The organism is Streptomyces sp. NPDC041713, from assembly GCF_055591085.1.
Genome location: NZ_JBVIZY010000002.1, coordinates 112,870 through 341,450, shown reverse-complemented (window position 1 = coordinate 341,450; position 228,581 = coordinate 112,870). Strand labels below are relative to the sequence as shown.

199 protein-coding genes, 3 tRNA genes, 2 pseudogenes and 1 riboswitch (2 of these 205 only partly in view) are annotated in these 228,581 nt (G+C 71.5%); of the genes and pseudogenes, 108 read left to right on the top strand and 96 right to left on the bottom strand.

All coding sequences use genetic code 11. The features are described 5' to 3' along the window. Nucleotides 1–760 carry the 3' portion of an LOG family protein gene (locus tag ACZ6CV_RS06400; RefSeq protein WP_362364344.1) on the top strand. It extends 14 nt beyond the left edge of the window, so only the last 760 of its 774 coding nucleotides appear in the window; its start codon lies beyond the left edge, outside the window; it ends in the stop codon at nt 758–760. Between the two features lie 15 nt (nt 761–775). Here ACZ6CV_RS06400 and folP read toward each other — a convergent pair whose 3' ends face one another. Next, nucleotides 776–1,636, bottom strand: coding sequence for a dihydropteroate synthase (gene folP / locus ACZ6CV_RS06395; protein ID WP_362364346.1), 861 nt, complete (start codon nt 1,634–1,636; stop codon nt 776–778). Nucleotides 1,637–1,761: 125 nt separating this feature from the next. Between folP and ACZ6CV_RS06390 the strand changes: the two genes are divergently transcribed. Next, a complete protein-coding gene (locus ACZ6CV_RS06390) occupies nt 1,762–2,163 on the top strand; it encodes a DivIVA domain-containing protein (protein ID WP_469249837.1) in 402 nt (133 codons plus the stop codon). Between the two features lie 2 nt (nt 2,164–2,165). After that, nucleotides 2,166–2,759: a DNA-3-methyladenine glycosylase I gene (locus ACZ6CV_RS06385; RefSeq protein ID WP_469250290.1), complete on the top strand. Its 594-nt coding sequence runs from the start codon at nt 2,166–2,168 to the stop codon at nt 2,757–2,759. Between the two features lie 13 nt (nt 2,760–2,772). Here the strand turns inward: ACZ6CV_RS06385 and chcB are convergent, their stop codons facing one another. Beyond that, nucleotides 2,773–3,573, bottom strand: a complete 801-nt coding sequence (gene chcB, locus ACZ6CV_RS06380) for a 2-cyclohexenylcarbonyl CoA isomerase (RefSeq protein ID WP_469249836.1) — start codon at nt 3,571–3,573, stop codon at nt 2,773–2,775. A 38-nt stretch (nt 3,574–3,611) separates the two neighbouring features. Between chcB and ACZ6CV_RS06375 the strand changes: the two genes are divergently transcribed. Together ACZ6CV_RS06375 and ACZ6CV_RS06370 are read left to right on the top strand one after the other, a co-directional pair. Then, nucleotides 3,612–3,893, top strand: a complete 282-nt coding sequence (locus ACZ6CV_RS06375) for a hypothetical protein (protein ID WP_358710287.1) — start codon at nt 3,612–3,614, stop codon at nt 3,891–3,893. Then, nucleotides 3,881–4,048 (top strand): DUF3117 domain-containing protein, encoded by a 168-nt coding sequence (locus ACZ6CV_RS06370; protein ID WP_003966491.1) that lies wholly within the window; start codon nt 3,881–3,883, stop codon nt 4,046–4,048. The genes ACZ6CV_RS06375 and ACZ6CV_RS06370 overlap by 13 nt, the downstream gene beginning before the upstream one ends. Before the next feature lie 174 nt (nt 4,049–4,222). Here ACZ6CV_RS06370 and ACZ6CV_RS06365 read toward each other — a convergent pair whose 3' ends face one another. Beyond that, complete coding sequence (locus ACZ6CV_RS06365; protein ID WP_355804158.1) at nt 4,223–4,921, bottom strand: O-methyltransferase; 699 nt, start codon at nt 4,919–4,921, stop codon at nt 4,223–4,225. Nucleotides 4,922–5,075: 154 nt separating this feature from the next. Between ACZ6CV_RS06365 and sigE the strand changes: the two genes are divergently transcribed. The 5 genes from sigE to ACZ6CV_RS06340 all read left to right on the top strand — a co-directional run bounded on the left by sigE (nt 5,076) and on the right by ACZ6CV_RS06340 (nt 10,551). After that, complete coding sequence (sigE, locus tag ACZ6CV_RS06360) at nt 5,076–5,849, top strand: RNA polymerase sigma factor SigE (protein WP_355803157.1); 774 nt, start codon at nt 5,076–5,078, stop codon at nt 5,847–5,849. An 89-nt stretch (nt 5,850–5,938) separates the two neighbouring features. Continuing rightward, nucleotides 5,939–6,889: a zf-HC2 domain-containing protein gene (locus ACZ6CV_RS06355; protein ID WP_469250289.1), complete on the top strand. Its 951-nt coding sequence runs from the start codon at nt 5,939–5,941 to the stop codon at nt 6,887–6,889. 132 nt (nt 6,890–7,021) lie between these two features. Next, nucleotides 7,022–9,100 (top strand): S1C family serine protease, encoded by a 2,079-nt coding sequence (locus ACZ6CV_RS06350; protein ID WP_469249835.1) that lies wholly within the window; start codon nt 7,022–7,024, stop codon nt 9,098–9,100. Between the two features lie 201 nt (nt 9,101–9,301). After that, the gene (locus ACZ6CV_RS06345) at nt 9,302–9,763 is read left to right on the top strand and encodes a sec-independent translocase (protein ID WP_469249834.1); all 462 of its coding nucleotides are present in this window, start codon (nt 9,302–9,304) and stop codon (nt 9,761–9,763) included. Between the two features lie 119 nt (nt 9,764–9,882). After that, nucleotides 9,883–10,551 carry a hypothetical protein gene (locus tag ACZ6CV_RS06340; RefSeq protein WP_362364360.1) on the top strand — a complete coding sequence of 223 codons (669 nt, stop codon included), beginning with the start codon at nt 9,883–9,885 and terminating at the stop codon, nt 10,549–10,551. 153 nt (nt 10,552–10,704) lie between these two features. On the opposite strand, the gene ACZ6CV_RS06335 is transcribed toward ACZ6CV_RS06340, so the two are convergent. The 3 genes from ACZ6CV_RS06335 to ACZ6CV_RS06325 are packed head-to-tail and all read right to left on the bottom strand — an operon-like array spanning nt 10,705 to nt 13,704. Beyond that, complete coding sequence (locus ACZ6CV_RS06335) at nt 10,705–11,838, bottom strand: Mrp/NBP35 family ATP-binding protein (protein WP_362364363.1); 1,134 nt, start codon at nt 11,836–11,838, stop codon at nt 10,705–10,707. A 44-nt stretch (nt 11,839–11,882) separates the two neighbouring features. Next, the gene (locus ACZ6CV_RS06330; RefSeq protein ID WP_362364366.1) at nt 11,883–12,437 is read right to left on the bottom strand and encodes a DUF1003 domain-containing protein; all 555 of its coding nucleotides are present in this window, start codon (nt 12,435–12,437) and stop codon (nt 11,883–11,885) included. Beyond that, nucleotides 12,424–13,704: a magnesium transporter MgtE N-terminal domain-containing protein gene (locus tag ACZ6CV_RS06325; protein ID WP_469249833.1), complete on the bottom strand. Its 1,281-nt coding sequence runs from the start codon at nt 13,702–13,704 to the stop codon at nt 12,424–12,426. The genes ACZ6CV_RS06330 and ACZ6CV_RS06325 overlap by 14 nt, the downstream gene beginning before the upstream one ends. Before the next feature lie 204 nt (nt 13,705–13,908). Here ACZ6CV_RS06325 and ACZ6CV_RS06320 point away from each other — a divergent pair, with 204 nt between their 5' ends. Continuing rightward, nucleotides 13,909–14,673, top strand: a complete 765-nt coding sequence (locus ACZ6CV_RS06320) for a hypothetical protein (protein WP_469249832.1) — start codon at nt 13,909–13,911, stop codon at nt 14,671–14,673. 106 nt (nt 14,674–14,779) lie between these two features. Here ACZ6CV_RS06320 and ACZ6CV_RS06315 read toward each other — a convergent pair whose 3' ends face one another. Further along, nucleotides 14,780–15,292, bottom strand: a complete 513-nt coding sequence (locus ACZ6CV_RS06315) for a hypothetical protein (protein ID WP_469249831.1) — start codon at nt 15,290–15,292, stop codon at nt 14,780–14,782. A gap of 43 nt (nt 15,293–15,335) precedes the next feature. Next, nucleotides 15,336–16,472, bottom strand: coding sequence for a magnesium and cobalt transport protein CorA (locus ACZ6CV_RS06310; protein WP_469249830.1), 1,137 nt, complete (start codon nt 16,470–16,472; stop codon nt 15,336–15,338). A 499-nt stretch (nt 16,473–16,971) separates the two neighbouring features. On the opposite strand from ACZ6CV_RS06310, the gene ACZ6CV_RS06305 reads away from it, so the two are divergent. After that, on the top strand, nt 16,972–17,565 hold the full coding sequence (locus ACZ6CV_RS06305; protein WP_469249829.1) for a suppressor of fused domain protein: 594 nt from the start codon (nt 16,972–16,974) through the stop codon (nt 17,563–17,565). Nucleotides 17,566–17,583: 18 nt separating this feature from the next. Here ACZ6CV_RS06305 and ACZ6CV_RS06300 read toward each other — a convergent pair whose 3' ends face one another. Beyond that, nucleotides 17,584–18,837 (bottom strand): MFS transporter, encoded by a 1,254-nt coding sequence (locus tag ACZ6CV_RS06300; RefSeq protein WP_469249828.1) that lies wholly within the window; start codon nt 18,835–18,837, stop codon nt 17,584–17,586. A 174-nt stretch (nt 18,838–19,011) separates the two neighbouring features. Here ACZ6CV_RS06300 and ACZ6CV_RS06295 point away from each other — a divergent pair, with 174 nt between their 5' ends. From ACZ6CV_RS06295 to ACZ6CV_RS06285, 3 genes are all read left to right on the top strand, one after another. Beyond that, entirely contained in the window at nt 19,012–19,653 is a 642-nt protein-coding gene (locus ACZ6CV_RS06295) for a DUF6758 family protein (protein WP_355803131.1), read from the top strand. Nucleotides 19,654–19,803: 150 nt separating this feature from the next. Continuing rightward, nucleotides 19,804–20,679 carry a PHP domain-containing protein gene (locus ACZ6CV_RS06290; RefSeq protein WP_469249827.1) on the top strand — a complete coding sequence of 292 codons (876 nt, stop codon included), beginning with the start codon at nt 19,804–19,806 and terminating at the stop codon, nt 20,677–20,679. A 198-nt stretch (nt 20,680–20,877) separates the two neighbouring features. After that, nucleotides 20,878–21,483 (top strand): MarC family protein, encoded by a 606-nt coding sequence (locus tag ACZ6CV_RS06285; RefSeq protein WP_355803127.1) that lies wholly within the window; start codon nt 20,878–20,880, stop codon nt 21,481–21,483. Nucleotides 21,484–21,589: 106 nt separating this feature from the next. Here the strand turns inward: ACZ6CV_RS06285 and ACZ6CV_RS06280 are convergent, their stop codons facing one another. Beyond that, nucleotides 21,590–21,742, bottom strand: coding sequence for a hypothetical protein (locus ACZ6CV_RS06280; RefSeq protein WP_358777673.1), 153 nt, complete (start codon nt 21,740–21,742; stop codon nt 21,590–21,592). 191 nt (nt 21,743–21,933) lie between these two features. Between ACZ6CV_RS06280 and ACZ6CV_RS06275 the strand changes: the two genes are divergently transcribed. Then, entirely contained in the window at nt 21,934–22,893 is a 960-nt protein-coding gene (locus ACZ6CV_RS06275; RefSeq protein WP_362364393.1) for an NYN domain-containing protein, read from the top strand. A 54-nt stretch (nt 22,894–22,947) separates the two neighbouring features. Here ACZ6CV_RS06275 and ACZ6CV_RS06270 read toward each other — a convergent pair whose 3' ends face one another. Continuing rightward, entirely contained in the window at nt 22,948–23,907 is a 960-nt protein-coding gene (locus ACZ6CV_RS06270; RefSeq protein ID WP_469249826.1) for an alpha/beta fold hydrolase, read from the bottom strand. A gap of 206 nt (nt 23,908–24,113) precedes the next feature. Beyond that, on the bottom strand, nt 24,114–26,672 hold the full coding sequence (locus ACZ6CV_RS06265) for a DEAD/DEAH box helicase (RefSeq protein WP_469249825.1): 2,559 nt from the start codon (nt 26,670–26,672) through the stop codon (nt 24,114–24,116). A gap of 329 nt (nt 26,673–27,001) precedes the next feature. Between ACZ6CV_RS06265 and ACZ6CV_RS06260 the strand changes: the two genes are divergently transcribed. Further along, nucleotides 27,002–27,796: a ferritin-like fold-containing protein gene (locus tag ACZ6CV_RS06260; protein ID WP_469249824.1), complete on the top strand. Its 795-nt coding sequence runs from the start codon at nt 27,002–27,004 to the stop codon at nt 27,794–27,796. 200 nt (nt 27,797–27,996) lie between these two features. Here ACZ6CV_RS06260 and ACZ6CV_RS06255 read toward each other — a convergent pair whose 3' ends face one another. The 4 genes from ACZ6CV_RS06255 to ACZ6CV_RS06240 all read right to left on the bottom strand — a co-directional run bounded on the left by ACZ6CV_RS06255 (nt 27,997) and on the right by ACZ6CV_RS06240 (nt 29,860). Further along, a complete protein-coding gene (locus tag ACZ6CV_RS06255; RefSeq protein ID WP_362364405.1) occupies nt 27,997–28,266 on the bottom strand; it encodes a hypothetical protein in 270 nt (89 codons plus the stop codon). 176 nt (nt 28,267–28,442) lie between these two features. Then, nucleotides 28,443–28,670, bottom strand: a complete 228-nt coding sequence (locus tag ACZ6CV_RS06250; protein WP_355803111.1) for a DUF3107 domain-containing protein — start codon at nt 28,668–28,670, stop codon at nt 28,443–28,445. A gap of 140 nt (nt 28,671–28,810) precedes the next feature. Next, nucleotides 28,811–29,452, bottom strand: a complete 642-nt coding sequence (locus ACZ6CV_RS06245; protein WP_355803109.1) for a TetR/AcrR family transcriptional regulator — start codon at nt 29,450–29,452, stop codon at nt 28,811–28,813. A gap of 189 nt (nt 29,453–29,641) precedes the next feature. Continuing rightward, a complete protein-coding gene (locus tag ACZ6CV_RS06240; RefSeq protein ID WP_362364408.1) occupies nt 29,642–29,860 on the bottom strand; it encodes a hypothetical protein in 219 nt (72 codons plus the stop codon). Nucleotides 29,861–30,079: 219 nt separating this feature from the next. On the opposite strand from ACZ6CV_RS06240, the gene ACZ6CV_RS06235 reads away from it, so the two are divergent. From ACZ6CV_RS06235 to moeZ, 12 genes are all read left to right on the top strand, one after another. After that, on the top strand, nt 30,080–31,117 hold the full coding sequence (locus ACZ6CV_RS06235) for an alpha/beta fold hydrolase (RefSeq protein ID WP_469249823.1): 1,038 nt from the start codon (nt 30,080–30,082) through the stop codon (nt 31,115–31,117). A gap of 1,007 nt (nt 31,118–32,124) precedes the next feature. Further along, nucleotides 32,125–32,982: a DUF3152 domain-containing protein gene (locus tag ACZ6CV_RS06230; RefSeq protein WP_469249822.1), complete on the top strand. Its 858-nt coding sequence runs from the start codon at nt 32,125–32,127 to the stop codon at nt 32,980–32,982. A gap of 67 nt (nt 32,983–33,049) precedes the next feature. Further along, complete coding sequence (locus ACZ6CV_RS06225; protein ID WP_355803102.1) at nt 33,050–33,142, top strand: Ms4533A family Cys-rich leader peptide; 93 nt, start codon at nt 33,050–33,052, stop codon at nt 33,140–33,142. A 216-nt stretch (nt 33,143–33,358) separates the two neighbouring features. Next, nucleotides 33,359–35,089: an ABC transporter substrate-binding protein gene (locus tag ACZ6CV_RS06220; RefSeq protein WP_469249821.1), complete on the top strand. Its 1,731-nt coding sequence runs from the start codon at nt 33,359–33,361 to the stop codon at nt 35,087–35,089. Further along, nucleotides 35,086–36,012 (top strand): ABC transporter permease, encoded by a 927-nt coding sequence (locus ACZ6CV_RS06215; RefSeq protein WP_469249820.1) that lies wholly within the window; start codon nt 35,086–35,088, stop codon nt 36,010–36,012. Before ACZ6CV_RS06220 ends, ACZ6CV_RS06215 begins: the two co-directional genes overlap by 4 nt. Beyond that, nucleotides 36,009–36,998, top strand: a complete 990-nt coding sequence (locus ACZ6CV_RS06210) for an ABC transporter permease (protein WP_469249819.1) — start codon at nt 36,009–36,011, stop codon at nt 36,996–36,998. The genes ACZ6CV_RS06215 and ACZ6CV_RS06210 overlap by 4 nt, the downstream gene beginning before the upstream one ends. Then, nucleotides 36,995–38,617, top strand: coding sequence for a dipeptide ABC transporter ATP-binding protein (locus tag ACZ6CV_RS06205; RefSeq protein WP_469249818.1), 1,623 nt, complete (start codon nt 36,995–36,997; stop codon nt 38,615–38,617). The genes ACZ6CV_RS06210 and ACZ6CV_RS06205 overlap by 4 nt, the downstream gene beginning before the upstream one ends. Before the next feature lie 253 nt (nt 38,618–38,870). Beyond that, nucleotides 38,871–40,817 carry a DUF3492 domain-containing protein gene (locus tag ACZ6CV_RS06200; protein ID WP_469249817.1) on the top strand — a complete coding sequence of 649 codons (1,947 nt, stop codon included), beginning with the start codon at nt 38,871–38,873 and terminating at the stop codon, nt 40,815–40,817. Next, the gene (locus tag ACZ6CV_RS06195; protein ID WP_469249816.1) at nt 40,814–42,157 is read left to right on the top strand and encodes a hypothetical protein; all 1,344 of its coding nucleotides are present in this window, start codon (nt 40,814–40,816) and stop codon (nt 42,155–42,157) included. Before ACZ6CV_RS06200 ends, ACZ6CV_RS06195 begins: the two co-directional genes overlap by 4 nt. A gap of 144 nt (nt 42,158–42,301) precedes the next feature. Then, nucleotides 42,302–43,258 carry an NAD-dependent epimerase/dehydratase family protein gene (locus ACZ6CV_RS06190; RefSeq protein WP_362364431.1) on the top strand — a complete coding sequence of 319 codons (957 nt, stop codon included), beginning with the start codon at nt 42,302–42,304 and terminating at the stop codon, nt 43,256–43,258. Then, nucleotides 43,246–43,995 carry a spherulation-specific family 4 protein gene (locus ACZ6CV_RS06185; protein ID WP_469249815.1) on the top strand — a complete coding sequence of 250 codons (750 nt, stop codon included), beginning with the start codon at nt 43,246–43,248 and terminating at the stop codon, nt 43,993–43,995. Before ACZ6CV_RS06190 ends, ACZ6CV_RS06185 begins: the two co-directional genes overlap by 13 nt. A gap of 63 nt (nt 43,996–44,058) precedes the next feature. Continuing rightward, nucleotides 44,059–45,237 carry an adenylyltransferase/sulfurtransferase MoeZ gene (moeZ, locus tag ACZ6CV_RS06180; RefSeq protein WP_469249814.1) on the top strand — a complete coding sequence of 393 codons (1,179 nt, stop codon included), beginning with the start codon at nt 44,059–44,061 and terminating at the stop codon, nt 45,235–45,237. Between the two features lie 103 nt (nt 45,238–45,340). On the opposite strand, the gene ACZ6CV_RS06175 is transcribed toward moeZ, so the two are convergent. The 9 genes from ACZ6CV_RS06175 to ACZ6CV_RS06135 all read right to left on the bottom strand — a co-directional run bounded on the left by ACZ6CV_RS06175 (nt 45,341) and on the right by ACZ6CV_RS06135 (nt 59,231). Continuing rightward, entirely contained in the window at nt 45,341–46,900 is a 1,560-nt protein-coding gene (locus ACZ6CV_RS06175) for an alpha/beta hydrolase (RefSeq protein WP_469249813.1), read from the bottom strand. Between the two features lie 81 nt (nt 46,901–46,981). Further along, the gene (locus ACZ6CV_RS06170; RefSeq protein ID WP_469249812.1) at nt 46,982–48,529 is read right to left on the bottom strand and encodes an alpha/beta hydrolase; all 1,548 of its coding nucleotides are present in this window, start codon (nt 48,527–48,529) and stop codon (nt 46,982–46,984) included. 112 nt (nt 48,530–48,641) lie between these two features. Further along, a complete protein-coding gene (locus ACZ6CV_RS06165) occupies nt 48,642–49,826 on the bottom strand; it encodes a phospholipase D-like domain-containing protein (RefSeq protein ID WP_469250288.1) in 1,185 nt (394 codons plus the stop codon). Nucleotides 49,827–49,954: 128 nt separating this feature from the next. Continuing rightward, nucleotides 49,955–51,400, bottom strand: a complete 1,446-nt coding sequence (gene hemG, locus ACZ6CV_RS06160) for a protoporphyrinogen oxidase (protein ID WP_469249811.1) — start codon at nt 51,398–51,400, stop codon at nt 49,955–49,957. Beyond that, nucleotides 51,397–52,605 (bottom strand): TIGR04053 family radical SAM/SPASM domain-containing protein, encoded by a 1,209-nt coding sequence (locus ACZ6CV_RS06155; protein WP_469249810.1) that lies wholly within the window; start codon nt 52,603–52,605, stop codon nt 51,397–51,399. The genes hemG and ACZ6CV_RS06155 overlap by 4 nt, the downstream gene beginning before the upstream one ends. Continuing rightward, nucleotides 52,602–53,324: a respiratory nitrate reductase subunit gamma gene (narI, locus tag ACZ6CV_RS06150; protein WP_469249809.1), complete on the bottom strand. Its 723-nt coding sequence runs from the start codon at nt 53,322–53,324 to the stop codon at nt 52,602–52,604. The genes ACZ6CV_RS06155 and narI overlap by 4 nt, the downstream gene beginning before the upstream one ends. Next, nucleotides 53,324–53,998: a nitrate reductase molybdenum cofactor assembly chaperone gene (gene narJ / locus ACZ6CV_RS06145; RefSeq protein ID WP_469249808.1), complete on the bottom strand. Its 675-nt coding sequence runs from the start codon at nt 53,996–53,998 to the stop codon at nt 53,324–53,326. Before narJ ends, narI begins: the two co-directional genes overlap by 1 nt. Next, a complete protein-coding gene (gene narH / locus ACZ6CV_RS06140; protein WP_469249807.1) occupies nt 53,995–55,527 on the bottom strand; it encodes a nitrate reductase subunit beta in 1,533 nt (510 codons plus the stop codon). The genes narJ and narH overlap by 4 nt, the downstream gene beginning before the upstream one ends. 2 nt (nt 55,528–55,529) lie before the next feature. Beyond that, complete coding sequence (locus tag ACZ6CV_RS06135) at nt 55,530–59,231, bottom strand: nitrate reductase subunit alpha (RefSeq protein WP_469249806.1); 3,702 nt, start codon at nt 59,229–59,231, stop codon at nt 55,530–55,532. A 191-nt stretch (nt 59,232–59,422) separates the two neighbouring features. Between ACZ6CV_RS06135 and ACZ6CV_RS06130 the strand changes: the two genes are divergently transcribed. Then, complete coding sequence (locus ACZ6CV_RS06130; RefSeq protein ID WP_469249805.1) at nt 59,423–60,190, top strand: YwiC-like family protein; 768 nt, start codon at nt 59,423–59,425, stop codon at nt 60,188–60,190. A 40-nt stretch (nt 60,191–60,230) separates the two neighbouring features. Here the strand turns inward: ACZ6CV_RS06130 and ACZ6CV_RS06125 are convergent, their stop codons facing one another. Next, entirely contained in the window at nt 60,231–63,023 is a 2,793-nt protein-coding gene (locus ACZ6CV_RS06125; protein WP_469249804.1) for a lysylphosphatidylglycerol synthase domain-containing protein, read from the bottom strand. A gap of 203 nt (nt 63,024–63,226) precedes the next feature. Between ACZ6CV_RS06125 and ACZ6CV_RS06120 the strand changes: the two are divergent. The 6 genes and pseudogenes from ACZ6CV_RS06120 to nudC form a co-directional block, all read left to right on the top strand. Next, nucleotides 63,227–63,583: pseudogene (locus ACZ6CV_RS06120) on the top strand (MGMT family protein); the annotation flags it as partial. 338 nt (nt 63,584–63,921) lie between these two features. Further along, nucleotides 63,922–67,497 (top strand): ATP-dependent helicase, encoded by a 3,576-nt coding sequence (locus ACZ6CV_RS06115; RefSeq protein WP_469249803.1) that lies wholly within the window; start codon nt 63,922–63,924, stop codon nt 67,495–67,497. Between the two features lie 136 nt (nt 67,498–67,633). After that, nucleotides 67,634–68,335 (top strand): hypothetical protein, encoded by a 702-nt coding sequence (locus ACZ6CV_RS06110; protein ID WP_469249802.1) that lies wholly within the window; start codon nt 67,634–67,636, stop codon nt 68,333–68,335. A gap of 83 nt (nt 68,336–68,418) precedes the next feature. Beyond that, nucleotides 68,419–72,216: a UvrD-helicase domain-containing protein gene (locus tag ACZ6CV_RS06105; RefSeq protein WP_469249801.1), complete on the top strand. Its 3,798-nt coding sequence runs from the start codon at nt 68,419–68,421 to the stop codon at nt 72,214–72,216. 10 nt (nt 72,217–72,226) lie between these two features. Further along, entirely contained in the window at nt 72,227–73,630 is a 1,404-nt protein-coding gene (locus ACZ6CV_RS06100; RefSeq protein ID WP_469249800.1) for a dipeptidase, read from the top strand. A gap of 90 nt (nt 73,631–73,720) precedes the next feature. Beyond that, a complete protein-coding gene (gene nudC, locus ACZ6CV_RS06095; protein ID WP_469249799.1) occupies nt 73,721–74,668 on the top strand; it encodes an NAD(+) diphosphatase in 948 nt (315 codons plus the stop codon). Nucleotides 74,669–74,701: 33 nt separating this feature from the next. Here nudC and ACZ6CV_RS06090 read toward each other — a convergent pair whose 3' ends face one another. Then, nucleotides 74,702–74,944: a mycoredoxin gene (locus ACZ6CV_RS06090; RefSeq protein ID WP_362364489.1), complete on the bottom strand. Its 243-nt coding sequence runs from the start codon at nt 74,942–74,944 to the stop codon at nt 74,702–74,704. 69 nt (nt 74,945–75,013) lie between these two features. On the opposite strand from ACZ6CV_RS06090, the gene ACZ6CV_RS06085 reads away from it, so the two are divergent. The 5 genes from ACZ6CV_RS06085 to ACZ6CV_RS06065 all read left to right on the top strand — a co-directional run bounded on the left by ACZ6CV_RS06085 (nt 75,014) and on the right by ACZ6CV_RS06065 (nt 79,043). Beyond that, nucleotides 75,014–77,305, top strand: coding sequence for an ATP-dependent DNA helicase UvrD2 (locus ACZ6CV_RS06085; protein WP_469250287.1), 2,292 nt, complete (start codon nt 75,014–75,016; stop codon nt 77,303–77,305). Between the two features lie 163 nt (nt 77,306–77,468). Beyond that, nucleotides 77,469–77,810 carry a hypothetical protein gene (locus ACZ6CV_RS06080; RefSeq protein WP_358713943.1) on the top strand — a complete coding sequence of 114 codons (342 nt, stop codon included), beginning with the start codon at nt 77,469–77,471 and terminating at the stop codon, nt 77,808–77,810. A 171-nt stretch (nt 77,811–77,981) separates the two neighbouring features. After that, nucleotides 77,982–78,350 (top strand): WhiB family transcriptional regulator, encoded by a 369-nt coding sequence (locus ACZ6CV_RS06075; RefSeq protein ID WP_055565619.1) that lies wholly within the window; start codon nt 77,982–77,984, stop codon nt 78,348–78,350. Next, nucleotides 78,347–78,670: a hypothetical protein gene (locus ACZ6CV_RS06070; protein WP_362364494.1), complete on the top strand. Its 324-nt coding sequence runs from the start codon at nt 78,347–78,349 to the stop codon at nt 78,668–78,670. Before ACZ6CV_RS06075 ends, ACZ6CV_RS06070 begins: the two co-directional genes overlap by 4 nt. Before the next feature lie 181 nt (nt 78,671–78,851). Next, nucleotides 78,852–79,043: a hypothetical protein gene (locus tag ACZ6CV_RS06065; RefSeq protein WP_469249798.1), complete on the top strand. Its 192-nt coding sequence runs from the start codon at nt 78,852–78,854 to the stop codon at nt 79,041–79,043. A gap of 15 nt (nt 79,044–79,058) precedes the next feature. Here ACZ6CV_RS06065 and ACZ6CV_RS06060 read toward each other — a convergent pair whose 3' ends face one another. After that, complete coding sequence (locus ACZ6CV_RS06060; RefSeq protein ID WP_469249797.1) at nt 79,059–80,483, bottom strand: ABC1 kinase family protein; 1,425 nt, start codon at nt 80,481–80,483, stop codon at nt 79,059–79,061. Between the two features lie 41 nt (nt 80,484–80,524). Beyond that, the gene (locus ACZ6CV_RS06055; protein WP_469249796.1) at nt 80,525–81,658 is read right to left on the bottom strand and encodes a ThiF family adenylyltransferase; all 1,134 of its coding nucleotides are present in this window, start codon (nt 81,656–81,658) and stop codon (nt 80,525–80,527) included. A 211-nt stretch (nt 81,659–81,869) separates the two neighbouring features. On the opposite strand from ACZ6CV_RS06055, the gene ACZ6CV_RS06050 reads away from it, so the two are divergent. From ACZ6CV_RS06050 to ACZ6CV_RS06035, 4 genes are all read left to right on the top strand, one after another. Continuing rightward, nucleotides 81,870–82,493, top strand: a complete 624-nt coding sequence (locus tag ACZ6CV_RS06050) for a M48 metallopeptidase family protein (RefSeq protein WP_355803042.1) — start codon at nt 81,870–81,872, stop codon at nt 82,491–82,493. Nucleotides 82,494–82,608: 115 nt separating this feature from the next. Continuing rightward, a complete protein-coding gene (locus tag ACZ6CV_RS06045) occupies nt 82,609–84,294 on the top strand; it encodes a TerD family protein (RefSeq protein WP_469249795.1) in 1,686 nt (561 codons plus the stop codon). Nucleotides 84,295–84,305: 11 nt separating this feature from the next. Next, nucleotides 84,306–84,986 (top strand): AIM24 family protein, encoded by a 681-nt coding sequence (locus tag ACZ6CV_RS06040; protein WP_362364508.1) that lies wholly within the window; start codon nt 84,306–84,308, stop codon nt 84,984–84,986. 16 nt (nt 84,987–85,002) lie between these two features. Further along, nucleotides 85,003–85,758 carry an AIM24 family protein gene (locus ACZ6CV_RS06035; protein WP_469249794.1) on the top strand — a complete coding sequence of 252 codons (756 nt, stop codon included), beginning with the start codon at nt 85,003–85,005 and terminating at the stop codon, nt 85,756–85,758. A 118-nt stretch (nt 85,759–85,876) separates the two neighbouring features. Here ACZ6CV_RS06035 and ACZ6CV_RS06030 read toward each other — a convergent pair whose 3' ends face one another. After that, nucleotides 85,877–86,401, bottom strand: a complete 525-nt coding sequence (locus ACZ6CV_RS06030) for an NUDIX hydrolase (RefSeq protein ID WP_469249793.1) — start codon at nt 86,399–86,401, stop codon at nt 85,877–85,879. Next, a complete protein-coding gene (locus ACZ6CV_RS06025) occupies nt 86,398–87,882 on the bottom strand; it encodes a zinc-dependent metalloprotease (RefSeq protein ID WP_469249792.1) in 1,485 nt (494 codons plus the stop codon). Before ACZ6CV_RS06025 ends, ACZ6CV_RS06030 begins: the two co-directional genes overlap by 4 nt. A 191-nt stretch (nt 87,883–88,073) precedes the next feature. On the opposite strand from ACZ6CV_RS06025, the gene ACZ6CV_RS06020 reads away from it, so the two are divergent. The 4 genes from ACZ6CV_RS06020 to ACZ6CV_RS06005 all read left to right on the top strand — a co-directional run bounded on the left by ACZ6CV_RS06020 (nt 88,074) and on the right by ACZ6CV_RS06005 (nt 91,541). Further along, the gene (locus ACZ6CV_RS06020) at nt 88,074–89,186 is read left to right on the top strand and encodes an SDR family oxidoreductase (protein WP_355803030.1); all 1,113 of its coding nucleotides are present in this window, start codon (nt 88,074–88,076) and stop codon (nt 89,184–89,186) included. 187 nt (nt 89,187–89,373) lie between these two features. After that, nucleotides 89,374–89,838 (top strand): molybdenum cofactor biosynthesis protein MoaE, encoded by a 465-nt coding sequence (locus tag ACZ6CV_RS06015; RefSeq protein WP_469249791.1) that lies wholly within the window; start codon nt 89,374–89,376, stop codon nt 89,836–89,838. 173 nt (nt 89,839–90,011) lie between these two features. Beyond that, complete coding sequence (locus ACZ6CV_RS06010; protein WP_469249790.1) at nt 90,012–90,335, top strand: hypothetical protein; 324 nt, start codon at nt 90,012–90,014, stop codon at nt 90,333–90,335. 114 nt (nt 90,336–90,449) lie between these two features. After that, on the top strand, nt 90,450–91,541 hold the full coding sequence (locus ACZ6CV_RS06005; RefSeq protein WP_469249789.1) for a YlbL family protein: 1,092 nt from the start codon (nt 90,450–90,452) through the stop codon (nt 91,539–91,541). 102 nt (nt 91,542–91,643) lie between these two features. Here ACZ6CV_RS06005 and ACZ6CV_RS06000 read toward each other — a convergent pair whose 3' ends face one another. After that, nucleotides 91,644–92,183, bottom strand: coding sequence for a PPA1309 family protein (locus tag ACZ6CV_RS06000; RefSeq protein WP_362364528.1), 540 nt, complete (start codon nt 92,181–92,183; stop codon nt 91,644–91,646). Between the two features lie 148 nt (nt 92,184–92,331). On the opposite strand from ACZ6CV_RS06000, the gene ACZ6CV_RS05995 reads away from it, so the two are divergent. The 4 genes from ACZ6CV_RS05995 (at nt 92,332) to ACZ6CV_RS05980 (ending at nt 97,661) form a co-directional block, all read left to right on the top strand. Then, nucleotides 92,332–95,304 carry a UPF0182 family membrane protein gene (locus ACZ6CV_RS05995; protein WP_469250286.1) on the top strand — a complete coding sequence of 991 codons (2,973 nt, stop codon included), beginning with the start codon at nt 92,332–92,334 and terminating at the stop codon, nt 95,302–95,304. 50 nt (nt 95,305–95,354) lie between these two features. Beyond that, nucleotides 95,355–95,428, top strand: a tRNA-Met gene (locus ACZ6CV_RS05990). Between the two features lie 231 nt (nt 95,429–95,659). Further along, nucleotides 95,660–97,480 carry a tetratricopeptide repeat protein gene (locus ACZ6CV_RS05985; RefSeq protein WP_469249788.1) on the top strand — a complete coding sequence of 607 codons (1,821 nt, stop codon included), beginning with the start codon at nt 95,660–95,662 and terminating at the stop codon, nt 97,478–97,480. Nucleotides 97,481–97,587: 107 nt separating this feature from the next. Beyond that, a tRNA-Met gene (locus ACZ6CV_RS05980) sits at nt 97,588–97,661 on the top strand. A gap of 62 nt (nt 97,662–97,723) precedes the next feature. Here the strand turns inward: ACZ6CV_RS05980 and ACZ6CV_RS05975 are convergent. From ACZ6CV_RS05975 to ACZ6CV_RS05960, 4 genes are all read right to left on the bottom strand, one after another. Next, nucleotides 97,724–98,866: an ABC transporter substrate-binding protein gene (locus ACZ6CV_RS05975; protein WP_469249787.1), complete on the bottom strand. Its 1,143-nt coding sequence runs from the start codon at nt 98,864–98,866 to the stop codon at nt 97,724–97,726. Nucleotides 98,867–98,904: 38 nt separating this feature from the next. Further along, nucleotides 98,905–99,801 (bottom strand): ABC transporter permease, encoded by an 897-nt coding sequence (locus ACZ6CV_RS05970; RefSeq protein WP_469249786.1) that lies wholly within the window; start codon nt 99,799–99,801, stop codon nt 98,905–98,907. Continuing rightward, nucleotides 99,798–100,583 (bottom strand): ABC transporter ATP-binding protein, encoded by a 786-nt coding sequence (locus ACZ6CV_RS05965; RefSeq protein ID WP_469249785.1) that lies wholly within the window; start codon nt 100,581–100,583, stop codon nt 99,798–99,800. Before ACZ6CV_RS05965 ends, ACZ6CV_RS05970 begins: the two co-directional genes overlap by 4 nt. A 171-nt stretch (nt 100,584–100,754) precedes the next feature. Next, complete coding sequence (locus tag ACZ6CV_RS05960; RefSeq protein ID WP_355803015.1) at nt 100,755–101,171, bottom strand: Fur family transcriptional regulator; 417 nt, start codon at nt 101,169–101,171, stop codon at nt 100,755–100,757. A gap of 143 nt (nt 101,172–101,314) precedes the next feature. On the opposite strand from ACZ6CV_RS05960, the gene ACZ6CV_RS05955 reads away from it, so the two are divergent. Next, nucleotides 101,315–102,766: a catalase gene (locus ACZ6CV_RS05955; protein ID WP_469249784.1), complete on the top strand. Its 1,452-nt coding sequence runs from the start codon at nt 101,315–101,317 to the stop codon at nt 102,764–102,766. A gap of 65 nt (nt 102,767–102,831) precedes the next feature. Here the strand turns inward: ACZ6CV_RS05955 and ACZ6CV_RS05950 are convergent, their stop codons facing one another. Both ACZ6CV_RS05950 and hisN read right to left on the bottom strand, forming a co-directional pair. Then, nucleotides 102,832–103,230 (bottom strand): CBS domain-containing protein, encoded by a 399-nt coding sequence (locus tag ACZ6CV_RS05950; protein WP_469249783.1) that lies wholly within the window; start codon nt 103,228–103,230, stop codon nt 102,832–102,834. Nucleotides 103,231–103,500: 270 nt separating this feature from the next. Next, complete coding sequence (gene hisN, locus ACZ6CV_RS05945) at nt 103,501–104,301, bottom strand: histidinol-phosphatase (RefSeq protein WP_362364545.1); 801 nt, start codon at nt 104,299–104,301, stop codon at nt 103,501–103,503. 142 nt (nt 104,302–104,443) lie between these two features. On the opposite strand from hisN, the gene ACZ6CV_RS05940 reads away from it, so the two are divergent. Further along, nucleotides 104,444–105,049, top strand: coding sequence for a TetR/AcrR family transcriptional regulator (locus ACZ6CV_RS05940; RefSeq protein WP_355803007.1), 606 nt, complete (start codon nt 104,444–104,446; stop codon nt 105,047–105,049). A 7-nt stretch (nt 105,050–105,056) separates the two neighbouring features. Here the strand turns inward: ACZ6CV_RS05940 and ACZ6CV_RS05935 are convergent, their stop codons facing one another. The 4 genes from ACZ6CV_RS05935 to ACZ6CV_RS05920 form a co-directional block, all read right to left on the bottom strand. Continuing rightward, the gene (locus ACZ6CV_RS05935) at nt 105,057–105,380 is read right to left on the bottom strand and encodes a DMT family transporter (protein ID WP_355803005.1); all 324 of its coding nucleotides are present in this window, start codon (nt 105,378–105,380) and stop codon (nt 105,057–105,059) included. Between the two features lie 111 nt (nt 105,381–105,491). Next, nucleotides 105,492–106,502 carry a ribosome small subunit-dependent GTPase A gene (gene rsgA / locus ACZ6CV_RS05930; RefSeq protein WP_469249782.1) on the bottom strand — a complete coding sequence of 337 codons (1,011 nt, stop codon included), beginning with the start codon at nt 106,500–106,502 and terminating at the stop codon, nt 105,492–105,494. A 17-nt stretch (nt 106,503–106,519) separates the two neighbouring features. Further along, on the bottom strand, nt 106,520–107,866 hold the full coding sequence (gene aroA, locus ACZ6CV_RS05925) for a 3-phosphoshikimate 1-carboxyvinyltransferase (RefSeq protein ID WP_469249781.1): 1,347 nt from the start codon (nt 107,864–107,866) through the stop codon (nt 106,520–106,522). 32 nt (nt 107,867–107,898) lie between these two features. Further along, a complete protein-coding gene (locus tag ACZ6CV_RS05920; protein WP_469249780.1) occupies nt 107,899–108,621 on the bottom strand; it encodes a M50 family metallopeptidase in 723 nt (240 codons plus the stop codon). A 49-nt stretch (nt 108,622–108,670) separates the two neighbouring features. Here ACZ6CV_RS05920 and ACZ6CV_RS05915 point away from each other — a divergent pair, with 49 nt between their 5' ends. The 10 genes from ACZ6CV_RS05915 (at nt 108,671) to ACZ6CV_RS05870 (ending at nt 118,863) form a co-directional block, all read left to right on the top strand. After that, nucleotides 108,671–109,489, top strand: coding sequence for an SOS response-associated peptidase (locus tag ACZ6CV_RS05915; RefSeq protein ID WP_469249779.1), 819 nt, complete (start codon nt 108,671–108,673; stop codon nt 109,487–109,489). Nucleotide 109,490: 1 nt separating this feature from the next. After that, on the top strand, nt 109,491–110,141 hold the full coding sequence (locus tag ACZ6CV_RS05910; protein WP_362364557.1) for an alpha/beta hydrolase family protein: 651 nt from the start codon (nt 109,491–109,493) through the stop codon (nt 110,139–110,141). Between the two features lie 231 nt (nt 110,142–110,372). Further along, nucleotides 110,373–111,047, top strand: coding sequence for an RNA polymerase sigma factor SigR (gene sigR, locus ACZ6CV_RS05905; RefSeq protein WP_355802991.1), 675 nt, complete (start codon nt 110,373–110,375; stop codon nt 111,045–111,047). After that, a complete protein-coding gene (gene rsrA / locus ACZ6CV_RS05900) occupies nt 111,044–111,352 on the top strand; it encodes a mycothiol system anti-sigma-R factor (protein ID WP_355802989.1) in 309 nt (102 codons plus the stop codon). Before sigR ends, rsrA begins: the two co-directional genes overlap by 4 nt. 163 nt (nt 111,353–111,515) lie before the next feature. Further along, the gene (locus ACZ6CV_RS05895; protein ID WP_469249778.1) at nt 111,516–112,922 is read left to right on the top strand and encodes an HD-GYP domain-containing protein; all 1,407 of its coding nucleotides are present in this window, start codon (nt 111,516–111,518) and stop codon (nt 112,920–112,922) included. Beyond that, nucleotides 112,919–114,169 (top strand): HD-GYP domain-containing protein, encoded by a 1,251-nt coding sequence (locus ACZ6CV_RS05890; RefSeq protein WP_469249777.1) that lies wholly within the window; start codon nt 112,919–112,921, stop codon nt 114,167–114,169. The genes ACZ6CV_RS05895 and ACZ6CV_RS05890 overlap by 4 nt, the downstream gene beginning before the upstream one ends. A gap of 194 nt (nt 114,170–114,363) precedes the next feature. Beyond that, a complete protein-coding gene (locus tag ACZ6CV_RS05885; protein ID WP_358711599.1) occupies nt 114,364–115,344 on the top strand; it encodes a tetratricopeptide repeat protein in 981 nt (326 codons plus the stop codon). A gap of 62 nt (nt 115,345–115,406) precedes the next feature. Beyond that, on the top strand, nt 115,407–116,063 hold the full coding sequence (def, locus tag ACZ6CV_RS05880; protein WP_469249776.1) for a peptide deformylase: 657 nt from the start codon (nt 115,407–115,409) through the stop codon (nt 116,061–116,063). 302 nt (nt 116,064–116,365) lie between these two features. Beyond that, nucleotides 116,366–117,490 (top strand): epi-isozizaene synthase, encoded by a 1,125-nt coding sequence (gene cyc1 / locus ACZ6CV_RS05875; RefSeq protein ID WP_469249775.1) that lies wholly within the window; start codon nt 116,366–116,368, stop codon nt 117,488–117,490. Next, the gene (locus ACZ6CV_RS05870) at nt 117,487–118,863 is read left to right on the top strand and encodes a bifunctional albaflavenone monooxygenase/terpene synthase (protein ID WP_469249774.1); all 1,377 of its coding nucleotides are present in this window, start codon (nt 117,487–117,489) and stop codon (nt 118,861–118,863) included. The genes cyc1 and ACZ6CV_RS05870 overlap by 4 nt, the downstream gene beginning before the upstream one ends. Nucleotides 118,864–118,930: 67 nt before the next feature. On the opposite strand, the gene ACZ6CV_RS05865 is transcribed toward ACZ6CV_RS05870, so the two are convergent. The 8 genes from ACZ6CV_RS05865 to ACZ6CV_RS05830 all read right to left on the bottom strand — a co-directional run bounded on the left by ACZ6CV_RS05865 (nt 118,931) and on the right by ACZ6CV_RS05830 (nt 128,548). Continuing rightward, nucleotides 118,931–119,953: a ribonucleotide-diphosphate reductase subunit beta gene (locus tag ACZ6CV_RS05865; protein WP_469249773.1), complete on the bottom strand. Its 1,023-nt coding sequence runs from the start codon at nt 119,951–119,953 to the stop codon at nt 118,931–118,933. Then, nucleotides 119,953–122,370, bottom strand: a complete 2,418-nt coding sequence (locus tag ACZ6CV_RS05860) for a ribonucleoside-diphosphate reductase subunit alpha (RefSeq protein WP_469249772.1) — start codon at nt 122,368–122,370, stop codon at nt 119,953–119,955. Before ACZ6CV_RS05860 ends, ACZ6CV_RS05865 begins: the two co-directional genes overlap by 1 nt. Nucleotides 122,371–122,501: 131 nt before the next feature. Further along, nucleotides 122,502–122,634, bottom strand: a riboswitch (cobalamin riboswitch). Between the two features lie 52 nt (nt 122,635–122,686). Further along, a complete protein-coding gene (locus tag ACZ6CV_RS05855; protein WP_469249771.1) occupies nt 122,687–123,193 on the bottom strand; it encodes a GNAT family N-acetyltransferase in 507 nt (168 codons plus the stop codon). A 101-nt stretch (nt 123,194–123,294) separates the two neighbouring features. After that, nucleotides 123,295–124,854 carry a monocarboxylate uptake permease MctP gene (gene mctP, locus ACZ6CV_RS05850; RefSeq protein ID WP_469250285.1) on the bottom strand — a complete coding sequence of 520 codons (1,560 nt, stop codon included), beginning with the start codon at nt 124,852–124,854 and terminating at the stop codon, nt 123,295–123,297. Between the two features lie 74 nt (nt 124,855–124,928). Continuing rightward, the gene (locus ACZ6CV_RS05845; protein WP_362364584.1) at nt 124,929–125,198 is read right to left on the bottom strand and encodes a DUF3311 domain-containing protein; all 270 of its coding nucleotides are present in this window, start codon (nt 125,196–125,198) and stop codon (nt 124,929–124,931) included. A gap of 120 nt (nt 125,199–125,318) precedes the next feature. Next, entirely contained in the window at nt 125,319–125,516 is a 198-nt protein-coding gene (locus ACZ6CV_RS05840; protein ID WP_355802968.1) for a YbdD/YjiX family protein, read from the bottom strand. Further along, nucleotides 125,513–127,654, bottom strand: coding sequence for a carbon starvation CstA family protein (locus ACZ6CV_RS05835; protein WP_469249770.1), 2,142 nt, complete (start codon nt 127,652–127,654; stop codon nt 125,513–125,515). Before ACZ6CV_RS05835 ends, ACZ6CV_RS05840 begins: the two co-directional genes overlap by 4 nt. Nucleotides 127,655–127,765: 111 nt before the next feature. After that, nucleotides 127,766–128,548: a GntR family transcriptional regulator gene (locus ACZ6CV_RS05830; protein WP_362365199.1), complete on the bottom strand. Its 783-nt coding sequence runs from the start codon at nt 128,546–128,548 to the stop codon at nt 127,766–127,768. Between the two features lie 325 nt (nt 128,549–128,873). On the opposite strand from ACZ6CV_RS05830, the gene ACZ6CV_RS05825 reads away from it, so the two are divergent. The 4 genes from ACZ6CV_RS05825 (at nt 128,874) to ACZ6CV_RS05810 (ending at nt 133,648) form a co-directional block, all read left to right on the top strand. Next, complete coding sequence (locus ACZ6CV_RS05825) at nt 128,874–130,148, top strand: extracellular solute-binding protein (RefSeq protein WP_469249769.1); 1,275 nt, start codon at nt 128,874–128,876, stop codon at nt 130,146–130,148. A 151-nt stretch (nt 130,149–130,299) separates the two neighbouring features. Continuing rightward, nucleotides 130,300–131,289 (top strand): carbohydrate ABC transporter permease, encoded by a 990-nt coding sequence (locus ACZ6CV_RS05820; protein ID WP_469249768.1) that lies wholly within the window; start codon nt 130,300–130,302, stop codon nt 131,287–131,289. Beyond that, complete coding sequence (locus ACZ6CV_RS05815) at nt 131,286–132,116, top strand: carbohydrate ABC transporter permease (RefSeq protein WP_469249767.1); 831 nt, start codon at nt 131,286–131,288, stop codon at nt 132,114–132,116. Before ACZ6CV_RS05820 ends, ACZ6CV_RS05815 begins: the two co-directional genes overlap by 4 nt. 8 nt (nt 132,117–132,124) lie before the next feature. Further along, nucleotides 132,125–133,648 (top strand): glycoside hydrolase family 3 protein, encoded by a 1,524-nt coding sequence (locus tag ACZ6CV_RS05810; RefSeq protein WP_469249766.1) that lies wholly within the window; start codon nt 132,125–132,127, stop codon nt 133,646–133,648. Between the two features lie 135 nt (nt 133,649–133,783). Here ACZ6CV_RS05810 and nagB read toward each other — a convergent pair whose 3' ends face one another. Both nagB and ACZ6CV_RS05800 read right to left on the bottom strand, forming a co-directional pair. Then, nucleotides 133,784–134,569: a glucosamine-6-phosphate deaminase gene (gene nagB, locus ACZ6CV_RS05805; protein ID WP_358711614.1), complete on the bottom strand. Its 786-nt coding sequence runs from the start codon at nt 134,567–134,569 to the stop codon at nt 133,784–133,786. Between the two features lie 383 nt (nt 134,570–134,952). After that, nucleotides 134,953–135,711, bottom strand: coding sequence for an SDR family oxidoreductase (locus ACZ6CV_RS05800; protein WP_469249765.1), 759 nt, complete (start codon nt 135,709–135,711; stop codon nt 134,953–134,955). A gap of 94 nt (nt 135,712–135,805) precedes the next feature. Between ACZ6CV_RS05800 and ACZ6CV_RS05795 the strand changes: the two genes are divergently transcribed. Next, on the top strand, nt 135,806–136,441 hold the full coding sequence (locus ACZ6CV_RS05795) for a TetR/AcrR family transcriptional regulator (protein ID WP_469249764.1): 636 nt from the start codon (nt 135,806–135,808) through the stop codon (nt 136,439–136,441). A 376-nt stretch (nt 136,442–136,817) separates the two neighbouring features. Continuing rightward, nucleotides 136,818–138,284: a histidine kinase N-terminal domain-containing protein gene (locus ACZ6CV_RS05790; protein WP_469250284.1), complete on the top strand. Its 1,467-nt coding sequence runs from the start codon at nt 136,818–136,820 to the stop codon at nt 138,282–138,284. 234 nt (nt 138,285–138,518) lie between these two features. On the opposite strand, the gene ACZ6CV_RS05785 is transcribed toward ACZ6CV_RS05790, so the two are convergent. Together ACZ6CV_RS05785 and ACZ6CV_RS05780 are read right to left on the bottom strand one after the other, a co-directional pair. Then, nucleotides 138,519–138,776, bottom strand: a complete 258-nt coding sequence (locus ACZ6CV_RS05785; RefSeq protein ID WP_016639615.1) for a WhiB family transcriptional regulator — start codon at nt 138,774–138,776, stop codon at nt 138,519–138,521. Nucleotides 138,777–139,093: 317 nt separating this feature from the next. Next, a complete protein-coding gene (locus ACZ6CV_RS05780; RefSeq protein ID WP_469249763.1) occupies nt 139,094–140,062 on the bottom strand; it encodes a diacylglycerol/lipid kinase family protein in 969 nt (322 codons plus the stop codon). Nucleotides 140,063–140,142: 80 nt separating this feature from the next. On the opposite strand from ACZ6CV_RS05780, the gene ACZ6CV_RS05775 reads away from it, so the two are divergent. Then, on the top strand, nt 140,143–140,601 hold the full coding sequence (locus ACZ6CV_RS05775) for a hypothetical protein (protein ID WP_469249762.1): 459 nt from the start codon (nt 140,143–140,145) through the stop codon (nt 140,599–140,601). Nucleotides 140,602–140,672: 71 nt separating this feature from the next. Here ACZ6CV_RS05775 and ACZ6CV_RS05770 read toward each other — a convergent pair whose 3' ends face one another. The 3 genes from ACZ6CV_RS05770 to ACZ6CV_RS05760 form a co-directional block, all read right to left on the bottom strand. Then, complete coding sequence (locus tag ACZ6CV_RS05770) at nt 140,673–141,704, bottom strand: RNA polymerase sigma factor SigF (RefSeq protein WP_469249761.1); 1,032 nt, start codon at nt 141,702–141,704, stop codon at nt 140,673–140,675. Next, complete coding sequence (locus ACZ6CV_RS05765; RefSeq protein WP_062782207.1) at nt 141,701–142,114, bottom strand: ATP-binding protein; 414 nt, start codon at nt 142,112–142,114, stop codon at nt 141,701–141,703. The genes ACZ6CV_RS05770 and ACZ6CV_RS05765 overlap by 4 nt, the downstream gene beginning before the upstream one ends. Before the next feature lie 246 nt (nt 142,115–142,360). Next, nucleotides 142,361–142,621, bottom strand: coding sequence for a UBP-type zinc finger domain-containing protein (locus ACZ6CV_RS05760; protein ID WP_355802944.1), 261 nt, complete (start codon nt 142,619–142,621; stop codon nt 142,361–142,363). Nucleotides 142,622–142,667: 46 nt separating this feature from the next. On the opposite strand from ACZ6CV_RS05760, the gene ACZ6CV_RS05755 reads away from it, so the two are divergent. Then, nucleotides 142,668–144,266, top strand: coding sequence for a Na+/H+ antiporter (locus ACZ6CV_RS05755; protein ID WP_469249760.1), 1,599 nt, complete (start codon nt 142,668–142,670; stop codon nt 144,264–144,266). Nucleotides 144,267–144,302: 36 nt separating this feature from the next. Here ACZ6CV_RS05755 and ACZ6CV_RS05750 read toward each other — a convergent pair whose 3' ends face one another. The 4 genes from ACZ6CV_RS05750 to ACZ6CV_RS05735 all read right to left on the bottom strand — a co-directional run bounded on the left by ACZ6CV_RS05750 (nt 144,303) and on the right by ACZ6CV_RS05735 (nt 149,067). Further along, the gene (locus ACZ6CV_RS05750) at nt 144,303–145,253 is read right to left on the bottom strand and encodes a 1-aminocyclopropane-1-carboxylate deaminase/D-cysteine desulfhydrase (RefSeq protein WP_469249759.1); all 951 of its coding nucleotides are present in this window, start codon (nt 145,251–145,253) and stop codon (nt 144,303–144,305) included. 74 nt (nt 145,254–145,327) lie between these two features. Then, nucleotides 145,328–145,918, bottom strand: a complete 591-nt coding sequence (locus tag ACZ6CV_RS05745; protein ID WP_469249758.1) for an N-acetylmuramoyl-L-alanine amidase — start codon at nt 145,916–145,918, stop codon at nt 145,328–145,330. Nucleotides 145,919–146,057: 139 nt separating this feature from the next. Beyond that, the gene (locus ACZ6CV_RS05740; protein ID WP_469249757.1) at nt 146,058–146,294 is read right to left on the bottom strand and encodes a hypothetical protein; all 237 of its coding nucleotides are present in this window, start codon (nt 146,292–146,294) and stop codon (nt 146,058–146,060) included. Between the two features lie 166 nt (nt 146,295–146,460). After that, nucleotides 146,461–149,067: a bifunctional lysylphosphatidylglycerol flippase/synthetase MprF gene (locus ACZ6CV_RS05735; protein ID WP_469249756.1), complete on the bottom strand. Its 2,607-nt coding sequence runs from the start codon at nt 149,065–149,067 to the stop codon at nt 146,461–146,463. A gap of 183 nt (nt 149,068–149,250) precedes the next feature. Between ACZ6CV_RS05735 and ACZ6CV_RS05730 the strand changes: the two genes are divergently transcribed. From ACZ6CV_RS05730 to ACZ6CV_RS05700, 7 genes are all read left to right on the top strand, one after another. Further along, nucleotides 149,251–150,657, top strand: a complete 1,407-nt coding sequence (locus tag ACZ6CV_RS05730; protein ID WP_362364630.1) for a family 2B encapsulin nanocompartment shell protein — start codon at nt 149,251–149,253, stop codon at nt 150,655–150,657. A gap of 102 nt (nt 150,658–150,759) precedes the next feature. Further along, the gene (locus tag ACZ6CV_RS05725) at nt 150,760–151,896 is read left to right on the top strand and encodes a family 2 encapsulin nanocompartment cargo protein polyprenyl transferase (RefSeq protein ID WP_469249755.1); all 1,137 of its coding nucleotides are present in this window, start codon (nt 150,760–150,762) and stop codon (nt 151,894–151,896) included. A gap of 349 nt (nt 151,897–152,245) precedes the next feature. Continuing rightward, nucleotides 152,246–152,887 carry a GNAT family N-acetyltransferase gene (locus ACZ6CV_RS05720; protein ID WP_469249754.1) on the top strand — a complete coding sequence of 214 codons (642 nt, stop codon included), beginning with the start codon at nt 152,246–152,248 and terminating at the stop codon, nt 152,885–152,887. Nucleotides 152,888–153,438: 551 nt separating this feature from the next. Beyond that, a complete protein-coding gene (locus ACZ6CV_RS05715; protein WP_469249753.1) occupies nt 153,439–154,212 on the top strand; it encodes a hypothetical protein in 774 nt (257 codons plus the stop codon). A 113-nt stretch (nt 154,213–154,325) separates the two neighbouring features. Then, complete coding sequence (locus ACZ6CV_RS05710) at nt 154,326–154,955, top strand: HAD-IA family hydrolase (protein WP_469249752.1); 630 nt, start codon at nt 154,326–154,328, stop codon at nt 154,953–154,955. Nucleotides 154,956–155,239: 284 nt separating this feature from the next. Then, on the top strand, nt 155,240–156,178 hold the full coding sequence (locus tag ACZ6CV_RS05705) for an oxidoreductase (RefSeq protein ID WP_469249751.1): 939 nt from the start codon (nt 155,240–155,242) through the stop codon (nt 156,176–156,178). Nucleotides 156,179–156,291: 113 nt separating this feature from the next. Next, the gene (locus tag ACZ6CV_RS05700) at nt 156,292–157,236 is read left to right on the top strand and encodes a sigma-70 family RNA polymerase sigma factor (protein WP_469249750.1); all 945 of its coding nucleotides are present in this window, start codon (nt 156,292–156,294) and stop codon (nt 157,234–157,236) included. Nucleotides 157,237–157,308: 72 nt separating this feature from the next. Here the strand turns inward: ACZ6CV_RS05700 and ACZ6CV_RS05695 are convergent, their stop codons facing one another. Next, nucleotides 157,309–159,495, bottom strand: coding sequence for a GTP-binding protein (locus ACZ6CV_RS05695; RefSeq protein WP_469249749.1), 2,187 nt, complete (start codon nt 159,493–159,495; stop codon nt 157,309–157,311). A gap of 294 nt (nt 159,496–159,789) precedes the next feature. After that, nucleotides 159,790–160,185: a superoxide dismutase, Ni gene (sodN, locus tag ACZ6CV_RS05690; protein WP_078075133.1), complete on the bottom strand. Its 396-nt coding sequence runs from the start codon at nt 160,183–160,185 to the stop codon at nt 159,790–159,792. Between the two features lie 144 nt (nt 160,186–160,329). Between sodN and sodX the strand changes: the two genes are divergently transcribed. Further along, nucleotides 160,330–160,764, top strand: coding sequence for a nickel-type superoxide dismutase maturation protease (gene sodX, locus ACZ6CV_RS05685; protein ID WP_469250283.1), 435 nt, complete (start codon nt 160,330–160,332; stop codon nt 160,762–160,764). Here sodX and ACZ6CV_RS05680 read toward each other — a convergent pair. Then, complete coding sequence (locus tag ACZ6CV_RS05680; RefSeq protein ID WP_469249748.1) at nt 160,647–161,297, bottom strand: CGNR zinc finger domain-containing protein; 651 nt, start codon at nt 161,295–161,297, stop codon at nt 160,647–160,649. The two genes, sodX and ACZ6CV_RS05680, sit on opposite strands and share 118 nt — an antisense overlap. A 92-nt stretch (nt 161,298–161,389) precedes the next feature. On the opposite strand from ACZ6CV_RS05680, the gene ACZ6CV_RS05675 reads away from it, so the two are divergent. After that, nucleotides 161,390–162,193: a methyltransferase gene (locus ACZ6CV_RS05675; RefSeq protein ID WP_469249747.1), complete on the top strand. Its 804-nt coding sequence runs from the start codon at nt 161,390–161,392 to the stop codon at nt 162,191–162,193. A 115-nt stretch (nt 162,194–162,308) separates the two neighbouring features. Here the strand turns inward: ACZ6CV_RS05675 and ACZ6CV_RS05670 are convergent, their stop codons facing one another. From ACZ6CV_RS05670 to ACZ6CV_RS05660, 3 genes are read right to left on the bottom strand one after another with little or no spacing between them, the layout of a single operon-like run. Next, entirely contained in the window at nt 162,309–163,070 is a 762-nt protein-coding gene (locus ACZ6CV_RS05670; RefSeq protein WP_469249746.1) for an amino acid ABC transporter ATP-binding protein, read from the bottom strand. Beyond that, entirely contained in the window at nt 163,067–164,008 is a 942-nt protein-coding gene (locus ACZ6CV_RS05665; protein ID WP_469249745.1) for an amino acid ABC transporter permease, read from the bottom strand. The genes ACZ6CV_RS05670 and ACZ6CV_RS05665 overlap by 4 nt, the downstream gene beginning before the upstream one ends. 41 nt (nt 164,009–164,049) lie before the next feature. After that, complete coding sequence (locus tag ACZ6CV_RS05660) at nt 164,050–165,006, bottom strand: ABC transporter substrate-binding protein (protein WP_362364663.1); 957 nt, start codon at nt 165,004–165,006, stop codon at nt 164,050–164,052. A 669-nt stretch (nt 165,007–165,675) separates the two neighbouring features. Between ACZ6CV_RS05660 and ACZ6CV_RS05655 the strand changes: the two genes are divergently transcribed. From ACZ6CV_RS05655 to ACZ6CV_RS05640, 4 genes are all read left to right on the top strand, one after another. Then, a complete protein-coding gene (locus tag ACZ6CV_RS05655; RefSeq protein WP_362364666.1) occupies nt 165,676–166,899 on the top strand; it encodes an NAD(P)-dependent malic enzyme in 1,224 nt (407 codons plus the stop codon). A 231-nt stretch (nt 166,900–167,130) separates the two neighbouring features. Next, on the top strand, nt 167,131–168,093 hold the full coding sequence (locus ACZ6CV_RS05650; RefSeq protein ID WP_469249744.1) for a zinc-binding dehydrogenase: 963 nt from the start codon (nt 167,131–167,133) through the stop codon (nt 168,091–168,093). A gap of 79 nt (nt 168,094–168,172) precedes the next feature. Then, nucleotides 168,173–168,382 (top strand): sigma factor-like helix-turn-helix DNA-binding protein, encoded by a 210-nt coding sequence (locus ACZ6CV_RS05645; RefSeq protein WP_355802881.1) that lies wholly within the window; start codon nt 168,173–168,175, stop codon nt 168,380–168,382. Continuing rightward, nucleotides 168,382–169,068, top strand: a complete 687-nt coding sequence (locus tag ACZ6CV_RS05640; protein ID WP_469249743.1) for a Clp protease N-terminal domain-containing protein — start codon at nt 168,382–168,384, stop codon at nt 169,066–169,068. The genes ACZ6CV_RS05645 and ACZ6CV_RS05640 overlap by 1 nt, the downstream gene beginning before the upstream one ends. 671 nt (nt 169,069–169,739) lie before the next feature. Here the strand turns inward: ACZ6CV_RS05640 and ACZ6CV_RS05635 are convergent. Further along, on the bottom strand, nt 169,740–170,915 hold the full coding sequence (locus ACZ6CV_RS05635) for a helix-turn-helix transcriptional regulator (RefSeq protein ID WP_469249742.1): 1,176 nt from the start codon (nt 170,913–170,915) through the stop codon (nt 169,740–169,742). Between the two features lies 1 nt (nt 170,916). After that, the gene (locus ACZ6CV_RS05630; protein WP_469249741.1) at nt 170,917–171,861 is read right to left on the bottom strand and encodes a DUF4097 family beta strand repeat-containing protein; all 945 of its coding nucleotides are present in this window, start codon (nt 171,859–171,861) and stop codon (nt 170,917–170,919) included. Nucleotides 171,862–172,056: 195 nt separating this feature from the next. Between ACZ6CV_RS05630 and ACZ6CV_RS05625 the strand changes: the two genes are divergently transcribed. Continuing rightward, on the top strand, nt 172,057–172,923 hold the full coding sequence (locus ACZ6CV_RS05625; protein WP_469249740.1) for a hypothetical protein: 867 nt from the start codon (nt 172,057–172,059) through the stop codon (nt 172,921–172,923). Between the two features lie 65 nt (nt 172,924–172,988). Here the strand turns inward: ACZ6CV_RS05625 and ACZ6CV_RS05620 are convergent, their stop codons facing one another. The 5 genes from ACZ6CV_RS05620 to ACZ6CV_RS05600 all read right to left on the bottom strand — a co-directional run bounded on the left by ACZ6CV_RS05620 (nt 172,989) and on the right by ACZ6CV_RS05600 (nt 179,952). After that, a complete protein-coding gene (locus ACZ6CV_RS05620; protein ID WP_003961784.1) occupies nt 172,989–173,171 on the bottom strand; it encodes a DUF6104 family protein in 183 nt (60 codons plus the stop codon). Nucleotides 173,172–173,291: 120 nt separating this feature from the next. Next, on the bottom strand, nt 173,292–177,101 hold the full coding sequence (locus tag ACZ6CV_RS05615) for a multifunctional oxoglutarate decarboxylase/oxoglutarate dehydrogenase thiamine pyrophosphate-binding subunit/dihydrolipoyllysine-residue succinyltransferase subunit (protein ID WP_469249739.1): 3,810 nt from the start codon (nt 177,099–177,101) through the stop codon (nt 173,292–173,294). Nucleotides 177,102–177,369: 268 nt separating this feature from the next. Next, on the bottom strand, nt 177,370–178,455 hold the full coding sequence (locus ACZ6CV_RS05610; protein WP_469249738.1) for a HAMP domain-containing sensor histidine kinase: 1,086 nt from the start codon (nt 178,453–178,455) through the stop codon (nt 177,370–177,372). A 13-nt stretch (nt 178,456–178,468) separates the two neighbouring features. Then, on the bottom strand, nt 178,469–179,209 hold the full coding sequence (locus ACZ6CV_RS05605; protein WP_055701842.1) for a response regulator transcription factor: 741 nt from the start codon (nt 179,207–179,209) through the stop codon (nt 178,469–178,471). 65 nt (nt 179,210–179,274) lie between these two features. Continuing rightward, nucleotides 179,275–179,952: a spermidine synthase family protein gene (locus ACZ6CV_RS05600; RefSeq protein ID WP_469249737.1), complete on the bottom strand. Its 678-nt coding sequence runs from the start codon at nt 179,950–179,952 to the stop codon at nt 179,275–179,277. 239 nt (nt 179,953–180,191) lie between these two features. Between ACZ6CV_RS05600 and ACZ6CV_RS05595 the strand changes: the two genes are divergently transcribed. After that, complete coding sequence (locus tag ACZ6CV_RS05595; protein ID WP_469249736.1) at nt 180,192–181,139, top strand: rhomboid-like protein; 948 nt, start codon at nt 180,192–180,194, stop codon at nt 181,137–181,139. Here ACZ6CV_RS05595 and ACZ6CV_RS05590 read toward each other — a convergent pair. Together ACZ6CV_RS05590 and ACZ6CV_RS05585 are read right to left on the bottom strand one after the other, a co-directional pair. After that, a complete protein-coding gene (locus ACZ6CV_RS05590; protein WP_469249735.1) occupies nt 181,134–182,171 on the bottom strand; it encodes a methyltransferase in 1,038 nt (345 codons plus the stop codon). The two genes, ACZ6CV_RS05595 and ACZ6CV_RS05590, sit on opposite strands and share 6 nt — an antisense overlap. Before the next feature lie 133 nt (nt 182,172–182,304). Continuing rightward, nucleotides 182,305–183,198: an oxidoreductase gene (locus ACZ6CV_RS05585; RefSeq protein WP_469249734.1), complete on the bottom strand. Its 894-nt coding sequence runs from the start codon at nt 183,196–183,198 to the stop codon at nt 182,305–182,307. A 174-nt stretch (nt 183,199–183,372) separates the two neighbouring features. Between ACZ6CV_RS05585 and lon the strand changes: the two genes are divergently transcribed. Further along, nucleotides 183,373–185,787: an endopeptidase La gene (lon, locus tag ACZ6CV_RS05580; RefSeq protein WP_469249733.1), complete on the top strand. Its 2,415-nt coding sequence runs from the start codon at nt 183,373–183,375 to the stop codon at nt 185,785–185,787. A gap of 76 nt (nt 185,788–185,863) precedes the next feature. On the opposite strand, the gene ACZ6CV_RS05575 is transcribed toward lon, so the two are convergent. Then, nucleotides 185,864–186,700 carry a lysozyme gene (locus tag ACZ6CV_RS05575; RefSeq protein ID WP_362364704.1) on the bottom strand — a complete coding sequence of 279 codons (837 nt, stop codon included), beginning with the start codon at nt 186,698–186,700 and terminating at the stop codon, nt 185,864–185,866. A 261-nt stretch (nt 186,701–186,961) separates the two neighbouring features. On the opposite strand from ACZ6CV_RS05575, the gene ACZ6CV_RS05570 reads away from it, so the two are divergent. Beyond that, on the top strand, nt 186,962–187,540 hold the full coding sequence (locus tag ACZ6CV_RS05570; protein ID WP_469249732.1) for a MarR family winged helix-turn-helix transcriptional regulator: 579 nt from the start codon (nt 186,962–186,964) through the stop codon (nt 187,538–187,540). 170 nt (nt 187,541–187,710) lie between these two features. Here ACZ6CV_RS05570 and ACZ6CV_RS05565 read toward each other — a convergent pair whose 3' ends face one another. Continuing rightward, complete coding sequence (locus ACZ6CV_RS05565; protein ID WP_469249731.1) at nt 187,711–188,556, bottom strand: hypothetical protein; 846 nt, start codon at nt 188,554–188,556, stop codon at nt 187,711–187,713. 777 nt (nt 188,557–189,333) lie between these two features. On the opposite strand from ACZ6CV_RS05565, the gene ACZ6CV_RS05560 reads away from it, so the two are divergent. Genes ACZ6CV_RS05560 through ACZ6CV_RS05540 form a run of 5 tightly spaced genes read left to right on the top strand, consistent with a single transcriptional unit; the run spans nt 189,334 to nt 194,841 of the window. Then, nucleotides 189,334–192,003 carry a sensor histidine kinase gene (locus ACZ6CV_RS05560; protein ID WP_469250282.1) on the top strand — a complete coding sequence of 890 codons (2,670 nt, stop codon included), beginning with the start codon at nt 189,334–189,336 and terminating at the stop codon, nt 192,001–192,003. 8 nt (nt 192,004–192,011) lie between these two features. Next, nucleotides 192,012–192,536 carry a roadblock/LC7 domain-containing protein gene (locus tag ACZ6CV_RS05555; protein WP_469249730.1) on the top strand — a complete coding sequence of 175 codons (525 nt, stop codon included), beginning with the start codon at nt 192,012–192,014 and terminating at the stop codon, nt 192,534–192,536. Further along, nucleotides 192,533–192,946, top strand: coding sequence for a DUF742 domain-containing protein (locus ACZ6CV_RS05550; protein WP_362364716.1), 414 nt, complete (start codon nt 192,533–192,535; stop codon nt 192,944–192,946). Before ACZ6CV_RS05555 ends, ACZ6CV_RS05550 begins: the two co-directional genes overlap by 4 nt. Then, the gene (locus ACZ6CV_RS05545) at nt 192,927–193,544 is read left to right on the top strand and encodes a GTP-binding protein (RefSeq protein WP_469249729.1); all 618 of its coding nucleotides are present in this window, start codon (nt 192,927–192,929) and stop codon (nt 193,542–193,544) included. Before ACZ6CV_RS05550 ends, ACZ6CV_RS05545 begins: the two co-directional genes overlap by 20 nt. Before the next feature lie 58 nt (nt 193,545–193,602). Then, nucleotides 193,603–194,841, top strand: coding sequence for a styrene monooxygenase/indole monooxygenase family protein (locus ACZ6CV_RS05540; RefSeq protein WP_469249728.1), 1,239 nt, complete (start codon nt 193,603–193,605; stop codon nt 194,839–194,841). On the opposite strand, the gene ACZ6CV_RS05535 is transcribed toward ACZ6CV_RS05540, so the two are convergent. The 4 genes from ACZ6CV_RS05535 to ACZ6CV_RS05520 all read right to left on the bottom strand — a co-directional run bounded on the left by ACZ6CV_RS05535 (nt 194,811) and on the right by ACZ6CV_RS05520 (nt 198,376). Beyond that, entirely contained in the window at nt 194,811–195,977 is a 1,167-nt protein-coding gene (locus ACZ6CV_RS05535; protein WP_469249727.1) for a C40 family peptidase, read from the bottom strand. The genes ACZ6CV_RS05540 and ACZ6CV_RS05535 overlap by 31 nt on opposite strands. A 342-nt stretch (nt 195,978–196,319) precedes the next feature. Next, entirely contained in the window at nt 196,320–196,592 is a 273-nt protein-coding gene (locus ACZ6CV_RS05530) for a hypothetical protein (protein WP_469249726.1), read from the bottom strand. A gap of 35 nt (nt 196,593–196,627) precedes the next feature. Then, nucleotides 196,628–197,353: a TetR/AcrR family transcriptional regulator gene (locus ACZ6CV_RS05525; RefSeq protein WP_362364727.1), complete on the bottom strand. Its 726-nt coding sequence runs from the start codon at nt 197,351–197,353 to the stop codon at nt 196,628–196,630. An 84-nt stretch (nt 197,354–197,437) separates the two neighbouring features. Next, a complete protein-coding gene (locus ACZ6CV_RS05520; RefSeq protein WP_362364730.1) occupies nt 197,438–198,376 on the bottom strand; it encodes an AurF N-oxygenase family protein in 939 nt (312 codons plus the stop codon). Between the two features lie 126 nt (nt 198,377–198,502). Between ACZ6CV_RS05520 and ACZ6CV_RS05515 the strand changes: the two genes are divergently transcribed. Continuing rightward, the gene (locus ACZ6CV_RS05515; RefSeq protein WP_362364733.1) at nt 198,503–199,609 is read left to right on the top strand and encodes a ferritin-like domain-containing protein; all 1,107 of its coding nucleotides are present in this window, start codon (nt 198,503–198,505) and stop codon (nt 199,607–199,609) included. Between the two features lie 17 nt (nt 199,610–199,626). Here the strand turns inward: ACZ6CV_RS05515 and ACZ6CV_RS05510 are convergent, their stop codons facing one another. The 7 genes from ACZ6CV_RS05510 to ACZ6CV_RS05480 all read right to left on the bottom strand — a co-directional run bounded on the left by ACZ6CV_RS05510 (nt 199,627) and on the right by ACZ6CV_RS05480 (nt 206,308). After that, nucleotides 199,627–201,087, bottom strand: coding sequence for a penicillin-binding transpeptidase domain-containing protein (locus ACZ6CV_RS05510; protein WP_469249725.1), 1,461 nt, complete (start codon nt 201,085–201,087; stop codon nt 199,627–199,629). Nucleotides 201,088–201,112: 25 nt separating this feature from the next. Then, a complete protein-coding gene (locus tag ACZ6CV_RS05505) occupies nt 201,113–202,477 on the bottom strand; it encodes an FtsW/RodA/SpoVE family cell cycle protein (RefSeq protein WP_469249724.1) in 1,365 nt (454 codons plus the stop codon). A 75-nt stretch (nt 202,478–202,552) separates the two neighbouring features. Beyond that, the gene (locus tag ACZ6CV_RS05500; RefSeq protein ID WP_469249723.1) at nt 202,553–202,900 is read right to left on the bottom strand and encodes an SH3 domain-containing protein; all 348 of its coding nucleotides are present in this window, start codon (nt 202,898–202,900) and stop codon (nt 202,553–202,555) included. Between the two features lie 95 nt (nt 202,901–202,995). Then, entirely contained in the window at nt 202,996–204,249 is a 1,254-nt protein-coding gene (locus tag ACZ6CV_RS05495) for an ATP-binding protein (protein WP_469250281.1), read from the bottom strand. 80 nt (nt 204,250–204,329) lie between these two features. Then, a complete protein-coding gene (locus ACZ6CV_RS05490; protein WP_469249722.1) occupies nt 204,330–205,124 on the bottom strand; it encodes a hypothetical protein in 795 nt (264 codons plus the stop codon). A 68-nt stretch (nt 205,125–205,192) separates the two neighbouring features. Continuing rightward, nucleotides 205,193–205,783, bottom strand: a complete 591-nt coding sequence (locus ACZ6CV_RS05485; RefSeq protein ID WP_469250280.1) for a class F sortase — start codon at nt 205,781–205,783, stop codon at nt 205,193–205,195. Between the two features lie 150 nt (nt 205,784–205,933). Then, nucleotides 205,934–206,308: a hypothetical protein gene (locus ACZ6CV_RS05480; protein WP_469249721.1), complete on the bottom strand. Its 375-nt coding sequence runs from the start codon at nt 206,306–206,308 to the stop codon at nt 205,934–205,936. Between the two features lie 343 nt (nt 206,309–206,651). On the opposite strand from ACZ6CV_RS05480, the gene ACZ6CV_RS05475 reads away from it, so the two are divergent. Further along, nucleotides 206,652–207,461: a nuclease-related domain-containing protein gene (locus tag ACZ6CV_RS05475; RefSeq protein WP_469249720.1), complete on the top strand. Its 810-nt coding sequence runs from the start codon at nt 206,652–206,654 to the stop codon at nt 207,459–207,461. A gap of 24 nt (nt 207,462–207,485) precedes the next feature. On the opposite strand, the gene ACZ6CV_RS05470 is transcribed toward ACZ6CV_RS05475, so the two are convergent. Together ACZ6CV_RS05470 and ligD are read right to left on the bottom strand one after the other, a co-directional pair. Beyond that, complete coding sequence (locus tag ACZ6CV_RS05470) at nt 207,486–207,914, bottom strand: nuclear transport factor 2 family protein (protein WP_469249719.1); 429 nt, start codon at nt 207,912–207,914, stop codon at nt 207,486–207,488. A gap of 115 nt (nt 207,915–208,029) precedes the next feature. Next, the gene (gene ligD, locus ACZ6CV_RS05465) at nt 208,030–208,914 is read right to left on the bottom strand and encodes a non-homologous end-joining DNA ligase (protein ID WP_469249718.1); all 885 of its coding nucleotides are present in this window, start codon (nt 208,912–208,914) and stop codon (nt 208,030–208,032) included. A gap of 121 nt (nt 208,915–209,035) precedes the next feature. Here ligD and ku point away from each other — a divergent pair, with 121 nt between their 5' ends. After that, nucleotides 209,036–210,163, top strand: coding sequence for a non-homologous end joining protein Ku (ku, locus tag ACZ6CV_RS05460; protein WP_469249717.1), 1,128 nt, complete (start codon nt 209,036–209,038; stop codon nt 210,161–210,163). Between the two features lie 24 nt (nt 210,164–210,187). Here the strand turns inward: ku and ACZ6CV_RS05455 are convergent, their stop codons facing one another. Then, a complete protein-coding gene (locus tag ACZ6CV_RS05455; RefSeq protein ID WP_469249716.1) occupies nt 210,188–210,973 on the bottom strand; it encodes a thioesterase II family protein in 786 nt (261 codons plus the stop codon). A gap of 276 nt (nt 210,974–211,249) precedes the next feature. Beyond that, on the bottom strand, nt 211,250–212,551 hold the full coding sequence (locus ACZ6CV_RS05450) for an MFS transporter (protein ID WP_469249715.1): 1,302 nt from the start codon (nt 212,549–212,551) through the stop codon (nt 211,250–211,252). Nucleotides 212,552–212,857: 306 nt separating this feature from the next. Between ACZ6CV_RS05450 and ACZ6CV_RS05445 the strand changes: the two genes are divergently transcribed. Together ACZ6CV_RS05445 and ACZ6CV_RS05440 are read left to right on the top strand one after the other, a co-directional pair. After that, complete coding sequence (locus ACZ6CV_RS05445; protein ID WP_469249714.1) at nt 212,858–213,379, top strand: TetR-like C-terminal domain-containing protein; 522 nt, start codon at nt 212,858–212,860, stop codon at nt 213,377–213,379. A 284-nt stretch (nt 213,380–213,663) separates the two neighbouring features. Then, the gene (locus ACZ6CV_RS05440; RefSeq protein ID WP_469249713.1) at nt 213,664–215,403 is read left to right on the top strand and encodes a phosphorothioated DNA-binding restriction endonuclease family protein; all 1,740 of its coding nucleotides are present in this window, start codon (nt 213,664–213,666) and stop codon (nt 215,401–215,403) included. Between the two features lie 309 nt (nt 215,404–215,712). On the opposite strand, the gene ACZ6CV_RS05435 is transcribed toward ACZ6CV_RS05440, so the two are convergent. Both ACZ6CV_RS05435 and ACZ6CV_RS05430 read right to left on the bottom strand, forming a co-directional pair. After that, nucleotides 215,713–216,063, bottom strand: a complete 351-nt coding sequence (locus ACZ6CV_RS05435; protein ID WP_469250279.1) for a PDDEXK family nuclease — start codon at nt 216,061–216,063, stop codon at nt 215,713–215,715. A 1,114-nt stretch (nt 216,064–217,177) separates the two neighbouring features. Then, the gene (locus ACZ6CV_RS05430; protein WP_469249712.1) at nt 217,178–219,055 is read right to left on the bottom strand and encodes an ATP-binding protein; all 1,878 of its coding nucleotides are present in this window, start codon (nt 219,053–219,055) and stop codon (nt 217,178–217,180) included. Between the two features lie 301 nt (nt 219,056–219,356). Between ACZ6CV_RS05430 and ACZ6CV_RS05425 the strand changes: the two are divergent. Beyond that, nucleotides 219,357–219,763 (top strand): annotated as a pseudogene (locus ACZ6CV_RS05425) (tyrosine-type recombinase/integrase); the annotation flags it as partial. 213 nt (nt 219,764–219,976) lie between these two features. On the opposite strand, the gene ACZ6CV_RS05420 reads toward ACZ6CV_RS05425, so the two are convergent. Continuing rightward, a tRNA-Arg gene (locus tag ACZ6CV_RS05420) sits at nt 219,977–220,048 on the bottom strand. Between the two features lie 211 nt (nt 220,049–220,259). Here ACZ6CV_RS05420 and ACZ6CV_RS05415 point away from each other — a divergent pair. The 7 genes from ACZ6CV_RS05415 to rho form a co-directional block, all read left to right on the top strand. Next, entirely contained in the window at nt 220,260–220,799 is a 540-nt protein-coding gene (locus ACZ6CV_RS05415) for a response regulator (protein ID WP_469249711.1), read from the top strand. Nucleotides 220,800–220,974: 175 nt separating this feature from the next. Next, nucleotides 220,975–222,045, top strand: coding sequence for an ArgS-related anticodon-binding protein NrtL (gene nrtL, locus ACZ6CV_RS05410; protein WP_469249710.1), 1,071 nt, complete (start codon nt 220,975–220,977; stop codon nt 222,043–222,045). 215 nt (nt 222,046–222,260) lie between these two features. Further along, nucleotides 222,261–223,652 carry a diaminopimelate decarboxylase gene (gene lysA / locus ACZ6CV_RS05405; protein WP_469249709.1) on the top strand — a complete coding sequence of 464 codons (1,392 nt, stop codon included), beginning with the start codon at nt 222,261–222,263 and terminating at the stop codon, nt 223,650–223,652. 106 nt (nt 223,653–223,758) lie between these two features. Beyond that, a complete protein-coding gene (locus ACZ6CV_RS05400; protein ID WP_362364835.1) occupies nt 223,759–225,051 on the top strand; it encodes a homoserine dehydrogenase in 1,293 nt (430 codons plus the stop codon). A gap of 6 nt (nt 225,052–225,057) precedes the next feature. After that, nucleotides 225,058–226,116 (top strand): threonine synthase, encoded by a 1,059-nt coding sequence (gene thrC / locus ACZ6CV_RS05395; RefSeq protein WP_469249708.1) that lies wholly within the window; start codon nt 225,058–225,060, stop codon nt 226,114–226,116. A 273-nt stretch (nt 226,117–226,389) separates the two neighbouring features. Further along, the gene (gene thrB / locus ACZ6CV_RS05390; RefSeq protein ID WP_469249707.1) at nt 226,390–227,307 is read left to right on the top strand and encodes a homoserine kinase; all 918 of its coding nucleotides are present in this window, start codon (nt 226,390–226,392) and stop codon (nt 227,305–227,307) included. Between the two features lie 394 nt (nt 227,308–227,701). Further along, on the top strand, nt 227,702–228,581 hold the beginning of the coding sequence (gene rho / locus ACZ6CV_RS05385; protein ID WP_469249706.1) for a transcription termination factor Rho. 1,214 nt of this gene lie beyond the right edge of the window; only the first 880 of its 2,094 coding nucleotides appear in the window; it begins with the start codon at nt 227,702–227,704; its stop codon lies beyond the right edge, outside the window.

Below are 228,581 nucleotides of genomic sequence, written 5' to 3'. Positions count from 1 at the left end.
CAACGGCACCGACAGCGCTGCCCGCGCCGCACGGAAGGGCCCCGAGCAGCGGCTCGGTCCGGTGCTTCGCCGGCGGGACAAGGTGCAGCCCGGCACCACCGATCAGCGTCTCCTCGACTCCGACGGCCCTTCGGAGTGGGTGCACACGGACCCCTGGAGAGTCCTGCGCATCCAGTCCGAGTTCATCGAGGGCTTCGGCACGCTGGCCGAACTCCCGCCCGCGATCAGCGTGTTCGGTTCGGCGCGCACCGGAGAGGGCTCTCCGGAGTACGCGGCGGGCGTGGAGATCGGCAAGGCGCTCGTGGAGGCCGGCTTCGCGGTGATCACGGGCGGCGGCCCCGGCGCCATGCAGGCCGCCAACCAGGGCGCCGTGGAGGCGAAGGGCACCTCGGTCGGCCTCGGCATCGAGCTCCCCTTCGAGCAGGGCCTCAACCCCTACGTCGACATCGGCGTGAACTTCCGCTACTTCTTCGTCCGCAAGACGATGTTCGTGAAGTACGCGCAGGGCTTCGTGGTCCTGCCCGGCGGCCTCGGCACCCTGGACGAGCTCTTCGAGGCGCTCACCCTCGTCCAGACCCGCAAGGTCACCCGGTTCCCGATCGTCCTGTTCGGCACGGAGTACTGGGGCGGCCTCGTCGACTGGCTGAAGAACACGGTCATCGCCCAGGGCAAGGCATCCGAGGCCGACCTGCTGCTCTTCCACGTCACCGACGACGTGGAGGAGGCCATCTCCCTGGTGACCAAGGAAGTCGGGAAGTAGTACCCCGGTAGGGGGTTACGCGAGTCCTCGGCGGGCGACCGCCGGGGGCCGGTGGCCCGCGATCGTCGCCACCATGTCGACGACCTGCCTGGTCTCGGCGACCTCGTGCACGCGGTAGACCTGCGCGCCCAGCCACGCCGAGACCGCCGTCGTCGCCAGGGTGCCGATGACGCGCTCCTTGACCGGCTTGTCCAGCGTCTCGCCCACGAAGTCCTTGTTGGACAGCGAGACCAGCACCGGCCAGCCCGTGTCCACCATCTCGCCGAGCCTGCGGGTGGCCTCCAGGCTGTGCCGGGTGTTCTTGCCGAAGTCGTGCCCCGGGTCGATCAGCACGGACTCGCGCGGCACACCGAGCTCCACCGCGCGCTCGGCCAGACCGACCGTCACCCGCAGGATGTCCGCCATCACGTCCTCGTACGTGACCCGGTGCGGCCGGGTGCGCGGCTCGGCGCCGCCCGCGTGTGTGCACACCAGGCCCACCCGGTACCGCGCGGCGACCTCCGCGAGCTTCGGGTCGACGCCGCCCCAGGCGTCGTTGAGCAGGTCGGCGCCGGCCTCGCAGACCGCGGCGCCGACGTCGTGACGCCAGGTGTCGACGCTGATCACCACGTCGGGGAAGCGCCTGCGGACCTCGGCGACGAAACCCACCGTGCGGCGCGCCTCCTCCTCCGCGGTGACCTCCTCGCCCGGGCCCGCCTTGACCCCGCCGATGTCGACGATGGCGGCGCCCTCGGCCACGGCCTGCTCCACGCGCGCGAGGGCCGGTTCGTCGCGGAACGTGGCCCCCTGGTCGTAGAAGGAATCCGGGGTCCGGTTCACGATCGCCATGATCACCGGCTCGTGCGCGTCGAACTCGCGCCTGCCAAGCCTGAGCATCCCCTGTGGTCCTCCTGGGTCCTAGTGGCGGTTCGGCCGCCTGCGACCTTAACTGTCACAGGCGCATGGCACGATCGGACCCGAGAAGTTTCAGCACGGGCAGTCGAGCGTGAGGGCCTGAAGCCATGGTCTTGTTCTTGTTCCTGGTCATCGCCCTTGTCGTGGTGGTCGGCGCGGTGTCCCTCGCCGTGGTCGGCGGCGGCGAGAGCGGTGCGCTGGCCGACGTCGCGCCCGAGCGGTTCACCGATCCGCTGCCCCCGGACCGCCCGCTGCGCCGCGCCGACGTCGACGCGGTGCGCTTCCCGATGACGCTGCGCGGCTACCACATGGACGAGGTCGACGACGTGCTCACCCGGCTCGGCGCCGAGCTGGCCGAGCGGGACGCCCGCATCGCCGAGCTGGAGGCGGCGTTGGCCGGCGCGCAGGCCACCGCGGTCGCGGGCCCCGCCCTCTTCGAGGGGTACGCACCGCGCACGGCCGGCAGGGACGAGCAGGACGTGAAGGACGAGAAGGGCGACGACCAGTGAGCATCGAAGGCGGCGCGGTCGCGGGCCCGGACGGCGGTCTGCGCTGCCCCTGGGGCCTGTCCACCGAGGACTACGTGGCGTACCACGACGACGAGTGGGGCCGCCCGGTCCACGGCGACGACGCGCTGTACGAGCGGCTCTGCCTGGAGGCCTTCCAGTCCGGCCTCTCCTGGATCACGATCCTGCGCCGCCGCGAGGGCTTCCGCGCCGCGTTCGCCGGCTTCGAGATCCCGGCGGTCGCGGAGTTCACCGACGAGGACCGCGCGCGGCTCCTCGCCGACCCGGGCATCATCCGCAACCGCGCGAAGATCGACGCGACGCTCGCCAACGCGCGCGTGCTGGCCGACTGGTCGAAGGGCGAACTGGACGAGCTGATCTGGTCGTTCGCGCCGGACCCGGCGACCCGCGCGGCGCCGCGGACGCTCGCCGACGTGCCCGCGATCACCGACGAGTCCACCGCCCTGTCCAAGGCGCTCAAGAAGCGCGGCATCCGCTTCGTCGGCCCCACCACGGCGTACGCGCTGATGCAGGCCTGCGGTCTGGTCGACGACCACCTCGCGGACTGCGTGGCCCGCGAGGCGGGTGCCCGGCCCTAGGGCCCGAAGTACGTCAGCGGCCGAGGTACTTCGGCTTCTCCTTGGCGATGAAGGCCTGCACCGCGATCGTGTGGTCCTCGGAGGCGCCGGCCCTGGCCTGCAGCTCGTCCTCCTTGTCCAGCGCCTCGTCCAGGGTGTGCCCCGCCGCGTAGGCGAGGGACTCCTTGAGCGCCGCGTACGCGAGGGTCGGCCCGTCGGCGAGGGCGCGGGCCACCTGCGCGGCCTCGGCGGCGAGGTCGGCCGCGGGCACGATCTTGTTGACGATCCCCAGCTCGTACGCCTCCTGAGCGGAGATGTTGCGCGGGAAGAGCAGCAGGTCGGCGGCGCGCGCGGGGCCGATCAGGCGCGGCAGCGTCCAGGAGACGCCCGAGTCGGCGGTCAGCGCGACCCCGGCGAACGAGGTGTTGAACTTGGCGGTGTCCGCGACCACCCGGTAGTCGGCGGCGAGCGCGAAGCCGAGGCCCGCACCGGCGGCGGCGCCGTTGACGCCCGCGACGACCGGCTTGGGCATGCCCGCCAGCGCCCGCACGATGGGGTTGTAGTGCTCCCTGACGGTGCTCATGGTCTCCCCGGTGCCGGCCTCGCGGTCCGCCGTGAGGGAGCCGATGTGCTCCTTGAGGTCCTGGCCCACACAGAAGGCGCGCCCGTTGGCGGTGAGCAGCACCGCACGCACGGCCTCGTCCGCGGCGGCCGACCGGGCGGCCTCCCGCAGGGCGACCTTGGCCTCGGTGTTCATGGCGTTCATCGCCTCGGGACGGTTGATCGTGATCGTCGCGAGTCCGTCGCTCACCTCGTAGAGCACGCTGTCGGCCATGGGATCCCCTCCGCTGGTCCAGTAGGTAGGAGCTCAGCATGACGGAGATCATCGGAGTCCGGCATGCGGACGGTCATGTGACCTGCGTCAAAGAATTTCTGGCCCGTGAGGCGTATGGGGCGGCGAAGTATCGCAGTCACATCGCCGAATTGAGTGGTTTTGCGGGCGCGCGTTGCGCAGTCGATGCCGACCGATGTTGGTCATCGGGTCCTGCCATGCGGGATAATGGCCTGGAAGCAATGTGTTCGATGCCGGTGACACCTGGGTTGTCGGCTGCGATGAGCTGGTTTCAGGAAGGGGAACGAGCATGGCGGCCATGAAGCCGCGGACGGGCGACGGCCCGCTCGAGGTGACCAAGGAGGGGCGGGGCATCGTCATGCGCGTTCCGCTCGAAGGCGGCGGACGACTTGTCGTCGAACTGACTCCGGACGAGGCCGACGCGCTCGGCGACGCCCTGAAGAAGGTCGTCGGCTGACGCGGAAGCGCGCGCCCAGACTTTTGCACTGCCCCGGCATCGTACGACGGTGTCGGGGCAGTGGTGTGTCCGGGCGTCGAGGCGGGGCGGGGAGCCGCCTGACCAGCAACGACGGGCCGTGGGCGGGGGAGTGACGGCACCCCGCGGACGCGGCCGCCCGGGGCGGACCCGGCGCTACCGTTTGACGGCGCAGAGCAGCCCGTCGCCCACCGGAAGCAGCGACGGAACCAGATCCGGGCTCTCCCGTACGGTGCGCAACAGATCGCGCAGGTGCAGGACCTCGACCGGCTGGGGGCCCGAGTCCACCGTCCTGCCGTCCGCGAAGACGCCCTCGAAGCAGACGAGGCCGCCGGGCCGCAGCAGGCGCAACGATTCAGCGAGATAGTCGAGGGACTCGAGCCGGTCGCCGTCGCAGAAGACGAGGTCGTAGCCGCCGTCGGCGAGACGCGGCAGGACGTCGAGGGCGCGCCCCGGGATGAACCGCGCGCGGTTGCCCGCGAAGCCGGCCGCACGGAACGCCTGACGGGCGAAGGCCTGCCGCTCCGGCTCGGGGTCGACCGTGGTCAGCACGCCGTCGGGCCGCATGCCGTGCAGCAGGTGGATGCCCGACACCCCGGTCCCGGTACCGATTTCGGCCACCGCTTTCGCGTCAGCCGTGGCGGCGAGCATGCGCAGCGCGGCGCCGGTGCCGGGCGACACCGAGGGCAGGCCTGCCTCCCGGGCCCGGTCCCGGGCCCAGCGCAGCGCCTCGTCCTCGGCGACAAAGGCGTCGGCGAACGCCCAGCTCGTCTGCCGGTTGCCGGTAATGGCCCTCTCCTGTCCCCGTGGTTGCCTGGCCGTGACTGTATCCGTTGGGGCCGGGAACCCGCAGATGAGGCCGGGCGTTTATAGGGGGTGGGAGAACAGCGGGGGTGGACGGATGGATCAAGACCGGAAGCGGGCGGCTCGAAGCGGCAGGACACCTGCAGCGAAGCCCGTACCAAATTCACGTAAAAACGCTTATCCGGAGCTAACGGGCGAGGTGGTTATGGTAGGGGCTCCACTGGACACCACCAGAGCCGACAGGGGAGGTGCGGCTGCGTCCGCGGATCGGGGAGGAGTGCTGCGGCGCTTTCTCGGATTGGCGGGTGAGCCGAAATCCGTGACCGACACCGCTGACCGCATCCGTGCCAACGACTCCGCTCAGACCGCGACCTTTGCCGCTGACGCGGAATCGCAGGCGTGGACTCCGCCCACCTGGGAGGAGATCGTCAGCACGCACAGCGGCCGCGTGTACCGCCTGGCGTACCGCCTGACCGGCAATCAGCACGACGCCGAGGACCTCACGCAAGAGGTCTTCGTCCGTGTCTTCCGGTCCCTCTCGACCTACACCCCCGGCACGTTCGAGGGCTGGCTGCACCGCATCACCACCAACCTCTTCCTGGACATGGTGCGCCGCAAGCAGCGCATCCGCTTCGACGCGCTCGGGGACGACGCCGCGGAGCGGCTGCCGAGCCGCGAGCCCTCGCCCCAGCAGGTGTTCAACGACACGCACTTCGACGCGGACGTCCAGCAGGCGCTCGACACCCTCGCGCCCGAATTCCGCGCCGCCGTGGTCCTCTGCGACATCGAGGGCCTTTCGTACGAAGAGATCGCCGCAACACTCGGCGTCAAGCTCGGTACGGTCCGCAGCCGTATCCACCGGGGTCGCTCGCAGCTGCGCAAGGCCCTCCAGCACCGGTCTCCCGAGGCCCGCGCGGAGCGCCGCTCGCTGGCGGTGACCGGAGCCATGGCGCTGGGAGGAGGGGGTGCGACCGCGTGAGTGGATCACGGTCGAATCCTGCCGAACGGCACCTAGCCGAGGCCGAGCAGCATCTGGGGGACCGGCTCGCCGCCCTTGTGGACGGCGAGTTGGGCCATGACGCGCGCGAGCGCGTCCTCGCGCATCTGGCGACCTGCCCGATGTGCAAGACCGAGGCGGACGCCCAGCGTCGCCTGAAGAACGTCTTCGCGCAGGCGGCCCCGCCGCCGCCCACCGAGAGTTTCCTCGCCCGCCTCCAAGGGCTTCCGGGAGGGGGCTCCGACGCGTCGGGAGGACCCGGCGCGCCCGGCGGCGAGGGTTTCGCCACCGGGTCCACCGACTCCGCGGGGCTGCCGCGGGGCGGGATATTCGGGGTGACCCCCGACCCCTTCGTGGAGTACGTGCCCGCGGGCGCCCACGCGGCGGTCCTGCCCAGTGACCGCCAGGGCTTCCGCATCCACGAGATGCCCCGCCCCGACGGCGCCCGGCACGACGCCCATCGGCACGACGCGGACCGCTCGCTCTGGCGCGGGCGCCGCTTCGCGTTCGCCGCGGCGGGCGCGGTGTCGCTGGCCGCCATCGCCCTCGGCGGTGTCACGGTCGGCGCCCCCGGCGACTCGGGCGACACCCGCGCGGGCGGCTCGGGCAGCAATGTGACCCCGCAGCGCAGCCAGGGTTCGGGCAACGCCGTGACGCCCGACCCCTCGCGGCGCCGGGGCGGCGGCAGTCCGCTGTCGGTGCAGGGTCTGCGCCCCGGCGCGCTGTCGGCGCCCGTCGCGCCGACCGAGGTCAGCGGGCCGCTGTTGCCCGGCCCGCCCACGCAGCCGTTGCGCCCGCGCGGTTCCGTGTACGAGCTCACCGCCCCGATGGTGGCGGGCGCCGCGACCATCTCGCCCCTGATACGCCCGGTGCCGCCGGGCCGGCGTGGAGCGGTGCCGCCCGGCATGGAGTTGCCGCCGCAGACGGACGAGCTCGTCGTGGCGGAAGAGGCGAATCCGGTGCGGACCACCGCGACGGCTCAGAGCGGGGGACCGCTGAGGGGCACGTCGCAGATGCGCTGACGCGACGGTGCCCTGCGCTTTTCCTGGGGGACCTGGTTGAATCCTCGGTGGGCCGTGCCCGCCGAGGATTTCTGGTGAGTACGGGGTTGAGCATCCAAACGGCGTCCGCCGCGGGCCAGTTGTGGGGAGAACATGGACGAGGGGAAGCCCACGAAGGCGAACTGGTGGAGCGGGGACCGGCCGGAGGCGGGGGCGTTGCACTCCGGCTTGGACGACTCTCACGCCGACGCGGACGGCTCTCAGGACGGCTCGAACGGCTCCCAGGACGGCTCGGACGACGCGCGGGGCGGGGCGTCGCGGGGTGCGGTGCACGCGGGTTCGGGCGACTCTCAGGACGGGGTGACGTCCCAGGTGGTCTCGCCGTCGCCACCGGCGTCTCCGGCTCCCGAGGTCGACACCAGCTCCGCCACGGTGCAGGCCCCCGCCCCCGTCGACCCCCGCGATGTGGCGCCCGGTGGGTTCATACCGGGTGACGGCTCCCCGTACGGGGCGTCGGCCGACGGCGTGGCCGCTCCGATTCCCGCCCAGGGCGCGACAGGGCAGGTCCCGGCGTCACCGCAGGCGCAGGAGGCACCGCCGGCCCAGGGAGGCCCCGTGGACGTCCAGGACGCCGTGCCCGCGGCCCCCACGGACCGCCCCCGCCCCCTGCACGACCCCGACCCCTACAGCACCCCGCCCTACGGCGAACCGGGCCCCTGGGCGCCCGCGCCCCCCGTGCAGCACCCCGCGGCGACCCCGGCGCACGGCACCTCTCTGCCGACGCCCCCGCAGGGAACCCCGACACCCGGCACCCCCGCGCCCCAGTCGCCCCCCACCTACGACGCCCCCCACCCGGCACCCGCATACGGCGGCACCCCGCCCCACGGCACCCCTGGCGCCCCCGCGCCCCACGCCCCGGCCCAGACGCCCGGCGCCTACGACGCCCCTCACCCGGCGCCCCCGTACGGCGGCACCCCGCCCCACGGCACCCCTGGCGCCCCCGTAAACCCCGCCCCCCACCCCCAGCCCCACCCGGGACCGGAGGCCCCGCGGGCCTACGATCCGTGGAACGCGCCCCTGCAGCAGATCGGGTCGTTGCCGCCGGAAACGGCGGAGACGCGGCGTAAGCGGGGGCGGCGGGTTCTCGTCGGCGGGGCCGTCGCGCTCGCCCTCGTGTCCAGCTTCGTCGGCGGCGCCATCGGCTCGTACCTGGAGCGCAACGGCAGCGACGACATCCAGCTGCGGCAGGCGGACACCGAGTCCGCGGAGCGGCCCAAGGGCAGCGTCGCCGGCATCGCCTCCGCCGCCCTGCCCGGCGTCGTGACCCTGCACGTCAGCGGCGACTCCGCGCAGGGCACCGGCACCGGGTTCGTCCTCGACGCCAAGGGCCACATCCTCACCAACAACCACGTCGTCGAGCCCGCGGGCACCGGCGGCCACGTCTCGGTGACCTTCAGCGGCGGCGAGACCGCCGAGGCGGAGGTCGTCGGCCGCGACTCCGGCTACGACCTCGCGGTCGTCAAGGTGTCCAACGTGCACGGCCTGAAGCCGCTGCCCCTCGGCAACTCCGAGAACGTCCAGGTCGGCGACCCCGTCGTGGCCATCGGCGCCCCCTTCGACCTGGAGAACACCGTCACCTCCGGGATCATCAGCGCCAAGGAGCGGCCCATCACCGCGGGCGGCGAGAAGGGCGACGGCAGCGACATCTCGTACGTGGACGCCCTGCAGACCGACGCGCCCATCAACCCGGGCAACTCCGGCGGGCCCCTCGTCGACTCCAAGGCCCGCGTCATCGGCATCAACAGCGCCATACGCTCCGCGGACGAGGGCTCGGCCCCGACCGGCGGTCAGGCGGGCTCCATCGGCCTCGGCTTCGCCATCCCCATCAACCAGGGAAAGCGCGTCGCCGAAGAGCTGATCAACTTCGGCCGGGCGACGCACCCCGTGATCGGCGTCACGCTCGACACCGAGTTCAACGGGGACGGCGCCCGCATCGCGGACAAGGGCAAGAGCGGCGGACCCTCGGTCAACAAGAACGGCCCCGGCGACCGGGCGGGCCTCAGGCCGGGCGACGTCGTCACCGAGGTCGACGGGCACGCCGTGCACTCCAGCGACGAACTCATCGTCAAGGTCCGCGCGCATCGTCCCAAGGACCGGCTGCGGCTCACCGTCGAGCGGGGCGGCGACGACCGCGAGGTGACCCTGGTGCTCGGTTCGGCCGGCGGGAACTGAGCGGTTCGGGTAAAGGACTGGCCAGGTCTCCTCCGCGTTGTCGTGCAGCGGCTACCGGACGGACACGGGCGGCGGGTACCGTGGTCCCGGTCCGGACCACGCAAAACCTGCTGGGCACCACTTTCCGGACAGGCACGACACGCACGGACGACGACGCACGGACGACCTGCTGCGGGCTGAGGACATCGCAAGGAGCTCAAGGTGTTCAATGACATTGGCGCACTCGAGATAGTGGCGCTGGTCGTCCTCGCCGTGCTCATCTTCGGTCCGGACAAGCTGCCGAAGGTCATCCAGGACATCTCCCGCACGATCCGCAAGATCCGCGAGTTCTCCGACAGTGCGAAGGCGGACATCCGCGACGAGCTGGGCCCGGAGTTCAAGGACTTCGAGTTCGAGGACCTGAACCCCAAGAAGTTCATCCGCAAGCAGCTCGACAACGACGAACTCGGGCTCAAGGAGATCCGCAACGGCTTCGACCTCAAGAAGGAGATGAACGAGGTCGCGGACGCCGTGCACGGCCGCGAGAGCGACGCGTCCGACACCGGTTCCGGCGCCTCGGCCGCCTCGTCCGGCGGAGCCCGGATCGACATGCGGAAGAAGGCGGCCGAGCCCGCGAAGCCGGCCGCGGGAGACCCTCCGCCCTTCGACGCGGACGCCACCTGAGGCCCGCCTGAACCGCCGCCGCCAACAGGTGTGGCTATCCTGCCTTGTTGTCCGGCGTGAGGACGCCCGAGGGGGGCGGGCCGCTCCGGACACTCGAGAGCGAGGAGGCGGCCGGGTACATGGAGACGACAAGTGCGGTGGGCGCGAAGGCGTCGACCGGGGACGGCACCGCACAAGCGGTGCCCTCCGCCCGACGCACGGTCGACGGCTACCTGCTGGCGCCCTTCCCCTGGTACGGCCTGGACGAGGCCTTCACGGGGCAGCGCTGGCTGATGCAGGTCGGCGCGACGTCGGACGGTGCCGTGGAGCACGGTTCGATCGGACACGGTGACGAGCCGTCCGTCCGCGCCGAGGGCACCCTCGGCAACAGCGACAAGGAGCGCTTCGCGGTCGTGGTGACCGTGGCCGCCAACCCCGTACGGCGCAGCGCCGACGGCACGGGTCTGCTGGAGGCCACCTCGGTCTCCTCGGCGGCCTGGCTCGCCGGGGTCGGCCTGCTGTCCCTCACCTGGCCCGGCCAGATGGACCACACCCTGCGCGACGACTGGCTCGACCAGCAGACGGAGACGGCCTGGGTCCTCGCCGACGACCTGGAGGGCTCCGACTGGTCCTCGTTGTCGCTGCCGGTGGACGGGGAGCCGACCCCGTTCCACTACCGCGAGTCCGAGTACGGCTGGGTCCTCGCGGGCTCCACGAAGGAGGGCGTGCACCTGGGCGCGTACGGGCGCGGCATGAGCGCGTACGGCCTGGGGTTCTCGGTCATCAAGGACATCGCGGCGTACGCCTAGGGCGGCGGGCCGGACGGGTGGGGGCGCCGTCGGTGTGACGGCGCCCCCACCCTTCGTCGAGCTCGGTCCCGTGTTGGTTCGTCTGCGGGTCCGTTGTGGCTGATCGCGCAGTTCCCCGCGCCCCTTACGGGGCGCTGCTCCATCAGGGCGGGGTCAGAACTTGTTGCGGGGAGTCAGGCCCAGCGTCATGCCGGACAGGCCGCGCTGGCGGCCGCCCAGCTTGCCCGCGATCGTGCGCAGCGCCGAGCCCGCCGGGGAGTCGGGGTCGGTCAGGACGACCGGCTTGCCCTCGTCGCCGCCCTCGCGCAGCCGGACGTCGATCGGGATGGAGCCGAGCACCGGCACCGTCGCGCCCGTCGTCTTCGTGAGCCCCTCGGCGACCTTCTGGCCGCCGCCGGTGCCGAACACGTCGACCATCTCGTCGCAGTGCGGGCAGGGCAGGCCCGACATGTTCTCGACGACGCCGACGATCTTCTGGTGGGTCTGCACCGCGATGGAGCCGGCCCGCTCGGCGACCTCGGCGGCCGCCTGCTGAGGCGTCGTCACGACCAGGATCTCGGCGTTCGGGACCAGCTGGGCGACGGAGATCGCGATGTCACCCGTGCCCGGCGGCAGGTCGAGCAGGAGGACGTCCAGGTCGCCCCAGAAGACGTCCGCGAGGAACTGCTGGAGCGCGCGGTGCAGCATCGGCCCGCGCCACACCACCGGGGCGTTGCCCGGGGTGAACATGCCGATCGAGATGACCTTCACGCCGTGCGCCGACGGCGGCATGATCATGTTCTCGACCTGGGTGGGCTTGCCGTCGGCGCCCAGCATGCGCGGTACGGAGTGGCCGTAGATGTCGGCGTCGACGACGCCGACCTTGAGGCCGTCGGCGGCCATCGCGGCCGCGAGGTTCACCGTCACCGAGGACTTGCCGACGCCGCCCTTGCCGGACGCCACGGCGTAGACGCGGGTGAGCGAGCCGGGCTTGGCGAAGGGCACCTCGCGCTCGGCGGTGCCGCCGCGCAGCGCCGCCGCCAGCTCCTTGCGCTGCTCGTCGCCCATCACGTCGAGGGTGACGTCGACGCGCGTGACGCCCTCGACCGCGGCGACCGCGTCCGTCACGTTCTGGGTGATGGTCTCGCGCATCGGGCAGCCGGAGACCGTCAGGTACACGGTGACCGCTACCGCCCCATCAGCGGTGATATCCACCGATTTGACCATCCCCAACTCGGTGATGGGTCGCTGGATCTCGGGGTCGTTCACCGTCGCCAGTGCTGCACGCACCGCGTCTTCCGTAGCCATACGACCGATAGTACGGCGCGGTAACCCCGGCACGGAAAGGGTTGTCAGCGGTCGCCTACATCACTCCCGCGCGAGCCCTCCCGCGGGAATACCGCGCGCTGCTCCTCCAACTCCTTGACCAGGTCCTGGAGCTCGGAGCGGATCCAGTCGCGGGTGGCCACCTCGCCGAGGCCCATGCGCAGCGAGGCGATCTCGCGGGTGAGGTACTCGGTGTCCGCGATCGACCGCTCGTTCTGCTTGCGGTCCTGTTCGAGGTTGACGCGGTCGCGGTCGTCCTGGCGGTTCTGCGCGAGGAGGATCAGCGGAGCGGCGTACGACGCCTGCAGCGACAGCATCAGGGTCAGGAAGATGAACGGGTACTGGTCGAAGCGCAGATGGTCGGGCGCCGCGATGTTCCACACCACCCACATGACGATGACGACCGTCATCCAGACGATGAACCTGCCGGTGCCCAGGAATCGCGCGATGCGCTCCGAGAGCCGTCCGAACGCCTCCGGGTCGTACTCGGGCAGCAGCTTGGGGCGCGGGGTCCTCGGCTGGTCGAGGCGGAAGCGCGGGCTGCGGGGTTCGGCGCGGTTGTCGCGCTCACGGTCGGCCATGGCCCGCTCCCTCCTCCTCCAGATGGAACTCCGTCTCGCGCCAGTCGTCGGGCAGCATGTGGTCCAGTACGTCGTCGACGGTGACCGCCCCGAGCAGCGCGCCGCCCTCGTCGACGACCGGCGCCGCCACCATGTCGTACGTCGCGAAGAACCCGGCGACGGCCGGCAGCGTCGCGTCCGGCGCGAGCGGCTGCAGGTCGTCGTCGAGGATCGAGCCGACCAGGGTGTACGGGGGGTCGCGCAGCAGCCGCTGGAAGTGCACGGTGCCCAGGTACTTGCCGGTCGGCGTCTCGTCCGGCGGCCGGCACACGTACACCTGCGCGGCGAGCGCGGGGGAGAGGTCCTCCATGCGCACCCGCGCGAGGGCGTCGGCGACGGTCGCGTCCGGGCGCAGCACGATGGGCTCGGTCGTCATCAGACCGCCGGCCGTGCGCTCCTCGTACGCCATCAGACGCCGCACGTCGGCCGCGTCGTCCGGCTTCATCAGGGCGAGCAGGCGCTCCTTGTCCTCCTCGGGCAGCTCGGCGAGGAGGTCGGCGGCGTCGTCGGGGTCCATGGCCTCCAGGACATCGGCGGCGCGCTCCTCCTTGAGCTTGCCGAGGATCTCGATCTGGTCGTCCTCGGGCAGCTCCTCCAGGACGTCGGCGAGCCGGTCGTCGTCGAGGGCGGCGGCCACCTCGGTGCGCCGCTTGGGGGAGAGGTGGTGCAGGACGTTGGCGAGGTCGGCGGGGCGCAGCTGCTCGAAGGTGGCGAGCAGGCTCTCGGCGCCCTGGCCGTGCTCCTCCAGGGAGAAACCGTCGACGGCGGCCCAGTCGACGGTCAGGGTCTCGCCCTTGCGCCGGAAGGTGCCGCCCTTGCCCTTGCGCACGAAGACCCGGTCGATCTCCCAGTCGCGGCGGGCGGGGAGCTGCTGGACGGAGACGTCCAGGACGGTGACCTCCTCGCCGGACTCGACCAGGTGCACCCGCCGGTCCAGCATCTCGCCGAGCACGAGCCGCTCGGTGGGCCGCTGCTCGAAGCGCCGTACGTTGAGCACGCCGGTGGTGATGACTTGGCCCGACTCGATGCCGGTGACCCGGGTCATCGGCAGGAAGATCCGGCGCCGGGTGGAGAGCTCGACGACGAGGCCGAGCAGCCGGGGCGGCCGCCTGCCGACCCGGACCATCGCCACCAGATCGCGCACCCGGCCGACCTGGTCGCCGTTCGGGTCGAAGACCGCGGTGCCGGAGAGGTGCGAGACGAAGACCCTGGGGGCGCCTGCCGCCATGCGTCACGCCTCCTTCCGGCCGGGGGGTTCATGCCGTTTGGTCCGTCATTACGGGTCAATACGGGCTTCAGGCTAGCCCGTCCCGGTCGGATACGCGTCGGCGGAGGGTCCGGACGGACTGCCTCCGATCGGCCCGCCCGATCCGGGTACGCTGCCGTACTGCCGAAGCCGTAGAGGTCGTCCGCACGAGAGGCAGCGCCACCTGTGACCGCACTTCCCCTGGCCAGCCGCGCCCGCAGAGCGGCGTTCGTGAGCGCGATGTGCGCGGGCCTGGTCGCGGCGGCCACGGGTCTGACGGCCTGCAGCGGTGAGGACCCGGACGCGGGGACGAACGGCGTGGGCAAGCTCTCCCCGGCGAAGATCCAGGCCAAGGCGGACTCGGCGGCCGACGCGGCGTCGGCGGTGCGGCTCTCCGGCACGGTGGTGAGCAAGAACCACACGTACACCCTCGACATGCGCCTCAAGGGCGAGGGTGGCACGGGTTCGGTCACCTCGAAGGGGCAGACCTTCCAGCTGCTGCGGGTCGGCGAGGAGCTCTGGCTCAAGGCCGGCTCGGAGTTCTGGACGCACGACGGCGGCAAGGGCGACGGCGCGTCCGCGGACGGGACGGCGGCGGCCAAGCTGGACGACAAGTACGTGAAGGTCCCCCAGGGCGACCCCGCCTACCAGCAGCTGAGCGGCTTCACGGACAAGGACGAGCTCCTGGCCGGCATGCTCACGCTGCACGGCGAGCTCGCCAAGGGCGACCGCGGCGAGACGGGCTCCGTACGCTCCATCAAGATCACCGGCGACGAGGGCGCGGGCGGCACCCTGGCCGTCTCCCTGGAGGGCAAGCCCTACCCGCTCCGCCTGGAACGCGGCGGCCACGCGGGCACGCTGAAGCTCACGGACTGGAACAGGGACTTCCCCCTGCAGGAGCCGGGCAAGAACGAGATGGTCGACTACGGCAAACAACTGCCGACATCCTGACCGGGGCCGGGACCGCATGAGGCGAGCCCCGAAGGGGCAGCCTCAGGGGCGCGGGGAACTGCGCGAGCAACCACGACGCACCCGCAGACGAGACCCGCCCCCCACCTCAGCGGCGCTTACGCCGAAAGAGCAGCCGAGGAAGCCCCCCGGGCAACGGCTCCCGCGTGGTAGCCCCCGTAGGCAGCGGCGCAGCCGCGAGAGACCCGGTGGGCAACCCCGTCGTCACCTCACACGGCGTGAGCCGGACCACCCGACACTGCTCAGCCCACCGCACGGTGACCCGCTCCGCGTCCGGCGCGTTCAACCGTTTCCCCTTGAGCTCGCCGACAGCCGCCTCCCACTCCTCCGAGCCCGGCCCCAGCTCACTCACCCGAGCCGTCCAGGCGACGAGCCGCCCGCCCTTGTCCTTGCTGCGGACGGTCACCTCGGCGGAGCCCCCGTCGACGAGTCCGGGCAGCGGCTGCTCACCCGGGCCGTCCCCGACGACGTGTGCGGCGCCCTCGTGCCAGACGTGCCACAGCGCCCGCGCGGGCGAGTTCTCGCCCTGGACCCAGATGAGGCCGGACTTCTTCGTGGCCTCCTCGACGAGGGCGCGCTCAAGCAGCGGGTCAGCAGTCATGGGCGGCAGCCTATCGAGTGGAGCCCCGCGGCCCGCCGGGCCGTCACAGCCAGCCGTTGCGCTTCAGGGTCCGGTGGATCGCGAGGCAGACGCCGCCGATGAGGGCGAGCACCATCCCGTAGCCGTACCGCCAGTGCAGTTCGGGCATGTGGTCGAAGTTCATGCCGTAGACGCCGCAGACGGCCGTCGGCACGGCGATGATCGCCGCCCACGAGGTGATCTTGCGCATGTCCTCGTTCTGCGCGACGGCGGCCTGCGCGAGATTGGCCTGGAGGATCGAGTTGAGCAGTTCGTCGAAGCCGATGACCTGTTCCTGGACGCGCGTGAGGTGGTCGGCCACGTCACGGAAGTACTTCTGGATGTCGGGGTCGACGAGCCGCATCGGCCGCTCGCTGAGCAGCAGCATCGGCCGGAGCAGCGGCGACACGGCCCGCTTGAACTCCAGGACCTCGCGCTTGAGCTGGTAGATGCGTCCGGCGTCGACGCCGCGCGAGGTGCCCTTGCCCTTGCTCGGCGCGGAGAAGACCTCGCTCTCCACGTCGTCGATGTCGTCCTGCATGGCGTCGGCGACCGCGATGTAGCCGTCGACGACGTGGTCGGCGATGGTGTGCAGCACCGCGGAGGGGCCCTTGGCGAGCAGCTCGGGGTCCTCCTGGAGGCGGCGGCGCAGGGCGCGCAGCGAGCCGTGGCCGCCGTGCCGCACGGTGATGAAGAAGTCGGGGCCGGTGAAGCACATCACCTCGCCGGTCTCCACGACCTCGCTGGTGGCGGTGAGTTCGGCGTGCTCGACGTAGTGGATGGTCTTGAAGACGGTGAACAGCGTGTCGTCGTAGCGCTCCAGCTTGGGGCGCTGGTGGGCGTGGACGGCGTCCTCGACGGCGAGCGGGTGCAGCCCGAACTCGGCGGCGATACCGGCGAATTCGGCCTCGGTCGGCTCGTGCAGGCCGATCCAGGCGAAGCCGCCGCGGCGGCGCACCTCCAGCATCGCCTCGTGCGGGGTGAGGGCGTCGGCGCAGGCCAGCCGGCTGCCGTCGCGGTAGACGGCGCAGTCGACGACGGCGGACGCGGCGTCACGGGTGGCGTCGTAGGTGTCGTACGACGCGGGGGAGGAGGGGTAGGAGGTGCCGTCCTTGCGCAGCGAGGGACGGACGGCGGCACGAAGGTCGCGGATCATCGACATGGGCAGGCTCCTTCGAAGGAGGCCGCCTGCGACGGTTGGAACTGCCCGGAATGGGGACGTCCTGGGGCGGGATGTTTGGCACGTCCACAAAGCGGGGAGCACCGCACCGTCGCGGTGGCAGCTTCGCTACTGACACAGATCAGGAAACTCAGACAGATCAGGTGGGAACGAAGTGCTCTTCCGTCGCACACGGCACGAGGAGTGCGCGCGGTGCGTGTGGGTACGTGCGCAGCTACAGGGCTGCGTGGATCACCGGGCGGAAGAGCGGGTGGTACTGCACGGTCGACTTCGGTCCATTGCAGCCCCACCTCCTCCGGCCGGTCCCCCGTAAGGGAAGTCCCATGCGCCCCTCACGCCAGTGGCGCGAAGTCAGTGTCTGTCTGCAGGGCTTGAAAGCGACGCTTCTGCGTGCTGCCCTGAGCCAGCGGCCAACACTATCAGCCGACAGAAGTGTCAAGCCCCCGCTTTGCCCGCAGCTGACGAGTTCTATGCTCGCGGCATGTCTGATGTTCTTGCGCTGGTCGAGGCCCGTCTCCGTACTGGCCTGGGGGAACCCGACGCGCGCGCCGCGGTGACCTTCCTCGGCACCGACCGGATCGAGGTGCTGAGGTTCACCGGCGGGGACGACGGCGATCTCGTGCGCTACGCCACGCTCGGCATGTCCGCCCAGCCGATGACCGACCCGACCGCCGCGCTTGCCGACCCCGTGAAGGGCCCGCGCGCCGAACTGGTGCTCTCGGTACGAGGAGGACGCGCCGACACCGACAAGGCGCTGCGGCCGCTTGCCGTGCTGGCCGCGTCGCCCCAGGTCGAGGGCCTGGTCGTGGCGCCCGGCGCCTCGCTGGACGTGGGCGAACCGCTGTGGCCCGGAGCGCCGTTCACCTCGGTGCTGGTGGCGGAGCCCGGCGGTCTGGTCGAGGACCTCGAACTCGACGCGCCCATGGAGCCCGTACGGTTCCTGCCGCTGCTCCCCATGACGCCGAACGAGGCGGCGTGGAAGCGGGTGCACGGCGCGGCGGCCCTGCAGGAACGGTGGCTGAACAGCGGCACGGACCTGCGCGATCCGCTGCGCAAGTCCGTGTCCCTCGACTGAAGTCCGGCCGCTCAAAGGTCAGTTGGCGAAGACCGTGACGCCGTCCTCGGCGGCGTGCTTCGGCTCCAGCTCCTCGGCCTCGTGGGTGAGGGAGCTCCTGCGCGCCCAGACCACGACCGCGCCGAGCACCGCCGTGACGGCCGCGACCACGAACGGGATGTGGATGTCGCTCCACTCCTCGATCTTCGGCGCGAAGAACGGCGCGGCGGCGGCCGCGAACCAGCGCACGAAGTTGTAGCCGGCGCTGGCCACCGGGCGCGGCGCGTCGGAGACGCCGAGGGCGAGCTCGGTGTAGACGGTGTTGTTCACGCCGATGAAGGCGCCGGACAGGATCGTGCAGACGACGGCGGTGGTGTGGTTGCCGTACCCGAGGACCAGCACGTCGGCGGCGAGCAGCACGAGCGAGCCGCCGAGCACCTTGAGCGAGCCGAACCGGGCCTGCAGCCTGGGCGCGACGAGCACCGAGAAGACGGCGAGCAGCACACCCCAGGCGAAGAACACCGCGCCCGACTTGTACGGGGACATGTTCAGCACGAACGGCGTGAAGGCCAGCACCGTGAAGAACGTGTAGTTGTAGAAGAACGCCGAGGCCGCCGCGGAGGCGAGCCCGCCGTGGCCGAGCGCCTTGATCGGGTCGAGCAGCGAGGTCTTCCGCGCGGGCTTCGGCTGCTCCTTGAGGAACGCGGTGATGCACAGGAAGCCGATCGCCATCAGCGCGGCGGTGCCGAAGAACGGATAGCGCCAGCTGGCGTCGCCGAGCAGCGCGCCGACCAACGGTCCGCACGCCATGCCGAGGCCGAGCGCCGACTCGTACAGCAGGATCGCGGCCGCGCTGCCGCCGGCCGCGGCGCCGACGATGACGGCGAGCGCGGTCGACACGAAGAGCGCGTTGCCGAGCCCCCAGCCCGCGCGGAACCCGACGAGCTCACCGACCGAACCGGAGGTGCCGGAGAGGGCCGCGAAGACCACGACGAGCGCGAGGCCGAGCAGCAGGGTCTTCTTGCCGCCGATACGGCTGGAGACGAAGCCGGTGACCAGCATGGCGACCGCGGTGATCAGGAAGTACGAGGTGAAGAGGAGGGAGACCTGGCTGGCACTCGCGTCCAGGCCCTTCGCGATGGACGGCAGGATCGGGTCGACGAGTCCGATGCCCATGAAGGCCACCACGGACGCGCCGGCCGTGGCCCACACGGCCTTCGGCTGCCGCAGGAGGCTGCCCGCCCCGGCGTCGAATGGGTCCCCTTCGGCGGGGCCCCCTGTGCTGCTGTTCATACAGCCGCTCCTTCACTGCTGCCACAAGGGATCGTTGAAGATCGTTGATGTATGCATATATTAAGTTAGCAAGACTAAATGATGCAAGCTACACGCAGTTTTCCCTGGTGACAGGGCCACCGGACGGGTGATCGTCCTTGACGGGGCGGCGACCGGGGAGGACCGTTGGGCGCTATGAGGGGCGAACCCAGTTGCCCGAAGTGTGGTGGCCGGGTCAGGGCTCCCGGTCTCTTTGCCGACTCCTGGCAGTGTGACGTGCACGGCACCGTGCACCCGCTGCAGCCCGTGATCCCGCCCAGCGTCGAGGCCCTCCAGGTCGTCGTGCACCGCGCGCAGGTGCCGGTGTGGATGCCGTGGCCCCTGCCGGTCGGCTGGCTGTTCACGGGTGTGGCCTGCGCGGGCGACGACCGCAGCGGCGGCCGCGCGACGGCCGTGGCCTGCTCGGGGCCCGCGCCGCTCGGCGGCGTCGGGGAGCTCGTGCTCGTCGCCGAGGAGCTGGGCGTCGGCCTCGGCGCGCGGTACGCGGGCATCGACGGTCCCGACCCCGGCCCGCACATGAGCGTCGAGAAGCCGCCGCAGTCCAAGGTGCTCGCCGCCGGACGGCCGACCCCGATGTGGCACGTGTCCGGGACGCCGGACGACCGCGCCGTCTTCGCGGGCGAGGCGCGCGGGCTCTGGCTGTGGGCCATCGCGTGGCCCGAGCAGTCGGGCCTCCTGATGTACGACGAGCTGGTGCTCACGGATCTGCGGGACGCGGGCGCGGAGGTGGATCTGCTGCCGTGCGGGGCGCTGTCGCCGCGGCTGCTCATGTCGTGAGGCGGGGCCCCGTCCTCGTACCCCCGTGAACCGTGCCGCGTGGTGAGCCCGCGTGAGCGATGCCTCGCCGCAGGCGGGCCGAGGGGCGCCCCGGTCCCGTTATCCTTGAGCGTCCCCGTATCCGCCCGTCAGAGCACTGGAGCCAGCGTCGTGCGCATCGATCTGCACACCCACTCCACCGCATCCGACGGTACGGACACCCCGGCCGAGCTGGTCCGCAACGCCGCGGCCGCCGGACTCGACGTCGTCGCGCTGACCGACCACGACACCACCCGCGGCCACGCCGAGGCGAAGCGGGCGCTGGCCGAGCTGTCGACCGGGCTGACCCTGGTGACCGGCGCGGAGCTCTCCTTCAAGCTCGACGGCATGGGCCTGCACATGCTGGCCTACCTCTTCGACCCCGAGGAGCCCGAGCTCGCCCGCGAGTGCGAACTGGTCCGCGACGACCGGGTGCCGCGCGCCAAGGCGATGATCGGCAAGCTCCAGGGGCTCGGCGTGGACGTGACCTGGGAGCAGGTCGCGCGGATCGCGGGCGACGGCTCGGTCGGCCGCCCGCACATCGCGGAGGCCCTCGTCGAACTCGGCGTCGTGCCCACCGTCTCCGACGCCTTCACGCCCGAGTGGCTCGCCGACGGCGGCCGCGCGTTCGCCGACAAGCACGAACTCGACCCGTTCGAGGCGATCCGCCTGGTCAAGGCGGCCGGCGGCGTCACCGTGTTCGCGCACCCCGGTGCCGCCAAGCGCGGCAAGATCGTCTCCGAGGCCGTGATCGCGGAGCTCGCCGCGGCCGGCCTCGACGGCATCGAGGTCGACCACATGGACCACACGCCCGAGACCCGCACCCGGCTGCGCGCCCTCGCGGGCGACCTCGGCCTCCTGGTCACCGGCTCCAGCGACTACCACGGCAGCCGCAAGACGTGTGTCCTCGGCGAGTACACCACCGACCCCGAGATCTACGGCGAGATCACGCGCCGGGCCACGGGAGCGTTCCCGGTGCCCGGGGCGGGCGGACACTCCGCCGCCTGACGGCTCGCGCCTGCGCCCCCCCCGCGCCGCGCAGGGCCCTTCCTCCACCGCACGTCACGTGCGGAGCCACCCCGCACTCCCGTGCGGGCCTCACCGCATCCACCGCATCCACCGCGTTCCGTGGCGGCGGCCGCCGCGCCCTGTGCCCGGTGGCGTCCGGCGCGGAACGTTCGTACGACTCTCTGCAAGGCCATCACTGTGTTCGACGTCGCCGTCTTCGGCTCCCTCTTCCTCACCCTGTTCGTGATCATGGATCCCCCCGGGATCACCCCGATCTTCCTCGGCCTGACCGCGGGCCGGCCCGCCAAGGTGCAGCAGCGGATGGCCTTCCAGGCCGTGTGCGTCGCCTTCGGCGTGATCTCGGTCTTCGGCCTCGTGGGCCACCAGATCCTCGACTACCTGCATGTCTCCGTGCCCGCGCTGATGATCGCGGGCGGGCTGCTGCTGCTCCTCATCGCGCTCGACCTGCTCACCGGCAAGACGGACGAGCCGAAGCAGACCAAGGACGTCAACGTCGCCCTGGTGCCGCTCGGCATGCCGCTGCTCGCCGGCCCCGGCGCGATCGTGTCGGTCATCCTGGCCGTCCAGGACGCCGACAGCGTCGGTACGCAGATCTCCGTCTGGGCGGCGATCGTGGCGATGCACGTGGTGCTGTGGCTGGTCATGCGGTACTCGCTGCTGATCATCCGGGTCATCAAGGACGGCGGTGTGGTGCTCGTGACGCGGCTCGCGGGCATGATGCTGTCCGCCATCGCGGTGCAGCAGATCATCAACGGTGTGACGCAGGTGATCCAGGGCGCTTGACCGCCCAGCGCGCCGCTGCGGCGGCCCCGCACCGCACCCCCGAACGCACGAAGGGCCCCCGTACGAATCGATTCCGATTCCGTACGGGGGCCCTGCGACGTCTGCGTTATGAGGCCGAGGAGTCGGCCGGGCGGATGTAGATGCGCTGGCCGATCGATGCGGCCTGCTGCACGATCCGGTTGACGGAGGCGGCGTCCACGACGGTGCTGTCCACGGCCGCGCCGTCGACGTCGTCGAGTCGCATGATTTCGAAGCGCAAGGGCTTCTCCCTTCGTCTGGTCATCCTCCTGAAGGAGAACTACTGGGTGGGAACCGTTGTGTTCCTGATGGGTACAACGAGTTGTCCCGTGCAAACATTCCCTACGCTAAGGAAATTTTTCGAGAACCTAATTACCTGTGGGTAGCGAGAGCAGTTGTGTCCGCTGTGTGACCGGCGGGAGACTGGTGCCGATGAACGACGCCGATCTCAGCGCAGTCGACCCCGATGCCGTCGACCCAGGCCACGCCGCACCCGGCGCGGCCGACATCAGCGCGCAGCTGGAGCGCACCAACGCCCTCCTCGTACGAGTGCTCGCGGAAGTGGCGAAGACACCTTCCACGCACGCGATCTTTGTCGACGCCGGGTATCTGTACGCGGCGGCGGGCCGGCTCGCCGCCGGGACCGAGGACCGGCGGGCCTTCGACCTCGACGCGGAGGGCCTCATCGAGGCCCTCATCGACAAGGCCAGGACGATCTTCGCGGACAGCCGGCTGCTGCGCGTCTACTGGTACGACGGGGCGAGGCGCCGGATCCACACGACCGAGCAGCAGTCGATCGCCGAGCTGCCCGACGTCAAGGTCAGGCTCGGCAACCTCAACGCCAACAACCAGCAGAAGGGCGTCGACTCCCTGATCCGCAGCGACCTGGAGTCACTGGCCCGGTACCGCGCGATCAGCGACGCGGCGCTGATCGGCGGCGACGAGGACCTGGTCTCCGCGGTCGAGGCGGCGCAGGGGTACGGGGCGCGGGTCCACCTGTGGGGCATCGAGGCGCCCGACGGCCGCAACCAGGCGGAGGCGCTGCTGTGGGAGGTCGACAGCCAGCGCACGTTCGACCTCGACTTCTGCAAGCCGTACGTCACCCGGCGCGCGGTCGTGGCGTACGAGCCGGGCGGGGGCGCCGCCGCGCACCGGCCCACGCGGGAGGAGGTGCGCTTCGTCGGCGCGCAGATCGCCGCGAAGTGGCTGGCGTCGCGGGGCCGCGAGGCACTGGTGGGCCTGCTGCCGGGCCATCCCTACCTGCCGGGGTCGGTGGACCAGGACCTGCTGGTGGAGGCGGAGGGGCTGCTGCAGTACTCCCTGCGCGGGCAGGCGGATCTGCGCAGGGCGCTGCGGGACGGCTTCTGGGAGCATCTGCAGGCGCAGTACTGACGCGTTGCTGCTCGGCCTCGGTTCCGGGTACGTGGCTGACGCATCACCGGTAGGTCAGTGCTGGTCCCAGAAACCGGCCAGGGCCGCCGCCGTCTCGGCGGGGCGATCGGTGTTGGGGGAGTGCTCGGCGCCGCGGATGACGGTGCGGTGGGCGTGCAGGCGCTCCGCCATGTCGTCGAGGAGCGGCAGGGGCCAGGTGTCGTCGCGCTCGCCCGAGAGGACGTGCGTGGGCAGCGGAAGGGCGGCGAGCTCGGCGACGCGGTCGGGTTCGGTGGCGAGCTGCCCGGCGGTGGCGATGAGCTGGGCGGGACTGTGCAGCAGCCAGCGGGCACGCAGGGCGGCTTCGTGTGCGGCGTCCGCGGAGGCGTGGGCGGACGGGCCCGGCGACTCCCGGCCGTCGTCCTGTATGTCCTGGCCGTCACCCGGTGACTCCTGGGCGTCGTCCTGTGAGTCCTGCGCGTCCTGTGGGGGTGGCGGCTCCATGGCCTGCATGGCCTGCCACACCTCGTCCATCGACAGGGTGGCGAGGGCGTCCGCGAGCATCTTGGCGCGGGTCCGCTGTTCGGGGACGACGGCGGCGGGCCCCGACGACATGAGCGTGAGGGTGGCGAAGGGCCGCGGGTCGAGGAGTACGGCGGCGCGGGCGATCTGACCGCCGAGGGAGTGCCCGAGCAGATGGAGCGGTGCGGAGTCGCCGAGCGCGGCGGCCTGCGCGAGTACGTCGAGGGCCAACTCACCCTGGACGTAAGGGGATTGATCGTCGCGGGGCCCCGAGGTCTCGTACTGCCCACGCCCGTCCACGGCCACCGCGCGATACCCGGCGCCGGCCAGCGGCTCAAGGAGGGCGATGAAGTCTTCCTTGCTCCCGGTGAACCCGGGAAGAAGCAGAACGATCCCTCTCCGGGTGACGCCCGCCTCCGGCACCGCATCAAGAACGGCGAAGTCCCCACGGGACGTACGGAGGGTCCGCGCGGTGGCGCAAGGAGGCGGAAGAAAAGTCGGGGGCCTGCTCATGAGCTGAGGCTAACGGGTGAGCGACGAGAGGCACCGCGGGGGCGGCGTGGAGACGGCGGGGCGTTTCGGTGGGGTTCTGGGGTCTTTCGCGCGGGTGGTCGCTGTCTCGGTCCGGTCGGGCGCGGGCCGGTGTGGGCGGGGTGGGATGCGTGAAGGCCCGCCCCGGGTGTGGGGCGGGCCTTCGCGTTTGTGGGTGGAGGGCTGGGTCAGCTCTCCGTTGCTTCTGCCGGTTCCGCCTTCTTGCGGGTGCGGCGGCGCGGGGCCGCGACCGGTGCCTCGGCCGCGGTCGCGTCCGCCGGGGCGGCAGCGGCCTTGCGCGTACGGCGGCGGGGCTTGGCCTCGTCCGTCGCCTGGGCCGGGATCTCGGCCTCGACGGTCTCGGTGGCCTTCACCGTCTTGGCCGTGGCCTTGCGGGTGCGGCGCTTGGGCTTTTCGGCCTCGGCGTTCGCGTCGGTGTCCGCGTTGGGGGCGGTGGCCTCAAGGGTTGCGGCCTCGGCGACCGGCTCCGCTGCCTTGCGGGTGCGGCGGCGCGGCTTGGTGGCTGGTGCGTCCGTCTCCGGCTCCGGGGTGGGTGCCTCGGCGGCCTCGGCCTTCTTGGCTGCCGTCTTGCGGGTGCGGCGCTTGGGCTTTTCGGCCTCGGCGTCCGCGTCCGCGTTGGGGGCGGTGGCCTCGGGGGCTGCCGCCTCGGCGACCGGCTCCGTTGCCTTGCGGGTGCGGCGGCGCGGCTTGGTGGCCGGTGCCTCCGTCTCCGGCTCCGGGGTGGGTGCCTCGGCGGTTTCGGCCTTCTTGGCTGTCGCCTTGCGGGTGCGGCGCTTGGGCTTTTCGGCCTCGGTCTCGGTGTCCGCCTCGGGTGCGGTGGCCTCGGTGACCGGCTCCGCTGCCTTGCGGGTGCGGCGGCGCGGCTTCGTGGCCGGTGCCTCCGCCTCGGGCTGCGGGGCGGGTGCCTCGGTGACCTCCGCGGGGGCGGTCTCGGCGACCGTCTCGGCCGTCTTGCGGGTGCGGCGGCGCGGCTTCGACACCGGCGCCTCCGCCTCGGCGACGGGTGCCTTCGCCTCGACCACGGGCGCGGGCGCCTCGGTCTCGACGGTCGTGGCCTCGGCCGTGGCCAGGGCCTCCGACCCCGCGCCGGCACGGGTGCGCCGACGGCGGCGCGGCGTGCGCGGCTCGGTCGCCTCGGCGGCGGCCGGCACCGTGGCCTCGGCCACCGGCGCGGCGCTCTCCGTCACCGCGGCGGCCGGGGCCGTCGCCGTGGCGTCGAGCGGGCTGCCGGCGCGCGTACGACGGCGACGACGCGGCGTACGCGCCGGACGCTCGCGCTCCGCGGACGCCGGGCCGGAGCCCCCGCGGTCGGAGCGGTCGGAACGGTCGGAGCGGTCCGAACGGTTGCGGTCACGGTCCTGGCCGCGGCCACCGGAGCGACCGCCACGGCCGCGCCCACCGGTCTCGCCGAGGTCCTCGACCTCCTCCGCGCCCAGACCCGCACGGGTCCGCTCGGCACGCGGCAGCACACCCTTGGTGCCCGCCGGGATGTTCAGCTCCTCGTAGAGGTGCGGGGAGCTGGAGTAGGTCTCGACCGGGTCGTTGAAGCCCAGGTCCAGCGCCTTGTTGATCAGCTGCCAGCGCGGGATGTCGTCCCAGTCGACCAGCGTGACCGCGATGCCCTTGGCGCCCGCGCGGCCGGTGCGGCCGATGCGGTGCAGGTAGGTCTTCTCGTCCTCGGGGGACTGGTAGTTGATGACGTGCGTCACGCCGCTGACGTCGATGCCGCGCGCGGCCACGTCGGTGCAGACGAGCACGTCCACCTTGCCGTTGCGGAACGCCCGCAGCGCCTGCTCGCGCGCGCCCTGGCCGAGGTCGCCGTGGACGGCGCCCGAGGCGAAGCCGCGCTTCTCCAGCTGCTCCGCGATGTCGGCGGCCGTCCGCTTCGTACGGCAGAAGATCATCGCGAGTCCGCGGCCCTCGGCCTGCAGGATGCGCGAGACCATCTCGGGCTTGTCCATGTTGTGCGCGCGGAACACGTGCTGCTTGGTGTTCGCGACGGTCTGGCCCTCGTCGTCCGGCGCGGTGGCGCGGATGTGCGTGGGCTGCGACATGTAGCGGCGGGCGAGGCCGATGACGGCGCCCGGCATGGTCGCCGAGAACAGCATCGTCTGGCGCTTCGCCGGAAGCATGTTGATGATCTTCTCGACGTCGGGCAGGAAGCCCAGGTCGAGCATCTCGTCGGCCTCGTCGAGGACCAGGCACTTGACGTGCTTGAGGTCCAGCTTGCGTTGGCCCGCCAGGTCGAGGAGGCGGCCGGGGGTGCCGACCACGATGTCGATGCCCTTCTTGAGGGCCTCCACCTGCGGTTCGTAGGCACGGCCGCCGTATATGGCGAGGACGCGGACGTTGCGCGCCTTGCCGGCGGTCAGCAGGTCGTTCGTCACCTGCTGGCAGAGCTCGCGGGTGGGAACGACGATGAGGGCCTGCGGCGCCTCGGTCAGCTGTTCGGGCTTGGCGCGGCCCGCCTCGACGTCGGCGGGGACGATCACACGCTCCAGGAGCGGGAGGCCGAAGCCCAGCGTCTTGCCGGTGCCGGTCTTGGCCTGGCCGATGACGTCCGTGCCCGAAAGGGCGACGGGGAGCGTCATCTCCTGGATGGGAAAGGGATTGATGATGCCGACGGCTTCAAGGGCTTCGGCTGTCTCGGGAAGGATCCCGAGCTCTCGGAAAGTCGTAGTCAGGGCTATGCCTCTTCTGTGAGACGCGGCGTGAGGCGAACGCATGGGGGTCGTGACCGTGCCACTACCGCCGGCTGCTTGGGGGGCTGGCCGGGGGCGCGGGACCACTGCCTGCGCTCGAGCGCTCTTACCGCTGAGGTTCCCTCCTCATGCCGTACGCAGCTGCGCGTACCGCCCGGAGGGCTGTCGGGTCGGAGCCGATCGGGCCACCGACCGGGCATCCTCATTCGTACGGCCCGACGAATATTCGGCGGGTGCATTACCACTCTACCCCGGAATCTCGCATGCGTGTCCGGCGAATACGTCACATGGTCGTCGTCACAGTCACTGACCAGGGCCTTACGCACTCCGGCAGGCGGGCTATTGTGCGCTTCATGGAGACGCCTGACACCCCTGCCGAATCCGCCCCCGAGCCTGCCGCCGAATCCGCCGAGTCCGCCGCCGCGTCCGGCGCCGAGTCCGACCCCGCGTCCACCTCGGTCGCCGCCCAGGACTGGGCGAAGGCGTCGGCCGCGCCCGAGTACCGGGCCGCGGTGGTCGACCTGCTCGGCGCGCTCGCCTACGGGGAGCTCGCGGCGTTCGAGCGCCTCGCGGAGGACGCGAAGCTGGCGCCGACGCTCGGAGACAAGGCGGAGCTGGCGAAGATGGCGTCGGCGGAGTTCCACCACTTCGAGCAGTTGCGGGACCGGCTCTCGGCGATCGGCGCGGAGCCGACCGCGGCGATGGAGCCGTTCGTCGCCGCGCTCGACGGCTTCCACCGGCAGACCGCGCCGTCCGACTGGCTGGAGGGCCTGGTCAAGGCGTACGTCGGCGACTCGATCGCCAGCGACTTCTACCGCGAGGTCGCGGCCCGTCTCGACGGCGACACCCGCGCGCTGGTGCTCGCGGTGCTCGACGACACGGGGCACGCGAGCTTCGCCGTGGAAAAGGTGCGGGCCGCGATCGACGCGGACCCGCGCGTGGGCGGGCGGCTCGCGCTCTGGGCGCGGCGGCTGATGGGGGAGGCGCTCTCGCAGTCGCAGCGGGTGGTCGCCGACCGGGACGCGTTGTCGACCATGCTGGTCGGGGGGGTGGCCGATGGGTTCGACCTCGCCGAGGTCGGGCGGATGTTCTCTCGGATCACTGAGGCGCATACGAAGCGGATGGCGGCGTTGGGCCTGGCGGCCTAGCCGGGCGGTGGGGTCGGGTTTCGTCTGCGGGCTCGTTGTGGTTGCTCGCGCCGTTCCCCGCGCCCCTTGACTCGTGCCTCTTGGGGTTCGTTGCCTGGTGCGGGTTCGTTGTGGTTATTTGCGCCGTTCCCCGCGCCCCTAGAAGCACCGTTCCCCGCGCCCCTTCCGGGGCGCCCCTTACGGGGCGCTTGCCGGGGGGATCAGGCTGTTGCCGAGTGGCGGAGTCTTGGGGCTGTGGGGCGGATCAGGAGGGACAGGAGGGCTGCCGAGACGGCCAGCGCTCCTGTGAGTGTCGCCGTCGTGTGACCCGAGCCCAGCGCCATGTGTGTGATGAAGGCGCCGATGAGCGCGCCGACAGGGCCCGTCGACAGGACGAGGCTGCGCGCGGGCAGCCGGTGCCCGAGCCGGTGCGCGGTGGCCCAGGCCAGGGCGAGGCCGAGCAGTGCGGAGCCGAGTGCTTCCAGAATCACGGTGGTGCCCTCCCTTGCGGCCAGGTGCAAATCGGTCGTAGCCGGTCTACCCCCGGCGGCCGGAATGCAACCCTCCATGATCGGCGGGTCTCGGCCGAGGCCGGGCAACACAGAGGAAAGGCCCGGTGGTTGGACCACCGGGCCTTTCCTGTCTGCACGATGTGGCAGGAGCGTCCCTACAGGGCGCTGAAGCCCACCTTGCGCGCGGTCGGCTCGCCGAGCTCGACGTACGCGAGGCGGTCGGCGGGGACCAGGACCTTGCGGCCGTGGTCGTCCACGAGGCTCAGCAGCGGCGACTTGCCGGTCAGCGCCTCGGACACCGCGTTCTCGACTTCCTCGGCGCTCTGGCCGCTCTCCAGCACGATCTCGCGGGGCGCGTACTGCACGCCGATCTTGACCTCCACGGCTTTGTCCCTCCGACGGTCAGTCTGTGCGCGGCCGTCCGCGCCGTACCCAGCACACATTAGCCCGGTGAGGGGACGGGGAATGCCGCGGCCGTGCACGCCGGTAGCGAACACGGGACGGGAACAAAACCGGCGGGCGGTCAGTGGCCTTCCGTGCCGTGCAGCGGGAAGCCGGCGATGCCGCGCCAGGCGAGCGAGGTGATCAGCTCGACCGCCTTGTCGCGCGGGACCGTGCTGCCGCTGGCCAGCCAGTACCGGGCGACCACCTGGGAGTACCCGCCGAGGCCCACGGCGAGGAGCATCGCCTCGTCCCTGGGCAGGCCGGTGTCCTCCGCGATGACCTCGCAGATCGCCTCCGCGCACTGCAGCGTGACGCGGTCGACCCGCTCGCGGACCGCGGACTCGTTCGTCAGGTCCGACTCGAAGACCAGCCGGAAGGCGCCGCCCTCGTTCTCCACGTACGCGAAGTAGGCGTCCATCGTCGCGGCGACGCGCAGCTTGTTGTCGGTGGTGGACGCCAGCGCCGTGCGCACCGACTGCAGCAGTGACTCGCAGTGCTGGTCGAGCAGGGCCAGGTAGAGGTCGAGCTTGCCCGGGAAGTGCTGGTAGAGCACCGGCTTGCTGACGCCGGCGCGCTCGGCGATGTCGTCCATCGCCGCCGCGTGGTAGCCCTGGGCGACGAAGACTTCCTGTGCCGCCCCGAGAAGCTGGTTGCGTCGGGCACGGCGCGGCAGGCGTGTGCCCCGCGGGCGTGCCGCCTCTGTCTGCTCGATGGCTGTCACGCCGCCTCCCAAATCGTCCGATGTGCGGTGAGCGCCGCGCCGCCATCGTACTTTTCGGTAACTGTGATGTGCGCGGTGCGAGCGCAGAATTTCACGGACTGGACGAGCGCAGAAGGGCTGCCCCGCGGTGCGTAGCAGGGCAAACACGGGCAGGTCCGCGCCCGCGGCCGCCGGTGGCCGCCCGGCCGTTCAGCGGTAGTCGTCCTCGTCCAGACTGACGACGCGGGCCTGTTCGGCCAGGTCGGCCTCGTTGGCGGAGTCCGCGTCGAGCCCCTCCAGGGTGTCGTCGCGGCTGGGGGCGAGGTCGGTCTGCTGCTCGGCCGCGTCCGCCTCCGGCGCCTCGACGTCGGCCGTGACCTGGGGCTCCGTCGTCTCGAAGGTGTCGGGATCGGTCGGGTCGACACTCATGTGCTGGCTCTCTTCCCTCGCGGTACGTGGTGGCCCGTGGTGGACCTGGTCGTGCGAGTGCCCGCTCCGCCCTCTTTCCATGACTGTCTTTCCACGGCTCGGCTGTTTCGAGCGTAGAAGAGACCCGGACGAGGCGCTACGCGATGCGTGGGGGGTCTGTGGTCGAGCTGTGACGCCGAACACGTGAACTACCGCGTGATCGTCTCGTAACATTGCCGCATGTCTGCGACCGACTTGCCGAACCTGCTGGCCACCGCCGTCGCTCCCAAACCGGGTGCCGTGGCGGTCGCGGAGGGGGAGCGGCTCGACTCGGTCGGCCTGCCCGGACTCTCGCTGACCGTGCGCTCGCGGCCCTCGGTCCGCCCCGGACTGCCGCTCGCGGTGTACGTGCACGGGCTCGGCGGCTCCTCGCAGAACTGGTCGGCGCTGATGCCGCAGCTGGAGGACGTCGTCGACTGCGAGGCCGTCGATCTGCCGGGGTTCGGGGACTCCCCGCCGCCGGACGACGGGGACTACTCCGTCACCGGGCACGCCCGCGCGGTCATCCGCTATCTCGACGCCCGCGGCCGCGGGCCCGTCCACCTCGTCGGGAACTCGCTGGGCGGCGCGATCACGACGCGCGTCGCCGCGGTCCGGCCCGATCTCGTCCGTACGCTGACGCTGGTCTCGCCCGCCCTGCCGGAGCTGCGCGTGCAGCGCACCGCGGTGCCGACCGCGCTGCTCGCGGTGCCGGGCGTCGCCGGGCTCTTCACCCGGCTCACCAGGGAGTGGACGGCCGAGCAGCGGGTGCGGGGAGTGCTGGGGCTCTGTTACGGGGATCCGGGCAGGGTGACGCCGGAGGGGTACGGGGCGGCGGTGCGGGAGATGGAGCGCAGGCTTCAGCTCCCTTATTTCTGGGACGCGATGGCCCGTACGGCGCGGGGCATCGTGAACGCGTACACGCTCGGCGGCCAGCACGGGCTGTGGCGGCAGGCCGAGCGGGTGCTCGCGCCGACCCTGCTCGTGTACGGCGGCCGCGACCTGCTCGTCTCCTTCCGCATGGCGCGCAGGGCGGCGGCCGCGTTCCGCGACTCACGGCTGCTGACGCTGCCGGACGCGGGGCACGTGGCGATGATGGAGTACCCCGAGACCGTGGCCACGGCTTTCCGTGAACTCCTCGTGGATACGGGCGAGTTGGACGGTACGGCGGTCGAGGGCGGCGTGGGCTCGCCGGGTGGGTCGCGCCGTGGCGGTTCGCGTACGGGTTCGGGGAGCTGAGGCGGCGCGTGGGACGTCACAGCCGCCGTGGTCCGGCAGACCAGACAGACACGACAGGTACCTCGCGCACGCCGCGGTCACGCACCGCGGGCACGTCGTCCGACCTGGCGACGGGTTCGGCCTCCGTGCCGTCGCCGTCGCCGTCGGCCACGCCCGGCACGGGCCGGCGCAGGCGCTCGGCGGAGGCGAAGGGGGAAGGGGCGCAGGCTGCCCCGGCGAAGGGGGCGCCCGTGCGGGCGACGCCCACGCGTGGGGCGCCGACGCGTGGGGCATCGTCGGACGGGACGCCTGCGCACGGCACCCCGGCACCTGGCATCCCGGCCCACGGGACCTCGAACCACGGCACTCCGCCGCACGGCACCCCCGCCCAAGGCACCCCCGCCCACGGCACGCCGGCGCACGGCACCGCGAACCACGGAGCCCCGCCGCACGGCACCCCCGCCCACGGTGTCCCCGCCCAAGGCACCCCGCCCCACGGCACCCCGGCACCTGGCATCCCGGCCCACGGGACCTCGAACCACGGCACCCCCGCCCACGGCACCCCCGCCCACGGTGTCCCTCCCCACGGAACCCCTGAGCACGCGACCCCCGGTCACGGCACCCCGCCGCACGGAACCCCAACCCACGGAACCCCTCCCCACGGCACCCCAACCCAAGGCGCCCCCCACGTCCGCAGCGGCCACCCCGAGCAACGGGAGCCCGGCGGCGGATGGGGAGACGATGGCCTCGGAGCCGGAGCCGGAGCCGGAGCCGGAGCCGGAGCCGGAGCCGGAGCCGGAGCGAGCGCCGGAGCCGGAGCCGGAGCCGGAGCGAGCGCCGGATCCAGCGCCGGAACCGGAGTCAGCGCCGGAACCGGAACCGGCGTCCGGCGTGGGCGTGGCGTTCCCGGGCCCCGGCAGGATTACGTCGCCGCCTTTCCCGACGAGCTCCCCGCAGGGTTCACGCCCCGTGACCCGTACGCCTCCGTCACCGACTGGAGCGACGCGGACGGGCTGCACCCGGACGACTTGGGCGGCGACGGACCGGACGCCGGCGCCCGCGGCGGTCGGTGGCGCGGTCGCGCCCTGCTCGCCGTCGCGGCCGTCGCCGTGACCACCGTCGTCGCGGTCGTCGTGGCGGGCCAGTTCACCGGCGGGTCGAAGGGGTCCGCGGCGGGGGCCAAGGCGTCCCCGGGCGGCGCCCGCGACACCGAGGACCCCGCCTCCCGCTCGGACCGCAGGCCGACACCGGCCAAGGTGCCGGAGACGTACGACGACAAGATGCGCAAGACGTTCCCGATGGACCCGAAGCTCAAGGCGTCCGGCGACTTCGAGGCGATGTCCGGGTTCGACAAGGCGCCCGGCAAGGGGCAGTTGTTCCGCTACCGCGTCGACGTCGAGAAGGGGCTCGGCCTGGACGGTGAACTCTTCGCTCAGGCCGTCCAGAAGACCCTGAACGACGAGCGCAGCTGGGCGCACGGCCACGCCCGCACCTTCGAGCGGATCTCGTCCGGCAGGCCCGACTTCGTCGTCACGCTGGCGAGCCCCGGGACCACCGGGACCTGGTGCGCCAAGTCCGGTCTGGACACCACCCAGGACAACGTGTCGTGCGACTCCGCCGCCACGGACCGCGTGATGATCAACGCCTATCGGTGGGCGCAGGGCGCCAAGACCTACGGCGACGCGGTCAAGAAGGAGTTCGGCAGCGCGATCCTGCCGTACCGGCAGATGCTGATCAATCACGAGGTCGGGCACCGGCTCGGCCACAACCACACGGACTGCACCAAGAGCGGCGAGCTCGCGCCCGTCATGCAGCAGCAGACGAAGTTCCTGGAGCACGACGGCATCAAATGCAAGGCCAACCCCTGGGTGTTCCCGAAGAGTTGAGGTCACCGGGCCGCCCGGGGGATGATTCGCTTTGACATCCTTCGGAAATTCGTTCATATTTCTCCGCATGTCGAACCGTCACGCCCCGTCGAGCGCAGCCATCGAGCTCGCGCTGTTCGGCGTGACCGCGCTCTGCGTGGCCGACGTCCACTGTTGCTGACGCCCGCCCCGGCGAGTGCGTCGCTTTTTCCCAGCTGTACCGGTCCCGGCCGGACCGTAGCCGCTTTCGGCAGCCCGTAGTCGGGCTCAGCTGTTCTCCGCTGCCTTCGTGCCGCGCATTCCACGCCTTCTCCGGGGCGAGCTCCGCTCGGTCTCTGTTCGAATCCCGTTGCTCCGCTGCCCTCTTCGCAGCGACCCCCCGAGAGGTCTTCTTCCGATGCGCCAACCGTCCGTCACAGCCCGCCGCACGGCAGCGGCATCCGTCAGCCTCGTCCTGGCCGCGAGCGTCGCCGCCTGCGCGGGCCCGAAGGACAACGACGCCGGGAGCGGCGGCGACGGCAAGCCCGCCAAGGGCGGCACGCTCACCGTCCTCAACCGCGACCCGCAGACCGACTTCGACCCCGCGCGGCTCTACACCTCCGGCGGCGGCAACGTGCCGAGCCTCGTCTTCCGCACGCTGACCACCCGCAACCGCGAGGACGGCGCCAAGGGCGCGGAGGTCGTCCCCGACCTCGCCACGGACCTCGGCAAGCCGAGCAAGAACGCCACCGTATGGACGTACACGCTGAAGAAGGGGGTCAAGTACGAGGACGGCACGCCGATCACCTCCGCCGACGTGAAGTACGGCATCGAGCGCTCCTTCGCCGCCGAACTCAGCGGTGGCGCGCCCTACTTGCGGGACTGGCTCGTCGGGGGCGACACGTACCAGGGGCCGTACAAGGACAAGGGCGGCAAGGGGCTCGCATCCATCGAGACGCCCGACGCGCGCACCATCGTCTTCCATCTGAACAAGCCCGAGGGCGAGTTCCCCTATCTGGCGACGCAGACGCAGTTCACGCCGGTGCCCCAGAGCAAGGACAAGGGCACCAAGTACGAGGAGCACCCGGTCTCTTCCGGCCCCTACAAGGTCGTCAGGAACGAGAACGACGGGGAGCGGCTGCGCCTTGAGCGCAACCCGCACTGGTCCGCGCAGACCGACGCGGAGCGCAAGGCCTACCCGGACGTCATCGACGTACGCTCCGGCCTCGACTCGTCCGTCATCAACCAGCGGCTCTCCGCGGGCCAGGGCGCCGACGCCGCCGCCGTCACCACCGACACCAACCTCGGCCCGGCCGAACTCGCCAAGGTCACCGGCGACAAGGAGCTCGCCTCGCACGTCGGCACCGGGCACTTCGGTTACACGAACTACCTGGCCTTCAACCCGAAGGTGAAGCCGTTCGACGACCCCAAGGTGCGCCAGGCCGTCTCGTACGCCGTGGACCGCTCCTCCGTCGTCAACGCCGCGGGCGGCTCCTCGCTCGCCGAGCCCGCCACCACGTACCTGCCGAACCAGAAGTCCTTCGGATACACGAAGTACGACCACTTCCCGGCGGGCCCGAACGGCGATCCGAAGAAGGCGAAGGAGCTCCTGAAGGAGGCCGGTCACCCGGACGGACTCACCATCACGCTCACGCACTCCAACGCCAAGGACTTCGAGACCAGCCCCGAGATCGCCACCGCGGTCCAGGACGCCCTGAAGAAGGCCGGCATCACCGTCAAGCTGCGCGGACTCGAGGACAACGACTACAAGGACACGGTGCACAGCGCCAAGGACGAGCCCGGTCTCTTCCTCGCGCACTGGGGCGCCGACTGGCCCTCCGGCGGCCCCTTCCTCGCCCCGATCTTCGACGGCCGGCAGATCGTGAAGGACGGCGCCAACTTCAACTCCGGCTTCCTGGACGACACGTCCGTCAACGACGAGATCGACGAGATCAACAAGCTGACCGATTTGAAGGCCGCCGCCGAGCGGTGGGGCGCCCTCGACAAGAAGATCGGTGAGCGGGCGCTGACCGTGCCGCTCTTCCACCCGGTCTACAAGCGCCTCTACGGCAAGGACGTCAAGAACGTCGTCATCAGCGACTGGACCGGTGTCCTCGACGTCTCCCAGGTCGCGGTGGAGCAGTCGTGACGACCGTCTGGCGGCGGCTGCGCGAGCAGCGCGCCGCCCTCGTCGCGGCGGGCGTCGTCGCGCTGCTCGTCCTCGTGGCGCTCGCCGCGCCGCTGCTCACCGCCCTGGAGGGGCAGGACCCCACCACGTACCACCCGGATCTCGTCGACTCGGCGCGCGGCGGCGTGCCGGTCGGGTCGTTCGGCGGGATCAGCGGCGAGCACTGGCTCGGCGTCGAGCCGCAGACCGGCCGCGACCTCTTCGCCCGCCTGGTGCACGGGGCGCGCGTCTCGCTCGGCGTCGCGCTCGCCGCGACCGTCGTGCAGCTCGTCGTCGGGGTCGCGGTCGGTGTCGCCGCCGGCTTCGGCAGCCGCTGGCTCGACCAGGTGCTCAGCCGCGCCACCGACGTGATCGTGGCACTGCCGCTGACGGTCTTCGCGCTCGCGCTGATGGCGGTCGTGCCGAGCGGCTTTCCCCGGCCGGTGCTCGTCGCCCTCGTCATCGGGCTCGTCGCCTGGGGCAGTGTGGCGAAGATCGTGCGCGCGCAGACCGTCACGCTCAAGGGGCTCGACCACGTGGCCGCCGCCCGGCTCAGCGGCTGGGGCGGCGTGCGGGTCGCCCGCCGCGAACTGCTGCCGGCGCTCGCCGCGCCCGTCCTCACCTACGCCGCGCTGCTCGTCCCCACGAACATCACCGTCGAGGCCGCGCTGTCCTTCCTCGGGGTGGGCGTGAAGCCGCCCACCCCGTCCTGGGGACAGATGCTCACCGCCGCGGACGTCTGGTACCAGGCGGCCCCGCAGTACCTGCTGTTCCCGGCGGGCGCGCTGTTCGTCACCGTCTTCGCGCTCACCGTCCTCGGTGACGGCGTGCGCACCGCCCTCGACCCGCGCGCCGCGTCCCGGCTGCGGATCGGGACGGGCCGCAAGCGGGAGGTCGGCGCATGACCGGCTTCCTCGCGCGGCGCCTGGCGGGCGCCGCCGTCACCCTGTTCGCCCTCTCCGTGATCGTCTACGCGGTGTTCTACGCGGCGCCGGGCGACGTCGCCCAGATCACCTGCGGACCCCGCTGCTCACCGGCCCAAGTGCACCAGGTCGCCGAACAGTTGAGACTCGACGACCCGCTGTACGTGCGCTACTGGGACTTCCTGCAGGGCCTGTTCGTCGGCCAGGACTACTCCACCGGTACGGGCACCGAGCACTGCGGCGCGCCCTGCCTCGGCGTCTCGTACCAGAGCGACCAGCAGGTCACCGCGCTGATCGCGGCGAAGCTCCCGGTCACCGGGTCGCTCGCGCTCGGCGCCATGGTGCTCTGGCTGCTCCTCGGCGTCGGCACCGGCGTGCTCTCCGCCTGGCGGCGCGGCCGGCTGAGCGAGCGCGTGCTGACCGCCGTCACCCTCGCGGGCACCGCCACGCCCGTCTTCGTCATCGGGCTGCTCCTGATGATCGTGGTCTGCGGTCAGCTGCGGTGGCTGCCCTTCCCGCAGTACGTCCCCTTCGCGGACGACCCGACGCAGTGGGCGTGGAACCTGCTCCTGCCCTGGCTGTCCCTCGCGCTGATCGAGGCCGCCAAGTACGCGCGCCTGACCCGCTCCGCGATGCTGGAGACGCTAGCCGAGGACCATGTGCGGACCTTCCGCGCGTACGGCGTGGGGGAGCGGTCGATCATCGGCAGGCACGCGGTGCGGGGCGCCGTCGCGCCCGTCATCGCGCTGACCGCCAACGACTTCGGGTCGATGTTCGGGGGCGCGGTGCTCAGCGAGACGCTGTTCGGGCTGCCCGGCCTCGGCCGTGAGCTCGTGCACGCGGTCGAGGTCGTCGACCTGCCGGTGGTGGTCGGGCTCGTCATGGTCACCGGCTTCTTCGTGGTGCTCGCCAATGCCGTCGCGGACGTCCTGTACGCGGTGGCCGACCGACGGGTGGTGCTGTCGTGAGACTTGTCCAAGTCAGCGATCTGAGCGTCGAGTTCGGCTCGGGCGAGGGAGTCGTCCACGCCGTCGACGGCGTCTCCTTCACGCTGGAGCGGGGCGGCGCGCTCGCCCTGGTCGGAGAGTCCGGCTCCGGTAAGTCCACGGTGGCGTCCGCGCTGCTCGGACTCCATCGGGGTACCGGGGCGCGCGTCAGCGGATCGGTGCGGGTCGACGGCATCGACGTACAGGCCGCGTCCGATCCCGAACTGCGGCGGCTGCGCGGCGGGAAGGCCGCGATGGTCTTCCAGGACCCGCTGTCCTCCCTCGACCCGTACTACGCGGTCGGCGACCAGATCGCCGAGGTGTACCGGGTGCACACCGGGGCGCCTCGGCGGGCGGCACGCGCGCGTGCCGTGGCGGTGCTCGACCGGGTCGGCATCCCCGACGCCGCGCGCCGATCGCGCTCGCGCCCGCACGAGTTCAGCGGCGGCATGCGCCAACGCGCCCTCATCGCCATGGCGTTGGCCTGCGAGCCGGCGCTCCTCGTCGCCGACGAACCGACCACCGCGCTCGACGTCACCGTGCAGGCCCAGATCCTCGACCTGCTGCACACGCTGCGGCACGAGACCGGCATGGGGCTGCTCCTGGTCACCCACGACGTGGGCGTCGCCGCGGAGAGCGTCGACGAGGTCCTGGTCATGCGGGACGGGCGCGCGGTGGAGCGCGGGGCGGTACGGGAGGTCCTGGGGGCGCCCCGGGAGGCGTACACGCAGGAACTCCTCAGGGCCGTGCCGCGCGTGGACTCGCCGCTGGCGCCGACCGCCGGTGACGCGGGCGAGGTCGTGCTCGAAGCCGTCGGTCTGCGCCGGGAGTTCGGGCGCGGCCGGCGCGCGGTCACCGCCGTCGACGACGTCTCGCTCACCGTCCGCCGCGGGGAGACCCTCGGCATCGTGGGCGAGAGCGGCAGCGGCAAGACCACGCTCGGCCGGATGCTGGTGGGCCTCCTGGAGCCGACCGCCGGGGTGCTCCGCCACGGGGGTGTGGAGCGGCCCGGCGGCCAAGTGGTCCCCGGGGTGCAGATGGTGTTCCAGGACCCCGTCTCCTCGCTCAACCCGCGCCGCTCGATCGGTGAGTCCATCGCGGACCCGCTGCGGGCGCGGGGCGAGAGCGACTCCTTCGTACGGGGGAGAGTGAGCGAACTCCTGGGGCGCGTAGGGCTCGACCCGGCGCACTACGACCGCTACCCGCACGAGTTCAGCGGCGGGCAGCGCCAGCGCGTCGGCATCGCGCGGGCACTCGCCGCCGAGCCCAGGATCATCGTCTGCGACGAACCGGTGTCGGCCCTCGACGTGACGACACAGGCCCAAGTGACCGCGCTGCTCGCCGAGTTGCAGCGGGAACTCGGGCTCGCGCTGGTCTTCGTCGCGCACGATCTCGCGGTGGTACGTCAGGTCAGCGACCGGGTCGCCGTGATGCGGCAGGGCCGGATCGTCGAACAGGGCACCGTGGCGGAGGTCTACGGGGCGCCCCGGGACCCGTACACCGAACAGCTGCTCGCGGCCGTCCCGGCGCTCGACCCGGAGGCGGCGGCGGAGCGCAGAGCGGTACGCAGGGAGGCGCGGAGGGAGCCGGTGGGGGTCTGACCGGCGGAGTACGGGGGATGAGGGTCCGCCGGACCCGCTGGCCGCAGCCTGACTCTCCGTAGCGGAATCGGGGTTCCGAGCCGCCATAGCGCGACAGAACGCAACCGGCGCGGGAAAGTTACTGCCGTTCACCCCTTTTGGTGGTGCGACGGACAACCGTCCGTCGCACCACCCGCATGACCGCATACGTTCGTCCCGCTGCGAGCCGCCGGCCCAACGGCGGCTCCCCAGACGGGAGATCGGGGGTGCGCTCGTGCGCGTCGGACTGCTTACGGAGGGTGGCTATCCGTATGTGAGCGGTGACGCCAGGCTCTGGTGCGACCGGCTCGTGCGGGGGCTCGGGCAGCACGAGTTCGACGTCTACGCCCTCAGCCGCAGCGAGCAGCAGGAGGCCCAGGGCTGGGTCGAACTGCCGCCCCAGGTCGGCCGGGTGCGCACGGCCCCGCTGTGGAACGCCGACGACGAGGCGCTGCGTGCGGCGGGGCCGCGCGGCGGGCGCGGGCGGCGGGCCCGGCGCCGGTTCGCCGAGTGCTTCGGGGAGCTGGCCGACGTGGTGTGCCGGGGTGGCGGGGGCGCCCGGGACGGCGGGGCGGACGGTCCCCGCGAGGGTGGGGCGGACGGTTCCCACGGCGGCTCGTCGGGTGGCTCCCACGACGGGCGGTCGGGCGGTTCCCACGACGGGCGGTCGGGGGACGAGCGCGACGCGGTGGCGGACCGTTTCAGCAACGCTCTGTACGGGCTCGCCGAACTCGCCCGCGACGAGGGCGGACTGGTGGGTGCGCTGCGCTCGGAGTCCGCCGTCCGCGCCCTGGAGCGCGCCTGCCGCGCGCCCGGCGCACTGCGCCCCGCCCACGCCGCGCGCGTGCCCGACCTGCTCACCGCCGCCGCTCTGATGGAGCGCGCGCTGCGGCCGCTCTCCCTGGACTGGTACGACGCCGAAGGGCTCGGCGCCGTCGACCTGTGCCACGCCACCTCCGGCGGGCCCGCGGCGCTGCCCGGGCTGCTGGCCGGGCACTTCGCCGGGGTCCCGCTGCTCGTCACCGAGTACGGCGTACAGCTGCGGACCCACCACCTCGCCACCGGCGACACGGACCTGAGCGCACCGGCGCGGGCGCTCCTCGCCTCCTTCCACGGGCTGCTCGCGGCCGAGGTGTACCGCGGGGCCACCCTCATCACCCCCGGCAACGCCCACGCCCGGCGCTGGCAGGAGCGGTGCGGCGCCGACCGCGCCAAACTGCGCACGGTCCACCCGGGCATGGCCGCCGACCGCTTCACGGAGATCGGCGAGGGCGGTTACGACGACTTCGCCGCCGACCCCGACACCCTCCTGTGGGTCGGCCGCATCGAGCCCGCCAAGGACCTGATCTCGCTGCTCCACGCCTTCGCGGAGATCCGCGCGGAGGTGCCGGGGGCCCGGCTGCGGATCGTCGGGGCGCCGGCCGAGGGGCCCGAGGCGCGGGCGTATCTCGCGCATTGCCGAGCCCTCGCCGCGCAGCTCTTCCCCGACGAGGCGGCGGGCGCGCACGCCGTCGGCGACAACCCCGTCTCCTTCGAGGAGATCGGCGGCCCGGACGTGCCCGAACTCGCCGACGCGTACGCCTGCGGCGGCATCGTCGTCCTCTCCAGCGTCGTCGAGGGCTTTCCCATCAGCCTGGTCGAGGCCATGTTCTGCGGGCGCGCGACCGTCTCGACGGACGTCGGCGCGGTGGTGGAGGTCATCGGCGGTACGGGGCTCGTGGTGCCGCCGCGCAATCCGCGGGCGCTCGCGGAGGCGTGCGTGGCGCTGCTGCGCGACCCCGAACGGCGTGCGCGCCTGGGGGCGGCGGCGCGGGCGCGGGCCCTCGAACTCTTCACGGTCGAGCAGAACGTGGCGGCATTTCGAAGCATTTACCTGGAGATCGTCTCGCACTGCCCGGTGCGCAGGGACGCGGTCGACGAGACGGGCGAACCGGTGCCGTTCGCGCACCCCGCGGAGGCGTGCCTCCCCGGCCGGTGGGCGGTCGCGGTGGGCCCCGCGTCGAGCGCCCCGGAACCGGAGGCGGGGACGGAGGCCACCGGCGTACCGAGCTGGGCGGCGCCGGAGGGGCGGTCGACAGAGGCGACAGAGGTGCCGGATGCGGCGGATGCGGCAGAGGCGGCGGATGCCACCGAGGCCTCGTCGGCAGAGGCGTCGGTGCGAAGGGAGGAGGCGGCGGTATGAAGCGACCCGAGGGAACCACCGACGCGGTGGACGCGCCACGGGCCCCGCGCGGTGCGGACGGCTGGGACGCACGCTCCGAGGAGCTCCTCGCGGACCGGGCCGACCCCTCTCACTCCGACCCCCCGCGCCCCGGAGACGCCCGCCCCCCGCACCCGGGAGACGCCCGCCCCCCGCACCCCGGAGACCCCCGCCCCAAGCCCCGCCGGCGCGGTGCCGGTGACCCCGTCAAGGCCCTCATGCATCGCCACCGTGCGCTCTGCGAGCGTGCCGTCGACCCGCTGGAGATCGCGGCGGGGCTGGAGGCCCACGGCCTCACCGACCGTGCGGCCGCTCGCTTCCGGCACCGGGACGTGTTCGCGCTGGCCGAGGAGATGTACGCGCGCGTGCCCCGCGACGGCGCCGACGACGGCACGCCCCCGGACCCGTCCCCGCACGGCGATGTCCGTACCGACATACCCGGCGTGCCCACCGGCTGGGCCCTCTTCGCGCTCCTGCCGGGCGCCGTGTGCGCGGCGGGCGTGGCCGGGGCGGCCCTCGCCGAGGGGACCACGCGGCTCGTGGTCCTCCTGGTCGGCGCGCTCGCCGTCGCCGTCGCCCTCCACGTCGCCCTGCGGTACGGACCGCTGCGCGCCACCGGCCACCCCGTCCCCGCCACCCGCGCGTGGACGTGCTGGCTCCTCGCGTACGCCCTGCTCGGCGACGGCCTGCTGCGCGGCGTCGTCGCGGGCGGCCCGGACGGCCCCGGTGATCTCTGGGACCCCGCGCTCGCTCCGGCCCTCGGTCTCGCCCTCGCCGTGGCGCCCGCCGCCTGGTGCGCCCGCCTCTTCGCCGTACGGGCCGGGGCGCGCGTCACCGCCAGCCGCGGCCTCGACGAATTCGCCTCCTCCGTACGGCCGTTGCTCCTCGGCGTGGTCGCGCTCTTCCTGGCCGTGCTCGGGGCGCTGCTCGCTGCCTCCGACACGCTGGTCGGACCGATCGCCGACCGGACGGGCCTCGCCGACCACCCCACCGGCGGCCCACCCGCACTCCTCGGCGCCACCGCACTCGGCGCGCTCCTGCTGCTCGCCCGGCTCCTCGGCGCGTACGGCTTCACGCGCGCCCCCGCCCTGCTCCTCGGCGCCGCCGGCGCCTGCGAAGCCACCGCTCTGGCCCTGGTGTTCGCGGGCCGGCTGCCCACCTGCGACCCCCTGGCCGTGCCCGTCACCGCCGCCGTCGACGCCTGGGGCCCCGGCGTCGTACCGGCAGCCGCGTGTGGCACCGCCGCCCTCGTCCTCCTGGTCCACGCGGCCAGGACCCTGACCCTCGCCTCGGCCCACGCCGGTCCCCGTGACGCGCCGTGACGCCGAAGGCGGCCCGACCACTCTCCCGCGGGGCCGACACCGCGGGCGTCCTCCCCGTGCACCACGGCACCATCCCGAAGGAGAAAGACAGATGACCACCCGCAGCCGTCTCCGCCGCCGAGCGGCCACCCCGGGAGGCGCCCGATGAGGGTGCTGCTGATCGGAGCCAACGGATACCTCGGCCGGTTCGTCGCCGACCGGCTGCTCGCCGACCCGGCCGTGCAGCTCACCGCCCTCGGCCGCGGCGACGACTCGGACGTACGGTTCGACCTCGCCAGCGGAAGCCCCGGCGCGCTCACCCGCTTCCTCGACGCCGTCCACCCGGGCGTCGTCATCAACTGCGCCGGCGCCACCCGCGGCGGCGCCCGCGAACTGACCCGGCACAACACCGTCGCCGTCGCCACCATCTGCGAGGCGCTGCGCCGCAGCAGCTGCGGGGCCCGCCTCGTGCAGCTCGGCTGCGGCGCCGAGTACGGGCCCAGCCAGCCGGGCTCCTCGACCGCCGAGGACGCGGTGCCGCGCCCCGGCGGGCCCTACGGCGTCAGCAAGCTGGCCGCCACCGAACTGGTGCTCGGCTCGGGTCTCGACGCCGTCGTCCTGCGGGTCTTCTCGCCCGCGGGACCCGGCACCCCCGCCGGATCGCCGCTCGGCCGGCTCGCCGAGGCCATGCGGCGCGCGATGCAGGCCGGGGACGGCGAGCTCAAGCTCGGCGGACTCGGAGTGCAGCGCGACTTCGTCGACGTACGCGACGTGGCGCGCGCCGTGCACGCCGCCTCGCTCTCCGCCGCCCAGGGCATCGTCAACATCGGCGCGGGACGCGCGGTGCGGCTGCGCGACGCGGCCGCCGTCCTGGCCCGCGTCGCGGGGTACGGCGGCGCGCTGCACGAGCTCGACCAGGTGCCGGTGCGCGCGGCCATCGGCCACCCGCGCGGCGAGGACGGGCACGGCGCCCCGGCCGCCGCGTACCCCTACCCGGACGGCTGCGGCAGCTGGCAGCAGGCCGACGTCCGCACCGCGCGCGACCGGCTCGGCTGGCGGCCCCGCATCAACCTGGAGGAGTCGCTCGCCGACATCTGGATGGAGGCCGCATGCCGCATCTGACCAGGTCCACGACGGGCGCCGCGAGCACCGAGGTGCGCGTCGGCTTCGGCGTCCCCGGCTTCGCCCACCCGCTCGTCGCCCCCGTCGAATGGTCCGAACTCACCCGCCCCGGCACCCCTTTGAAGTGGGTCGTCCTGAATGTCGCCAACGGTCCCGGCGAGCGGCCCGACCCGCACTGCCTGGAGGCGGCGGGCCGGCTGCGCAACGCCGGCGTCCGGGTCATCGGCCACCTCGACACGACGTACGGCGCCCGCTCCTTCGGGGAGCTCGTCTCCGACGCGCACCGCTACCACGACTGGTACCGGGTCGACGGCTTCCTCCTGGACCGCTGTCCCACCGAACGGGCCGCGCTGCCGGAGGTGCGCAGGACGGTGGCCACGCTGCGCGCGCTCGTCGACGACGCGCACATCGTGCTCGGCCACGGCACCCACCCGTACCCCGGATACGCCGAGTCGGGCGACCAGTTGGTGACCTTCGCCGGGGCGTGGAGCGACTACCGCTGGTCACAGGTGGCCGAGTGGACCGCCGACTATCCGCCCGAGCGCTTCTGCCACCTGGTGCACGGCATGCCGCGCGGCCACCTCGACGAGGCGCTGCGCATCGCCCGCTGGCAGGGCGCGTCGACGATCTACTTCACCGACCGCGGGGACGGGGGCGGCCACGGCGACCCCTGGGAGTCGCTGCCCGGCTACTGGGACGACATCGTCTCGCGGGTCGGGACGGGTATCTCGGAATGAAAAAGGGCGTGGCAGTGTTACAGGCAGAACAACCGTTCCGCACAACCGACCAACGGAGTCCCCGTGTCGCTGCCACCCCTGGTCGAGCCCGCCGCCGAGCTCACCGTCGACGAGGTCCGCAGGTACTCCCGCCACCTGATCATCCCCGACGTCGGGATGGACGGGCAGAAGCGGCTGAAGAACGCCAAGGTGCTGTGTGTCGGCGCCGGCGGCCTCGGGTCCCCGGCCCTGATGTACCTGGCCGCGGCCGGTGTCGGCACGCTCGGCATCGTCGAGTTCGACGAGGTCGACGAGTCCAACCTGCAGCGCCAGATCATCCACAGCCAGGCCGACATCGGCCGCTCCAAGGCGGAGTCCGCGAAGGACTCGGTCCTCGGCATCAACCCGTACGTGAACGTGATCCTGCACGAAGAGCGGCTCGAGGCCGACAACGTGATGGACATCTTCAGCCAGTACGACCTGATCGTCGACGGCACGGACAACTTCGCCACCCGTTACCTGGTCAACGACGCGTGCGTGCTCCTGAACAAGCCGTACGTGTGGGGATCCATCTACCGCTTCGACGGCCAGGCGTCCGTCTTCTGGAGCGAGCACGGCCCGTGCTACCGCTGCCTCTACCCGGAGCCCCCGCCCCCCGGCATGGTCCCGTCCTGCGCCGAGGGCGGCGTGCTCGGCGTGCTGTGCGCGTCGATCGGCTCCATCCAGGTCAATGAGGCGATCAAGCTCCTCGCGGGCATCGGTGAGCCGCTCGTCGGCCGCCTGATGATCTACGACGCCCTGGAGATGCAGTACCGCCAGGTCAAGGTCCGCAAGGACCCCGACTGCGCGGTCTGCGGCGAGAACCCCACCGTCACCGAGCTCATCGACTACGAGGCCTTCTGCGGCGTCGTCTCCGAGGAGGCCCAGGAGGCGGCGGCCGGTTCGACGATCACTCCCAAGCAGCTCAAGGAGTGGATCGACGGCGACGAGAAGATCGAGATCATCGACGTCCGCGAGCCGAACGAGTACGAGATCGTCTCGATCCCCGGCGCCAAGCTGATCCCGAAGAACGAGTTCCTCATGGGCACCGCCCTCCAGGACCTCCCGCAGGACAAGAAGATCGTCTTGCATTGCAAGACGGGTGTCCGGTCCGCGGAAGTCCTGGCCGTGCTGAAGTCGGCGGGCTTCGCCGACGCGGTGCACGTGGGCGGCGGCGTGATCGGCTGGGTCCACCAGATCGAGCCCGAGAAGCCGGTCTACTAGGCGTAGGGCCTGAACGGTCCAAAAGGGGGCCCGCACCAATTTGGTGGGGGCCCCCTTTTCGCCTCAAGGGCTCGTCCTCAAACGCCGGACGGGCTGACACGGCTCACGATGAGCAGACCTTGCCGTCCTTCGGGGGCGTGCCCTCCAGCAGGTACGTGTTGATCGCGTCGTCCACGCAGTCGCTGCCGTTGCCGTACGCCCCGTGGCCCTCGCCCTTCCAGGTCAGGTGGACGCCGACGTCCTTGCCGAGCTCGTCCGCCATCTTGCGGGCGCCCTCGTAGGGGGTGGCCGGGTCGCCGGTGTTGCCGACGACGAGGATCGGGGCGGCGCCGGGCGCGCTCACCTCGGGGGAGTCGGCCAGGCCGGGGACCGGCCACTCGTGGCACCAGCCCGCCGTGTCCCAGCCGAGGAACTCCCCGAAGACCGGCGAGATCTCCCGGAACCGGCTCAGCCGCTGCTTCGCCTCCTCCGGCGTGGTCCGCTCCTTCGCGTCCCGGCAGGAGATGGCCCGCTGCGAGTGGCTCTGGGTGCTGTAGTGACCGGACGCGTCGCGTTCGTTGTAGGCGTCGGCGAGCTGGAGCAGCGGCGAACCGTCGCCCTTCTCCGCCGCAGCCAGTGCGCGGGTCAGCGTGGGCCAGGTCTGCTTGCTGTACAGCGTGATCAGGATGCCTGTGCTCGCCAGGGACTCGGTCAGCTTGCGGTCGCCCGAGGCGCGCATCGGCTCGGCGTCCAGGCGCCGGAAGAGCTTCGCCACCTTCGCCGTGCCCGCGTTCGGGTCCTGGCCGCGCGAGCGGAAGTAGTTGTCGAGGGCGCGCTGGAAGCCCTTCGCCTGGTTCTCCGCGTGGCCGATCGAGTCCGCGCTCGGGTCGACGACCGCGTCGAACGTGAGGCGGCCGACGCGGCGGGGGAACAAGTGGGCGTACGTCCCGCCCAGTTCGGTGCCGTACGAGATGCCGAAGTAGTGCAGCTTGTCGTCGCCGAGGACCTGGCGCATGACGTCCATGTCGCGGGCCGCCTCGACCGTCGAGACGTGCTCGATGAGCTTCTTCGCGTCCCGCGCGCAGCCCGCGCCGAAGTCCGCCGCGTCCTCGAAGTAGGCCCGCTCCTCGGCCGCCGTGTCCGGCGTGAGGTCGACCTTCTTCTCGGCGGCCTGCGTCGCCTCGTCGTCCCGGCAGCGCACGCCCTCGCTCGCCGCGACCCCGCGCGGGTCGAAGCTGACCAGGTCGTACCGCTCGCGCAGTTTGGTGTACGAGTCGGCGAAGGAGGGCAGCCCGGAGACGCCCGAGCCGCCCGGGCCGCCGAAGTTGAAGAGCAGGGAGCCGATGCGGTCGCCCTTGCCCGTGCTCTTGGCGCGGATCAGGGCGATCCCGATCGTCTCGCCGTCCGGCTTCGCGTAGTCCAGCGGGACCTTGAGGGTCGAGCACTGCCACTGGGCGCCCGGCGCGCTGCCGCCCTCGGGCGCCTTGCAGCCCTTCCAGTCCAGCTTCTGGGTGGTCAGCGACGCCGGCAGGGTCGAGGAGGGGTCGGGCTTCGGGCGGGGAGCGTTCGACGAGGGGGCCTTGTCGTCGCTCCCGCCGTCGTCGGACGAGCTGCAGCCGGCGGCCAGCCCCGCCACGAGCACTGCTGCGGCGGCCAGGGCCGTGGACCGTACGAAACGCTGCATGGACGCGCTTCCCCCCTCGGAAAGACAGTCAGGCCATAGTAGGCGGGGCCACCGACAACGCCCTCGGGGCCCGCCGCGGCGTCAGGAGCAGACCGTCTCCGCGTTCGGGACCGTCCCCTCCAGCAGGTAGCCGTCGACGGCGTCGCGCACGCAGGCGTTCTTGCTGTCGTACGCGCCGTGCCCCTGGCCCTTGTACGTCATCTCGACGCCGACGCCCTTGCCGAGCGCCTGCGCCATCTTGTGCGCCCCCTCGTACGGCGTGGCCGGGTCGCCGGTGTTGCCGATGACGACGATGGGCGGCGCGCCCGCGGCGCTCACGTCGGGGTGGTCGGCCTGGCCGTCGACGGCCCAGTCGGTGCAGCTGACCATGCCCCACGCCAGGTAGTCGCCGAACAACGGCGAGGCCTTGCGGAACTCGGGGAGCTTTTCCTCCACGTACCGCGGGGTGTAACGCGCCTTGTCGTCCGCGCAGTTGATGGAGACGTTGGCCGACTGGATGTTGCTGTACTGGCCGTCCTCGTTGCGCCCGTTCATGGAGTCGGAGAGGGCCATGAGGATCTTGCCGTCGCCGTCGTAGGCCTCGTCCAGGCCCTGGGTGAGGTAGGGCCAGAAGTCCTTGGAGTACAGGGCCTGCGCGATGCCGTTGGTGGCGGCGGTCTGCGTCAGTTCGCGCGGCGGCAGACCGCGGATCGGCTTGCGGTCCAGGTCCTTCAAGAGCTTCGCGATCTTCTCCTTGACCTGCGCCTCCGTGTCGCCGACGGGGCAGTCGTCCGCCTGTGACGTGCAGTCCTTCGCGAAGTTGTCGAGCGCCAGCTGGAACCCCTCGGCCTGGCCGAGCGAGCCCTGCTCGGCGTTCTCGGTGGGATCGACGACCGCGTCGAACACGGCCCGCCCCACCTTCTTGGGGAACAAATGTGCGTAGACGCCGCCGAGTTCGGTGCCGTACGAGATCCCGAAGTAGTGCAGCTTGTCGTCGCCGAGGACCTGGCGCATCAGATCCATGTCGCGGGCCGCGTCGGTGGTGCGCACGTGCGGGAGGGTCGCGCCGGCGTTCTTCTCGCAGCCGCCGTTGAACGACTTCACGTTCTCGACGAGCTTCTTCTTCTCGCTGTCGTCGTCGGGCGTGGCGTCCTGCTGGAAGTACGTGTCGAGCTGCTCGTCGTCCTCGCAGCGGATGCCCGCGCTGGCGCCGACGCCGCGCGGGTCGAAGCTCACCAGGTCGTAGCGGGTGCGCAGCTTGGCGTAGTCCTCGCCGAAGGCGGGCAGCGTGGTGACGCCCGAGCCGCCGGGGCCGCCGAAGTTGAAGACGAGGGAGCCGATGCGCTTCTTCTTGTCGCCGCTCGCGGCCGCCTTGATCAACGCGATGTCGATGGTGTCGCCCTTGGGTTTCGACCAGTCGAGGGGGGCCTTCATGGTGGCGCACTGCCACTCGGCGCCGCCCGGCAGCGGGGACGGGGCGTCGCCACCGCCCTCGGCGGCGTCGGGCGCGGGGCAGTCCTTCCAGCTCAGCTTCTGGGTCGGCAGATCCTCGTCCTTGGCGTCGCTGCTGCCGCACGCCGAGAGCGTGGCGGACAGGAGCAGGGCGGCGGCGGCCAGCGCGGTGACGCGTGGCTGGGACTGTGTGGGCATGTCCCCATCCTGCGGGGGCTCCTGACGGGGCGCTCGGGGCGCGGGCCGTGTGGGTGAGGATCCGGCCACGGAAATCCGGCGTCGCGCTCGGCTCAGCGGCGGACGGACGGGGTCACAGGAAGCGACGGATGGGCTGGACGGCCACCTCGCGGGCCCGCTGGACGGCGGAGCGCTTCTTCCACCGGTCTCGCCGGATCAGTTCGCTGACCGCGGTGTCGGCCTCGAAGTGCTCGTCCAGGGTGGCGGTGAACTCCTGGTCCAGGACGGCGAGCATGACTTCCTCGTCATGGTCGAGGGAGCGGCGGTTGAAGTTCGTGGAGCCGATCAGCGAGGCGACACCGTCGACAGTGATGATCTTGGCGTGCATCATCGTCGGCTGGTACTGGTAGATCTTCACCCCGCACGCGGTGAGTTCTTCGTAGTGGTGCTGGCCCGCCAGCCGGCACACCCGCTTGTCGGTGTGCGGACCGGGCAGCACGATCTCCACCTGCACGCCGCGCCGCGCGGTGGCACACAGGAGTTCGATGAAGTACGCGTCGGGGGAGAAGTAGGCGGTGGACAGCCGGAAGCGTTCCTCGGCCGACTCCAGCATCACCCGCAGCAGCGTCTGCATGTCCTGCCAGCCGAAGCTCGCCGAACCCCGCACGACCTGCACGATGGCGCCGCCCCGCGGACGATGGTCGATGAACCGGTCCCTGGCGTCGAAGAGCTCGTCATGGCACTCGGCCCAGTTCTGGGCGAACGCCGCCGCGAGACCGTCCACCGCGGGCCCGCGGACCTCGACGTGCGTGTCGCGCCACTCGTTCTCGTCGCGGGCATCCCCGCACCACTCCTCGGCGATGCCCACCCCGCCGGTGAACGCGGTCTCCTCGTCGACGACCAGAACCTTGCGGTGACAGCGGTGGTTCTGCTTGAACGGCGAGAGGTACAGCGGCTTGCGGAACCACGCCACCTGCACCCCCGCCTGCTCCATCGCGGCCAGCTGCTCGGTCTCGATCAACCGGCTGCCGAACCCGTCCAGGAGCAGCCGCACCCGCACCCCGGCACGGGCCCGCTCGGCGAGCGTCTCGGCGAACCGCAGGGCGATGTCGCCCTTCCAGTACACGAACGTCATCATGTCCACGGTGTGCTCGGCACGGCGGATCCCCTCGAGCATGGCCGCGAAGATCTCGTCCCCGTTGCGCAAGGGGGTGAGCGCGTTGCCCTCCGTCGCCGCGATCCCGATCAGCCGCTCCAGGCGACGCCGTATGCGTGCGACACGGGCCCCGGGGTCGGACCCGTCCGCCGTACCGGACATCGGCGCACTCAGCCCGGCGGATTCCTGCGTACTGGTCATGGTTCTCCGGCCGGCACACAACGCGGATGTCTGAGGGCCGCGGTGCCCGGTCCGGCGCGGGCTGAGCAGCGCGCCGACTTTACCGGTCCTCAGCCCTCGGCCAGCTGCCGGGCCGCCGCCGTCCCCGTGGCCACGCACGCGGCGACGCCCACGCCCTCGTACGCGGCCCCGCACAGCGCGATCCCCGGCAGGCCGCCGACCGCCTCACGGACCCGGGCGACGCGCTCGATGTGGCCGACCCCGTACTGCGGAAGGCCGCGTTCCCACCGTCGGACGCGGGCCGCGACGGGCTCCCCGATGGGGCCGAGGGCCTCGTGCAGCTCCCGGACCGAGGTGCGGATCAGATGGCGGTCCGGCGGGGCGAGCCGGTGCTCCTCGGCGACCCGGCCGATCGAGGTGCGCAGCAGGAAGAGGTCGGGCGCGGCCTCGCCCTGCCAGCCCCACTTGTTGCTGAGGAACGTGGCGGCCTTGAGGGCGCGCCCGTCGACGGCCGGCACCAGGAAGCCGTTGCCTATGGGCAGCGCGTCCCCGTGCCCGGCGCTCCCCTGCCCCCGGACGAGGGCTTCCGTGCGCGGGAACGCCATGGTCACCACGGCCGTGCTGGCGTGCTGGATCGCCCCCAGGTCGGCGTCCGCGAGCGGCGCGTGCGGGCGCAGCAGCTCCGCGGCCTCGTACGCGGGCACGGCGAGCACCACGGCGTCCGCCTCCAGGAGGAGCGGGCCGTCACCGGTGACGGCGAGCACCCGCCACCGCCCCGCGGGGGTGCGCTGCAGTTCACGCGCGCGCGTGCCGGTCAGGATCCGGGCGCCGCTCGCCGCGGCCACGGCGTGCGGGAGACGGCCGTTGCCGCCGCGCAGGCTGCGTACGGGGACGGGGCGCGGGCTCCCGGATTTCGCGCTCCCCGCGCGCGGGGCGGTGGCCCCGGGCGGCGTACGCATCTCCCGCAGCGCGGCGAGCAGCGGCCCACCCCGCTCGGCGACCGCCGCCACGCGCGGGAGCACGGCCCGCAGCGAGAGCCGGTCGGGGCGGCCCGCGTAGACCCCGCCGAGCAGCGGCTCCACGAGCCGGTCCACGGCCTCCTGACCCAGCCGCCCGCCGAGGTACTCGGCGACGGACACGTCGTCGCCCTGCGGCTCCGCGGGCAGCGTCTCGTCCAGGCACAGCCGGGCCGCCGCCTCGTCCGACAGGAGCCCGGTGCCGGTCAGGGCGTCGGGGTCGGTGGGGATGCCCATGACGTGGCCGGGCGGCAGCGGGCGCAGGGCGCCGTGGGACCACAGGGTGGTGGGCGCGGGGGCCGGGTCGCACAGGTCGTCGCCGAGGCCGACGTCCTCGGCGAGGCGCACGGCCTCCGGGCGCAGCGCCATCAGGGACTCGGCGCCCTCGTCGACGGGGACGCCCGCGAGGGTGCCGGTGCGGAGCTTGCCGCCGATGACGGGGGCGCCCTCCAGGACGGTGACCTCCGCGTCGGCGCGCAGCCGCAGGGCCGCCGTCAGTCCGCTGATGCCGCCGCCGACGACGATCACTGAACGCGTCATGCCGCGCTCCCTTCGTTCGGTGCCGGGGTGCCCGGCGCGAGCAGCTCGCGCAGCTCGTCCTGGTGGGGGAAGCTCCCCGGTTCGTACGCGCACCAGGGATCGGCGGCGAGGACCCGCCCCGTGGCCCCGTACGCGCGCGAACGGGAGCCGCCGCACACGGTGTTGAACTCGCAGCGGCCGCACGCCCCGCCGAGCAGCGCCGGGTCGCGCAGCGTGGTGAAGAGCGCGGAGCCCCGGTAGATGTCGACCAGCGGATGGTGTCTGACGTTGCCGGCCGACAACGGCAGGAAGCCGCTGGGATGGACCTCTCCGGTGTGCGAGACGAAGACGAAGCCGCGTCCGGAGCCGACGTCCATGGGCGGTCTGCGCACCGCGCGCCGCTCCCCGTCGTGCAGACCGAGCGCACGCGCGCGTGCCGTGAGCCGCGCGTACAGGGGCCCTGTCACGGGTGTCCCGCCGTGCCGTTCCAGGAGGGTCCGCTGGAGCATGACGCGGCGGAAGTGGTGCCCCTCCGTGGTCTTGGTGGCCATGACGGCGCCCGTGTCGTACAGGAAGTGCAGGACGTCCTCGACCTCGCCGGGAGTGAGCGCGGCGAGCTGTTCGCCGCGGCCCGTCGGCACCAGCACGAAGCCGCTCCACAGCATCGCGCCCTCGCGGCGCACCAGGGCGGCGACGTCCGCGAGGTCCTCCAGGCTGTCGCGCGTGACGGTGGTGTTGATCTGCACCTTCAGGCCGAGCTCACGGGCGGTCCGCCAGCCGTCGAGGGTCCACTCGAAGACGCCGTCCACACCACGGAACGCGTCGTGCCGCGCGGCCGTGGAGCCGTCGACGCTCAGCGAGAGGGCGACGGCGCCCGCGTCGCGCACCGCCGTGAGGTTCGCCCGGTCCAGCGTCGGCGTGCCCGAGGGGGAGACGGCGACGCGGAGCCCGCGGGAGGTGCCGTACGCGACGAGGTCGGTGAGGTCGGGGCGCTGGAAGGGGTCGCCGCCCGTGATCACGAAGAGCGGGCTCGGCCGCCCGAAGGCCGCGATCTGGTCCATCAGACGGCGGGCGTCGGCGCCGTCCAGCTCGCCGGGGTCCCGCGCGGGCTGCGCCTCGGCCCGGCAGTGCACACAGGCCAGCGGGCACGCGCGCGTGGCCTCCCAGATGACGATGAAGGGGCGCTCGCCGACGTCGTGTGGCGGGCGCCTGACGAGGCGGCTCACGACACCCGCTCCCAGCCCCGCTCCGGTTCCCGGTTCGCGAGCCGCCCGGGGTCGCGCCTGCGGTAGACCACGTACGGCCTGAAGAGGTACTTGAAGGGCGCGCTGACGATGTGGGCGAGCCGCGAGAAGGGGATCAGCGCGAACAGCGCGAAGCCGAAGACGACGTGCAGCTTGAAGGCGAGGGGCGCGGCGCCCATCAGCGCGTAGTCGGGCCGGAGCGTGAACAGGCTGCGGAACCAGACGGAGACGCCCTCGCGGTAGTTGTAGTCGACCGCTCCGGAGGAGTTGAGGACGGTCGCGACCAGGCCGAGCAGCAGCGCGGCGAGCAGCACCGTGTACATCAGGTGGTCGCTGCGCAGGGTGGCCTTGCGGACGGCGGGCACGGTCAGCCTTCGGTAGACCAGGACGCCGATCCCGCCGGCCGCCGCGAGGCCCGCGACGGCGCCGGTGGAGACGGCCATCAGGTGGTACGTGTGGTCGCTGACGCCCACCGCGTCGGTCCAGTCGTCCGGGATCAGCAGCCCCACCACGTGGCCGAGCACGACGAACGCCATCCCGAAGTGGAACAGCGGCGAGCCGATCCGCAGCAGCCGCGACTCCCGCAGCTGGGAGGAGTGCGTGGTGAGGCCGAACCGGTCGTACCTGGCCCGCCAGGCGAGGCCCGCGACCAGGAGGGTGACGGCGACATAGGGCATGACGCCCCAGAGCATGAGGTCCATTACGCCGGGGTCCTTTCCCGTCCGGAGCGGCCGGGGAGCGTGGGCCAGGGGAGGGCCACGCCGGGCCCGAGGGGTTCCATCCCGGACCCGAGGGGTTCCATGCCGGGCCCGAAGGGCTCCAGGCCGACGCTCTCGCGCGGCGGCCCGCTGCGGGCCAGCGCCTTGGCCTCGGCGCGCGTGCGCGGGGAGGGGCCGGGCAGTGTCCCGCAGACCGCTTCGAGCACGCGCGCGTACGGGGTGTCCGCGTCGGTGACGGCGAGCCGCAGCAGTTCGAGCCCGGCCCGGTGCTCCTCCAGGAGGGCGGTGCCCGCGGCCTCCTCGCGGGCGGCGAACTCCAGCATCACCGGCAGGAAGTCGGGCAGCTCCGTGGAGGCGAACTCCAGGCCGTGCTCCCGGTACACGCGCTTGACGCGCACGAGGGAGAGCCCGCGGTTGCGGGTGTCGCCGTCCGACCACCAGGTCAGGTACAGACAGCGGCGGTTGCGGGTGTCGAAGACGTCCGTGTAGTGCGCGGCGAGGTCCAGGGGACGGCGCACGCGCGCGTGGGCGACGAATTCCCGCAGCATGGGGTGGTCGCACGCGTCGTGGAGGCGGTCCAGGTCGGCGTAGAGCCGCTCGTCCGGGTACTGCAGGAGCCGTCCGGCGACGAGGCGGACGACGGCGTCGGGGCTCATGCGCTCCTCCGGGTGGGGCTGAGATTGAGCAGCACGCGCTCTTCGGGGACGGCGGGTACGGCCTCGCCCACCGGGCAGCCGTCATCGAGGGGATGCGTGCCGGCGAGGGCGTCCGCGTCGGCCCGCGCGGCGGTCGGTATCACGTACCGGTCCTCGTACTTGGCGACGGCGAGCAGCCGGAACATGTCCCGCAGCTCCTCGCCGGTGAGCCCGACGGCATTCGCCACGGCCTCGTCCGGGGTCTGGCCGAGGTTGACGGCCCGCATGTAAGACCGCATCGCCGCCATCCGGCGCAGCACCGCGTCGACGGCGAACGCGTCGCCCGCGGTGAGCAGTTCGGCCAGGTACGCGACGGGGATGCGCAGCGAGTCGATCGCTCCGAAGAGGTTGCCCGCCTCCTCCCCGTCGCGGCCCGCGGCGGCGACCGCCTCGACGACGGGGGAGAGCGGCGGCACGTACCAGACCATCGGCATCGTGCGGTACTCCGGATGCAGCGGCAGCGCCACCTGGTACGTCCTGATCAGGTCGTACACGGGGGAGCGGCGCGCCGCGTCCAGCCACTCGTCGGTGATGCCGGACGCGCGGGCGGCGGCCGCGACCGCCGGATCGTGCGGGTCGAGGAAGCACTCCAACTGCGCCGGGTAGAGGTCCTGTTCGTCCTCGACGGAGGCGGCCTCGGTCACCTTGTCGGCGTCGTACAGCATCACCCCCAGGTAGCGCATGCGCCCGACACAGGTCTCCGAGCAGATGGTCGGTATCCCCACCTCCACGCGCGGGAAGCAGAACGTGCACTTCTCCGCCTTGCCGGTGGCGTGGTTGAAGTAGACCTTCTTGTACGGGCAGCCGGTGACGCACATCCGCCAGCCGCGGCACTGGTCCTGGTCGACGAGGACGATGCCGTCCTCCTCGCGCTTGTACATCGCCCCCGACGGGCACGACGAGACGCACGCGGGGTTGAGGCAGTGCTCGCAGACCCGCGGCAGATAGAACATGAAGCTCTGCTCGAACTCGAAGCGGATCCTCTCGCCGACCTCGTCGCGGATCTTCTCCACGAGGGGGTCCCTTGGCCCGTGCTCCGGGGCGCCGCCGAGGTTGTCGTCCCAGTTGGGGCCCCACTCGATGGTGCCGATCGGCTCGCCCGTCACCTGCGAGACCGGCTTGGCGACCGGGATGTCGTCGCCCGCCGGGGCGTCGGTCAGGTTCTTGTACTCGTACGTCCAGGGCTGGTAGTAGTCCGAGAGCTCCGGCAGTTCGGGGTTGGCGAAGAGCTGGCCGAGCCGCTTGAGGCGCCCTCCGGCCCGCAGCCGCAGCCGGCCGGACCTGGTCCGCTCCCAGCCGCCCTTCCACCGCTCCTGGTCCTCCCAGCGGCGCGGATAGCCCTGTCCGGGCAGGGTCTCGACGTTGTTGAACCAGACGTACTCGGTGCCCTTGCGGTTCGTCCACGCCTGCTTGCAGGTGACCGAACACGTGTGGCAGCCGATGCACTTGTCGAGGTTCATGACCATGGCGATCTGGGCCATGACGCGCATGATCAGTACTCCACATCCTGCGAGCGGCGACGGATCACCGTCACCTCGTCGCGCTGGTTGCCGGTCGGCCCCAGGTAGTTGAAGGCCCAGGTCAACTGCGCGTAGCCGCCCACGAGATGGGTGGGCTTGAGCATGATCCGGGTGAGCGAGTTGTGGATGCCGCCGCGCCGTCCGGTCTTCTCCGTCTTCGGGACGCCGACGGTCCGCTCCTGGGCGTGGTTCATGTAGACCGTCCCCGGCGGCATCTTGTGGGAGACGATCGCGCGGGCGGTGACGACGCCGTTGCGGTTCACGGCCTCGATCCACTCGTTGTCGCGCACCCCGATGGCCTCCGCGTCCTGCGGGGACATCCACACCGTCTGACCGCCGCGGCCGAGCGTCATCATGTAGAGGTTGTCCTGGTACTGGGAGTGGATGGCCCACTTGTTGTGCGGGGTCAGGAAGCGCACGGCCACCTCCCGGCCGCCGCCGTCGCCCGTCCGGGAGCCCAACTCGGGCTCTCCGTAGAGGCGGTGCATGTTCAGCGGCGGCTTGTAGACGGGCAGAGCCTCGCCGACCTCGTGGATCCAGTCGTGGTCGAGGAAGAAGTGCTGGCGCCCGGTGAGCGTGTGCCAGGGCTTGAGGTGCTCGGTGTTGAGCGTGAACGCCGTGTAGCGCCGCCCGCCGGACTCGCTGCCCGACCACTCCGGGGAGGTGATGACCGGCACCGGCCGCGCCTGGGTGTCCGCGAACGTGATCCGCTTCCCCTCGGCCTCCGCGGCCAGGTGCGCCATCTCGGTCCCGACGCGCTTCTCCAGCGTCTCGAAGCCCTGGGTGGCCAAACGGCCGTTGGAGGTCCCGGAGAGCGACAGGATCGCCTCACAGGCCCGCTGGGCGGTGTCCAGGCGCGGCCTGCCGTCGGCCGTGCCGCCGCGCACCGTGCCGTTCTTCGCCTTCAGGTACGCGATCTCCTCGGCGACGTCGAACGTGACCGCCTTCGTGGTGACGCCCAGCCGGTCGACCAGCGGGCCGAGCGCGGCGAACTTCTCGCCGACCGCCCCGTAGTCGCGCTCCACGACGGTCAGGTCGTACATCGTGCGCCCCGGCACCGGCTCGCACTCGCCCTTCGACCAGTCGAGCGCGACGCCGCCGGGCTGGGCCATCTCGCCGCCCGGGGTGTCGTGCTGCAGCGCGGTGGCGACGAGGTCACGGCGCACGCCCAGGTGTTCGCCCGCCAGCTCGCCGAAGCGGCGCGCGAGCGCCAGGAACGCGTCGTAGTCGGTGCGCGCCTGCCAGGGCGGGTCCACGGCCGGCGTAAAGGCGTGCAGGAAGGGGTGCATGTCGGTGGAGGACAGGTCGTGCTTCTCGTACCAGGTGGCGGCCGGCAGGACGACGTCGGAGAGCAGCGTCGTGGACGTCATTCGGAAGTCCAGGCAGAGCAGCAGATCGAGCTTCCCCTCGACGTCGTCGGGCCGCCACCGCACATCGCGCGGCACGCAACGCGGCCCGTCGTCGGGCAGGTTGGAGTGCGTGCCGAGCAGGTGCTTCAGGAAGTACTCGTTGCCCTTGGAGGACGAGCCGAGCAGATTGGCCCGCCATACGTTGAGCACGCGCGGCCAGTTGCCGGGCGCGTCCGGGTCCTCGCCGGCGAAGCCCAGCGTGCCCGCCGCCAGCTCCTTGACGGCGCTCGCCACCGGGTCCTCGGCGGCCCCCAGGTCCAGCGGGTTGCGGTCGAAGGTCGGGTACGAGGGCATCCAGCCCATGCGCGCGGAGGCGGCCAGGCAGTCGGCGCCCGACATGCCGTCGAAGCGGCCCTCGCCCAGCGGCGAGGCGAGGGCCTCGGCGGGCAGGCTGTCGTAGCGCCACTGGTCGGTGTGGAGGTAGAACCAGCCCGCGCCGATCATGTGGCGCGGCGGGCGCCCCCAGTCCGACGCGCTCGCCAGCGTCGCCCAGCCGGTCACCGGCCGGCACTTCTCCTGGCCCACGTAGTGGCCCCAGCCGCCGCCGTTGCGCCCCTGGCAGCCGGTCAGCGTGAGCAGCGCGAGGAAGGCCCGGTAGGTGGTCTCCGCGTGGAACCAGTGGTTGGTCCCCGCGCCCATGAGGATCATGCAGCGCCCCTGGGAGGCCTCGGCCGTCCCGGCGAACTCCCGCGCCACGCGCGCGGCCTGCGCGGCCGGCACGGAGGTGAGGGTCTCCTGCCAGGCCGGGGTGCCCGGCTGGGAGGCGTCTTCGTAGGAGGCGGGCCACTCGCCGGGCAGCCCCGCGCGCGGGACGCCGTACTGGGCGAGCATCAGGTCGTAGACGGTGGTGACGAGCCGGTCGCCGAGGCGCCGGACGGGCACACCCCGGCGTACGACACCGTTGTCACCCTCGCTCGCGGCGGCATCCTGAGCGCCATGACCGTCCTCGAAGCGGGGCAGCACGATCTCCGCGGTGTCCTCGCCGTACAGGGTGAGCCGGGGCACGGTGTCGCCGAGGTCGAGGTTCCAGTCGGGGGTCTTCGAGGTGCCCCAGCGGTGGCCGAGCGTGCCGTTCGGGACGGTCGGCTCGCCCGTCGCGTCGTCGATCAGGACGGTCTTCCAGCGGGCGTTCTCGGCCGCTTTCCGCTCGTCGTCGAGGTCGGCCGCGGTGAGGAACTTGTGCGGGACGAGTCCGTGCTCGGTCTCGTTGAGGGTGACGAGGAAAGGCAGGTCCGTGTAGCGACGCACGTAATCCAGGAAGAACGGGGTCTGCCGTTCGACGAAGAACTCACGGAGAATGACGTGCCCCATCGCGAGGGCGAGCGCGCCGTCCGTTCCGGGGTGCGGATGCATCCACTCGTCGGCGAATTTCGTGTTGTCCGCGAAATCCGGCGATACGGTGACGACTTTCTGTCCCCGGTATCGCGCCTCCGTCATCCAGTGCGCGTCGGGCGTCCGCGTCACCGGCACATTGGAGCCCCACATCATCAAATAGGCGGCGTCCCACCAGTCGCCCGACTCCGGTACGTCGGTCTGGTCGCCGAAGACCTGCGGAGAGGCGACGGGGAGATCCGCGTACCAGTCGTAGAAGGAGAGCATCGGGGCGCCGATGAGGGAATGGAAACGGGCGCCCGCCGCGTGCGACGCCATCGACATCGCGGGAATGGGGGAGAACCCGGCGACCCGGTCGGGGCCGTGCTCCTTGATGGTGTGGACGTGCGCCGCCGCGACGATCTCGACGGCCTCGTCCCAGCTCGCCCGCACCAGGCCGCCCTTGCCGCGGGCGCGCTGGTAGCGGCGGCGGCGCTCGGGGTCGCCCTGGATGTCCGCCCAGGCGAGGACGGGGTCCTTCAGCCGCGCCTTCGCCTCCCGGTACATCTCCAGGAGCACGCCGCGCACATGCGGATACCGCACGCGCGTCGGCGAATAGGTGTACCAGGAGAAAGAGGCGCCGCGCGGGCACCCGCGGGGTTCGTATTCGGGACGGTCGGGCCCCACGGAGGGATAGTCCGTGGCCTGCGTCTCCCAGGTGATGATGCCGTCCTTGACGTACACCTTCCAGCGGCACGAGCCGGTGCAATTCACGCCGTGCGTGGAATGCACGACCTTGTCGTGGCTCCAACGATCGCGGTAGAAGGCTTCCCCGTCCCGGCCGCCGGTGCGTCGCACGTGGTGCAGATCCGCGGAAGTCTCCGCGGTCCGGGTGAAGAAACTCCCGGCCTTCACGAGCGTCTCAGCGATGTCTTTCCTCTGCTGCAACGTCATATCTCCCGGCCGTCCCGAAGAAAGGGCCCCACCACATGTGCGGCCTACAACGACCCTAAGCCTGGCGGCGGTTGGGACCCCGGGGTCCAAGGTCCCGTCAAGGGGTGACTTACAGCAGGAATTGTCCGGGCCCTGATGCTGCGAGGCTGAAAGCACCGGGCAGCGGGCCGAGGTGCTGAGAGGCTGAACGCATGGGCAGGAAGAGACGGGGCGGACTCCACACGTGGCTGCCGAACCAGCACGGCGCGTGGGCGATGCTCGCGGTGCCGTTCACGGCGGGCGTGTTCCTCGGCGACGGCCCCGGCGCCGGACCGCGCTGGGCCCATCTGCCGCTGTTCGTCGCCTGGTTGACGGGGTACGTAGCCGCCTTCCACACCCAGCAGTGGCTCCGGCTGCGCCGCCTCTCCCGCAACCCGCGCGCCCCGCGCCGCCATGTGCGGCCCGCCCTGGTGTCGGCGGCGGTGTGCGCGGTCTGCGGGGTGCCGCTCCTGTTCGCGTACCCCTGGCTGCTGCTCGCGGCCTGCTGCGCCGCGCCCTTCGTGGCCGTGAACACGCTCTACGCGTGGCGCAACAAGGAGCGGGCCCTGCTCAACGGCCTGGCGGCGGTGGTCCCCGCCTGCGGCATGCTCCTCGTCACGCTGCGGCTGGGCGGCGGCTCCCTCGCCGACGGCTGGCGCCCGGCCCTCGCCTGCCTGCTGTTCTTCGCGGGCACGGTGCCGTACGTGAAGACGATGATCCGGGAGCGCGACTCCCGCGCGTACTTCCGGGCGTCGGTGACGTACCACGTGCTCGCGGTGCCCGCGGCGTACGCGCTGAATCCGTGGCTCGCGCTCCTCTTCGCCGGCTATCTGGCCCGCGCGGCGCTGCTGCCCGGCAGGGGCGTGCGGGTGCCGGTGGTCGGGGCGGTGGAGGTGATGGGCGCCGTGCTGCTCCTGGCGGGGCTCCTGCTGGTGTTCTGACGGCGCCGTCGGAAACAGCCCCTCCCGTGCCAGGGTCGGGTCAGAGCAGGCCCTTCCTCGTCAGGTGGTTGAAGAACAGCCACCCCGGAAGCACCGGCAACCAGAGCGTGAGCAGCCGGAAGAGCAGCACGGCGGGCGCCGCCACGTCCTTGGGCACCCCGACCGCGATCAGACCGAAGGTCAGCGTCGCCTCGACCGCGCCCACACCGCCCGGCGTCGGCGCCGCCGAGCCCAGCGCGTTGCCCGCGAGGAAGACGACCGCGACGCTCGCCAGGCTCAGCGACGTCATCTCCTCGTTGCCGAAGGCCCGTACCGAGGCGTCCAGGCAGAGCACGAACATCAGGGTGAGGAGCAGCATCCCGCCGATGCCGGTGAGCAGCTTCTGCGGGCGCTGCAGCACGTCCAGCATGCGCGGCACGACACCGGCGAAAAGCGACCGCACGCGCGTGACGACGAATTTGCGCAGGAACGGGATCGCGGTCACCACGAGGACGAGCACCGCGACCGACAGCAGACCGGCGATGACGGTGCGGGACGGCGTGAACGAGGGCGTCTTCTCCGTTCCCGTCAGATAGCCGAAGATCAGCAGCAGCAGGATGTGCGAGCCGAGCCCGAAAAGCTGCGAGGCGCCGACGCTCGCCACCGCGAGCCCCGACCGCACCCCGGAGCGCTGCAGGAAGCGGGTGTTCAGCGCGACGCCGCCGACCGCCGCGGGCGCCACGATCTTCACGAACGACCCGGCGACCTGCGCCGCCACCGCCCGCAGGAACGGCACCCGCTCCGGTACGAAGCCGAGCAGGCTCATCGCCGCGGCGAAGTAGCTCAGCGCGGAGAAGCCCACCGCGGCCGCCACCCAGCCCCACTCCGCCTCCTGGAAGAGCGTGCCGAACTCGACGTGGGTGAGCTGCGACAGCAGGAAGTACGCGCCGATGGCACCGGCGATGAAACTGATCAGCGTCCGTGGCCTGATGCGCTCCAGCTGCGCCGGCTCGACCGGCGCCGCCGGGCGGATGAGCAGCACCTGGTGGCGGATCTGGGTGAGCAGGTCCTCCTCGCGGGCCTGGTCCAGGGCGTCGTCTATGGCCTGCTTCTCGGCCTGCCGCTCCTGCTTGGCCGCCTGCTTCTCCTGCTTCTGCGACGGCTTGGGTGCGGGCTCCTCCTCGGGCAGCTCCGCGCGGGCGGTCTGCTTGGACCTGCGGGAGGCCTCCAGGACGGCCTCACGCTCGCGCTGGGAGCGTTCCCTGGCCAGCCTGCGCAGGGTGGAGCGCGTGGACCGGGTGAGGGCGATGGGCTGCAGCAGCGGCAGGCAGTCGGCGACCGCGTCCGGGCCGAGGATCTCGACGGCGGCGGCCACCGCGCGCTCGGCGCCCACCCGCAGGCCGAGGGCGGTCAGCAGCTGCGCGATGTCCATGCGCAGCACCAGGTCGCCCGCGGCGATCTCGCCGCCGCGCAGATCCGTGAGGATCACGTTGCCGGAACGATCCACCAGGACGGCGTCGCCCGCGAGCCTGCGGTGCGCGATCCGCCGCGACTGCAGGGCCTGCACCTGGCGCCAGGTGTCGCGCAGCAGGTCACCGGTGATGGCGTCGTCCGGCAGCGAGTCCAGGGTGCGGCCGCCGGTGTGCTCGTAGACGAGGATCACGGCGTCGGGGCCGAGCTCGGACGTGGCGATCAGCTTGGGCGCGTTCGCCCCGGCCGCGATGGCCGCGTACGCGAGGAGCGCCTCCTGCTCCAGCGCCTGCCGCAGCGACTGCAGACTGCGCCGCTGGGTGATGCCCCGCAGGGTGAGCCGGCGCCAGACGCGGTAGAAGAAGCCCTGCGCCTGTTGCTCGCGGTCGATGACCGTGACGTCCAGGGGCGGGCCGTCCTCCAGGGTGACGAAATAGCGGCGGCCGCGGTCGCCGTGCTCGCTGTCCGGGGACTCCTCACGGGCCGCGCTGACGGGGTGGAAGCCGACGTGCCGCAGACCGGCGAGGAGCGTCTGGCCGGTCGGCCGCACGTTCGGTGAGCCGACGGCGTAGAGCGTGCCGTACGCCACCGCCCAGCCGATCAGCACCGTCAGGATGATCGAGAACGGCGTCGTGTAGCCGGTCACCAGCATGGTGAACGCGTCCAGCAGCAGCACCACGAAGAGCACCAGGCGCCAGCGCGGTCTGCGGGACATCCCGACGGCCGTCATGTACGCGATGACGGGTGCGAGGTAGCCGTGCACCGGATCGGTGAAGGCGTGCACGTCCGCCGGCGAGGGCTTGGTCAGCGCGTCCTGGATGGAGTCGGGGGCACCCTTGGCGACCCACAGGTCGGTGGCGAGCGTCACGCCGTGGGCGAGGACGGCGGCCAGCACGCCGTCGGCGATGCGCAGCCCGTCCCGTTTGATCAGGCGTTCGATCGCGAACGCCACCGGGACGAGCAGCACGCCGATGCTGGCGACCAGACCCGCCACCTTGATCAGCAGGTCGGGGGCCTGCTCGGTGCCCTTGTCGATGTCCTGTTCGAGCCCGGAGGTGGTGCCGTGGGCGAACGCGGCGATGGCGAGCAGCACCGCGATGGCGAGCACGCCGACGAGGAGCCGCATGAGGTCGGAGGGACGGTGCACGCGCGCGGCGAGGAGCGGTTCGTCGCGCGCGACGCGGTCGGTGTGCGACTCGCCCTCGTCGGCGCAGCCGGACTCGTCCGCCCGGTCGCTGCGCCCGGCCTTCTCGGGCTCGGTGTTCCGGGGCCCGGTCGTCTCGGTCGTCTCGGTCTTGTCGATCTTGTCGGTCTTCAGGGCGTTCTCACCGGTGTCCGGGTGCGACTCGGACGCAGAGGTGCCCGCCTTCTCATCGGGATGCACGCCCTGCCGCTCCGTCGTCTCTTCTTGATCTCGTATCACCAGTCACCGCCCGCACGATGGTGGCATGTCCGGCCCCCGGAGGGGGGCATCAGGGGGCAACGCAAGGACGCGAAGTGGTCACGAAACGACACTTTGTGCCGTGTCACGGGGCCTGCGGCACCCTCCGTGCCGGGCCCGTCACCCTGTCGGTGGCGTGCGGCAGGATGGTCCGGATGAGCGAGGAAAGCCAGGCGCTGCCGGAGTACGCGGAGCGGGTTCTCGACGTCGCGGAGCTGATCCCGCCGGGTCGGGTGATGACGTACGGGGACGTCGCCGAGTGGCTCGAGGAGGGCGGCCCACGACAGGTCGGACGCGTGATGACCCTCTACGGAGGGGGCGTTCCGTGGTGGCGCGTGGTGCGCTCGGACGGCGTCCTGCTGCCGGGCCACGAACTGCGGGCCCTGGAGCGCTACCGGGAGGAGGGCACGCCCCTGCGGCAGGCCTCGCGCGCCGCCCAGGGCCACGTCCCGAAGCTCGACATGCGGCGGGCGCGGTGGGACGGCGAGGGGGCGGGAGTGGGCGCGGGAGCGAGCGCCGAGGGCGGCGTGGCGGGCGGCGGTGCGGCGTGCGGCGACGAGGCGTGCGACGCGGCGGCGTGCGGCCCTGGGGCAGGCGCGGCCACGGCGGGCGACGACGCGGCGGGCGACGTCGCGGGTGACGCTCGCCCGTAGGCTCCGGAGGCTCACACCTGACAGCTTCCGGCATCGGGCGGCCCGGCGGGGGACCGGTGGCCCGTACGGGGGAAGCCACGCGTCCTCCCCGCCCACTGGCGTAGCGTCGACGTCACGCATCCCGTTCACCCCGCGGCCACCGCGCAGCCGCTCTTCGACCAGCAGACCCACCAGGACCGGCGACCCACGTGAGTTCCCCCTCTTCCACTCGGCACATCCGGCACCCGTCGCACCACCCGGTACGACAGGGGGCCAGGGACGGCTACCGACTGGTTCGTACGCCGCCGACCCCGTCGGCTCCCCCTCGCCTGGACGCAGGTCAGCGCCGTGTGGTTGACCACGAGGGCGGGCCGCTGCTGGTCCTTGCCGGACCGGGCACGGGCAAGACGACCACGCTGGTGGAGGCCGTCGCCGAGCGCGTCGCGCGGGGCGCGGACCCGGCGCGCCTCCTGGTGCTGACGTTCAGCCGCAAGGCCGCGGTGGAGCTGCGCGACCGCATGGCGCTGCGCGTCGGGGCGGCGCACGCCCCGCAGGCCACCACCTTCCACTCCTTCTGCTACGCCCTGGTCCGCGCCCACCAGGACGCCGAACTGTTCGTGGAGCCGCTGCGGCTCCTGTCCGGTCCCGAACAGGACGTGGCGGTACGTGAACTGCTCGCGGGCCAGATCGACCTCGCGCAGGAGGGGCACGGGCACATCCGCTGGCCCGACGAACTGCGCGCCTGCCTGACCACCCGCGGCTTCGCCGACGAGGTCCGCGCGGTGCTCGCCCGCAGCCGTGAGCTGGGGCTCGGACCGGAAGCCCTGGACGCCTTCGCGCGCCGCAGCGGACGGCCCGACTGGGGTGCGGCCGCGGCCTTCCTCGCCGAGTACCTGGACGTCCTCGACCTCCAGGGGGTCCTCGACTACGCGGAACTGGTGCACCGCGCGGTGCTGCTCGCCCGCCGCCCCGAGGTCGCGCGGGCGCTCGGCGCGCAGTACGACGCCGTCTTCGTGGACGAGTACCAGGACACCGACCCGGCGCAGGTGCGGCTGCTGCACGCGCTCGCCGAGGGCGGCCGCACGCTCGTCGCCTTCGGCGACCCCGACCAGTCGATCTACACGTTCCGGGGCGCCGACGTGAACGGCATCCTGGAGTTCCCGTACGACTTCCCGCGCGCGGACGGCACACGGGCGCCGGTCGAGGTCCTGACGACGTCCCGCAGGTCGGGCGCCGAGCTGCTCGGCGCCACCCGGCTGCTGACCCGCCGGATGCCGCTGACCCGGCTGCCCGCCGAGAAGGTGCGGGCCCACCGGGAGCTGGCGCCGGTCAGGGAGGGCGGCCGCGTCGAGGTGTACACGTACCCGACGGCCGGCACGGAGCTCGACAACATCGCGGACATCCTGCGCCGCGCGCACCTGGAGGACGGCGTCCCGTGGGGCGACATGGCCGTGCTCGTCCGCGCGGGCGCCCGCACGATCCCCGCGGTGCGCCGCAGCCTGAGCGCGGCGGGCGTCCCCCTGGAGATCGACGGCGACGACATCGCCCTGCGCCACGAGCCGGCGGTGACACCGCTGCTGACGGCGCTGCGGGTGGTGGCGACGGCGGTGGCCGCGGAGGCGGAGGCGGACGTCCTCCAGGGGGGCGCTCTCGAGGGTGAGGCCTCCGAAGGCGACGTCTCCGAAGCCGGGACCCTTGAGATCGAGGTCCCCGAAAACGACCTCTCCGAAGTGGCCGTCCCCGGAGTCGACGTCCCTGAAGAGGACGTCCCCGTAATCGACGTCTCCGGAGACGTCGCCGAAGAGGCGGTTCCGGACGGGGCGGCTGACGATACGGAAGGTGCCGCCCCGCAACCGACGGCAGCCACCCCGCACCCCGGGCCCCCCGGGCCCCCCGCATCCGCCGCCCCCGCCTGGCTCGACACCGAGACCGCGCTCACGCTGCTCACCTCGCCGCTGGCCGGCATGGACGCCGCCGATCTGCGGCGGCTCGGCCGCGCCCTGCGCGAGGAGGAGCGTGCGGCGGGCAATCACGTGCCGCCGCCCTCCGACGAGCTGCTCGCCCGCGCCCTCGCCGAGCCGGAGCGCCTCGTCGCGCACGACCCGACGTACGCCCGCGGCGCCCAGCGGCTCGGCGCGCTGCTCCGCAAGGCCCGTGAGCGCCTCGCGGGCGGCGGCACCGCCGAGGAGGCGCTGTGGGAGCTCTGGGACGGCACACCGTGGCCCAGGCGCCTGGAGCGCACCGCGCGGCGCGGCGGCGCGGCGGGCCGCAACGCCGACCGCGACCTCGACGCGGTGTGCGCCCTGTTCGCCGCGGCGGCCCGCGCGGAGGAGCGCACGGGTGGTCGCGGCGCGCTCAACTTCCTGGAGGAGACCGAGGCGCAGGACATCGCCGCCGACACGCTCACCCGCCGGGCGGCCCGCCCCGACGCCGTACGCCTGATGACCGCACACCGCTCCAAGGGCCTGGAGTGGCGGCTCGTCGTGGTCGCGGGCGTCCAGGAGGGCCTCTGGCCCGACCTGCGCCGCCGCGGCTCCCTCCTGGAGGCCGACCGCATCGGCCGCGACGGCCTCGCCGAGCCGCTCACCCCGGGGGCGCTTCTGGCCGAGGAGCGGCGGCTGTTCTACGTGGCCGCCACGCGCGCGCGTGAGCGCCTCGTCGTGACCGCGGTGAAGGCGCCCGCCGACGACGGCGACCAGCCGTCCCGCTTCCTCACCGAACTCGGCGTCGAACCCAAGGACATAACGGGCCGCCCGCGCCGCCCCCTGTCCGTCGCCGCGCTCGTCGCCGAACTGCGCGCCACCACCGTCGACCCGCGCGTGAGCGACGCCCTGCGCGAGGCGGCGGCCCGGCGCCTGGCCCGCCTTGCCGTGCTCAGCGACGCCGACGGCCGCCCCCTCGTACCGGCCGCGCACCCCTACCGCTGGTGGGGCATGTACGAACCGACGGCGAGCGAGGTGCCCCTGCGGGACCGCGACAAGCCCGTCGTGCTCTCCGGGAGCGCCCTCGACCAGCTCGCCAACACCTGCTCCCTGCAGTGGTTCCTGGGCCGCGAGGTCAAGGCCGACGCCCCGGCCACCGCCGCCCAGGGCTTCGGCAACGTGGTGCACGTCCTGGCCGACGAGGTCGCCTCCGGACGCACCCCCGCCGACCTCGCCGTCCTCATGGAGCGCCTCGACTCGGTGTGGGACGCGCTCGCCTTCGACGCCCCCTGGAAGTCGGCACAGGAGAAGGAGCACGCGCGCGTGGCGCTCGAACGCTTCCTCCAGTGGCATGTGATGGACCGAGCGAGCCGCACCCCCGTCGCCGGCGAGCACGGCTTCGACGTGACCCTGGAGGCCGGTCCCTACGAAGTACGGGTACGGGGCTCCATGGATCGCGTCGAACAGGACGCGGAAGGCCGTGCCTACGTAGTCGACTTCAAGACCGGCAAGCAGGCCCCGACCTCCGCCGAGGTGGCCCGCCACCCGCAGCTGGCCGTCTACCAGCTGGCGGTCCGCGAGGGCGCCGCCGACGACCTCTTCGACGGCGTACGTCCACAGCCGGGCGGCGCCGAACTGGTGCAGCTGCGCCAGGGTGCCGCCAAGAAGAACGGCGGCGAGGCCCTCCCCAAGGTGCAGGCCCAGGAGGCGCTCTCCGGGGAGTGGATCGGCGACCTCCTCGCCACGGCCGCGGGCAAGGTGCTCGACGAACGGTTCACACCCACCACCGGCCAGCACTGCACCCACTGCGCCTTCCGCGCCTCGTGCAGCGCCCGCCCGGAGGGGCGCCAGGTCGTGGAGTGAGTAACCCCGGGCACACCAGTGGCAATTGTCACGTCGGCCACCTGGAGGCATAGCATTTCCGCCACCGATCTAAAGTCACTGTAAAGACATGCTGTGTGCCGCCTGTTGGTGCACCTTTTCTAGGAGATACGCGTATATGGCCGCCAATCGGAAGCTCCTGGCTGTGGCCGTCGTCTGTGCCGCCGCCGTCATCGGCGTGACGGGCTGCAGCAGCGACAGCGGTGACAAGGACCCCTTCGACGGCATGAGCGCCGACAAGATCGCCGACAAGGCGTCCAAGGCGTCCAAGGACGCCGGGTCCTACACGATGAACGGCCAGATGAAGCAGGGCGGGCAGACGAGCGACATCGAGTTCGCCGTCGCCAAGTCCGGTGACTGCAAGGGCACCATGGGTTCGGCCAAGTCGGGCAAGGCCGAGTTCCTGTCCGTCGGGGAGTTCCAGTACTCCAAGGGCGACGACAAGTTCTGGGACGCCAAGGGCGGCGGCTCGACGGCCGAGCTCCTCAAGGGCCGCTGGGTGAAGCAGCCCAACCAGAGCGGGAAGCCCATCTGCAACCCGGACGACATGTTCAGCAACAAGAACCTCAAGAACCTCAAGCGCGAGGACGACGCCGAGGTCGACGGCCAGAAGGCGGCGGTCCTGACCCGCAAGAAGAAGGACGAGACCACCACCTTCTACGTGGCGATGGAGGGCAAGCCGTACTTCCTGAAGGTCGTCAACAAGGGCAAGGACGGCCCCGGCACCGTCACCTTCAAGGACTACGGCAAGGCCGTCGAGGTCAAGGCTCCGCCGGCCGACCAGGTCGTCGACCCGAAGAAGCTGGGTTCGACCTCCTGATCCCACGCTCCTCATGAGCGGGCGGTGGCCGCCCGAAGCCGGGTCCGCCCCGGTTGTCAGTGGCCACCGCTAGCCTCTCTGACGTGTCACCTCGCCTCACCGATCCCGAGCAGCTCAAGGAGCTCCTCGGCATCCCGTTCACCCCGGAGCAGACGGCCTGCATCACCGCGCCGCCCGCCCCGCAGGTGATCGTGGCCGGAGCCGGCTCCGGCAAGACGACGGTGATGGCGGCCCGCGTGGTGTGGCTGGTCGGCACCGGCCAGGTCGCCCCCGAGCAGGTGCTCGGCCTGACGTTCACCAACAAGGCGGCGGGCGAGCTGGCCGAGCGCGTACGCCAGGCCCTCGTCCGGGCGGGCGTCACCGACCCCGACGCGGTCGACCCGGACAACCCGCCGGGCGAGCCGGTCATCTCCACGTACCACGCGTTCGCGGGCCGTCTCCTGACCGACCACGGCCTGCGCATCGGCCTGGAGCCCAGCTCCCGGCTGCTCGCCGACGCCACCCGCTTCCAGCTCGCCGCCCGCGTGCTGCGCGAGGCCCCCGGGCCCTACCCCGCCCTCACCCGGTCCTTCCCCGACCTCGTCAGCGACCTCCTCGCCCTCGACGGCGAGCTCGCCGAACACCTCGTGCGCCCCGAGCGGCTCCGCGCGTACGACACCGAGCTGCTGGCGGCCCTGGAGGACGCCAAGCTCTCCAACGCCGACCTGCGCAAGGTCCCCGACACCGCGGCGGCCCGGCTCGAACTGACCGAGCTCGTCGGCCACTACCGCGCGGCCAAGCGCTCCCGCGACCTCCTCGACTTCGGCGACCAGATCGCCCTCTCCGCGACGCTGGCCCGCACCCGCGCGGAGGTCGGCGAGATCCTCCGCGAGGAGTTCCGCGTCGTCCTCCTCGACGAGTACCAGGACACCTCGGTCGCCCAGCGCATCCTCCTGTCCGGTCTCTTCGGCGGGGGCACCGGACACCCGGTGACCGCCGTCGGCGACCCCTGCCAGGCCATCTACGGCTGGCGCGGCGCCTCGGTGGCCAACCTCGACGACTTCCCCGAGCACTTCGCGTACGCCGACGGCCGCCCCGCGACCCGCCACGCGCTCAGCGAGAACCGCCGCAGCGGCGGCCGCCTCCTGGACCTCGCCAACGGCCTCGCGCAGCCGCTGCGCGCCCTGCACGCCGGCGTGGAGGCCCTGCGGCCCGCGCCCGGCGCCGAGCGCGACGGCGTGGTGCGCTGCGCCCTGCTGCGCACCCACGCCGAGGAGATCGACTGGCTCGGCGACTCCATCGCCCACCTGGTGCGCACCGGCAAGGCGCCCGGCGAGATCGCCGTCCTGTGCCGCACGGCGACGGACTTCGCCGAGATCCAGCGCGCGCTGGTCGCCCGCGACATCCCCGTGGAGGTCGTCGGCCTCTCCGGACTCCTGCACCTCCCCGAGGTCGCCGACCTCGTCGCCGTCTGCGAGGTCCTCCAGGACCCGGGGGCCAACGCCTCCCTGGTGCGGCTCCTGACCGGCCCGCGCTGGCGCATCGGCGCCCGCGACCTCGCCCTCCTGGGCCGCCGCGCCCGCCTCCTGGTCCGCCCCGGGCACGCCGCGCCGGACGACCCGGACCGCCGCCTCGCCGAAGCCGTCGAGGGGGTCGACCCCGCCGAGGTGATATCGCTCGCGGACGCGCTGGACACGTTCCTGGAGTCGCCCCTGGAGCCGGACGACGTCTCCGGAGGGGACGACGGGCTGCCCTTCTCGGCCGACGCCCGGGTGCGCTTCGCGCGCCTCGCCGCGGAACTGCGCGAGCTGCGCAGGTCGCTCTCCGACCCGCTGATGGACGTGCTGCACCGCGTGCTCGCCGTCACCGGCCTGGAGGTCGAGCTCTCCGCGTCCCCCGGCGCCCTGGCGGCCCGCCGCCGGGAGACCCTCTCGAACTTCCTGGACGTCGCCGCCTCCTTCGCCGCCCACGACAACGGCGCGACCCTCCTCGCCTTCCTCGGCTTCCTGCGCACCGCCGCCCAGTACGAGAAGGGCCTCGACAACGCCCTGCCGGGCGGCGAGAACACCGTCAAGGTGCTCACCGCCCACAAGTCCAAGGGCCTGGAGTGGGACGTCGTCGCCGTCCCCGGCCTGGTCGACGGCGTCTTCCCGAGCACCAAGGGCCGCGAGAAGTGGACCGCCCAGGCCAAGGTCGTCCCGCACGAACTGCGCGGCGACGCGGCCACGCTCCCCGACGTCGACGCGTGGGACGCCAAGGGCATGAAGGCCTTCCACGAGGCGATGAAGGACCACCAGCACACCGAGGAGCTCCGCCTCGGCTACGTGACGTTCACCCGCCCCCGTTCCCTCCTCCTCGGGTCGGGCCACTGGTGGGGGCCCGCCCAGAAGAAGCCGCGCGGCCCCTCCGACTTCCTCATGGCCCTGCACGACCACTGCGCGGCGGGCCACGGCGAGATCGAGGCCTGGGCGGACGAGCCGGCCGAGGACGAGGAGAACCCCGCCCTGCGGGAGGCGAGCGCCGACCAGGCGTGGCCGCTCCCGCTGGACGACGCCGCCCTGGCCCGCCGCCGCGCCGCCGCGCGGACCGTCCTCGCCCACCTGGACCGGCTCACGGGCGAGGGCGCGGGGGACCCCACCGGTGAGGGGAGCGCGGAGTACGCCCGCTCCCACGAGGAGGCCCACCCGTCGGCGTACGACGACGTGCCCCCGGCCGACGACCCCGAATGGCCGCCCCCTCCGGAGGACGACGAGCCGCCCTACGAAGAGGCCGCCGATCTCCCCGCCGGCCTCCCGGCGGACCTCCCCGTCGACCTTCCCGACGCCGACCCGGCCGACTGGGAGTCACTGGCGACCGAGCGTCCGACGGTCCCGCACCCCGCGGACACACCGGGCGCCGAGTCCACGCACCTCAACGCCCCGACCGACGGCGCCCACACGCGCGTGCCCGCCTCCGCCGAGGGAGGCCACACGCGCGTGCCAGCCTCCGACGAGGGAGGCCACCCACACGTGCCCGCCTCCGGCGAAGGCACCCACGCGCGCGTGCCGCACCCCACCCCCGCGCCCGACGCCCGCCCTCACCCCGCCGACGGCGCCCCGGCGACCCGCCCCGCTCCGGAGGAGCCCGGCCCCGCCCCCCGTCTCACCCCGGAGGAAGCCCGCACGCTCGCCTCCTGGGACCGCGACCTGGACGCCCTCACCGGCGAGCTCCTGCGCGCCCGTGAGGCCGTCAGGGACATCCCCGTGCCGCCCTCGCTCACCGCGTCCGAGCTGATGCGCCTGGCCGCCGACCCCGAGGGCTTCGCGCGGGACCTGGCCCGGCCCATGCCGCGCCCGCCGCAGCCCGCGGCCCGCCGCGGCACCCGCTTCCACGCCTGGATCGAGTCCCGCTTCGAAGAGCTCACGCTGCCGATGCTCGCCCCGGAGGAGCTGCCCGGCGGCGGCCCGGACGAGGCCGAGATCGCCGACGAGCGCGACCTGGAGGCACTCAAGGAAGCCTTCGAACGCACCGAGTACGCCCACCGCGCGCCGTACCGCGTGGAGGTCCCCTTCCAGTTCGTCATCGCGGGCCGCGTCATCAGGGGCCGCATCGACGCCGTCTACAAGGAAGGCGACGGTCCCGACACGACGTACGAGATCGTCGACTGGAAGACCAGCCGCACCCGCACCGCCGACCCCCTCCAGCTCGCCGTCTACCGGCTCGCCTGGGCCGAGCAGCAGGGCGTCCCCCTGGAGTCGGTGAAGGCGGCCTTCCTCTACGTCCGCAGCGGGGAGACCGCCCGCCCGCGGAACCTCCCGGACAGGGCCCGGCTGGAACGCATCCTCCTGGAGGAGCCGACCGGCGCTCCGGACAAGGACCCGGCGGACGGGCCGCCGGACGAGACTTCCCCGGATGGCGGATAGGCTCGTGACCATGAGCGAGACACCGGACAGCGCCGTCCGCACGTACATCGAGAACCACCGTGCCGCCTTCCTCGACGACCTCGCCGAGTGGCTGCGCATCCCGTCCGTGTCGGCCCAGCCCGACCACGCCGGGGACGTGCGCAGCAGCGCCGAGTGGCTCGCCGCCCGGCTCAAGGAGACCGGGTTCCCGGTCGCGGAGATCTGGGAGACGCCCGGGGCGCCCGCCGTCTTCGCCGAGTGGCCCTCCGGTGATCCGCAGGCGCCCACGGTCCTCGTCTACGGCCACCACGACGTGCAGCCCGCGGCCCGCGAGGACGGCTGGGACACCAACCCCTTCGACCCCGTCGTCAAGGGAAACCGGCTGCACGCGCGCGGGGCGGCCGACGACAAGGGCCAGGTCTTCTTCCACACGCTCGGCGTCCGCGCCCACCTCGCCGCCACCGGCCGCACCGCGCCCGCGGTCAACCTGAAGCTGCTGATCGAGGGCGAGGAGGAGTCCGGTTCGCCGCACTTCCGCGCGCTCATCGAGGCCGAGAAGGACCGCCTCGCGGCCGACGCCGTGATCGTCTCGGACACCGGCATGTGGTCGGAGGACACCCCGACCGTCTGCACGGGCATGCGCGGCCTCGCCGAGTGCGAGATCGAGCTGCACGGGCCCGACCAGGACATCCACTCCGGCTCCTTCGGCGGTGCCGTGCCGAACCCCGCCACCGAGGCCGCCCGCCTCGTCGCGGGCCTCCACGACGACCACGCGCGCGTGGCGATCCCCGGCTTCTACGACGGCATCACCGAGCTCACCGACCGCGAGCGCGAACTCTTCGCCGAGCTGCCCTTCGACGAGGAGCGCTGGCTGCGTACGGCCAAGTCCCGCAGCGCCCACGGCGAGGCCGGGCACACCACCCTGGAGCGCATCTGGGCCCGCCCCACCGCCGAGGTCAACGGCATCGGCGGCGGCTACCAGGGCGCGGGCAGCAAGACGATCATCCCGTCGTCCGCCTTCGTGAAGCTGTCCTTCCGGCTGGTCGCGGGCCAGGACGCGGACCGGGTCGAGGAGGCCGTACGCGCGTGGGCCGCCGACCGCGTCCCCGCGGGCATCCGCCACACGGTCACGTTCAGCCCGGGCACGCGCCCGTGCCTGACGCCGCTCGACCACCCCGCCCTGCAGTCCGTCGTCCGCGCGATGGGCCGCGCCTTCGAACAGAAGATCCGCTTCACGCGCGAGGGCGGCTCGGGCCCGGCGGCCGACCTGCAGGACGTCCTCGCCGCACCCGTGCTCTTCCTCGGCATCTCCGTCCCGTCCGACGGGTGGCACGCGCCGAACGAGAAGGTCGAGATCGACCTGCTGCTCAAGGGCGTCGAGACGACGGCCTACCTGTGGGGCGACCTCGCGGAGCACTGGCGCGATGCCCGCTGACACCCTCGTCGGCACCTCACCGGCCACCGCGCACGTCCCGCCGCACGCCCTGCTGAACCACCCATTCCATCGGGGGAGTTGGAAGCACCTGTGACCACCTGGACCGACAGCACCGCAGACCGGCCCCTCTCACTGACCGCCCCGAGCGGCATCGACCGCGCGGCCCACCACCGCATGGACGAGGCCTGGCTCGCCGCGGCCTGGAGCCACCCCACGACCCGGGTCTTCGTGGTCTCCGGCGGTCAGGTGCTCATCGACGAGACGCCCGAGGGCCGCACCGAACTCGTGATGACACCGTCCTTCGAGGCGCCGCTCACCGAGGAGCACCGCTACTTCCTGGGCACGGACGACGACGGCGTCAGCTACTTCGCGCTCCAGAAGGACGCCCTGCCCGGCCGCATGGACCAGTCCGCGCGCCCCGCCGGGCTGCGCGAGGCGGGGCTCCTGCTCTCGCCCCGGGACGCCGGCCTGATGGTGCACGCCGTCGCCCTGGAGAACTGGCAGCGCCTGCACCGCTTCTGCTCACGCTGCGGCGAGCGCACCGTCATCGCGGCGGCCGGGCACATCCGCCGCTGCCAGGCCTGCGGCGCCGAGCACTACCCGCGCACCGACCCCGCCGTGATCATGGCGGTCCGGGACAGCGAGGACCGCATCCTCCTGGGCCGCCAGGTCCACTGGCCCGAGGGCCGCTTCTCCACCCTCGCCGGCTTCGTCGAGCCGGGGGAGTCCATCGAGCAGTCGGTGCGCCGCGAGGTCTTCGAGGAGGCCGGCGTCATGGTCGGCGGCGTCGAGTACGTCGCGAGCCAGCCCTGGCCCTTCCCGTCCAGCCTGATGCTGGGCTTCATGGCCGACGCGACCTCCTCGGAGATCAACGTCGACGGCGAGGAGATCCACGAGGCCCGCTGGTTCTCCCGCGAAGACCTGCGGGCCGCATTCGAGTCCGGAGAGGTCCTGCCTCCCTACGGCATCTCGATTGCGGCCCGACTGATCGAACTCTGGTACGGCAAGCCTCTGCCGAAGCCGGGGTCGGTGGGCTGAGCCCTCGCCGCACCGCCGGTCAGGCGCTGTGCCTCAGGCGCCCAGCTTCTGCTTGACCTGGGCCAGCGAGGGGTTCGTGAGCGTCGAGCCGTCCGGGAAGAGAACGGTGGGAACCGTCTGGTTTCCGCCGTTCGCCTTCTCGACGAAGGCCGCCGATTCCGGGTCGTGCTCGATGTTGATCTCGGTGTAACCGATGCCCTCGCGGTCCATCTGGCCCTTGAGGCGGCGGCAGTAGCCGCACCACGTGGTGCTGTACATCGTCACAGTGCCCGGCATGTCTGTCGTGCTCCTTCGTCGCTCGGGGTGCGTGGTCGCAATGGATCGAACGTACGCGACCGGGCCGCCATTCCCGTATTAGTACGACCGGTAGCGCCCCCCTGTGGACAACCGGCTCGTCCGCCCCTCGAGACCTGGCAGCATGGCGGGGTGACATCAGCAACGCACTCCACCCTCTTCCCGCAGGTCCCGGACTCCCCGGACGCGGTGCTCGACGGGCTCGACCCGGAGCAGCGCGAGGTCGCCACCGCCCTGCACGGGCCGGTGTGTGTCCTGGCAGGCGCGGGCACCGGCAAGACCCGGGCGATCACCCACCGGATCGCCTACGGGGTGCGCGCCGGAATGCTCCAGCCCGCCAGTGTGCTCGCCGTCACCTTCACCAACCGCGCGGCGGGGGAGATGCGCGGCCGCCTCCGTCAGCTCGGCGCCTCCGGCGTCCAGGCCCGCACCTTCCACTCCGCGGCCCTGCGCCAGCTCCAGTTCTTCTGGCCGAAAGCGGTCGGCGGACCGCTGCCCCGGATCGTCGACCGGAAGATCAAACTCGTCGCGGACGCGGCCGCCGCCTGCCGCATCCGCCTCGATCGGAACGAACTGCGCGACCTCACCAGCGAGATCGAGTGGTCCAAGGTCACCCAGACCGTCCCCGCGGACTACGCGGCGGCCGCCGCCAAGTCCGGCCGTGACGTCCCGCGCGACCCCGCCGAGATCGCCCAGCTCTACGGGGCGTACGAGGACCTCAAGCGCGACCGCGCCGTCATCGACTTCGAGGACGTGCTGCTGCTCGCCGTCGGCATCCTCCAGGACCGGCACGACATCGCCGAGCAGGTCCGCGCCCAGTACCAGCACTTCGTGGTGGACGAGTACCAGGACGTGAGCCCCCTCCAGCAGCGCCTCCTGGAGCTGTGGCTCGGTGAGCGGGACAGCCTGTGCGTCGTCGGCGACGCCAGCCAGACGATCTACTCCTTCACCGGCGCGACCCCCGACCACCTGCTGAACTTCCGCACCCGCCACCCGGGGGCGACGGTCGTCAAGCTGGTCAGGGACTACCGCTCCACCCCCCAGGTCGTCCACCTCGCCAACGGCCTCCTCTCCCAGGCCCGCGGCCGCGCCGCCGACCACCGCCTGGAACTGATCTCCCAGCGCGAGGCCGGCACGGACCCGGTCTACACGGAGTATGTGGACGAGCCCGCCGAGGCCGAAGGCGCCGCCCGCCGCATCCGCGCGCTGCTCGCCGACGGCGTCCCCGCCAGCGAGATCGCCGTCCTCTTCCGTACGAACTCGCAGTCGGAGATCTACGAACAGGCGCTGGCCGACGCCGGCGTGCCCTACCAGCTGCGCGGCGCCGAGCGGTTCTTCGAGCGCACCGAGGTGCGCGAGGCCGGCGCCGCCCTGCGCGGCGCGGCCCGCTTCGGGGGCAACGACGCACTTCTGGACGACGTGGTCGACCTGCCCTCCCAGGTGCGCGCCGTGCTCTCCACCAAGGGCTGGACGACCGAGCCGCCCGCGGGCTCCGGCGCGGTCCGCGACCGCTGGGAGTCGCTGGCCGCGCTGGTGCGGCTCGCCGAGGACTTCGCGCGGGCCAAGCCGGAGGCGACCCTCGCCGACCTCGTGGCCGAACTGGACGAGCGGGCGAGCGCCCAGCACGCCCCCACCGTCGAGGGCGTCACGCTGGCCTCGCTGCACGCGGCGAAGGGCCTGGAGTGGGACGCCGTGTTCCTCGTCGGCCTCGCCGAGGGCATGATGCCGATCACCTACGCCAAGACCGACGAGCAGATCGAGGAGGAGCGCCGCCTCCTCTATGTGGGCGTGACCCGCGCCCGCGTCCACCTCTCGCTCTCCTGGGCCCTCTCCCGCTCGCCGGGCGGCCGCCCGAGCCGCCGCCCGAGCCGCTTCCTGGACGGGTTGCGGCCGGGCTCCGGGGCGGGCTCCGGGGCCCGCGCGGCCGGTGGCGGCCCCGGTGGCGTGGAGCGTGGCAGCGGGGGCGGCGCGACCGGGCCTGCCGCGGGTCGACGGCAGCGGAAGACCCGCACCCCGGCCCGCTGCCGGGTCTGCGGCCGGACCCTGAGCGACGCGGGTGAGATGAAGCTCATGCGGTGCGAGGACTGCCCGTCCGAGATGGACGAGGGGCTCTACGAGCGGCTGCGGGAGTGGCGCTCGGGCCAGGCGAGGGAGCTGGGACAGCCCGCGTACTGCGTCTTCACCGACAAGACCTTGATCGCCATCGCGGAGGCGGTTCCGGAGGACGAGGGCGAGCTGGCCCGCATCCCCGGGGTCGGCGTCCGGAAGTTTCACCGCTTCGGGGTCGACGTCCTGGCCATCTGCGCAGGTCAGGAGCGTGTAAGGGGCGCCGATGGAGAATGATTCAAACTCGTCGAAAAAATAGTTTGCGCATGCGCAAGGAAGACCCATAGGTTCTTAGCACGGAAACGGCGGGCTTCTCCGAAGCCCCCCTTCCGTGCTGTACTTGACAGTCCGCGGATCGGTTCCGGCCGATCCCCTAGACGCCGAGAGGAGGCGAATTCCAGTGATCAGCATCAACGAGAGCTTCATCAGCACCGCGAAAATGACCGATCGCTCGGTCGTCGCTTCCTGCCTGCTCGGCTTCTCGAACCAGGGCACCGGTCTGTCCGGCGGCATTCCCGCCGCTCGTCCGATGTCCGCCTCCCTGCCTCTCGCCGGTCTTCCCGTCCGCGAGGCCAATGGGGGCAATGAGCGACCGACCAAGGCACCGGAAGCAGCAGTAGCGGAGGCACAGGCTCAGGCCTATGCCTTTGCGGCAGCCGGTGCCGGATTCCGGAAGCAGACGACGCAGCACCACATGATGTGGGCCTTCCGTGGGCTCGAACCCTGGAGTGATCCAGTCTGATCCTCGATCAGACAGGCGCCTTCAGGGCCGCGGAACCCCACCCGGGATCCGCGGCCCTTCTGTTTTCCCCAGAACAGGGAGAACAGAGCGAAGGGGCCGGCAGCAAGACCCGGTACCAGCCGCCAACCGGCCGACCCAGGCCGGCACGACCAGACGAGGAAAAACACCACCGTGCAACTCGAAGCGCACGCCCCGTCCGTACCGCCTTCACAGACGCTCCCCCCGCCCGCACCCACGGAGGACCCGACCTTGACCCCCCTGACCGCGCTCACCGCGCTCGACGACGCCATCGAGAACCTCGGCGTACCCGTTCCCTGCCGTGCCTACGACCCTGAGGTCTTCTTCGCGGAGTCCCCGGCCGACGTCGAGTACGCCAAGTCCCTCTGCCGGACCTGCCCGCTGATGGAGGCCTGTCTCGCCGGCGCCAAGGAGCGGCGTGAGCCGTGGGGCGTCTGGGGCGGCGAGCTGTTCGTCCAGGGCGTTGTCGTGGCCCGCAAGCGGCCCCGTGGCCGCCCGCGCAAGAACCCGGTCGTCGCATGAGCACCGCCGGAACCATCGACCGCCCCCTGACGCACGACCCCAAGAAGCAGGCCCCGATGAAGGCAGCCACCAGCGAGCCCGCCGGCTCCGCCACACCAGACTTCACCACCACCGGCGCGCATGTTCCGCGCCAGAACAGGACCCGTGAGATGCAACTCATCCCAGAAGCCATGGCTCGTGCGCATATGCACGAACGCCTGCGTGAAGCCGAGGCCCACCGCCCGGCCGAGCGCCTGATGGCGGCCCGCCGCATGCAGCGCCGCGCGGAGCGCGCCTCGCTGCGTGCCCGGCGCGCGCTCGCCATCGCGGTCATGCAGTAACAGATCATGCAGTAACAGATGCAGTAGCAGTTGGCCCGGAGCCGACTGAAGACATCGCGCCGACGAGCCGCCGAGGCGGCCCGGCACGATGAAGGAAATCCACGGGGGGCGGTCCGCACGGGCCGCCCCCCGCAGTGCGTTGTGCCCACCGAACGCGCGCGCACGGCGATAGGGTCGCCGGGTGGACCAGCAGAACCCCCGGCCCGCTCAGACGGAGAACCTCGTGTGCTCCCGCTGCGGCGCGGTCGCCGAAGGCACGCCCCCGATGTGGACCTGCTCCGTGGAGAACGGCGCCCGTCACTACTTCTGCGACGCCTGCTCCCGCGACAACATCAGAGCCATCGAAGGGCGCCTCGACTCCTCCTGGTGGTGAGCGACTCCGCGCGGCTCAGGCCTCCGCCGCCGTCGACCCCTTCCGAGCCTCCACGAGCTCCTCTTCCTCCGTGAGCTCCTCGGCTTCCGCGTACTCCTCGCCCTCCACGCACTCCTCGGTCTCCACGAAACCGGGCAGCCACTCCTCCAGCTCGTCGCGCATCCGCACCGTGGCGTTCAGCTGACACAGCACTCCGATGGTGCTCACCGTGACCCGGTGTATCAGGAGGTACGCCGGAGGCAGGTTCAGATACCGGCCCAACTGGTAGGCGGGGGAGCGGACGTCGGCCAGTCGCGCGGCGTGCTTGCGCATCCAGGCGCGGGTGAAGGTGTACTCGTCGACGGCCATGGGCTCGATGATCGGCAGCAGATAGTCGAGCACCGCCTGCGGCTCCAGGTCGACGGACTCCCTGACGAAGCCCTCCTCCCGCAACATGTTGTAGACGGCGTCGGCCTCGCCCGCCAGCGTCATCCGCAGGGAGGTCCCGATGGTCGGGGGCAGCCCGTCGGGCAGCCGGTCCACCGTGCCGAAGTCGAGCACCCCGAGGCGGTGACCGCCCTTCTCGTCGGGCAGCAGACGGAAGTTGCCCGGGTGCGGGTCGGCGTGCAGCAACCCGGTGCGCGCCGGGCCGGAGAAGAGGAAGTGGGCCAGCAGCTGACCCGCCTGGTCACGCTCCTCCTGGGTGCCCTCCGAGATCACCTTCGACAGGGGCGTCCCGTCCATCCACTCGGTGACCAGGACCTGGTCGCTCTGGTGGACCACCTGGGGCACCACCACATGCGGGTCGTCCGCGAACTCCTCGGCGTGCGCCTGCTGGGCCTGCGCCTCCAGCTCGTAGTCGAGCTCCTCCGAGACCCGGTCGCGCAGCTCGGCGATGAGCGGCTTGATGTCCATGCCCGGGATCAGCGGCCCGAGCAGCCGGGCGAACCGTCCGAGCTGGTTGAGGTCGGACAGCAGCGCCTCGCCTGCCCCCGGATACTGCACCTTGACCGCGACCTCGCGGCCGTCCGACCAGACGGCGCGGTGCACCTGACCGATGGAGGCCGCGGCGGCCGGCTTGTCGTCGAACTCCAGGAAGTACTCCCGCCACTGCGCACCGAGCCGCTCCTCGAGGACGGTGTGCACCGTGCTGGTCGGCATCGGCGGTGCCGCTTCCTGCAGCTTCGTCAACGCCGCGCGGTACGGCCCGGCGATCTCCTCCGGCAGCGCGGACTCGAAGACGGACAGCGCCTGCCCGAACTTCATGGCGCCGCCCTTCAGCTCGCCGAGCACCTTGAACAGCTGCTCGGCGGTGCGCTGTTGCAGCTCCCGCCCGACGATCTCCGCGGACTTGCCGCCGATCCGCTTGCCGAGCCCCCAGGTCGCACGCCCCGCGAAGCCGAGTGGCAGCGCGGCCAGTTTGGCGGTACGGGTGACCGCCTTCCGGGGAAGATCAGACATGCGCCCCTCCAAGTCCCAGACAGCCGCGCCCTCGCAGGCGGTTACCCGGCCATTGTTGCGTGCGGCTTCTCGTCAGCGGTGGGCCGATCCCCCTTAACGGACGCGCCGGCCTCACAAGAGCATGATGGATGCGGCCAAATCGGGCTCGAGCGCCACTCGAATCCGGGGACGGCGGCCTTCCATCGTGCACCCGCGCAGGCGGAGGGCTCCCCGTCCAGAAAGGCCAGCGCGTGCCCCGCCGTCAACCCGGCGACCGACGTCGACAGGGCCACGTCGCACGCGGCCACCTGCCGCGTCTTCCCCGAGCGCCACTGGGCCAGCATCCGGGGCCAGGTGGGATCGCGCTCCGCGCGCTGCCGGAAGAGACACTCGGCGCACGCCGTCGTCCCGGGCAGGACGAGCGGGCCGACCACTCCCGTGCCCTCGATCACCCCGGCGTACAGATGGGGTGTGCCCGAGGCGATGAGCTCCTCGGCCGCGGCGGGAGCGGGGGCGTACGCGTCGAGCCCGTCCCGCGGGGCAATGATCACGAGCGACAGGCCCGCGGCGCCCTCCGGCTCGGCGGGACGGCGGTCGGGTCTGGCCGGCGCCGCCTGCCGCACGACTTGGCGCGCGGCCACGTCCCTGCGCTCCCCGACGGACTCGGCGGGCAGGCCGCCCGGCGCGACGTCCCACGGCTGCACCTGGCCGCCGTCCACCACATCGACCCGGCCGACGCCCGCGGCCGCCAGCACCGAGGCCACCGCGGCGCCCACCCGCCCGGCGCCCTGGACCCGGACCCGCATGGCCCGGCGCGCCGCCATCCTCGCGATGGCACCGCCCGGCTCGGGTGACTGGAGCGACAGCGAGGCCAGGTCGGCCCGCAGTCGGTCCATGGCCCCGCCCCGCTCGCGCAGGGCGTCGGCCGCGGGCCCGCCACCCGTCGAGTCGTCCAGCAGCCCGGCGCGGGTCAGCTCGCTGAGCAGTCGGTCCACGTGGCCATCGGGCAGCCCCATCCGCCGCGCCTCCTCGCGCAGCAGCGGCAGCCCGCGGGTGCCGTCGAGCAAAGTCAGGAAGCTGCTCGTCGCCGTGTCCATCGGGCCGAGCACCAGGGCGTGCGCCGGTGCCACCCCGAACTGCACGGTGCTCAGGTCCCGCCAGCCGCGCCGCAGCGCGGGCTTCACGATCGGATGCATCAGTCGCATGGTCGTCCCCCGTCGGCCGGTCGGTGCGGTCCCGTCCGCCGCGCCGATCGAATGCCAGAATGCCCGTCCCGCCCGATGCCTGCCGAGCGTTGTCCACAGGCGGGGAGTATTCGTCGTACTAATCCGGCGCGCGGGGTGCGGAACGGCGCCGAACCGTCCCGGAGGCGGGACTTCCCCCATGCCCAGCGGGTAACGTCGGGGCGTGCCCGCCGACCCGTCCTCTCGCGTCGCTGGGGAGACCTCAGCGCGTCGCGCCGGAACTCCACAGCGCAGCACGACCAGCCCGGCACCGTCCGGCGCGAAGACCAGCGCGGTCGAGGTCAGAAGGAGCGCCCGCCGCCGCAGAACGGTCTCCGCGTACCGGGAGGGCGATCGCACCGTCGTCCTCATCCCCGCCCGCATGTCCGAGGCGGAGGAGCAGCGCTGGGTCACCGTGATGCTCGACAAGCTCGCGGCGCAGGAGAGCAAGCGGCTCCTCGGTGACGCGGAGCTCGTCGAGCGCGCCGGGCAGCTGTCCGACCAGTACTTCGGCGGCCGCGCCCGGCCGGCCTCGGTCCGCTGGGTCACGAACCAGAACACCCGGTGGGGCTCCTGCACACCCGCCGAGGGCAGCATCCGACTCTCGCACCGCCTGCAGGGCATGCCCGAGTACGTCGTGGACTACGTCCTCGTCCACGAACTTGCCCACCTCCTCGTCCCGGGGCACGGCCCGCGCTTCTGGCGGCTCCTGGAGGCCTACCCCCGCACAGAGCGGGCCAGGGGGTACCTCGAAGGGGTGGTGTCGGCCAGCCGGTTGCCCCATTTGCCCGCCGCGCGCGAGGAGTGAACGTCCGCCGGGTCCCGCAGTTGTGTAGCGGGTCTGTACCGGCTTGGCTCGCTGTCGGTCTTTGCGGTTAGCCTGACGCGACGTATTCACATTCGGGATGGGGGACGGTCGACGTATGGCCAGGGAATTCCAACGCGGCCACAAGGCCAAGATCAGTGATCTCACTGCGGGCACCGATCTGTACGTCGGCGTACAGATTGCCGCCCCCGGGCTGACCTTCGACATCAGCTGCTTCGGCCTGGACGCGGGCGAACGGCTCTCGGACGACCGTTACTTCATCTTCTTCAACCAGCCGAAGTCGCCGGAGGAGTCGATCCAGCTCCTGGGGGCGCAGGCCGGCGACACCGAGTCCTTCCGGGTCACGCTCGACCGCATCCCGCAGCAGATCCAGCGGCTGTCGTTCACGGCGACGATCGACGGCGCGGGCCAGATGTCGCAGGTCGCCTCCGGGTACGTCCGCATCGTCGCAGGCGGTGAGGAAGTCGCGCGGTACGCCTTCACCGGTGCGGAGTTCTCCACCGAGCGCGCCGTCATGCTGGGCGACTTCTACCTGAAGGACGTCTGGCGGTTCGCCGCGATCGGCCAGGGTTTCGACGGCGGTCTCGACGCGCTCCTGAAGAACTTCGGCGGCGAGGTCGCCGAGGAGGAGCCGGCCGCCCCGCAGCAGGGAGCCGCGCCGTCCTTCGCGCCGCCCGCGCAGGCCGCGGCCCCGCCCTCGTTCGGCGCCCCGGCCGCCGCCCCGGCGCCCCAGGCACCGACCCCGGCGCCCGCGCAGAACTTCGCGCCCCCGCAGGGCACCACTCCGCCCCCCGCGCCCGCTCCTGTCGACCCTTCGGTGCACGCCGCGCAGACCGTCGTGGCGCCGCTGCACCAGCCGCCGGGCGGCACCGTGCCGCCTCCGCCGCCGCCCGCGCCGTACGGCCAGCCGCTCCAGCAGCAGCCGCAACACCAGCCCCAGCAGCCGCAGTTCGGCCAGATGCCCGGCCAGCAGGCGCCCGGGCAGACCGCGCCGCTGCCTCCGGGCTACGGCCAGCAGGCGCCTGGTCAGACCGCCCCGCTCCCGCCCGGATACGGCCAGCAGCCCCCGCAGGGCCAGTTCCCGGGTCAGCCCGCCGCGGGCCAAGCAGCGGCTCCCCAGGGCGCCGGTGTGGCCGCGGCCCTCCAGAAGTACCGCGAGGCCCCCACCGGCCAGCGCTGGACGCAGCAGAACGAGAAGCTGGTCCGCGTCGACCTCGGCGTCGCCGACCAGCCGATCCTCGCCCGCCAGGGCAGCATGGTGCTCTACCAGGGCAAGGTCGAGTTCAGCTACAAAGGCGCGGGCTTCGCCGGCCGCATCGTGGGCAACGCCACCGGCCAGGAGATGCAGCTGATGCGCTGCTCAGGCCGCGGCCAGGTCTTCCTCGCCGAGGAGGCCACCCACCTGCACCCCATCGAGCTCCAGGGCGACGCGATCTGCGTCTCCGCGGAGAACGTCCTCGCCTTCGACGAGTCCCTGCAGCACGAGGTGCGCAGGATCGAGGGCCACGGCATCCCCGGCGGCGCGCTGTTCGTCATGCAGTTCCAGGGCACCGGCACGGTCATCGTGAAGACCCACGGCGTGCCCGTGGTGCTGCCCGTCACGCCGACGACGTTCGCCGACTGCCACGCCGTCGTCGCCTGGTCGGCCGCCGCACAGGCGATCGTCTCCAGCCAGGTCCGGCTGCGCAGCAACGCCTACGCGGGCTCCACGGGGGAGAGTGTGAATCTCCAGTTCCGTGGCGCTCCCGGCAATTTCATCGTCGTCCAGCCGTACGAGGTCTGAGGGAGCCCGTCATGAATCAGCAGCTCGCGGGCTTTGCTCCCGCACCCGTCGCCACCCGCATGGAGAACCACGGCCACCACATGGTCAAGGTGGCCATGCAGACCGGCAACGACCTTCTCGCGCGCGTGGGCTCGATGGTCGCCTACGAGGGGTTCGTGCAGTACGAGCCGAATCCGCCCGCCGTCCGTCAGGTCGCGCGCGAGTGGATGACCGGCGAGGGCGCGCCCCTGATGAAGTGCTCCGGAGACGGCCTGCTCTACCTGGCCGACTACGGGGCGGACGTCGTCGTCATCAATCTGGCGGGCGACTCCCTCTCGGTGAACGGCACCAACCTGCTCGCCTTCGACGCGTCCCTCCAGTGGGGCGTCGAGCGGGTCAAGGGCATGGCCAAGTTCGCCGGACAGGGCCTGTGGAACATCAAGATCTCCGGCCAGGGCTGGGTCGCGCTGACCTCCCGCGGCACCCCGATCGTCGTCGACTGCGGCAGCGGCGAGGACGAGACGTACGTCGACCCGGACGCCCTGATCGCCTGGTCCCCGAACCTCAAGGTGAAGGGCAAGCGCAGCTTCAAGGCCGGCTCCCTCATCGGGCGCGGCAGCGGCGAGGCCTATCAGATGGGCTTCTCCGGACAAGGCATCGTCGTCGTACAGCCCAGTGAGGACAGCACCGACCGCCTCCGAGCACGGGGCTGAGGGGGAGCAACACACCATGCAGAGCCCACTTTTCGCGCACGCCGAACAGCAGACGCAGGAGCGCTACTCGGTCCAGAACCCGCAGCTGCTCCGGGTCGCCCTGGAGGGGCACGACGACGTCCTGGCCCGCAAGGGCGCGATGGTCGCCTACCAGGGGCTGATCGAGTTCGACGCCGAGTACCAGAGCCGGGGCAACCAGCGCGCCCGCGCGCACACGGGTGAGGGCCTCGACCTGATGCGCTGCCACGGTCAGGGCACGGTCTACCTGGCCAACCTCGCGCAGTACATCCACGTGGTGGACATCGAGCAGGACGGCCTGACCGTGGACAGCAGCTACGTCCTCGCGATGGACTCGTCGCTGACCCACCAGGTCATCGCCGTGGACAGCCAGTACGGCATCTCCGGCTCCGGCAAGTACCAGCTCAACATCACCGGGCGCGGCAAGGTCGCCCTGATGACCTCGGGCCAGCCGCTGATGATGCAGGTCACGCCGGACCGGTACGTGAACGCCGACGCCGACGCGATCGTCGCCTGGTCCAACGGCCTGCGCGTCCAGATGCAGGCCCAGACCCACTCCTCGGGCGTCTGGCGGCGCCGCGGCAACACCGGTGAGGGCTGGGAGCTCAGCTTCATGGGACAGGGCTACGCCCTCGTCCAGCCCAGCGAGATGCTGCCGCCGCAGCACGCGGTCATCGGGCGGGGCGCCCAGGCGCAGTTCGGGGTGGGTCAGCAGGGCGCCCGGGGGGCGAATCAGGGCAACGTCTGGAGCTAGGCCCTCGCCCGGGCAGGGGTGACCGAGGGGCGCGGGGATTTCTGCGGGCCGTATGTGGCTGGTCGCGCAGTTCCCCGCGCCCCTTCGAGAGCCCCTTCGGGGCGCCTCGACGGTCCCCCTACAGGCGCGCCCTCGTCGCCTCCACGAGCCGTACCACCGACTCGTCCGCCACCGTCGCCACCTCGTCGTACGCGAACCAGCGCAGGTCCAGCGACTCGTCGCTGATCGCCTCGACCGCGTCGGGCGGGGCGAGCGCGGCGTACTGCACGTCCAGGTGCTGCGTGCACGGGCCCGGGATCGGGTGCCGGTCCAGGCGGACGGGGCCGCCCGCGAGGAGCGTCAGGCCGGGCACGCCGGACTCCTCCGTGGCCTCGCGCAGCGCCGCCGCGGCGAGCGTCGCGTCGCCCGGCTCGCAGTGACCGCCCATCTGGAGCCACATCCGCAGCTTCTTGTGGAGGGTCAGCAGGACGCGCCCGCGGGACGGGTCCACCACCAGCACGCTCGCCGTCACGTGGCCGTCCGTGCAGGACTTCCACATGCCGTCGTCGCCGTGCGCGGCCAAGTGGTCCAGGTAGGCCTGGCGCAGCTCGGGCTGGTCCTCGTACCCCTTGAGTGCGAGGACCGTGTCGTCGTACAGACTCACTTGCCGTCTTCGCCCTTGTCCTCGTCGGACTTGTCGGCCGCATCGGACGCGTCGGACTGGTCCTTGGTGAGGTCCGGCTTCGCGGCACCGCCGCCCGCCGCCTCGCCGAGCATCTTGTCCAGCTCGGAGAAGTCCAGCTGCTCGCGGTGGACGAAGCCGTCCGGGTCGTCCAGGTCGGAGGCGGTCGGCAGCATGTCCGGGTGCTCCCACAGGCCGTCGCGGCCGTCGACACCGCGCGCGTCGGTGAGCGAGGCCCACAGGCGGGAGGCGTCCCGCAGGCGGCGCGGACGCAGCTCCAGGCCGATCAGGGTGGCGAACGTCTGCTCGGCGGGGCCGCCCGTCGCGCGGCGGCGGCGCAGCGTCTCCCGGAGGGCGTCGGCGGACGACAGGCGCGGCTTGGCGGCGGCGTGCACCACCGCGTCCACCCAGCCCTCGACGAGCGCGAGAGCCGTCTCCAGGCGGGCCAGAGCGGCCTTCTGGGCGGGGGTGTCCTCCGGCTGGAACATGCCCTGCTGGAGCGCCTCCTGCAGCTGCTCGGGGTTCTGCGGGTCGAGCTGGCCGACCACGTCCTCCAGCTTGGCCGTGTCGACCTTGATGCCGCGCGCGTACCCCTCGACGGCTCCGAAGAGGTGCGAGCGCAGCCACGGCACGTGGGCGAAGAGCCGCTGGTGGGCGGCCTCGCGCAGCGCCAGGTAGAGCCGCACCTCGTCCTTGTCGACGCCGAGGTCCTTGCCGAAGGACTCGATGTTCACCGGGAGCAGCGCGGCCTTGCCGGACGGACCGAGCGGCAGGCCGATGTCGGTGGAGCCGACGACCTCGCCCGCGAGCACGCCCACGGCCTGGCCGATCTGCTGGCCGAACATGGCGCCGCCCATCGAGCGCATCATGCCGATCAGCGGGCCCGCCATGGCCTGCATCTCCTCGGGCAGCACGTCGCCCATGGCCAGGCCGACGCGCTCGGCGACCGGGTCGACGAGCTCCTTCCAGACCGGCAGGGTCGCCTCGACCCACTCGGCACGGCTCCACGCGACGGCCGTGCCGGACCCGGACGGCAGCGAGGTGGCGTCGTCCAGCCACAGGTCGGCCAGGCGCACGGCCTCCTCGACGGCGGAGCGCTCGGCGGGGCCGACGCTGGCGTCCTTGGTGCCGTCCGCCGTGCCCTGGGAGACGGTCTGGCGGGCGATGTCCTTGGCCATGTCCCAGTTCACCGGGCCGCCCTCGTACGAGAGCATCTGGCCGAGCTGCTGGAACGCGGCACCCAGGTCGTTCGGGTTCATCGAGCCGAACATCGCGGCGAACGGGTTGTCACCGCCGCCGGCGCCGCCCGCTCCCGGGAACCCCCCGAAACCGAACGGGTTCGCGGGGCCGCCCGCTCCTTGTCCCCCGCTCCTGCCCTCTCCAGGGGATTCCTTCTTCTTGCCCTCGTCGCCGTCTTCCGGCTCCTCCGGCGGAAGGCCGAATCCGAATGGGGTGTCACTCACGGGATTCCTCGGCTCGTCAGGCCGCCGGTAATGTGCCGGCGGCGGCTGCCCTACAACACCACCCAGCGTAGACACCATGACGGGATCGGGCCTCGGTGCTTCGCCGACTGGTGGCCTGCGGCAGGATGGATGCCACCTGGTACGTACGCGTCATTCGCGTACGTACTGAAGACAACCGCTGGAGACGCCCGGTGAGTTCCCCAGATCCACAGGTTCGCGCAGCGCGAAACCCGTCAACCCCGGCGCCCGTCCGAGGGCCCGTCGTCGCCGTGACCGGCGCGGCCTCCGGAGTGGGCGCGCTGCTGACCGAGCGCCTCGCGGCCTCGGAGGAGATCAAGCAGGTCATCGCCATCGACGAGCGCCGCGGCGACTGTACGCAGGCGCAGTGGCACATCCTGGACGTACGGGATCCGGCCATCGCCGAGAAGCTGCGCGGCGCGGACGTCGTGGTGCACCTGGCACTCGACCTCGACCTGGAGACCGACGGCGCCGCCCGCACCGCCTACAACGTGCGCGGCACCCAGACCGTCCTGACCGCTGCCGCCGCCGCGGGTGTGCACCGGGTCGTCCTGTGCACGTCGGCGATGGTCTACGGAGCGCTGTCCGACAACGAACTGCCCCTCTCCGAGGACGCCGAACTGCGTGCCACCGCCGAGGCCACCGGTGTCGGCGACCTCCTGGAGGTCGAGCGCCTCGCCCGCCGGGCGCCCCGCGCGCACCCTGGTCTCAACGTCACCGTCGTCCGGCCCGCGACCCTGGTCGGCGGCACGGACACGGCTCTGACCCGCTACTTCGAGTCGCCCCGGCTCCTGGTCGTGGCGGGTTCCCGGCCCGCCTGGCAGTTCTGCCACGTCGAGGACCTGTGCAGCGCCCTGGAGTACGCCGTCCTGGAGAAGGTCGACGGCGAGCTGGCCGTCGGCTGCGACGGCTGGCTGGAGCAGGAGGAGGTCGAGGAGCTCAGCGGGATCCGGCGCATGGAGCTGCCCTCGACGGTCGCCCTGGGCGCCGCCGCGCGGCTGCACCGCATCGGCCTCACCCCGTCCCCGGCCGGCGACCTCGCGTACACGATGTACCCCTGGGTGGTCAGCGTCAGCAGGCTGCACGACGCCGGGTGGCGCCCGCAGTGGACCAACGAGGAGGTCCTCTCCGAGCTGCTCGACGAGGTCTCCGGGCGGCGCACGGTGGCCGGCCGGCGGCTCGGCCGCAAGGACGCCACGGCCGCGGGTGCGGCGGGCGCGACGGTGGCGCTGCTGGGAGCGGCCGCCGTCGTCCGCAGGGCGCGCAAGGCCCGCCGGAGGATCTGACCGGCCGCCGTGTCGTAGTGGCCGGTGCGCTCCGGCCGCACGATGCGGCCCCGTCGTGCCCGGTCACCTTCTCGTGCCCGGTCACCTCGTCGTGATCGGCCCCTGTAGGGAGCTCCAACGCGACACGCGCGCGTGCCGGGCGAAAGGTCTATTCCGTGATGACGGTGCCGTGCGGCACCATGGCCGCATGGCACGCACCACGATGGACCACCCCGGCGAGCAGGCCGCGCAGGACCCGATCCGGCTGCTCGCGATCCGCGACACCCCGCTCTCGCTGGACGAGGTCTTCCGGGCCGTCGGCGACGAGGCGGCGGGCGGCACCGCGCTCTTCGTGGGAACCGTGCGCAACCACGACGGCGGCGCGGACGTCGACGAGCTGGGGTACTCGACCCACCCCAGCGCCGAGGCCGAGATGCGCCGGGTGGCCGAGAAGGTCGTCGCCCAGTACCCGGTGCGCGCCCTGGCCGCCGTCCACCGGATCGGTGACCTCGCCGTCGGCGACCTCGCGGTGGTCGTGGCCGTCTCCTGCCCGCACCGCGCGGAGGCCTTCGACGCCTGCCGCAAGCTGATCGACGACCTCAAGCACGAGGTGCCGATCTGGAAGCACCAGCGCTTCTCCGACGGCAAGGAAGAGTGGGTCGGCGCCTGTTGACGGACGCGGGGGAGTGACGGCCGGGACGGCGGGCCTCTCCCGAGGCCGGGGTGACCCGTTTGGTCCGAGTGGCTCCGGTTGCGTAACTCGACCCCTGCCGTAAGCGTTGACCCTGCAGATGGTTAATCTGCTGATCAGTCAGTTGCGGTGGCTCATGGGGTCGGGAGGTCGACATGGCATCACTTGCCTGGTTGCTGATTCCGCTCCTGGCAGCCGTCGGGGCGGGTCTGTGGGGCAGCTGGGCCGCCCGCAACCGGAGGTCCGGACGCACGGGCGACACCTCCGAGCTCAACGGCTACGCCGCGTTCCGCGAGGCGATGGAGAAGACCCGCGGGGTCCCCGAGCGGCCCCAAGAGGCCGCACCGCACCAGGACGTCGTCGACATCCCGCGCGCGGACGTCGACGCACCGCACCCCCTCACGGACACCGCCGCAGCCGCGGCCGCCGCGGCCGATGAGTCCCACGGCACCAGGGAGAAGTCGCACACCGGAACGTAGAGCGGGACATAGAGCGGGACGCAGCAGCGCCCGCGACTCCCCGGTGCCGCCGCGGAGCCCCGTACGGACCGGCCCCGGGGGTGCTCCCACAGGCAGGTCCCGTACTGTCGTTCCATGCCACGCCGCACCGCGACGATGCTCGCCTCCACCCTGATGCTGATCGCGCTGCTCTGCGCCGGAGTGCTCATCAAAGTGCCGTACTCCGAGATGTCCCCCGGCCCCACGGTGAACACCCTCGGCGATCACGACGGCGAACCGGTTCTGCAGATCTCCGGGCACAAGACGTACCCCACGACCGGCAACCTCAACATGACGACGGTCAGGGTCACCAGCGCCGACTACAACATGAACCTGGCGGAGGCCGTGTACGGCTGGCTGGCGCACGACAGCATCGTGGTGCCGCACGAGACGCTCTACCCGGACGGCAAGACCGAGCAGCAGTCCTCCCAGGAGAACGCCGAGGAGTTCAGCCAGTCCCAGGAGAGCGCCAAGGTCGCGGCGCTCAGGGAGCTCGACCTCCCGGTGAAGTCCCAGGTCATCGTCTCCACCGTCTTCAAGGGCGACCCGGCCGAGGGCAAGCTGCACGCGGGCGACGTCATCAGGAAGGTCGACGGCAGGCCCGTCAAGGCCATGGAGGACGTCGCGAAGCTCGTCACCCGGCACAAGCCCGGCGAGCCCGTCACCTTCGGCGTCGTCCCCGTCAAGGAGGCGGCCGCGGCCGAGAAGGCCGGCAAGGAAGCCACGAAGACCCAGGACGTCAAGATCACGACGAAGGCGGCGGAGCGTGGCTCCGATCGCGCGGTCGTCGGCATCAAGGCGGGCACCGACCACACCTTCCCGTTCACCATCGACATCAAGCTGGCCGACGTGGGCGGCCCCAGCGCCGGGCTGATGTTCGCCCTCGGCATCGTCGACAAGCTGACCCCGGACGACCTCACCGGCGGCAACTTCGTGGCCGGCACCGGCACCATCGAGGACGACGGCAAGGTCGGCCCGATCGGCGGCATCGAGATGAAGACCGTCGGCGCGCGCAACAAGGGCGCGGAGTACTTCCTCACCCCGAAGGACAACTGCGCGGCCGCCGCGAAGGACGTGCCCGACGGGCTCAAGCTCGTCAAGGTGAACACCATCGCCGACGCGGTGAAGTCCCTAAAGAAGATCCGCGAGGACGACACCGCCGACCTGCCGAAGTGCACCGCTTCCTGAGGTCCGCGTTCTGAGGGCCGCAGCGGCCCCGGAGACGGACGTTACGCGGGTGGGGGCGCCCCACCCGCGTACGGAACGAACAAGAGGTACCGCGCCGTACCGCTAGGCGAACGTCGCCGCCAGCGCCTCCGCGAGACCCGGCACCAGCGCCGAACCCGTGAGGACCTCGGTCGGCGAGTCCTTCTCGCGCAGCCGCAGCGCGGACTCGCGCGCGCCGTCACGGAGCACCGCGACGGTCATCCGGACCTCCTGGCGGTCCGGATGCTCGGCCACCCACTTCGCCAGCTGGGCCTCACTCAGGCCGTCCGGGACGGACGTCTCGGCGGACGGCGGCAGCATCAGCCGCTCCACCGTGAGCGCGCAGCCGGTCACCGCGTCCGGCCAGGCGATGGTGCCGAGGAACTCGTCCAGCGGCTTGTCGGCGGGGATCTCCTCCTGCTCGATGGGGGTGAGACCGGCGTGCTCCACGCCGTCGTCGAGGCCGAGCTGGGAGGCGAGGCCGGGTTCCTGGGTGCGCAGACGCGCCGTGTCGACCAGCGCGAAGAGGCGGGCGGGCCGGTCCCAGCCGAGGCCGGATACGTACTCGTCGATCTCGAGTACCGCCCGAGTGAGGGGGCTCGCTGCCATGGGAGTGTTGGACATGGTCACAATCCTGCCTCGTTAGTCCCGAGAAACGGGAACCGAGTAAAGCGTAGGTAAGTTGCATAGGTGTGGGTCCGCGATCTCGGGGGCCTGACGGACCAACAGCGAATCAACAGCGAACTTCGAGGTGCGCACCTTGGCTTTCCAGATGCCGGACCGCGGCGGAGGCCCGACGGGGCCACGGATCAGAGTGGGCCGACCCTCCCGGCGTGTCCGGACCCTGCTCATGACATTGGGGGTCCTCGCCGTCCTGGCCATGGCCTTCGTCATGTTCTCGGGCTTCTGGACGGACTGGCTCTGGTACCGCTCGGTCAACTACTCATCGGTCTTCACGACGACCCTGTGGACCAAGATCGGCCTGTTCTTCGTCTTCGGCCTCCTCATGGCGGCCGCGGTCGGCGTGAACATCTGGCTGGCGCACCGGCTGCGCCCGCCGCTGAGCGCCATGTCGATGGAGCAGCAGAGCCTCGACCGGTACCGCATGGGCATCGCCCCCTACAAGAAGTGGCTCCTCATCGGGATCACCGCTCTGGTGGGGCTGATCGCGGGCGCGTCCGCGGCGGGACAGTGGCGTACCTGGCTCCTGTGGGTCAACGGCGTGTCCTTCGGCCAGAAGGACCCCCAGTTCCACATGGACGTGTCGTTCTTCGCGTTCGACCTTCCCTGGTACCGCTTCCTGCTCGGCTTCGGCTTCGCGGCGACGGTGCTCTCCCTGGTCGCCGCCGCCCTGACGCACTACCTGTACGGCGGGCTGCGCATCACCAGCCCCGGCGCGCGCGCGACCGGCGCGGCCACCGGCCACCTCTCGGTGCTGCTCGGTGTCTTCGTGTCGCTGAAGGCCGTCGCGTACTGGCTCGACCGGTACGGCCTCGCGGTGAAGTCCAGTGACTTCAAGGCGACGGGCAACTGGACCGGCCTTCGCTACGTGGACGCGAACGCGTACCTGCCGGCGAAGACGATCCTGTTCTGCATCGCCGTCATCTGCGCCATCCTCTTCTTCGCGACGCTCTGGCGGCGCACCTGGCAGCTGCCCGTCATCGGCTTCGGCCTGATGGTGCTCTCGGCGATCCTCATCGGCGGGCTCTACCCCGCGATCGTCCAGAAGTTCCAGGTCCAGCCGAACGAGCAGGCCAAGGAAGCGCCGTACATCGAGAAGAACATCGAGGCCACCCGGAACGCCTACGGCATCAACGGCGTGAAGCCCCAGGAGTACAAGGGCGCGGGCAAGGTCGACGAGGACCCCAAGAAGAAGCGCGACAACGCGGACACGGCGGCCAACTACCGCCTGAACGACCCGAACATCGTCTCGCCCACCTTCCAGCAGCTGGAGCAGGAGCGCAGCTACTACCAGTTCCCGCGGACGCTGGACGTGGACCGCTACAACGGCCAGGACACCATCGTCGGCCTGCGCGAGATCGACGTGAACAAGCTCGACAAGCGCAACTGGATCAACGACCACTTCGCCTACACCCACGGCTACGGCATGGTCGCCGCCAAGGGCACCGAGACGAAACCGGGATCCAAGGGCGCCCCGGCGTTCACCGAGTCCGGCCTGCCCACCAGCGGCACCCTCGGTGAGTACGAGCAGCGGATCTACTACGGCGAGAAGACCAGCCAGTACTCGATCGTCGGCGGGCCCCAGAAGGAGCTCGACTACGAGGAGAACGGCGGCGGTCAGAAGACCTACAGCTACCAGGGCAAGAGCGGGGTCAACCTCTCCAACCCGATCAACCGCGCGGCGTACGCGGTCTCCTTCGGAGAGCCGCAGATCCTCTACTCCGGCGCCATCGGCGACGGTTCGCGGATCCTGTACAACCGCACGCCCAAGGAGCGCGTCGAGGCGGTGGCGCCCTGGCTGACCATCGATGGCGACGTCTACCCGACGGTGGTGGACGGCCGCATCCAGTGGGTGGTCGACGCCTACACCACCAGCAACGGCTATCCGTACGCCTCGCGGACGACGCTCGGCGACACCACGGCCGACTCCCTGTCGCAGGCGGACAGCCAGCGCACCGTGATCGCCCAGCAGAACCAGGTCAACTACATCCGGAACTCGGTGAAGGCGACCGTCGACGCGTACACCGGTGACGTCAAGCTCTACACCTGGGACGACAAGGACCCGGTCCTGAAGACCTGGAAGAAGGCGTTCCCGGGCACTGTCAAGGACAAGAGCGAGATCCCGCCGAAGCTGATGGACCACCTGCGCTACCCGCAGGACATGTTCAAGGTCCAGCGCGAGCTCCTGACGAAGTACCACGTCACGGACCCGGGCCAGTTCTACAACGCGAGTGACGCCTGGCAGGTGCCGAACGACCCGACGAAGAAGGACGACAGCGCGGTCCCGCCGTACTACCTCTCCCTGAAGTCGCCGGGCCAGACGCAGCAGCAGTTCTCCCTGACGACGACGTTCACACCCAGCGAGCGGCCCAACCTACGGGCGTTCATGACGGTCGACGCCGACGCCAGAAGCAAGAACTACGGCACGATGCAGCTGCTCAGAGTCCAGGGCGACGTCGACGGACCCGAACAGGTCCAGAACAAGCTGAACTCCATGACGGAGGTCGGCAACTTCGTCCGCGACATGAAGGGCGCCGACTCCGACGTCCTCTACGGCAATCTGCTGACCGTGCCGCTGGACGACGGCTTCCTGTACGTCGAGCCCGTCTACGTACAGGGGCGCAAGTCGGCGTATCCGCTCCTGAAGAAGGTGGCCGTGTCGTACGGCACGGAGACGGCGTTCTCGGACACCCTCGGCGAGGGCCTCAACGCGGTGTTCAACGCCGACGGGTCCACCAAGCCACCGGGCGAGGACGAGGACGAGCCGACCAAGCCGCCGAAGACCAGCGACCCGACGGTCCAGGCCGCGCTCGACGACGCGCAGGAGGCGTTCGAGGACGGCGAGACCGCCATGAAGAAGGGCGACTGGAAGGCGTACGGCGAGGCGCAGGAGCGGCTCCAGGAAGCGCTGGAGCGGGCCGAGAAGGCCTCCGCCAAGGCCGGCGACAAGAAGGCCGGCGACGCGGCCAAGGACACTGGCAAGAACGGTGACAAGGCCTCCGACAAGGGCGGCGACAAGGCCTCCGGCCAGGACGGCGACAAGGCGGCGGACAGCACCGGCTAGCGGCCGGTCGGGCAGCCCCCTCGCGCCGTGGTACGGTTTGGACACAACGGCGCGGGGTGGAGCAGCTCGGTAGCTCGCTGGGCTCATAACCCAGAGGTCGCAGGTTCAAATCCTGTCCCCGCTACTGCAAGGTGAAGGCCCGGATCCTTACGGATCCGGGCCTTCGTCGTGTGTGGGGGACCCGTGCCGGTCGTGTGCGGGTGTCCTATGCCATCTCGTGCGAACGGCGCGTGGTCGGGGGAGAGTTGGGGGATCTGTGTTTGACTTATCTCTCTGTGGGCATGTCGACAAAACGCTGAAGTGACCTCACTGGCTGCGGTATACCAGGTGTACCCAGGTTGCAGGTGGTGCGACGATGGACGTTATGGGGGACAAGGCAACTCTGTTGGAGAGAGGGCGGTTTGTGCAGTCGGCCGACCGGGAGGATCCCGGGGCGGCCGCCGAGGAGATGCGTCATCGGCTGGCCGCCGAGGCCGGCGACGTGGACGCGATGAGCGTCCTCGGAAGCCTTCTGCTGCGCCGCGGTGATCTCGACGGGGCCGAGTCCTTGCTGCGCGCCGCGACCGCCGAGGGCGACCGCGCCGCGGCCAACAACCTCGGCGTCCTGCTCCACCAGCGCGGGTACGCCGACGAGGCGGCCGGATGGTGGCGGGTCGCCGCTGTCGCCGGCTCCGCAGCGGCCGCGCACGCGCTCGGCCGCCACCACCGCGAGCGCGGCGACGAGCCCGCCGCCGAGTACTGGCTGCGCCAGTCCGCCGAGGACGGCCACACCCTGGGGGCGTACGCGCTCGCCGACCTCCTGGAGCACCGCGGGGACGTCGGCGCCGAGCGCTGGATGCGCGTCGCCGCCGAGCGCGGCCACCGCGAGGCCGCCTACCGCCTGGCCCGCGCGCTCGACCGGCGCGCCACCGCGGAGCGCGGCGAGCGCCCCGCGCGCGCGGACCACGCCGACGACACCGCGCGCACGCCCGCCGACGAGGCCGAGCAGTGGTACCGCCAGGCGGCCGCCCGTGGCCACCGCAGGGCCGCGCTGCACCTCGGCGCGATCCTGGAACAGCGCGGCGAGCTCAAGGAAGCCGGCCGCTGGTACCTCAACTCCGCCAAGGACGGGGAGGCCCGCGCGGCCTGCGCGCTCGGCTTCCTGCTGCGGGACGCGGGCGACGAGGAGAGCGCCGCCGTGTGGTGGCTCAAGGCCGCCCAGGACGGTGACGGGAACGCCGCGAACGCGCTCGGCGCGCTGCACGCCGAGCGGGGCGAGACCCAGACCGCCGAGCGCTGGTACCGCGCCGCGATGGACGCGGGGGACGTGAACGGCGCGTACAACCTCGGCCTGCTCTGCGCCGAGCAGGACCGCACCGCCCAGGCCGACCAGTGGTACCGCCGCGCCGCCTACGCGGGCCACCGCGAGGCCGCCAACGCGCTCGCCGTGCTGCTGCTCCAGGGCGGCGACGCGGCCGGGGCCGAGCCGTGGTTCTCCAAGGCCGCGGAGGCCGGCAGCGTCGACGCGGCGTTCAACCTCGGGATCCTGTACGCGAGCCGGGGCGACGAGGCCAACGCCCTGCGGTGGTACGAGCGCGCCGCCTCGGCCGGCCACACCGACGCCGCGCTCCAAGTCGGCACCGCGCGGCTGCGCGCCGGCGACGACCAGGAGGCGGAGCGGTATCTGCGGTGCGCGGCGGGCGGCGGCAGTGCCGAGGCGGCGTACCGGCTCGGCACGGTGCTCGACGCGCGGCGCCCGGCGGAGGCCCCGCCCGCGCTCGGCGAGCCCGCGGCGGAGAAGTCCGAGTGCGAGGAGTGGTACGAGCGGGCCGCCGAGCTCGGGCACCGGCGGGCCCAGGTCCGGGTCGGCATGCTGGCGTCGGGCCGGGGCGACGTGGTCGAGGCCGCGCGCTGGTACCGGAAGGCCGCGGAGGCCGGCAGCCGCAACGGCGCGTTCAACCTCGGCCTGCTCCTGGCCCGCGAGGGCAGCGAGCCGGAGGCGGCGCTGTGGTGGACCCGGGCCGCCGACGCGGGCCACGGACGGGCCGCGCTCCGGCTCGCCCTGCTCTACGCCCGGCGCGGGCAGCTGGCGCAGGGGCAGCGGTGGGCCTCGCGGGCGGTCGATCTCGGGCCCGCGGAGGTCTCCGAGCGGGCCGGGCGGCTGCGGGAGGCGCTGCGGCAGGAGCTCTCCGCGTAGGGGCGGGCGCACCGCGGCCGCCCCGCCCCGCCCAGCCCCGGGGCTCCGGGGCTTCGGGGAACAGATTTGCGCTGGTCGTAGCCCTGACGTAATGTTGTGTCTACCGACGCGGGGTGGAGCAGCTCGGTAGCTCGCTGGGCTCATAACCCAGAGGTCGCAGGTTCAAATCCTGTCCCCGCTACTGACGGTCGAGGGCCGGAAGCCGACAAGCTTCCGGCCCTCGATGCATTTGTGCCCGACGGCTCAAGTGTGCCCGACCGCCTCCTCGTACAGCGCGCGGTCCACCGCCTTGCTCTCCGGGACCCTGGCGCCCTCCGAGACGCCCGCCGCGCGGTACGCGTCCTGCAGCCGGTCCGTCGTGCCCGCGCGGATCTCCCAGTCCATGCGCAGCGACGGCGTGGAGAGCAGCACGTCCTCGTCCGTCTTGAGCAACCCGGCGAGCTCCCGCGCGAAGGTCTTGTCGGCCTTGTAGTCGCCGGCGAAGTAGGTGTTCACCGTCCGGATGTACGCGCGCAGCAGCGCGACGCCGGCGTCCGGGTCCTTCTTCAGCAGGTTCGGGCCGAAGAGGAGGCCGCCGAGCGGCTCACCGCGGGGCTGGCCGCCCAGGAACGCGTACTTCTTGTCGCCGTCGACCTTGCGCCAGACCGGGTCGAGCAGCCAGGCCGCGTCGGTGCCGCCGTTCTGCAGCGCGGTGAGCACGTCCGCCGAGCCCAGCTGCTGGAACTTGATCTCGTCGAGGCCGCCGCCGTGCTTCTTCAGGGCCCGGTTCATGGGGTACGCGATGACGGATCCCTTGCCGATCATCGTGCCGAGCGTGCGGCCCGCCATCGGCACGTGGGCGGCCGTCTCGTCCTTCTTCAGGCGTACCCAGAGGCCGCTCTTGGAGTGGGGGCCCGGGGAGAAGTTGCCGGCCGTCCACTTGATGTCGAACCCGCTGGTGATGCCGTTCATCACGGCGGCCTCCGGGGCCGCCCACTGGGCGTCGATGTCGCCCTTGGCGAGGAGCGGGAGGGCGTCGGGGGTGGGCAGCACCTTCAGGTCGACGTTCAGGCCCTCCTTCTTGAACTCCCCTTTCTCCAGCGCCATCTGGAGCGGCGCGACGTACTCGGCGCTGAGGGTGCCGGTCGCGATGGTCAGGCTGCGCTCCTTGGAGAGCGGTCGGGGGGCGGGGGTGCGCGGGGCGCAGCGGGCCGGGGCGCGATCGGGCGCCAGGTCGGCGGGGTCGGTCCAACTGCCCTTTCCACAGCCGGAGACGGAGGTGACGGTGCGGGGTTTGTCGGGGGCGGGCGGCGCCTCGTCGTCCTCCTTGGCGCAGCCGGCGGCGAGCAGCGCGCCCGCCAGGAGCAGGGGGAGTGCGGTGGTGCGGACGGTGGTGCGGATGCGCATGGTGCCTCCGAGTGCTCGGCTCCGTCCATCGGTTCGGGTCATGACTGGCCGCGGCCGCGGTCGCGCGGGGCCCACGGGGTGAGCAACCGGCCCGCGATCCGCACCAGTTCGGAGAAGACGACGCCGAGCACCGCGACACAGACGATGCCGACGAACATCACGTCGTTCTGGAAGAGCGCGCGCGAGTCGAAGATCAGGTGGCCGAGGCCGTCCGCCGCGGCGATCTGCTCCGAGGCGACGATGACCAGGACCGCGACGCCCGCCGCGATCCGCGCGCCGACCAGGACGGCGGGCAGCGAGGCGGGCAGCAGGACGTGTCGGAACATCTGCCAGGGCGAGGCGCCGAAGACCTGGCCGGCGTCGCGATGGCCGGAGGGTACGGCGAGGACCGCCGCCATCGTCGATATCCAGACGAAGAAGAAGACCGTGGCGGCGACGAGCGCGATCTGCGGGCCCTCGCCGAGGCCGAACATGTTCAGGAAGACGGGCAGCAGCGCCAGTTTCGGGACGACGTACAGGGCATCGAGGGTGGGTTCCAGGGCGGCGCGCACGACGGACAGGGAGCCCATCAGGAGGCCGAGCGCGTATCCGGCCACCGTGCCGATCGCGTACCCCGCGAGCACCCGCTTCAGGGTGGCCCACACGTCCGGCCACAGGTCGCCGTCGGCCGCGCGGTGCCAGCCGTCCTCAAGGATTGTCTGCGGCGCCGGATAGACGCGGTCGTCGATCCAGCCGCTCACGGCGGCGAGCTGCCACAGCAGGATCAGGGCGACGGGCACGCCGACGGCGAGCGACAGTTCCAGGGCGCGGCGGCGGCGATGGGTGCGCACCGGGTGCAGCTCCTGCGGTCCCGGCCTCCTGACCAGCACCTCTTCCCGCACGGACGGGTTCTTGCCGGGGCGGGGGACCGGGCTCTTGCCGGTGGCGGTGGTCATGCCGCGGCCTCCGTGCCGACCTCGTCCCGCAGCAGGTCCCACAGCTCGCTCTTCAACGCGGTGAACTCGGCGGTCGCGCGGACGTCTCCGGTGCGGGGGCGCGGAAAGGGCGGGCGGCGCTCGGCGATGACGCGGCCTGGCCTGGCCGACATCACCAGGACGCGGTCGCCGAGCACGATCGCCTCTTCGAGGCTGTGTGTGATGAACAGGGTCGTGGTGCGGGTGGTCTGGGTGAGGGCGAGCAGCTCATCCTGGAGGATGACGCGCAGCTGGGCGTCGAGGGCCGCGAACGGCTCGTCCATCAGCAGGATCTCGGGCTCCACGGCCAGCGCGCGGGCGATCGCCACGCGCTGCCGCATGCCGCCGGAGAGGGTGGCGGGGTAGGCGCCGGCGAACTCCGCGAGACCCATGCGGGCCAGCCACTCGGTGGCCCGCGCGTCGGCCTCGCGGCGCGGGACGCGCTGGATGTCCAGGCCGAACCGGACGTTGGCCTGGACGGTCTTCCAGTCGTAGATGCCGTAGTCCTGGAAGATCATCGCGACCGGCCGCCGCGCGGTGGTACGGATGGCCAGCTCGCCGGCGCTGGGGCGCAGCAGCCCCGCGGCGATCCGCAGCAGGGTCGACTTGCCGCAGCCCGAGGGGCCGACGACGCAGGTGAACTCGCCGGGGGCGACGTCCAGGTCGACGGGGCCGAGGGCGTGCACCGCCCCGGCGGCCCGGCCGAAGGTTCTGGTCACCGCGCGGGCGCGGAGTTTGAGGTCGGGCGGGTGCGGAGCTTCCACGGCTTCTCCTTGCGGAGGGCGGGCGGACGGCGGGCGCCGCAGAGAATATGACGGTGCGTCAGATCTTGGAAGGGGTGCGCCGTGGCCGGGATCCGCCGGTGCCGGGGGTACGCCGAAGGGGCCCGGCGCCGAGAACGGTGCCGGACCCCTTCGTGACGTACGGGAAAGTGCTTACGCCGCCGCGCAGTTCGGGCAGACGCCGCGGTAGGTGACCTCCACGTCCTCGACCGTGAAGCCGAAGCGCTCCGAGTCGGGGAGGGTCGCCAGCGGGTTGCCCGTGGGGTGCACGTCGCGGATGGCGCCGCAGCGGGCGCAGACCAGGTGCTGGTGGGGGCGGTGGGCGTTCGGGTCGTACCGCTTGGCGCGGCGGTCGGTCGAGACCTCGAGGATCTCGCCGAGGCTCACCAGCTCGCCCAGGGTGTTGTAGACGGTGGCCCGGGAGATCTCGGGCAGCTTGTCCGCGGCGCGGGCGTGCACTTCGTCCGCGGTGAGGTGGACGTGGTCCCCGTCGAGGACCTCGGCCACGACGCGCCGCTGTGCGGTCATGCGCCAGCCACGTCCCCGCAGTCGTTCCAACAGGTCACTCATGAGGGCCAGCCTAACAGGCGAGGGGGTCAGTTCCGAACAGGTGTGACTTTGGATCGTTGCTTGACTTAGACAAAGTCTATCGTAGGATCGAGTACGAACAACGCCCAAGGACAGGACTTGCAGGAATGACGCAGGAGGCGCACGTGACGCAGGGACCGCTCACCACGGAGGCCGGGGCTCCGGTCGCCGACAACCAGAACAGCGAGACCGCGGGCGTCGACGGTCCCGTTCTGGTCCAGGACCAGCTGCTGCTGGAGAAGCTCGCCCACTTCAACCGCGAGCGGATCCCGGAGCGGATCGTGCACGCCCGGGGCGCCGGCGCGTACGGCACCTTCACGCTGACCCGGGACGTCTCGCAGTGGACGCGCGCCAAGTTCCTCTCCGAGGTCGGCAAGCAGACCGAGACGTTCCTGCGCTTCTCCACCGTGGCCGGCAACCTCGGCGCGGCCGACGCGGTGCGCGACCCGCGCGGCTGGGCGCTGAAGTTCTACACCGAAGAGGGCAACTACGACCTCGTCGGCAACAACACCCCGGTGTTCTTCATCAGGGACGCCATCAAGTTCCCCGACTTCATCCACACCCAGAAGCGCGACCCCTACACGGGCTCGACCGAGGCGGACAACGTCTGGGACTTCTGGGGCCTCAGCCCGGAGAGCACCCACCAGGTGACCTGGCTCTTCGGCGACCGCGGCATCCCCGCCTCGTACCGCCACATGGACGGCTTCGGCTCGCACACCTTCCAGTGGAACAACGAGGCCGGCGAGGTCTTCTGGGTCAAGTACCACTTCAAGACCGACCAGGGCATCAAGAACCTCACCCAGGCCGAGGCCGACAAGCTCGCCGGTGAGGACCCCGACTCCCACCAGCGCGACCTGCGCGAGGCCATCGAGCGCGGCGAGTACCCGTCCTGGACCGTGCAGGTGCAGATCATGCCGGCGGCCGAGGCGGCGGAGTACCGCTTCAACCCGTTCGACCTCACCAAGGTGTGGCCGCACGCGGACTACCCGCCGATCGAGATCGGCAAGCTGGAGCTCAACCGCAACCCGGAGAACATCTTCGCCGAGGTCGAGCAGGCCATCTTCAGCCCCGCGCACTTCGTGCCGGGCATCGGCCCGTCCCCCGACAAGATGCTCCAGGGCCGCCTCTTCGCGTACGGCGACGCCCACCGCTACCGCGTCGGCATCAACGCCGACCACCTGCCGGTGAACCGCCCGCACGCCACCGAGGCGCGCACCAACTCGCGTGACGGCTTCCTGTACGACGGCCGCCACAAGGGTGCGAAGAACTACGAGCCGAACAGCTTCGGCGGCCCGCACCAGACGGACCGGCCGCTGTGGCAGCCCGTCCCGCTCACCGGCGCCACCGGCAACCACCCGGCCGTCCGGCACGCCGAGGACAACGACTTCGTGCAGGCGGGCAACCTCTACCGCCTGATGACCGAGGACGAGAAGGACCGCCTGATCGGCAACCTGGCGGGCTTCATCTCCAAGGTCTCGCACGAGGAGATCGCCGAGCGCGCGATCGACAACTTCCGTCAGGCCGACGGTGACTTCGGCAAGCGGCTGGAGGCCGCGGTCCAGGCCCTGCGCGGCTGACCTGCCACTTGTCGTGGATGAGCGACGGGCCGGATCCCTTCGGGGGGCCGGCCCGTCGCCGTGTCTCAGCCCACCGCGGCCGCGGCGCGCCGCACCGGGGCCCAGCAGCGGATGATGTCGCGGACCGAGACGATGCCGGTCGGTTCGTTGCCGTCCATCACGATCAGGTGCCGGAAGCCGCCGTGCGACATGGCGTCCGCGGCGTCCTCCAGGGTCCACGAGGGGCAGGCGAAGACGACGTCCGTCGTGGTGTGGGTGCCGGCGGTCTCCGTGTCCGGGTCCTGGCCGAGGCCCAGCGAGACGAGGATGTCGCGTTCGGTCAGGATGCCAACCCCGCAGGTGTCGGGGTCGAGGACGACGGCGGCGCCGACGCGGCGCGCCGACATCAGCCGGGCCGCCTGGCGGAGTGTGTGGGCGGGGCCGATGGTGAGGACCATCGAGCTCATGGCGTCGTTGACGAGCATGGGCGTGAGCCACCTCCTTGGTGAAACCGCGGTCTCCCGGAGGGCGAAGGATTGCCTCCGCTACCGGCCTGTGAGAACGGATTCACAAGTTCACAAGTGGGGGGACTCATAGAGTCGCAGCCCGGCCGGAGGCCAGCAAGGGGGCGCGTGCGGTCAGTTCGGGGCGCGCGGAGACGAAGTCGCGCCCCGCGGAGGGGTCCGGACGACCTGTCAGTAGCGGCTGGTTGACGTATTCGAGCCTCAGTAGCGGCTGGTTGACGTACCCGAGCCTCAGTAGCGCTGGTTGACGTACCCGAGCAGCTCGTCGTGGAGCAGGCCGTTCGACGCCGCCGCGTTGCCGCTGTGCGGGCCGGGCCTGCCGTCCAGACCGGTGAAGCGGCCGCCCGCCTCCGTCACCACGATCGCGGTCGCCGCCATGTCCCAGAGCGAGAGCTCCGGCTCCGCGCAGATGTCGACCGCGCCCTCGGCGACCATCATGTACGGCCAGAAGTCGCCGTACGCGCGCGTGCGCCACACCGCGCGGCTCAGGTCCAGGAACCCGTCCAGCGCCCCCTTCTCCTCCCAGCCGGTGAGCGAGGAGTACGCGAAGGAGGCGTCCTGGATGCGGTTGACCTTGGAGACCTGCAGCCGGGTCGCCGAGGTCAGGCTCCGCCCCGTGTAGGCGCCGCCGCCCTTCGCCGCCCACCAGCGACGGCCGAGCGCGGGCGCCGAGACGACGCCGACCACCGGCTGGTAGCCGCCCTCGCCCGCCTCCATCAGGGAGATCAGGGTGGCCCAGACGGGGACGCCGCGCACGTAGTTCTTGGTGCCGTCGATCGGGTCGATCACCCAGCGGCGCGGCCCGGTGCCCTCGACGCCGTACTCCTCGCCGAGGATCGCGTCGCGCGGCCTGGCCCGCTGGAGGTTGCCACGGATCAGCTCCTCGGCGGCCTTGTCGGCCTCGCTCACCGGCGTCATGTCCGGCTTGGTCTCGACCTTGAGGTCGAGGGCCTTGAACCGGTCCATGGTCGCGGCGTCGGCGGTGTCCGCGAGGACGTGGGCGAGACGCAGATCATCGTGGTAGTCGGGCATGGGTGAACAGTATCGATCTCGTTCGGCGCGATCCACAGCGCCGGGTGGCGGGTGCTCGCCCTTGCGCGCGCCGGAGCTATTGACAGTGCCGCCGAGCCCGTCAACTCTGGCACGGGAGCCCTCTGGGCCCGGGGAGGCGACGATGCCTGCAGCACGGGAATCCTTACTGGACGCGGCATACACGGCGCTCGCGCGGCGACCGTGGCCCGGCGTGCGCATGGTCGACGTCGCGGCGACCGCCGGGGTCTCCCGGCAGACCCTCTACAACGAGTTCGGCAGCAAGGACGGCCTGGCCCGCGCGCTGCTGCGGCGCGAGACGGACGGCTATCTGCACGGCGTGGAGCGGGCGCTGGCCGAGGAGCGCGACCCCGCCGACCGGCTCGCCGCCGTCGCCGCGTGGAGCGTGCGCGCCGCCCGCGCCAACCCGTTGGTGCGGGCCGCGCTCACCGACTGCTGGGGCGAGCGGCTCCCCGCGCCGAGCCGGGTCGCGGGCTCCATCTCGCCGGTGCCGGCGCAGCGCCGCGCGGACGCCGGGGTGCCCTCCGCCGCGGAGCTGCTCGCGCTGGTACGGGACCGCGCGGTGCTCGCGCTCGGCGGCCGCGGCCGGGCCAGGGACCCCGAGCTCGCCCTCGCCTGCGAGAGCGCCGTCCGCCTCGCCCTGTCGTACGTGGTCGCGCCCGCCGGGAACGACGACGACCCCGCGGAACTGGTGCGCGGGGCCATCGGGCGCTGGGTGGGTGTGCGCTAGAGCCTGGTCAGTGCGCCGAACCCGACAGCTGCAGGCCGATCACGCCGATGATGACGAACGAGATCGAGACGATCTTGAGCGTGGAGACCAGGTCACCCAGGAAGATCATGCCGTAGATCGCCGTGCCGGCCGCCCCGATGCCCGTCCACACCGCGTACGCGGGCCCCACGTCCAGCTTCCGCAGCGCGAGGGTCAGCAAACCGAAGCTGCCGAGCGCGAAGGAGGCGAACGCGATCGTCGGCCAGAGCCGGGTGAATCCGTGGGACAGCTTCAGACAGACCGCGAAGCCGGTCTCCAGAACCCCGGCCACGATGACCAGCAGCCACGCCATGTCCCTGCCTCCCGTGCTCGTCCACGATCCGCGGCCGATTCGTCTGGCTTGAATCCGGCTTGGTGCGATTATGCATTTACCTTTGCCGTCGCCGCGCAAACAACGGGGAGGTCAGTCGCCGTCGTGCCGGTCCCGGACCTCCAGGAGCCTGCGCAGCGAGTACAGCCGCGCCGGGTCCGCGTGCCCGTCGGTCACCCAGGCGTCGAGCGCGCAGTCCTTCTCGTCGTGGCTGCAGCCGCGCGGGCACTCCGCCGTCCCCGGCTCCAGATCCGGGAAGGCGAGGATGACGCGCGACGGATCGACGTGGTTGAGCCCGAACGACCGCACGCCCGGCGTGTCGATCACCCAGCCGTCCGAGCCCTCCAGGGGCAGCGCGAGCGCGGAGGTGGTGGTGTGCCTGCCGCGCCCCGTGACCGCGTTGACGTGCCCGGTCGTACGCCGCCGCTCCTCGGGGACGAGCGCGTTGACGAGCGTCGTCTTGCCGACCCCCGAGTGCCCCACGAAGGCCGTGACCTTGCCGTCGAGCAGCTCGTGGACCCGCGCGAGTTCCGCGCCGTCGGTGAACTCCTCGCGGCTGGTGACCACATAGGGGATGTCGAGGGTGGCGTACGTCTCCAGGATCTTGTCGGCCGGTGCCAGGTCCGACTTGGTCAGCACCAGCACCGGCTCCAGACCGCCGTCGTACGCCGCCACGACGCACCGGTCGATCAGCCGCGGCCGGGGTTCGGGGTCGGCGAGGGCCGTGACGATGGCGAGCTGGTCGGCGTTGGCGACGACCACCCGCTCGTACGGGTCGTCGTCGTCGGCGGTGCGCCGCAGCACCGACGTGCGCTCCGCGATCCGCACGATCCGCGCGAGCGTGTCCTTCTTTCCGGTCAGGTCCCCGACGACGGCGACCCGGTCGCCCACCACGGCGGCCTTGCGGCCGAGCTCGCGGGCCTTCATGGCCATCACGATCCGGTCGTCGACCAGGACGGTGAGCCGGCCCCGGTCGACGGTGAGGACCATGCCCTCGGCCGCGTCCTCGTGCTTGGGCCGGATGTGGGTACGGGGGCGGTTGCCCTTGCGGTTGGGGCGGACGCGGATGTCGTCCTCGTCGGGGTTCTTGCCGTAACGGCGCATGGTTCTCGATCCGCCCGTCAGTTCCCGAGCATCCCGGTCCAGAGGTCGGGGAAGTCCGGGAGGGTCTTCGCCGTCGTCGCGACGTTCTCGATCCGTACGCCCTCCACCGCGAGGCCGATGATCGCGCCCGCGGTCGCCATGCGGTGGTCGTCGTAGGTGCTGAAGACGCCGCCGTGCAGCGTGCGCGGCCGGATGTGCAGGCCGTCGGCGGTCTCGGTGACGTCACCGCCCAACTCGTTGATCTCCTTGGTGAGCGCGGCGAGCCGGTCCGTCTCGTGCAGCCGCAGGTGCGCGACGCCGCGCAGCGTCGAGGGGGAGTCCGCGAGGGCCGCGACCGCCGCGATGCCCGGGGTGAGCTCGCCGACCTCGCTCAGGTCCACGTCGATGCCGTGCACCGAACCGGAGCCGGTGAACACCAGGCCCCGCTCGGTCAGTTCGCAGGAACCGCCCATCTCGGTGAAGATCTTGCGCAGCGCGTCACCCGGCTGCGTGGTGCGGGCCGGCCAGTCCGGGATCGTCACCGTGCCGCCCGTGACCAGGGCCGCGGCGAGGAACGGCTGGGCGTTCGACAGGTCGGGCTCGATGGTCAGGTCGCGGCCGAGCAGCGCGCCGGGGGTCACCCGCCACACGTTCGGCTCGCCGCCCGCCTCCGGGGTGTCCACCTGGGCGCCGACGGAGCGCAGCATGTCGACCGTCATCCGGATGTGCGGCATGGACGGCAGGGCGCCGCCCACGTGCCGTACCTCCACGCCCTGGTTGAAGCGCGGGCCGCTCAGCAGCAGGGCGCTCACGAACTGGGAGGACGACGAGGCGTCGATCTCGACCCGGCCGCCCTCCAGGGCGCCGCCGCCGTGCACGATCAGGGGGAGCGCGCCGCGGCTGCCCTCGGTGTCGTCGATGCGGGCGCCGAGCACGCGCAGCGCGTCGATCACGCCGTGCAGGGGGCGCTCGTACGAACGGGGATCGCCGTCGAAGCGGATCGGGCCGTCGGCGAGGGTGGCCACCGGGGGCAGGAAGCGCATGACCGTGCCGGCGTTGCCGACGTCGACCGTGGCCGGGCCGTGCAGCCCCGAGGGGATCACCCGCCACGCCTCGCCGGTGGTGCCCGCGCCGCCGGCGACGGGGGAGCTGGAGGAGACCGTCTCCTCGATGCCGACGCCCATCGCGCGCAGCGCGCCCGCCATCAGCAGGGTGTCGCGGGAGCGCAGCGGGCGGCGCAGCCAGCCGGGCTCGGCGGCCAGCGCGGCAAGGACCAACGCCCGGTTGGTGACCGATTTCGAACCGGGGACGTGGACCGTCGCGGTGACGGCTCCGCTTGCGTGCGGGGCGGGCCAGAGGGCGGTGTGCGCCGGGGTTTCGGTCATGCCCTCACTTTAGTGGCTGGCCGGGGCCCCGCTCAGACGTCGAGGAGCCACCGCGCCCCGCCCATCAGCGAACACAGCGACACGGCGTGGAAGAGGAAGAGCCACAGCCCCGCGGGCACATGGGTCAGCCGCGACAACTGGTCCGCGTCCGAGTCGCCCGCACCGCCGCGCCGGCGCTTGGACTGCAGCTCGAAGGCGGGACGTACACCGCCGAGGAGCAGGAACCACACCACCGCGTACGCGAAGGCCGCCTGCACGTCGGTGTTCGCCAGCCAGGAGACGAGCAGGAACGTGCCGCCGGTGAGGATCACCGTCAGGGCGCCGTACGCGTTGCGGATCATCACCAGCATCACGAGGAGCAGCGCCGTCGCGATCCACAGGAACGCCGTGATGCGCCCCGAGGCGAGCAGCCACGCGCCGCCGAGGCCGAGCAGCGGCGGCGCGGTGTAGCCCGCGGCGGCGGTCAGGATCATGCCGAGGCCGGAGGGCTTGCCGCGCGAGACCGTCAGGCCCGAGGTGTCGGAGTGCAGCCGGATGCCGTCCAGGCGCCGCCCGGTGAGCAGCGCGACCAGGCCGTGGCCGCCCTCGTGCGCGATGGTGATGGCGTTGCGGGCGAGGCGCCAGAGGGTGTGCGGGACGACGACGGCGAGGGCGACGACGCCGGCGGCTATGACGAGCCACTGCTCGGGCGCGGGCTGCGTACCGAAGACACGGTCCCAGAGGTCGGTCAGGCTGGCGGTGGCGGTGCTTTCCATGAGCGGAACGGCTCCCTCTGGTCGTGCGCGGTCTGGCAGTCTGGCACGTATGTGCGGACGGTATGCATCGAGTCGTAGGCCCGAGGATCTCGCGGCGACCTTTGAGATCGAGAAGTACGAGGCGCCCGAGGAGGAGTTCGCCCCGGACTTCAACGTGGCGCCCACGAAAGAGGTCTACGCGGTCCTCGACCGCCCCCTGAAAGACGCCGACGACCCGCGTCCGGTTCGCCAGCTGCTCACCCTGAAGTGGGGCCTCGTCCCGTCCTGGTCCAAGACGCCCGAGGGCGCGGCCCGGATGATCAACGCGCGCGCGGAGACCGTGCACGAGAAGCCGTCCTACCGCCGCGCCTTCACCTCCCGCCGCTGCCTGCTGCCCGCCGACGGCTATTACGAGTGGGTGACCGCGCCCGAGGAGCGGCAGCTGGAGGTCGAGGGCAAGAAGAAGCGGCCGCGCAAGCAGCCCTACTTCGTGACGCCCGCCGACGGCTCGGTCTTCGCCATGGCCGGGCTCTACGAGTTCTGGCGGGACAAGACGCTGCCCGACGAGCACCCCCTCGCCTGGTGGGTGACGTGCACGGTGATCACCACGGAGGCGGAGACCGCGCCGCTGGCCGTCGCCCCCGAGGAGGGGCCGCGCGCGCTCGCCGACATCCACCCGCGCATGCCGCTGATGCTGACTCCGGACCGCTGGGACGCCTGGCTCGACCCGTCCCGCACCGACGTCGAGGAGCTGCGCACCCTCCTGGAGCCGCCGCCGCACGGACTGATGCGCGCCTACCCGGTCTCCACCGCCGTCAGCAACGTCCGCAACAACGGCCCGGAGCTGCTCAAGGAGCTCGACGGGCCCGAAGAGGGCACACTCTTCTGACGTGACCAAGAGCGAGACCGTCGAGACCGTCGAGACCGATGCGGGCGTGGCCAGGATCACCTGGCACCCGGCCCCCGCGAAGAGCGCCCGCCTCGTGCTGGCCGTCAGCCACGGCGCCGGCGGCGGCATCGAGGCCCGCGACCTCCGGGCCGTCGCCGCCGCCCTGCCCGCGCACGGCGTGACCGTCGCCCTCGTGGAGCAGCCCTGGCGGGTGGCCGGCAAGAAACTGGCGCCCGCGCCCAGGACGCTCGACACCGGCTGGCGCGGCATCTGGCCCGCGCTGCGGAAGAAGGGCCTGCCGGTGATCTCCGGGGGGCGCAGCGCCGGCGCCCGCGTGGCCTGCCGCACCGCGACCGAACTGGGCGCCGCCGCCGTGCTCGCCCTCAGCTTCCCGCTGCATCCCCCGGGCAAGCCCGAGAAGTCCCGCGCCGACGAACTGCTCGGCGCCGGCGTGCCCACCCTCGTCGTGCAGGGCGGCAACGACCCCTTCGGGAAACCCGCGGAGTTCCCCGAAGGGCCGTACGAGCTCGTGGAGATCCCGTACGGCGATCACGGGTTCGCCGTGCCCAAGCGGGCGGAGACCGGGCAGGACGAGGCGGTGAAGCGCATCACGGACGCCGTGACGCGCTGGACGGGAATGTTGGACGGGTGACCTCTGTTGTGGCGGACAGACGGTGAACACCGTCGACAGCCGTTCGTACGAGAGGGAGTCCGCCGCATGGGTTCGACCATCTGCCCGAACCGCTCCAGCGCCGCTGACCTGGAGTGGACGGTGCTGAGCGCACCCAAAACCGCATCTATTCGGGCGGCGCGGGGAGCGGGTCGTCGTCTATCCTCCGATTCGAGTGGGACTGCTCTCGGTCCCACCACGTCGTTGGAGGAGGTGGGTCCGGTCACTGGGACCGACGCAGGGACCGAGCACGGTCAGGCGGAGCAGCCCCGAGAGAGTGCGGAGACGGCCGCGGAGCGTTCGGCCCGCTTCGAGCGGGACGCGCTGACGTTCCTCGACCAGATGTACTCGGCGGCGCTGCGCATGACGCGCAACCCGGCGGACGCGGAGGACCTGGTGCAGGAGACGTACGCGAAGGCGTACGCGTCGTTCCACCAGTTCCGCGAGGGCACCAACCTCAAGGCCTGGCTGTACCGCATCCTCACCAACACGTTCATCAACTCGTACCGCAAGAAGCAGCGCGAGCCCCAGCGCAGCGCCGCCGAGGAGATCGAGGACTGGCAGCTGGCGCGCGCCGAGTCGCACATGTCCACCGGTCTGCGCTCCGCCGAGTCGCAGGCGCTGGACCACCTGCCCGACTCGGACGTGAAGCGGGCGCTGCAGGCGATCCCCGAGGAGTTCCGCATCGCCGTCTATCTCGCCGATGTCGAGGGCTTTGCGTACAAGGAGATCGCGGACATTATGGGGACACCCATCGGTACGGTGATGTCCCGACTGCACCGGGGCCGCCGCCAGCTGCGCGGCATGCTGGAGGACTACGCCCGTGAGCGCGGGCTCGTCCCGGCGGGTGCCGGGGAGTCGAACGGAACGAAAGGCTCGGGCTCATGAGCTGCGGAGAGCCGCACGAGACTGACTGCAGTGAAGTCCTGGACCATCTCTACGAGTTCCTCGACCACGAGATGCCGGACAGCGACTGCACCAAGTTCGAGACGCACTTCGAGGAGTGCTCTCCGTGCCTGGAGAAGTACGGCCTCGAGCAGGCGGTCAAGAAGCTGGTCAAGCGCTGCTGCGGTTCCGACGACGTACCCGTCGACCTGCGGGCCAAGGTGATGGGCCGTATCGACCTGATCCGCTCCGGGCAGGCCGTGCCCGACCAGGACGTCACGCACGACGTGACCGCGTCCGAGGCCTGAACACCCGGCTTTCGCACGGCAGTTGACCGCCGGGCCCCGGCCCGGCGGACCGCTGCGCCCCGCTCTCCCCTCGCGTCACTCGTACGTGCTAATTAACGGCACCCGGGCGCTGGCAGGGAGGCCCCCGTTCTAGTCTCCGACCTGGAACGGGGAGGAGAGCTCCATGCGGTCGGTGCCGGTGCGGGCCCGCGTCTACATCCTGTGCGTCGCCCTGACCGGCGGCGCCTGCGCCGTACCCGCGCCCGGCGCCCGCCCTCCGTGGCCCGCCGTCCTCCTCCTCGCCGTGCTCTTCGCCGGCTGCGAGCAGATCACCCGCTGCACGGCCGTCGGCCGTCGCGTGCCGCGCGGCCTCGGCACCTTCTTCCCCGTGCTGCTCGCCGCGGTGTTCCTGCTGCCCCCGTCGGCCGCCGCCCTCGTCGCCCTGCCGGGCGCGCTCTGCGCCCGCGTGGACCGGCACCCCCGCCGCCTTCGCCGGCTCTGGCGCGCCGCCCGGCTCACCCTGGCCGCCTGGGTCGCCGCGTGGGTGTACGCGGCGCTGGGCGGCCCCGCGGCCGGTGCCGCCCCCGACTTCCCGTACGTCCTCGGGCCCGCGGGGGCCGCCGTCCTCGCCTTCTCCGCCGTCCTCGCCGCCCTCGACGGCGGCATCCTCGTGACCGCCGAGCGGGTGCCGGTACGGGCCGCCTGGCGCGGACTCTTCGCGCGCTCCCTGGCCCCCGTCACCGTGCACGGACTGGCCGGCCTGATGATGGCGGTGCTCTGGGCCAGTCCGTACGGCCCGGCCGCCGCCCTGCTCGTCCTGCTCCCGATGGGCGTCTCCTGCTGGGCCTTCGCGCAGTACCACCGCGAGCGCGCCGCCCACCAGGCCACCATCCGCGCCCTCGTCCAGGCCGTCGACATCAAGGACAAGTACACCCGGGGCCACAGCGAGCGGGTGGGCCGCGCCTCCGTCCTGATCGCGCGCGAGCTGGGCCTGGACGACGAGCGCGTAGAGGTTCTGCGGTTCGCCGGAATCCTGCACGACGTCGGCAAACTCGGCGTCCCCACCCGGCTGTTGCGCAAGGACGGCCCGCTGACCGCACAGGAACGGCGCGTCATCGAACTGCACCCCGAGTACGGCCACGAGATGGTGCGCGGCATCGGCTTCCTCGGCGAGGCGCGGGCGGCGATCCTGCACCACCACGAGCGCATCGACGGCAGCGGATACCCGTACGGCCTCACGGGCACGCAGATCCCGCAGTGCGCGCGGCTCGTGGCGGTGGCCGACGCCTTCGACGCGATGACGTCCACGCGGTCCTACCGGCGGGCCCGGCCGGTCGAGGCCGCCGTCGACGAGCTCCGGCGATGTGCCGGCGCGCAGTTCGACCCCGAGATGGTGGCCGCCCTCGCCCGCGCCCTGGAACGGTACGGCTGGCACCCCGAGGTCACCGCGGACGTCCCGGAGGTCGCCGGGGGCGTGCCCGAGCAGAGCGGAAACGTACCTTCCGGCACCGCCGGCACGGCTGACACGGCCGACCCCGCCGTCACACCCGCCCCGCCCGCCCCCGCGGTCTCCCGTCCGGCGGCCCGGTGAAGAGCGCCTCCCGGCTGCCCGCGACCCTCGCCTGGCTGGCCGCGCTGCTCGCCCTCGCCGCCCTCTCCCGGACCCTCTGGCACGGCATCACCGAGGGCCGGGTCGCCCTCGCCTTCGGGGTGCTGATCACGCTCGGCGAGCTGGCCCGGTGGGGGAGCGGCCGCAGCCGGGAGTCCGCGCCGCTCGGCGCCGCCGGGGCGCTGGCGTACGCGCTGCTCGGCGAGAACTCCGGGCAGGCCACGCACCACGGGGTGCTGCAGGTGGTCGCGGTGGTCGTCGCGGCGGCGCTGGTGGGCGCGGTGCCCCATGTGGCGCTCGGCCGCGGCCCCACCCTCGACCAGCTGGCCCGCCGCGTCCTGACCGTCGGCTTCGCCGCCGCCTGCTTCCAACCCCTCTACAACTCGGGGCAGTTGGAGAAGCTGGTGGGGCACGGCCCGTACTACGCGCTCGGCATCGTCGCGCTGCTGGTCCTCACCGCGCTCTGCGACGCCGTCCTCGCCGCCGCCACCGCGCACGCCCGCACCCGGTGGCCGTTCGGACCGCTGCTGCGCGAGGAGCTGCGGGCCACGCTCGGCATCAGCTCCGCCGTCTGCGCGACGGGCGCCGTCATGGCGCTCGCGGTGGCCGTGGCGGGGCTCTGGGCGCTGCCCGTCTTCAGCCTGCCGCTGCTGCTCACCCAGCTCTCCTTCCGGCGGTACGCCGCGGTGCGGGCCACCTACCGGCAGACCATCGCCTCGCTGGCCCGGGCCACCGAGATCGCCGGGTACACCCCGCAGGGCCACGCCCACCGGGTGGCGGGGCTCAGCCGGGCCGTGGGGCGTGACCTCGGGCTCTGCGCGGCGGACCTCGCCGTCCTGGAGCACGCGGCCCTGATGCACGACATCGGCCAGCTCTCCCTCGTCGACCCCGTCCCGGCCGGCGCCACCGCGGTGCTGCCCGAGGCGGAACAGCGCCGGATAGCCCTGCTCGGCGGCGCCGTGGTCCGCCAGACCGGGGTGGACGCCGCCGTCGCCGTCGTCGTGGAGCGCCAGGCGGATCCGTACCGCGAACAGCCCCTCACCGCACGTATTGTGCGGACCGCGAACGCGTACGACGAGATGGCGCGGGGAGAAGGACCCTCGGGAGCGCTCGACGGGCCGCTCCAGGCCCTGGAGCGGCTGCGCCTGGCCACCGGCCACGACTACCAGCCGGAGGTCGTGGAGTCGCTGGCCAGGGTGCTGTCCAGGGACAGGGGAGGTGGCCCGTAGGGTCCCGGCGGGACGGGAGGCCCACGGACGGGCCTTACCTGGTGCCCGGCTGGGTAACCCATGGGTAATGAGCGGCCGTCCGACCGTACGTGGTTGGATGCGAAGAAGAGGGTGCGCGGGGGTCAGGACCCCACGCGGCGCCCATCGACAAGTGACCGACGCAAGACGTGGCAGGCGGGAATCAGGCGGACATCGTGAGGATCTTCGGCAAGGGACGGCACCGGCCCTCCGCCTCATGGCGGCAGGCGACCGACCGCGCGTTCACGCTGATCGGCGACGGCCGGTACGAGGACGCGGGGGCACTGCTCACGCGCGCGGCGGATCTCGAACCCTGGCTGTCCGAGTCCTGGTTCAACCTGGCGCTGCTGCACAAGTTCCGGCACGACTGGGAACAGGCGCGGGCCGCGGGGCTGCGCGCCGTGGCGCTCCTCGACCGGTCCGCGGGCGCCCCCGACTGGTGGAACGTCGGCATCGCGGCGACCGCCCTGCAGGACTGGCCGCTGGCCCGCCGCGCCTGGCAGGCGTACGGCCTCAAGGTCCCCGGCGGGGTGGCCGCGTCCGGCGAGCCGACCGGCATGGAGCTGGGCAGCGCGGCCGTGCGGCTCTCCCCGGAGGGCGAGGCGGAAGTGGTGTGGGGCCGGCGGCTCGACCCGGCCCGGATGGAGGTCCTCTCCATCCCGCTGCCCTCCTCCGGGCGCCGCTGGGGCGAGGTCGTGCTGCACGACGGCGTCCCGCACGGTGAGCGGACGACGGCGGCCGGACACTCCTACCCCGTCTTCGACGAGATCGAGCTGTGGGCGCCCTCTCCCGTGCCGACCTGGGTGGTCCTCCTGGAGGCGGCCACCGAGGAGGACCGGGACGCCCTGGAGCAGCTCGCGGCCGACGCGGGCTTCGCCGCCGAGGACTGGTCGTCCTCGGTGCGGCTGCTGTGCCGGATGTGCTCGGAGTCGCGGATGCCGAGCGACGAGGGCGACGGCGAGCATCTGGACCCGCACGACCACAGCGAGCCGGGCCATCCGGGGCCGCTCGGCCACCGCAGCCCGGGCGCGCTCTGGGTGCCGGAGCGCGAGTGCGGCCTCGCGGCGCCCGCCGCCCTGGTGCGCGGGCTGCTGGACGGCTGGGTGGCGGACAGCCCGGATTCCCGGGACTGGCGGGATCTCGAAGAGGTCTGCTGACCGTTCGCCGTAGGCTGTACCGGCACAACTCTCGAGGGTTTCACGGAAGGCGTACGGCGGACATGGCGCAGGACACTGAGCAGCAGGCCATCGGCGGGGACGGGGTGCTCCCCGTCGACGACGAGGGCTTCGTCATCGACACCGAGAACTGCGAGGAGCGCGAGACGGCCTACCGCGAGCGCGGCACGTCCCGGCCCATCACGGTCGTCGGCAACCCGGTGCTGCACAAGGAGTGCAAGGACGTCACCGCCTTCGACGACGAGCTCGCCCAGCTGATCGACGACATGTTCGCGAGCCAGCGCGTCGCCCAGGGCGTGGGCGTGGCCGCCAACCAGGTCGGCGTCGACCTGAAGGTCTTCGTCTACGACTGCATGGACGACGACGGCGTGCGCCACGTCGGCGTGGTCTGCAACCCGGTGCTCCAGGAGCTGCCCGCCGACAAGCGCCGCCTGGACGACTCGGGCGAGGGCTGCCTCTCCGTCCCGACCGCCTACGCCCCGCTGGCCCGCCCGGACTACGCCGAGGTCACGGGTCAGGACGAGAAGGGCAACCCCATCAAGGTGCGCGGCACCGGGTACTTCGCGCGCTGCCTGCAGCACGAGACGGACCACCTGTACGGCTACCTCTACATCGACCGCCTCTCCAAGCGGGAGCGCAAGGACGCGCTGCGGCAGATGGAAGAAGGCACTCCGCGCTACCCCGTGGTGGCGAACGGCTGACGCACGCGACGCCTGAGAGGCGTGGGAACCGCGTGACACGAGCGGCCCCTGGTCGGGAACTACCCCCTGACCAGGGGCCGTTGGCGTGAACCGATCGCCTGTGCGAGCAGAACAGGCTGCCCGAGGTCCATATTCAGTCACGTACGGGGAGGTTCTCGGCAGCGAGGGGTAGTGAATGGCGCAAATCTGTTCCCTGAACGGTCAGTTGTGGTGCTGAATGGAAAGCGCGGGGATACGCAACGGCGCGCGCCCGGTACAGCACAAGGGGCGCGTGTCCTCAAGCGGCTGAAAGGGGAATGTTCGTGCCTGCATATTCCGGAAGCACTTCTCAGACACCACTGCACACACGGCCACGCACACCGGTGGTCACCGTCCCGCCGGCACTGGCCGTTCCGGTGATCGAAGCGACGTTCCCTCGCCGGCTGCATCCGTATTGGCCACAGCTTCAGGAGAAGTCGCGGACCTGGCTGCGTGAAATGCGCCTCATGCCCGCCGACAAGGTCGAACGGTACGCGGACAGCCTGTGCTACACCGACCTGGTCGCCGGCTACTACATCGGCGCGCCGGACGCCTTGCTCACCGCGATAGCCGACCTCAGCAGCTGGTTCTTCGCGTGGGACGACCGGCACGACCGGGACTCGGTGCACGGCAGGGCGGCACAGTGGCGGCGGCTCTGCCGGGGCCTGCACGGCACCCTGAACGACCCCCGGCAGTACCTGCACCACAAGGACCCGTTGGTCGCGGGGTTCGCGGACTGCGTCCGCCGCCTGTACTCCTTCCTCGGCCCCAGCTGGAACGCCCGGTTCGCCCGCCACTTCCACCCGGTGATCGAGGCGTACGACCAGGAGTTCAGGAACCGGTGCAGCGGCACCGTGCCCACCGTCGAGGCGTACGTGGAGCTGCGCCGCCTCACCTTCGCGCACTGGTCGTGGATCGACCTCCTCGAACCCACCGCCCGGTTCGAGCTGCCGACGGCCGTACGCAAGCACCCCGCGTACCGGCGCGCGGCGCTCGCGACCCAGGATTTCTCGGCCTGGTACAACGACCTGTGCTCGCTCCCGAAAGAACTCGCGGGCGACGAGCTGCACAATCTCGGAATCAGCCTCATCCACCACGAGGGAATGACGCTCGAAGAGGCGGTGCGGGAAGTCCACCGGCGCGTCAGCCGGTGCGTCACGGAATTCATCGAGGCGGAACGGGATGTTCTTCTGTTCGCCGATGAATTGGCGGACGGAAGTCAGCACGGCAGGCAACTCTCGGACGCGGTGAAATCCTGCGTCTTCAATATGCGGAACTGGTTCTCGTCCGTGTACTGGTTCCATCACGAGTCGGGCCGCTATCGGGTGGACAGCTGGGACGACAGGTCCGTACCGCCTTATGTGACGGAAGAAGCCGTGGCGGAAAACGAACTGGTGGGTGAGGAATGAGCATCGAGTCCGCAATACCTGCGTCGGCCACTTCCGGTCCCGACCCGCTGCGCACGCCACCCCTCGTCCGGGGCGGTGTGCCGCTGCTCGGCCACGCCTGGAAGCTGGTGCGTGATCCCCTTGGCTTCCTCGCCGCGCTGCGCGACCACGGGGATCTCGTACGGATCAGGCTGGGACCCCGGACGGCGTACGCGGTCTGCGATCCGGAGCTCGTGGGCGCCCTCCTGAAGAACCCCGACTACATCGTCGGGGGCCCGCTCTGGGACACCCTGGAGGTGCTCCTGGGCAAGGGCGTGGCGACCAGCAACGGCAAGCTGCACCGGCGCCAGCGGCGCATGATGCAGCCCTCGTTCCGGCCCGAGCGGATCGCCGACTACGCCAAGGTGATGGAGGAGGAGGCGCGCGCCACAGCCGCCCGCTGGCAGCCGGGCGCCACCGTCGACGTGAGCGCGGAGATGTTCCGCACCGCCGTGCGCATCGTCTCGCGCTCGCTCCTGGAGGTCGACTCCATAGGAGAGAAGGCGGACCGCATCGCGGACTCGCTGCACACGGTGTTCGAGGGGCTCTACCGCCGGATGGTGCTGTCGGTGGGGCCCCTCTACCGCGTCCCGACCCCCGCCAACCGCCGCTTCGAGCGGGCGCTCGCCGATCTGCACGCGCTGGTGGACGAGATCATCGCGGAGCGCCGCGCCGCCGGGCCCGGCGCTCCGGACGACCTGCTCGCGGAATTGCTGCGGGCCAGGGACGAATCCGGGGCGCTCATAGCCGACCAGGAGATCCACGACAACGTGGTGTCGCTCGTCGTGGCGGGTGCGGAGAATGTGGCGTCGACGTTGGCGTGGACCTTCCATCTCCTCACCGAACACCCGGAGCAGGAAAGGCGGTTGGTTGAAGAGGTAAATTCCGTGGCCCCCGATCGCGCGATCACATTCGCAGATCTGGCGGACCTGCCGCACACCCGCAATGTCGTCACCGAGGCGATGCGCATACGGCCGGCCGCCTGGATATTCACGCGCCGGTCGGTGGCCGAAACCGAACTGGGCGGCTATTCGATTCCGGCGGACGCGGACATCGTCTACAGCGTCTACGCGATGCAGCGCGACCCGCGTTCCTTCGAGCGGAACCTGGAGTTCGACCCGGACCGGTGGAAACCGGAACGCGCCGCCGCCGTACCGGAGTTCGCGATGATGCCGTTCAGCGTCGGCAACCGTAAGTGCCCCGGCGACCACTTCAGCCTGGCCGAACTCGCCCTGATCCTCGGGACGGTGGCCCCGAAGTGGCGCCTCGAACCGGTCGGGGAGACCGACACCGGCACCCGCGTCGGCATCACCCTGCACCCCAAGCGGCTCGTCCTGCGGGCCACCCCGCGCTGAACACGGCCGTGTGCCCGCCCCGCCGAAGCCGACGGGACGGGCACAGGGAGGGCGCTGTGCGCCAGACCTAGAACTCGTCGTCGAAGGAGACCGACCCCTCGACCGCGACCTGGTACGCGGAGGGCCGCCGCTCGAAGAAGTTGGTCAGCTCCTGGACGCCCTGCAGCTCCATGAAGGAGAAGGGGTTCTCCGAGCCGTAGACCGGCGCGAAGCCGAGGCGCTGCAGCCGCTGGTCGGCCACGCACTGCAGGTACTCGCGCATCGAGTCGGTGTTCATGCCGGGCAGACCGTCGCCGCACAGGTCGCGGGCGAACTGCAGCTCGGCCTCGACGGCCTCCTTGAGCATGTCCGTGACCTGCTGCTGCAGCGCGTCGTCGAAGAGCTCCGGCTCCTCCTTGCGGACCGTGTCCACCACGTCGAAGGCGAAGCTCATGTGCATCGTCTCGTCGCGGAACACCCAGTTGGTGCCGGTGGCCAGGCCGTGCAGCAGACCGCGGCTGCGGAACCAGTACACGTAGGCGAAGGCGCCGTAGAAGAAGAGCCCCTCGATGCACGCCGCGAAGCAGATCAGGTTCAGCAGGAAGCGGCGCCGGTCGGCCTTGCTCTCCAGCCGGTCCAGCTTCTCGACCGAGTCCATCCAGCGGAAGCAGAACTCGGCCTTCTCACGGATGGAGGGGATCTCCTCGACCGCGTCGAAGGCCGCCGCACGGTCCTCCGGGTCGGGCAGATAGGTGTCGAGCAGCGTCAGATAGAACTGGACGTGCACGGCCTCCTCGAAGAGCTGACGGCTCAAGTACAGCCGCGCCTCGGGGGAGTTGATGTGCTTGTACAGCGTCAGCACGAGGTTGTTCGACACGATCGAGTCGCCGGTCGCGAAGAACGCGACCAGACGGCCGATCATGTGCTGCTCGCCGGGCGAGAGCTTGGCGAGGTCGGCGACGTCGGAGTGGAGGTCGACCTCCTCCACGGTCCAGGTGTTCTTGATCGCGTCCCGGTAGCGCTCGTAGAAGTCCGGGTAGCGCATGGGGCGCAGGGTCAGCTCGAAGCCCGGGTCGAGGAGGTTCTTCTCGCTGTTCGTCGTGGAGCTCATTACTGGCAGGCCTCGCAGGACTCGGGGTTTTCCAGGGAGCAGGCGACGGCGTCTTCGGGGGTCGCCTGCGTGGGGACGGGGGCGGGTGTGGTGGCGGCCGCGTTCGAGCCGCCGGCCGCGCGCGCGATGCGGGTGGCGGGGCGCGAGCGCAGGTAGTACGTGGTCTTCAGGCCCTGCTGCCAGGCGTACGCGTACATCGAGGAGAGCTTGCCGATGGTCGGCGTCTCCAGGAACAGGTTGAGCGACTGCGCCTGGTCCAGGAACGGGGTGCGCGCGGCGGCCATGTCGATCAGGCCGCGCTGCGGCAGCTCCCACGCGGTGCGGTACAGCGCGCGGACGTCCGCCGGGATCCAGCTGAAGCCCTGCACCGAGCCGCTGGCCTCGCGCAGCGCCTCGCGGGTCTGCGCGTCCCAGACGCCCAGCCGCTTCAGCTCCTCCACCAGATAGGCGTTGACCTGGAGGAACTCACCCGAGAGCGTCTCGCGCTTGAAGAGGTTGGAGACCTGCGGCTCGATGCACTCGTACACGCCGGCGATGGACGCGATGGTCGCGGTCGGCGCGATGGCGAGCAGCAGCGAGTTGCGCAGGCCGGTCGCGGCGATACGTTCCCGCAGCGCCGCCCACCGCTCCGGCCAGGTCAGCTCCACGTCGTAGTGGTCGGGGTGCAGGACGCCGCGCGCGGTGCGGGTCTTCTCCCAGGCGGGAAGCGGGCCGCCCCGCTCGGCGAGGTCGGCGGACGCCTCGTACGCGGCGAGCATGATGCGCTCGGCGATGCGGGTCGACAGGGCGCGCGCCTCGGGAGAGTCGAAGGGCAGCCGCAGCTGGAAGAAGACGTCCTGCAGACCCATCGCGCCGAGGCCCACCGGGCGCCACTTGGCGTTGGAGCGGCCGGCCTGCTCGGTCGGGTAGAAGTTGATGTCGACGACGCGGTCGAGGAAGGTGACGGCGGTGCGGACGGTCGCGTCGAGGCGCTCCCAGTCGATGTCGCCGTTCTCCACGAACGCGCCGAGGTTGACCGAGCCGAGGTTGCAGACGGCCGTCTCGCCGTCGTCCGTGACCTCCAGGATCTCCGTGCACAGGTTCGAGGAGTGCACGGTGTGGCCGGGCTCGGCGGTCTGGTTGGCGGTGCGGTTGGCGGCGTCCTTGAACGTCATCCAGCCGTTGCCGGTCTGCGCGAGGGTGCGCATCATCCGGCCGTACAGCTCACGGGCCGGGATGGTCTTCTTGGCCAGGCCCGCGGCCTCCGCCTTGCGGTACGCGGCGTCGAAGTCGTCGCCCCACAGGTCGACGAGGTCCGGCACGTCGGACGGCGAGAAGAGCGACCACGGCAGGTCGGCGGCGACCCGGCGCATGAACTCGTCCGGGATCCAGTGCGCGAGGTTGAGGTTGTGCGTGCGGCGCGCGTCCTCACCGGTGTTGTCGCGCAGCTCCAGGAACTCCTCGATGTCGGAGTGCCAGGTCTCCAGGTAGACCGCGGCCGCGCCCTTGCGCCGCCCGCCCTGGTTGACCGCGGCGACCGAGGCGTCCAGCGTCTTCAGGAACGGCACGATGCCGTTGGAGTGCCCGTTGGTGCCGCGGATCAGCGAACCGCGGGAGCGGATGCGGGAGTACGAGAGACCGATGCCGCCCGCGTGCTTGGAGAGCCGCGCGACCTGGTGGTAGCGGTCGTAGATCGAGTCCAGCTCGTCCAGCGGGGAGTCGAGGAGGTAGCAGGACGACATCTGCGGGTGGCGGGTGCCGGAGTTGAAGAGCGTCGGCGAGGACGGCAGGTAGTCCAGGCGGCTCATCAGGCCGTACAGCGCGGCGACCTCGTCGAGCGCGCGGACGCTGTCGTCCTCGGCGAGGCCGCTCGCCACGCGCAGCATGAAGTGCTGCGGCGTCTCGATGACCTGGCGGGTGATGGGGTGGCGCAGCAGATAGCGGCTGTGCAGCGTGCGCAGGCCGAAGTAGCCGAAGCGGAAGTCGGCGCCGTCGGCGAGCGCGGTGTCCACGAGCGCGTCGAGCCGGGCGGCGTGCGCGGCGACGAAGTCGGCGGTGCGGTCGGCGATCAGGCCCTCGCGGTGGCCGACCGCGATCGACTCGGTGAACGAGCGCACGCCCTGCGTGGCGGCCTCGGCGGCGACGGAGAGGGAGAGCAGCCGGGCGGCGAGCTTGGAGTACGCCGGGTCCTCGGAGATGAGCCCCGCGGCCGCCTCGGTCGCCAGCGTGCGCAGCTCCGCCTCGTCGGCCCTGGCCGAGCGGCCGCGCAGCGCGGCGGCGGCGACCCGGCCGGGGTCGGCGTCGGGGAGGTCGGCGGTGAGGTCGGTCAGGGTGCGCAGCAGCGCGGTCCCCGGCGCGTCGGCACCCTCGGTGCCGTCGGTGCTGGCACTGGGTCGCGGTGCCCGCGCTGACGCAGGTTCGGCAGGCGCGATGGTCACGTGGAGCTCTCCCTCGCTCGGCTCTGGGCCTGCGCGAGGGGACGGCACACACGGGCGCACCCGGACAGGGCGGCGTACCGCGTCCACCGGCCCATTCCACGAGGCCCGGACGGTCGGCACCCGGGCCGGACGGCACGGGTGCGCTGCTGGCAGGTCTTCGGACTCCGCGTACGACAAAGGCGTACACGTCCACCGTTGCGGGACAGTTCCGGACTTGCACCGGATTCCCCTGCGGCGACAGCGAGCACGAGCATACATCTTGTGTCGGCCCGCGGAAGCAGGCCCACATCTTGTGTCGGATCGCGGGGGATGGGGCCTAGAGTGTCAACGCGTAGGTGAGCAGCGGGAGGTCGGGGAGCGGGCACCAGTCGCGCTCCGGGGTCCGCGTGAAGCCGAGGCGTTCGTAGAGCCGGTGTGCGGTCCGCATGGAGGGCGAGGAGGACAGCACGAGCCGGCGCCGGCCCGCCTCCCGGGACCGCTGCACGCACGCGCGGACGAGTAGTTCGCCGACCCCGCGGCCGCGCGCCGCGGGCGAGACCGCCAGCATGCGGATCTCCGTCTCGTCGTCGCGCGCGATGTCGGCCAGGGCGCCGCCGGAGGGCACGAAGGTGACGCCGCCGAGCAGCGCGCCGTCCGCGGTGCCGTCCGCCACGGCGACCAGGATCTCGGCGTGCGCCGCGCGCCCCGCCACGTCCCGCAGCACGGGCAGGTACTGGTCGTCCGCCCCATAGTCCAGGTGTCCGTCGTCGAGATAGGCCTGCGCGGTGAGGTCGCCCAGCGCCGCGTACTCCTCGGGGCGTGCCGTTCTGATCGTGATGTCCATGGGGCGCAGTGTGCAACAGCGCACGACAAAGGGCCGCCGGTTTTCCGGCGGCCCTCCGGTGTCGGCGGGGCGGGAGCGGACTCAGCTCCGCGGGAGCGGGCTCAGTGGCCGGCGCCCGCGGTGGCCGGCGGCAGTTCCTCCACGACGCCGGGGTCGCCCGCGTCCGCCGTGTAGTCCTCCGGAGACGTCTCGTCGACGCCCTCGGGGGCCTTCAGCGCCTTCAGGACGAAGGTGAGGACCACGGTGACCACCACGTTCAGGACGAAGGCGGTGAGGCCGATGTAGCCGATCTCGCCGATGCCCGGGATCGTGTCGGAGGAGCCGCCGAAGTGCTTCTGCGTGGGCGAGGCGACGCCGTACGCGGCCAGCGTGCCGTAGACCATGCCGACCGCCCAGCCCGCGAGCAGCGCCCAGCGGTGGAACCACCGGGTGAACAGGCCGCCGACCAGCGCGGGCATCGTCTGCAGGATCCAGATGCCGCCCAGCAGCTGGAAGTTGATCGCCACGGTCTTGTCCATGCCGAGGACGAAGATGAGGGCGCCCACCTTCACCAGGAGCGAGACCAGCTTGGAGACCTTGGTCTCCTGCTCGGGCGTCGCGTCGGGCTTGATGAAGTCCTTGTAGATGTTGCGGGTGAAGAGGTTCGCGGCCGCGATGGACATGATGGCGGCGGGCACGAGCGCGCCGATGCCGATCGCGGCGAAGGCGACGCCGGTGAACCAGTCGGGGAACATGTCCTCGAAGAGCTGCGGGATGGCCAGCTGGCCGTTGTCGACCTTGACCCCGGCGGCGATCGCCATGAAGCCGAGCAGCGCGAGCAGGCCCAGCATCAGCGAATAGAGCGGCAGGATCGTGGTGTTGCGGCGGATGACGTTGCGGTTCTTGGAGGAGAGCGTCGCCGTGATCGAGTGCGGGTACATGAAGAGCGCGAGCGCCGAGCCGAGCGCCAGCGTCGCGTACGTCCACTGGCCGGCCTCGGGCGGCGCGAGGGCGCCGCGCGGTTTGCCCGTGCCCTCGTTGACCACCCCGAAGGCGTCGCCGGCCTTGGCGAAGATGTCGTCGAAGCCGCCGAGCTTGATCGGGATGTAGATGATCGCGACGGCGATGACGAGGTAGATCAGCCCGTCCTTCACGAACGCGATCAGCGCGGGCGCGCGCAGCCCCGAGGAGTACGTGTACGCCGCGAGCACCGCGAACGCGATCAGCAACGGCAGGTCCTTGACGAACCAGTTGGTGTCGGGGCCGCCACCGATGCCCATGACGTCGAGAACGGCCTGGATGCCGACCAGTTGGAGCGCGATGTACGGCATCGTGGCGAGGATGCCGGTGACCGCGACGGCCAGCGAGAGCCCCTTGGAGCCGAACCGCCCGCGCACGAAGTCCGAGGTGGTCACGTAGCCGTGCTTGTGCGAGACCGACCACAGGCGCGGCAGGAAGGTGAAGATCAGCGGGTAGACGAGGATCGTGTACGGGACGGCGAAGAAGCCGGCCGCGCCCGCCGCGTAGATCGCCGCCGGGACGGCCACGAAGGTGTACGCGGTGTACAGGTCTCCGCCGAGCAGGAACCAGGTGACCCAGGTGCCGAACGACCGTCCGCCCAGGCCCCATTCGTCCAGGGACTCGGTCTCGGCCCTGCGCCAGCGCGCGGCCAGGAAGCCCATCGCCGTGACCGCGACGAAGAAGAAGATGAAGACCCCGAGGGCGACGCCGTTCACGCCGCCCGATGCGAGTGTGGTCACTTTCCGGCACCCCCCTGGGCCTGCGCGGCCTTGCGGGAGCGCTGGTCACGCTGCCACAGCTTGTACGCGGTCATCGTCAGCACCGTGGAGATGAGCACCCACAGCATCTGGTACCAGTAGAAGAACGGGATGCCGATCAGGGTCGGGTCGATCTTGGCGTAGGAGCTCACCCACAGCATCGCCACGAAGGGCGCGACAAGGCAGACGGCGATGACCACGCGGACCGGCGTGACGACCGGTCTGTTCACTTCCGGCGCATCTGACATGTCGCGGCTCCGTTCCCTCACTTATCCCATGCTTAACGTGCGGGAAATCTAAGCCACAGTCTCGCGGTATGGAACCCCCGTCCGGATAACGGACGGATCACCTCCGCGTAATGTCCCTGCTCAGCAGCAGCGGAAGCCCTGCCGGGGGTCCGACTCCTGCTGGTCCGTCCGCATCCGCTCGAATGCGCGGCGGCTGGGGACGGTTGCGTCCGGATGGTCCCTGCGGATATGAGCCACGTACCGCTCGTACGCGCTCTCGTCCGTCAACTCCCTGACGTACCAGCGCATCCAGCGCACTCCGCGCAGCAGCCAGGTCATGGCGTCACTCCCTCCCGGTCCCGCTCTTGCCGTTCCTCCTCCTTCTCCTCGCGGGTCGCGAAGAGTCCGGCGGGGGCGGTCAACCGCGATGCCACGTACGGGGCTTCCGTGAGCCGGGAGGCCCCGGGGGCGCGGACGTGCCGGACGCAGACGCGGGCGGCGTCCACGATCACGACGACGACGAGCAGCGCCAGCACCGCCGAAAGGACGCCGTCCACCGTGGAGTTGGTGACGACGGTGTGCATGTCGTCCATGGTCTTGGCGGGCGGCAGGATCTTCCCGTCGTCGATGGCGTCCCGGTAGTCGGCGCGCTGCTGGAAGAAGCCGACGCGCGGATCACTGGAGAACACCTTCTGCCAGCTCGCGGTGAGCGTCACCGTCGCGTCCCAGGCGAGCGGGACCGCGGTGATCCAGGCCCACTTGAGGCGGCCGGACTTGACCAGCAGCGTGGTGCAGACGGCGAGGGCGACGGCGGCGAGCAGCTGATTGGCGATGCCGAAGATCGGGAAGAGCTGGTTGATCCCGCCGAGCGGCTCGTGCACGCCGACCCACAGGAAGTACCCCCACAGGCCGGTGATGGCGGCGCTGGTCAGCAGCAGGCCCGGCTTCCAGCTCATGTTCCTGAAGGGTTTGTGGACGTTGCCCAGCATGTCCTGGAGCATGAAGCGGCCCACGCGGGTGCCCGCGTCCAGCGCGGTCAGGATGAACAGCGCCTCGAACATGATCGCGAAGTGGTACCAGAAGGCCCGCAGCGAGCCGCCGGTGACCTTCGAGAAGATCTCCGAGACGCCGACCGCCAGGGTGGGCGCGCCGCCGGTCCGCGACAGGAGCGAGGACTCCTCGACCTGCCGGGCGGCCTGCGCCAGCTCGGCAGGCGAGATGGTGTACCCGAACCCCGCGACGGCCTTCGACGCCTCCTGGACGGTGCCGCCGACCACGCCGGCCGGCGCGTTCATCGCGAAGTACAGACCGGGGTCGATGATCGAGGCGGCGACGAGCGCCATCACGGCGACGGCCGACTCCATCAGCATGGAGCCGTACCCGACCATCCGGACCTGCGTCTCCTTCTGGATCATCTTCGGCGTGGTGCCCGAGGAAATCAGCGCGTGGAAGCCGGACAGCGCCCCGCAGGCGATGGTGATGGAGACGAAGGGGAAGAGCGAGCCCGCGAAGACCGGACCGTCGCCGCGCGAGGCGAAGTCGGTCACCGGGTCCATCTTCAGCGTGGGCAGCGTGACCACGACGCCCACGGCGAGCAGCACGATGGTGCCGATCTTCATGAAGGTGGAGAGGTAGTCGCGCGGCGCCAGCAGCATCCACACCGGCAGGATCGAGGCGATGAAGCCGTACGCCACCAGGCAGATCACCAGCGTCGACGGGGCCAGCGTGAAGGTGTCCGCGAGGGAGGACTCCGCGACCCAGCGCCCGCCGACGAGTGCGAGCAGCAGCAGCGCGACACCGATCAGGGAGACCTCGCTGACCCGGCCGGGGCGCAGGACCCGCAGGTAGAAGCCCATGAGCAGGGCGATCGGGACCGTCATCGCGATGGAGAAGGTGCCCCACGGCGACTCGGCGAGCGCGTTGACGACGACGAGCGCGAGCACCCCGAGCAGGATGATCATGATGGCGAAGGTGGCGAGCAGCGCGGCGGCCCCGCCGAACGGGCCGATCTCCTCGCGCGCCATCTGCCCGAGCGACTTGCCGTCGCGCCGGGTCGAGAAGAACAGCACGACCATGTCCTGCACGGCGCCCGCGAAGATCACCCCGGCGATGATCCAGATGGTGCCGGGCAGGTATCCCATCTGGGCGGCGAGCACCGGCCCGACCAGCGGGCCCGCGCCCGCGATCGCCGCGAAGTGGTGGCCGAGCAGCACCCGGCGGTCGGTCGGGTGGAAGTCGATGCCGTTGTCGAGCCGCTCGGCGGGCGTGGCCCGCCGCTTGTCGACCTTGAGCACCTTGTACGCGATGAACTTCGAGTAGAAGCGGTACGCGACCGCGTACGAGCCGACGGCCGCCGCGACCATCCAGGCGGCCGACACCTCCTCGTCGCGGGCGAGGGCCAGGACGGTCCAGCCCGCGGCGCCGATCAGCGCGACGAGGGACCAGATGACGATGGAGCGGGGATTCGCGGTGCGCACCGGGTCGTCCTCCCGTTCATCTTGCGATGACGTTCATCGTGCGATGACGGGAGGAACGTAGAGCAGCGCGGTGATGCGCGCCAGACCCCCTGGGGGCGCGGTGCGCGGGCGTCAGTCCGTGGGGCGCTTGAGGCGTGCGACGAACTTGTAGCGGTCGCCGCGGTAGACGGAGCGCACCCACTCCACCGGCCTGCCGTTCCCGTCCAGCGAGTGGCGGGAGAGCAGCAGCATCGGCAGGCCCACGTCGGTGCCGAGCAGGCCGGCCTCGCGCGGGGTGGCGAGCGAGGTCTCGATGGTCTCCTCGGCCTCCGCGAGGTGCACGTCGTACACCTCGGCGAGCGCGGTGTAGAGCGAGGTGTACTTGACCAGGGAGCGGCGCAGGGCGGGGAAGCGCTTGGCCGAGAGGTGGGTGGTCTCGATGGCCATCGCCTCGCCGTTGGCGAGCCGGAGCCGCTCGATGCGCAGGACGCGGCCGCCCGCGCTGATGTCGAGCAGCCCGGCGAGGGTGTCGTCCGCGGTGATGTACCCGATGTCCAGGAGCTGCGAGGTGGGCTCCAGACCCTGGGCCCTCATGTCCTCGGTGTACGAGGTGAGTTGGAGGGCCTGCGACACCTTGGGCTTGGCGACGAACGTGCCCTTGCCCTGGATCCGCTCCAGCCGGCCCTCGACGACCAGCTCCTGCAGCGCCTGGCGCACCGTGGTGCGGGAGGTGTCGAACTCGGCGGCGAGGGTGCGCTCCGGGGGGACGGGGGTGCCGGGCGGCAGCGTCTCCGTCATGTCCAGCAAGTGCCGCTTCAGGCGGTAGTACTTGGGCACGCGCGCGGTGCGGCCGACGGTGGGAGCCTCCGTGGGCACGTCGGCCCCGGTGCCGGAACTGTCCGCCTCGCTGCCCATGATCTGCCTTCCCGGCTCCTGTGCTGCTGCCGTCACCGGCTCCTCCGTCTGTCGCGGCTCACATCGTGGCACGTACCGGGCCCAGGGGGCGCCCCCTGGTCGAGCGAAGTCGAGAGCTCGTGGGAAGACTCCGCCTGCTCAGGTGTCGGTCCGATAACGGACGCGACTGCCCTTCTTATACACCCTTGACACCCCTAAAGGTCTAGGCCAAGCTCCCCGTACTGGTCTACACCATTAAAGACCAGGTTCCAGTCCCACGGGCAGATCTCGGTCCATTCGGTCGCTGCGGGTGGGGGGTTGACTGGCATCCCTTGAGGAGGGTGACGTGAAGCGCAAGCTCATAGCGGCCATCGGTGTCGCGGGCATGTTGGTCTCGGTCGCGGCGTGCGGCAGTGACGACGACGACAAGAAGGCCGGGGGAGCCGACAGCTTCAAGGGGGAGACCCTGACGCTCTGGGCGATGGACGGATCGACGCCCGACCAGTGGCAGAAGGACGTCACCGCCGCCTTCGAGAAGAAGACCGGCGCGAAGCTCAAGTTCGAGGTCCAGCAGTGGAACGGCATCCAGCAGAAGCTGACCACCGCCCTCTCCGAGGAGAACCCGCCGGACGTCTTCGAGATCGGCAACACCCAGACCGCCGCGTACGCCAAGACCGGTGGCCTCGCCGAGCTCGGTGACCTCAAGGAGTCCATCGGCGCCGACTGGACCGAATCGATGAACAAGGCCTCGGTCATCGACGGCAAGCAGTACGCCGCCCCGTGGTTCGTCCTCAACCGCGTCGTGGTCTACAACAAGAAGGTCTGGGCCGACGCCGGCATCAAGGAGCTTCCCAAGACCCGCGCCGAGTTCCTCAAGGACCTCAAGCAGATCGGTTCCAAGACCGACGCCGAGCCGATCTACCTGCCCGGCCAGAACTGGTACCACTTCGTCGGCCTGACCATCGGCGAGGGCGCCGAGCTGGTCAAGAAGGACGGCGACAAGTACGTCTCCAACCTCGGTGACCCCAAGGTCGCCAAGGCGATGAAGACGTACAAGCAGTTCGCGGACCTCTCCAAGGCCCCCAAGAACAAGGACGAGGCCACCCCGCAGCAGGCCGAGGTCTTCGCCAAGGGCAAGACCGGCGCCTTCATCGGCATGAGCTGGGAGGCCGCGACCGCGATCAAGGCCAACAAGAAGATCGAGAAGGACATCGGCTTCTTCACGATCCCCGGTGAGACGGCCGACAAGCCCGAGGGCGTCTTCCTCGGCGGCTCCAACCTCGCCGTCGCCGCGACCAGCAAGAAGCAGGAGCTCGCCAAGGAGTTCCTGAAGATCGCGCTGTCCGACAAGTTCGAGGGTCAGTTCGCCAAGGAAGGCGGCACGATTCCGAACAAGAAGGCGCTGGAGTCCAACCTCAAGGGCAACCCGGCCGCCGAGGCCGCCGCTCCCGCCACCGCCGGCGGCGGCACCACCCCGCTGATCCCGGAGTGGGGCGCGGTCGAGAACCCGCCGAACCCGATCAAGAACTACATGACCGCGGTGCTCAACGGTAAGTCGCCTGCCGACGCCGCCAAGCAGGTCGAGGGCGAGCTCAACAAGCGCCTGGCGCAGAAGCAGTAGGAACGCGTGCCCTGCCGGGGGCGGCGGGTGACACGACCCCGCTGCCCCCGGCGTATCCATGCGCTCTCCGCGCTCTCCGCGCCCTCTGCGCTCTCGGCGTTTTCCGCGCTGCCCCCAGCGCTCCGCGTTGCCCACGAAAGAGATGGCGAGCATGACCGTGCAGAAGACCGAACGGCCGCCCTCCGGCCCGACGGAGGTGCAGACACCGGCAGGCGGGCCGCATCCAGGTGGCCCGCGCAGGGAGCCCCGGCGTCTCGCCGGGCTGACGCCCTATCTGCTCCTTGCCCCCGCGATCATCGTCACCCTGCTGTTGCTCGGCTGGCCGCTGGTCAACAACGGGATGCTGTCGTTCCAGAACCTCAACATGCGGCAGTTCATCCTGCACTTGACCGAGTGGAACGGATTCGACAACTACAAGGACGTCCTCACCGGCGAGGACTTCTGGCGGGTCACCGGCCGCTCGGTCGCCTTCACCGCCGTCAACGTCGTGCTGATCATGGTCCTCGGCACGCTGGTGGGACTGCTGCTCGCGCGCCTCGGCCGGAAGATGCGCACGTTCCTGCTGCTCGGCCTGGTGCTCGCCTGGGCGATGCCCGTCGTCGCGGCCAGCACGGTCTACCAGTGGCTGTTCGCGCAGCGCTTCGGCGTCGTCAACTGGGTGTTCGCCAAGGTCGGCTTCGATTCGATGGCCGACCACGACTGGCTGGCCACGCAGGCCTCGACCTTCTTCGTTGTCCTGCTCCTCATCGTCTGGATGTCCATCCCCTTCGTGGCGATCAACCTGTACGCCGCCACGACCACCATCCCCAAGGAGCTGTACGAGGCCGCCGCGCTGGACGGCGCGGGCGCCTGGAAGCAGTTCACCCAGGTCACGCTGCCGTATCTGCGGCCCTTCCTCTACGCCACGACGTTCCTGGAGATCATCTGGGTCTTCAAGGCGTTCGTCCAGGTCTTCACGATCAACGAGGGCGGCCCCGACCGGCTCACCGAGATCCTCCCCGTCTACGCCTACATCGAGGGCATGGGCAACCAGCACTTCGGCATGGGTGCCGCGATCGCCCTGCTCACCATCATCATCCTGCTGGCCATCACCTCGTTCTACCTGCGGATCGTGCTCAAGCAAGAGGAGGACGAGCTGTGAAGCGCTCGCCGATCGGCCGGCTCTGGCCCAACCTGGCCGCCGTCGTCATCTTCGTCTTCTGCGTCTTCCCCGTGTACTGGATGTTCGCCACGGCCTTCAAGCCGACCGGCGACATCATCGCCGAGGACCCGGTCTGGTTCCCGACCGACGCCACGCTGGAGCACTTCAAGAAGGCGATCGACGCCGACCACTTCTGGACCATGGTCGGCAACTCGCTCACCGTGACGATCCTCGCGGTCCTCTTCTCCCTCGTCATCGGCGTGACCGCGGCGTTCGCCCTCGCCCGGATGCGCTTCAAGGGGCGGCGCGGCTTCATCGTCGGCTTCATGCTGGCGCAGATGGCGCCGTGGGAAGTCATGGTCATCGCGATCTACATCATCGTGCGCGACGCGGACATGCTGAACAGTCTGATCCCGCTGACCCTCTTCTACATGGTGATGATCCTGCCCTTCACCCTCCTCACGCTCCGCGGCTTCGTCGCCGCCGTGCCCAAGGAGCTGGAGGAGTCCGCCATGGTCGACGGCTGCACCCGTATGCAGGCCTTCCGCCGGGTGATCCTGCCGCTGCTCGCGCCGGGCCTGATGTCGACCTCGCTCTTCGGCTTCATCACCGCCTGGAACGAGTTCCCGCTGGCGCTCGTGCTCAACAAGGAAGCGGACGCCAAGACCCTGCCGATCTGGCTGTCCAGCTTCCAGACCGCCTTCGGCGACGACTGGGGCGCCACCATGGCGGCCGCCTCCCTCTTCGCCGTCCCGATCCTCGTCCTCTTCGTCTTCCTGCAGCGCAAGGCCGTGGCCGGCCTGACCGACGGCGCAGTGAAGGGATAGCTCCGCTCATGACGACACTCACGCACGCCGGTGACACCCTCACCCGCAACGCCCTGGCCGTCCTGCAGCCCGGCTTCGACGGCACCGCCGCCGTACCGGACTGGGTACGCCACCGGATCGGCGAAGGCCTCGCCTCCGTCAGCCTGTTCGGCCGCAACGTCCAGAGCGCCGAACAGGTGGCCGCCCTCACCGCGCAGCTGCGCGCCGAGCGCGAAGACCTGCTGATCGCCATCGACGAGGAGAGCGGCGACGTCACCCGCCTGGAGGTGCGCACCGGCTCCTCCTACCCGGGCAACCACGCGCTCGGCGCCGTCGACGACCCCGCGCTGACCCGCGCGGTCGCCGCCGACCTCGGCCGGCGCCTGGCCGCCTGCGGCATCAACTTCAACTGGGCGCCCTCGGCCGACGTCAACGCCAACCCCGACAACCCGGTCATCGGCGTACGCTCCTTCGGCTCGGACCCCGAACTCGTCGCCCGGCACACCGCCGCCTACGTCGAGGGCATGCAGTCCGCCGGCGTCGCCACCTCCGCCAAGCACTTCCCCGGCCACGGCGACACCGCGATCGACTCGCACCACTCCGTGCCGGTCATCGACGTCGACCGGGACGTCCTCGACTCCCGCGACCTCGCGCCGTTCCGCGCGGCCATCGCCGCGGGCACCCGGGCGGTGATGAGCGCGCACGTGCTGGCCCCGGCCCTGGACCCGGACCACCCCGGCACCCTCTCCCGCCGCATCCTCACCGGCCTGCTCCGCGAGGAGTTCGGCTACGAGGGACTCATCGTCACCGACGGCATGGACATGCAGGCGATCGCCGGCACCTACGGCTTCGAGCGCGGCTGCGTCCTCGCCATCGCCGCGGGCGCCGACGCCATCTGCACCGGCGGCGGCCCCTCGGACGAGGGCACCGTGCTGCGGCTGCGGGACGCCTTCGTCGCGGCGGTCCGCTCCGGCGAACTGCCCGAGGAACGGCTCGCCGAAGCCGCCGACCGCGTACGCGCCCTGGCCGGCTGGGCCGCGGCGTCGGCGGGCGGGGGAGCGGCTGGGGCTGGTCTCGCGGCGGGCGTGCCGGGGGGCATGCCCGACACCGGGATCGGCCTGGTCGCGGCCCGCCGCGCCCTGACGGTCACCCGCGGCGAGACCTACGCGGCCCCGGTCACCGAGGCCCCCTACGTCGCCACCTTCTCGCCGCTGCCGAACATCGCGGTCGGCGACGAGACCCCGTGGGGCGTCACCGCCGAGCTGACGGCCCGCTTCCCCGGCACGGCGTCCGGCACCTTCTCCGGCGACGGCGCGGGCGCCGAGGCCCTGGCGGCGGCGGGGGAGCGGCGCATCGTCGCCGTCGTCCGCGACGCCCACCGGCACGGGTGGATGGCCGACGCCCTGACCACCCTCGTCACGGCCCGCCCGGACACGGTCGTGGTCGAGATGGGCGTCCCCCAGTCCGCCCCGGTCGGCGCGATCCACATCGCCACCCGCGGCGCGGCACGGGTGTGCGGCGAGGCGGCGGCGGAGGCGATCACGGGCGCGTGACTTCGGCGTCGGCGCACTCGTGCCGGCCCCGCAACGCCGGAAGGGGCGCCCCCGTTGAGGGGCGCCCCTTCCGGCGTTCCTGACTCCTGATGGCGGCGAGGAGCTACCCCCAGAGCCCGGAGAACCCCTGAGCCCCTAAAGCCCCTGCCAGTCCGGCTTGTTCACGTAGGTGTGGCGGAAGTAGTCCGCGAGCTTCAGCTTGGACGCGGCCGCCTCGTCCACGACGACCGTGGCGTGCGGGTGCAACTGCAGCGCCGAGGCGGGCACGACCGAGGCGACCGGACCCTCCACCGTCGCGGCCACCGCGTCCGCCTTGCCCTCACCGGTGGCGAGCAGCACCAGGTGCCGCGCCTCCAGAATCGTCCCGATCCCCTGGGTGATGACGTGGTGGGGCACCTGCTCGATGTCCCCGTCGAAGAAGCGCGCGTTGTCCACCCGGGTCTGCTCCGTCAGCGTCTTGATGCGCGTACGCGAAGCGAGCGAGGAACACGGCTCGTTGAAGCCGATGTGCCCGTCGGTCCCGATCCCCAGCAACTGCAGGTCCACGCCGCCGGCCTCGGCCAGCGCCTTGTCGTACGCCACGCACGCCGACTGCACGTCCTTGGCGCTGCCGTTCGGGCCCATGAACGCGTCCTCGCTCAGCCCGAGCGGCTCGACGACCTCCCGCAGCACCACGGAACGGTACGACTCCGGGTGCCCGGCCGGCAGCCCCACGTACTCGTCGAGCTGACAGATGCGCGCACGCGAGGCGTCCACGGCGCCGGACGCGACCTTGGCGGCCAGCGCCTGGTAGATGGGCAGCGGGGTGGATCCGGTGGCGACACCGAGCAGGGCGTCAGGCTTACGGCGCACCAGGGCGGCCATGGCCTCCGCGATGAGCTCGCCGCCTGCCTTGGCGTCCGGGACGATGACAACTTCCACGCTGGGCCTGCCGATCTGGAGAGGGGGACTGTGGGGACTGGTGTCCGGGTCTCTGAAGGGACGTCGCGCGAGACTCAGGGGCACTCAGACGCAGTTGGTGGTATAGACCAATCTAGCAGAGCTGTGCCGCCAGAACAGTCGAATCCTCCAGCCCATGCTCAGCCTCCAGCCCATGCTCAGCTCCAGCCCACGCTCAGCCTCCGGCCCATGCTTAGCGTCTAGCCCATGCTTAGCCTCCAGTCCATGCTCAGCCCTCACGGCGGCCTCCGCCCGTCGAGCGAAGCGTGCCCGGGGCCCGGGCCCCGGCCCCCGGTCGCCTCAGCCCGCGTCGAGCAGACCAGGGTCGACCGGCCCCTCGCTCCCCAGCGTCGACCCGCTTGTCCTCACACCCCCAGCACCGACCCGCCCGTCGCGTCGATGTACTGCCCCGTGATCCAGCGCGCGTCGTCCGAGGCGACGAAGGCCACGATGTCCGCCACGTCCGCCGGCTGACCTATGCGGTCGAAGGCCGAGTACGCCGCCATGCTCGCCCGCTGCTCGGCGGGGAGCCCGTCCATCATGTCCGTCTGGATGATCCCCGGCGCGACCGCGTTGACCGTGATCCCGCGCGGGCCCAGCTCCTGCGCCAGCGTGTGGGTCAGGACATTCACCGCACCCTTCGTCATCGAGTACGCGATGGTGATCGGGAAGGCGATCCGCGTGACGCCCGAGGAGATGTTGATGATCCGGCCGCCGTCCCGCAGTCGGCCGAGCCCGTGCTGCGTGACGAAGAAGAGTGCCTTGGAGTTGACCGCGAACGCCCGGTCGAAGTCCGCCTCCCGCACCTCCCCCACGTGGCCGTAGAGCCCGATGCCGGCGTTGTTCACCAGGATGTCCAGGCCGTCCGCATGCCGGTCGAACTCCGCCCAGAGCGCCTCGGCGTCACCGGGCACCCCCAACTCCGCGCCGATCGCGAAGGCGGAGCCGCCCGCCGCCTCGATCGTGGCGACCGTCTCCTTCGCCGCCACCTCGTTGCTGCCGTAGTGCACGGCCACCCGCGCCCCGTCCCGCCCGAGCCGCTCCGCGATGCCCCGGCCGATGCCGCGGCTCCCGCCCGTGACCAGCGCCGTCTTCCCCGCGAGCCTGCCCGTGGATGCACCCATGTCAGGCACCCCCCATTTCTCTAGTGGTTGCTACAGAAAGAACCGTACCCGACCCCCACCCCCATTTACTAGTGCCCGCTATACAATTCACCCCATGGCGACGAAACAGCGCGGCCGTCCCCGCTCCTTCGACCGCGAAACGGCGCTGGAGCAGGCGCTCCACGCCTTTTGGGAACACGGGTACGAGGGGACGTCGGTCTCCGACCTGACGCGCGCCATGGGGATCGGGGCGCCCAGCCTCTACGCCGCCTTCGGCGACAAGCGGCGCCTCTTCGACGAGGTCGTCGTGCGGTACGACCACACCCACGGCGCCTTCGGCGGCCGTGCCTTCGACGAGGAGCCGACGGTGCGCGGCGCGGTGTCACGGATGCTGCGCGAGGCCGCGGCCGAGTTCACCGCCCCCGGCCGCCCCCGCGGGTGCCTGGTCATCTCGGCGGCGATCAACTGCACGACGCCGGAGGTGGAGGAGGCCCTGCGCGAGCGGCGCAACACCAATCTCGCGGACATCGAGTCCCGCATCCGTGCGGCCGTCGCCGCGGGGGAGCTGCCCGACGACACCGATCCCGTGGCTCTCGCCCGCTATACGGGGGCCGTCTTCCAGGGGATGTCGCAGCAGGCGCGGGACGGCGCCACCAGGGGCGATCTCGAGGCGGTGGCCGACCTCGCCATGCGGGCCTGGCCGCGGTCACGGCCTGCGGGGGAGTCCGCAGGGCGAACCGACCCGGAATGAGGCCTGGCGCCCGGTGCGCGAGTGGGAGAAAGTGACAACAACAAACATCTGTCGACGCATAGACATGGGAGAATGGTCTAGTCCACAATGCGGGGGTAAAGCCTCCGCTCTTCCCGCACAGGAGAGCGGATCGAGGAACCGGCGCTCTCTGCCCTGACCGCGTCGGATCCTCCCGATCGGCCGCTCAGTACCGCACATTCTGACGGCCGATGCACCTGAAGGGCTGCGGTGCCGTGGGTGGGTTGAGGGTCCCGCCCTGGCGCCGCGGCTCGTCGGGATCGCCGGAGCCCTCCACACACATCCGGCGCCATCCCGCCGGGAACTCCACGGAGCGGGCCCACCGGACGCGAAAGGTACGCTCGCACACGTGCCCTCCATGAACGACCTCGTACGCCAGCACACCGCCCTCGGTGACTCCGACCTCGAGTGGCTGCACCTGCTGGTCTCGGAGTGGCAGCTGCTCTCCGACCTCTCCTTCGCCGACCTGGTGCTCTGGGTCCCCACGCGCGACGGAACCCGCTATGTCTCCGTGGCGCAGATGCGGCCCAACACCGGCCCCACCTCCTACCAGGACGACATGGTCGGCCACCTCGTCCCGCGCGGCCGCCGCCCCCTCCTCGACGCCGCCCTGGACGAGGGCCGCATCGTGCGCGAGGGCGACCCGGAGTGGCGCGAGGAGGTGCCGGTGCGCGTCGAGTCCATTCCGGTACGCCGGGAAGGACGCGTCCTGGGCGTCATCGCGCGCAACACCAACCTGCTGACGGTGCGCACCCCGTCCCGCCTGGAGCTGACCTACCTTCAGTCGGCGTCCGACCTCGCACAGATGATCGCCGCCGGCTCGTTCCCCTTCCCGGGGCAGCAGGTCGACATGGACGCCTCCCCGCGCGTGGGCGACGGCCTGCTGCGGTTGGACGCCGACGGCATCGTGCAGTACGCGTCGCCGAACGCCCTCTCCGCGTACCACCGGCTCGGCCTCGCCTCCGACCTCGTCGGCCACCACCTGGGCACGGCGACCGCCGAACTCGCCCCGTCCCGCGGCCCGGTGGACGAGGCCCTGGCCAAGCTGGCCAGCGGCTGGGCGCCGCGCGAGTTCGAGATCGAGGGCGGCGACGGAGTGATCCAGCTGCGCGCGATCCCGCTCAAGCCCAAGGGCCCCCGCATCGGCTCCCTCGTCCTGCTGCGCGACGTCACCGAACTCCGTCGCCGGGAGCGGGAGTTGATCACCAAGGACGCGACCATCCGGGAGATCCACCACCGGGTGAAGAACAACCTCCAGACGGTCGCCGCGCTGCTGCGGCTGCAGGCGCGCCGCATCGACTCCGCCACGGGCCGCGAAGCCCTGGAGGAAGCGGTGCGCCGGGTGGGTTCCATCGCCATCGTCCACGAAACGCTTTCCCAGAACCTGGACGAGCGTGTGGAGTTCGACGAAATCGCCGACCGGGTGCTCGCGATGGTCGCCGAGATCTCACCCGGCAAGGTCGTGGGCCGGCGCACCGGGCGCTTCGGAATTCTCGACGCGGAGGTCGCGACACCGTTGTCGATGGTGCTCACGGAAATCCTGCAGAACGCGCTGGAGCACGGTTTCCGCGAGGGGGACACCGGCACGGTCGAGGTCTCCGCCGTGCGCGGCGGCACCAGCAAGGAAGCGCGGCTGCTGATCACCGTTCAGGATGACGGCATCGGCCTGCCCGAGGAATTCGACCCGCACCGCTCCGGCAATCTCGGTCTGCAGATCGTCCGCACGCTGGTCGAGGGCGAGTTGGGCGGCACCTTCGACATGGTCCGCGCCCCGGAGCGCGGCACCCAGGTGATCCTCGACGTCCCGGTCCGCGCCGACAAGTAGCGCCGGCGGGCGACACCGGCCGGTAGCGGCGGCAAACGTCGGCCCGTCCAGCCGTACACCTCGACGCACACGGCAGTTCGACGCCCACAGCAGTGAGCCCCGGACCGATGGGTCCGGGGCTCACTGCTCACGTTGCGATGCGCATCGGGGGTACTGCGCGGCTGCGGCTCGGGGGCGGGAGTTGCGTACGCGCTGTACGCGCCGCCAAGCTCAGGCTCGTAAGGGGTGTGGGCGTCAGGCGCTGGCCTGGCGTGCACGGTTGCGAGCGGCGCGGCGCTTCATTGCGCGGCGCTCGTCCTCGCTGAGGCCACCCCAGACGCCGGAGTCCTGGCCGGACTCGAGCGCCCACTGCAGGCACTGCTCCATGACGGGGCAGCGGCGGCAGACGGCCTTGGCTTCCTCGATCTGCAGCAGCGCAGGACCGGTGTTGCCGATGGGGAAGAAGAGCTCGGGGTCTTCCTCGCGGCAAACGGCGTTGTGACGCCAGTCCATGGCTGCTACCTCTCCTTGGTATTACATTCAGGTTGCTTGTGAATGTGAACGCTTTCACGAATCCCCCCGCACGGGAAGGGCCGACGCCCAGTCGCCTGGTGTGGACCTTGTGATGGAGGAGGGGTTCTGGCTCTCTGTGGGGCCGTTGTTGCGGGCCGTCCCGATCGCCATGTAGAGATTCGCAAACCTCGGCGGCGGATACAACCCCTTCAGGAAAGTTTTTTTTGATTCCTCAGTGTCGACTGGGTCACAGCCGTACTTCCATGGGGTGGACCCTGGCCTAAACGTTCGAGTGAAAGGACTTTAGGCCCTTCTACTCACACAATCACACGCAGTGCACGGCGTACGCCTGTGAACGTCACGCTCGTCCGCAGCCCCAAGTGGTCGCCGTCCATCTGAAGGGGCAGGGGCACCTTCGAATGCAAGGTGAAGGCCGTGAGGTCGTGGAGTGTAACCGCGTGCTTACCGTGCGGTCCGCGGTCCGGCGTCGACGTCAGGAGCTGGGTGCCGTAACGGGCCACCGCGGCCGTCGAGAGCTTCTTCAGGCCCAGGACGTCAAGCCCTGTGTCGAAGGAGGCCTGCGGGGACGCGTACAACGGGCGATTGCCCAGGTAGGAGTAGGGGGAGGTGTTGCACACTATCGACATCACCAGGTCGGTCACCGGGTCCTCGCCGGGCCGCTCCAGGGTGATCATTCCGTGCCTGCGGTGCGGCTCGTCCAGGAACTGGCGGAGCACCTGGCGCACATAGAGGGCATGCGTCGAGCGCCGGCCGAGCTCGCGCTGCTGTTCGACTCTGCCCACCACGCCGCCGTCGAAGCCGAGCCCCGCACAGAACGTGAACCAGCGCGAGGGCACCGCCTCGTCCTCCGTACCCGGCGTGCCGCCCGCGATGCCGAGGCCGACCGTGCGCTCGCTCCCCTCGCGCAGGGCGTCCAGGAGGGCGCCGGTGGCCTCCACGGCGTCGTTCGGCAGTCCCAGAGCGCGCGCGAAGACATTGGTGGAACCGCCGGGGACGACGGCCAGGCGCGGCAGGCGCTCGGGATCGGGCCCGTCGTGCAGCAGGCCGTTGACGACCTCGTTGACCGTGCCGTCGCCGCCGAGGGCGACGATCAGCTCGATGTCCTTGCTGTCCGCGGCCTGCCGGCCGAGGTCTCTGGCGTGCCCGCGGTACTCGGTGGTGACCGCGTCAAGCTTCATCTCGCTCGCGAGGGCGTGGACCAGCACATCACGCGTACGCGCACTGGTGGTGGTTGCCGCCGGGTTGACCACGAGGAGTGCACGCATGCGCAGCAGACTACCTAGCGGTCTTTACCCGGCCTAGACCGAGGTGCCGGGGCGGGGGTGCCCGGAGCTACCCTGCATGAGTGAGTACTCAGCGGAAAACCACCCCCGAAACCCCCGAGGCGCCCGCGCCGGGCCCGCGACCCACGCGGGTGACCGCCGCCGCGGCCCTGGTGGCGCTGGAGGGCCTCGCGCTCCTCGTGGGGGGTGTGTACATGCTTGCGATGGGTCTCGCGGGCTCGCCCGACGATCCGAAGCAGGCCGAGACGGGCGGCGTCACGCTGATCGTCCTCGCGCTGCTTCCGCTGCTCGCCGCGCGCGGGCTGATGAAGCTGCGGCGCTGGAGCCGGGGGCCCGCGATCATCACGCAGATCATGGCGCTTCCGGTGGCCTGGCAGCTGCTGCAGGCCGACAGCGCGGCGATCCCCGCCGGTATCGTCCTCGCCCTCGCGGCGATCGCCTCGCTGGTGCTCCTGATCCATCCGGCGACGACCGAAGCCCTCGGTATCCAGGGCCCCGGCAACGTCCAGGACCAGAAGTAGCGCCGACTACGGAGAGCGACCACACCCCGATTACGGGGAGTGCCTGCTGCTGACTACTTCTCGACTGTCGATTACTCCTCGACGAGGAGCTTCTCCCGCAGCTGCGCGAGGGTGCGTGCCAGCAGGCGGGAGACGTGCATCTGGGAGATGCCGACCTCCTGTGCGATCTGCGACTGGGTCATGTTGCCGAAGAAGCGCAGCAGCAGGATGCGCTTCTCGCGCGGGGGCAGGTCCTCCAGGAGCGGCTTGAGCGACTCGCGGTACTCGACGCCCTCCAGGGCCTCGTCCTCGGCGCCCAGGGTGTCCGCGACAGCAGGCGACTCGTCGTCCGTGTCGGGGACGTCCAGGGAGAGCGTGGAGTACGCGTTCGCCGACTCCAGGCCCTCCAGCACCTCCTCTTCGGAGATGGCCAGCTTCTCCGCCAGCTCGTGCACGGTGGGGGAGCGGCCGTGCAGCTGGGACAGCTCGGCGGTGGCCGTCGTCAGCGAGAGCCGCAGCTCCTGAAGGCGCCGCGGCACGCGGACCGCCCACCCCTTGTCGCGGAAGTGCCGCTTGATCTCGCCGACGACCGTCGGCGTCGCGTACGTGGAGAACTCCACGCCGCGCTCCGGGTCGAAGCGGTCCACGGACTTGATCAGGCCGATGGTGGCGACCTGGGTGAGGTCGTCGAGCGGCTCGCCGCGGTTGCGGAAGCGGCGGGCCAGGTGCTCGACGAGCGGCAGGTGCATGCGGACCAGCTGGTTGCGCAGCTCCGCGTACTCCCGACTGCCGTCCGGCAGGGAGCGCAACTCGACGAACATCGCGCGTGCGCCGCTGCGGTCCTGCGGATCGTGCCGACCGTGCCCGTGCTCGCTCATGTTTCCCACCCGTCGCCCGCCGCCCCGGCCGGAGAGCTGCTTGGGCTCGTCCTTGGCGGTCGGCTCTGCCTGCTCCGACACATCGGCCACCCTCGGCGGAGCCGGATGCTCCGGCTCCTGGGGGTGCGGTTTGGCCTGCTGCTCGGGGATTCCGGTGGTCATACGGCGCGTCCCCTCCCTGCCGCCGGCGGACAGACTCTGTGTGCCGCGCTCTTCGTCCCGCACCTGCCCGTCCCCGTTCCTCACGCCGGCCCGGGTCCCGCGCCGCGCTTCTTGTAGAGGCTGATCGAGACGGTGTTGTCCTCGGCGACGGCGGAGTCGACCTGGCCCGCGAGGGCCGAAAGCACCGTCCAGGCGAAGGTGTCCCGCTCCGGGGCCCGGCCGTCGGTCGTGGGTGCCGAGACCGTCACCTCCAACGAGTCGTCGACGAGTCGGAAGACGCAGCTGAGCACGGAGCCCGGCACGGCCTGCTGGAGCAGGATCGCGCAGGCCTCGTCGACCGCGATGCGGAGGTCCTCGATCTCGTCGAGTGTGAAGTCCAAGCGCGCCGCGAGGCCGGCCGTCGCCGTCCGCAGCACAGACAGGTAGGCACCCGCAGCCGGAAGGCGGACCTCCACGAAGTCCTGATTCCCGGGCTCGCCTGCGATCTGGGACACCCTCACCTCCAAGGTGGTACAAGCACTTTCGGGGCTCCCGGACCGCTGTCCTGCGGTGGTCCGGACTGCGTCACACGGGTAACGCGCCACGTCTTTCAGCGGTGACGCTACCGCGCTCCCCGGATCCGTGTCCCGGGGACCCCGCCCGATGCTGTCACTCATAGTAAGCCTATGAGTACGGACAGTGGCTAGGGGTCGGGCAGGCCCAATTGGAAAGAACGGGCGCCGGGTTGACGTACCCAGGCGTCAGACGATCGAACCGTCCACGAAGCACCAACGCCAGCTCTCTCCCGGCTCGAAGGTCCTCATCACTGGGTGTGAGGTCTCCTTGAAGTGCGCCGTCGCGTGCTGGAAGGGCGAGGAGTCACAGCAGCCCACATGCCCGCACTCCAGGCACAGCCGCAACTGCACGGGATGGCTACCGGCCGCCTGGCACTCGAGGCACGTTTCACTCAGCGGGGACACCTCGGGGTGCGGCAGCGCGGCGACGTGCGGGCACTCGTTCATGATTGCCAGGTTACGACGGGAACGCGGAGGGCGGAGGGGTCTGCCGATGGATGTACTGCCCCTGGTGGCACTGATCGCGGCGAGCGCCGTGGTGGCGGGGGCCGCACGCAGGACCCCCGTGCCGGCGCCGCTGCTCCTGGTCGGGGTAGGGCTCATCGCCTCGTACGTCCCCGGAGTGCCCGAGTACCACCTCGACCCGCACATCGTGCTGCCGCTGATCCTGCCCCCGCTGCTGCACACCGCCGCCCTGGAGAGCTCCTACCTGGACCTGCGCGCCAACCTCAGGCCCGTCGCGCTGCTCTCGGTCGGCTACGTCCTGTTCGCCACGGTGGCCGTGGGCTGGCTCGCGTACCTGCTCATCCCCGACCTGCCGCTGACCGCCGCGCTCGTCCTCGGCGCCGTGATCGCGCCGCCCGACGCGGTCGCCGCGACGGCCATCGCGCGCAGAGTGGGGCTTCCCTCGCGGATCACCACCATCCTGCAGGGCGAGTCCCTGGTGAACGACGCGACCGCGATCACCGCCTACAAGGTCGCCCTCGCGGCGGCGGTCGGCGAGGGCGCGAGCTGGTCGGGCGGCGTCCGGGAGTTCCTGATGGCCGCCGTCGGCGGGGTCGGGGTCGGGCTGCTCCTCATGGTGCCGATCCATTGGCTGCGCACCCACCTGAAGGAGGCGATGCTGCAGAACACGCTGTCGCTGCTCATCCCCTTCGTCGCCTACGCGGCCGCGGAACAGGTCGGCGCCTCCGGAGTGCTCGCCGTCGTCGTGGTCGCCCTCTACCTGGGGCACCGCTCCTGGCAGGTCGACTTCGAGACGCGGCTCCAGGAGGCCGCGGTGTGGAAGGTCGTCGCGTTCATCCTGGAGTCGGCGGTCTTCGCGCTCATCGGGCTGCAACTGCCCGTCGTCCTCAAGGGGCTCGGCGAGTACAGCGTGGGACAGGCGGTCTGGTACGCGCTCGGGGTCTTCGTCTTCGTGGTGGTCGCGCGGTTCGTGTGGTCGTATCCGGCGACGTACCTGCCGCGCGGTGTATCGGCCCGCATCAGGGAACGGGAGAGCGACCTGGACTGGCGCCGTCCGCTGATCGTCAGCTGGGCGGGGATGCGCGGCGTGGTCTCGCTTGCCATCGCCTTCTCGATCCCGCTCGTCATGGACGACGGCGAGCCCTTCCCGGCGCGCAATCTTGTCCTGTTTCTGACGTTCACCACGGTGATCGGCACGCTCGTCGTGCAGGGGCTCTCGCTGCCGTGGCTGATCCGTGTCCTGAAACTGCCGGGCCGTGACGCGCAGGCGCAGACGCTCGCCGAGGCGCAGGCGCAGAACGCCGCCTCACAGGCCGCGGAGGAGCGGCTGGGGGAACTCATGCAGGACGAGCGCAATCGCCTGCCACAGCCCCTTCAGGACCGTCTGAGCACGGTTCTGGAGCGGCGCCGCAACTCCGTGTGGGAGCGACTCGGTCAGTCCAACCCGGTGACGGGGGAGTCGGCGGACGACACCTACCGCCGCCTCGCGCGCGAGGCGATCGCCGCCGAGCGCGAGGTGTTCGTGAAGATGCGGGACGAGCGGCGCATCGACGACGAGATGATGCGGACGCTGCTGCGCAAGCTGGACCTGGAGGAGGCGGCCGCCCACCGGGAGATCGAGGACTGAATCGAGGTCTGAGCGGTAGGCCGAGGACCGAGCCGGTTACGTGCGGCCCGGGTCGGTGGTTTCCGCGGGGTCCTCGCGCGTGCCGGTGATGACAGCGGTGAGGCGGGTGCCGGGGCGGAAGGCGCCCTCTTCGGCGAGGGCCGTCAGGGCGTACAGGAGCTTGGCGACGTAGAGGCGTTCTACGGAGAGGCTGTTTACGCGGCCGTGCCGGTCCTCGAAGTCCTCGGCGAAGGCGATGAGTTCGGGCGGGGTACGGGCATAGCCGCCGCAGTGGAAGCGCTCGTCCAGGCGCCAGTTGGCGGTGGGCTCACCGAACGCGCGGCGCTGCAGGGCCGCCGTGTCGGCGCCCAGGAAGCCGCCCTTGAGGACCGGTATGCCGAGCGCCTGCCGGTCGGGGCCGAGACCGGCGGCCAGCCCCGCGAGGGTGCCGCCGGTGCCGCACGCCACGGCCGCCACGTCGGTGTGCTCGCGCAACTCCTCGCCGAGGGCCGTACAGCCCCGTACGGCAAGGGCGTTGCTGCCGCCTTCGGGGATCACGTACGCGGCCCCGGCGTCCGCCGCGCGCAGGAGCGCCGCGAGGGTCTCCGGATCGCTCTTGCGCCGGTACGTGGCCCGGTCGACGAAGCGCAGTCGCATCCCGTCGGCCACGCAGCGCGTCAGGGACGGGTTCAGGGGGCGGTCGGCGAGTTCGTCGCCGCGAACGACGCCGATCGTGGCGAATCCGAGGAGGCGGCCCGCGGCGGCGGTGGCGCGCAGGTGGTTGGAGTAGGCGCCGCCGAAGGTGACGAGGGTGTCGTGGCCGGCGTCGGCCGCCGCCCGCAGGTTCAGGACCAGCTTGCGGTACTTGTTGCCCGGCAGGTCGGGGTGGATCAGATCGTCCCGCTTGAGCAGCAGACGTACGCCGCGGCGGGCGAAGCGGTCGTCCGCGATGGGCTGCAGCGGGGACGGCAGCCGGGGGCGCAGGCCGACGGGCGGGGTGGGGCACACCCCGCCATTGTCTCCCGGGGCGCGCCGCCCGGCAGCGGAGCCCTGCGCCGGCGGCTTTCCGGCGCCTCCCGGGCCTACTTGAGGCGCTCCCCGATGCGGTCGCGCATCGAGTCCATCGTGAACCCGCGCGGGTCGATCTTGCCCGGCTGCCACTCCAGGTGGCCGATCACCGAGCGCTCGGTCCAGCCGTGGACGCGGCAGACCGCGGCCGAGACCCTCTCGATGGCGTCCAGCTGCTCGTCCGGCCACGGATCCTCGCCGTCGCCGAGGTTCTCGCACTCGAAGCCGTAGAAGTGGCGGTTGCCGTCGGTGTTGGCCTCGTTGTCCGGTGGCAGCCGCTTCTCGGCGACGACCGCGCGGAGCACGTCGTCGTCGCCGAGGCCCGCGTGGTTGGCGCGGCCGTAGCCGACCAGGTGGACCCGGCCGTCCTTGGTGATGACGCCGTGGCAGAGCGGCCCCGGGAGGGCCTCGGAGCCGTCGCGGCAGAGCTCCACCGTCTCTTCGCTGCCCGACGTCACGGTGTGGTGGATCATCACGCCGTTCACGGGGCCCCAGGGGCCTTTGTGGTTGCGGTTGTGATGCTCCCAGTCGCCGACCTCGACGACGGTCACGCCTTCGTCCCGCAGGGCGTTCAGGAACGTGCTCGCGGACATGGGTGGGGACATGACCGACTCCTCTGCAAGGCGCGACGGTCGCCGGTCGCGGACCGCCTCGTACGCCCTGCTTGTACCGGAACTCCGGTGCCGCCACCAGCTGTTCGGCAGCTATCCGAGGCCTGTTCGGGCACCGTGCGAGCCGATCCGGTCAGGTGCCGTGCAGGAAACCGTCGCCGTTCGCCGCGACGTGGGCCTCCACGGCCTGCAGCGCCTGCTGGGTGGCCTGGGCGGATCCGGTGCCCCGGCGCTCCGCGTAGTAGGCGGCGCCGAGCTTCTTCAGGAGGGCGTCGCCGGCCCGCTTCTCCTGCACCTCGTCGATCTTCTGCTTGCCCTGGGTGAGGCCCCGCTGGGCCTGCTCTTTGGCGCGATCCAGGAAGCCTGCCATTGCTCTCTCCTGCCGTTGGTGCCGAGGGTGCGGGCGGTACGGATACCCCCGCATGGGATGGAACGGTTGTACAGATCCGGGAGTTCCCGGGCATCTCGCGGCGCTCCGTCCGGCGGCCGTGAAACATGTCCGGCCGCCGTGAAGTGGGCACGCTGCCCACGCTGCCCTAGGTGGTGAGTCTGCGCATCAGGCGCACCCCCTGGGCGGGCTTCATGTGCGGCAGGTAGGCCTTGCCGATCGCCCGGGTGATGCTGGGCAGGGCCGCCGGGTCCGGGTAGCACATGTACATGGGTCGGTACTGGGGCTGGAACTTGGCCTTGAAATTCAGCAGCGAACGGAATCCGTAGACCGGTTCCAGGGTGCGGCCCGCGTAGTCCAGCAGGCGCTGCAGCGCGGCGGGCGGTTCGGCGGTGTCGGAGCGGGCGAGCGGCGCTCCGGAGAGGCTGAGGAACTGCGCGCCCTCCTCCTTGAAGCCGAGCGCGGCGGACGCGATCAGGAACTCCATCGAGCCGCGGAACCCGTCGGAGCGGCGCCGCATGAAGTCCAGGGTCCACCCCACCGGCGCGACGGGCGCCCCGTCCTCGGCCGCGCCGGAGTCCCCGTAGACGGGCATCCAGCTCGTGATGCCGTGCACCGTGCGGTCTCCGTCGACCGCCAAGAGACACCGCACGTGCGGGTCGTCCAGTTCGTCGAGGCCGCCGAGCGTGAATCCCATCTCCGGGAGGCCCTTGTCCGCGACCCACTCCTCGGAGATCGAGCGGATCTGGTCCGTGAGCGCGACGGGCGCCTGCGGGAAGGTGTGCCACTCCGCGGTGATGCCCTCCTTCTTGGCCTTGTTCAGGGCCGTGCGGACGTCCTGCCACTTCTTGCCGGTGAAGGCCAGCTCCGGCAGCGGTACGACGGTGTCCTCGGCCACCTGTACGGAGCTCCAGCCCAGGGCGTCCGTACGGGCCTTGGCGTCGGCGGTCACGCTGTAGAAGCAGGGGGTCCAGCCGCGTCGGTCGCAGTAGGCGGCGAATCCGTCGATCGCCTCCCCGCGCGCGGACGGCTCCCCGAAGGGGTCACCCGTGGTGAGCGCGACGGTGGAGTGCACGCGGTAGGCGACCGCGGCCCGGCCGTCCGTCGAGAACCAGTAGTGGTTGCCGGGCCACGTCGTCAGATACGAGAGCGTGGAGCCGCCGTGCGCGGCGAGCAGCGCACGCGCGCGGGCGGCCGCGTCGGCGTCGGCGCGCATCAGGGGCCGCCGAAACGCCACGAAGAGGGCGACCAGGCTGACCACCCAGAACAGCATCCCGCAGTACTCGTACAGGGACAGCGCGGTGCCGCCGACCGGGACAGGGGCCTGGCCACGGAAGAAGAAAGGTTCGTAACTGGGCGGCAGGAACTGGGTGGGGAGCCCCGCGACCAGCTTCCAGAACCTCGCGTCGGGCGTGAACTGGTCGCGCACTGCGTATCCGATGCCCACGTACGCGACGCAGGCCAGCAGCAGCGTGCCGCCGACGGTCCCCGCGAGCCACGTCACGGTGGTGCGCGACAGGCGCTGGTCGAAGAGACGGCGGGCGAGGAGCAGCAGCACCAGGACGAGCAGCGGCAGCAGCATCTGCTCGGCGACCGCCTGGATCATGGCCGCCTTCTGGTCCGACAGGTCGCTGCCCTCGAGGACGTACTGGTCCGGATGCGAGGCGATGTCACTCAGCAGGAAGGCCATGAGGCCCAGCCACACCAGCTGTGCCGCCACCGTGATCCGCCACGCAGGCCGCAGTCCGCGGCGCAGTCCGTCGGCGAGCACGAACAGCAGCAGCGGGATGGCGACGCCCATGAGCATCGCGGGAGAGCCGTAGAAGCGGTCCTGGGCGCGGATGCGGGCGCAGCCCGAGCTGTCCGCCCGGACACAGGCGTCCGCGACGTCCTGCGGGCTCGGTCCCCCCGACACGTACAGATCGAGGACGTTGAAGGGGCCGAAGGAGTCCTTGTAGAGCGTCGCGACGAGGGGACCGATGGCGGAGGCGGCCACCACGAGCGCCACCAGGACCCGGCCCTCGGAGTGCGAGGCGTGCGGCATCCGCAGACGGTGCGTGTGCCGGTGCGCGAGGGCGCCGAGCCCCAGGCCCACGACGACGCCGCCGAGCCGCAGGACGCCCTGGAGGTGACCGACGTACAGCGCCAGCATCAGCGGGAACACGATCAGGCTCAGCTGCAGCCTGCGCCGCCACAGGGCTGCAAGCCGGAAGCTGAGGAAGGCGCCCAGGGCGCAGGCGCCGATCCCGGGCGTCGCCGTCAACTGGCCCGAGAGGTCGCGCAGCCAGTCGTCGCCGCCCAGCGCGCTTAGCTTGACCACGCCGGTGCCGAGCAGCGATCCGAGCACTTGTCCGAGGAACAGGACGACGGCGGTGCGTGCGGACCCCATGCGCTGCTCGGCGGCGGAGCCGAGGAGCAGCAACAGCAGGGTGGAACCGATGTAGTTGCCGATGCCCGGACACCACAGGACCGAGGTGAGGGGCGTCCACCACCGGCCGTCGGCGAGGGCCGGCACCCCCATGCCGATGTCGTTCAAGAGCGTCGTGGAGGGGCCGGCGCCGAGGCTCCCGGTCAGGGCGCCCACGGCCCACAGCGCCACCACGACGAACACGGTCACCGGCGCCCGGCGGACCGGTTCGAACGCTCTGCCGACCGCGTGCAGCCAGCGCACCGGGCCGCGCTCGCCCGGCGGCGCGAGCGGAGCCGACGGCTCCGGCTCCCGCGCACCGGCGTCGGCGGCCTCGGGGGTGGTCATCTCCCGAGCCCACCAGGCTGCCCCACCCGGCACACCCCGGGTTGCGCCGAACGGGTGGAAACGCGCCTACTGCCCCGTCCGGAGGTGATCCATTCCCGCTCTTTTGTGTAATGGCGCGGCCACGCTCCGTGCTGGAAGAGTGGGGGAAGCAGATCACCGCTGGGATCCGGGAGGGCAAAGCCAATGTCGGTAGGCGAAGAAGTCCGTACAGAGTCGGAGAAGCCGCAGCAGAGCCTCGGCACATCCGCCGCGCGGAATCTGGCCACGACCACCAAATCCGCGCCACAAATGCAGGAGATCAGCTCCCGCTGGCTGCTGCGGATGCTCCCTTGGGTCCAGGTGCAGGGCGGTACGTACCGGGTGAACCGCAGGTTGAGCTACTCGGTGGGCGACGGCCGGGTGACCTTCGTGAAGACGGGCGACCGCGTGCAGGTCGTCCCGGCCGAGCTCGGCGAGCTCCCGGTGCTGCGGGACTTCGGCGACCACGAGGTGCTGGGGGAGCTGGCGCAGCGCTGCCAGCAGCGGGAGTTCGCCGCGGGAGAGGTGCTGACCTCCTTCGGCAGCCCGGCGGACGAGGTGTACCTGCTCGCGCACGGCCGCGTCGAGAAGATCGGCGCCGGTCCGTACGGCGACGACACGGTGCTCGAGACGCTCGCCGACGGCTCCTACTTCGGCGAACAGGCGCTCATCGACCCCGAGACCATCTGGGAGTACACCGCCCGCGCGGTGACCCCGTGCACGGTCCTCGCCCTGCCCCGACAGGACCTCGAACAGATCGCGGAGCGCAGCGACTCGCTGCGCGACCACCTCCAGCGGCTGCGGTCCATCCCGGCCCAGCGCACCAACAAGTTCGGCGAAGCACCCATCGACCTGTCGGCCGGCCATGTCGGCGAGGCCGTCCTGCCGGGCACCTTCGTGGACTACGAATCGTCCCCGCGTGAGTACGAACTGAGCGTGGCCCAGACCGTGCTGCGCATCCACACGCGCGTGGCCGACCTCTACAACCAGCCGATGAACCAGACCGAGCAGCAGTTGCGGCTGACCGTCGAGGCGCTCAAGGAGCGCCAGGAGCACGAACTGATCAACCACCGCGAGTTCGGTCTCCTCAACAACTGCGAGTACGACCAGCGGATCCAGCCCCACGACGGCGTCCCGGGCCCGGACGACATGGACGAACTGCTCAGCCGTCGGCGCGGATCCAAGCTCTTCCTCGCCCACCCGCGCGCCATCGCCGCGTTCGGTCGCGAGCTCAACAAGCGGGGACTCGTCCCCGAGACCATCGACATGGGAGGCAACAGGATCCCCACCTGGCGCGGGGTGCCGATCTTCCCGTGCAACAAGATCCCGGTCACCGAGGCCCGCACGACATCCATCATCTGCATGCGTACCGGGGAGGAGGAGCAGGGCGTCATCGGCCTGCGCCAGAGCGGCATCCCGGACGAGATCGAGCCCAGCCTGTCCGTGCGTTTCATGGGCATCAGCGAGCAGGCGATCATCTCGTACCTGGTCTCCACCTACTATTCCGCAGCGGTGCTCGTGCCCGACGCACTCGGCGTGCTGGAGAACGTCGAGATCGGCCGCTGGAGGTGAGCCGGCGCCCGTGTCTCGGGGCGCGGCACGGGGTACACCCCACCCGTACGCGCCCGCAGCCCGAGGAACCGCCACCGTCCGCATCCTTCACGGGGTGAGTCCATGACGGACACGACGACGGACACGGCAGGAACAGTGGACGCGACGGAGCAGGGCCCGCTGCCCGGGCCCGGCGAGCAGCACGAGGCCGTGGAGATCCTGGCGGCAGCGCGCCGGTACGTCGACCCCGAGCTGCGCAGGGCGATCGACTCGCTGCCCGGATCGTTGCGCCGGATCGCGCTCTACCACTTCGGATGGGAGCACGCGGACGGCACACCGGCCGCGGGGAACGCGGGCAAGGCCATCCGGCCGGCACTCGTGCTCACCGCGGTACGGGCGCTCGGCGGAGACCCGGCCATGGCCGTACGGGCCGCGGCCGCCGTGGAGTTGACCCACAACTTCACCCTCCTGCACGACGACGTGATGGACGGGGACACCACACGCAGGCACCGGCCCACCGTCTGGACCGTGTTCGGCGAGGCCGGCGCGATCCTGGCTGGCGACGCCCTGCAGGCTCTGGCCCAGCGGTTGCTCGCCGAGGACCCCCACCCGGGAGCCTCGGAGGCGGCCGCCCGCCTCACCGCCTGTGTCGTGGAGCTCTGCGCGGGACAGCTGGCGGACTGCGCGTTGGAGGACCGCAGCCCGGACGAGGTCACGTTGGAGGAGTGCCTCGCCATGGCGGAGGCCAAGACAGGGGCGCTCCTCGGCTGCGCCTGTGCGCTCGGGTCGGTGTATGCGGGGGCGGGACGGGAGGAGACCGAGGCACTGGACGGGTTCGGCCGGGAGGCCGGCCTCGCCTTCCAGCTCATCGACGACGTTATCGGGATCTGGGGCGATCCCGGCCACACCGGCAAGCCCGCGGGCGCCGACCTGGCGGCCCGCAAGAAGTCCCTGCCGGTCGTCGCGGCCCTGGCGTCGGGCACGCCGGCCGCGGCGGAACTCGCCGAATTGTACGGACGGCTGCCCGGCACGTCGCGGGGTGAGAGGGCCGGGAACGAGGGGGTAAGCGCCGACGCCCTGCAGGACGCGGCGCGGGTGGCCCGAGCCGTGGAGAACGCGGGCGGACGTGACTGGGCGCAGGTGCATGCGGCCGACCGGATGTCCCGGGCGGTGGACCAGCTCGCCAGGGCGGTCCCGGACCCGGAATCGGCGGGTGGCCTGCTCGCACTGGCCGAGTTCGTGACGCGGCGTACGCACTAGGGGGTGTTTGGGTGGGTTAGTGGGTGCGGGGAGTTCGACGGAAGGGTGGGGAGGGGCCGTACGCCCGGTGCCGGGAGGCGGGGGCGGGGAGTGGGAGGGCGAGGGAGTTGGAGGGGCTGGGCTGCGGACTGGAGGGGTGAGAGGGCCGGGTGAGGGATCTGGAGGGATGAGGGAACGGGGGAGATGACGGGGGCGAGCGGGGTGGGGCCGGTCGGAGGGACGGGGCCTGCCCGCTCGCGTTCGCGATCACTTACGCTGCAACCGACGTGCCGAGGCCAGGAGTTGTGTCTCCGGGGCTTGAAGGAAGGGGTGCGCGTCGTCGGAGGCGGTGAGCGGTAGGGGGCGGGCTGTGGGTGTGGCGATCCGGAGGGCCGGGGAGGGCGACCGCGAGGACGTGGTCCGGTTGCTCGATGTGGCGTTCATGGACGACCCCGTGAGCAGTTGGGTCTTTCCCGAGGAGGGGCGCCGGCGGCGGATGCACGGGGGGCTGATGCGGGCGTTCTTCGACATCGCGCTCAGTGAGGGGTTCGTCGACGTCACCGAGGACGGGGCGGCCGTGGCGATGTGGTGGTCCGTGCCTGCGGGGATGCCTGAGGCGGAGTCGCAGGGGGCGGGGGCCCATGGGGCCCATGAGGCGGGGGAGAGCGGGGAGGACGGGCCGGCGATGTTGCGTCAGATCGTCGATCCGGGCAACGAACGCGTGGAGCTCATCGGGCGGTTGACGGACGCGATCCACCCGACGGACCGGGCACACGAGTACCTGCACCTCATCGCCGTGCATCCGGACCGGCAGGGGGAGGGGCTCGGTACCGAACTCGTCGCCGGTGTGCTCGAACGGTGTGACCGTGAGGGCCGGCACGCGTACTTGGAGGCGAGCAATGCGCGCAGCCGCGATCTGTACGCGCGCCTCGGCTTCACCTTCATGGGGACCACGCTCGACCTTCCCGACGGCCCGCGCATGTGGCCCATGTGGCGTGAGCCGCGGGCCTGAGGGAACGGGGGCCGTTGGGCTGCCCAGGCCCCAGCCCCTAGGCCCCAGGCCCACCCCCACCCCCACCCCATGCCGGTGGAACCGGAATGTCCTGGAGTCACGGGCAGCGAAGGGCCGCAGCCCGGTCCGGCCCCGGATCGACCCCGACCCCGGCCTCCGGCCCGCGAGCCGAGCTGGTGTGCGCGGGCTGTGGTGGGTCTGCGGTATCGGGCCTCGCCAGGAGGGCGTCCCGTCCGGTCAGGAGGGGGGCGGGTAGCTTCCGTCTGGCTTGAGGGCGTCGTTCGTTCGGGGTGGTGTTCGAGCGCGGCGGTAGGGTCCCTCGGATCGGTGATGTGGCTGTCCGGGAGGGTTCGATGAGGGTGCGGTGGGGCGTGCTCGCCCTGGTGGGTGGGGTGTTGGCGGGGTGCGGAGTGGGGTCCGGTACGGATGCGGGCGAGGCGTCGCTGCCCGCGTATGCGCGGGAGCCCGGGGTGCCGCGCGTGCGGAGTGCGGAGGACTTACCTGAACTTCCGCTGGACCGATATCAGTTCAGCCGCAGGGACAGTGAACGTATGGAGCGGGCGCGGAATCTGTTGCAGCAGCGGTGCATGCGGGCCTTTGGGTTCGATGACTTCCCGCTCGAACCCGATACGTGGGTCAAGTTCCGGATGTCGGAGAGCTTGACGTCGTGGGCGTGGATGGAGTCCCCGTACGGCAGGCTCGATCTCGGCCAGGCCCGACGTTGGGGGTACGGCTTCGACCCTGAGCGTGCCAAGGCCCAGGTAGCGGAGTTGATGCCGAAGGGGCGGGAGGTGACCGAGCAGGAGGAGCCGGTGCTCAACGGGGTCGGGGCGGGGGAGGGCGGGCCCTCGATGGTGCACGGGCGGAAGGTGCCGGAGGGTGGCTGTTCCGCCGAGGCGGAGCGGCGTATCGGGGCGGGGGCCGGCGGTGCGAAGGATCCCTCGGGGTACGTCCTCCTGCGCAACGCGAAGATCGACAAGGTCGTGGCCGGAGACGAGCGGGTCCGCGAAGCGTTCGGTGACTGGTCGCGTTGTGTCGCGGACAAGGGCTTCAAGGGGTACGGAAGCCCGGCGCGGGCGGCGCGCGACAAGGCGTGGCGCGAGGGGCGCAAGGACGGCAATACGCGTCGTACGCAGCGGGAGTTGGAGACGGCCGTCGCCGACGTCGAGTGCAACCGGAAGCTGAACGTCGCCGGTGTGTGGTGGGCGGTCAGCAACGAAAAACAGCGGGAGGACGTGCGTCGCCACAAGTCCCGTTATGAGGCCGTGCGCAAGAAGCAGGACCGGTTGCGGGCCGAGGTGCGTGAGGTCCTCGGCGCGGCGTGAGGCCATGGATCAGACGGACGGGGCTCCGCAGATAGGGCGGCGAGTGTCACGTGGGTCGTGGGGTGGAGGAGGTAGGCGGCAGGCGTTCCGGGGGTGCGTGATAGACACGGGGGATGACGAGCCGCGGCCGGGCGTTCGACGCCGTACTGACTGACCTCGACGGCGTGATCCGCTTCTACGACATGGCGGAGCTGGAGGAGCGGGAGCGCGCGGCCGGTCTGTCGCCGGGCAGCACGACCGAGGTGGCCTTCCGGCCCGAGACGGACATGCCGTTGATGCGCGGCGAGATCACCAAGGAGCGGTGGATCGAGTCCATCGCGGAGGGGCTCGCCGACCGGGTGCCGCAGGCGTGCGGTCGGGAGCTGGGGACGACGTTGGCCGAGGCCAAGTTCCGGGCCGATGAGGTGGTGGTGGGCCTGCTTCGGCAGGTGCGCGCGGCCGGGTTGCCCGTCCTGCTCGTCACGAACGCGACGCCGTGGCTCGCCGACGATCTCGCTCTGCTCGGTCTGACCGGACCGCAGGGGCTCCTGGACGACGTGATCAGCAGCGCGGACCTGGGCATCGCCAAGCCGGACCGCCGGATATACGAGACGGCGGCGGAGCGGGCCGGGGTCGGGGCCGACCGCTGCCTCTTCGTGGACGACCGCCAGGAGAACGTCGACGCCGCGGTCGAGCTCGGGATGACCGGACTGCTCTACCGCGCGCCGGCGGACCTGCGCGAGGCGCTGGCCCCGCTGCTCTGACCGGGGTGGGCGCGGGCGACACGCTGTTCTGACGGCGGCGGTCTTCTCACGGCGCGAGGTCCCGCCCTGCCGACCGCCCACCGCCCGCTGCCCCCTGCCCACTGCCGACTTCCTAACCCCCGCCCCGCTCCGCCGAGTTCGCTCCCCCTGCGCCCGGCACTCCAGGAAGCGCGCATGCCGGGCGGGCCTCAATAACCCCCAGGGAACGAACAGGCACCCAGAGACCACACAGGCATCGAGAGAATCGATTGACACTGAGTGTCACATAAGGCAGCTTGTGTCACATGCGTACTCCGCGCGGCTGGACCGCCGAGCACATCCCTGACCAGAGCGAGCGAGTCGTCGTCGTCACCGGGGCCAACAGCGGCCTGGGGTTCGCGACCAGCCGGGCCTTGGCCCGCAAGGGCGCGCGCGTGATCCTCGCGGTGCGGGACGAGGCAAAGGGGCGGGTCGCGGTCGAGCGGCTCACCACCGAGATGCCGGGCGCCGCTCTCGAGGTGCGGCGGGTCGACCTCGCGGACCTGGACTCCGTCCGCGCCTTCTCCGAGCGGCTGCACGCGGACCACCCGCGCCTGGACGTGCTCGTCAACAACGCCGGTCTGATGGCACCGCCGAAGCGTCTGCTCAGCCCACAGGGCCACGAGGTGCAGTTCGCCGCCAACCACCTCGGTCACTTCGCCCTCACCGGGCTGCTGCTCGACCTCTTGGCGGCCGGGGACGACCCGCGCGTGGTGACCGTGAGTTCGCCCAACCACCGCCAGGGCGACCTCTTCTTCGACGACGTCAACGGCGAGCGTACGTACTCGCCCATGGGCCACTACAACCAGTCGAAACTGGCGAACGCCGTCTTCGGCTGGCAGCTGCACCAGAAGCTGACGGCGGCCGGGAGCCCGGTGCGCAGCCTGCTCGCCCACCCCGGCTACACCTCCACCAATCTGCAGACGAGCTCGCCCGCGGGCATGGTGAAGTTCCTGTTCGGGCGCCTGCTGCTGCCGCTCGCCCAGACCCCGGCCCAGGGTGCGCTGCCCACACTCTTCGCCGCGACCGACCCGAGCGTGACGGGAGGTCAGTTCATCGGCCCCGACGGCATCGCCGAGCTGCGCGGCGCGCCGAAGACGGTGGAGCTGGCGCCCCGGGCCACGGACGCGGAGAGCGGCCGCAGGCTGTGGGATCTGTCGGAGGAGCTGACCTCCGTGCGCTTCACGTTCCCGGCCACCGCCTGACCCCTGCAGGGCGCATCCAGGTCGAACCCCGCGAAGGATGCATCCGGGTCGAACGGCCGTCCGCGCAGTCATTACTGTTCAGTTCCGTTGGCCCATACGAAAGAAGGCGGCGGATGAACGCGAACGGATCGGCGCAAGTCGCCCTCGCGGCACGGTTCGAGGAGCACAGGCCGCGGCTGAACGCGGTCGCGTACCGCATGCTCGGTTCGCTGAGCGAGTCCGAGGACGCGGTGCAGGAGGCGTGGTTCCGGCTGAGCCGCACCGAGGCAGGGCCGGACGCGGGTGAGGTGCAGAACCTCGGAGGCTGGCTCACCACGGTCGTCGGCCGCATCTGCCTCGACCTGCTGCGCTCGCGGCAGTCCCGGCGCGAGGACTCCCTGGACGCGTCCCTGCAGACCTTCGGGGACACGCACATCCCCGACCCGGTCGTGACCCGCGTGGACGTGGTCGACCCCGAGCAGGAGGTGCTGCTCGCCGACTCGGTGGGCCTCGCGCTCCTCGTCGTACTGGAGACGCTGGCGCCCGCCGAGCGGCTCGCGTTCGTGCTGCACGACATGTTCGCCGTGCCCTTCGACGAGATCGCGCCGGTCGTGGAGCGCTCGGTGGCGACGACCCGGCAACTGGCCAGCCGGGCGCGGCGCCGCGTGCAGGGTTCCACGCCGGCCGCCGAGACCGACGTCGCCAAGCAGCGCGAGGTCGTCGAGGCGTGGATGGCCGCCACCCGCGCCGGCGACTTCGACGCGCTGCTCGAACTCCTCGACCCCGACGTCGTGTTGCGTGCCGACACCGGCGAGCTCGCCTCGGGCCTGTCGAAGGTGGTCCGGGGCATCTCGGCCGTGGCGGGTCAGGCGAAGATGTTCGCGCCGCACGCCGCGGAGAGCCAGTACATGGTGCTCATCAACGGCATGCCGGGTCTCATCGGGCTGCCCGGCGGCCAGGCGGTCTCGCTGGGGTCGTTCACGGTGGTCGACGGCAAGATCGTGGAGATCAACATTCTCGCGGACCGCGAGCGGCTGAAGCGGCTCGACCTTCCGGAGATCCCGATCCTCGATTCCTGACGCCGGGCGGGCGGGCGGGCGGCCGGGCTGGCGGGAGTGCGCCCGGCCGCCTCACGGACCCTCGCGGCCACCTCACGGCCCCTCCCGCCCGTCGCTCCAGTAACTCCCCTCCCGCCCGTCGCGTCCCTCACGGCCCTCCCGTCCCTCGCGCCCGCCGCCATGCGTCCGCCGCACCACTCGCAGCAGGTAGTCCTTGCGGTGGAGCGGATCGTGGTCCGTGCGGCGGCGCGCCGGGACCGTACCGCCCCGTACCGGCTCGTAGTGGTCGAAAGCGGTCTCCAACTCGCCCTCGCCGCGCGTCAGTGCGGGCAGCAGCTGCTCCAGGGCATGCACGTGCTGGGCGGGCACGTCTCCTTCCAGGCGGTACGAGGCGCCGTCGGTCGAGGGCGTGTGCGGGACGGCCCGCAGCCGGGCGAGGGCGGGCAGGACCACCCCGACCGTGTCGGCCGGCACGTCCAGCAGGAAGCGGTGCATCGGTTCGTGCACCGTCGTGCCCGCCGCGCGCAACGCGTCCATCAGGACGAGCGGTGTGAGGTTGCGGAAGTCGCCCGCGGTGCTCGACATGCTCTTGTCGAACGTGCCGTGGGCGTGGCTCTGCCGCGGCCAGTACCCGGCGTGCGTCATCGTCACCGCGCAGTCGGGGACGCGCCAGCCGTGGATGCCTTGCAGCAACGTCTCCCTGACGGTCTCCTCGACGGCACGGAAGAACGCGTACGGCATCGAGCCGAGCTCGACCCCGAGCCGGAACGTCACACCGGCGCCCACCGGCGCGGGCTCGACCCTGAGGCCGACCGTGGCGAGGAAGGGGTTCGGCTCCTTGTCGATGATCTCGAACGCCGCACCCGTGCCCACGACCCGCTCCACGCAGATCGTCGTGGTCTCGCGGAAGGAGACGTCGAGGCCGAAGTCGGCGGCGAGCGTCGCCTGGATGACCTCCTTCTGCACCTCGCCGTAGAGCGAGACGGACACCTCCCCGCGGATGTCGTCCTGCCGCAGGTCGATCAGCGGGTCCTGCTCGGCGAGTTGGGTGAGCGCGAGGTGCAGGGCGCCGCGGTCGGCGGGGCGCAGCGGGGTGACGACCGTCTCCAGGGTCGGCGGCGCGAAGAAGCGGCCGCCGGGGTCGACTCCCGCGCGCGGTACGCCGATCACGTCCCCGACGCGGACGTCGCCGAGCCCCCAGAGCCTGCCGATCTGCCCCGCACGGACCTCCGCGGCCCGCACGTCCTCACCCCGGTCGAAGACCCGGACGGCGGTCACCTTGCCGGCGCCGCCCTCCTGGCCAGCGCCCTTATCGGCGTCCGCACCGCCACCCCCACCGTCGCCGTACAGCACGCTGTCCCGCATGCCGACCGTGCCCGAGAACATGCGTACGTACGCGATCTTCTCCCCGGCCGCACCGCGCTCCACCTTGAAGACGCTCCCGGAGACCGGGCCCTCGGCGTCCCCGAGGGTTGCGGGTAGCAAGTCTCGGATGCCGTCGACGAGTTCGGGCACGCCGGAGCCGGTCGCCGCCGAGCCGAAGAAGACCGGGTGCACGAGGGTGTCGCGCGTCTGACGGGCCAGTTCGGTGCGCAGCCGCTCGTACGGGAGGGGTGCCGCGCCCTCCACGTACGCGGCGAGGAGCGCGTCGTCGTGACCGGCGAGCACCTCGGTCAGCCGGGCGGCGAAGGCGACGTCGACGTCGCCGTTCGCCGCCGTGCAGCGGGCGGCGCGCGTGCCGATGCCGTCGACCGTGCCCATCGCGACGATGTCCGGGGTCAGCCGCGCGGCGATGTGGTCGAGGACGCCCTCGTACCGGGCGCCTCTCCGGTCGGTCTTGTTGACGAAGATCAGGGTGGGGATGCGCAACCGACGCAGAGTCCGGAACAGGACGCGGGTCTGCGCCTGGACGCCCTCCACGGCGGAGACCACGAGCACCGCGCCGTCGAGCACGCTCAGGACCCGCTCCACCTCGGCGATGAAGTCCGGGTGGCCGGGGGTGTCGATGAGGTTGACCGTGACGTCCGGGGAGCCGGTGCCGCCCGAGGGGCCGGTGACATCCGTGGCGGGGATGACGAAGGAGACGACGGCGGATTTGATGGTGATGCCGCGTTGCCGCTCCAGGGCGAGCGAGTCGGTGCGGGTGTTGCCGTCGTCGACGCGGCCGATCTCGTCGATGACACCGGCGGTGTGCAGGAGCCGCTCGGTCAGGCTCGTCTTACCGGCGTCGATGTGGGCCAGAACGCCCAGGTTCAGGGTGTGCGGGGCAGATGAAGGCACGTACCGTCATGTCCTTTGCGGAAGTGGAAGTTCCTTTCGTGTGGGACATGCACGAACGCCGCATTTTCCGTCTCCTCCGCAGATTCCGCCGGACTCTCGCCGACGCGGACCAGTGCAGCAGCCGGGCGTCGGGCGCGGCAAATGATTTAGCGAGGGGCGCGACCGCAGCAAAAGACCGCACCCGGTCCGGCACGGACGCCTTCGCTCGATGTACGGCGAGGCGACGTGCGGACCGGGTGCGGTCACAAAGGCATGTGGCCCGCGCATCCGCGAGCCGGCGACCCAGCGTGCGGGTCAGGCCTTCTTGGTCTCCCAGAAGATCTTGTCGATCTGGGCGATGTAGTCCAGCGCCTTCTGGCCGGTGGCCGGGTCGGTCGAGCCCTTGGCGGCCGAGAGGGCCTTGAGAGCGTCGTTGACCAGCTGGTGCAGCTCCGGGTACTTCTCGAAGTGCGGCGGCTTGAAGTAGTCGCTCCAGAGAACCGAAACGTGGTGCTTCGCGAGCTCGGCGCGCTGCTCCTTGATGACCGTGGCGCGCGCCTGGAAGTGCGCGTCGTCGTTGCCGGCCATCTTCTCCTGCACGGCCTTGACCGACTCCGCCTCGATGCGGGCCTGGGCCGGGTCGTACACACCGCAGGGCAGGTCGCAGTGGGCGCTGACCTTCACCTTGGGGGCAAACAGGCGGGAAAGCATGGTGCTGTCCTCCTCGTGATCGTCTTCTCAGGTGGGACATTACTCCGTGAGAGGCGGGTTTTCGCGAGTGCCCCCATGGGCTTAGGACAAAAGTCCGGGTCCAGACTGGGACTGGTGGAGGATAGGACCGGGGAGGTGCCGGTGATGCCGGAACTGTCGCAGGAGAGCGAGCGCGCAAGGGCCCTTGTGCCGTGGGGCGCGGCGGAGGTGACGGGCCCTTCGATGGTGCCCACGCTCCAGCACGGGGACCGCTTGCTGGTGCGATGGGGCGCGCGCGTACGTCCGGGTGACGTGGTGATCCTGTGTCATCCGTTCCAGCAGGACCTGTTGGTCGTCAAGCGGGCCAAGGAGCGGCGCGAGGGCGGCTGGTGGGTGCTCGGTGACAACGCCTTCGCGGGCGGGGACAGCACGGACTACGGGGTCGTCCCCGAGGAACTCGTGGTCGGGAAGGTGCGGTTCCGCTACCGTCCGCCGGCGGCGGGGCGCCGCTCACCGCTGGCGCTGGCGCGCTGGGCGCTGGGCGCCGTACGGCCGGTGCCCGCCGAACGCTCCGTCTCCAGGCGCTTGCGGGCGCGGTAGGCGGCGACGTTGGCGCGGGTCGCGCAGCGGTCCGAGCAGTAGCGCCGGGAGCGGTTCGTCGACGTGTCGAGGTAGGCGTTGCGGCACGGCGCGGCCTCGCACAGGCCGAGCCGGTCCACGCCGTGCTCGGTGAGGTGGAAGGCGAGCCCCATCGCGGCGATCGCGGCGTACCCGGCCGTCGCGTTCGAGGGGTGGTCCGCCAGATGCATGTGCCACAGCGGGCGCCCGTCGTCGTCCCGGTGGTCGTGGCCCGAGATCTGCGGGCTGACCGGGAACTCCAGGAGCAGTGAGTTCAGCAGGTCGACCGCGAGCGTCTCGTCGCCGCCGTCCGCCGCCTCGAAGACCGCCCGGAGCCTGCCCCGCACGGACCGGAAGCGCGTCACGTCCGAGTCCGTGGCGCGGCGGGCCATCTGCGTGCTCGATCCGAACAGCTCCCTGATCGCCTCGACGGACGTCAGCGTGTCCTTGTTGCGGCCCGGCTCCTCGCTGTTGACCAGGCGTACGGCGTAGTCCGAGTAATAGGCCAGTTCCACTTGTAGTCCTTACGAGGGCGGGCTATGGTCCTTCTCGTCGGCCGGTAATGGCCGATTGCGGTACCAGGGTATTACGGAGTGGAGGGGTTCTGATGACGGATACGGGGACGGGTACGGGCACGGGGACCGGGGCCGGGACCGGCGCCACGCTCGGCACCGACTGGCGCGCCTGGCAGGACAGCTGGGACCGGCAGCAGCAGTGGTATCTGCCCGACCGCGAGGAACGCTTCCGCATCATGCTCGACATGGTCGAGGCCGTGGTGGGAACCGCGCCGCGCGTCCTGGACCTGGCGTGCGGTACGGGAAGTATTACGGACCGGCTGCTCCAGAGGTTCCCGGACGCCACCAGCGTCGGCGTCGACCTCGATCCCGCGCTGCTCACCATCGCCGAGGGCACCTTCGCCGGGGACGACCGGGTCACCTTCGTCACGGCCGACCTGAAGGACCCCGACTGGGCCGCCGCGCTGCCGCACGACAGCTACGACGCCGTGCTCACCGCCACCGCACTGCACTGGCTCTTCAGCGAGCCGTTGGCCACCCTCTACGGCCAGGTCGCCGGCCTCGTCCGGGACGGCGGCGTCTTCATGAACGCCGACCACATGCCCGATCCGGCGACCCCGCGCCTGAACGAGGCCGACCGCGCCCAGCGCCACGCCCGGATGGACCGCGCCAAGGCCGAGGGCGCCGTGGACTGGAAGGAGTGGTGGCAGCTCGCCGCCAAGGACCCGGTGCTTGCCGAGCCCACCGCCAGGCGGTTCGAGATCTACGGGGAGCACGCGGACGGCGACACGCCGTCGCCCGAGTGGCACGCGCGGACGCTGCGCGAGGCGGGCTTCGGCGAGGCGCGGACGGTGTGGGCGTCGCCCTCCGATGCGATGGTTCTCGGCCTCAAGTGACCTGCGCGCGAAGGGGCGGTACGGATGCGTGATCCGTACCGCCCCTTCGCGCGTTCCCGGGTGCGGGTCCGCCGTGGTTGCTCGCGCAGTTCCCCGCGCCCCTCACGGGGTGCTGCTACAGCACCTTCGACAGGAACGACTGCGTGCGCTCCTGCTGCGGGTTGGTCAGCACGTCGCGCGGGTGGCCGGACTCGACCACCACGCCGCCGTCCATGAAGACGAGGCTGTCGCCGACCTCGCGGGCGAAGCCCATCTCGTGCGTGACGACGACCATCGTCATGCCGGACTCCGCGAGGTCGCGCATCACGTCGAGCACGTCGCCGACCAGCTCGGGGTCGAGCGCCGACGTCGGCTCGTCGAACAGCATCAGCTTCGGGTCCATCGCGAGCGCGCGGGCGATCGCCACGCGCTGCTGCTGGCCGCCGGAGAGCTGCGAGGGGTAGTTGCCCGCCTTGTCGGCGAGGCCCACGCGCTCCAGGAGCTGGCCGGCGCGCTCCCGGGCCTGGGCCTTGGGGACGCCCCTGACCTGGACCGGCGCCTCCATGACGTTCTCCAGCGCCGTCATGTGCGGGAAGAGGTTGAAGCGCTGGAAGACCATGCCGATGTCCCGGCGCTTGAGGGCGACCTCGCTGTCCTTGAGCTCGTACAGCTTGTCCCCCTTCTGCCGGTAGCCCACCAGTTCGCCGTCGACGTACAGCCGGCCGGCGTTGACCTTCTCCAGGTGGTTGATGCAGCGCAGGAACGTCGACTTGCCGGAGCCGGACGGGCCGATGAGGCAGAACACCTCACCCGACTTCACTTCCAGGTCGATGCCCTTGAGGACCTCTACGTTGCCGAAGGACTTGTGGACGCCTTCGGCCTTCACCATGGCGGTCATGCGGTGCCTCCCCGCGGGCTGTTCAGGGACAGCATGTGGGCCTTGATCTTCTGGAACGGGGTGCCGGGCAGCGAGCGCGACGAACCGCGCGCGTAGTAACGCTCCAGGTAGAACTGACCGACGCTGAGGATCGACGTCATGATCAGGTACCAGCAGGCGGCGAGCAGCAGCGTCTCGACCGTCGCACCGGACGAGGTGCCGATGTCCTGGGCGTACTTGAGGAGCTCGTAGTACTGGACGGCGGCGACCAGCGACGTCGTCTTCAGCATGTTGATGAACTCGTTGCCGGTCGGCGGGACGACCACGCGCATCGCCTGCGGGAGGACCACGCGGCGCAGCGTCTTGTTGTGGCTCATGCCGAGGGCGTGCGCGGCCTCGGTCTGGCCCTCGTCGACCGAGAGCAGGCCGGCGCGGCAGATCTCCGCCATGTACGCGGCCTCGTTCAGGCCGAGTCCGAGCAGCGCCGTCAGGAACGGCGTCATGAAGTCCGACCACTCGTCCTTGTAGACCGGGCCGAGGTTGATGTAGTCGAAGACGAAGCCGAGGTTGAACCAGACGAAGAGCTGGACCAGGACCGGCGTACCGCGGAAGAACCAGATGTAGAACCAGGCGATCGACTGGGTCACCGGGTTCTTCGACAGCCGCATGATCGACAGCAGCACACCGCCGACCACGCCGATGAGCATCGAGAGGAAGGTGAGGATCAGCGTCTCGCGGACACCCTTGAGGATGCGCTCGTCGAAGAAGTTGTCGGGGATCGCGCCCCAGCTGATGTCACCCTGCGCGAAGGCGACGACGATCGCGGCGAGGACGCCGATCGCGAGGACAGCGGCTATGTACCGGCCGAAGTGCCGGACCGGGATGGCCTTGATGGCCTCCGCGGGGCGGGCCGTGGGGACGTCGTCCGCCGGGCCCTTCTTGGAGATGTCGGGGGTCACGTGCGTGGCCTTTCAGCGACGGGGAGGGAGGGGGAGGTGGATCACTTGCCGCCGTTGACCTTGGCTTCCTTGACCGCGCCGTCCTCGACGCCCCACTTCTTGATGATCTTTCCGTAATCGCCGTTCTTGATGATCGCGTCGAGCGCGGCCTTGAGGGCGTCCCGCAGCTCGGGGTTCTTCTTGGAGACCGCGATGCCGTACGGGGCGGCCTCGACCTGCTCGCCGACCAGCTCGAAGTCCTTGCCGCCGCCCGAGGTCTTCACCGCGTACGCGGCCACGGGGAAGTCGGACGAGCCCGCGTCGGCGGCGCCGGAGCGCAGCCGGGCCTGGGCCTGCTGGTCGTTGTCGTACTGCTCGATCGAGATCTTCTTGCCGCCCTTGCACTTCTTGGACTCGGCCTTGGCCAGGTCGTGCGAGACGGTGCCGCGCTGGACGACGATCTTCTTGCCGCAGAGGTCCGACCAGGTCTCGATCCCCTGGGTCTCACCCTTCTTGGTGTAGTTCGATACGCCCGCGGTGAAGTAGTCGATGAAGTCGACGCCGGTGCCGACCTTCTTGCCGGTCTCCTCGTCGACGCCCTCCTGGCGGTTCTTCGTGTCGGTCATGGCCGACATCGCGATGTCGTAGCGCTTGGAGCGCAGTCCGCCGAGGAGGGTGTCGAACGTGCCGTTGTCGAACTGGACCTTCACCCCGAGCTGCTTGCCCAGCGCCTCGCCCAGATCGGGGTCGATGCCCACGGTGTTGCCGGACTTGTCCTTGAATTCGACCGGCGGATAGGCGATGTCGGACCCGACCTTGAGGACGCCCTTGTCGCGGATGTCCTTCGGAAGCTTGTCGGCGAGCGGGGCGTTGCCGACCGAGTTGCTCCCCTTGTCGTTGGTCTGGTCGCCGCAGCCGGAAAGCAGCAGCGCGCCCGCGACCGCGATGGCGCCGACCGCCGTAATCCGTGACTTAGCGGACTTCGCTGCGGTCCTGCGACAAATGGAGCTGGCGGTCATGGTGGGTCCTCCGGCGGATGAGGGAGTTGCCGATGGGTCGGGCACACACCTTCGGGTGTCGCGACCTCGTGTGATGACGGCATCTTGCCATTCGGACCGTCCGATTCTGGGTGCCGGAGATGTCAAAATCGGATAACGGGCGAGCCTCGAATCACTTCATCCCGGTACGGCACGGGCGTATGGGGGTCGGAGCGAATCGCCGTCAATCGATGAATATCCGGTGAATCTCGCTATGCGGACCGCTGGCATGCACTATTCGGAGAATTCGGACATCGGGTGTTCGGGGCCGGTAGGGCATGCGTCCTTTCCGGGCGAGCGGCCCCATGTCGGAAAAGGCCGATTACGAGGACCTTGATCGCGGAATGCGGGCTACCGAAGATGGCACCCAGTGCCGTCGCGCAGGTCATCCGCGCGGACCAGTGCCACTCGTCCCGGCCTCGAGGGACGTCTGCGGAGCTGGCTGCAACCAATGTCACTCGCCCGTGCCCGCCGCCTTCGGGTACAAAGGTTGGCTACACCCCTCATCCGGGGCCCAGGGCGCGTGTGCGGCGCGCCCGCGTGTCCGTACCTCCCTCCGCCGACAGGCGGGGAACGGACGCGGTGCCCGCCCACTTCTCAACCGGGAGTGGACACCCTCAACTGATGAATAAGACTTAAGGGGTCAGACAAGTGGCAGCGGAGATCGTCAATCCTCGCAGCGACAGCAGTACGGATCACGAGGGCCCCGCGGGTGCGGCCGAGCCCTTCGATCCGGCTTTTGCGCTGCACCGCGGCGGCAAGATGGCCGTGCAGGCCACCGTGCCGGTCCGCGACAAGGACGACCTGTCCCTGGCTTACACGCCCGGCGTCGCGAAGGTGTGCAGCGCGATCGCCGAGCGGCCGGAGCTCGTCCACGACTACACGTGGAAATCCAATGTCGTCGCCGTGGTGACCGACGGGACCGCCGTGCTCGGTCTCGGCGACATCGGCGCCGAGGCCTCCCTCCCGGTGATGGAGGGCAAGGCCATCCTGTTCAAGCAGTTCGGCGGCGTGGACGCGGTGCCGATCGCGCTCGCGACGACGGACGCCGACGAGATCGTCGAGACCGTCGTGCGCCTCGCGCCGTCGTTCGGCGGCGTCAACCTGGAGGACATCTCGGCACCCCGGTGCTTCGAGATCGAGCGCAAGCTGCAGGAGCGCCTCGACATCCCGGTCTTCCACGACGACCAGCACGGCACCGCCGTCGTCACGCTGGCCGCGCTGCGGAACGCGGCGAAGCTGACCGGGCGCACGCTCGGCGAGCTGCGCGCCGTCATCTCCGGCGCGGGCGCGGCCGGGGTCGCCATCGCCAAGTTCCTCCTCGAAGCGGGACTCGGCGACGTGGCGGTCGCCGACCGCAAGGGCGTCGTGAGCCGCGACCGGGACGACCTCACCCCGGTCAAGCGCGAGCTCGCCGAGCTGACGAACAAGGCCGGCATCAGCGGTTCGCTGGAGGCGGCCCTCGAAGGCGCCGACGTCTTCATCGGCGTCTCGGGCGGCACCGTCCCCGAGCCCGCGGTGGCCTCCATGGCGCCGAACTCCTTCGTGTTCGCCATGGCCAACCCGAACCCCGAGGTCCACCCCGACGTCGCGCACAAGTACGCGGCCGTGGTGGCGACCGGGCGCTCGGACTACCCGAACCAGATCAACAACGTGCTCGCCTTCCCCGGCATCTTCGCCGGTGCGCTCCAGGTGCGTGCCTCGCGCATCACCGAGGGCATGAAGATCGCCGCGGCCGACGCCCTCGCGAACGTCGTCGGCGACGAGCTCTCCGCGGACTACGTGATCCCCTCGCCGTTCGACGAGCGGGTCGCCCCGGCCGTCACGGCGGCGGTCGCCGCCGCCGCCCGCGCCGAGGGCGTGGCCCGGAGCTGACTCCGGGTACGGGCATCCACCGCGCCCCCTGCCGTGCACCTCGTGCGGCCGGGGGCGCGGTGCGTTTGGCGGCCGTGGGTGAGCGGGGCCCGTGGGTGGGCGGTGGCCGTGGGTGAGCGGCGCCTGTGGGTGAGCGGCGCCGGTGGGTGAGCGGCGGCCGTGGGCGAGCGCGGCGCGTGTCACAGCCGTACGTGGTTCCGTCCGGGCCGAGGTGACGCCTAGGGTCACCTCATGTTCGCTGCCTACGCTGCTCGTATCGACCGTGACCAGCCGCTCGCCGGCCTCGAGTTGGGGGAGCGGCCAGCCCCCGAGGCGCGCCCCGGCTGGTCGACCGTGAACGTCAGGGCCGCCTCCCTCAACCACCACGACCTGTGGTCGCTGCGCGGGGTCGGCCTGGCCGAGGAGAAGCTGCCGATGATCCTCGGCTGTGACGCCGCCGGGATCGACGAGGACGGCAACGAGGTGGTGCTCCACTCCGTCATCGGCCAGAGCGGGCACGGCGTCGGGCCCCGCGAGGGCCGCTCGATCCTCACCGAGAAGTACCAGGGCACCTTCGCCGAGCGGGTCGCCGTCCCCACCTGGAACGTGCTGCCCAAGCCGAAGGAGCTCTCCATCGCCGAGGCGGCCTGCCTGCCGACCGCGTGGCTGACCGCCTACCGGATGCTCTTCACCAACGCCGGGGTACGGCCCGGCGATTCGGTCCTCGTGCAGGGCGCGGGCGGCGGTGTCGCCACGGCCGCGATCGTGCTCGGCAAGGCGGCCGGCCTGCGCGTCTTCGCGACGAGCCGGGACGAGGCCAAGCGCAAGCGGGCGCTCGAACTGGGCGCCGTCGAGGCCGTCGAGGCGGGTGCCCGGCTTCCGCAGCGGGTGGACGCGGTGATCGAGACGGTGGGCGCGGCGACCTGGTCCCACTCGGTCAAGTCGCTCAAGCCGGGCGGCACGCTGGTCATCTCGGGCGCCACCAGCGGCGACCGCCCCGCGCACGCCGAACTCACCCGGATCTTCTTCCTGGAGCTGAAGGTGGTCGGCTCGACGATGGGCACCAAGGACGAGCTGGAGGACCTGCTGGCCTTCTGCGCGGCCACGGGCGTACGGCCGGTGGTCGACGAGGTGCTGCCCTTGGACCGCGCCAGGGAGGGCTTCGAACGGCTGGAGTCCGGTGACCAGTTCGGCAAGATCGTCCTGGAGGTCTGAGCCGCCGCCCCCTCACCCTCACGCCAACTGCCGTCAACCGTGGTTGACGTCTGCCTCATGTCAACGTAAGTTGACATGCATGACCGAAGCAACGGATCTCGCCGAGCGCGCGGGCGACCGCGACCCACGGATCGGGCTCCGCGCCGTGACCGCGCTGCGCAAGCTCGTGGAGCAGCTGGAGGCCGTGCAGGTGCGCAGCGCCCGCCTGCAGGGCTGGTCCTGGCAGGAGATCGCCGCCGAGCTCGGCGTCAGCAGGCAGGCCGTGCACAAGAAGTACGGGAGGCAGTGATGTTCGAGAAGTTCACGGACGAGGCCCGCGCGGTGGTCGTCGGCGCGATCGGCCAGGCGGAACGGGCGGGCGCGGCATCGGTCGACGACGGCCATCTGCTGCTCGCCCTCCTGTCCCTGCTCGACGAGAGCGCGGGTGCGGAGGCGCGGGTGGGGGAGGGGGCGGACGAGAGCGTCGGGCGGCCGGTGGTCGGTCGGGCCGCGTTCGCGCTGCGGGCTCTGGGCGCGGCGGACCGGCGTACGTCCATCGAGCGGGCCCTCGCCGAAGCGCGGCGTCGCGGCGGGCTCTCGCGGGCCGACGCGCAGGCCCTCGCCGACCTGGGCGTGGACGTCGACGAGATCGTCTCCCGCGTCGAAGAGGCGCACGGGGTCGGGGCGTTGGCGGGTGCGGGTGCGGGTGCGGGTGCCCGGGCGGGCGGCGGTGCGGGTGCGGGTGCCCGTGCGGGTGCCGGTTCTGGACGGAGGGGCTGGCGGCAGCGGCTCGGCCGGGTGCTCTTCGGGCGGGACGCCAAGGAGGTCCTCGTGAAGTCCCTCCGGCTCGCGACCGCACGCCATGACCGCACGATCGGCGGACAGCACCTGCTCCTGGCCCTCTGCGTCCGCCCCGGAGCGGTCTCGGAGATCCTCGCGGACCACGGCGTGACGCACGCGAACCTGGAACGGGTCCTCTACGGCGAGGCCGCCTGACCTCGCGGGGCGGACGGGTGGATGGGCGGATGGGCGGATGGGTGGCCGGGGCGGACGGGGCCGACATGTCGTGCGGGTCGTACGGACGTACGGGCAGTTCGCGCCCGGCGTCCTGGCTGGGGAAGGCGCCGCCCAGCAGGCGGCGGCATGTCGCCGTGGAGCGCTCGCCGTCGCAGGCGGCCAGGGGGGGCGGGCCCGGACCCGCACCGGGCCGCGCGAGCCGGCCGGGTAGGCGCAGCCTGTAGGGCAGTGGGCAGTGCTTTCGGGTCCGGCCCTCGGCTCGCCATCGCAGGCCGCCAGGGAGGGGGCCCGTACCGCACAGGGCCGCGCGGGCCGGCCGGGTAGTCGCAGCTTGCAGGGCAGTGGCCCGTGCTTTCGGGTCCGGTCCTCGGGTCGCCGTCGCAGGCGGCCGGGGAGGGGGCTCGGACCCGCCCCGGGCCGGGCGGGCCGACGGCCAGGGCAGGCGCAGCTGGCAGGGCAGTGGGCCCGTGCTTTCGGGTCTGGGCCTCGGCTCGCCGTCGCAGGCCGCCAGGGAGGGGGCCCGGACTCGCACCGGGTCGCACGGGCCGGCCGGGTAGGCGCAGCCTGCAGGGCAGCGCCCCGTGCTTTCGGGGCCGCCCTCGGCGCCTCGCGGGTTCAGGTGACCCTGGGGGCCCGTGGGTCCCCGGACCTCACGGCGTGCGCCCCGGCGTGCGCAGCGTCGCGGCGATGTGGGCCGCCGCCTGGGACAAGTGGCGGCGGGACTCGCGGAGTTGGTCCTCCGTCACCCCGTGGTCCCGGGCCGCGTCGCGGATGTCGTCGCGGAAACGGTCCAGGAGGCGGTCGAGGTCCCGGCCGGGGTCACCGGTGGAATCCTCGCGGGCCCACGCGGGCACGTACTCGACGGGAAGATCCTCGGGGGCCGAGGTGAACACGGGCCCAGCGCCCACGTCGGTCTCAGTCCCCGACCTCGACTCCGTCCCCGACCTCGACTCCGTCCCCGACCTCGACCCGGCCTCGGAGTCCGCCCCGTCGGAACGAGTGCCGAAGTTCTTGCCGAAGTCCCGGCCGAACCTCATGCCGAACTCGCCGAACTCCTTGGCCAGTTCCGCCATGCCTTCGCGTACGCCCGTCGGCCAGTCGCCCCGCGCGAAGTGGACCTGGACCTGTTCCTGCACCCGGCGCGCGATGCGCTGGGCCTCCTCCTGGGCCTCCCGGGCCTGGGTGCGGGCGTTCTCCTGGGCCTCCTTGGCCTGGCGGCGGGCGCGCTGGGCCTCCTCGCGGGCCCGGCGGCTCTCGTCCTTCGCCCGGCGGGCCTGCTCCTTCCACTCCTGCTTGGCCCGCTTGAACTCCTCCTTCGCCAGCCGCAGGCTCTCCTTGTCGCCCCAGACGCCGTCGAAGAAGTCGCTCGGGTCCGGGAAGGACCGGCCCTGCGCCGAACCACCCGTGGCCGAGCCCTCCTGGGTCGAACCACCCGTGGCGCGTGCCTCCTTCGCGGCCGCCCGCATCTCGCGGCGCAGTTCACCTGCGGCTCCCTGGACGCCGTCGCGGATCTCGGCGGCGAGCTCGGCGACCGAGTCGCGGATCTCCAGCTCCAGGTCGGCCAGCTCGCCGCTGCGGTCGGCCAGTTCGGCGCGGCCGGCGTCCGTGATGGCGTAGACCTTCCGGCCGCCCTCGCTGGTGTGCGTGACCAGCCCCTCGGCCTCCAGCTTCGCGAGGCGGGGGTAGACGGTGCCTGCCGAGGGTGCGTACAACCCCTGGAAGCGCTCTTCGAGGAGGCGGATCACCTCGTAGCCATGGCGGGGGGCCTCGTCGAGCAGCTTGAGCAGATACAGACGCAGGCGGCCGTGGGCGAACACGGGGGGCATGTCAGAGCACCTTCTTGGGGGTCGGGTCGTCGTTCGGGCCGTCCGGTGGCGTGGCGGCGGCGTCGGTGGGGGTGGCGTCCGTGGGGCCGGCGTCCGCCGGGACGATGTCCAGGGGGGCCTCGTCGTCATGATCTTCCTCCACCTGCGGCCTGCGCAGGAGCGCGATGGAGCCCGAGACGGTCGTCGCCCTCAGCCGTCCGCGGCCCGTGCCCAGCCGGCCGGTGATCCGCTTGGCACCCCACTGGCCGCCCACCCGGAGGTCCTCGAAGGCGTTCGACACCGCGCCGCTCGCCGTGTCCACCTCGACCTCGGCGTCCGCCGGGTGCGGCAGCCGGATCGCTATCTCGCCCGAGACGCTCGTCAGGGCGACATCGGTCGGGCCGCCCGCCGGCGCCAGGTCCACGATCATCGAACCGCTCACCGAGTCCGCCCGGACGGAGGAGCCCGACGCCTCGACCACCGTCAGGGTGCCGGAGACGGAGTTGAAGCGGAGGTCGCCCGTCACGCTCTGGGCCTCCAGGCTCCCGGAGACCGTGGAGGCGCGGACCGGACCCGAGAGGCCGAGCAGGGTCGTGTCACCGGTGACGCCCTTCACCTCGGCGCGGCCCTCGATGCCGGAGACCACGGCGCCCGCGCCGACCACGCCCACCTCGACGCGAGTCGCCGCGGGGACGGCGAGAGAGACCACCGCGCTGCGGTGCCAGCCCTTGCGGTCGAGCCACTTCAGGAAGCCCTTCCAGGGCAGGTCGTCATAGGCGACCGTGAGGACGCCGTCCTCATGGGTGACCCGCAGGGGCGGGCCCGTCATCTCGGAGATCTCCAGGCGGGCGGAACCTTCGTCGGTGCCCACCACGTTCACCGTTCCGTTGACCACCCGTACGTGAAGTGCCGTCACGGGGGCGTCGAACGTGAGCTTCTGTGGCTCGGCGACGGACCACTCTGACATGACCTGACCTCCTTGGCGGGCCCCTCACGGGACGTCGACGCGCCATATCGCGTTCTTTGTCATTCACGATATATCGCGGATCCCGGAAGTCAAGACACACGAGAGAGTGAACCCACCCCGCCCCCCGGGGTTTCCGGCCAGCCCGGCCCACCCGGTCTCTGCGCCGAATGTGCCGATCTGTCCTAGCGTGGGGTCATGTCGTCCGATCCATCCACGCCCCGCACCTCCGGCACCTCCGGCACCTCCGGAGCCGCAGGGACCGCCGCGGCCGCCGGCGCGCTCCTGCTCTGCCGGGCCGCGCCCGACACCGTGGAGCCCTCCGCCCGGCTGCTGCGCGAGCGGATGCTGATGACCGAGGCCGGCTACGGCTGGAGCGTGCTGGTGCCCGAGGGCAGCCCGTGGCTGCACGGCGAGGAGCCGGTGGACCGGGTGCTCACCGGGTGGGCCACCGCGCTCGCCGTCGGCTCGGGCCGGCCGGTGCTCGCCCTGTGGTGGGACCGCGACTGGTCCGGCTGCATCCTCGCCGTGGGCTTCCGGCGGACCGTCGGCTATGAATGGCTCGCGAACGGCACGGCCGTGGGGGAGGACGAGGCGATGCGGACCCTGGCCGCGCGGCTCGGCCTCGACCCCGTACTGGACATGCAGTCCCTGGAAGCCCTCACCCGGCCCGACCGGTCGGCCGACGCCCGCGCCCGGATGCTCGGCCTCCTCGCGGTCCTCTCCCGCACGGGGCTCACCCTCCCGCCCGGCCTCACCCCCGGCGCACCGGCCGGCCGGCTGTGCGAGGTGGCGCGGGTGCAGGAGGGGGTACGGCAGGTGGAGTGGCCCGGCTGGCGGGACGCGGTGCGGGCGGAGTTCGTCGCCGTCGAGCGGAGCCCGTTGGGCCCCTGGGTGCGTGGGCCACGGGCGCGGGTGCTGGCCACCGCACAGATCGTCGCGGGGCTGCCGCTCGCGGCGCGCGCGGTACGGCTGCGCAGCGGCGGCTGGGCCACGGCGGCGGCGCTGCTGCTGTCTCAGGGCGTCGCGGGCCTCGCGTACGACCGGCTGCGGGCGCGGGACTGAGTCACCCCTCGGAACAGGGCTGAGGCGTCCCGGGAGGGCACCCCCGACCCCGAGACCAACCCCGGCTACTCGTCCTCGTCCTCGTCGTCCAGCCGCGCCAGCCACGTCGCCAGGCGCTCGACCGGGACCTCGAAGTCGGGGTTGAGGTCCACGAAGGTGCGGAGCTGCTCGGCGAGCCACTCGAAGGTGACCTCCTCCTCGCCGCGCCGCTTCTCCAGTTCCTCGATGCCACGGTCGGTGAAGTACAACTCATGCTCCTGGTGGGGTGGGACTCTTCGCCTTCATGGTAGGCGCCGACGCAGAAGGGCCCGCCCCCGAGTTCGTACTGAACCCGGGGGCGGGCCCCCTGTGCGGAGAACCGTCGAGGACTACGCCTCGAAGACCTCGGTGATCAGCTGCTCCTGCTCGGCCTGGTGACGCTTGGCCGAACCGACCGCGGGGGACGAGCCGTGCGGCCGCGAGATGCGGCGCAGGCGCTCGCCGTGCGGGATGTCCGCGCCGACCGCCAGGTCCAGGTGGTCGATGAGGTTGAGGGCGATGAAGGGCCACGCGCCCTGGTTCGCCGGCTCCTCCTGCGCCCACAGGTACTTCTCGGCGTTCGGGTACTTGGCGATCTCCGCCTGGAGCTCCGCACCCGGCAGCGGGTACAGGCGCTCGATGCGGATGATCGCCGTGTCCGTGGCGCCGCGCTTCTGACGCTCGGCCTCCAGGTCGTAGTACAGCTTGCCCGCGCAGAAGACGACCTTGCGGACCGCCGACGCCTCGACCGACGCGTCGCCGATGACCGGACGGAAGCCGCCCGTCGTGAACTCCTCCGCCTTCGAGGCCGCCGCCTTCAGGCGCAGCATCGACTTCGGGGTGAAGACCACCAGCGGCTTGTGGTGCGGGTTGTGCACCTGCCAGCGCAGGAGGTGGAAGTAGTTCGACGGCAGGGTCGGCATCGCGACCGTCATGTTGTTCTGCGCGCACAGCTGGAGGAAGCGCTCGATGCGGGCGGACGAGTGGTCCGGGCCCTGGCCCTCGTAGCCGTGCGGCAGCAGCAGCGTGACGCCGGAGTGCTGGTTCCACTTCTGCTCGGCGGCGGAGATGTACTCGTCCACCACCGTCTGCGCGCCGTTGACGAAGTCACCGAACTGCGCTTCCCACATGACGAGGGACTCGGGACGGGCCAGCGAGTAGCCGTACTCGAAGCCCATCACCGCGTACTCGGAGAGCAGCGAGTCGTAGACGTTGTAGCGCGCCTGCTCCTCGGAGAGGTACATCAGCGGCGTGTAGTCCTCGCCGGTCGCGCGGTCGATGAGGACCGCGTGGCGCTGGCCGAACGTGCCGCGGCGGGAGTCCTGGCCCGACAGGCGGACCGGGGTGCCCTCCAGGAGCAGCGAGCCGATGGCGAGGGTCTCGCCCATGCCCCAGTCGATCGTGCCCTCTTCGACCATCGTCGCGCGGCGCTGCAGCTGGGGCAGCAGACGCGGGTGGACGGTGACCCGGTCGGGGATGTTGACCTGGGACTCGGCGATCCGCTTGACGACCTCCTGGGAGATCGCGGTCTCCACGTGCACCGGGAACTCGGCCTGCGGCGCGGGCACGTCGGCCTGCGCGGGCTGCGAGACGGCCTCGCGGACCTCGGTGAAGACCTTCTCCAGCTGGCCCTGGAAGTCCTGCAGCGCCTGCTCGGCCTCTTCCAGGGTGATGTCGCCGCGACCGATGAGGGACTCGGTGTAGAGCTTGCGCACCGAGCGCTTCTTGTCGATCAGGTCGTACATCAGCGGCTGCGTGAACGCCGGGTTGTCCGACTCGTTGTGACCGCGGCGGCGGTAGCAGATGAGGTCGATGACGACGTCCTTGTTGAACGCCTGCCGGAACTCGAAGGCAAGGCGGGCAACGCGGACGACGGCCTCGGGGTCGTCGCCGTTCACGTGGAAGATCGGCGCCTCGATCATGCGGGCCACGTCGGTGGCGTACATGGAGGAGCGCGAGGACTCCGGGGCGGCGGTGAAGCCGACCTGGTTGTTGATGACGATGTGGACCGTGCCGCCCGTGCGGTAGCCGCGCAGCTGCGACATGTTGAGCGTCTCGGCGACCACACCCTGGCCCGCGAAGGCCGCGTCACCGTGCAGGGCGACGGGCAGGACCGTGAAGTCCGTGCCGCCCTTGTTGATGATGTCCTGCTTGGCGCGGACGATGCCCTCGATGACCGGGTCGACCGTCTCCAGGTGGGACGGGTTGGCGGCCAGCGAGACCTTGATCTGCTCGCCGTCCAGGCCGGTGAAGGTGCCCTCGGCGCCCAGGTGGTACTTCACGTCGCCGGAGCCGTGCATGGACTTGGGGTCCATGTTGCCCTCGAACTCGCGGAAGATCTGGGCGTACGACTTGCCGACGATGTTGGCGAGGACGTTCAGGCGGCCGCGGTGGGCCATGCCGATGACGACCTCGTCCAGGCGCGACTCGGCGGCGCTGTCGAGCACGGCGTCGAGCAGCGGGATGACGGACTCGCCGCCCTCCAGGGAGAAGCGCTTCTGGCCGACGTACTTCGTCTGCAGGAAGGTCTCGAAGGCCTCCGCCGAGTTCAGCCGGCGCAGGATGCGCAGCTGCTCCTCGCGCTCGGGCTTGGTGGCGTGCGTGCGCTCGATGCGGTCCTGCAGCCACTTGCGCTGCTTGGGGTCCTGGATGTGCATGAACTCGACGCCGGTGGTGCGGCAGTACGAGTCGCGCAGCACGCCGAGGACGTCGCGCAGCTTCATCATCGACTTGCCGGCGAAGCCGCCGACCGCGAACTCCCGCTCCAGGTCCCACAGGGTGAGGCCGTGCTCGGTGATGTCCAGGTCGGGGTGCTTGCGCTGCTTGTACTCCAGCGGGTCCGTGTCGGCCATGACGTGGCCGCGGACGCGGTAGGAGTGGATCAGCTCGAAGACGCGGGCGGCCTTCGTGACGTCGTCGTCGTGCGAGGCGTCGATGTCCTTGAGCCAGCGGACCGGCTCGTAAGGGATGCGCAGCGCCTTGAAGATCTCGTCGTAGAAGTCCTGCTCGCCGAGGAGGAGGTTCGCGACGATCCGCAGGAACTCGCCGGAGGCGGCGCCCTGGATGACCCGGTGGTCGTAGGTCGACGTGAGCGTCATGACCTTCGAGATGCCGAGCTTGTTCAGGGTGTCCTGGGAGGTGCCCTGGAACTCCGCGGGGTAGTCCATCGAGCCGACGCCCATGATGACCGACTGGCCGGGCATCAGACGCGGCACGGAGTGGACGGTGCCGAGGCCGCCGGGGTTGGTCAGCGAGACCGTCACACCGGTGAAGTCGTCCATGCCGAGCTTGCCGTCGCGGGCGCGCCGGACGATGTCCTCGTAGGCCTGCCAGAACTCGAAGAAGTTCAGGGTCTCGGCCTTCTTGATGCCCGCGACGACCAGCTGGCGGTCGCCGTTGGGCTTCACCAGGTCGATGGCGAGGCCGAAGTTGATGTGCTCCGGCTTGACCAGGGTGGGCTTGCCGTCCTTCTCCACGAAGGAGTAGTTCATCGACGGCATGGCCTTGATGGCCTGCACCATCGCGTACCCGATGAGGTGCGTGAAGGAGATCTTCCCGCCGCGGGCGCGCTTGAGGTGGTTGTTGATGACGATGCGGTTGTCGAAGAGCAGCTTCACCGGGACCGCGCGGACCGACGTGGCCGTCGGGACCTCGATCGAGGCGTTCATGTTCTTCGCGACGGCGGCCGAGGGGCCGCGCAGCGTCACGTACTCGGGCCCGGCCGGCGCCTCCGTCGCGGGCTCCGCCTTGGCGGCGGGCTTCGCGGCCGGCTTGGCCTCGGCGGGCTTGGCGGCGGGCTTCGCGGCGGGGGCCGGGGCGGCGGGCGCGGGCTTCGCGGGAGCGGCCGGAGCAGCGGCGGCGGGCGCGGCCTGGGCCGCGGGCTTCGCCGGGGTGGCGGGCGCGGCGGGAGCACTGGTGGCCGCGGCCCCCGCGGCCGCGTCACCCGCCGGCTCGGCCGGGGCGGCGGCAGCGGCCGAGCCCGGCTTGTAGTCGGCGAAGAAGTCCCACCAGGCTCGGTCGACCGAATTCGGGTCCTGGAGGTACTGCTGATAGATCTCGTCTACGAGCCACTCATTGGGACCGAAGGCAGCGGCAGGGTCCTTGCCCTGCCCGTCTTGGTCGGTCGAGATGCTCGAGCTACTGGGGGACTGTGACGACACGGCGGTAACCGCCCTCTTCCGCTTCACAAGGTGATGGACAGCGGAAATAAAGGCTACGCCTCTCAGGGCGTGAGATGCAGACCGGGCCCGGCATCCGTCGCGTAAGTCACACTGGATCGATGGTTTCGGCGCACTGAATGGCGGGAAACAAGCGAGGTTCTGCAACGCCAGATGGCCGCGCGGGTACGCCTGAGGGACGTCTACGCGCGGCAGCCGCTCCCGAGTGCCCGTGACCAGCACCGTGAAACGCTTGTACTCGAACCCTACGTCAACTTCGAGCCTCGGGCAGGCCCGGAAGAGTGACCTGGATCCGGCAGCCGCGAGGGGATTCGGCCACCCCGATGTGGCCGCCGTGGAGGTCCACCGCCCACCGCGCGATGGCCAGGCCGAGACCCGTGCCGCCGTCGTTCCCCGACCCCTTCCCGGGGGCGCCGGCGTGGCTGCCCCGGTTGAAGCGCTCGAAGACGCGGTGCCACTCCGACTCCGGGATGCCGGGACCCTCGTCGAGCACTTCCAGGTCGAGCGACTCGGGGCGGGGGCCGCGCCGGGCCCGTACCGTCACCCGTCCGTGCGGCGGGCTGTGCTTGACCGCGTTGTCGATGAGGTTGGCCACGACCTGGTGGAGCCGCTCCGCGTCCGCGTGGGCCGTCAGCTCCGGCGGCGACACGTCGAGGTGCAGATGGACGTCCGTACGGGTGTGGCTGCCGGAGCCCGACGCGATGCCCGCGCGCGCGGAGGCGACCATGTTGGCCTCCTTCAAAACGCCCGACAGATAGGGCCACACCTCGAACCTGCGGGCCTTGAGCGGCACCACGCCGTTGTCCAGGCGGGACAGGTCCAGGAGCGTCTCGACGAGCCGCCCGAGGCGCTCGGTCTGCTTCAGGGCCGTACGCATCGTCTCCGGGTCGGCGGCCGACACACCGTCGACCACGTTCTCCAGGACCGCGCGCAGCGCCGCGATGGGGGTGCGCAGCTCGTGCGAGACGTTGGCGACGAGCTCCTTGCGCTGGGTGTCCTGCGCCTCCAGGTCGTCGGCCATGGCGTTGATCGTGGAGGCCACGTCGCCCAGCTCGTCGCGCCGGTCGGCGCCGCGCACCCGGCGCGTGTAGTCGCCGTGCGAGACGGCGCGGGCCACCGCGTTCATCTCGTCCAGCGGCGCGGTGAGGCTGTGCGCCACGAACTGGGTGATGAGGAGCGTGGCGATCACCGAGAAGACGGTGATGAAGCGCAGCTCGGTCTCGGTCTTCGTGGCCACCAGGAGCAGGCCTGTGGTGATGAACACCGAGACGACCACGAGAGCGCCGAGCTTCGTCTTGATGGAGAAGGGCCGCAGCCCTCCGAAAGGTCCGCTCATCACACGAACCGCCTCACGGAGTGGGGGTCTCCAGCGCGTACCCGACGCCGTGCACCGTACGGATCCGCTCGGCCCCGATCTTGCGGCGCAGCGCCTTGATGTGGCTGTCGACGGTCCGGGTGCCGGACGCGTCGGCCCAGTCCCACACCTCCGCGAGCAGCTGCTCGCGGGAGAGGACGGCGCGCGGGGTGTTCGCCAGACAGACGAGCAGGTCGAACTCGGTGGGCGTCAGGTGGACGTCCTCGCTGCGCACCCGCACACGCCGCTGGGCGTGGTCGATCTCCAGCTCGCCCAGGCGCAGGATGCCGCTGCGGGGCGTGGTCGCGGCGAGCGCGGCCCGCTCGACGCGGCGCAGCAGCACGTGCACACGGGCGGCGAGCTCGCGCATGGAGAACGGCTTGGTCATGTAGTCGTCCGCGCCGACCCCGAGCCCGACCAGCATGTCCGTCTCGTCGTCACGCGCGGTGAGCATGAGCACCGGGACGGGACGCTGCGCCTGCACCCGGCGGCACACCTCAAGGCCGTCGAAGCCCGGCAGCATGATGTCGAGGATCAGCAGGTCGGGCTGCCACGCCTGGGCGGTGTCGACCGCCGACGGGCCGTCGCCGGCCGTTTGCACAACGAAACCCTCGGCGCGCAGCCGGGCGGCGATGGCGTCGACGATCGTCGGGTCGTCCTCGACCACCAGCACCCGGCGCTGTGCGCCCGGCGTCGCCGCCGTGGCGCCGTTGTGGGAGGTGTGTGTCTGCTCCATCGCCCGCCCCTGACACTGATCGCTTGTGTTCGGTCAGCAGAGTACGGGTCGCGAAGGGCCCTCGGCTACGCAGCCCTGACGCCGAGATGGACCACGTCCGGGACGCCTCGGGCAACGGGGATCTCTTCCGTCCGTACCCTCTGGAATCCGGCATTCCGTAGAGCGTCGTCGAAAGCGGACGAGGGTTGGGCGGACCATACGGCGAGCACTCCGCCAGGGTTCAGACGTGCTTTGCACGCCGTCAGACCGGCTGCTGAGTAAAGGGAGTTGTTGCCCTCCGTCACCGTCCAGTCGGGGCCGTTGTCGATGTCCAGGCAGAGCGCGTCGTACGTCCGCGTGGACCCGGAGAGGTGTGTGACGAGGTCGGTGTGAAGAATCTGCGAACGTGCGTCGGCGAAGGCCGCGGCGGACAGCTCGGCGAGCGGTCCTTCGCGGTGCCAGTCGATGATGGCCTGCTCGCGTTCCACTACGTCGATGCGGCCCCAGCGGGGGTCCGCGGCGGCGTGGGCCAGGGAGAACCCGACGCCCAGGCCGCCGATGAGGACGGCGGGGGACGGGCGGTCGTCGAGGGCGTCGCGGGCCGCGTCGACGAGCAGTCGCTCGGAGCGGCCGTCGGAGGTGTCCATCAGGAAACAGCCGTTGGCGATGATCTGCAGCAGCTCACCGTGGCGCCGCAGGACGACCTCGCCGTAAGGGCCCTCGCGCCGGTCGATGACGACGGGGGCGTCGGTGGGGGTGCGCATGGGCGCCAGGGTATTCGTGGCGTGGCCGTGGCTGTAGCCGATTTTCGCGGGGGCGCGGGCGGCGCGGGGTGGCGTGGGCGGGGCGCGCGGCGCGGGTGGGGCGCGCGGCGTCGGGGGGTCGTGCGACGCAGAATGTGTCCCGCGGGTTGCCTGTGAGACGTACCTCACGTGGTTCCTGTCATAGACAACGCCGGAAAAGAGGGCAAAGGGTGGGGCAGGACGGAAGGAGCGCCTCACCCGTGAACCAGAGCGTGCAGGCCGCCGAGGCCGCGACCGATGTGCGGACGCCTGACCCGGCGGTGCCTGGCGGTGGGACCGCGCCTGGCGGTGGGGCGCCGGGCGGGCTGAACGGCATACCGCGACAGTCGACGCGTCGACCTCGGGTGGCGCAGGCGCCCGCGCCGGCCGCCGCCGGGGGAGTCGCCGCCGGGAGCCCGGCCGCGGGAAGCTCCGTCGCCGCGGGAAGGCCCGTCGCCACGAGAAGACCCGTCACCGGGGGAATCGCCCGGCTCCGCCCCTGGCGCCTGCTGCCCACCCCCACCGGTACGCCCTTCACCTTCGGGTACGCCCTTGTGCTCGCCGTCACCTCGATGGTCGCCGCCTACGCGGACCCCGACCTCGTCTCCGCGCTGCTGCGCGGGTCGAGCACCGACGTGGCGCACCTCTCGCACACCCCCGTCCTCGTCCTTCTCGCCAGCGCCCTGTGGGTCGCGGGCGGCATCACGTCCCCGTACGCGATCGGCTTCCTGCTGGTGCTGACCGCGCTGGAGCGGCGCATCGGAGGGCTGCGCACCGCCGGGGTCTTCCTCCTCGGCCACGTCGTCGCCACGCTCGTGACCGAGGTCCCGGTCGGCCTGTCGGTCCTCGCGGGCCATCTGCCCGACAGCTCGCTGCACCGCCTCGACTACGGCATCAGCTTCGGCGTGGCCGCCAGCGTCGGCGCGCTCGCGGGGCTGTTGACGCCGTGGCTGCGCGCGGTCGTCCTCGGCGGGTTCGGGTGCATGCTGATCGAGGATCTGATCGCGTTCACCGACCCGATGACGAACTGGGGCCACCTGCTCGCGCTGGTGATCGGCGTCTCCACCTGGCCGCTGCTCCGGCGCCGGCGACCCCAGGGCGGCTCGTTGCCGGTCGGCGACTCCAGGGCGGCTCGTCGCCCGTCGGGTGAGGGGCCCGCCGCCTCATGACGACGCTTCCGCCTCCACGATCGACGGATACGTCTCGGTCGCCAGGATCCGCGTCAGGCGCAGCCCCGCACCCGTGAGCAGCGCCGAGAACTCGTCCTCCGTCCGCTCCTGGCCGTCCACGACCGCCGCCATCGCCACGTCCAGGGTCTTGCCCAGGTGCGGTGCGTTGCCGGAGGGCAGGACGCAGTCGACGATCAGGAGGCGGGCCTCCGGGGTCATCACCGCGCGGCAGTTGCGCAGGATCCGCAGACACGCCTCGTCCGGCCAGTCGTGCAGGACGTGCTTGAGCACATAGAGGTCGCCGCCCTCGGGGATCTCGGTGAAGAAGTCGCCGGGCTCGGCCCGCCAGCGGCCCCGTACCGACTCGTCGTCGGCCAGCACGTGGGTGTGCATCACGGGCTCCTGGTCGAAGAGGACGCCGGTCAGGCCGGGGCGCCCGCGCAGGACCGCGCGGAGCAGGCCGCCGCGGCCGCCCCCGACGTCCACCACGGTGCCCTTCTCCGGGAAGGGGTACGTGCCGGCGATCACCGCGTCGACCGGACCCGAGATCGAGGCCATGCCGCGGTCGAACAGTTCCCGCAGCGCGGGATCCTCCGCCAGATAGGTGAAGAGCGGCTTGCCGAAGAGGCGCTCGAAGGACGCGCCGGCCCGGCGCACCGTCTCCTCGAGACCCGCCGAGGTCCGCTGGAAGGCGGGGTCGGTCATCAGCAGGACCGCGGCGTGCATCGAGTCCGGCGCGTCCGTGCGCAGCGCCCGCGCGAGCGGCGTGAGGTGGAACGCGCCCGTCCCGTCCTCGCGGAAGATGCCGCGCGTGGCGAGGTAGCGCAGGACGCGGCGGAGGTGGCCGGGGTCGGTGTCGGTCAGTTCGGCCAACTGCCCTGCGGTGCGCGGGCCCGCGGCGAGCCGGTCGGCGATCCCGCACCGGACCGCCGTGCGCAGCGCCGCCGAGAAGAGGTGGCCCAGCGCGAGCTCCACGATCTGGCCGGCCACGTCCTGCACGTCGTCGTCGCCGGTCCCGGGTGTGTCCACCATGGGTGCCCTCCTGAGGAGTAGGAGCGTCCACGGTCCCAACGGAACGGCCGCAGGGGAACGCCGCCCGGCGGCCACCCCCGGGGACCGGCCTGATCGTGCACGGCCGGTCCGGGAACGGCCGGTGGGGGAGTGATCAGCGGAAAGCCGTGTCGGCCCCGAGCTCCTCCACCGCGTCCAGCTCCTCGATACGTGACTGGAAATGGGCCCTGATCCAGCCGAACGCCTCGGCGCCCAGCGGCAGCCGCAGCGGTGGTTCGTCGAGGCCCACGGCGGCGACGATCGCCTCGGCGCCGCGGGCGGGGTCGCCGGACTGGCTGCCGTGCGAGGCCTCCAGGGCCCTGCGGGCGGGCGCGATGATCTCCGCGTACTCCGCCATCGGCGTGCCCCAGCGCAGCGAGCGCCCGCCGAAGTCGGTGCGGAACGGGCCGGGTTCGACGATCGTGACGCGGATGCCGAGGTGCGCGACCTCGGCGGCGAGGGCGGCGGAGAACCCTTCGAGCGCGTACTTCGTGCCGACGTACGCCGCGCCGCCGGGCCCCGGCACCACGCCGTTGACGGACGACATCTGCACGATGTGCCCCGAGCGGCGCCGCCGCATGAGGGGCAGGACGGCGCGGGTGACCGTCATGACGCCGAAGACGTTGGTCTCGAAGTTGGCGCGAAGCTGGTCGTCGCCGAGCTCCTCGAAGGCGCCGAGCAGCCCGTACGCGGCGTTGTTCACCAGCACGTCGATCCCCCCGAAGGCCTCTTCGGCACCCGCGACCGCGGCCTGTACGGATTCCGCGTCGGTCACGTCGAGACGCAGCGCCCTGACCCGCTCCGGCGCGAGCGCGACGAGGTCGTCGAGGGTGGACAGGTCCCGCGCGGTGGCCACGACCCGGTCCCCGTGCGCGACGGCGGCCCGCACCAGGGCCCGCCCGAGCCCCGAACTGCTCCCGGTGACGAACCAGACCCGCGACCCCCTGTCGCCCCCGGCCCCACCGACCACTACTGGCCGCCCCTGCCGCCCCATCACCGTGCTCCTCACCTGCGCGAACCTCAACGGCACCGATCGCGGCACCGTCGAGGACCTTAGGGAGCGGGACGCGGGACGGCGAACGGTTTTCGGGTGATCGCTCACAGCGAACGCCGGGTGGGGAACATCCCGGGGCTCACATGCATTGAGTCGGTATAGCTCAACTTGAATGCCGAAGGGGAGATCATGGCTGCTGAGTCCACCACGTACACGTCGCTCACCCTGCCGGTGCTGCCGCTCGACGACGAGGTCGTTCTGCCCGGGATGGTGGTGCCCTTCGATCTGTCCGACGCGGACGTGCGGGCCGCGGTCGAGGCCGCGCAGGCCGCCGCGCGGTCCAGTGGCGACAGCAAGCCGAAGGTGCTGCTTGTTCCGCGCGTCGACGGGACGTACGCCGCGACCGGCGTCCTCGGCACCGTCGAGCAGGTCGGCCGGCTCTCCGACGGCGATCCCGGCGCGCTCATCCGCGGCCGCAGCCGGGTGCGGATCGGGGCCGGCACCACCGGTCCCGGCGCCGCGCTCTGGGTCGAGGGCACCAAGGTCGACGACGTCGTGCCCGAGCCGCTGCCCGGCTCCGTCACCGAGCTCGTCAAGGAGTACAAGGCGCTCGCCACCAGCTGGCTGAAGAAGCGCGGCGCCTGGCAGGTCGTCGACCGCGTCACGCAGATCGACGACGTCTCGGCGCTCGCCGACAACTCCGGGTACTCGCCGTTCCTGACCGTCCAGCAGAAGATCGAGCTCCTGGAGACCGAGGACGCGGTCGCCCGCCTCAAGCTCGCCACCGAGCAGCTGCGCGAGCACCTCGCCGAGCAGGACGTCGCCGAGTCCATCGCGAAGGACGTCCAGGAGGGTGTCGACAAGCAGCAGCGCGAGTTCCTGCTGCGCCGCCAGCTCGACGCCGTCCGCAAGGAGCTGCGCGAGATCAACGGCGAGCAGGAGGGTGAGGAGTCCGACGACTACCGCGCCCGCGTCGAGGCCGCCGACCTGCCGGAGAAGGTCCGCGAGGCCGCCCTCAAGGAGGTCGACAAGCTGGAGCGGTCCAGCGACCAGTCGCCGGAGGGCTCCTGGATCAGGACCTGGCTCGACACCGTCCTCGAACTCCCGTGGAACGAACACACCGAGGACGCGTACGACATCAAGGGCGCCCAGGAGATCCTCGACGCCGAGCACTCCGGGCTCCAGGACGTCAAGGAGCGCATCACCGAGTACCTCGCGGTGCGCAAGCGCCGCAGCGACCGCGGCCTCGGGGTGGTCGGCGGGCGCCGCGGCGGCGCCGTGCTCGCCCTCGTCGGCCCGCCCGGCGTCGGCAAGACCTCGCTCGGCGAGTCCGTCGCGCACGCCATGGGCCGCAAGTTCGTGCGCGTCGCGCTCGGCGGCGTCCGCGACGAGGCGGAGATCCGCGGCCACCGTCGTACGTACGTGGGCGCGCTGCCCGGACGGATCGTACGGGCGATCAAGGAGGCCGGGTCGATGAACCCGGTGGTGCTCCTCGACGAGATCGACAAGGTCGGCTCGGACTTCCGGGGCGATCCGGCCGCCGCCCTCCTCGAAGTCCTCGACCCGGCCCAGAACCACACCTTCCGGGACCACTACCTGGAGGTCGAACTCGACCTGAGCGACGTCGTGTTCCTCGCGACGGCGAACGTCCTGGAGGCCATCCCCGAGGCCCTGCTCGACCGCATGGAGCTGGTCAGGCTCGACGGCTACACCGAGGACGAGAAGGTCACCATCGGCCGCGACCACCTGCTCCCGCGCCAGCTGGAGCGGGCCGGCCTGGAGCGGGACGAGGTGACGCTCGACGAGAGCGCGCTGCGCAAGCTCGCCGGCGAGTACACCCGCGAGGCGGGCGTGCGCAACCTGGAGCGCTCCATCGCACGACTGCTCCGCAAGGTCGCGGCGCAGCACGAACTGGGCGACAGGGAACTGCCGTTCACCGTCACCGACGCCGACCTGCGCGAACTCATCGGACGCCCGCACCACGTGCCGGAGTCGGCGCAGGACCCGGCCGAGCGGCGCACGGCGGTCCCGGGCGTGGCCACCGGGCTCGCGGTCACCGGGGCGGGCGGCGACGTCCTGTTCGTGGAGGCCTCGCTCGCCGACCCCGAGACCGGCGCCTCCGGGCTCACGCTCACCGGCCAGCTCGGCGACGTGATGAAGGAGTCGGCGCAGATCGCGCTGAGCTTCCTGCGCTCGCACGGAGCCGAACTTGAGCTGCCCGTCGGTGACTTGAAGGAGCGCGGCGTGCACGTCCACTTCCCGGCCGGCGCGGTCCCCAAGGACGGCCCGAGCGCGGGCGTCACGCTGACCACCGCCCTCGCCTCGCTGCTCAGCGGCCGGCTCGTCCGTACGGACGTGGCGATGACCGGTGAGGTCTCGCTGACCGGCCGGGTGCTGCCGATCGGCGGCGTCAAGCAGAAGCTGCTCGCCGCGCACCGCGCCGGGATCACCACGGTGATCATCCCGAAGCGGAACGAGGCGGACCTCGACGACGTCCCCGCCGAGGTCCTGGACAAGCTCGACGTGCACGCGGTCACGGACGTGCGCCAGGTGCTCGAACTGGCCCTGACGGAAGCCGAGATGAGGGTCTCGGTCGCCGCGTAGAGCTCCGGACGGCACCGGGAGACGGCGGCCACCCCCACCGGGGTGGCCGCCGTTCGCGTACGGGGCGGTGCCGCGTTCAGCCGTTGGCGAGCGCCACCACCCGGTCGAGCGCGCCGTTGAACTTGTCGTGGTCGCCGACCGTCGGACCCGACGAGGTGTACTGCCACATCGTCTGGAACCCCCAGCCGGCCGGGAGTTCACCGGGGCCGGTGTTGTAGCGGGCGATCCACAGCGGGTTGCTGGCGCCGAAGCCGCTGTAGTTGCCGGTGCAGTCCTTCCACCAGCTGGTGGCGGTGTAGATGACCGCGTCGCGCCCGGTGCGCGCCTTGTAGGTGGTCAGGAAGTCGCGGATCCAGCTGACCATCGCGGACTGCGACTTGCCGAAGCAGGCCGCCCCGTACGGGTTCCACTCGATGTCGAGCGCGCCCGGCAGCGTCCGGCCGTCGCGCGACCAGCCGCCGCCGTTGCTCGCGAAGTAGTTGGCCTGGGTGGCGCCGGACGAGGTGTCCGGCGTCGCGAAGTGGTACGCGCCGCGGATCATGCCCACGTTGTACGAGCCGTTGTACTGCTGGGTGAAATAGGGGTTCTTGTACGAGGTGCTCTCGGTGGCCTTGACGTAGGCCCACTTCACGCCGCTGTTCCAGAGCGTCTGCCAGGCGACGTTGCCCTGGTGGCCGCTGACGTCGACGCCCTCGGTCTGGGTCGCGTCACCGCCCGTGGGCCGGCCGCCCTGGCCGTCGTGTTCGACGACGCCCTGGCCGAGGCGGGCGGAGCCGCGCTGCGGGACGTCGTCGTCCGCCTGTGCCGCCGTGGGGAGCGTCAGGAGGAGGGAGAGAGCGGAGAGTGCTGCGAGGAGGACCCCCGCCGGCGACAAGCGCGAGCGGCGGGCCGATCCGGGTCTGTGCACGGGCATGGGCGTGCCTCCGAAGGCCTCGGTGGTGCTCGGTGGGGACCTGTCGACATGCTCATCTGGTGTGAACATGTCACTTGAAAAGCTACGCACGTAGACCGGCGCCAGGGAAGAGGTCCGGACTTCTGCCGTTGGTCCACTCCTGTGACGGCACCGGCCGGGCGGCACGGTCGCCACCTTGCGAAATACTGGTCAGGCCGCCGGCGCCACGGCCGCGGCGCGAGGGCCTGTCGGCGACAACTTTCAGAATCGGGAAAGCGGGACATGGGTGCTGCAGAAGAGGGTGCGGAGAGCGGCGCGCGGGACGAGGTGGAGCAGGACGAGAGGGAACAGGGCGAGGTGGAACCCGGCGAGGTGGAGCAGGACGAGAGGGAACAGGGCGAGGTGGAACCCGGCGAGGTGGAGCAGGGCGAGGACCGGGAGTTCCTCTCCCTCGAACGGGAGTTGTCCCTCCTGCTGCGCCGCGCGCGGGCGTCGTCCGGCGAGATGGCCCGCCAGGTCCACCCCGACCTGGAGCCCGCCGCGTACGGCCTGCTCGTCTGCCTGGACGACTCGGGCCCGCGGCGGGCCACCGAACTCGCCGCCTACATCGGCGTCGGCAAGGCCACGATGAGCCGCCAGCTGCGGGCGCTTGAGGAGCTCGGCCTGGTCTCCCGCGAGCCCGACCCGGCCGACGGGCGCGCCTGGCTCATCCGGCTCACCCCGGACGGCCGCACCCGCTTCCGCACGGTGCGGGCCGCGCGCCGCGCGCAGTACGTGCGCCGGCTCGCGAGCTGGGACCGCACGGAGGTCTCCGAACTGGCCCGGCTGCTCGGCCGGCTGAACGACAGCGCGGACGCCTGAGGCGTACGAGAACGGTCCGTCCCCCCGCGCCGGTCGGGGCGGCTGCCCCCGGGAGCGGCGCGTCACCCCTCGGCGTACGGGCCGCCGCGTCACCCCTCGGCGTACGAGGCCGCCGCCTCACCCATCCGCACACGGGCCCCGCCTCACCACTCCGCACACGGGCCCCCGCCTCACCACTCCGCGTACACGACCGCCGCGTCGTCGTGCCGCTTTCCGCGCGGATAGGCGAGGCGGTCGGGGTCCGCGCGCTCCAACTCCCGGACCCGCTCCACCAGATGCCGCGGCCCCTGCTTGCGCAGCAGCGCGAAACAGTCCGCCCAGTCGCCCTCGCGGAACGTCTCGACCCACCGCCCGGCCCCGTCGGTGAGCGCCGCCACCGCCGTCACGTCCGCCCGCGCCAGCTCGCCGGTGACCGCGCGCCCCGCGGCCGAGGGGTCGGCGGCGGCCGTGAAGAAGCCGTCCTCGGCGTTGCGCAGCGCCTCGACCGCGACGCCGTAGGCGCGGGCCGCCACGTCCCGCTCGGCCGAACCGCGGGGCAGGGCGCGCACCTGGTCGCGCAGGGCCTGGACGGCGGGCGGCAGTTCGGCCAGGCGCCGGTCGAGCACGGCCGTCACCGTGCCGTCGGGGGCGCCGATGAGCAGCGCCGAGTCGGACAGGACCAGGTGCTCGACGCGCTCCTCGTCCCACCGCACGAGCACCACGGTTGCCTGTGGCGTGCGCGGGTGAGAAAGGTCACAGGTCGAACCATGGGCCTCGGCCGTACGGGAGATGGCGTCCGCGAGGACCTCAGTGAGCGTCATATCCCGGCGTGAAACGGACAGTTCTCCCAGTGCGCCGCCGAGCCGGGCGGTGAACCAGGGGACGGAATGCGGACATCCCACCGTGCCCTCGGGTGGCGTCACGCCGTCCAGGAGGACGAGTGAACCGCCCTGTCCGGACGCGGGAACCGCGACCGAGGCATAGTCCTCGTTGGGGCGTGCGGGGTCACCGGGTTCGGTGGCGAGTTCGATGCGCATCCGGTCAGTCTGCCCGCGGGGTGCCCGCGGCTCACCAGGAGCGGGACAGGGGTGCGGGGCGGGCCCGTACCGGCAGGGCGCGCGCCGGAATTCGACCGGAATGATCAACTCCGACGGGGTGTGGCGGCGCATCCTGCCAAAGCCTTCCGGAGACGTCCAACCGGCGCTCCGCACGGGCCGCGTGGCCGCCGCGGCGGGACTTGCCCGCCAACTCCCCGCCGATGTTCACTCCTTCGGGTGGCCAGGCAGGCGATGCACGACCGCCACTCACCGGCACTGGAAGGGTCAGGAACCGTACCGGGGGAGCGCTCGTGTTGACAGGCCGTCACCCGGGCCCAAGGCAGACGAAAAACAAGAATGCGAGCACCGGTGCAGAAGATTCGGCCTGGGCGCAAAGGCAAGCAGAAGGCCCCGGAAGGGGCCACGCCGGGCGCGACCACTCCGACCGGGCGTGTGCCGGAGCGCACGACCGCGGACCCGACGCCGGGCACCGGAGCGGACCCGGCCCCCGCCTCCGCGCCCGCCCCCTCGGACCACGCGGCCACCGCACGGGACACGCGAGACACCTCCGCGCGTGACGACGCCGCGACGGCCGGCGCCACCGGCACGCCACCCGCGCCGCACACCGCGTCCACGCCACCCACCGCGTCCACGCCGAACACCGCGTCCACCGCCTCCACCACACCGCCCACCGCGGCTACGCCGCCCACGTCGTCCTCCGTCGTGCCGGCGCCCTTCGTCAACAAGGCGCCCACCGCGCGCGTACGCAATCGGCTGATGATCGCCGTGGCCGTCGTCGCCGCCGCCGTCCTCGGCGCGGGCGCCCCCGCCGTCATCGCCGCGTCCGACCGCCTCGGCGACACCCAGAGCCTGGTGACGCTCGCCGAACAGACCCAGCAGGCGGTCTCCCTGGGCCACTCGCTCGCCGACGAGCGCGACGAGGTCACCTCGTTCATCGCCGCGGGCCGCCCCCAGGGCAAGGGCCTCTCCCAGAGCCGCAGCGCCCGCGTGGACCGGCAGATCGACGAGCTCCGCGACGCCGACGCGCCCGCCGCGCTGCGCCACGACCTCGCCGACGTGGCCGCCGTCCGCAGAGCGGCGCTCACCGGCAAGAGCAGTGCTCTCCAGGCCCACGAGGCGTACAGCAAGGTCATCGCCGAACTGCACGGCCTGACCCGCGACCTGGCCGAGAAGCTGCCTCCCGAGGCCAACCGGGGCGCGCTCGCCCTCACCGACCTCGACCACGCCGTCGAGCAGGCCGCCGCCACCCGCGGCCTCCTCCTCGCCGCCCTCGCCCTGCTCGACACCACCACCGGCACCCCCGCCCTCGACCCGGTCACCGGCCTGCCGGCCACCGGCACCGAGGAGACCCCGGCCGAGACCAGGCGCCGCGACGAGCTGAGCGGCGCCGCCCAGCAGGCCCGCGTCCGCGAGCTCGCCGCCCTCACCGACTTCCGGGACGCGGCGGACGACCCCGCCCGCGCCACCTACGTGTCGACCGTCACCGGCGCCGAGGTCACCGCGGCGGAGAAGTACCTGGAGCGCCTCACCGACCGGCCCACGCTCTCCGCGGCCGAGCGGCGCTATGACCGCAAGAAGGTCGACGCCGCGCTCTCCGCCCGTATCGAGACGATGCGCGGCGCCGAGTCCGCGCTCGGCGTCGAGCGCACCAAGCACCTCGCCCAGTTGCGCGACGACGACGTCACGGCGCTGGAGATCCGGATCGCCCTCGTCGGCGTCTGTCTGCTCGTCGCGGTCGGCGTCGCCATGGGCGCGGCCCGGTCGCTGACCCGCCCGCTCGCCGTCCTGCGCCTCGGCTCGGCCCGCCTGGCCGGCGAGCCCGCACCCCAGGAGCCGATCCGGTTCACGGGCCGCGACGACGAGTTCGCCCAGGTCGTCCGCTCCGTCAACGCGCTGCACGGCCACGCGGCCGCCCTCACCGAGCGCCTGGGCACCCTCGAAACCGACCGCAAGCACCTCATCGGGCAGCGGCAGTCGATGGCCGACGAGCGTGCGGCGCTGCGCGAGGAGCTCGCCGAGGCCTCCGCCCACCTGGAGCGGGTCCGCCGGTCCATCCACGGCACCTTCGTCAACCTCGCCCTGCGCACGCTCGGCCTGGTGGAGCGCCAGCTCGCCGTCATCGAGAACCTGGAGGACCGCGAGCAGGACCCCGACCGGCTCGCCACCCTCTTCAAGCTCGACCACCTGGCCACCGTCATGCGCCGGCACAGCGAGAACCTCCTGGTCCTCGCCGGCGCCGAACACGGCCACCAGCACCCCGGCGCCGTCCCGCTGGTGGACGTGGTGCGCGCGGCCGTCTCCGAGATCGAGCGGTACGAGCGGGTCCGCATCGCCACCCTGCCGCCGCACGCGCACGTCGCGGGGTTCGTCGCGGACGACCTCAGCCACCTCACCGCCGAACTCCTGGAGAACGCCACCTCGTTCTCGCCGCCGGACGCCGCGGTCGAGGTCTCCGGCTGGCTCCTGGAGAACGGCGAGGTCATGCTCTCCGTCCAGGACGAGGGCATCGGCGTCACCCAGGACCGGATGCGCGAGCTCAACGCCCGCCTCGCGGACTTCGACCCGGACGAGGCGCACGACCAGGAGAGCGGGGACGGGCTCGGCCTCGGCCTCTACGTCGTCGCGCGGCTCGCGGCCCGGCACGGGGTACGGGTGCGGTTGCGGGAGCAGAAGCAGGGCGGCGTCGCCGCGGTCGTGGTGCTGCCCACCGCGCTGCTCGCCGAGGCGCCCTCGCCGGGGGTGCCGGCCGCCACGGTGGCCCCGGGGCGGGGCGGGGACACCGGACTCGTCCACCTGCCGGGCTCCGAGGCCGAGGCCAACTCCAATGTCATTCCGGGGCGGTTGACGGGCGGCGGGTCCGCCTCCGGGTCCGCGCCCGCGTCCGGGTCCGCCTCCGGTGAGGGCGGGGGTGAGCACCCGGATCCGCTGATCGCCGCGGCCGAGCGGACGATGGAGCTGGCGGCGCCGCCGACACCGTCCGCACCGGAGCCCGAGCCCGAGCCCGCGGAACCGGAGCCCACGGACCCCGAGCCCGCAGCGAAGGCGGACCCCGCACCCGAACCCGCATCCGCACCCGAACCCGCACCGGAACCCGCATCCGAACCCGAGGCCCCCGCCGCCTCCGTCTCCGCCCCCGCCCCGCCCAAGTGGGAGCGTGTCACCGACAAGGGCCTGCCGAAGCGGACGCCGAAGATCACCGCCCCGGCCGCGCCGCCCAAGCCGCGCAGCGGATCCGTGGACGCCGACGCGCTCCGCCGCCGCCTCGGCGGGTTCCACCAGGGCGCGCAGAGCGGCCGCCGGGACGTGGAGGCGGAGCTCGCCGCCGACGCCACCCCCGGGGAGCCGGTGGAGCCACCGCAACGTAACGAAAAGAACACACAAGCCGCAGAAGTAATGGGGGACTCAGTCGAGGAGGCAAGCAGTTGACTGCGCCCATGCGCACGCCCAGTTCTTCCGCCGAACCCACCGCAGCCACCGCGGCCGCCGCACCCGCCGCGCACGGACTCAGCAGCGAGGCCCGCAACCTGCACTGGCTGCTGACGAACCTCGTGGAGGAGGTGCCCGGCCTCCTCTCCGTCGCGGTGGTCTCCTCCGACGGACTCCTGCTGCTCTCCTCCGACCCCGGCAGGAACGCCGAGCGCCCGGCCGCGAAGCCCACGGGCCCCCGGGGGTCCAGTGCCGACCTCGCCACCATCGTGTCGGGGCTCGGCTCCCTCACCATCGGCGCCGCCAAGCTCATGGACGGCGGCGCGGTCAAGCAGACCATGGTCGCGATGGAGGAGGGCAGCCTCTTCGTCATGTCGATCAGCGACGGTTCGCTGCTCGGCGTGCACGCAACGCCGGACTGCGACATGAGCGTCGTCGCGTACCACATGGCGCTCTTCGTCGGCCGTGCCGGGCACGTCCTCACCCCCGAACTCCGCAGCGAACTGCGTCAGTCGATGGAGAGCCCCCGATGAGCAGCAGGAGCAGCAGCCGTACGACGCCGAAGCTCCCGCAGCGCGGCGGCGGGAAACCCGCCCGCGTCCGCCCCTACTCGCTGACCGGCGGCCGCACGAGATTCGGGCACGTGCTGCTCGTCGAGACGTTCGTGGCCGCGCTCGAAGCGCCCGAGGAACGCCTCGAACTGCCCAAGGGCACGCTGTCGAAGGTCATGCCGGAGATGCGGGCGATCGTCGAGATCTGCCGCCGCATGCGCACCGTCGCGGAGATCGCCGCGCTCCTCAAGATGCCGCTCGGTGTGGTCCGCGTACTGCTCAGCGACCTCGCCGACCAGGGAAAGATCCGGGTGTACGGAACGGGCCACGGCCCGGGCCAGCCCGACCGCGCACTGCTGGAAAGGGTGCTGAGTGGACTCCGCCGTCTCTGAACTCCTCGAGAACGAGGGTCAGTTGCAGGCCTGGCAGACGGACAGGTCACGTGCCCCGATCGCCACGAAGATAGTGGTGGCGGGCGGTTTCGGCGTCGGCAAGACGACGCTGGTGACCGCCGTCTCCGAGATCACGCCCCTCCAGACGGAGGCGCTGATGACGCAGGCGAGCGCCGACACCGACGACCTGAGCGACACCCCGGAGAAGACGACCACCACGGTCGCCATGGACTTCGGGCGCATCACGCTCGACGACGACCTCGTGCTCTACCTCTTCGGCACCCCGGGCCAGCAGCGGTTCTGGTTCATGTGGGACGACCTGGTGCGCGGTGCGATCGGCGCCGTCGTGCTCGCCGACACCCGCCGCCTGCCCGACTGCTTCCCGGCGCTCGACTACTTCGAGAGCTGCGGTCTGCCGTACGTGGTGGCCGTGAACCACTTCGACGGCAGCGAGCGGTTCGAGGCGGCCGACGTGCGCGAGGCCCTCACGGTGCCCTCGCACATCCCGGTGCTGATCATGGACGCCCGGCAGCGCATCTCGGTGGTCGAGTCGCTGCTCGCCCTGGTCGGCCACGCGCTGGACGTCACCCCCGAATAGCCGACGCCATCCCCCACGGCTCCGGCCGCTCAAGAACGTACGTAGGAGAAGTGCCCCCATGCGGAATATACTTGTCGTCGGAGCCGGTCAGTCCGGTCTCCAGATCGCCCTCGGACTCCAGGCGCAGGGGTACGAGGTCACCCTGATGTCCAACCGCACGGCGGACGAGATCCGGTCCGGCCGGGTCATGTCCACCCAGTGCATGTTCCACACCGCGCTGCAGCACGAGCGGGACATCGAGGCGAACTTTTGGGAGTCGCAGGCCCCGCGGATCGAGGGCGCCGGCGTCTCCGTGGCCGGCCCCGACGGCTCCCGTGTCATCGACTGGGTCGGCAAGCTCGACGGCTACGCGCAATCCGTCGACCAGCGCGTGAAGATGGCCGGCTGGATGGACACCTTCGCGCAGCGCGGCGGCCAGCTGGTCATCCACGGTGCCGCGGTCGGTGACCTCGACTACTTCGCGCGCACCTACGACCTGGTCCTGGTCTCCGCGGGCAAGGGCGAGCTCGTCTCGATGTTCGAGCGCGACGCGTCCCGCTCCCCGTTCACCGAGCCGCAGCGGGCGCTCGCGGTGGCGTACGTGCACGGGCTCGGCCCGCGCCCCGAGCACCCCGAGTTCGACGCGGTGCGCTGCAACCTCGTGCCGGGGATCGGCGAGCTCTTCGTCATGCCGACGCTCACCCTCTCCGGGCGTGCGGACATCCTCTTCTGGGAGGGCGTGCCCGGCGGCCCGCTGGACGTCTTCCAGGGCGTCAAGGACCCCTCGGAGCACCTGGCGCTGACCCTCGAACTCATGGAGCGGTACCTGCCCTGGGAGTACGCGCGCGCCACCAAGGTCGAGCTGACCGACGCGGGCGGCACGCTGGCCGGGCGGTACACCCCGACCGTCCGCAAGCCCATCGGGCGGCTGCCCGGCGGCGGTCTGGTCCTCGGCGTCGCCGACGTGGTCGTCGCCAACGACCCGATCACCGGGCAGGGCTCCAACTCGGCGTCCAAGTGCGCGGCGTCCTACCTCTCCTCCATCGTCGAGCACGGCGACAAGCCGTTCGACGAGGAGTGGATGCAGTCGGCGTTCGACCGCTACTGGCGGACGGCGCAGCACGTCACCAAGTGGACCAACGCGATGCTCGGCGCCCCGCCGGAGCACGTCCTGAACATCCTCGGTGCGGCCGGGCAGCTCCAGCCGGTCGCCGACCGGTTCGCGGGCGGCTTCGACGACCCGGCCGACTTCGAGAACTTCTTCTTCGACCCGGAGAAGGCCGCCGCCTACCTGGAGACGGTCGCGCCGGGCGCCTGACCGTCGTACCCGACGTCACTGCCCGAGGTGGCGCCCGCGGGCAGCCGCGGCGGGGTGTAGCCGCGCATGGCCCGGCCCCGGGGGTCGGGCCGCACGGCGCCGAGCACCGGGTTCGCCGCGATGGGGGAGACCTTGACGCGGGCGCCGGGGCGCGGCGCCTGGACGACCTTGCCGTCGCCCAGGTACATCGCCACGTGCGTGGCCTTGGGGAAGTAGACGACCAGGTCACCGGGGCGCAGCTTCGCCAGGGGGATGCGGCGCAGCTCGGCCCACTGCTCCTGGCTGGTCCGCGGGATCTCCCGGCCGGCGTGCGCCCAGGCCCGCTGGGTCAGCCCCGAGCAGTCGAACGCCTTGGGACCCTCGGCGCCCCAGCGGTAGGGCCGCCCGATCTGCCGCACCGCGTAGTCGAGGGCCTTGTCGCCCTGCCGGGAGGGCGGCCGGGTGGCGGGGCTGCCGCCGAGCGCGCCGGACGCCATGAACCGCCGCTGGGCCTGTTCGGTGTCCGCCGTCTCCGCGTCCCGCAACGCGGTGAGCTGGTCGGGGGTGAGGGCGGAGAGCAGCCGCTCGACCTCGCGCAGCCGTCCGTCGACCTTGTCCCGCTGCTTCTTCTGCCGTGCCGCCAGGGCGCGTTGGGAGTCGAGGGCCTTCTTCGCCGCGCGCGCGAGGCCGTCCGCCTGCCGTTCGCCGCCGACGAGGCGCCGCATCGTGGCGGCCCGTCCCGCGGCCACCCGCTGGATGACGTGGCCCTGTTCCAGGGCGCGCTGCGGATCGCGGGCGAGCAGCAGCCGCAGATACGGCGAGAGGTCGCTGGTGCCCTGGTACTGCCGCCGGGCGAACAGTCCGGCGTCGCCCCGGCTGTCCCGCACCGACGCGCGGGCCCCGGCCAGTCTCCGGTCCAGCTCGGCCGCCTTGGCGCGCTGCGTCTTCAGCTTCTCCGCGGTGGCGTTGTACGTCTCCGTGGCCTCCTCCGCCGACCGGTACAGCCGCTGAAGGTCCGTCAGGAGGCGGGCGACGGGGCGGGCTTCCGGACCCGGGGCCTCGGGTGCTGCGGGTGCCGCGTGGGCGGGGGGTGCGGTGGTGCACAGGGCGCCGAGGGCGGCCCCTGTGCAGACCCACTTCAGCAGTGTGGCTGACATGTCATCACCTCCGGTGCGCGAGGGCTCTCCTGCGCTCAGGGTGAGCATCCGGCCCGCCGCCCGGGGCCGCCTCCCGGCGGGGGCGGTCGGCGCAACTTGGGTCCCCCTTGCAGGGGGCGTCGGCGTGGTGGGTTGCGTCGCGAGATTTCCGTCTGCGGGTGCGTGGGGGCGAGCCGCGCAGTTCCCCGCGCCCCCAAAACGCCCCTGCGGGGCGCCCTCAGGGGTGCGGGGCGCAGGTACGGGTTTGAGGGGCGCGGATACGGGTTTGAGGGGCGCAGGTACGGGTTTAAGGGGCGCGGGGAACTGCGCGACCAGCCCCCACGCACCCGCGGAGACAAACCGTCAGCGGGCCCCCGGCTTAGACCAGGGCCACTTCAGACCCCCACCCGTTTCGCCCCCCGGCGAGAACTCGTACTGCCACTGGGGCGTCAGTCTGAGCCCGCCGCCGGCCCGCGCGTCCACCCGCCGGTAGACCAGAACGGTCGGCGGGCCGCCCGCGTCATCGGGGACGGGCACGCGGTACACCTTCGGCGGGTGCCCGGTCGGCCCGAGCAGGACCGGCAGCACCCGGCCGTCCAGGGGGCCGCCCACGAAGGGAGTGTCTTGGCTCTTCACGCCCCCAGTGTCACACCGCGCAGGTCAGCGCGGCATCAGAGCAGGTGCGCCGCGTCGGCCACCACGGGCAGCACGTGCCGCGCGAGGTCGCCGACCGGACCGTCCGGGGTCTCCAGGGTGAGCGCCCACCGCACCACGTCCGCCGTCTGCGGATCACGCCCCGCCGTCGCCACGAGCACCGCCATGAACTGCTCCACCAGCATGTCCCGCAGCTCGTCCAGCGCCGGGTGCTTGTCCCCGTCGAGCCAGATCAGCGAGGCCGCCTCGACCGCGGTGATCCACATCCGTACGGTCATCCGCAGCCGCGGACCCGGCTCCGCCACGCCCAGGTGGCTCAGGATGTGCTCGGCGGCGGCCCTGCGCACCCCGTCCACGATGGCGGTGGTCCGCGAGGTCTCGACCACGCTGCCGCCCTGCAGCAGCGCGCTGAACCCGGTGTCGTGCTGGTCGACGAAGGCCAGGTACCGGTCGAGCGCGCGGGAGAGCCGCCGGGTGAGCGGGCCCTGCGGCGGCTCGGCGAAGCACTGCTCCAGGTCGTCGGCGGCGGAGCGCAGCGCGGCCTCGTACAGCTGCTGCTTGCCGCCGGGGAAGTAGCGGTACACGAGCGGCCGCGAGACCCCGGCCGCCTCCGCGACGTCGTCGAGGTTGACCTCCTCGGGCGCGCGGTGCGCGAAGAGGGTGAGCGCGGAGTCGAGCAGCTGTCGCCGCCGCGCTTCGACGCTCAGGCGGCGGTAAGCGGGGGTCGTGGCTGGCGAGGTCATGCCTCGCAGCGTACTTGGGCAGCGCTCCATAAGGGGCGCGGGGAACTGCGCGACCAGCCACAGGCGGCCCGCGCTCGAGAAGAACTAGGCCAACAACCCCGAACTCCGCCAAAGCCGTCGCCCGACACCCCGCATCACACCGATGTCGTCCAGGAAGTCCGTCAGCCGCTTCGCCCCGGTCTGCATGACCTCCCTGCGGTGGCCGCTCGCCTTGACCTGCGCGACGGCCTCCCGGCGGTCGAGGCCGACGTTCGTGTACACCTCGGGATTGACGAAGGCGAGGGAGAAGACCCGGGCGGCCTCACCGCAGCTGAGGCGGGTCAGCTGCCGCTCCCAGGCGGGGGCGGTCACCATCTGGCGCCGCAACTCCTCCCGCGCGTACCGCACATGGCGGGCCTCCTCGACGACGTGGATGCGGGTCACCCCGCGCACCAGCGTCTGCACCCGCTCGTCCGGGAACGTGAGGCGCTGCATCCAGTCGAGGATCTCCTCGCCGAGCAGGGTGCAGGCGAACGAGCCGGGGGTGGTGGAGACCGTCTTGAGGACGCGCGCGAGGTTGTGGTTGAGGCGCGTGACCGGGTACGTCGGCGCCCCGCCCTTCTCGATCATCCGCGCGAACATCATCGAGTGCCGGCACTCGTCGGCTATCTCGGTGAGCGCGTACCGCACATGCGCGCTGGTCACCGACTTGTCGTAGATGTGCCGGACCAGGAGCTGCATCAGGATGATCTCGAACCAGATGCCGAGCGAGGCGAGCGAGGCGGCCTCGTGCCGGGCCAGGTCGAACCGCTGCTCTTCGGACATCCGCTTCCACAGCGGGGTGTCGTAGAGGGAGACGAGCTCGGGCGGCCAGAACCACTTGCCCTCCTCGACCGGGGCCTCCCAGTCGAGTTCCCTGTCCGGGTCGAAGGAGTGCTTGGCGGACGACTCCAGGAGCCGCGCGGCGACCTGCTCCCGGTCCTTGAGCAGTCCGAGCGCGTCCCGCAGGCCGTCCAGCGAAACGTCTTCCGTCACGGTCGTCATGACTGTTCCTGCCTTGTCGCGGGGTTACCGGCGGTCAACTCTTATGAGACTGCTTGTCAGTAAGGCCGTCAATCCCTTGCGCACGACTTGTTGACCCCTTGTCCAGGAGCGTGTGAGCCTGCCGTCATGGCGACGAGTGAGCTTTACACCAGTCCACCGAATGGTCTCAACTGGCAAGTCCCGTCCGCCGGTTCGGCCCGTTTCAGCTGGGAGTACGACGAGGGGCGCGAGCGCCTCCTCGCCCTCTACCAGAAGGGCAAGGACAAACAGTGGGACGGCGCGAAACGCATCGACTGGGACCTCGAGGTCGACCCGCTCGACCCCCTCGGCACCCCCGACGAGGCGATGACGCTCTACGGCACCCCGCACTGGACGAAGATGACCGAACGGGACCGGGGTGAACTGCGCAAGCACTACGCCTCCTGGCAGTTCAGCCAGTTCCTGCACGGCGAACAGGGCGCGATGGTGTGCGCGGCCCGCATCGTCGAGTCGGCCCCCGACCTGGACGCCAAGTTCTACTCCGCGACCCAGACCATGGACGAGGCGCGGCACGCGGAGATCTACGGCCGCTTCCTGCACGAGAAGATCGGGATGCTCTACCCCGTCAACGACAACCTGCAGGCGCTGCTCGGCGACACCCTGCGCGACTCCCGCTGGGACATGCCCTACCTCGGCATGCAGGTGCTCATCGAGGGCCTCGCGCTCGCCGCGTTCGGCATGATCCGCGACACCACGGACAAGCCGCTGCCCCAGCAGATCCTCGCCTACATCATGCAGGACGAGGCCCGGCACGTGGCCTTCGGCCGGATGGCGCTGCGCGACTACTACAAGCAGCTCACCGACGCCGAGCGGCGCGAGCGCGAGGAATTCGTCATCGAGGGCTGCTACTTGATGCGCGACCGGCTGCGCGGCGTCGAGGTCCTGGAGAACTTCGGCATCCCCACGGCGCAGGCCGAGGAGTACAGCGAGCAGTCCGAATACCTGGCGCTCTTCCGGCAGTTGCTCTTCTCCCGCATCGTGCCGTGCGTCAAGGACATCGGCCTGTGGGGCAAGCGCCTGCAGGAGGCCTACGTCGACATGGGCGTCTTCGAGCTCGGCGACGCCAACCTCGACCAGCTCATGGCGCAGGACGAGGAGATCGCCGAGAAGCTGGACGCGGAGCGGTTCGCGGCCGAGGAGCGGGAGCGGGTGGCGGAGGTGCGGGACGCGATCACGTCCGGCGGTACGGGCTGAGCGCCCCCTCCGGCACGTCAGTCGGCGCCGATCGCCGCCTCCATCACGGCCTTCGCGATCGGCGCCGCGCTGCCGCCGCCACTGATGTCCCCGCGGTCCGCCGACGCGTCCTCGACGACCACCGCGACCGCCACCGAGGGCTCCGCCTCGTCCGCGGGCTGCGCCCAGGAGATGAACCAGGCGTACGGCGTACCGGTGTTGTCGATGCCGTGCTGGGCCGTGCCCGTCTTGCCGCCCACCGTCACGCCGGGGATCGCGGCGTTCGTGCCGGTGCCCTTCTCCACGACGTCCGTCATCATCTCCCGCAGCTGCATCGCCGTGGCCGGATTCATCGCCTGGCCGAGGGACTTGGCCCCGGAGGTGTCGAGCACGTCGCCGTCGTCGGTCGTCGTGCGGTCCACCAGGTGCGGGGACTTGACCGAGCCGCCGTTGGCCACCGCCGCCGAGACCATCGCCATCTGCAGCGGCGTCGCCCGGGTGTCGTACTGCCCGATGGAGGAGAGCGCGAGCTGCGCCTTGTCCATCGAGGTGTCGAAGTTGCTCGCCGCGACGGACGAGGGAATGCGCAGATCGCGGTCGTTGAAGCCGAAGCCGCGCGCCGTCCCGGACACGGGCCCGAGCCCGGTGTCCACCCCGAGCTTCGCGAAGACCGTGTTGCACGACCACTGGAAGGCGTAGCGCAGCGAGGCGTTGGTGCAGCCGTCCACCTCGTTGGTCAGCTGGGTGGTGGTGCCGGGCAGCGTGTACGGGCTGGGCGACTTGGTCGGCGCGTCCAGGTCCGTCACCGTGCCCGCGTCGAGCGCCGCCGCGGCCGTGACCACCTTGAACGCCGACCCCGGCGGATAGGTCTGGCGGATCGCCCGGTTCAGCATCGGCTTGGTCGGGGCGCGGTTCAGCTCCGCCCAGGCGTCCGTGACCCCCCGGCTGGTCCCCGACAGCCGCTCCGGATCGTACGAAGGGGCGCTGACCAGCGCGAGGATCCGGCCGCTCGACGGCTCCAGGGCGACGACCGCGCCGCGCTTCCCGCCCAGGCCCGCGAAGGCGGCCCGCTGCACCGCCGCCTTGATGGTGGTCCGCACGGCGCCGCCGGGGTTCTGCGTGCGCGTGATGTCGTTCCACAGGGGGAAGGGCGCGAGCATCGGATCGGTGCCGGAGAGGATGGCGTCCTCGGCGTGCTCCAGGAACGTCGTGCCGTACACCTGTGAGGCGAAGCCGGTCACCGGGGCGTACAACGGCCCGTTGCTGTACGTGCGTTCATAGCGGAGCTGCTCGCCGGTGTCCTTGGAGCCGGTGACGGGCCGGCCGTCGACCAGGATGTCGCCGCGCGGCTGGGCGAACCGGACGATGGTGTTGCGGCGGTTGGCCTGGTTGGCGTCCAGGGACGCGGACTGGACGACCTGGACGCGGGTGGCGTTGACGAGCAGGGCCACGAGCAGCAGCGCGCAGAAGGCGGCGGCGTGCCGGATGTACCTGGTCACGCGGTCTCCTCGCGGTCGTGCCCGGTCACACGCCCTCCTCGCCGACGGGCTGGCTGCGCGCCGAGTCGCTGATCCGGATCAGCAGCGCCACGATGATCCAGTTGGTGACGACCGAGGAGCCGCCCTGCGCGAGGAAGGGCATCGCCATGCCGGTGAGCGGGATGAGCCCGGTGACGCCGCCCGCGATGACGAAGACCTGCAGCGCGACGATGGAGGCGAGCCCGATCGCGAGCAGCCGCCCGAAGGGTTCGCGCAGCGCGAGCCCGGAGCGGAAGCCGCGCTCCACGAGCAGCGCGTAGAGCAGGAAGATCGCGCAGAGTCCGGCGAGTCCCAGCTCCTCGCCGGCCGTCGCCAGGATGAAGTCGGACTTCGCGGCGAAGCCGATGAGGATGGAGTGGCCGAGCCCGAGCCCCGCGCCGAGCATCCCGCCGGCCGCGAACGCGAAGAGGGACTGGGCGAGTTGGTTGGGGCCCTGCCCCGCGTCGATGGAGGCGAAGGGGTGCAGCCAGTCCTCCACCCGGCTGTGCACGTGCGGCTCCAGCGAGCCGACCGCGAACGCGCCGAGGGCGGCGAGCAGCAGGCCGACCGCGATCCAGCCGGTGCGGCCCGTCGCGACGTACAGCAGGATCACGAAGAGCCCGAAGAAGAGCAGCGAGGTGCCGAGGTCGCGCTCCAGGACCAGGACGCCGACGCTCAGCAGCCAGATCGCCACGATCGGGCCGAGGACGCGCCCGGTGGGCAGTTGGAGGCGCTTGAACCGCCACAGGGTGCGTCCGGTGTAGGCGAGCGCGTTGCGGTTGGCGGCGAGGTAGCTGGCGAAGAAGACGGCGAGCAGGATCTTGGCGAACTCGCCGGGCTGGATGGAGAAGGCGCCGACCCTGATCCAGATCCGGGCGCCGTTCACGGCGGGGAAGAAGATCGGCACGATCATCAGGACCAGCGCGGCGACGACGGAGAGATACGCGTACCGCTGCAGGACGCGGTGGTCGCGCAGGAAGAGGACGGCGGCGATGAAGAGCCCCACGCCGATGGTCGACCAGATCAGCTGCGCGGGCGCGGCCTCGTCGCTCGGCGTCTCCAGGTCGAGCCGGTAGATGAGCACCAGGCCGAGGCCGTTGAGGAGCACCGCGATGGGCAGCAGCAGCGGATCGGCGTACGGGGCGCGGAAGCGGACGGCGAGGTGCGCGAGGAGGGCGAGCACACCGAGCCCGGCGCCGTAACCGGCGGCGCCGGGCGGGACGGTGCCGTTCTTCGCGAGGCCGACGTCGCAGTATCCGTACACGGACAGCAGGACGGCGACGACCAGCAGGGCGAGTTCCGTGCCGCGGCGACGGGGGACGCGAACAGCGGGAACCGCGGGGGGTGCGGCGCCCGTGCTCGTTCCGGCCATGCCGGGAACGTAGCAAGCAAATCAGCCGGAAGTCCGCTTATGTCGACTATGTCGGCCGGGTGGGGTGACGGGGTGTCAGCACCAGCGCGGAACCTTGCCGATGTTCGCGATGTACTGCGCGGAGCCCCAGGCCCAGGTCCCGTCGGTGAGCAGGTACCAGATGTTGTTGTTCACCACCCGGTCGCCGCGCGTCTTGCAGAAGATCGTGACGACCTTGCCGCGCGGGACGCTGCGGATCACCTTGCTGCCGCGGGTCGGAGCGTTGCGCAGCAGCAGCCCGTTCTTGGCGGTGACGCGGCCCTTGTAGACGGGCGGGTTGTGGGTGTCGTCGAGGGCGGCGGCCGGGCCGGTGACGGTGAGAGCGGCGAGGGCGCCGCCGGCGGCGATTATGCCGAGCCGGGTGGCGGTGGTCCGCGGGGACATGAGGCCTCCTCAGGGAAGGGTGGGTCGGCGCGGCCCTGGCGGATGCTCAGATGCCGCGAATCCCACTAAAAACGGCCCTTTGTCCCCTCGCAAGCTCACGTTGCGCCGGGTGGCCCGCCCCGCTCGTCCCGCCCCTGCCGGCCGTCGTCGTCGGCGGACTCCTCGAACGGCAGCCGCAGGGTGGCCACCGCGCCCCCGTCCACGGCGTCGGAGAACGTGAGCCGCGCGCCCAGCACCGCCGCCTGGCCGAGCGCGATGGTCAGCCCGAGACCGTGCCCCTTCGAGGAGGTGCCCTCGGTGCGGAACCGCTGCGGCCCGTGCTCCACCAGGTAGGCGGGGAACCCGTCGCCGTGGTCCCGCACCGTCACGACCGGCCCGTCGACGGTCACCAGGACCGGCGGACGCCCGTGTTTGTGCGCGTTGGCCACGAGGTTGCCGAGCACCCGTTCCAGGCGCCGCCGGTCGGTCTCCACACAGACGTCGCGTACGACGACGAGCTCCGTGCCCTCACCGGAAGAGCGCACCACCCGCTCCGCCAAAGGGGCGAGCCGGTGGGCGTCGAGGTCCACCCGTTCGCTCTTCGCGTCGAGCCGGGAGATCTCCAACAGGTCCTCGGTCAGCGTGCGCAGCGCGGCGACCCGGTCGCGCACCAGCTCCGTCGGCCGCCCCGGCGGCAGCAGTTCGGCCGCCGCGTGCAGCCCGGTCAGCGGTGTGCGCAGCTCGTGCGCCACGTCCGCGGTGAACCGCTGCTCGCTCAGGAGCTTGCCCTGCAGGGTGGACGCCATGGTGTCCAGGGCACCGGCGACCGCGGCCACCTCGTCCTGGTGCCGCGGCGCCCCGGTGTCGCTCGGCCGGGAGTGCGGGTCCCGCACCCGCGCGTCCAGGTCGCCCGCGCTGATCCGCCGCGCCACCTGCGCCGTCTGGTGCAGCCGCCGGGTCACCCGGGTCACGGCGAACGCGCCGACCAGCAGCGTCGCGCCGATGGCCAGCACCGACGAGCCGAGGATCGCCCGGTCGAGGCCGTCGATGGTGCGGGCGCCCTGGGCGTAGTCGACCTGGACGGCGATGACGCGCTCACCGTCGGCCGGGCCCGCCGCCCACATCGTCGGCCGGGACTCGTGGGCGGCGACCATCGTGCCGCGCCGCCCGTTCGCCGCGAGGTCGTGCAGCCGGTCGGGCAGGCCCGCCGGGTCGACGCCCGCGCCGGGACCGAGCCGGTCGCCCGCCTCGTACCGCGCGGTGACCTCCTTCAGGCGGGACAGGGCGCGCTCGCGGGCCTGGCCCACGGTCTGGTTGGTCACCGAGACATGGACGAGCGCGCCGAGCAGCGCGGCCAGCGCGCAGCACATGACGGTGATGAAGACGGCGGCCTTCCAGGTGAGGGTCGCCGTCCAGGCGGGGAGCCGCGGCCCGCGCGGCTGACGGCGGCTCACCGCCCGCCGCCCGCAGCGGGCGAGCCGGAGGGCGACGCGCCACCGGAGGGCGTGCCGCCGCGCGAGGGCGCCGGGCTGTGCGAGGGCCTGCCCGGCGAGGGGCGGGGCGACTTGGGCCGGGGCGAGCCGGTGGCCCGGACGATCTCGTCGCTCGTCGGCAGCATCGCCTTCTGGTGGGAGTCCCAGGACCAGACCGTGTGGTACTCGTACCCGGCGAGGCTGGAGATGGCGCGGATGATCAGGTCGCGCCCGGCCAGCTCGACGCCGAGCACCGCGTCGCTCATCTCCATGATCTGCGTCAGCTGCCGGTCCTCCTCGGCGTAGACGCGGATGTCGAGGTTGTCGTCGGGCGTCGAGACGCCGACGACCAGGTCGTCCCTGCCGTCACCGGTCAGATCGCGGTAGTAGGCCTTGAGGACCGGGCAGCGGCCCTGAGGCGCGGAGTCGTCCGCGGCGCAGTCGTCGAGCCGCTCGACGGTCTCCTTGTACGCGCGGTCGGAGCGCTCGTACGACCCCGGGTTCTCGGTGAAGTCCGCGCGGACGACGTCGACCGGGTCCACCTTGTGCAGGTCGCCCTTGGGCACGTCGACGCCCTTGACCTTGACGCTCTCTATGGCGCCGTAGTCCTCGGCGGGCACCGAGGGGGAGGGCAGGTCGGGCCAGAGGTGGGTGGGGCCCTCGGCGGTCGGCGTCGCGCCGGCGTCCCGCAGCCCGCCGGGGTCGCCGCAGCCCGCCACGGCGAGCGCGGCGAGGACGGCGAAGGCGGCGGCCGCGAGCCGGCTGCGGTTCACTGCACTCCTGCCTGCCGCGGGGCGCGGCCTGTCGTGGCACCAGGCCTGCTGTCACGACAGGCGGGCTGTCACGACACCAGATCGGCGTAGAGGATGATGTTGTCCGACCGGTGACCGCCGACGATGGGCCCGCCGCAGGTCAGCAGCCGCAGCTCGGGTCGGTCGGTCGTCCCGTACACCTTATTGGTGGGGAAGTCCTCCTTGTCGACCTGCTGGATCTCGCGGACCTCGAACCTCGCCGTGCTGCCGTCCGCGCGCGGGACCTCGACAGTGTCGCCGACCTTGACCTCGGCGACGTTCTTCATCAGCGCGGGACCGTTCGCCGTGTCGTAGTGCGCGACGATCACGGCGGGGCCCTTCTCGCCGGGGGTGACCCCGCCGGCCCACCAGCCGGGCTCGTCGGCCTTGTCCGCGGGCGGCACCTCCAACTCTCGGTCCGCGCCGATCTTCAGGTCGAGCATCGAGTGCGCGTCGACACCGGCGGCGGGGATGCGCAGACCGGTCGGCTCGGACGCCTTCAGCGGGGCGACGGCCTGCCGGGCCGGGGCGGTGGCCGCGTTGTTCACCCTGACGTCCGGGGCCGGGTCGCCCTTGCCGCCCTGACCGCAGGCGATCAGACCGATGCCGAGCGCGGCGGTGAGCGCGGCGGCGGCCGCGATGCGGGCGGTGTGCGGGCGCCGGGGGGCGGGGGCGGGGGTCCGCGCCGCGTCGGGCTCGGAGCCGGTGGGAGTGGTCACGGGGACTCCAGGGGGGCAGGTCAGGCCGGGGATGAGGAGCGAGGAGGGGGGAGGGGAGGCGTGGGGGTGGGGTCAGGAGCCGGTGCGGCCGCGGCGCATCATCGCGTAGCCGAGCCCCGCGGCACCGGCCGCGGCCATCCCGCCGCCGGCCGCCAGGAAGACGGGATCGCCGGCGTCCCGCACGCCCTGCGCGCCGGCCGCGACACTGCCCTTGGGGGAGCGGGACGTGCCGTGCGGCCCCTTCTCCGGCCCGGGTCGCTGCGTGGGTTTCTCCGTCGGCCGCTGGGAGGGGCTGCTGTCCGGTGCCGGTGACTGGCTCCGCGCGGCCGTCGGTTGCTCGGTCGGCGCGTCGGCCAGGGCGCTCGCGGCCGGTATGAGGAGCGCCCCGCCGACGAGGGTGGAGAGGGCGGCGGTACGGAGGAAGCTGCGGCGGCCTTCGGTGCTCACGGGTCGTTCCTTACGGTCGGTCGGCTGGTCGCTCCGGTGCGTTCGGGCGGACAGCCACGACGTTAGATGTCCGTTATTGCGGCCATTCGTCGGCTATGTAACGGCGGCCCATAGCTGTGCGGGCGGTGCCGTTACGGGACCGAGGGGGCGCCGCGCCCGGACGCACCGGGACCGGACGCACCGGACCGGGCGCACCGGACCGGGCGCACCCGGACGCGACGCACCCGGCGCACCCGGACCGGCGGCCCCGGTGCAAAGGTGACGTGGCTTCTCCCCCGCCGCCGCGAGGTTCTTGCCGGGGGAGCCCACAGGCTGTTCCCATGGTCGAGGGGGGTGATGGCGCATGAGCGGACTGCGCGTCGTACCGGCCTGGCGGCACGGTCAGGAGCGGTTGTACGTGTGTCTCGCGGACGGCAGGAGCGTGGCCTGGTACGACCGCGACGCGTCCCGCGTCCATCTGCTCGGCGAGGACCACGAGCAGGACGTGCTCGACGCCCTCGCACCCTTTCTGACCGGCGAGTTCACGGTGGGCCCGCCGCCCGTGCCGACCCCCGTCGAGCTGGCCAGGCTAGCCCTCCACCCGGACGACGACCTCGCCCCCAACCGCCCCGGTGAGGCCCTGCGGACCTCCCTCGACCGCGACCCGCCGCCCGCCCGCAGACTGCGCGCCGACGCCCGGCACCGCGCGCTCGCCGCGGAACAGGCGGTCGGCGAGGTTCTGGACGCCCTGGAGGGCGGGGGCTGGCGGGTGCTGCACTCCGTGCCGCTGCCCGGCGGCGCCCGGATCCACCATCTGCTGATCGGCCCCGGCGGCCTGTTCTGCGTGGGCGCCCTCGCCGTCCGCAGGCAGCGGGTGCGCATCGCCGACCCGATGGTCACCGTGGGCCGCGCCGCACCGGTCCCGCTGCTGCGCTCGATCCGCTCCGACGCGGGCCGGGCCTCCTTCGCGCTGACGGCCGAGGTCCGCCCGGTCCTCGCGCTGGCCGGGACCGGCGCCGCCGACCTGGATCTGGGGACGCCGCCGCGTGACGTACGGGTGCTGCGCGAGAGGGACCTGCCGGGGCTCGCCCGCCTCGGCGGGGTGCTGAAACCGGCCGACGTGGAGGCCCTGCACGCGCTGGCCAGGGACCGCCGCACCTGGCTGCAGGTCTGAGCCGGCCGCCGGCTCGGAGCCGGCTCAGAGGTTGTCGCCCCAGCCGCCCTGGATCATGGTCTGGAAGGCCCAGGACCCGCCGCGCCGGACCAGGATGTCGGCGTAACGCAGCTGCTGCGTCTCGCCGTTCGCCGTCATCACCGAGTCGGTGAAGACGACGGCCATGGCGGGGGAGAGGAAGACGGGCGTGCGCGTCGACTCGAAGGTGATGTCGCCGCCGCCGCTCCCCATCACGTGCGTCATGGTCGCCACGAACTGCTCCCGGTCCCACTGCGCGGAGCGCCCGTCGCCCGCCGCGTCGTCGCTGACCAGGTTGAGCGGGAAGACGGCCAGATCGGCCATGCGCTCGACATCGCGCCGTGCGCTGTGCGCGTCGTACTCGGCGAACCAGGCGGTCAGGCTCGCGCGGTCCTCGTGGGTCGGGACGTATCCGGTCTCGGGAAGGACGGTCACGTGGTCTCCTTGTCGTCAAGTTTGACTACTGGCGAAGAAGGTATGCCTCCGGGGACCTCTAGTCAAACTTGATTAGCGGTGACGCCGGTCACATGCGGCACCGGGACGTGGTGGTTCAGGCGGGCAGCGGCCGGGCCAGCTCGGGGTCGAGGAGCGGTTCGAGCAGATCGCCGTCCTGCCGCAGCCGGGACGTGACGTCGTCCGCGGTGAAGACGAGCTGCCCCGGCTCCGTGCACTCCTCGACCTCGTCCCAGGTCACCGGCGCGGAGACGGTCGGCTCGGGGCGGGCCCGCAGGGTGTAGGGCGCGGCGGTGGTCTTCGCGGCGGCATTCTGGCTGAAGTCGACGAAGACCTTGCCGGGGCGCAGGCTCCGCGTCATGCGGTGCACGACGAGCTCGGGCAGCTCCCGCTCGGCCTCGACGGCCAGCCCCTTGGCGTACGCGGTGACCTGGTCGGACGGGGTCGGCTCCAGCGGTACGAGCAGATGCAGCCCCTTGCTGCCCGACGTCTTGGCGTACACGTGGAGCCCGTCGGCCGTCAGCCGCTCCCGCAGCCAGAGCGCCGCCCGGCAGCACTGCACGACGGTGGCGGGCGGCCCCGGGTCGAGGTCGAACACCATCCGGTCGGCCCGCGCCGGGGCGTCCGCCCGCCACTGCGGCACATGGAACTCGGTCACCAGGTTGGCCGCCCACATGAGGGACGGCAGATCCTGTACGAGGATCTGCCGCACGCCTCCCTCGGAGCGGGGCACCTCGGCCGTGTGCACCCAGTCGGGGGTACCGGGCGGCACGTTCTTGGCGAAGAACTGCTGACCGTCGGGCCCGTCCGGATAGCGCAGGAAGGAGACGGGCCGGTCGCGGAGGTGGGGGAGGAGGGCCTCGGCCGTGCTCGCGTAGTAGTGCAGCAGCTCGGCCTTGGTGAAGCCGCTCGCGGGATACAGCACCTTCTCCAGGTTGCTGAGCGGGAGCCGTCGCCCCTCCACCTCGGTGATAGGCGTCATACGATGAGACTCCCACAAAAACCCCATAGCGCTCGTAGTACTCATAGCACTCGCAGAACTCGTAGCGCTCGTAGAACTCATAACCCCCATCTGCCCTCCCCGCCCCAGTGAGGTGTCGGACGTGCGATCCATATGGAACGGTGCCATCTCCTTCGGCCTGGTCAGCATCCCGATCAAGCTCGTGAACGCGACCGAGAGCCACTCGGTCTCCTTCCGCCAGATCCACACCGAGGACGGCGGCCGGATCCGCTACCGCAAGGTGTGCGAGCTGGAGGAGCGCGAGGTGTCGTCGGCGGAGATCGGCAAGGGGTACCAGGACGCGGACGGTTCGATCATCCCGATCACGGACGAGGACCTGGCCGCGCTGCCGATCCCGACGGCCAAGACGATCGAGATCGTCGCGTTCGTCCCGGCGGACCGCATCGACCCGCTCCAGATGGACGCCGCGTACTACCTCTCGGCGAGCGGCACCCCCGCGGCCAAGCCGTACACGCTGCTGCGCGAGGCGCTGAAGCGGAGCCAGAAGGTGGCCATCGCGAAGTACGCGCTCCGGGGCCGTGAGCGGCTCGGCATGCTGCGGGTGGTCGACGACGTGATCGCCATGCACGGGCTGCTGTGGCCGGACGAGATCCGCGCGCCCGAAGGGGTGGCACCCGAGACGCACGTCACCGTCCGCGAGGCCGAACTCGACCTGGCGGACGCCCTGATGGACACGCTCGGCGAGGTCGACATCTCGACCCTGCACGACGACTACCGCGAGGCGGTCGAGGAGCTCATCGCCGCGAAGGTCGAGGGCACGGCCCCGGCGGAGCGGACCCCGGCGGCCGAAGGGGGCGGCGGCAAGGTCATCGACCTGATCGCCGCGCTGGAGAGCAGCGTCCGCGCGGCGCGTACGGCGCGGGGCGAGGAACCGGCGGACGAGGCGGTGGCCGAGGTGACCCCGATCGCGCGCAAGTCGTCCCGTACGACGCCTAAACAGACGCCCAAACAGACACCCAAGCGGACGCCGAAGCAGGTGGGCGGCAAGAAGTCGACGTCGTCCGCGACCGCGGCGACGAAGAAGACCGCGACGGCCAAGAAACGGACGACGAAGACGACGGCCGCGAAGCCGACGGATACGAAGGCGACGGAGACGAAGGCGGGCGTGGCAGGCAGGACGACGAAGAAGACGGCGACGGCGGCGAAGAAGTCCACGGGGGCCGGAGCGGCGAAGAAGGCGACGACGCCCAAGCGGCGCGCCTCGGCCTGAGCCGAGCACGTCTCCCTGGACGCCTTACCGCCCCTGTTCCCGCAGCCGCGCAGACCTCTGGTCCTGGCCCCGGAGGGCGGATGCGACGAGTTCCGTCACGTACGAAAGGTGTTCGTCGAGGAAGAAGTGGCCGCCGGGCAGCACATGGCAGGAGAAGGCGCCGCGCGTCTCGCTCTCCCAGGGCCTGACGTTGTCCACCGCGACGCGTGGGTCGGCGTCGCCGGCCAGGGCGACGACCGGGCAGTCGAGCGGCGGTCCCGGCCGGTGGACGTGGCGTTCCAGGAGCCGGTAGTCGGCGCGGACCGGCGGCAGGATGAGCGGCAGCAGATCGGGGGAGGACAGCACCTCGTCGGCGGTGCCGGACAGCTCCCGCATGTACGCGACGAGCTCACGGTCGGGCATCTCGCTGACCGGCAGCCGCCCGGCGAAGGGCCGCCGAGGCGCCGAGGGGGCCTGCGCGGCGGAGACGAACAGCGCCACGGGCGGCCGCCCTTCGGCGCTCATGCGCCGCGCGGTCTCGAAGGCGAGGACCGCGCCCATGCTGTGCCCGAACAGGACGGTGGGCGTCCCGGCGCCCCGCCCGCGCAGCGCGCCGAGCACGGCGTCGACGACCTCGTCGGCCCGCTCGGCGAACGCCTCGCGCAACCGCTCCCGGCGCCCCGGGTACTGGACGACCAGCGGCTCCACGGCCCCCGTGAGGGCGGCCGACAGCGCGTGGTGCGAACTGGCGGAACCCCCCGCGTGCGGAAAACAGACGAGCCGGGCGCGGGCGTCGGGGGCAGGGTGGAAGCAACGAATCCACTCGCTCACGAGCGAGCCTCCTTTCCGTGCCGCGCGGAGGGCGGCGGTTCCGTGCCGCGCGGGGGCGGCGGTGCGTTGCCGCGCGGAGGGCGGCGGTGCGGTGCCGCGCGGAGGGCGGCGGTGCGGTGCCGCGCCGAGGGCGGCGGTGCGGTGGTGCGACGGGTGGGTCGGCCTGAGCGGGCTCGGATCACCACGTCCGCCAGCATGCCCGAAGGGGGCGCCACGGCTTCGGGCAGGTCCGGGGCAACGTCGACAACTGCTCGCCCGCGGGCTGCCGTACGCCGGTCATCTTCGCGACGCACGCCTCCTTGCGAGCCTCGGCGGGGCGACGAGGGCGCGGCGCCGGGCCCGTATCTGGATCAGGCGCAGGACGAGGGCGACGAGCGTGATCGCGACGATCGTCAGCGCGTAGATCTCGGTGGCGGTCCGCAGCCCCAGCACGGTGACGGCGATCCCTCCGAGTACGGCGGGCACGCTGTTCCCCAGGTAACTGATGACGTTGGCCAGGGCGAAGACGGCGCTGCGCTCGTGCGGCTTGGCTATCCGGGCGAAGGTGCCGAACGTCGCCAGCACCGACGCACCGACTCCGAAGCCCGCGACGACGGTGCCGAGGGCGGCGAGCCAGGCGAGCTCCTCCACCGTGCCGGCCAGCGACATCAGGGTGCCGAGGCCGAGCAGCGCGGACGCGGGGGCGAGCAGCACGGACGCGGGGCGGGAGCGGAGCAGGGCGACCGCGAACGCCCCGGTGCCGGCGAGGAGCGTGACGACGACGCCGCCGATCAAGTGGTTGTGCAGCCCCAGCAGTTGGGCCGCCACGGACGGTCCGAGCGAGAGGTACATCCCGGCCAGGGCCCAGCCCGCGATCATCACGGGCACCGCCGGGACGATTTCGGCGCGCAAGTACGCGGGCATCGCCACCCGCGGACGCAGGGAGGCGACGGCTCCCGGCCGCCGGGGCGATGTCTCCGGCAGACGGGCCACGACCACCCCCGCCAGCACGAACCCGCCGAACAGGAGGGCGTAGACGAGCCGGGTCGGACTGGGCCCGAACTCCACCAGCACGCCGGACCCGAGGGCGCCGAGCGCGAGCCCCGTGAGGGGGGTCACCGAGGTGATGACGCCGGCGCGGCCACGGGCGTGCGCCGGTTCGAGATCGGCGAGGGTGGCGCTGAGGGCGGTCGTGGCGGCGCCGGTGGCGATGCCCTGGAGCACCCGGGCGGCCGACAGCACGAATACGTCCCCGGCAACGGCGAACAGGACGAGCGCGAACAGCTCCAGACCGATCGCCGCGGCGAGCACCGGCCGCCGCCCGAGATGGTCGGACAGCGCTCCGACGACGAGCAGCGAGCCGAGCAGACCGACCACGTAGAGGGCGAACACGAGGGTCAACACCCAGGCGGTGAAGTGCCATTGCTGCTGGTAGACGACGTAGAGCGGGGACGGCGCGCTGGAGGCGGCCAGAAAGAGGACGAGGACCGCGGCCACGGAAGGAAAGGCCCAGCGAGGCCGGCCCTCCCGCGGCTCGCGGCGGGGAGCGCCCACGCCGCGGAGGGGCGGTGCGGCGGTGACGACGGATTCAGCGGGCATACCGACCTCGCAGCGATCGTTGCGTTAGTGGTGGAAACGTACCACAAACGCAGCGATCGCTGCACTATTAACGCAACGATCACTGCGAAAAGCTATGCGGAGTCTCGCGGGGGGCCGATCCCGGACACGAGTAAAAGCAACGATCAATGCGACAATGACGGCATGTCCCCAACGCCTCCCGCTGGGCCCGCGCCCGCGTCCACCGCCTCCGCAGCGTCCGGGCCCCCCGCCGTGTCCGGGACCCCCGCAGCCGGTGTCCGGCCAGGCGGCCGGTCCGCCCGAGTCCGCGCGGCCGTCCATCGGGCGGTGGCGGAACTGGTCGCGGACGAGGCCGGCGAAACGCTCACGATCCCCGTCGTGGCCGCGCGTGCGGGCGTGCACGCCACCACGGTCTACCGGCGCTGGGGCTCCGTCGCCGACCTGCTCGCCGACGTCACGACCAGCCGCTTCGCCGGCGACATCGTGGTGCCGGACACCGGAAGCCTCCGCGGCGACCTGGAGCGCTACGCGTCCGACCTGGCCAAGGACGTCAGCGACCCGGACACCCTCGCGCTGGTGCGGGCCACGATCGGCACGGGAGGAGAACAGGGCGCCGCCGCCTGCAGGGGAGACCGCCAGCACCAGTTGGAGGCCATCCTCGACCGCGCCGAGACCCGCGGCGAGGCCCCCCCATCCCTGGAACGCGCCACAGACGCGGTCCTGGCCCCCCTCTACTACCGAGCGGTCTTCACGACCGAACCCCTGACCCCGGAGTGGGCCCGTGGGCTGGTGTCCCACCTGCTGCCGTCATCGCGGGACGAGTCTCCGACGAAGCCGTCGGCGACTTGACGCGCTCGGGAGCGGGCTGCGCGAACTGAGCCACTATGTAGCGAATCCACCCGAGCCGGAACTGCTCCAGGCGGCGCGGATGTTCGTGGCAGTAGGCCACCGTCTCGGTGCGGACGAGCTCCAACTGCTCGTCGCGGTCCGCGCAGCACTGGGCGTTCAGCCGGAAAACCGAACGCGGCCGGCAGGATGGCGAAAGTAGAATGCTGGCAACGGGGGGAGACTCGGTGGGAAGCCGGTTGCGTGTGGGGGATGTATATCGGTCCGCCCGAAACAGGAATCCCAAGGTGGAGTGCATCGGTGGCTACCCGAACATCCACTACGTCACGGCTTCCGACATCCTCGCTCCGATCCAGCTCAGCAAGGGGATCAACCCGACCGCCAAGGTCAAGGCCCCCGAAGGATTGCGACGTCCGGCGCTCCTGATCCGTTCCAGCCCCTGGAAGGCAGGCACGGCTGAGACTCCGTGGCGCGACGTGTTCGACCTCGACAACGGCCGCGTACGTTATTTCGGGGATCACCGGGTCGATCACACGGAGCCTTTGGGCAAGACTCCGGGCAACGCGGTGCTGTTGGATGCACTGGCCGATCACCAGATGGACACCGCGGAGCAGCGCGCCTCGGCCGCACCGCTGTTGCTGTTCGCTTCCGTCACGCGCAACAAGACCCCCAAGGGGTATGTCCAGTTCTGCGGGGTGGCAGTCCTTGAAGGTGTGGAGAAGGTCGAACAAGAGGCAGACGGAAGGCCCTTCCCCAACTACTACTGCGAATTGGCTGTATTGGACCTGAGTCAAGAAGACGATCAGTTGGATTGGGCGTGGATCGAGGCTAGGGGGAACCCGGAACTTTCAGCCCGAGAAGCGGTCGAGGTCGGTCCTTCTTCCTGGCGTCGGTGGGTGGAGCACGGACGTTCCGTCCTGCCCGAACTGAAAAGGCGGACCAACCGCCCTGCCGAAGCCCTCGGCCCCGTTCGGCAGGTGCCCGGCGACGGTGAGACGGCAGCGCCGTTCCCCGCCCCGCGGCCCTCGCGCGACGGCACCGCCGCCATTTCCTCTGTACCGGCCGATCCGTCGGATGACCTCACGGTCGGTCTGCTCATGGACAGGCTGCGCAACCTCAAGGTCCACAAGGCGAACGGTCGGCCGAGCAGGCACAAGCCGTTGGCTCTGCTGTGGGGTATCTCCAGGGTGGCCACGGGAAAGCCTCCAGTCGCACCGTGGCGGCAGTTCCGGGACGAGGTGGGAGGGCTGCTGGCCGAGTTCGGCCACCCCGAGTCCAGGGTCACCCCCGAGTATCCGTTCTGGCACCTGCAGACGAGTCATCTGTGGGACGTGCACGGTGTCCCGCCCGAGCACGCGGGCGTGGCGCACGCGGCGACCTTCGACAGACTCAACCCCAAAGGCGGAATGACCGAGCAGGCCGAGCGTCTGCTGGCTGACACCTGTGTGCGGTCCCAGGCGATCGCTGTCCTGCGGGAGACGCACCTTGCCGACATGGATCAGTCGGCCCTGATGGAACGGCTGGGAATGGCCGGTTACGAAAGTGCCGCCGGTGTCTCGGATTTCGCTGAGGAGCAGGAGGGGGAAGCGGGTCCAGCCGCGCGACGGACGGCTACTTCGTCCCGCATCGTTCGGGACACCGCGCTGACGGCCAGACTGAAAAAGCTGCACGGCGACCGGTGTCAGGTCTGCGGACTGCAGTTGTCGACCCGATTCGGCACCTACAGCGAGGCCGCTCACATCCGTGGTCTCGGCCGTCCTCACAACGGCCCCGACGAGCTGCCCAACTTGCTGATCCTGTGCCCGAACCACCACGTCCAATTCGACACACTGGCGCTCTACATAGACGTCGACGGCATTGCCCGTAGAACTGTCGACGGCGCTCCCATAGGCGAACTCCGCCGGCACCCTGCTCACCGGATCAGCGAAGAGCACGTTCGCTATCACCGTTCGCTGTGCGGCAGAGACACGACGTACGTCGAGACACACGGCTGGTCCATGCCGCCCGGCTTGCATTCCGACCACTAGAGCGGGAGTGATGCCGAGAGGTCGGACGGGCGGGTCCCGGTCCGGCGGTCTTGTGGCGAGGACGGGTCCCGCCGGCCCCAGCAGCTCACGGCAGCACTCGTCCGCAGATACGCGAAGACCCCGGCCTCAGCGTTTCCGCTGGTGACGGGGTCTTGGGCACCTTCTGCAAGGTGCCCCCGGCAGGATTCGAACCTGCGCACACGGCTCCGGAGGGCGCGTGCCTCTTGTGCACTACCGCTGGGCAGAGACGGGTGAGCACATCGTTACGCCTCTGCCGTCCACGAATAGGCCGCGCAATCGCACAGGCAGCTACTCCAACATGATCTCTTCCGGACGCCGGTTCGTAACCGCGGTCTCTCGCACCGTCAGTATGTGCTCGATGCAGGCTTCGAGGTCTCCCCCGTGGTCGTCCCGGGCCATGCTTCTGAGTTCCCGAGCCAGATCCATCCTGTTGATGAGGACGACCGGGTACTGGTCTTCCACCATCTCGGTCTGCGCGGGCACGGAATAGGCACCGGTCGTGACGTACACGCCGATCCAGCCGCGTCGAAGTCTCGCCACGACGCGAGCGATCTGCTCGGCGGTCACGAGGTTGTCGAGCTTGACGCATTTTGCCTGTCCGAGGACGACGAGACTGGTACCGGCCAATCCGCTGCCGATGTGGAGTCGCCCGACGAAGTCTGTTCCTCCGTCGCCGGATCGGCGGGTGAGCCACCCCTCGACGTAGCTGTTGCCAGCGCCGCGCAGAACACGCGACCGCGGAGGCGACAGCCTCGAAATCGTGCTTGCGTCCGTCGAAGTACTTATAGATCAGCTCTAGATTTCTGGCCTTCGGCGTGCCCGGAGCCGGGCGCTGCTTGGGCATCTTGGTCACCTTGGCACGAGCAACGCGCCGTCGGAGCCTGGGGAGCGCCGAGACGCCGTGCTTGACCCACTCGCGTCAAGCCTGCGGTGCGAGTTCGAGCGACGCTGCGTCGCTCACGGCCTTGTTCCTACGAGCGTCAATTCACTCCCACGAGACCTTGTCGTCCTCGTCGGTCAGGTCGATGAGAGCGATGTCGTACACGTAGTTGGTGAACGTCGTGTGCTCACTGCCGCCCCACTGCACCAGCCGCTCTGCCCGCTCGATGACGCCCAGCCCACAGGACTAGACGTGTCCCTTGACCTTTCCGTTGCGCGAGACCGCGCGGAACAGCAGCAACGGGACAGCGCTGGCTCGTTCCTCAGGAGTGTGTCCGTGGTGTCCCGTGAAGGCGTCGAGCAGAGCCGCGTTCCCGTTGGTCTTTCCGGGGTCGACGGTAGGTACGTGCTCCGGGTGGGGACAGGCGGCCGGTGATTCTCATCCGGTCGAGCCCCTGGAAGGCTGGCACCGAGCAGACGCCTTGGCACGAAGTGTTCGACATGGACAACGGGCACGTCCGCTACTTCGGCGACCGCAAGGCCGCCACCACCCAGCTTCCAGCAACGCCCGCGGGAGATCAGGCGAGTGAGTCACATGGTGGAAGTTGGGGTACCCACCCAGCACCGTCGGGCCGGGATCCTTCCCCGTGGCGTAGCGGTACACCTGACCAACACGCAACTGACCACCCACGATTGCCCCCATGACAGCACTTCCCGACGATCTCCAGGTAACCGTACTAGTCATCGCCGACACACGGGGGCCGCCCTGTTTGGATCATAAGCAGGCGCCAGCGCACATCGCCTTCCCATGTGCGGTTGGGAAGGCGGCGGCATCGAGGGAGAATCTGCGGCTTGGCTAACGCATTCGAGGCATCTAGCTATCGGCCGTGATCGCTCGCAATAGGTGGCTGAGTGAGATCACGAAAACGGTGTGGTCGCCCCCAGTCTCCAATCTGGCCAGATGGGTTACCCCGTGGTATCGCCGATCAACGGCGTCTTCGCACTCCGTGAACGCTATTGCGTTGCCGCCAGCCGTTCGATCCTTTCCGATCTCCCAGCAGACCAGGAACTTCATGTCGCTCCACTTCTTCACTTCGGAGACGACATCAGCAAGGAGAGAGTCTGCTGTCAGCTTGAACTCGGCAACCCCTTCTGCTTCACGAATGTCAACGTCGTCCACTCCGGGAAGTCTCTCTTTCAGGGCGTCCGAAGCTACTGAAGGGACGTACTGAAAGAACGAGTCGTAGAAGTCGAAGCCGCTGAAGTAGACGGGCTGCAGATGGCGCAGTACGCCAAGTCCAACCAGCTCGCCATACAGGGCAATTACGTCCTGCTCTGCTTGGGGCTCGGTCTGAAGAGTGATCTCACCGATCTCTGGAAGCAGTCGAGGCGACATGCGGTTCTGGCGCCTGACATGTGCCTTGACCGCGGGGTCCATGTAGCCAGGCTGGGTAGGTGCCGTTCGTGGCGGGCTCACGCGCAGAAACGGCCGGCTCTGTTCTGCGAGCCTGTTGGCAACTAGCTCCTCGGTGATACGCAGAAAATCGTGAACGTTGGGCGGGAAATCTTTTCGCCCCAAGTCCGGCTCAATCCCATGCAGGCTGTAGATCAGCCAAGTCCTGTCGACGTTAAAGCCGCGATGCGTCAGCGTGATCTCTCTGTTCCAGGAAGAGATCATGCCGTCAGTTGCGACCCTCAGGCTGGGGAAGTGGAGGCTCTTCCGATTGCGCGGGATCTTCCAGTTGTCGCCTAGTTGATCCCGGTATGAAGCGCTATACGAGAACAGGGAATAGACGTGGACGTCGTGGGTGTCGATGAACGCTTCTACCTCTTCGGGTTCGACAAGTTGCTCACCTGTCTTTGCCCCGATGAGATCCTTTAGCTCTTTGGGGTCAAGGATCCAGTAACACGCATGAAAAGCTTTCTTCTCTTTCGCGGACGGCTCGGAGTTCTTGTTGTTCTTGAGCCAATTCCCCAGATTGAGAACCTTGATTCCCGCAGCGAGATCCTCATGCGGATAGCGGTAAGAAGGGGGGACTGTCACGGTCTCCGTCTTCGCCTGCCGCTTGTACTCCAGGGTGACTTTGAGCGGCCGCTTCTTCGTGACTTCGGGAGGCTCTACGAGCCCTGCCGCGGTCTGGTTCCGGATCGCCGTCGTCGCGTACTCTAGGGTCGGGAACGCGTGTCGAAGACTACGGGGCTCCGTTTGAGGGCTCAGGCGGATGGTTACAATCGTCCCTGGTCCGTCAAGTCTTCCGGTGCCTTGAATTTCGTCGAGCCGTCCGACAGGAGGCTGCTCATTGTCGGGATCTTCAACCCATGCGCGCCCATGTTCAAGGCGCACGATGTAGTGTTCGTCATCGGTCTTCGTCTCAAGTTCGAAGAAGTTGAAGCCGTATGCGAGGAATGTGAGCCCCACGCCCTTATGGCCTCTCACGAGCCCGGCCAGGAAATCAGCACGCTTGCTGCCGACGTCAGGAGCGAGCCATTTTGCGATATCTTCGCTGGGGATTCCCCGGCCGTTGTCGCGAACAGAGATTGTGTTCTCATCAGTGTCGAGGGTGATCCGCACCTCTCCGTCGCCCGGTAGCCCAAGGGCTGAAAGGACTTCGTCGACCGCATTCTGGATCGGCTCGGCAATTACGTCGGCAGCGTTGTGGTAGCTCTTGATGACGTTAATTACACGCTGCTTCACCCAGGCCTGAGTGTCGTTTTGTGTGAGCATCGCAAGCGGATGGATATCGCGTGGCATCTCTGCTCCTGATGCAGTGCGGGGCAATGGTGATCAGCATGGCACAGCCTGCTTGGGCTCGGGAGGAAGTTGGCCATGGCAGAGCGCCTTTTGAATGACTGCCTCGGGCGAGCGTGCGGACCCTCGATCCGTGGCCTGTGGGCGAGTTGGGGACCGCTCCCGCAACCGCTCCTGGCTCCCATCCCGTCTGCCGTCGACCCATACACCGTGGACGCCCTGGGCCGTGACTGCTCGGCTTTGCCTGGGTCGCTGGCAGGCGGGATGGGAGCTCCCCGCCCACGCCACCAATCGGCCAGCACTGCTGAAGAACCGACCGACTGAGGATGTCCGCCGGGTGCCCATCCCGCCGCACCTAGTTGCGGTGCTCCGCGAGCATCTGGCTACCTTCGGAACGACGGACGACGGACGGCTGTTCTTCAGCGAGGAGGGCGAGGTCGTCCCCTCCTCGACCTACTACCGCGTCTGGCAGGAGGCTCGGCCCCTCGCGCTTCCGCCGTCCGTCGCCGCCTCGCCGCTTGCGAGTCGGCCGTACGACCTTCGGCACTCGGCGCTGTCGACGTGGCTCAACGCCGGTGTCGACCCGACTGAGGTGGCCGAATGCGCCGCAACAGTGTCGAGGTCCTGCTAACCCGCTACGCGAAGTGCCTCGACGGGCGGCAGGACGTCGCCAACCGGCGAATCGAGGATCTGCTCCGCGAGTACGACTGACACCACCTGACCGCGCCCGAGGTCCCTGGCATCCTGTCCAGGGGCCTCCGCATTTTCGGTGGCTCACCTGGGGCAGCGCTTCAAGATCCCGTCCACGCCTCGTCCACAGACCCCGACATACGCCCGCTCCGAGCAACATATGGCTGCACATACGCGAAGACCCCGGCCTCAGCGTTTCCGCTGGTGACGGGGTCTTGGGCACCTTCTGCAAGGTGCCCCCGGCAGGATTCGAACCTGCGCACACGGCTCCGGAGGCCGTTGCTCTATCCCCTGAGCTACGGGGGCGTGTCGACTCGCTTGTGCGGCGACGGGTAGAACCCTACCAGCTCTCCGGGGCTCATCATGAACAGGTATTTCTCCGGTTCCGGGGGACCCGGGGGCGCCCCGTGCGGAGGGGGGTCTTCCGGATGTTTCGGTGCCTGGCGGGTCGGCCTCGCACGGGGCGGAAGTGGGGAAAACCGGGACGCGGCGGTGGGCGCGGACCTAGTCTCGAGTTGTGCCAGGCGTGCCCGGCCGCGTGCTTGTTGTGGACGACAACAAGGTCATCCGGCAGCTGATCAGGGTCAACCTCGAGCTGGAGGGCTTCGAGGTCGTGACCGCGGCCGATGGTGTCGAGTGCCTGGATGTCGTGGATGAAGTTCAGCCCGATGTCGTCACCCTCGACGTCGTGATGCCCCGGCTCGACGGACTGCGCACCGCGGCGCGGCTGCGTTCCGATCCGCGGACCCGGCACCTGCCCATCGTCGTCATCAGCGCCTGCACGCAGTACGAGGTCGAGAGCGGCCTCGAAGTCGGCGTCGACGCGTTCCTCGCCAAGCCCTTCGAACCGAACGAACTCGTCGGCGTTGTCCGGCAGTTGTTGGGTTCGGGTGGGGCTGACGCCGCCAACCACGGGGGTCAGGAACAACAGGAACAGCAGGAGCATCAGGGGCATCAGGGGCATCAGGGGCATCAGGGGCACCACCCGCACGCGCGTGACCGCCGCGGCGGTGGCTGCGCCGGCGAGACCGAGCGCGCCGCTCAGCCCGGGGGCTGACGCAGCCCACCGGGACGGCCCACCGGGGACAGCCCACCGACGGGACGGCCCACCGGGGCGAGGGGGCGTCAGAGCCCGCCCGGCCCCCGGGACCCGTACCCGCCCCCGTCCACATCCCGGACCATCCCCCAAACCGACTCGCCTTCCCACCCCCCTCCTCCCATACGCTGGTGCCGTGACCCCCGTCGAGCTCTCCCGCACCGTGCTGCACGCCCTGCGTGCCGCCGTCGATGCCGGGGAGCTTCGTGACGTGGCCGTGCCCGACGGGCGCGCCGTGCGGGTCGAGCGGCCGCGGCCCGGTGGGTGCGGGGACTACGCCACCAACCTCGCCCTGCAGATCGCCCGCGCCGCCGAGCGTTCGCCGCGGCAGGTGGCCGAGGTGCTCTCGCCCCGGCTCGCCGCCGAGCCCGGCATCGCCGGGGTCGACATCACCGGGCCCGGGTTCCTCAACATCACCCTCGCGGGCTCACGCGCCGCCGCGGCCGCGGAGCTCGTACGCCGCGTACGCGAGGACGGGCACTGTTACGGGCACGTCCACCCCGACACCGGGGAGCTCGCCCAGCTCCACGTGGACCGCGAGCTCCGCGCCGTCGTCCTCGCCGACAGCGCCCGCCGCATCCTGCGCACCCAGGGCGCCCTCGTCCGCGTCACCTGTGACGCGGAGCCACCCGCCGCCTGGGGCGACCAGCTCGGGGCGCGCGTGGACGCGTACGGACGGCCCCCCGAGCCCATGCCCACCCTGCGCCCCGTCCCCGCCCCGGAGGCCGCCACCCTGCGCCTCGGCCGGGACGCCGCCCGGTGGGCCCTGCTCCACCCCGCCCCCCACGACCACCCCCGCGTCACCCCCGAGCAGGGCGGCGACGGGCACCTCGTGCAGCGGGAGAGCAACCCCCTCTTCCGTGTCCGGTACGCCCACGCCCGCGCCCGTGCCCTCGGTCGCAACGCCGCCGGCCTCGGCTTCGGCGCCGTACCCGGCGAGGTCGACGCGCCGGAGCTGCTCGACGCCGTCGAGGCCCACCCGGCCGTCCTCGCCGCCGCGGCCCGCCACCGCGCCCCGGACCGCCTCGCCCGCCACCTCGTCCGCACCGCCGACGCCCTGCTCGACCTCCAGGGCTCCGTCCTGCCCCGCGGCGACGAGAAACCCTCGGCCGCCCACCGCGCCCGGCTCGCGCTCGCCGAAGCCGCCGGGACGGTGCTCGCCGGTGGCCTGTCCCTGCTCGGCATCAGCGCACCCGAATACCTGTGACGCATACCTGTGACGAATACCTGTGAATGACCACCTGTCTGTGCATACCGGGACATCCGTGAGCGAGACGCAGCGCACGCCGCACGGCGCGCCACGCGCGCCCATGGGGGAGCATGTGACGCGTGCGGTCCGCGCGCTCCACGTGACGGATGCCTCAGACAGCGCCCAGGTACCCGCACACGCACACGTGAGCACGTGAGAGAGACGACACCGCCATGAGCCGTTCCGCCCACCCCGCAGGCCCCCGCCACGCCGACGTACTGCCCGAGGGGCACTACTCCGCGCCGCCCGCCGACCTCAACGCCCTGGACCCCAAGGTCTGGTCCCGCACCGTCACCCGTACCCCCGAAGGGGTCGTCGCCATGGGCGGCATCGAAGTGACCCGGCTCGCCGAGGAGTTCGGCACCCCGGCGTACTTCGTCGACGAGGCCGACTTCCGCGCCCGCTGCCGGGCCTGGCGCGACGCGTTCGGCAGCGAGGCCGACGTCTTCTACGCCGGCAAGGCGTTCCTGTCCCGGGCCGTCGTGCGGTGGCTGCACGAGGAGGGGCTGAACCTCGACGTGTGCAGCGGCGGGGAGCTCGCCACCGCGCTCGACGCCGGGATGCCCGCCGAGCGCATCGCCTTCCACGGCAACAACAAGACGGTGGAGGAGATCGAGCGCGCCGTCACCGTCGGCGTCGGGCGCATCGTCCTCGACTCCTTCCAGGAGATCGTGCGCGTCGCGCACATCGCCGAGCGGCACGGCAAGCGCCAGCGGGTGCAGATCCGGGTGACCGTCGGCGTCGAGGCGCACACCCACGAGTTCATCGCCACCGCGCACGAGGACCAGAAGTTCGGCATCGCCCTCGCCGGGGGCCAGGCCGCCGAGGCCGTGCGGCGGGCGCTCAAGCTGGACGGGCTCGAACTGATCGGGATCCACTCGCACATCGGGTCGCAGATCTTCGACATGGCCGGGTTCGAGGTCTCCGCGCGGCGCGTCGTGCAGCTGCTCGCCGAGGTGCGCGACGAGCACGGCGTCGAGCTGCCCGAGATCGACCTCGGCGGCGGCCTCGGCATCGCCTACACCTCCGACGACGACCCGCGCGAGCCGCACGAGATCGCCAAGTCGCTCGGCGAGATCGTCACGCGCGAGTGCGAGGCCGCGAACCTCCGCACCCCGCGCATCTCCGTGGAGCCCGGCCGCGCCATCGTCGGGCCGACCGCCTTCACGCTCTACGAGGTCGGCACCATCAAGCCGCTCGAAGGGCTGCGCACGTACGTCTCCGTGGACGGCGGCATGTCGGACAACATCCGCACCGCGCTGTACGACGCCGAGTACACCGTCGCCCTCGTCTCGCGCTCCTCCGACGCGGAGCCCGTCCTGGTGCGCGTCGTGGGCAAGCACTGCGAGAGTGGGGACATCGTCGTACGGGACGCTTTCCTTCCGGCCGACGTCGCGCCCGGTGACCTGATCGCCGTGCCCGCGACCGGCGCGTACTGCCGCTCGATGGCGAGCAACTACAACCACGCGCTCCGCCCGCCCGTCGTCGCCGTCGACGGCGGGGCGGCGCGGGTGATCGTCCGGCGCGAGACGGAGGAGGACCTCCTGCGTCTCGACGTCGGATAATCAATCGCATAATGAAATAGTCGTCTCACGTTCCGGACTGTGGACGGAAAGTCCGTTCCGGTGCGTGAGACTGGTCCCACCGTAGATGTATGAGAAGTGAGGTCGGATGATGCGTACGCGTCCGCTGAAGGTGGCGCTGCTGGGCTGTGGGGTTGTCGGCTCAGAGGTGGCGCGCATCATGACGACGCACGCCGACGACCTCACGGCCAGGATCGGCGCCCCGGTGGAGCTCGCCGGGGTCGCCGTCCGCCGCCCCTCCAAGGTGCGCGAGGGAATCGACCCCTCCCTCATCACCACCGACGCGACCGCACTGGTCAAACGCGGGGACATCGACGTCATCGTCGAGGTGATCGGCGGCATCGAGCCGGCCAGGACCCTCATCACCACGGCCTTCGAGCACGGCGCGTCCGTCGTCTCCGCGAACAAGGCGCTCATCGCGCAGGACGGCGCCGCGCTGCACGAGGCGGCCGCCGAGCACGGCCGCGACCTCTACTACGAGGCCGCCGTCGCCGGCGCCATCCCGCTGATCCGGCCGCTGCGCGAGTCCCTCGCCGGCGACAAGGTCAACCGCGTCCTCGGCATCGTGAACGGGACGACGAACTTCATCCTCGATGCCATGGACACCACCGGTGCCGGCTATCAGGAGGCCCTCGACGAGGCCACCGCGCTCGGATACGCGGAAGCCGATCCGACCGCCGACGTCGAGGGCTTCGACGCGGCCGCCAAGGCCGCCATCCTCGCCGGCATCGCCTTCCACACGCGCGTGCGCCTGGACGACGTGTACCGCGAGGGGATGACCGAGGTCACGGCCGCCGACTTCGCGTCCGCGAAGCGCATGGGCTGCACCATCAAGCTCCTCGCCATCTGCGAGCGCGCCGCCGACGGCGGCTCCGTCACCGCGCGCGTGCACCCCGCGATGATCCCGCTCAGCCATCCGCTGGCATCCGTGCGCGAGGCCTACAACGCCGTCTTCGTCGAGGCCGAGGCCGCCGGACAGCTGATGTTCTACGGGCCCGGCGCCGGCGGCGCGCCCACCGCGTCCGCTGTCCTCGGCGACCTCGTCGCCGTCTGCCGCAACAAGCTCGCCGAGGCCACTGGGCCCGGCGACTCCGCGTACACCCAGCTGCCCGTGAGCTCCATGGGCGAGGTCGTCACGCGGTACCACATCAGCCTCGACGTGGCCGACAAGCCGGGCGTGCTCGCCCAGGTCGCGACGGTCTTCGCCGAGCACGGCGTGTCGATCGACACGGTCCGCCAGACGGGCAAGGACGGCGAGGCCTCCCTCGTCGTCGTCACCCACCGCGCGCCCGACGCCGCCCTCACCGGCACCGTCGACGCGTTGCGCACCATGGACACCGTGCGCGGTGTCGCCAGCATCATGCGGGTTGAAGGGGAGTAAGCAGCAATGACCCACCAGTGGCGCGGAATCATCGAGGAGTACCGGGACCGTCTTCCGGTCTCCGACACCACGCCGGTCGTGACGCTCCGCGAGGGCGGTACGCCGCTCGTGCCCGCACAGGTGCTCTCCGAGCGCACCGGCTGCGAGGTCCACCTCAAGGTCGAGGGAGCCAACCCCACGGGGTCCTTCAAGGACCGCGGCATGACCATGGCGATCACCAAGGCCAAGGAGGAGGGCGCGAAGGCCGTCATCTGCGCCTCCACCGGCAACACGTCGGCCTCCGCCGCCGCCTACGCCGTACGGGCGGGGATGGTCTGCGCGGTCCTCGTGCCGCAGGGCAAGATCGCGCTCGGCAAGATGGGCCAGGCGCTCGTCTACGGCTCGAAGATCCTCCAGGTCGACGGCAACTTCGACGACTGCCTGAACCTCGCGAGGGCCCTGTCGGAGAACTACCCGGTGGCGCTGGTCAATTCGGTCAACCCGTTCCGCATCGAGGGCCAGAAGACCGCCTCGTTCGAGATCGTCGACGCCCTCGGTGACGCGCCGGACCTGCACGTCCTTCCGGTCGGCAACGCCGGCAACATCACCGCCTACTGGAAGGGCTACAAGGAGTACGCGGCCGACGCGGTGTCGACCCGTACCCCCCGGATGTGGGGCTTCCAGGCCTCCGGTTCGGCGCCCATCGTGCGCGGCGAAGTGGTCAAGGACCCCTCGACCATCGCCACCGCGATTCGCATCGGCAACCCCGCGTCCTGGCAGCACGCGCTCGCCGCGCGCGACGAGTCCGGCGGCCTCATCGACGAGGTGACGGACCGTGAGATCCTGCGCGCCTACAAGCTGTTGGCGTCCCAGGAGGGTGTCTTCGTCGAGCCGGCCTCGGCCGCGTCCGTCGCCGGTCTGCTGAAGGCCGTCGAGCAGGGCAAGGTCGACAAGGGCCAGAAGATCGTCTGCACGGTCACCGGCAACGGCCTGAAGGACCCCGACTGGGCCGTCGCCGGCGCCCCGCAGCCGGTCACCGTCCCGGTCGACTCGGCCGCCGCCGCCGAGCGCCTCGGCCTGGCGTAACAGCCGCAGGCGTCGCGGGCCACGGCCCGCACCCGCGGACAGAACCCGCAACTCCGTACAGGGGGTGGCACAGGGGGCTTACGACACGCATCGTGCGCCTCCTGTGCGCCCTATGTCGCCACAGAACCTTCCTTCGATAGGCTGTACCGAACCCACCCCGCGCATATGCCGGGTGCCGCCGTCGTCCGCGGCCTTCGGGTGTTCCGTACATGTGGCACGTACTGAAAAATACGGAGCCTCAAAAACACGCAGCTCAAGGAGAGTCATCGAGCGATGGCCGGTCCCGCGTTCCGCGCCGCCGCCGTCCGGGTGCGCACCCCCGCCACCAGCGCCAACCTCGGTCCGGGCTTCGACAGCCTGGGCCTGTCGCTGGGTCTCTACGACGACGTGGTCGTCCGGGTGGCCGACTCCGGCCTGAACATCGACATCGCCGGGGAGGGCAGCGACAACCTCCCGCGCGACGAGTCGCATCTGCTCGTACGATCCCTGCGCACCGCCTTCGACCTGCTCGGCGGACAGCCGCGCGGCCTGGAGATCGTCTGCGCCAATCGCATCCCGCACGGCCGCGGGCTCGGCTCGTCGTCCGCCGCCATCTGCGCCGGCATCGTCGCCGCGCGCGCCGTGACGATAGGCGGCGAGGCCCGTCTCGACGACGCGGCGCTGCTCGAACTCGCCACCGAGATCGAGGGCCACCCCGACAACGTGGCCGCCTGTCTGCTCGGCGGCTTCACGCTCTCCTGGATGGACGGCGGAACCGCCCGGGCGATCCGGATGGACCCGGCCGCTTCCATCGTTCCGGTGGTCTTCGTACCGGGAAAGCCGGTGCTCACCGAGACGGCCCGCGGGCTGCTACCGCGCACCGTGCCGCACGTCGACGCCGCCGCCAACGCGGGCCGTGCGGCCCTGCTCGTGGAGGCCCTGACCCGCCGCCCCGAGCTGTTGCTCCCCGCCACCGAGGACCGGCTGCACCAGGAGTACCGCGCCCCGGCCATGCCGGAGAGCGTCGCCCTGGTGGACCGGCTGCGCGCCGACGGGGTGCCCGCGGTGATCTCCGGCGCGGGCCCCACGGTCCTCGCGCTGGCCGAAGACAGTGCGGCCGACAAGGTCGCACGCCTGGCGGGAGAGGGCTGGGCGGCCAATCGCCTGGCGCTCGACGCCAAGGGAACGAGCGTGCTTCCGCTCGCGCCCTGAACGCAGTGAAGACAGGGATTTCGGGGTGTCCCGATCCCGAGAGGGGGAATGTTTGTTGGATCCGGTAGTGTTAATCTCAAGTCTGCACCCGACCTCACCATGGCGAGGTGCTTTGTGTCCCCGTCCGGGACAACCATTCTTCCGGGAGCCTCCAAACTGCTTCGTGCCCTGCACTGAGCGGTCCTGAGCACGCTCCGGAACCGGCGTGACCGAGCCGGGTGACACCGCACTTCAGTGGCACCGCACCGGGAATCGCCATCACCAATGAATTCTTCCGCCGCGTTGGCGGACCACCGCCCCGGCACGGTCCACGGAAAAGCCAGGACCGCCGCCGGACAGCACAACCGGTCGCCGAGCCAGACAGGCCGACGTCCGCTCCAGGGAAGGACCCTTCGTGAGCGACACCACCGATCTGATGGGCGTGACTGCCGACACGCCCGCCACGGACGCCTCCGCGGCGCCTGCCACCGGTGCTTCGGCCGGCTCCCGGCGGCGCCGCGGCACCGGCCTCGAGGGCATGGTGCTGGCGGAACTGCAGCAGGTCGCATCGGGCCTTGGCATCAAGGGCACCGGGCGCATGCGCAAGAGCCAGCTGATCGAGGTCATCAAGGAGGCGCAGGCAGGGGGCGGAGCCCCGGCGAAGAGCGCCCCGGCCTCCGGCGACACCGCCGAGAGCAAGCCCAAGCGCCGCGCCACCTCCAAGGCCCGTACGGGCGAGGACGCCGCGGAGCCCGCCGGCAAGGCGAGCGCTGCGGACAAGGCCGAGGGCAAGGCCGACAAGGCCGCCCAGCAGCAGATCGACATCCCCGGCCAGCCCGCGGGCGCGCGCGGGAGCGACGAGCGCGGGGACGGCGACCAGCCGGCCGGCGAGCGCCGCAGGCGCCGCGCCACCGCCGACGCGGGCAGCCCGGAGACGGCCGCCACCGCGGAGGCGAAGTCCGAGCCGAAGGCCGACGCCAAGGGCGACGCGGCCGAGTCCAAGGGCGACAAGGGCGGCGACGGCTCCGGCGACAACAACGCCGACGGCCGCCGTGAGCGCCGTGACCGGCAGGGCCGCGGCCGTGACCGCGACCGCCGCGGCAACAAGGGCGACGACCAGCAGGGCGGCGGACGCCAGGACCAGCAGGGCGGCGGGCGCCAGGACCGGCAGGACCGCCAGGACCGTCAGCAGCAGGGTGGCGGCGGCCGTCAGGACCGCCAGGACCGCCAGCGCGACAACGGTCCGCAGGATGACGACGACTTCGAGGGCGGCCGCCGCGGCCGTCGGGGCCGCT

Bases quoted from the DNA above. Each gene is read 5' to 3' on its own strand.
- ACZ6CV_RS06060 (WP_469249797.1), bottom strand. From the start codon at position 80,483: ATGTCTGATCTTCCCCGGAAGGCGGTCACCCGTACCGCCAAACTGGCC.
- thrB (WP_469249707.1), top strand. From the start codon at position 226,390: ATGGCCGGTCCCGCGTTCCGCGCCGCCGCCGTCCGGGTGCGCACCCCC.
- hisN (WP_362364545.1), bottom strand. From the start codon at position 104,301: ATGCCCGACTACCACGATGATCTGCGTCTCGCCCACGTCCTCGCGGAC.
- ACZ6CV_RS06210 (WP_469249819.1), top strand. From the start codon at position 36,009: ATGACCGGCTTCCTCGCGCGGCGCCTGGCGGGCGCCGCCGTCACCCTG.
- ACZ6CV_RS05735 (WP_469249756.1), bottom strand. From the start codon at position 149,067: ATGACCACCCCCGAGGCCGCCGACGCCGGTGCGCGGGAGCCGGAGCCG.
- ACZ6CV_RS05635 (WP_469249742.1), bottom strand. From the start codon at position 170,915: ATGCCCCCCGTGTTCGCCCACGGCCGCCTGCGTCTGTATCTGCTCAAG.
- ACZ6CV_RS05540 (WP_469249728.1), top strand. From the start codon at position 193,603: ATGCGGAATATACTTGTCGTCGGAGCCGGTCAGTCCGGTCTCCAGATC.
- ACZ6CV_RS06040 (WP_362364508.1), top strand. From the start codon at position 84,306: ATGAATCAGCAGCTCGCGGGCTTTGCTCCCGCACCCGTCGCCACCCGC.
- ACZ6CV_RS05515 (WP_362364733.1), top strand. From the start codon at position 198,503: ATGGCGACGAGTGAGCTTTACACCAGTCCACCGAATGGTCTCAACTGG.
- ACZ6CV_RS05705 (WP_469249751.1), top strand. From the start codon at position 155,240: ATGCGTACTCCGCGCGGCTGGACCGCCGAGCACATCCCTGACCAGAGC.
- ACZ6CV_RS05710 (WP_469249752.1), top strand. From the start codon at position 154,326: ATGACGAGCCGCGGCCGGGCGTTCGACGCCGTACTGACTGACCTCGAC.
- ACZ6CV_RS05785 (WP_016639615.1), bottom strand. From the start codon at position 138,776: ATGGACTGGCGTCACAACGCCGTTTGCCGCGAGGAAGACCCCGAGCTC.
- ACZ6CV_RS05630 (WP_469249741.1), bottom strand. From the start codon at position 171,861: ATGTCAGAGTGGTCCGTCGCCGAGCCACAGAAGCTCACGTTCGACGCC.
- ACZ6CV_RS05450 (WP_469249715.1), bottom strand. From the start codon at position 212,551: ATGCCCGCTGAATCCGTCGTCACCGCCGCACCGCCCCTCCGCGGCGTG.
- ACZ6CV_RS06295 (WP_355803131.1), top strand. From the start codon at position 19,012: ATGAGGGGCGAACCCAGTTGCCCGAAGTGTGGTGGCCGGGTCAGGGCT.
- ACZ6CV_RS05820 (WP_469249768.1), top strand. From the start codon at position 130,300: ATGACCGTGCAGAAGACCGAACGGCCGCCCTCCGGCCCGACGGAGGTG.
- ACZ6CV_RS05520 (WP_362364730.1), bottom strand. From the start codon at position 198,376: ATGACGACCGTGACGGAAGACGTTTCGCTGGACGGCCTGCGGGACGCG.
- ACZ6CV_RS05800 (WP_469249765.1), bottom strand. From the start codon at position 135,711: ATGGGTGCATCCACGGGCAGGCTCGCGGGGAAGACGGCGCTGGTCACG.
- sodX (WP_469250283.1), top strand. From the start codon at position 160,330: ATGCCGGAACTGTCGCAGGAGAGCGAGCGCGCAAGGGCCCTTGTGCCG.
- folP (WP_362364346.1), bottom strand. From the start codon at position 1,636: ATGCTCAGGCTTGGCAGGCGCGAGTTCGACGCGCACGAGCCGGTGATC.
- ACZ6CV_RS06045 (WP_469249795.1), top strand. From the start codon at position 82,609: ATGGCCAGGGAATTCCAACGCGGCCACAAGGCCAAGATCAGTGATCTC.
- ACZ6CV_RS05730 (WP_362364630.1), top strand. From the start codon at position 149,251: ATGTCGGTAGGCGAAGAAGTCCGTACAGAGTCGGAGAAGCCGCAGCAG.
- ACZ6CV_RS05605 (WP_055701842.1), bottom strand. From the start codon at position 179,209: ATGGAGCAGACACACACCTCCCACAACGGCGCCACGGCGGCGACGCCG.
- ACZ6CV_RS05950 (WP_469249783.1), bottom strand. From the start codon at position 103,230: ATGCTCGTCAACGACGCCATGAGCTCGATGGTCCTCACCATCGGCCCC.
- ACZ6CV_RS05565 (WP_469249731.1), bottom strand. From the start codon at position 188,556: ATGCGCATCGAACTCGCCACCGAACCCGGTGACCCCGCACGCCCCAAC.
- ACZ6CV_RS05505 (WP_469249724.1), bottom strand. From the start codon at position 202,477: ATGGCCGGAACGAGCACGGGCGCCGCACCCCCCGCGGTTCCCGCTGTT.
- ACZ6CV_RS05645 (WP_355802881.1), top strand. From the start codon at position 168,173: ATGACCGAAGCAACGGATCTCGCCGAGCGCGCGGGCGACCGCGACCCA.
- aroA (WP_469249781.1), bottom strand. From the start codon at position 107,866: ATGACCGAAACCCCGGCGCACACCGCCCTCTGGCCCGCCCCGCACGCA.
- ACZ6CV_RS05755 (WP_469249760.1), top strand. From the start codon at position 142,668: ATGGATGTACTGCCCCTGGTGGCACTGATCGCGGCGAGCGCCGTGGTG.
- ACZ6CV_RS05475 (WP_469249720.1), top strand. From the start codon at position 206,652: ATGAGCGGACTGCGCGTCGTACCGGCCTGGCGGCACGGTCAGGAGCGG.
- ACZ6CV_RS05895 (WP_469249778.1), top strand. From the start codon at position 111,516: ATGCGGTCGGTGCCGGTGCGGGCCCGCGTCTACATCCTGTGCGTCGCC.
- ACZ6CV_RS06090 (WP_362364489.1), bottom strand. From the start codon at position 74,944: ATGCCGGGCACTGTGACGATGTACAGCACCACGTGGTGCGGCTACTGC.
- ACZ6CV_RS06165 (WP_469250288.1), bottom strand. From the start codon at position 49,826: ATGTCCGGTACGGCGGACGGGTCCGACCCCGGGGCCCGTGTCGCACGC.
- ACZ6CV_RS06390 (WP_469249837.1), top strand. From the start codon at position 1,762: ATGGTCTTGTTCTTGTTCCTGGTCATCGCCCTTGTCGTGGTGGTCGGC.
- ACZ6CV_RS06350 (WP_469249835.1), top strand. From the start codon at position 7,022: ATGGACGAGGGGAAGCCCACGAAGGCGAACTGGTGGAGCGGGGACCGG.
- ACZ6CV_RS06130 (WP_469249805.1), top strand. From the start codon at position 59,423: ATGGGCAGGAAGAGACGGGGCGGACTCCACACGTGGCTGCCGAACCAG.
- ACZ6CV_RS05920 (WP_469249780.1), bottom strand. From the start codon at position 108,621: ATGGAAAGCACCGCCACCGCCAGCCTGACCGACCTCTGGGACCGTGTC.
- ACZ6CV_RS05400 (WP_362364835.1), top strand. From the start codon at position 223,759: ATGATGCGTACGCGTCCGCTGAAGGTGGCGCTGCTGGGCTGTGGGGTT.
- ACZ6CV_RS06325 (WP_469249833.1), bottom strand. From the start codon at position 13,704: ATGGCGGCAGGCGCCCCCAGGGTCTTCGTCTCGCACCTCTCCGGCACC.
- ACZ6CV_RS06310 (WP_469249830.1), bottom strand. From the start codon at position 16,472: ATGTCGATGATCCGCGACCTTCGTGCCGCCGTCCGTCCCTCGCTGCGC.
- rsgA (WP_469249782.1), bottom strand. From the start codon at position 106,502: ATGCGCCGTTACGGCAAGAACCCCGACGAGGACGACATCCGCGTCCGC.
- lysA (WP_469249709.1), top strand. From the start codon at position 222,261: ATGAGCCGTTCCGCCCACCCCGCAGGCCCCCGCCACGCCGACGTACTG.
- ACZ6CV_RS06010 (WP_469249790.1), top strand. From the start codon at position 90,012: ATGGCATCACTTGCCTGGTTGCTGATTCCGCTCCTGGCAGCCGTCGGG.
- ACZ6CV_RS06185 (WP_469249815.1), top strand. From the start codon at position 43,246: ATGCCGCATCTGACCAGGTCCACGACGGGCGCCGCGAGCACCGAGGTG.
- ACZ6CV_RS06305 (WP_469249829.1), top strand. From the start codon at position 16,972: ATGTCTGATGTTCTTGCGCTGGTCGAGGCCCGTCTCCGTACTGGCCTG.
- ACZ6CV_RS05840 (WP_355802968.1), bottom strand. From the start codon at position 125,516: ATGACCTGGCTGCTGCGCGGAGTGCGCTGGATGCGCTGGTACGTCAGG.
- ACZ6CV_RS06225 (WP_355803102.1), top strand. From the start codon at position 33,050: ATGTCGAACCGTCACGCCCCGTCGAGCGCAGCCATCGAGCTCGCGCTG.
- ACZ6CV_RS06270 (WP_469249826.1), bottom strand. From the start codon at position 23,907: ATGAGCAGGCCCCCGACTTTTCTTCCGCCTCCTTGCGCCACCGCGCGG.
- ACZ6CV_RS05795 (WP_469249764.1), top strand. From the start codon at position 135,806: ATGGCGACGAAACAGCGCGGCCGTCCCCGCTCCTTCGACCGCGAAACG.
- mctP (WP_469250285.1), bottom strand. From the start codon at position 124,854: ATGGGCTTCCTGGCCGCGCGCTGGCGCAGGGCCGAGACCGAGTCCCTG.
- ACZ6CV_RS06110 (WP_469249802.1), top strand. From the start codon at position 67,634: ATGGCCGCCAATCGGAAGCTCCTGGCTGTGGCCGTCGTCTGTGCCGCC.
- lon (WP_469249733.1), top strand. From the start codon at position 183,373: ATGGCTGCTGAGTCCACCACGTACACGTCGCTCACCCTGCCGGTGCTG.
- ACZ6CV_RS06070 (WP_362364494.1), top strand. From the start codon at position 78,347: ATGAGCACCGCCGGAACCATCGACCGCCCCCTGACGCACGACCCCAAG.
- ACZ6CV_RS05600 (WP_469249737.1), bottom strand. From the start codon at position 179,952: ATGCGCACCCCCACCGACGCCCCCGTCGTCATCGACCGGCGCGAGGGC.
- ACZ6CV_RS05725 (WP_469249755.1), top strand. From the start codon at position 150,760: ATGACGGACACGACGACGGACACGGCAGGAACAGTGGACGCGACGGAG.
- ACZ6CV_RS06055 (WP_469249796.1), bottom strand. From the start codon at position 81,658: ATGCATCCGATCGTGAAGCCCGCGCTGCGGCGCGGCTGGCGGGACCTG.
- ACZ6CV_RS05975 (WP_469249787.1), bottom strand. From the start codon at position 98,866: ATGCGCATCCGCACCACCGTCCGCACCACCGCACTCCCCCTGCTCCTG.
- ACZ6CV_RS06370 (WP_003966491.1), top strand. From the start codon at position 3,881: ATGGCGGCCATGAAGCCGCGGACGGGCGACGGCCCGCTCGAGGTGACC.
- ACZ6CV_RS05940 (WP_355803007.1), top strand. From the start codon at position 104,444: ATGCCTGCAGCACGGGAATCCTTACTGGACGCGGCATACACGGCGCTC.
- ACZ6CV_RS05525 (WP_362364727.1), bottom strand. From the start codon at position 197,353: ATGACCTCGCCAGCCACGACCCCCGCTTACCGCCGCCTGAGCGTCGAA.
- sigE (WP_355803157.1), top strand. From the start codon at position 5,076: ATGGTAGGGGCTCCACTGGACACCACCAGAGCCGACAGGGGAGGTGCG.
- ACZ6CV_RS05915 (WP_469249779.1), top strand. From the start codon at position 108,671: ATGTGCGGACGGTATGCATCGAGTCGTAGGCCCGAGGATCTCGCGGCG.
- narH (WP_469249807.1), bottom strand. From the start codon at position 55,527: ATGCGCGTCATGGCCCAGATCGCCATGGTCATGAACCTCGACAAGTGC.
- ACZ6CV_RS06330 (WP_362364366.1), bottom strand. From the start codon at position 12,437: ATGGCCGACCGTGAGCGCGACAACCGCGCCGAACCCCGCAGCCCGCGC.
- ACZ6CV_RS05970 (WP_469249786.1), bottom strand. From the start codon at position 99,801: ATGACCACCGCCACCGGCAAGAGCCCGGTCCCCCGCCCCGGCAAGAAC.
- ACZ6CV_RS05780 (WP_469249763.1), bottom strand. From the start codon at position 140,062: ATGCGTGCACTCCTCGTGGTCAACCCGGCGGCAACCACCACCAGTGCG.
- def (WP_469249776.1), top strand. From the start codon at position 115,407: ATGGCGCAGGACACTGAGCAGCAGGCCATCGGCGGGGACGGGGTGCTC.
- chcB (WP_469249836.1), bottom strand. From the start codon at position 3,573: ATGGCCGACAGCGTGCTCTACGAGGTGAGCGACGGACTCGCGACGATC.
- ACZ6CV_RS05590 (WP_469249735.1), bottom strand. From the start codon at position 182,171: ATGGTGGACACACCCGGGACCGGCGACGACGACGTGCAGGACGTGGCC.
- ACZ6CV_RS05560 (WP_469250282.1), top strand. From the start codon at position 189,334: ATGATCGCCGTGGCCGTCGTCGCCGCCGCCGTCCTCGGCGCGGGCGCC.
- ACZ6CV_RS05715 (WP_469249753.1), top strand. From the start codon at position 153,439: ATGGAGCGGGCGCGGAATCTGTTGCAGCAGCGGTGCATGCGGGCCTTT.
- ACZ6CV_RS05625 (WP_469249740.1), top strand. From the start codon at position 172,057: ATGTCGTCCGATCCATCCACGCCCCGCACCTCCGGCACCTCCGGCACC.
- ACZ6CV_RS05650 (WP_469249744.1), top strand. From the start codon at position 167,131: ATGTTCGCTGCCTACGCTGCTCGTATCGACCGTGACCAGCCGCTCGCC.
- ACZ6CV_RS05995 (WP_469250286.1), top strand. From the start codon at position 92,332: ATGCCGGACCGCGGCGGAGGCCCGACGGGGCCACGGATCAGAGTGGGC.
- ACZ6CV_RS06260 (WP_469249824.1), top strand. From the start codon at position 27,002: ATGGAGACGCCTGACACCCCTGCCGAATCCGCCCCCGAGCCTGCCGCC.
- ACZ6CV_RS06195 (WP_469249816.1), top strand. From the start codon at position 40,814: ATGAAGCGACCCGAGGGAACCACCGACGCGGTGGACGCGCCACGGGCC.
- ACZ6CV_RS05865 (WP_469249773.1), bottom strand. From the start codon at position 119,953: ATGAGCTCCACGACGAACAGCGAGAAGAACCTCCTCGACCCGGGCTTC.
- ACZ6CV_RS05810 (WP_469249766.1), top strand. From the start codon at position 132,125: ATGACGACACTCACGCACGCCGGTGACACCCTCACCCGCAACGCCCTG.
- ACZ6CV_RS05670 (WP_469249746.1), bottom strand. From the start codon at position 163,070: ATGACCGCCATGGTGAAGGCCGAAGGCGTCCACAAGTCCTTCGGCAAC.
- ACZ6CV_RS05700 (WP_469249750.1), top strand. From the start codon at position 156,292: ATGAACGCGAACGGATCGGCGCAAGTCGCCCTCGCGGCACGGTTCGAG.
- ACZ6CV_RS05845 (WP_362364584.1), bottom strand. From the start codon at position 125,198: ATGTCAGATGCGCCGGAAGTGAACAGACCGGTCGTCACGCCGGTCCGC.
- ACZ6CV_RS06135 (WP_469249806.1), bottom strand. From the start codon at position 59,231: ATGACGTTGCAGCAGAGGAAAGACATCGCTGAGACGCTCGTGAAGGCC.
- ACZ6CV_RS06220 (WP_469249821.1), top strand. From the start codon at position 33,359: ATGCGCCAACCGTCCGTCACAGCCCGCCGCACGGCAGCGGCATCCGTC.
- ACZ6CV_RS06375 (WP_358710287.1), top strand. From the start codon at position 3,612: ATGACGGAGATCATCGGAGTCCGGCATGCGGACGGTCATGTGACCTGC.
- ACZ6CV_RS05535 (WP_469249727.1), bottom strand. From the start codon at position 195,977: ATGTCAGCCACACTGCTGAAGTGGGTCTGCACAGGGGCCGCCCTCGGC.
- ACZ6CV_RS06035 (WP_469249794.1), top strand. From the start codon at position 85,003: ATGCAGAGCCCACTTTTCGCGCACGCCGAACAGCAGACGCAGGAGCGC.
- ACZ6CV_RS05555 (WP_469249730.1), top strand. From the start codon at position 192,012: ATGCGCACGCCCAGTTCTTCCGCCGAACCCACCGCAGCCACCGCGGCC.
- sodN (WP_078075133.1), bottom strand. From the start codon at position 160,185: ATGCTTTCCCGCCTGTTTGCCCCCAAGGTGAAGGTCAGCGCCCACTGC.
- ACZ6CV_RS06170 (WP_469249812.1), bottom strand. From the start codon at position 48,529: ATGCCCACACAGTCCCAGCCACGCGTCACCGCGCTGGCCGCCGCCGCC.
- hemG (WP_469249811.1), bottom strand. From the start codon at position 51,400: ATGACGCGTTCAGTGATCGTCGTCGGCGGCGGCATCAGCGGACTGACG.
- ACZ6CV_RS05640 (WP_469249743.1), top strand. From the start codon at position 168,382: ATGTTCGAGAAGTTCACGGACGAGGCCCGCGCGGTGGTCGTCGGCGCG.
- ACZ6CV_RS05430 (WP_469249712.1), bottom strand. From the start codon at position 219,055: ATGCCACGCGATATCCATCCGCTTGCGATGCTCACACAAAACGACACT.
- ligD (WP_469249718.1), bottom strand. From the start codon at position 208,914: ATGACGCCTATCACCGAGGTGGAGGGGCGACGGCTCCCGCTCAGCAAC.
- ACZ6CV_RS05760 (WP_355802944.1), bottom strand. From the start codon at position 142,621: ATGAACGAGTGCCCGCACGTCGCCGCGCTGCCGCACCCCGAGGTGTCC.
- ACZ6CV_RS05745 (WP_469249758.1), bottom strand. From the start codon at position 145,918: ATGTCCCCACCCATGTCCGCGAGCACGTTCCTGAACGCCCTGCGGGAC.
- narJ (WP_469249808.1), bottom strand. From the start codon at position 53,998: ATGAGCCCCGACGCCGTCGTCCGCCTCGTCGCCGGACGGCTCCTGCAG.
- ACZ6CV_RS06265 (WP_469249825.1), bottom strand. From the start codon at position 26,672: ATGCGTTCGCCTCACGCCGCGTCTCACAGAAGAGGCATAGCCCTGACT.
- ACZ6CV_RS05935 (WP_355803005.1), bottom strand. From the start codon at position 105,380: ATGGCGTGGCTGCTGGTCATCGTGGCCGGGGTTCTGGAGACCGGCTTC.
- ACZ6CV_RS05675 (WP_469249747.1), top strand. From the start codon at position 161,390: ATGACGGATACGGGGACGGGTACGGGCACGGGGACCGGGGCCGGGACC.
- ACZ6CV_RS06000 (WP_362364528.1), bottom strand. From the start codon at position 92,183: ATGTCCAACACTCCCATGGCAGCGAGCCCCCTCACTCGGGCGGTACTC.
- ACZ6CV_RS06315 (WP_469249831.1), bottom strand. From the start codon at position 15,292: ATGACTGCTGACCCGCTGCTTGAGCGCGCCCTCGTCGAGGAGGCCACG.
- ACZ6CV_RS06005 (WP_469249789.1), top strand. From the start codon at position 90,450: ATGCCACGCCGCACCGCGACGATGCTCGCCTCCACCCTGATGCTGATC.
- ACZ6CV_RS06015 (WP_469249791.1), top strand. From the start codon at position 89,374: ATGGCACGCACCACGATGGACCACCCCGGCGAGCAGGCCGCGCAGGAC.
- ACZ6CV_RS06175 (WP_469249813.1), bottom strand. From the start codon at position 46,900: ATGCAGCGTTTCGTACGGTCCACGGCCCTGGCCGCCGCAGCAGTGCTC.
- ACZ6CV_RS05660 (WP_362364663.1), bottom strand. From the start codon at position 165,006: ATGACCGCCAGCTCCATTTGTCGCAGGACCGCAGCGAAGTCCGCTAAG.
- ACZ6CV_RS05855 (WP_469249771.1), bottom strand. From the start codon at position 123,193: ATGGACATCACGATCAGAACGGCACGCCCCGAGGAGTACGCGGCGCTG.
- ACZ6CV_RS05570 (WP_469249732.1), top strand. From the start codon at position 186,962: ATGGGTGCTGCAGAAGAGGGTGCGGAGAGCGGCGCGCGGGACGAGGTG.
- rsrA (WP_355802989.1), top strand. From the start codon at position 111,044: ATGAGCTGCGGAGAGCCGCACGAGACTGACTGCAGTGAAGTCCTGGAC.
- ACZ6CV_RS06235 (WP_469249823.1), top strand. From the start codon at position 30,080: ATGTCTGCGACCGACTTGCCGAACCTGCTGGCCACCGCCGTCGCTCCC.
- ACZ6CV_RS05830 (WP_362365199.1), bottom strand. From the start codon at position 128,548: ATGGGCAGCGAGGCGGACAGTTCCGGCACCGGGGCCGACGTGCCCACG.
- ACZ6CV_RS05870 (WP_469249774.1), top strand. From the start codon at position 117,487: ATGAGCATCGAGTCCGCAATACCTGCGTCGGCCACTTCCGGTCCCGAC.
- narI (WP_469249809.1), bottom strand. From the start codon at position 53,324: ATGGACCTCATGCTCTGGGGCGTCATGCCCTATGTCGCCGTCACCCTC.
- ACZ6CV_RS06190 (WP_362364431.1), top strand. From the start codon at position 42,302: ATGAGGGTGCTGCTGATCGGAGCCAACGGATACCTCGGCCGGTTCGTC.
- ACZ6CV_RS06300 (WP_469249828.1), bottom strand. From the start codon at position 18,837: ATGAACAGCAGCACAGGGGGCCCCGCCGAAGGGGACCCATTCGACGCC.
- ACZ6CV_RS05495 (WP_469250281.1), bottom strand. From the start codon at position 204,249: ATGTGCTGCGCGCTGGCCGCGCTGCTCGGCGCGCTCGTCCATGTCTCG.
- ACZ6CV_RS05550 (WP_362364716.1), top strand. From the start codon at position 192,533: ATGAGCAGCAGGAGCAGCAGCCGTACGACGCCGAAGCTCCCGCAGCGC.
- ACZ6CV_RS05960 (WP_355803015.1), bottom strand. From the start codon at position 101,171: ATGAGTGACCTGTTGGAACGACTGCGGGGACGTGGCTGGCGCATGACC.
- ACZ6CV_RS06240 (WP_362364408.1), bottom strand. From the start codon at position 29,860: ATGAGTGTCGACCCGACCGATCCCGACACCTTCGAGACGACGGAGCCC.
- ACZ6CV_RS05790 (WP_469250284.1), top strand. From the start codon at position 136,818: ATGAACGACCTCGTACGCCAGCACACCGCCCTCGGTGACTCCGACCTC.
- ACZ6CV_RS06335 (WP_362364363.1), bottom strand. From the start codon at position 11,838: ATGGCTACGGAAGACGCGGTGCGTGCAGCACTGGCGACGGTGAACGAC.
- ACZ6CV_RS05575 (WP_362364704.1), bottom strand. From the start codon at position 186,700: ATGCCCGTGCACAGACCCGGATCGGCCCGCCGCTCGCGCTTGTCGCCG.
- ACZ6CV_RS05610 (WP_469249738.1), bottom strand. From the start codon at position 178,455: ATGAGCGGACCTTTCGGAGGGCTGCGGCCCTTCTCCATCAAGACGAAG.
- ACZ6CV_RS06275 (WP_362364393.1), top strand. From the start codon at position 21,934: ATGAACGACGCCGATCTCAGCGCAGTCGACCCCGATGCCGTCGACCCA.
- ACZ6CV_RS05500 (WP_469249723.1), bottom strand. From the start codon at position 202,900: ATGTCCCCGCGGACCACCGCCACCCGGCTCGGCATAATCGCCGCCGGC.
- ACZ6CV_RS05985 (WP_469249788.1), top strand. From the start codon at position 95,660: ATGGACGTTATGGGGGACAAGGCAACTCTGTTGGAGAGAGGGCGGTTT.
- ACZ6CV_RS06340 (WP_362364360.1), top strand. From the start codon at position 9,883: ATGGAGACGACAAGTGCGGTGGGCGCGAAGGCGTCGACCGGGGACGGC.
- ACZ6CV_RS05740 (WP_469249757.1), bottom strand. From the start codon at position 146,294: ATGGCAGGCTTCCTGGATCGCGCCAAAGAGCAGGCCCAGCGGGGCCTC.
- ACZ6CV_RS06100 (WP_469249800.1), top strand. From the start codon at position 72,227: ATGAGCGAGACACCGGACAGCGCCGTCCGCACGTACATCGAGAACCAC.
- thrC (WP_469249708.1), top strand. From the start codon at position 225,058: ATGACCCACCAGTGGCGCGGAATCATCGAGGAGTACCGGGACCGTCTT.